A 225,249-nucleotide genomic window follows, 5' to 3' on the forward strand; every position below is an offset into this window, starting at 1 on the left:
CCGGGGCTCACCACCTGCGTCACATGGCTGTAGCCCGCCAGCGTGAGCTGGGCCTTCAGGCGCGCCTCATCCAGCTTCTGCTTGGTGCGGAAGTGGAAGGTGTAGCCGGCCATGAAGCCCGGCGGCGCCAGGCGATACAGCGCCGTGGTCGCCGGCACCAGCACCACGTCCACCTCCTTCTGCAGGATGCGCCACAGCGTCGCCAGGCGTTCGCTGATCAGGTCCTGGTGCGGCGAGAAGCTGTCGTAGGGCAGCGTCTCCCAGTCCGGGAAGACGGCGCAGCGCAGCTCGGGCGCGAAGAAGGCCAGTTCGTCCGTCAGGCGCTGGGTGTCGGTGGCGTCCGCCGCGAAGATGGCGGTCGTGCGGCCGGCCGACTTTTCGCGCAGTGCCAGCCGAGCGAGCAGCAGTGCATCGCTGGAGGAGGGCGGACGGGGAAGGGTGAAGCGTTTGCCGGGGGAGAGGGCGGGCAGGTCCATGCGGGGGCGGCACCAAAGGCAGACCCTCCCGGCCGCAACGGCGGGGAGGGCGAAGCGCGCAATTTTAGAATGCGGGGCTTTTCCCTGGACGGGGCCGGCCCGGTCGCCGCTCCGTCCGCGCAGAACCGGTCGACTCCCTCCATCCGATTCGCGCTGAGCTTGTCCACGTGCCGTGCCCGCGGCGCCCCATCCCACTGTTGCCCGTCCCGTTCCCGCCCGCCTCGCCCATGCCCTTGCCGCCGCCGCGCCTGTTCGTGCTCATCCCCTGCGCCGGGACGGGCTCCCGCTCCGGCGCCGCCGGCCCCAAGCAGTACGAGCCGCTGGCAGGACGGCCGCTGGTGGCGCACACGCTGGACGTCTTCCGCGCCCTGGGCGACCGGCTGGCGGCCATCGCGCTGGTGGTGGCGCCCCAGGACGAGCGCATCGCGCAGGTGCTCCCGGGCTTTCCGGGCCCCGGCGAATGGCTGCTGCGTGCCGGCGGCGCCACGCGGGCGCAGAGCGTGGCGCAGGGCCTGACCGCCCTGCGCGAGCAGGCCGGCGCGCTGCCGCACGACTGGGTGCTGGTGCACGACGCTGCCCGCTGCCTGCTGCAACCCACCCAGGTCGATGCACTCATCGGCGCCTGCGAGCACGACGCCGTCGGTGGCCTGCTGGCGCTGCCGCTGCCGGATACGCTCAAGGCCGCCACGGCCGACGGCCGCGTGGCCGGCACCGTGACCCGCGCCGACAAGTGGCTGGCGCAGACGCCCCAGATGTTCCGCATCGGCCTGCTGCAGGAGGCGCTGGCGCGCATGGGCGACGCGGTGACCGACGAATCCAGCGCCATCGAAGGCCTGGGCCTGACGCCGCGGCTGGTGCCGGGCAGCGCCCAGAACTTCAAGGTGACCTTTCCCGAAGACTTTGCCGTGGCGGCAGCGGTGCTGGTGGCCCGCGGCGGCACGGCCATGCCATGACGAGCCCCCATCCGATGACCCACGCCGCCGACTTCGACTTTCCCTTCCGCATCGGCGAGGGCTGGGACGTGCACCAGCTCGCCGCCGGCCGCAAGCTCATCCTGGGCGGCGTGGAGGTGCCCCACACCGTCGGCCTGCTGGGCCATTCCGACGCCGACGTGCTGCTGCATGCCATCACCGACGCGCTGCTGGGCGCGGCGGCCCTGGGCGACATCGGCCGGCACTTTCCGGACACCGACCCGCAGTTCCGCGGCGCCGACTCGACCGTGCTGCTGGCCGAGGCTGCGCGTCGCGTGCGCGAGCGTGGCTGGGCGATCGGCAACGTGGACAGCACCATCGTGGCCCAGGCGCCCAAGCTGGCGCCGCACATCCCGGCCATGTGCGCCCGCATCGCCGAGGTGCTGGCGCTGGCGCCGGGCCAGGTCAACGTCAAGGCCAAGACGGCCGAGAAGCTCGGCCCCGTGGGCGAGGGCCGGGCGATGGAGGCGCGCGCGGCGGTGATGCTCTACCGCGCGCCTGCCGCGACTGCCGGGATCAGCGGCAGCTGAAGTTCGCCGCGTCCTCGATGCTGCCGCTGCCGTTGTAGCGCGCCTGCTTCGGATAGGCGCACAGCGGGCGCGTGCGGCCGGGCCAGGTCACGTCCGGGTTCTCGGGCCGGGCGCGGGCCACGATGCGCTCGGGCGGCTGTCCCTTCTCGACCCAGTTCACCAGCGCCGTCAGGCCGCCGTACTGGTCGGTGGCCGGGCCGCCGCTGCAGTGGGCCATGTTGGGCACCGTGAACAGCCGGGCCATGCCGTCGGTGGCGGCGCCGTAGCGCTGGCGCAGCTGGCCGAGGTAGCGCACGGTGTCGGTCACCGAGAACACCGGGTCGCTCACGCCGTGGAAGAACAGGAGCTTGCCGCCATGGCGGGCATAGGCGTCCACGTCGGGCGAGTCGGCAGCCACCATGCGCATGGCGGACTCGCGGAAGGCGCCGTCGGTGGCGTACACCTTGGCCGTGTCGCGCTGCGGATCGAAGCCCATCGCATAGGCCCAGAAGTCGCTCGTCACGGTGGGCGGCGTGGTGAAGAACATGGCCAGCCCACCGGTCATCAGCGTGAGGTTGCGGGCGTTGGCCGGGCCGCTCGTGGCATCGCCGAACTTCCAGCGCGTCCAGTCGGCCGAATGCAGGCCGGCGTCGAACACCCAGTCCGAATAGACGGGCTTGCCCTGCGCATCGAGGGCGCCGGCGAAGGAACGCTGCAGCGCCTCGACCTGCGCCGGGCCCAGGCAGGCGTCCGTCTTGGCGCCGGTGCAGCGCAGCACCTCGGGCTTGAAGTGGCAGGCCGGCCAGTTGTTGACCATGCCGTCGGCGAGGCCGTCCAGCGCATCGCACTGGCGCAGCACCTCGCGCGTGAGCAGCTTCATGTCGCCGGGCGAGAAGGCCTTGGACAGCACCGGCCGGCCGTCGGGGCCGGGCGGTGCCTGCTCGGCCGCTGCACGAGCATAGAGCTGCGTGTCGTACACCGCCTGTACCGAGGCCAGCGGCACGCGGTAGGCCGGTGCCGAGGCGATGACGCCGTCGAACATCTCCGGGTAGCGCTGCGTCATCATCATGGCCTGCCGCCCGCCGTTGGAGCAGCCCACGAAGTAGGAGCGCTCCGGCGCCTGGCCATAGTGCGCGCGGATCAGTGTCTTGGCCACGCGCGCCGTCTGCGCCATCGAGTTGTAGCCGTTGTCGGCGCGGGCCTGCGGGTCCAGCCCGAACTGGTAGGGGCCGTTGGGGCCAGGCTCGTTGAGGTGGCCGGTGTCGGTGAAGACCACCGCATAGCCCTGCATCAGCGCATTGCTGGTGTTGCCGCCGCCGGTGAGCACGCCGATGGCATCGCGCAGCACGCCGTCGGTGCCGCCGCCGCCCTGGAAGAAGAAGCGGCCATTCCACTGGGCCGGCAGGCGCAGGTCGAAGCCGATGGCGTAGGGCTTGCCATCCAGGCCGGTGCGCTCGGCGATCCTGCCCTGCACATGGCAGTGGGCGGGCACCGGCGCGGTGGAGCCGGGGGCCCCGGGCTGGATGCCGGTGAGGTTGATGGTGCCGGCGGCGACTTCCTCGGCCAGCGTGAGCCTGGCCCCAGGGGGCATGGCCCGCGCGAGCTGGGCGCAGGCAAGCGGCGTCATCGCTGCTTGTGCCGCAGGCGGTGCGTCGACCGGGCTGCCGCAGGCGCTCAGCAGCACGGCGCCCGCAGCCGCCCCGCCGAATCCGACAGGGCGGCGCACGGCTCAGTCCGCCTTGAAGCCGGTGGCCTGCACGGCCTTGCCCCAGGTCACCGTGTCGGCCGCGATGATGTTGCCGAACTCCTTGGCCGTGGTGCCGGTCACGCTGAAGCCGGCGTCTTCCATGCGCTGCTTGCCGTCGGCGGACTGCATGGCGCGGCGGATGTCGGCTTCCAGCTTGGCCAGCACCTCGGGCGGCGTGCGGCTGGGCGCCACGATGCCGAACCAGGACTGGAACACCAGCTGGCCGTAGCCCTGTTCCTTGAAGGTGGGCACGTCGGGCAGCAGCGCGGCGCGGGTCTCGCCGCTGGCGGCCAGGGCCACCAGCTTGCCCGCCTTGACGTTGGGCGCGGCCAGGCCGACGCTGGCGAAGGCGCCGGCCACGTCGCCACTCATCAGGCCGGCCAGCGCGTCGCCGGTGTTGCGGTAGTGCACCGCCTCGGGCTTCACGCCGATGGCGTCGCCGAAGATATAGGCGCCGAAGTGCCCCGGCGTGCCGGCGCCAAAGGTGCCCATGAACAGGCCCTTCTGCTGCCGGCTCCAGTCCACGAACTGCTTGACGTCGCGCGCCGGCACCTTCTGCGGGTTGACCACCAGCATGAAGTTGCTGGTGACCACCTGGCTCACAGGCGCGAAGTCCTTCTTCGGGTCGTAGGGCAGCTTGGTGTAGCTGCTGGGGGCGATCGACAACTGGCCGGTCTCGCCCAGCATGAGGGTGTAGCCGTCGGGCTGGGCGCGCGCGGCCTCGCTGGCGGCGATGGTGCCGCCGGCGCCGGGCTTGTTGTCCACCACCACGCCGACGCCGTTCCAGCCCTCGGAGAGCTTCTGGGCCAGCAGACGCGCGACGATGTCCGGGCCGGTGCCGGCCGGGAAGCCCACGATCAGCCGCACCGGCCGGCTGGGATAGGCGGCGCTTTGCGCATGGGCGCCGGTCCAGGCGGCGGCCAGGGCGGCCGTGGCGGCGAGCAGGCGGAAGGACGTGCGGAATCGGGTCATGGGAGTCTCCTTGGTAGTGTTCTTGGTGAGGGCGGGAGGGCGGCGGCGAAGCCCATGCTGCGGCGCGAGCGTGTCGAGCAGGCCGGTCCAGGGCACGCGTGGAACTGGCTCGGCCGGCATGGGGGGTGGTTCACGTCAGCACGAAGAAGCGCATGGCCACTTGAGCCGGATGCCGCACGCCGCTGCCGACGAACAGCCGCTCGGTGATCCAGCGCAGCGCGGGCGAATCGGTCTCGAAGCTCGGCGTGCAGCGGAAATACACCTCCGACGGCTGCACCGGCTCGCCGCGCATCAGGCGGGCCATCACTTCGGGCGCGGCGGCGCGCACGGCGTGGTTCTGCACGTAGATCAGGTCGCCGGCGTCGGTCTCCATGCCATAGCGCGCATCGAGCACCGAGCAGCCTTCGGTGGCGAAGAGCTGGAAGTCGGCGCCGCCCGGCAGCACCCGAGCCGTCCAGCCATCGCCGCGCGCGGTGCCGCCGAGGATCGGCACCACCCGGCGCAGGCCCTGCGCGCCGCGGCCGAGCACCAGCGGCTGGCCCACGTCCACCGCCACGTCGGCGAAGTGTGCCAGGGAGGGCGGGGACAGGGGATCGTTGTCTGACATCATCATTTGTCTAGCGTAAGTCCCGTGGCGGCGGCGCCTCGTCATCCCAGAAGATGACGGACTTCCCCCAATGCCGCCGCCCTCCCGCCTGCCATGAGAACCTGGAGCCCCGCCCTGCCTGCCGGCGAGAGCGCCCATGCGCTGCTGGCGGCGCGCATGCCCGAGGTGGTGCCGGCGCTGGGCGACGCGGCCTTCGGCCCGCGCCTGCTGCAGGCCGTGGCGGCGACGCTGCCGGTCGCCTCCTTCTCGATCTACCGCACGGGGGCCCGGCCCGCCATCTTCATCAGCGGCAGTCTGGGCGTGCCCGACACCACGCGCGACTGCTGGCGGGCCTATCTGTCAGGTCCGGTGCAGCACGACCGCACCTTCCGCGACGGTGGGCCCGCGCCGCTGCGCATGTGCCACATCACGGCCGGCGAAGTGCCTCCCGAGCACCGGGCCAAGGTGTACGACGCGCATGGTGTGCGCGAGCGGGTGTCGGTGGTGGAGCGCGAGGCGTCGGCCGACGGTGCGCTTTTTGCCGTCAACTTCTATCGGCACGAAGGGCAGCGGCCCCTGGCCGATGGGCAACTGGCCGATTTCGGCGAGGCCGGCGCCCTGTTGATGGCCCTGGCGCGCAAGCATGTGGTGCTGGCGTCACCGCCGCAGGAGTCGGCTGGGCAGGCACAGCGGTTGCTCGCCCAGTGTCCCGAACTGACCCAGCGGGAACTGGAGGTCTGCCTGCGCCTCCTGCGCGGCATGACGCAGGAAGGCATCGCCGCGGACCTCGGGCTGGCGTTGCCGACCGTCAAGACCTACCGCAACCGGGCCTTTGCGCGACTGGGCATCCATTTCAGGAGCGAACTCTTCGCCCTGATGCTGGAGGCGGGCGAGGGCGCCCTCGCTGCGCGCTGAGCGCCGCGCCCACGCCCTCGTTCGTTTAGGCGTGCTCGGCGCTGGCGGCGTCGAGCCGGGCGATCTGGGTCGGGGCCAGCTTGAGCTGCGCGGCGGCCACCAGTTCCTGCAGTTGCTCCAGCGAGGTCGCGCTGGCGATGGGCGCCGTGATCGACGGCCGGGCGATCTGCCAGGCCAGCGCGACCTGGCCGGGCTTGGCGCCGGTCTCGGCTGCCACCTCGTCCAGGGCCGCGAGGATGCGCCGGCCGCGGTCGTTCAGGTAGGCCGCCACGGCACGCTCGCCGCGCGTGCTGCGCGAGGCGTCGGCCGCACTGCGGTACTTGCCCGTCAGGAAGCCCATCGCCAGCGCGAAGAAGTTGATGACGCCGAGTTGCTGCGACTGGCACAGCGGCTCCAGTTCAGCCTCGTACACGGCGCGGTCGCAGAGGTTGTAGAGCGGCTGCAGGCTCTCGTAGCGCGGCAGGCCCAGTCGTTCGGAGACGGCCAGCGCCTCGGCCAGACGCGGCGCCGTGTGGTTGGAGGCGCCGATGGCGCGCACCTTGCCCGCCTTGATCAGCTCGGCGTAGGCGCCCAGTGTGTCCTCGAAGGGCGTCTCGGCGTCGTCGTCATGCGACTGGTACAGGTCGATGCAGTCGCACTGAAGCCGGCGCAGCGAGGCCTCGACCGCCTCGCGGATGTAGCGCGGCGACAGCCCCTTCTTGCCTTCGCCCATGGGCTTGCCGACCTTGGTGGCCAACACGATGCGGTCGCGCTTGCCGGAGGCGCGCAGCCACTTGCCGATGATGGTCTCCGACTCGCCGCCGGTGTGGCCGGGCACCCAGATGGAATAGACGTCGGCCGTGTCGATGAAGTTGAAGCCGGCATCGACCCAGGCGTCGAGCAGGCGGAAGGAGGTGGCCTCGTCCACGGTCCAGCCGAAGACGTTGCCGCCGAAGGCGAGCGGGGAGACCTGGAGGCCGGAACGGCCGAGTGGGCGCAAGTTCATGTCTGGACAGTGGAAGAAGGAGGCGCGGGGCGCCGGTCGCTGGCGGCCGCCGGCGTGCCCTGGGCACGCAGCAGCCGGATATGGGCCGCGAAGCCGCGACCCGGAGTGCTGGTGAGGGCGAAGGTGCCGCCCATGCGCTCGATGTTCTTGGCCACGATCGACAGGCCCAGGCCCGCACCCGCCGCGGAGGTGCGCGCCGTGTCGCCGCGGAAGAAGGGCTTGGTCAGCTGCGCGAGCATCACCGGCGCCACGCCGGGCCCGTGGTCGCGCACCTTGATCAACACCGCCGTCGGCTGCGTCTGCGCCTGGATGTCGATCTGCGTCACGTTCATGCCCGGCGTGCGCCCGTAGCGGCGCGCGTTCTCCAGCAGGTTCGACAGCACGCGCTTGAGCTCCACCTCGTCGGCCATGACCATGGCGTCGTCGGGCACGTTGATCTGGATCTCGACATCGTCCTGGTCGCGCACCGGGAACACGCTGTCGGCCACCACGTCGCGCAGCCTCAGCGGCTGCAGCCGCACATGGTCGGGCCGCGCATAGTCGAGGAACTTGTCGATGATGCCGTCGAGCTGCGCGATGTCGGCCGCCATGTGGGCACGGGCGTCCTCGTCGGCCACGCTCATTTCGGTCTCCAGCCTCAGGCGGGCGAGCGGCGTGCGCAGGTCGTGCGAGATGCCGGCCAGCATCACGGCGCGGTCCTGCTCGATCTTGGCGAGCTGGTCGGCCATGCGGTTGAAGCCGATGTTGACGGCCCGGATCTCGTTGGTGCGGGCATGCTCGTCGAGGCGATGGGCCTCGTATTCGCCCTCGCGCACCTGGGTCGTGGCCCGCGACAACTGCTTGAGCGGTCGGTTGATCAGCCGCGTGATCAGCGCCGAGCCCGCCAGCGACATCATGCCGGCGGTGATGAACCAGGCCAGCCAGGTCCGTCCGCCGACGCGCGAGAAGCGGGCCGGGTCGAGCAGCAGCCAGTACTGGTCGCCGTCGATGCCGAAGCCGATCCACAGCCCCGGCTCGCCGTTGACCTCGCTCGCGATGGTGGTGCCTTCGCCCAGGCGGCGGATCAGCTCGTCGCGCACGCGGCGGTCGAGCGCCCGGTCGGTGTAGCCCTCGTAGCGGTCGCGCGGCTCGCGCGGAACGATGCGCACGCCCTCCTGATCGGCCAGGGTCTTGATCAGGGAGACGCGGGTGATCGCGTCGGAATAGACCAGCGCCGCGCGCGTCAGGTTGACGAGCGAGGCGATCTGGTGCGCGGTCTGGACCGTCCGCGGTTCGTCCTCGAAGGCGCGGAAGGTCTGCAGCCAGCCATAGATGCAGCCGAGCAGCAGCAGCACCAGCAGGAAGAAGGTGCGCCAGAACAGGCTGAAGCCGAGGCGGAAGCGCGTCTGCGCGCGCACCCGCTCGGACATCTCGAGCGGGGAGGGCAGGGTGCCCTGGATGGAATCGGGCGGGGGAAGCGCCCGCCCCGAAGCGGGGCTGGCTGGGGCCGCAGGGGGCACGGTCAGGCGTTGCCGTCCGGCACGAAGACGTAGCCCACGCCCCAGACGGTCTGGATGTAGCGTGGCGCGGCGGCATCGGACTCGATGAGCTTGCGCAGACGCGAGATCTGCACGTCCAGGCTGCGGTCGAAGGGCTCGAACTCGCGGCCGCGGGCCAACTGGGCCAGCTTCTCACGCGACAGCGGCTGCCGCGGGTGGCGCACCAGCGCCTTGAGCATGGCGAACTCGCCAGTCGTCAGCGACAGTTCCTCGCCGTCCTTGCGCAGCGTGCGCGAGCCCAGGTCGAACTCGAAGGGGCCGAAGGACACCATCTCGTTCTCGGAAGACGGTGCGCCGGGCGCCTCCTGCGGCGGCCGGCGGCGCAGCACGGCATGCACGCGGGCCAGCAGTTCGCGCGGGTTGAAGGGCTTGCCGAGGTAGTCGTCGGCACCCACCTCCAGGCCGACGATGCGGTCCACGTCCTCGCCCTTGGCGGTGAGCATGATGATGGGTGTGCGGTCGTTGGCCGCACGCAGCCGACGGCATACCGACAGGCCGTCCTCGCCCGGCATCATCAGATCGAGGACGATCAGGTCGACCGTGTCGCGCAGCAGGATGCGGTTGAGCGCCTTGCTGTCTTCGGCCACGATCACCTCGAAACCTTCCTGCGTCAGGTAGCGGCGCAGCAAGTCGCGGATGCGGGCGTCGTCGTCGACGATCACGATCTTGTCGGTACGGGTCTGGTTTTGAGTCATAGGTACGACATTCCTCGGGAGCAGATTTGTAACAGAGCCGATTGTGGAGGTCGAGTTCACCGATTCTTCGACCCCTGTGCTCCGGCTGACACCACGTTACACAACTTGCGCCCGCTCGCGTGACAGCAAAGTTCTCGCATTGAAGCGGTGGCAGAGTAGGGGCCATGACGACTGCGTGCTGCTTCCTGCGATCCACCCCCGGCTTCGGCCTGGCGGTGGTCATGGCTGCGGCGGGCGCCGCGCTGGCGCCCGCCGCGTGGGCCGCTGAAGGCCCGCGCTGGCAGGCACAGGCCGCGCACCAGCGGGCGATGCCGCAGGAGGATGCCGCCACCGAGGCTGCCATGCGGCAGCTGTCGCCCGCGCAGCGCGCCGAGTTGCGCGAGCAGCTTCGCAGCGAATGGAATGCCCGGCACCCGGCCGACGGCGGTGGCGCCGATCCGGCTGCGGCACGCGCCGATGGTTCTCCGTCGCGCCGCGGCTGGAACCTTCCCTTTCCCTGGCGCGACCCGCGGCACTGAACGGTGCCGCGCGTGCGTCTTCAACTCATCCTAAAGAGGAACTGCTTGACCATCCTTCGCCCCCTGCTCCGCGCCGCCGCTCCCGTGGCTTTCGCCGCCCTTTCGTTGCCCGTGCTGGCGCAGGAGGGGCCGATGTGGTCACCCCCGCAGAACGTGCTCCAGCTGTCGGCATCGGGCTCGGTCGATGCCCAGCAGGACATGTTGACGATGACGCTGTCGACCACGCGGGACGGAACCTCGGCCGCCGCAGTCCAGGGGCAGTTGAAGGCGGCCGTGGATGCGGCGCTTGCTGTAGCGCGCACGCAGGTGCAGCCTGGTGATCTGGACGTGCGCACGGGCAACTTCAGCCTGTCGCCCCGCTACAGCCGTGAGGGCAAGATCAACGGCTGGCAGGGAAGCGCCGAGGTGGTGCTGGAGGGCCGCGACTTTCCCCGAATCACGCAGGTGGCTGGCCGCATCGACAGCCTGACCGTGGCGAACGTGGGGTTCAGCCTCAGCCGGGAGCAGACCCGCAAGGTCGAGGCCGAAGCGCAGGCCCGCGCCATCGAAAGCTTCCGCCAGAAAGCAGCCGCTTTGGCACAGAACTTCGGCTTCTCCGGCTACACGCTGCGGCAGGTGTCGGTCAAGGGTCCGCAGGACTTCACAGCTCGGCCGCGCATGATGGCCGCCGAGGCGATGGCCTTCAAGGCGGATGCTGCGCCGGTGCCCGTGGAGGCCGGCAAGACCACCGTGACGGTCAATGTGTCCGGGTCTGTGCAGCTGAAGTAGGGCACCCCGCGCTTCCGGCTGCGGTGCGGGCAGGCGCGGGCAGCAGCACTACTGCGCCGTCCAGCCACCATCCATGGCCCACGCGACGCCCCGCACCTGGTCCGCCGCAGGCGAGCACAGGAAGACAGCCAGGCCGCCCAACTGTTCGACGGTCGTGAACTGAAGCGATGGCTGCTTCTCGCCCAACAGGTCGTTGTTCGCCTGCTCGACCGTGATGCCTTCGCGTGCGGCACGATCATCGATCTGCTTTTGCACCAGGGGCGTCAGCACCCAGCCGGGGCAGATGGCATTGCAGGTCACGCCGGTGGTCGCGGTCTCCAGCGCCACGGCCTTGGTCAGCCCCACGATGCCGTGCTTCGCCGCCACATAGGCCGACTTTTGCGCCGAGGCGACCAGGCCGTGCGCCGAGGCGATGTTGACGATGCGCCCCCAGTTGGCTTCGCGCATGGCCGGAATGGCCAGCCGGGTGGTGTGGAAGGCACTGCTGAGGTTGATGGCGATGATCGCGTCCCACTTCTCGGGCGGGAAGTCCTCGACCTTCGCCACATGCTGGATGCCGGCGTTGTTGACCAGCACGTCCACGCGGCCGAACTTGCTCGCCGCAAAGGCCATCATGTCCTCGATCTGGCTGGCCTTGCTCATGTCGGCGCCGTGGTACTCGGCCTTCACGCCGAGGGCGCGGATCTCGGCCAGTGCGCCATCCGCGTCGCCGAAGCCATTGAGCACGAGGTTGGCGCCCTGCTGCGCCAGCGCCTTGGCAATGCCGAGTCCGATGCCGCTGGTCGAGCCTGTGACGAGCGCTGTTTTGCCTTGAAGCATGATGGGCTGTTCTCCGCGATCAATTAGGATGGACGCGAGCATATCGCCAGCGCCACGGAGACGTTTGCATGACAGAGCCCATCCTTGATTTCGTGGACTGCGCGGATGCCGGCGGCGGTCATCGCATGGCCTATTGGCAGTGGGGCGACCCGCAGGCCGGCCATGTGGTGCTGTGCGTGCATGGGCTCACGCGCCAGGGGCGGGACTTCGATGCGTTGGCGAAAGTGCTGCTGGCCCAGGCGCTGCAGCCCATCCGCATCGTCTGCCCGGACGTCGTGGGCCGTGGCCGAAGCGACTGGCTGGCGGAGCCCGCGCACTACCAGTTCCCGCAGTACGTCGCCGACATGATGGCGCTGCTCGCGCACTTGCATGCGCGCGCTCCCATCGAGCAGTTCGACCATGTCGGCACCAGCATGGGCGGCCTCATCGGCATCTTCCTGGCCGCCCAGCCAACCTTGGTGCCCGTGCCTGTGCGGCGCCTCGTGCTCAACGATGTCGGTCCGGCGGTTGAATTCGATGCGATCGCCCGCATTTCGGGCTACGTGGGGCAGGGCGGTGTCTATGCCACGGTCGAAGAGGCGGCGCAGGTGCTGCTCGGGATCTCCGCGGGCTTCGGCCCGCACACGCCCGCGCAGTGGCGTGCGCTGACGGTGCCGATGCTGGTCCCGGCCAGCGAACGCAGCGCCGACGGCCGGCAACGGCAGGCGCCGGCGCAGGGCAGCACCGATGTCGGCCCTTACCGGCTGCATTACGACCCGGCCTTGTCCGTGGGCCTGCGGGCGCTGACGCGCGAGCAGGCCGCGCAGGGCGAAGCGGTGGTGTGGGCGGCCTACGATGCCGTGACGGCGCCGACCTTGCTGCTGCGCGGCGCGGATTCCGATCTGCTGTCGCGCAGCACGGCGCAGGCGATGACGCAGCGGGGCCCCAGGGCTTCGCTCGTCGAGTTCGCCGACGTCGGGCATGCGCCCACGCTGGTCGATCCGGCGCAGTCGTCCGTCGTGGCGTCCTTCCTGTTCGCGCGTTGAGTGCACATCCAGAATTTGCGATTGAGAGTTGTCAGTGTCAGAGCCAGCCGTTGTTGAACATGCCCTGTCCGCCGCCACTGCCCAGGTGGCGCCGGGCATGGAGGACATGCTGGCCCGCGCCCGCGCCTTCGCAGCACCGCTGATCGAGGGCGAGACGCTCGACACCGGCGAGAACACGCTGGCGCATGCCGATGCGGTGGCCGCCATCGTGGCCTCGATGGGCGGCTCCGAGGCCATGCAGGCCGCCAGCTATCTCGTCTACGCCTGCCCGCACCTCAACCGGCCGCACGAGGTCATTTCCAAGGTCTTCGGCGACAACTACGCCTCCCTCGCGCTGGAGACGACCAAGCTGGTCCAGGTCCAGAAGCAGACGCGCGGGGTCGTGCAGATGGCCGACGGCAGCGGCGCGCAGACCGAGACGGTGCGCAAGATGCTGCTCGCCTTCTCGCGGGACCTGCGGGTGGTGATGCTGCGCCTGGCCTCGCGGCTGCAGACGCTGAGGCATGCGGCGGCCGTCAAGCAGCCGGTGCCCGAGAGCATGGCGCGCGAGTCGCTCCAGGTGTTCGCGCCGCTGGCCAACCGGCTCGGCATCTGGCAGGTCAAGTGGGAGATCGAGGACCTCTCCTTCCGTTTCCTGGAGCCGGACACCTACAAGCTGATCGCCCAGCTGCTCGACGAGAAGCGGGCGGAGCGCGAGGTCTATGTCGAGCAGCTGCGCGCGCGGCTCGAGCGGGACCTTGCCAGCCAGGGCATCGAGGCGAAGGTGCAGGGCCGGCCCAAGAACATCTACAGCATCGTCAAGAAGATGCGCGGCAAGTCGCTCGACTTCGGCCAGGTGTTCGACATCCTGGCCCTGCGCGTGATCGTCGGGGACGTGAAGGACTGCTATGCGGTGCTGGCCTGGGTGCATTCGCACTTCCAGCCGATCGTGGAGGAGTTCGACGACTACATCGCCCGGCCCAAGCCCAATGGCTACCAGTCGCTGCACACGGTGGTGCGCGACGTGGCCGGCGGCCGGCCCGACAAGCCCATCGAGATCCAGATCCGCACCGCACAGATGCACGAGCATGCCGAGCACGGCGTGGCGGCGCACTGGGCCTACAAGGAGGCGGGGCCCAAGGGCTATGCCGGCGTGTGGGCCGGCGGCGAGTACGACGCGAAGATCGCAGTGCTGCGGCAGCTGCTGGCCTGGGAGCGCGACCTGTCTGGCGGCGACCAGGGCAGCGGCCTCTTCGACGACCGCATCTACGTGCTGACGCCCGATGCCGCCATCGTGGAGCTGCCCCAGGGCTCCACGCCGGTGGATTTCGCGTACACGGTGCACACGCAGTTGGGCCACCGCTGCCGGGGCGCGCGTGTGGACGGTGCCATGGTGCCGCTCAACACGCCGCTGCAGAACGGCCAGACCGTCGAGGTGATCGCCACGAAGGAAGGCGGGCCCTCGCGTGACTGGCTCAACACCGATCTCGGTTATCTCGCCAGCCATCGGGCGCGTGCGAAGGTGCGTGCCTGGTTCAATGCCCAGGCCACACACGAGACCGTGGCGCGGGGGCGCGAGGCGGTCGAGAAGCTGCTTCAGCGCGAGGGCAAGACGGCATTGCGCCTGGAGGACCTGGCCACCCAACTGGGCTTTCGCAGCGCCGACCACCTGTTCGAAGTGGTGGGCAAGGACGAGTTCTCCCTGCGCAACATCGAGAACCTGCTGCGACCGCAGGAGGCTCAGCCCGCGGCCGACGAAGCGCCGCTCATCCGCAAGCCGCGGGCCACCGATGGTTCCGGCAAGGGCGGCGTGCTGGTGGTGGGCGTCTCCTCGCTCATGACCCAGCTGGCCAAGTGCTGCCGACCTGCGCCGCCAGATGCGATCCGGGGTTTCGTGACACGCGGCCACGGCGTGAGCGTGCACCGCGCGGACTGCAGCAACTTCAGGATGATGGCGGCGAAGGACGCCGGCCGCGTGATCGACGTGGAATGGGGAACGCCACGGAGCGGCAGCGACATGGTCTATGCCGTGGACGTGGCGGTGGAGGCGGCCGACCGCCAGGGATTGCTTCGCGACATCTCGGACGTCTTCGCGCGCGAGAAGATGAACGTGATCGGCGTCCAGACCCAGTCGGTGCGGGGGACGGCCTGGATGACCTTCACCATCGAGATCGCCGACGCAGCGCGGCTGACCCATGTGCTGGGCATCGTGGCGTCGGTGTCCGGCGTGCGCTCGGCCCGGCGTCGCTGAGGTTTCGCCCAAGGGGCGACGCGCGGAGCCGCTGGCTCGCCGTGCCGCTCCGTTCCCAGGCAAGGTCGTTCGAAGAACGTAATCCTGTGCCGTGCGTGACCGACGAACAGGCAAAAAAATAGCCCCTTGCGGGGCTATTTTTGGTGTGTGCCTGGTTGACACACGGCGTTTGGTAGGCGCGATTGGACTCGAACCAACGACCCCCACCATGTCAAGGTGGTGCTCTAACCAGCTGAGCTACGCGCCTGTGTTTGTTCGAGAGGATAGAGTATAGCACGGTATTTTTGGGGCTGGGAAGCCCCCCCCCGCCGAATCTTGCGGAAACAGTCCGACGCGCTGGGCCGCGAGCCGTCCAATCATTCCTCCGCCTCGATGCCAGTTCGCCCTGTCTTGAGGGCGCACGCTGGCTGACTTTCCTGGCCGAACGTCAGATGCAATTGGTTGCGGCGTGTGATAACTTGGCCTGCACATAACAACCACTTCCGCGCCCCGGGGAATCCTGATGAACTCGCCCTCCGTCCTTCCTGATGAACTTGCTTCGCGGCGCAGAATTGCCATGCTGTTGCATCAGGCCCCGCTGGAATTTGCTCGTGCCGTCTATGGCATCAATGACCGGGCCAGCGGACGCGTCGGCACGATGGCGGCGCAGGACGTGGCGCGCGCCGAAGGCATGGGCGTGCTGGTAACCCGGGAGCGCGTCCAGCAGCGTGCCCGCTCCTACCTGCCGATGGAAGGCCGCGAGCATTGCCCGCGATGCTGGGTTTTTGCCAGCACGCGCACGCCGCTGTCGTTCCATCGCACGGAAGAGGGCCACGAACTCGCACGCTGCAGCAGTTGCGGTGCCGAGTACCCCAATCCCTGAGGCTTGGCGGGTGGGCAGGGTAAACCTTGGAATGCGCTTCCAGTCGCCTCCCTAGAATGGGTTGCTCGTGGAATGCGAGGTGTGTGGTTTGAAGGAATCTCCAGTGCAGGGCAAGAAGGCGGCGGCCAAGTCGTCTGAACGGGTGATCAAGAAGTACCCGAACCGCAGGCTCTACGACACCGACTCTTCGGCCTACATCACACTTGCGGACGTCAAGCAACTGGTGATGGACCAGGCGACCTTCGTGGTCCGCGATGCCAAGACGGGCGAAGACATCACCCGCAGCATCCTGCTGCAGATCATCCTGGAAGAAGAAGCCGGCGGGGCGCCAATGTTCACCGAGCAGGTGCTGGCCAGCATCATCCGCTTCTACGGCCACGCCATGCAGGGCTTCATGGCGCCCTACCTCGAGAAGAACATCCAGGCCATGGTCGAGGTGCAGACCCAGATGGCCGACAAGGCCCAGAGCTTCACGCCCGAGATGTGGTCCCGCTTCATGACGATGCAGTCGCCCGTGCTGCAGGGGCTGATGGGAAGCTACGTCGAACAGTCCAAGTCCGCCTTCCAGCAGATGCAGGAGCAGATGCAGAAGAACGCAGACCAGGTGCTTGGCGCCTTCGGCCTCAAGCGTCCCTGAAGGCTCAGGCTGCGCGGGCAGGGTGCGCGCATCGCCTACCTCCTGCCCTGGCCCGCGTCAAGCCTGCCTAGAGGCCGGCGGCGCCCACGAGTGCACGCTGCCCGCTGCTTCAGGGCACCTTCCCGCCGTTCGTCCCCAAGCGCGGTGACCGGCTCGGGTAGCTGGTCGACCATGCACAGCGCTGTCGTTCTTGTCCGACGTTGCCCTCAAAGCCGCTGAGGTACTGTCTCGTACCTCTACCCACGTCTGGAATGCCATCGTGAGACCTGCATCCGCCTCTGGTTCCCTCTCGCGCCGATCCTTGATCGTGGGCGGCGTCGTGCTCGCTGTATCCGCAGTGTCCGGATGCGCGGTCTCCACCCCCACCATCGAACGCGAGGCAGCGGTCGACCTGCGCCGGTTCATGGGCGACTGGTATGTCATCGGCAACATCCCCACCCCGCCCGAGCGCGATGCCTACAACGCCGTGGAGTCCTACCGCCTGGATGACGAGGGCCGCATTCGCACGCGCTTTCGGTACCGCGAGGGTGCCTTCGACGGGCCTCTGCGGACGATGAACCCGGTGGGTACCGTGGTGGAAGGCACGGGCAATGCCGTTTGGGGAATGCAGTTCATCTGGCCGATCAAGGCTGAGTACGTGATCGTCGACGTGGACCCCGCCTATTCGCTGACCATCATCGGTCGCAGCGCCCGGGACTACGCCTGGATCATGGCGAGGCAGCCCGCCATTCCGGAACAACGCTACGACGCGGCCGTCGCCCGTCTGCGGGCGCTGGGTTACGACACCGCCAAGCTGCGGCGCGTGCCGCAGCGGTGGCCCGAGCGCTGAATGCCCGCTCACGCTGGTGGGCCCGCGGCAGGCTCCACGACAATCGCACCTTCTGCGAAAGTGTCCTGATGAACGAGATCCAGTGGTTCGTGCGTGTTTGCCAGATCGAGGGCCTCGAAGCGGCCCTGCGCGAGCTCAACGCCCGTGTTCCCCACCGCTATACCGGCGTCTATCGCTTCGAGGGCGACCTCATGCGCAGCCTTGCGCTGGTGGACAAGGCGGGCGAAGCGCGGCCCGAGCACCTTGCCGCGGTGCCCTTCAAGGACAGCTTCTGCCAGTACGTGCTGCGCGAGGGTGGGTTCCAGAGTGGAGACACCGGCGCTGACCGTCGCCTCGACGGCCATGTCTACCAAGGGGTGGTGCTGAGCTATCACGGCGTCCCGGTGCTTGACGACGCCGGCCAGCTCTTCGGTTCGCTGTGCCACTTCGATCAGGACAGCAAAGAATTGAGCGACGGCGAATTCGCCATGATGCAGCGCGTCGCGCGGGTGATCCCCGCCTTCCTGCGGTCTCGCTCGGCGGGCATCGCACTGCCCGCGGCCTGAATTCAGCGCTGGAAGGGGGGCGCTCCCCGCAGACGGCGCCAGACCAGGGAAGGCAGGCGCAGGACGAACTCGATCATCAGCCGCGTGTGCATCCAGGTCAGCAGCACGTTGTCGCGGCCATACCGGAAGTGGGAGACGCCGCCCTCGTCGGCGCTCAGGTACTTGACCGGCGCGTCGATGTTGACGGGCTTCACGCCGCGCCAGGCCAGCCGGACCACCGCCTCGGTGTCGAAGTCGAAGCGCCGCATCCAGGGTTGCCGGTCCATGATCGCGAGCAGGTCCTCGATGGGGTAGACCCGGAACCCATACAGCGAGTCGCCGATCCCGGCGAACAGGGTTTCCAGCTGGGTCCATCCGTTGGAGACACGGCGCCCGCGCACACGCAGCAGCGGGGCACTGGCGTCGAACACCGGCCGGCCGAGCACCATCGTCTCCGGCCGCTGGATCGATGCTGCCATGAACGCGGGGATGAGCGCCGAAGGATGCTGCCCGTCGGAATCCATCGTGAGCGCGTGCGTGAATCCTTCGGCGGCGGCGGTACGCAGGCCCTGCATCACGGCGGCGCCCTTGCCCTGGTTCTGGGGCAGCACCCAGACGCGCAGGCCGGCGTCCGCCTGCGCCATCTGCTGGAGCTGCTCGGCCGTGCCGTCGGTGCTGCCGTCCACCACCACCCACACGGGGCTCCACTGCGCCCGGGCTTCGCGCACCGTGTCGAAGACTTTCGGCCCGGTGTTGTAGCTGGGGATCAGGACAAGGTGGGTGCGCGAGGACTCTGGCATTCGGCAGCGGCCGCCTCGGGTGCGGGCCCGGGCGTCAGATGTTGTTGGAAGTATTGTTCGAGGCGTGCCGTGAGGGCGTTGCTGTCCGCCATCGGTGCAAAGCGTTCGCCCAGCCGCAGGTGGAACACGATGGGCAGCGGGGGAACCCGCCAGATCGGCCAGCCCTTGCCGAGGTAGGGCGAGTCGGTGTCGATGAACACGGTCTGGATCGGCGCCTGCGCGAGCCGCGCGATCAGGGTGACGCCAGGGCGGAAGGCGTTGAGCCGCCCGCCGGTCGTGCGGGTGCCTTCCGGGAAGACGACGAGTTGCCCGCCCTCGCGCAGGTCGTCGACCGCCAGCCGCACCATGGTGCGGGCCGAGTCATTGCGGATGTAGCGTGCCAGCCGGGCGCCGGCGCCGAGGAACACGTTCCTCATCAGCGACGCCTTCATGATGCAGGCGCTGTGCGGCAGGTGCGCCACCAGCAGCAGGGCGTCGAGCATCGTCGGATGGTTGGCGATGATCACGAGCCCTTGCTCATCGCGCAGGGCGGACAGGCAACGGGCATCGATGCGCATCATTCCGCAAGCGCAGGCCACGGTCCAGAACAGGCGGTAACCATGCGCGATGGCTGCGCGGCCGACGTCGCGACCTCTTCCCGCCGGCAGCAGGGGATAGAGCACCATGGCCACCAGGTTCCACGCCAGCGACATGAGCCCCAGCCCCAACAGCAGCAGGTAGAGCGGCGGCGCAAGAAGAACCGCCTTGGCGAGACGCAGGATCGGCCTCATGGCTGCGCGCAATCCAGGCGAGGTTGGGGGCGGTGGCGGTCAGCGCGTGGGGTCATCCAGATCCGGGAGCGACGCGGTGCGGTGCGTGTCGGCGGCCTCGGGGGGCGGCGCGACAGCGGCTGCAGGGCGGTCGGCAATGCTCATGTGGGTTTCGATTTCTAGCAGCAGATCGCGACGGCAGATGTCAGCGTGCAGGAACAGTGCACGACGGAGGAAAGGACTCTGCTCGCCGAATGCGGCGGCCAATTGGTCGCGCAGCCCCGGCGCGTCTTCCGGATGGCGGACGTAGACCACAGCGTCGCTCCCGCCAAGGGTGAATCCGCCGCCACCGTGGTGGTTCGCCTCGGCCAGCACGGCGTCGAGGTTGCGCAGTGTCTCTTCGAGTTGGGCCTGCAGGTCGTCCACATGGACGGTCGCATGGCCGACGATGCTGGCCGTGCCCGAGACGAACAGATGCTTCGTTCCGTCGGGTTGCCGCACCACGGCCGCGCGCGAGAAGGTCGGCGCGCGCGGGCCGTAGTCGGCCGGGTAGCGCCAGGCTGGCGTCTGGCGTGGGTTCTCGATGGGGTGCGGCGGCACCTTGGCGGCGAGGAAGCGCAGGATCAGGCCACCCCGGTGCAGGCCCAGGGCGCAGGCCGCGGGGGCGCCTTCGAACGCGGCCTGGCCGGCATCGAGGAATGCCTGCTGCCGCCCGGCATTGAACTGGCGGTACCGTTCCAGCCCGCCGCCATCCTCGTTGATGCGCGGCAGGTAGTTCCAGAGCCTGTGCAGATGGGCAAAGCCCGTGCGGGCGAGGCAGGCGAAGAGGTCGCCATAGGCACGCCGGGCAAGCGCCTCCAGGCCGGATCCGTCTTCCGGCAGGTCGATGGCGCCGAACAGGTGCCGGCCGTCGTGGCGCCAGCGCGCGCTGCCGGTCTGGCCGGCCTCGACCGGTCCGCTGGCAAGCCACACATCGGCGCACACCTGCTGCTGCAGCAGCACCGCGGCCGGCACTGCGGCCAGGCCGTCAGGCAGCGCCGCGCCGTCCTCCATCCAGCCGTAGACCAGTCCACCCAGGATGCGCCCGGATTCGACCCGGGCGGCATCGCTCAAGGGCCAGCGCTGAAAGGCCGAAGCGGGCATGACGGCGCCAGCGTCCGCGGCGCGGGCGCCGGTGGTGATGGGCGAGGCTGCGCTCATTGCCGCTCGAGCACGTTTTCGCCGGCCAGCGGGCCCAGGTCGCGGATGTTGCGCCGGCGCCGCTGCCAGGCATGCCAGGTGCGCCGTGGATTGGCCGCGGACACCGCGTAGTAGATGGTCTTGAGGATGCGCAGCGAGCGCCAGATGGGCGTGCCGTTGTGGATGTCGCCCGCCAGCAGCGACATCAGCGCCTCCTTCACGCGGAAGGGGTTCTGCGGGTACATGAAGAACTCGCGCATCGTCGGGTTGGTGACGCGGAAGATGAACCAGGAGAACTCTTTCGGGCCCTTGCGCATGTACCGCTCGAAGGTGCGCCGCGCGGCGGAGGCGCGGCTGGGCTGGTCCAGCGTGGTGGCCACGAGTTCGGCGCCCTCGAAGGCACTGTGCATGGCCAGGTACACACCCGACGAGAACACCGGATCGATGAACGCGAAGGCATCGCCCAGCATCAGGTAGCGCTCGCCGGCGCAGTGCGTGCCGCTGTAGGAATAGTTGCCGGTGGCATGCACCGCGTCGTCGACCAGTTCCGCGTCCTTGAGCCGCTCGGAGAGCTCGGGGCTCATGGCGATGGTGTCGGCGAAGAACTCCTTGAGCGGCTTGTCGCGCGACTTCAGGTAATAGGGCCAGCACACGGCGCCCACGCTCACCGTGCCGTCGGCCAGCGGGATGTACCAGAACCAGCCGTGCTTGAACCAGAAGATGGTGATGTAGCCCTCGTACATGCCTTCCGCCCGCCACGCGTTGCGGAAGTGGCCGAACAGGGCCGAACTGTTGTGGCGCGGGTTCTTGAGCTTGGACTTCAGGCGGTTGGCCATGAAGGTGTCGCGGCCGGAGGCGTCGACCACGAAGCGCGCGCGCCACTGGCGCGAGCCGCCGTCGTCGAGCGTGGCATGGATGGTCGCGCCCTGATCGTCGAAGGCGACCTCGCGCACCCGGCAGCCTTCGAGGGCGGTCGCGCCTTCCTTCGCCGCATGGCGGAACAGGATCTCGTCCAGATCGGAGCGGCGAACCTGCCAGGCGTGGGTGAGTTTCTTGTCCCAGCCTTCGCCAAAGCCGAGGCGGACACTGCGTCCGTGCTCCTGCGAGACGAACTCCGCGCCCCACTTGGCCATGCCGATGCGCTCGACCTGCTCGCGCACGCCCAGTCGGTCGAACAGCTCCACATTGGCAGGCAGCAGGGATTCGCCGATGTGGAAGCGCGGGTGATGCGCCTTCTCGGCCATCACCACCCGCCGGCCCTGGCGCGCCAGCAACGCGGCGGCCGTGGCCCCGGCCGGGCCGCCGCCGATCACGAAGACATCGCAGCTGTCCGAGTCTGCGGTCGACATGCCGGCGCTGGAGGAGTCGGTGGTCATGGGGCGGTCGATGTGTCGTGAAAAAGGCGGAGTATGCCGTCCCGCCGAGGGGCGGCCTCGTTGCGGACGGTAAAATTGCCTACCCGTAACGACAGACAAGAAACGCGAGCATCAGGTCATGGCCGGACACAGCAAGTGGGCAAACATTCAACACAGAAAAGGCCGGCAGGACGAGAAGCGCGGCAAGATCTGGACGCGCGTCATCCGCGAGATCATGGTGGCCGCGCGCACGGGCGGCGGTGACCTCACGGCCAATCCCCGCCTGCGCTTGGCGGTCGACAAGGCCAAGGCCGCCAACATGCCGGCCGACACCATCAAGCGCAACATCGACAAGGCCACCGGCAACCTCGAAGGCGTGCAGTACGAGGAAATCCGCTACGAGGGCTACGGCATCGGCGGTGCCGCCATCATCGTCGACACCATGACCGACAACCGCGTGCGCACCGTCGCCGAGGTCCGGCATGTGTTTTCCAAGTACGGCGGCAACATGGGCACCGAGGGCTCGGTGGCCTTCCAGTTCAAGCATTGCGGCCAGATCCTGTTCGCGCCGGGCACGGACGAGGACAAGGTCATGGAAGTGGTGCTGGAAGCCGGCGCCGAGGACGTGGTGACGGACGACGACGGCGCCATCGAGGTGATCACCGCGCCCGGCGATTTCGAAGCCGTCAAGAATGCGCTGGAGGCCGCCGGCCTGAAGGCCGAACTGGCCGAGGTCACGATGCGTGCCGAGAACACCATCGAACTCGGTGGCGAGGACGGCGCCCGCATGCAGAAGCTGCTGGACATGATCGAGGACCTGGACGACGTCCAGGAGGTCTACCACAACGCGTCCATCGCGGAGGCCTCCTGATGAAGGTCCTGGTCATCGGCGGGGGCGGCCGCGAGCACGCGCTGGCCTGGCGCCTGGCGCATTCCGAGCGCGTCACGCGGGTCTACGTGGCGCCCGGCAACGGCGGCACGGCGCTGGACAAGCGGTTCGTACAGGTCCCCCACACCGATCCTGCAGCGCTGCGCGAATGGGCGCAGCAGGAAAAGATCGCGCTGACCGTGGTCGGCCCGGAAGGCCCGCTGGCGGCGGGCGTGGTCGACGAATTCCGCGACCATGGCCTGCGCATCTTCGGCCCCACCAAGGCGGCCGCGCAGCTCGAAAGCTCCAAGGCCTTCTCCAAGGCCTTCATGAAGCGGCACAAGATTCCCACCGCGGAATACGAGACCTTCACCGATGCCACGGCCGCCCACGCCTACGTGGACGCCAAGGGCGCGCCCATCGTCATCAAGGCCGATGGTCTGGCGGCGGGCAAGGGCGTGGTCGTGGCGATGTCGCTGGCCGAGGCGCACGAGGCCATCGACTTCATGCTGCTCGACAACAAGCTGGGCATCAGCCACAACGAGGGCGGTGCCCGCGTGGTGATCGAGGAGTTCCTGGCGGGCGAGGAAGCGAGCTTCATCGTGCTGTGCGATGGCAAGAACGTCGCGGCCCTCGCCACCAGCCAGGACCACAAGCGCCTGCTCGATGGCGACCAGGGCCCGAACACCGGCGGCATGGGCGCCTATTCGCCGGCGCCCGTGGTGACGGCCGAGGTGCATGCCCGCGTGATGCGCGAGATCATCCTGCCGACCATCCGCGGCATGGAGCGCGACGGCATTCCCTACACCGGCTTCCTCTACGCCGGACTGATGATCGACGCGGCCGGCCATCCCAAGACGCTCGAATTCAACTGCCGCATGGGGGACCCCGAGACGCAGCCGATCATGATGCGCCTCAAGTCCGACCTGTTCGACCTGCTCTGGCATGCCACCGACGGCACGCTGGACCAGGTGGAATTGGAATGGGACCGCCGCACCGCGCTCGGCGTGGTCCTGGCTGCGCACGGCTATCCGCTGGATCCGCGCAAGGGTGACGCCATCAGCGGCGTGCCTGCGGAGGCTGCCGATGCGGTGGTTTTCCATGCCGGCACCACGCTGCAGGATGGCAAATTGCTCACCAGCGGCGGCCGCGTGATGTGCGTGACGGTGCTGGCCGACAACGTCAAGCTGGCCCAGCAGCGCGCCTACGAAGTGGCGGCGCAGGTGCGCTTCGACGGGGTCCAGTACCGCAAGGACATCGGCCATCGTGCCATGCCTGCGCGCGGGCAGGGCGCCTGATGCAGGCCGAGCCGCAGGCGGTCGGCGACTGGCTGCGCGGTCTGCAGGCTCGCATCGTCGAGAGCATCGAAAGGGCGGACGGCGGGCGCGCCGTGCGCGATGCGTGGCACAAACCGCCCGGTGAGCCGCTGCAGGGCGAGGGCCTGACCTGCATCCTGGAAGGCGGCGACCTGTTCGAGCGCGCGGGCTGCGGCTTCTCGCACGTACGGGGCCCGCGGCTGCCGCCTTCTGCCACGCAGCATCGGCCTGAATTGTCCGGCGCGCCCTTCGAGGCCATGGGCGTCTCCCTGGTCTTCCACCCGCGCAATCCGTATGTCCCGACGGTGCACATGAACGTGCGCATGATCGCGGCGCTGCCCGCCGACGCGGAGCCGGTGTGCTGGTTCGGCGGCGGCATGGACCTCACGCCCTACTATGGCTTCGAAGAGGATGCGGTGCACTTCCACCGCAGCTGCCGAGATGCCCTTGCGCCCTTCGGCGAAGACAAATACCCCCGCTTCAAGTCCTGGTGCGACGAGTACTTTTGCCTGAAGCACCGGGGCGAGCAGCGCGGCATCGGCGGCATCTTCTTCGACGACTTCTCCGAACTGGGCTTCGAGCGCAGCTTCGGCATGCTGCAGTCGGTCGGCGATGCCTTCCTGCCTGCCTACATGCCCATCGTGGAGCGCCGGCGCGACATGGCTTGGAGCGAACGCGAGCGCGATTTCCAGCTCTACCGCCGGGGTCGCTACGTGGAATTCAACCTGGTGTGGGACCGCGGCACGCACTTCGGCCTGCAATCGGGGGGGCGCACGGAGTCCATCCTGCTGTCGATGCCGCCGCAGGCGAGCTGGGCCTATCGCCGTGAGGAAGCACCCGGCTCGGCCGAGGCGCGGCTGTACACCGACTTCCTGCCCCGCCGCGAATGGCTCTGAAACCCCGCGTGGGCGTTTTCGGCGGTGCCTTCGATCCACCGCACAACACGCATGTGGCGTTGGCGCGCGCGGCCCTCTCGCAGTTGCGTCTGCGCGAGCTGCGCGTGCTGCCCACCGGGCATGCCTGGCACAAGGCGCGCACGCTCAGCGACGCGGCCGATCGGGTGGCCATGGCACGGCTGGCCTTCGAGCCGCTGGGTGCCGTGATGGTCGATGCGCGGGAGACGCTTCGCAGCGGTCCGAGCTACACGCTCGATACCCTGCGAGAATTGCGGCTCGAACAGCCCGAAGTCGAGTGGGTGCTGATGCTCGGCACCGACCAGGCGGCGGCACTGCCCACCTGGCATGGCTGGCAGCAGATCCTGCAGATCGCCACGGTGGCGGTGGCCGAACGCATCGACGATGCGGGCCAGCCCATCGTCTTCGACCCGCGCAGCCTTCCCGGGCTGCCGGCCGAAGCCCGTTTCGAATCCCTTCGCATTGCGCCGGAGGACACCAGTGCCACCCTGATCCGCCAGCGCGCCGCGCAGGGGCTGGACGTGGCGGCGCTGGTTCCTCCTGCCGTTGCACGCTATATTGAACAACACCACCTCTACAGCCCGCCTGATGAGCACTGACGCCTCCGCCAAGAAAGACATCCAGAAACTCCAGCGGGCCATCGTCGATGGCCTGGAGGACGTCAAGGCCCAGGACATCCAGGTCTTCAACACGGAGCACCTGTCCCCGCTGTTCGAGCGGGTGATCGTCGCCTCCGGCTCCTCCAACCGCCAGACCAAGGCCCTCGCCGCCAGCGTGCGCGAGGCCGTCAAGGAGGCCGGCTTCAACAAGCCGCGCATCGAAGGCGAGGACAACGGCGAATGGATCATCGTGGACTGCGGCCCTGCCGTGGCCCACATCATGCAGCCCAACATCCGCACCTACTACCACCTCGAAGAGATCTGGGGTGACAAGCCGGTGCGCGTGAAGTTCGGTGCGCCCAAGCCGTCGGCCCGCGTCTCTTCCGACGAACCGGCGGTACCGGCGAAGAAGGCGGCGCGTAAGCGCGCCGGCGCGCGTGCCGAATCGGCCGCGGCTCCGGCGCCGGCCCGCAAGCCTGCAGCCAAGAAGGCGGCCTCCAAGCCCGCTGCGCCCAAGGCGCCCGCACGCAAGGCCGCCGGCAGCGCGGCGGCAAAGCCTGCCCGCAAGCCCGCTGCGAAAAAGGCTGCGCCCAAGAAGGTCGTGGTCGGCACGCCGGCCCGCAAGGTGGCTGCCAAGAAGGCGCCGGCCCGCAAGAAGGCATGAAGTTGCTGGTGGTCGCCGTCGGGCAGCGCATGCCCGACTGGGCGCAGACCGCCTGGGACGACTATGCCAAGCGCTTCCCGCCGGAGCTCAAGCTCGAGCTCAAGGCCGTCAAGACCGAGCCCCGCGGCTCCAAGTCGCTCGAGACGCTGTATGCGGCCGAGCGCGAGCGCATCGAGGCGGCGATTCCCCGCGGCACGCGCATCGTCGCCCTCGACGAGCGCGGCACTGCGCTGACCACCAAGGCGCTGGCCGCCCGCCTGTCCTTCTGGCAGGGGGAGGGCGACGACGTGGCCTTGGTCATCGGCGGGCCCGACGGGCTGGAGCCGGCATTCAAGGCGGCCGCGCACGAGCGCATCCGCCTCTCCGACCTGACGCTGCCGCACGCCATGGCGCGCGTGCTGCTGGTCGAACAGCTCTACAGGGCGTGGTCGGTCAACGCCGGCCATCCTTACCACCGTGAATAAACCTCGCGCAGACTTCGTCTATCTGGCCTCGCAGAGCCCGCGCCGGGCCCAGTTGCTCGACCTGCTCCAGGTCCGTCACCAGCCGCTGCTGGCCGACGCCGACGAGGATGCCGAGGCGCTGGAGGTGCCGCTGCCGCGCGAGGCCGCCACCGCCTATGTGCAGCGTGTGACCGGGCTCAAGCTCGATGCGGCCGTCGCCCGCCTGCGTCGGCGCGGATTGCCCGCAGCGCCGGTGCTGTGCGCGGACACCACCGTGGCGCTGGGTGGCCGCATCCTCGGCAAGCCGGCCGACGCGGCCGATGCGCATGCCATGCTGGCTGCGCTGTCAGGGCGCACGCACCGCGTGATGACGGCCGTGGCCGTGCAGGCGGGCCGACGCCGGTTGCAGGCGCTCAGCGTCTCGCGGGTGCGCTTTGCCGAACTCACCCGCAGGCAGATCGAGGCCTACGTGGCCACGGGCGAGCCCATGGGCAAGGCCGGCGCCTATGCCATCCAGGGACTGGGCAGCGCCCTGGTCGCGCACATCGCGGGCAGCCATTCGGGCATCATGGGCCTGCCGGTGTTCGAGACGGCGCAACTGCTGCGCCAGGCGGGCTGGCATATCCCCTGAACGGCCAAGTCCATGCAAGAAATCCTCATCAACTGGGCACCCCAGGAGACGCGTGTCGCGGTGGTCGAGCACGGCGCCGTGCAGGAACTGCACGTGGAGCGCACGCTGGAGCGCGGCCTCGTCGGCAACGTTTACCTGGGCAAGGTGTCGCGCGTGCTGCCGGGCATGCAGTCGGCCTTCATCGACATCGGGCTGGAGCGCACGGCCTTCCTGCACGTCGCCGACCTGGTGGCGCCGTTCACGCCGGGCTCGCGCGCCGCGCCGATGCCCGAGGCGCGTGCGGCGGCCGGCGGGGAGGGCGGCCGCTCCCAGCAGCCCGTGGTGCCCATCGAGCGCCAGGTGTTCGAAGGCCAGTCGCTGCTGGTGCAGGTCATCAAGGACCCGATCGGCACCAAGGGGGCGCGGCTGTCCACGCAGATCAGCATCGCGGGGCGCATGCTCGTCTTTTTGCCGCAGGACAACCACATCGGTGTCTCTCAGAAGATCCCGCCCGAGCAGCGGGACACGCTGCGCCGCCGCGTGCAGACGCTGGCGGAGGCCGCCATCCAGGCGACCGCAGGGCAGGGCGCCCCGTCGCGCGATCACGGGGGCTACATCCTGCGCACCAATGGCGAGGACGCCAGCGACGCCGAACTGGCCGACGACATCGCCTACCTGCGCAAGACCTGGACCCGCATCCACGAGCGCGCCGGCAAGATGCCGCCGGTGTCGCTGCTGCACCAGGACCTGAGCCTGCTCCAGCGCGTGCTGCGCGACCTGGTGGACGACCACACGACCACCATCCGCATCGATTCGCGCGAGCAGTTCGACAAGCTGCTGCGCTTCGGCCGCGAGTTCATGCCCAAGGCGGCCGAGAAGCTGGCCCTGTACACGGGCGAGCGCCCGATCTTCGACCTGTTCAACATCGACGAGGACATCGTGCGCGCGCTCGGCCGACGGGTGGACCTCAAGTCCGGCGGCTATCTGGTGATCGACCAGACCGAGGCGCTGACGACCATCGACGTCAACACCGGCGCCTTCGTCGGCGCACGCAACTTCGACGACACGGTCTTCAAGACCAACCTGGAAGCGGCCCTGGCCATCGCAAGGCAGCTGCGCCTGCGCAACATGGGCGGCATCGTGATCGTCGACTTCATCGACATGAGCCGCGCGGACCACCGGGAACAGGTGCTGGCCGAACTGCGCAAGCAGCTGGGCCGTGACCGGGTCAAGACGACGGCCAGCGGCTTCTCGCAGCTCGGTCTGGTGGAGATGACGCGCAAGCGCACGCGCGAGTCGCTGGCGCACATGCTGTGCGAGCCTTGCGTGGCCTGCGGGGGCCAGGGCATCGTCAAGACCGCGCGAACGGTGGCGTACGAGGTGCTGCGCGAGATCCTGCGCGAGGCCCGTCAGTTCACGCCGCGCGAGTTCCGCATCGTGTCGTCGCCGGCGGTGATCGAGCTCTTCCTCGATGAGGAGAGCCAGCACCTGGCGGGGCTGTCGGACTTCATCGGCAAGCCGATCTCGCTGCAGGCCGAGTCGGCCATGGGGCAGGGGCAGTACGACATCGTGCTGCTGTGATGCCGGTGGGTGTCCCGGCGTCGAGCCCACGACCCTAGTGGGTCGCGCTGAAGGCCAGGGCCTCCTTCAGGCCCAGCGGCCTGGCCAGGAAGTAGCCCTGCGCGCAGTCCACGTCGAGCCGCTGCAGCATCTCGAGTTCGTCGCCGGACTCCACGCCCTCGGCGATCACCAGGCTGTCGATCTCGTGCGCGAAGCTGGTCAGGCCCTTGGCCAGCGCACGGCGCTTGCCGTCTTCGTGGATGTTGCGGGTCAGGCTCATGTCGAGCTTGATGATGTCCGGTGCCAGGTTGAGGATGTGCCGCATGCTGGCAAAGCCCGCGCCGGCATCGTCCACGGCCACGCCCGCGCCCAGCGCACGCAGCGGCGCCAGCGAGGCGGCAAGCGCCGCGTAGTCCTGCACGATGGCATGCTCGGTGATCTCCAGCGTCACGCGGGAGGGAACGCGCATAGCCGAGAGCACCGGCTCCAGCCGGCCCGAAAGAATCAGGCTGGGCGAACAGTTGACGCTGAGCGAGCAGGTCGCGGGAAAGGCGTCGAGGTTCTGCAAGGCCTTCTCGATGGCGCACAGCTCCAGCGGCAGGCCCACGCCGGCCTCGTCGGCCAGGCGGAACCATTCGTCCGGCGGCCGCTGCGGCGCCACGTCGAAGCGCGAGAGGCATTCGAAGCTGCGGACCGCTCGTTGCGAAATGTTGTAGACCGGCTGAAAGACGATGCGCGGTGCGCCCTTGGCCATGGCGTCGCGCACCTCGCGGGCGGCGCTCTGCCGGGCGCGCTGGCTGGCGGAGCGCTCGTCCATGCGCAGACCGACCACTTCGGCAAAGGCGTGCAGGAGGCGCATCTCGCGTTCCCCGAGCGCGGGATTCGGCAGGTAGCTGAAGCAGCACAGGGTGCCGTAGATGCTGCCGTCCTTGAGCCGCACCGGGACGCTCAGGTGGGAGCCGATGGGTATCGATGTGGTCTGCGGGATCTCCAGCGCAGCCTGAAGCTTGGAGGTGTCGGGGATGCACTCCGGCAGTTCGCCGCGCACGACCTTGAGGCAGTAGCCTTCGCTCATGGACAGGCGCTGCAAGGGGCGCAGCGGCCCGCCGGGTGCGCAGTCCACGTATTCGAAGACACGCTCCTCGGTCTCGAAGTGCGAGATGAACGCGACATCCATGCCCAGGTGCCGACGCACGGCCGTCAGCACGCCCTGGATCCCCTCTGCACCTTCTTCCTGTCCGCTTGCCCCGCCGGGCGCTGTCGAGTCGCCGGCAGGTGCTGCTGGTGGGAGCTGCATTGCACTCCTTCGTGTCTCTTCGTCCGCATGTGCCGAACGGCACGTTGCTGATGTCTCAGATTAACGTTCTGTTAAGTTTCTGACACTTCGGAGATCACCTGAGGGTGTGCGCTCAACCTTTCGGTGGAGTTGTAGGACGAGTCCGCGGAGGGCGCGGCGCGGGCGCAACGGCAGGCCGGCTGGATGCAGCCGGCGCGACCTGGAGGTCCCCTGTGCATCGGGCGTAATCGGGGGCAACGAGCCCCTCACGCGTCCGCGGGGGCCGCGCGCGGCGCCTGTAGGCGGGCGTAGAGACCATCCCGGGCCATCAGCTCGGCATGGCTGCCTTGCTCGACGATGCAGCCCCGGTCCATCACCACGATGCGATCGGCGTGCTGAATGGTCGACAACCGGTGCGCGACGATCAGGGTCGTGCGTCCCTGCATCAGGCGTTGCAGGGCGTCCTGCACCAGGCGCTCCGACTCCGTGTCCAGCGCGGACGTGGCTTCGTCCAGCAGCAGTACCGGTGCGTCGCGATAGAGCGCGCGCGCGATGGCCAGGCGCTGGCGCTGGCCGCCGGAGAGCTCGGTCGCGTTGTGGCCCAGCACGGTGTCGATGCCCTGGGGCAGGCGCTCCACATGGGGCGCGAGGTTGGCGGCCTCCACGCACCGCAGTACGCGCGCCCGGTCGATCTGCGCGGCGCCCAGTGCGACGTTGGCCGCGAGTGTGTCGTTGAGCATCACCACGTCCTGGCTCACCAGGGCGAACTGCCGGCGAAGGCTCTCCAGCGTCCAGTCGGCCACATCGTGGCCGTCCAGCATCACCTGTCCGGCAGTAGGCCGCACGAAGCGCGGCAGCAGGTTGACCAGCGTCGTCTTGCCGGAGCCGGAAGGGCCCACCAGCGCCACGATCTCGCCGGGGGCGATGCGCAGATCGATGTCCTCCAGCGCCATGCCGGCGTCTTCGCGATAGCGCACCTGCACGCCGCGCAGTTCCACGCGGCCTTCGGCGCGGGCCATCTCGAAGCGGCCTTCGGCCTCGACCTGCGTGCCGTCCATGAGGCCCAGCCCGCGTTCGAGCGCTGCGAGCCCGCGGGTGATGGGATTGGCCATGTCGGCCAGGCGCCGGATGGGCGCGATCAGCATCAGCATGGCCGTGATGTACGCCACGAAGCTGCCGACCGTCAGGCCGCGGTCACCGCTTTGCCAGAGGGCGATCATCACCACGACCGACAGGGCCACCGCCGCGAAGAGCTGCGTCAGCGGCGTCATCGCCGCCGAGGCAATGGTGGACTTGACCGCCAGCCGGTTCAGGCTGTGGCTGAGCCGGTCGAAGCGCGCCGACTGGCCGGCCTGCGCACCATGCAGCCGAACCATGCGGTGGGCAAGCACGTTCTCTTCCACCACATAGGCCAGCTCGTCGGTGGCCTGCTGGCCCATCAGCGTCAGGCTGTACAGGCGGCGCGACAGCGCCTTCATGATCCAGGAGACCCCGGGCACCAGCACGGCGACGACCAGGGTGAGCTTCCAGTTCAGGTAGAGCAGGTAGAACAGCAGCGCCACCACGGTGAAGCCGTCGCGCGAGATGCTGAGCAACGCCTGCACGAGCAGCATGGCGCCGGTCTGCACCTCGTAGACGATGGTGTTGGACAGCGTGCTCGCCGACTGGCGCGAGAACAGCCCGAGGTCGGCCGCCAGCATGCGCTCGAACAGCACGCTGCGCATGCGCTGCATGCCTTCGTTGGCGATGCGCGCCAGCGCGTACTGCGACACGAACTGCGCCACGCCGCGCACCGCGAAGAGCAGGATGATGGCTGTGGGCACCATCCACAGCGCGAGCTGGCCACGCGCGAAGCCCCGGTCCAGCAGGGGCTTGAGCAGGGCAGGCATCAGGGGTTCGGTGACGGCGGCCACGACGGACATCACCAGGGCCAGCACCCACCAGCGACGCGAACCGCCGAACCACGTCATGAGCCGGGCGAGCCGGCGAGTCAAGGGCGCTCGCGCAGGCGCGTCGGCAGGGGAGGTCGACATGGCGGCGGATTCTACGGGTGCCGCCTGGCGCGCCTCTGGCGGCTGTAGGACAGCGGCGAAATCGGAACGCAAGCCCGGGTTTGCGCGTAGAGGCAAGGTGTAACATCGCCGGCTCCGCGCCTGGACGAGCGACCCGGATCTGAAACTTTCCAGGCGTAAATTTCTCCGAGCTGCATGAATACTTCGTCGCCGTCGCAGTCTTCCTCCGTGTTCCCGACCCTGGCCCGCCGTACGCTGATCACCGCGTTTGCCGCGGCCCCGGTCCTTCCCGCCCTGGCCCAGTTCCGCGTCGAAGTCTCCGGTGTGGGACTCACCCAGTTGCCCATCGCGCTGGTGCCCTTCCGCGGCGAAGAGGCCTCTCCCCAGAAGATTTCCGCCATCGTCCAGGCCGATCTCGAGCGCAGCGGGCAATTCCGCGGCGTCGATGCATCCGGCCAATCCCTCGACGAGAACAGCCGTCCCGACCTGGCCCTGTGGCGCCAGCGCACGGCCGACTCGCTCGTGGCGGGCAGCGTCACCCGACTGGCCGATGGCCGTTGGGATGTGCGCTTCCGTCTGTGGGATGTGGTGCGCGGCCAGGACCTCGGGGGGCAGAGCTACACCGTGCCCGAGGCCGACCTCCGCCTCGCCTCCCACCGGATCGCCGACTACGTCTACGAGAAGCTGACGGGCGACAAGGGCGTGTTCTCGACCCGCATCGCCTATGTCACGCGGGCCTCGGGCCGCTACACGCTGTGGGTGGCCGACGCCGATGGCGAGAACGCGCAGGCGGCACTCGCCAGCCCCGAGCCGATCATCTCCCCCGTGTGGTCGCCCAGCGGCGGCGAGCTGGCCTACGTGTCCTTCGAGTCGCGCAAGCCCGTGGTCTACGTGCACACCGTGGCCACTGGCCAGCGCCGCCTGGTCGCCAACTTCCGCGGCTCCAACAGCGCGCCGGCCTGGTCGCCCGACGGCCGCAGCCTGGCCGTGACGCTCAGCCGCGATGGTGGCTCGCAGCTCTACACCATCCCGGCCACCGGCGGCGAACCCCGCCGGCTCACCCAGAGCAGCAGCATCGACACCGAGCCGACCTACACCGCCGACGGCAGTTCCATCTACTTCGTGAGCGACCGCGGCGGCGCACCGCAGATCTACAAGATGCCCGCCAGCGGCGGCGCACCGGTGCGGGTGACCTTCTCGGGGTCCTACAACATTTCTCCGGCCATCAGCCCCGACGGGCGGTGGTTGGCCTACATCTCGCGCGTCGGCGGAGCCTTCAAGCTCCACGTGATGGAACTCGCCACTGGCAATGCCACGGCCATCACCGACACCGCGGCAGACGAAAGCCCCAGCTTCGCCCCCAACGGCAAGCTGATCGTCTATTCCACCCAGATTCAGGGAAGAGAAGCGCTGATGACCACCACCCTTGACGGAAAGATCAAGGCGCGACTGGCGGGGAAGGCGGGGGACATCCGGGAACCGGATTGGGGCCCCTTCCAGAAGCAATGATTTTTTGTCCGCACTGAGGAGTGTTCGTATGTTGAAGAAATCGATTTTTGCCCTTGCCTTCGTCGCCCTGGTGGCGGGTTGCTCGTCGGGTACCAAGCTGAATGAAACGCCGGTGAGCACCGCCGGCGGAACCGGCGGCGGAACGGGTTCCGGCGCGGCCAGCGGCGTAGCGCCTGTCACCATCGACCCCAACGCGCAGACGCGCCAGGGTCCGGTGGGCGTGGCCCGGGTCATCTACTTCGACTTCGACAGCTACACCATCAAGCCCGAGTTCCAGCAGCTCATCGACGGCCATGCGCGCTTCCTGAAGGCCAACCCCTCGCGCCGCATCTCCATCGAAGGCCACACCGACGATCTGGGCGGCAGCGAGTACAACCTGGCCCTGGGCCAGAAGCGTTCCGAGGCCGTGCGCCGTGCGCTCACGCTGCTGGGCGTGAACGACAGCCAGATCGAAGCCGTCAGCTTCGGCAAGGAAAAGCCCGCGGTCCAAGGCACGAGCGACGACGCCCGCGCCCAGAACCGTCGCGCTGAAATCGTGTACCGCTGATGCAGCGACTGCAGCACCTCGTGCGTCCGGCGGCCCTTGCGGCCGCTTTTCTGTGCGTGTCTGCGGCGTCCCACGCGGCGCTGTTCGAGGATGACGAGGCGCGCCGCGCCATCCTCGACCTGCGCCAGCGTGTCGAAACCGTGCGCCAGCAGTCCGAGAACACCACGCAGCGCCTGGCTGACGAGAACGGCCAGCTGCGTCGCAGCCTCGTCGACCTGCAGCAGCAGATCGACAGCCTGCGCGGCGACCTGGCACGCATGACGGGTCAGAACGAGCAGCTCACCCGCACGCTGACCGAGCTGCAACAGCGCCAGACCACCATCGACGACCGCCTGAAGCAGAACGAGCCGCAGCAGGTGTCGGTCGACGGCAAGGAGTTCATGGCCGATCCGCGTGAGAAGGCCGACTTCGAGGCCGCGCTGGGTGTCTTCCGCTCCGGCCAGTTCCCCCAGGCCCAGTCGGCCTTCGCGGACTTCGTCAAGCGCTATCCGCGCAGCGGCTACAACCCGTCGGCATTGTTCTGGCTGGGCAACGCACAGTACGCCACGCGCAACTACACCGAGGCCGTCGCCAACTTCCGCTCCATGCTCTCGCTGGCGCCGGACCATGCCAAGGCCCCCGAGGCCGTGCTGTCCATCGCCAACTGCCAGATCGAGTTGAAGGACACGCGCGCTGCCCGCCGCACGCTGGAAGACCTGGTCAAGGCCTATCCGCAGTCCGAGGCGGCCACGGCGGCACGCGAACGCCTGTCGCGCCTGCGTTGAACGCGGTCGTGACTCCGCCGCCGTCCCTGCAGGACCACGCCCTGCCGTCCGAGGCGGACATCATCGCCCGGCGCTTCGGTGGCATGGAGCGGCTGTACGGCGTCCAGGGCGCCGCGGCGGTGCGCCAAGCCCATGTGGTGGTGGTCGGCATCGGCGGCGTCGGCTCCTGGGCAGCCGAGGCGCTCGCCCGAAGCGGCGTCGGTGCGCTGACGCTCATCGACATGGACCATGTGGCCGAGTCCAACATCAACCGCCAGATCCACGCGCTCGACGACACCGTCGGCCAGGCCAAGGTGCTGGCGATGCAGGAGCGCATCCGTCACATCCATCCGCAATGCCGCGTGGCGCCCGTGGACGAGTTCGTGACGGCGGACAACTGGTTGCCGCTGATCGAGCAGGCCGGGCAGGCGCTCGGCCCCGTCACCGCCGTACTGGACGCCTGCGACCAGATGTCCGCCAAGACGACCATGGCAGCCTGGGCGCTGGCTCAGGGGCGGCAGGTGTCGTTCATCACCGTGGGCGCGGCCGGCGGCAAGCGGCACGCGCAGCGCGTCGAGGTCGAGGACCTCGCCCTGGCCACCCACGACCCGCTGATGGCGCAGTTGCGGCAGCGACTGCGCAAGCACCACGGCGCCCGGCGCGACGGCAAGCCGATCGGCCTGACCTGCGTCTTCAGCCGCGAGACGGTGGCGCCGCCCGATGCGTCCTGCGCCATCGAGGGCGACGGCTCGCTCAACTGCCACGGCTATGGTTCGATGGTCAGCGTCACCGCGACCTTCGGTCTGTGTGCAGCAGGATGGCTCATCGACAGGATTTCACAGAAATCCACGCTATACTTATAGGCTTTGCTGCACATCGCACCGCAGTGCGAACGTGAAGCGGGACGTTAGCTCAGTTGGTAGAGCAGCGGACTTTTAATCCGTTGGTCGCAGGTTCGAATCCTGCACGTCCTACCACCCCTTTCTCCAGCTGCCACAACGCTTTAGCGCTACATTCGTTGTAGCAAGCTGCACCCCTCAAAGGTGATGTTTGCGGAACACTGTTCCGCAAATCACCGAATCGGCATCACCCGCCGGCAAGCCTTGTGCCGGATGTAGGTCGCCTCCATACTTTCCGTCGTATACCCTGATAGGGCTTGAGCCTGCCTCGTGCGGCCCCATGGGGCGGCTGGTTGTGGCGTTGGTGGCGTGCTGCAGACATCCGCACGGCCTGCTTCAAGCTCGGCCTCGGCGCGACGCCGGGCCTACCGTTCCCACCATTCCCTGCGTGCACGTCAGAGTCTTCTGCACCCGCCAGTTGCCGCTGGCAACGGTGTCGGGCGCGTCGAGCGGTGACACGCTTGGCGTATAGCGTTGCGCTGTCGCTGGCCGTCACGTCCGCCGTCTTGCAGATGACGGTGATGCAGTCGGGGACGGTGATGTCCGCTGTGCCACCGCCGGGCAGCGTGATGACCAGGGCGTGCGCGGCGTGGTCATAGCTGACCGTGGCGCCGTCCGGGTAGACGGTGACGGTCTTGTTTGGGTCGGTGCTGGGGGCGGGGTGGTCATTCTGGTGGATGCCGCCGATCACCAGGGCGCCGGCCAGGTCACCGCCGGGCGAAAGCAGCGTGACCTGCTCGCCGACCGTGGGCGGGTTCCAGGTGCGGGTGTTGCCGGCGCGCAGCTCGTGGTACGGGCGCCAGTCGGTGACGTTGTTGCCCGTGCGCACGCGCACCAGGGCGCCGGGCAGCTCGTGGCGCACCTCGGCGATGGTGCCGGTGCGCACGAGGTTCTCCAGCTTGCGCAGCACGTCCGGCAGCAACAGGTCGATGTCCATGCGACCAATTTGCCGGGGGAGACGTGCGCGCGCGAGCTATCGCGTGTCGGGTCGTGCCGGGTAAAGAGGCGCGCAACTGCGCCATTTGTACAGATCATCGGCAAACTGTGCCCGTTCCTTACTTCTACACTGCGCGCCAATACAACACCAAGGAAATGGCATGAATGGTGATATCTGGCAAAAGCTCCTGCAGTTAGAAACCAGTGATTCGGTCGGCCTATGGCACCATAAGCTTTTTGGCCGTCATTTAAACCAGCGTCGGATTTTGGAGATAACGTCGGCCGCCCGTCAAGCAAGAGAATTTTTCCGCAACGCGGCAAATTCCAACTCATCGGTGCGGCCTGTTCTAACCTTTTATGGAGTTGCCAGTTTAAGCCGTGCGTTGGTGCTGCTGTTCAAACCGGATATGGGTGAAACCAGTCTCACTCCTAGGGATGCTCTTCACCAATAGCCCGCCGATGTGCTTGCGTGTGGCCTCGTGAAGGCCGAGCATGCTGACCATGAAGCAAACGAGCCTGGGCCTGCCGCTGTCGACCAAGCGAACGCGCAAGCGCGAGTTTCTCGATTCGATGGACAGGGTGGTGCCCTGGCCCGATCTGGTGGCACTGATAGAGCCCTTCGCGCCCGAGAGTGGCCGCCGCGGCCAGCAGCCTTTCGCTGTAGAGACGCTGCTGCGCATCCATTTCATGCAACAGTGGTTCAACCTGTCGGACCCGGCGATGGAAGAGGCCCTGCACGACGTACCCGTCTTTCGCGACTTCGCCGGCCTGTCCAACTGGGGCGACGCGCTGCCCAGCGATTCGAGCATCCTGCGCTTTCGCCGCTTGCTGGAGCAGCACAAATTGGCCGATCAGATCCTGGCGCGGGTGAACGAACTGCTCACGGGCCAGGGGCTGATGCTCAAGGCCGGCACGGTGGTGGATGCCACGCTGATTGCGGCCCCCAGTTCGACCAAGAACAAGGATGGCAAGCGAGACCCCGAGATGCACCAGAGCAAGAAGGGCAACCAGTGGCACTTCGGCATGAAGGCGCACATCGGCGTGGACGCCGACTCGGGGCTGGTGCACACGGTGCGGGGGACCGCCGGCAACGTCAACGACGTGCTCGAGGGCAACAGCCTGCTGCACGGGCAGGAGAAGTTCGCGTTCGGCGATGCGGGCTACCAGGGCGTGAACAAGCGTGCTGATGCGAGGGCGCACGTGCGCTGGCATGTGGCGATGCGTCCGGGGCTGCGCCGAGCGCTTGAACCCGCAACCGACGCGGTGGATGCACTGACCGAAAAGATCGAGCGGCTGAAGGCAAGCGTACGAGCCAAAGTCGAGCACCCGTTTCGGGTGATCAAGCGCCAATTCGGACATGTGAAGGTTCGCTACCGCGGCCTGGCTAAGAACACCGTGCAGTTGAAGGTACTGTTTGCGTTGAGCAACCTGTGGATGGTCAGACAGACATTGATGGCCCAGGTGCGTCCTGCAACGGCGTGACGGACACAGAACTGCCAGACGGAAGCTTTGGGAACCCACTTCCACCCTACGCCGCAGGCCCTTGCCGACTTGGCTCCCGCACCTGCCGGTGGCAGCCAACAAGACGGGGCGGTCAAATTGTTCTGACGCGCAGCGCACGATTGGTGAAGAGCATCCCTAGCCACGGACTTACAACGTTGGAGTGGCAAAAAAAATTGCTCGGCAAAATCCCGGAAAGTCTCTTAGGTATTGAGGCATTAGAGGTGCAAATCAGTTCGGGTTTATTTTTTGACCTTCTTCAGAATACGGATAACTTCATATGTGTCCACACACGATCTTCTGCGGTCGATTGGGGGATTTCATATGACGTCCCTGAACGGGGATCAACAATTAGGTTGGGTGAACTGTTGTCGAAATTACCGGACGTGGCCTCATATTTGCCACAAGACCGTGCTCGCAGCACGCTCCCCGTCGGTGAACTCACGTATTCAAAAGAGAACGGCTTCCGCGCATCAATCAACGCATCGTTCGAATTGCTTAAATCTTGGGGCTGGGACGAGGGTTTTTCAGTTACCGGGACAAGTAACATGGCAAGCTTAACTTGTTCAGCAAAGACATTTGGCGAAAAGACCCCTCAGTTCACGCACGCCTATGTAGACAAAATTTTTGGTTCGATACCAAGCCTGCACATTGCGGCACCCTTTCAAAGCGAAGTCCGATATTCCCAGGTGGCGATAACCTATATCATTTCATATTTTTTGGGGATGCTTGCGCGTTACTTCCCTACTCAATGGACAGCGCTCTATAGTGGTAGCAAGGGCGATGTTCTTTGGCCCTCGATTAGCGCTGCCCAAAGGTATGTTGAAACCACCTTTCCTGAGCTGATCATTGAACTAATTAATTATCAGGTTACAAGGAAACAGACATCAGAAAAATAACAGGAAGCATCACTAAACCATCTCCTGCCGGACTACTGCTTTCAAAACTGCGCCGGCGACCGCACCACCTCCACCGGCCCAATCCCGTTGTAGACCACCGCCCCGCTGGAGCTGGTCACCACCCACCGCCCATTGATGCCCTCGCCGGGCTCGATGTCGTACTCCTCGGGCGGGAGCGGCAGCACGATCTCGTCTTGCACACGATTGCTGTACCAGGCCGGCACGCGCAGCAGGGTGGGGTGTCCGAAGAGGCTCATGGGAGGGTCTAGGTGATGTCAACCAGGGTTGCCGAATACTGTGCAAATGTACAGTGTTTGGCTAGACTGGCCGCATGAACACCCAAGACGACGAAACCTGGATCGCGGCGTGCGCTCACCGCCTCCAGCTGCACTGGCGCACGGTCGACCCCATCGAGCTGGAGGCGACGGCGCGCGAGATTGCGCACGACACCCAACTGCGCGCGCTGGCCCCCAGCCTGGCGGCGTCGCGCTGGCTTGCGCCCATCGATGCGCCGCGCGGGGCTTGAGCCGCTGCTCATTGCGGTGTGAAGGGCGCCGGCAACCTGGCTGTCTGTTGCAGGACATGCGGCGGGGGTGGGCGCGCTGGGCCTGCCTGTTCGGACTGGCGAGTCAGCCTTCTTTCTGGCGGCGACCTGGCGGGTGAGCAGCGGGGCATGTTCGCGTTGGCCCTGCTGTCACGGCGGCCTGAAAGCGCGGCCCCTGAGCCTGCTGGCCCGCGCCGGCGTGACGGCGCTGAGTGGCAGCCGGCGTCAGGCGCCGAATGCGGCGGCCCGATGTGCCTCGATGGCCTGCGCGTCGGCATCGGTGAACACGATGCACTCCGCGCCCCTACCGCCCCGCCGCCAGCTCGATCATCTCCGTCGTCATCTGCTCCTGCCGCGCCTGCCGGTAGGCGGCCTCGACCTCGTTCCTGCGGCGCTGCAAGTTGCTTCGTGCCTGGGCCATGGCCTGCATGCGGGCGGCGGCCTCGGCTTCCAGGCCGCGCATCAGGGCCCGTGCGACGGCGGCGAAGAGTGCCTCCTGCAGCAGCGATGCCATCAGCACCGCCGGGGCCAGTGTCATGAGGGGTGGCTGCATGCCTTGCGCCGCAGCCACGGGTTCAGGCGGGAAGAGCCGCACCGCCGCCAGCGCGTGGCCCGCCGCGGGCAGGCCGGCGATGGCGTCGATGGGCCCCGGGTGCGCGACGGCCTGCGCCACCAGGGCGGCGGTCACCTCGCTGGCCAGGGCCGGGATCGCCGCCGGACGCCCGGGCAGGTCCGCGGACCACAGGGGCTGGCGCCCACGATCCAGGAGCGCCTGCGCGGTCCGGCGGCCGACCACCAGCAGGCCCGTGTCCGGCGTCAGCGCCTGCAGGGCCGTGGCGGCCACGCGCTGCGGATAGGCGCCCGCAAAGCCCTGCGACGCGCCGATCACCAATAGCAGGCCCGGTCCGGCCGGTGCTGTGGTCGCCGCCGTGGAGGCCGCCAAGCGCGCCATGGCACGGCGCGTGGTGAGCGCATGGGCCTCGATGGCGGGCAGGGCGCTGCGGGCGGCGGCCGACTGGCCCGAGGCGATGGCGCGCAGCGCGCCCACCACCTCGTCGATCTGCTCCAGGCCGGTCAGTCGCCGCTGCAGGTCCTCGGGCCGCGCGGTCATTGCAGGGCCTGCTGCACCAGTTCGACCAGCAGCGCGCGCATTGCGGCATCGAGCGCGTCGGGCTGCGCGCGCAGGGCCTGCAGCCGGGGTTCCGCCTCCACGCGGGCGGGGAGGGCGGCCTTGAGCGCGGGCAGCCGCGCCGGCGCCACCGCGTCCAGCACACCGGCGTCCAGGGCCGCCAGCAGGGCGATCTGCACCACCACCGGCAGGGGCGTGAAGCGGTCCTGCGCCAGGAGTGCCGCAATGCGTTCGCCGCGCACCATGCGCGCCTTCATGGCGTCGTCGCCGAAGCCGCCGAAGCGCGCGAACATCTTCATTTCCAGGTACTGGGCGTAGTCCAGCCGAAGCCGCCCTGCCACGGCCTTGAGGGCGCCCCATTGCGCCTTGCCGCCGACGCGGCTGACCGACAGGCCGATGTCCACGGCCGGCCGCTGGTTGGCGGCGAACAGCACTTCGGAGGTGACGATCTGGCCATCGGCGATGGAGATCAGGTTGGTGGGGATGTAGGCGGACAGGTTGCCCGACTCGATCTCCGCGATGGGCAGGGCCGTGAGCGAGCCGCCCCCGCGCGCGGCCGACAGCTTGGCCGAGCGCTCCAGCAGGCGGGCATGCAGGTAGAAGATGTCGCCCGGGTAGGCCTCGCGGCCCGGCGGCTGGTGCGAGAGCAGGGCCAGCTCCCGGTGGGTGGCGGCATGGCGCGTGAGGTCGTCGTAGACGATGAGCACATGCTGCCCGCGGTCGCGGAACCATTCGGCCATGGAGGTCGCGGCGAAGGGCGCCAGCCATTGCAGCCCCGGCTGGGCCGTGGCCTCGGCGACGACGAAGAGGGTGCGCGCCAGCGCCCCGCGCGCCCGCACCGCCTCGATCACGCGCCGCACTGACGACAGGCGCTGGCCGATGGCCACGTAGACCGAGATCACGTCGCCCGCGGCCTGCGCGAGCAGGGCGTCGACGGCGATGGAGGTCTTGCCCGTCTGCCGCTCCCCGATGATGAGTTCGCGCTGGCCCCGGCCGATGGCGAAGAGCGCATCGACCACCAGCAGGCCGGTGGCTACGGGCTCGCTGACGAAGTCGCGGTCGATGATGGCCGGCGCGGCTCGCTCGGCCGGCAACTGCTCGTCGCACTGCGGGGCCGACAGGCCATCCAGCGGGCGACCCAGCGGGTCGAGCACCCTGCCCAGCAGCGCGGGGCCGACCGGCACCGACGCGAGTTCGCCGCTGCGGGTCACGCGCGCGCCGGCCGCGATGCCGTCCATGGGATCCATGAAGGCGACGTGCAGCCGGTCTTCTTCGAGCGTCAGCACGAAGCCGCGGGCGCCGTTGTCGAACAGCACGACCTCGTTGAGCTGGGCGCCGGGCAGGCCGGTCACCGTGGCCAGGCCATCGGCGATGGCGGCGACGGTGCCGTGCTCTTCCACGCCGGGGCCGAGCACCGCGGCGTCGATGCGCGACTGCAGCGCGGCCAGTTGCAGGTCAGTCGGTGCCGGTGTCATGGCGCATCGCCTTTGCGATCCGTTCCAGGTCATGGGCCAGGGAGTTGCGCACGGCACCCGTGTCCGAACACAGCTCCAGGCCCGCGATGAGCGCCGGGTCCGTCACCGGGGCGGGCAGCGCATCGGCCAGCCAGGGCGCCAGTGCCTGGCGGGTGGCCTGCCATTGGTCGTCGCTCAGGGGCCGCGGCGCCACCAGCCGCAGATGCCCGCCGGCCAGCAGGGCCTGCCGCTCGGGCCCGGGCATGGACTGCAGCGCGTCGGCGAGGCGCTGCGCATAGCCCTCGGGCGCCGTCGGCTGCGCGCCCAGCGCCCGCGTGGCGATGCCGGCGGCCAGGGTCCGGGCATGGTCCCAGGTGCGCCGCTCGCGCGCGGCGGCGTCCTGTTCTGCCAGCGCCTGGCCTCCGGCGACGATGCGGGCCGCCTCGGCACGGGCCTGGGTCAGCAGTTCGTCGCGCTGCGCCTGCGCGTCGGCCTGCGCCGCGGCCAGCAACTGCTGCCGCGCATCGAGCGTGGCCTGCGTCTCGGCCTGGGCCTGTCGTGCCGCCGTCTCGGCCTGGGCCCTGGCCGCGTCGGCGGCCTGCACGGCGGCGGCGGTCTGGGCCTGCCGCCGCGCGATCACGTCGGCCAGCGGCCGGAACAGGAAGCGCTGCAGGATCGCCAGCAGCACCACCACGTTCACCAGCTGGAACGCGAAGGTGGTCCAGTGGAAGCTCATCGCACGAAGGGGTTGGCGAACAGCAGCAGCAGCGCCACGACCAGGCAGTAGATGGCCATGGTCTCGATCATGGCCAGGCCCACGAACAGCGTGCGCGAGATGGCGCCCGCCGACTCGGGCTGGCGGGCGATGGCGTCGAGCGCAGCGGCCACGGCCCGGCCTTCGGCCAGGGCGGGGCCGATGGCCCCCAGGCCGACCGCGAAGGCGGCGGCGACGATGCTGACGATCTGGACGAGGTTATCCATGGGGAGGCTCCGGGGTGTCCGTGGAAGGAGGGTCGCCCGCGCCGGCTTCGTTGACGGCCGAGCCGATGAAGACCAGCGCGAGCGTGGCGAAGATGTAGGCCTGCACCGCGCCCGTCAGCAGATCGAGCGCGATCAGGGGAATGGGCACCAGCAGCCCGGCCAGCGCGCTGACGATGCCGACGACGAAGACGCCGCTCATCACATTGCCGAACAGGCGGACCATGAGCGAGAAGTGCCGGGTGACCTGCTCGACGAGGTTCAGCGGCAGCATCACCCATGTGGGATGGGTGAAGGTGGCGAGCCACCCGCGCAGGCCCAGGATGCGGATGCCCCACACCAGGCCGGCCACCAGCACCACGGCCGCCAGGGCGGCGTCGGTTTCCAGGTGGGCGGTGGGCGGCTCCACGCCCGGCAGCAGCGAGGACGCGTTCGCGCAGGCGATGAACAACAGCAGCGTGCCGATGAGTCCGCGGAAGCGGCCCGGATCGCCGGGAATGGCGGCGGCGATCTCGCCATCGAGCACTTCCACCACCATCTCCAGCGCCGCCTGCACGCGGCCCGGCCGCAGGGACAGGCGCCGGGTGGCGAGGAAGGCCCCAACGCCCAGCACGGCCATGACGCCCCAGGTGGTGACCACGGGCCAGGTGATGTCCACCGGCCCGATGCGAAAGGCCACGGCGGCGGTGAGCGGGTTGTCGATGTTCATGCGGTGCGCCTCAGCGCAACGGCGCGTCCGCCCATCACCCCGGCTGCGGCAGCGAGCAGCGGCCCCACGCCAGCCCGCGCGCACAGCACCAGCAGGGCCACCAGGAGCAGCCAGCGCGCCGCGTGCAGGGCGATGCCGGCAGCCCGGCCGGCGACCAGGAGCCGCGTGACCTGCGCCAGGCTGCGGAAGTGCAGCCAGCCCAGAGCCAGGCCAGCCGATGCGGCGAGGAGCCAGCGCAGGCCGGTGGCCGGATCGGAGAGGAGAGGGGTCATTGCTCGTGCATCCATCGCAAGGCCAGCCAAAGCCCCAGGCCGGCGCCCGCCATCAACAGCGCAGCCGCCAGCGTGATGCCGGAGCCCAGCCAGCGGTCCAACCGGTGACCCAGCCACAGGCCGGCCAGGGTGGGCAGAACGATCAGCCAGCCCAGGACGCCGATCTGGCCGAAGCGCCGCGCCAGCGAGGGTTCGGGATCGCGCTGCGCGGCCTCATCGCGGGCCTGGGCACGTTGGGCGGCGGCCTGCTTGGGGTCCTCGGGCGCTGGCTGTGCATGAACACCCTCTCCCCTCGCGGGAGAGGGCCGGGGAGAGGGGGCAACGCCCCATGGAGCACCCGATGAAGGGGGGCCGCCCAAGCCGGCGCTTCCCGATGGCTCATTCGAAAGGGCAGAGGCGCGGTCATTCGCGTGGACAGGCCCGCCGCTCATGCCTCGGCCTCCGTCGACAGGCCCAGCGTGTCGCCCCCAGCACGCAGCTCGCGCATGAGCTGCCGGATGGCGCGGGCGTGCAGGCGCGTGTCCTGGCTGCGCGCACGCAGCAATGCCTCGCGCGCCTCGGCGCGTTCTTGCGCGATGCGGGCCTGCAAGGCGCCCAGGTCATCGCCCACCGTCGCCTCGCGGCAGGCCACGCGCACGCTGCGGCCGCCTTCCACGCTGAACACGCCGCCACGCAGCGCGCAGTAACGCCAGGGCCCTTCGGCAGCGCGCCAGCGCAGCACGCCGGCCTCGATCACCGTCAGGAAGTCGGCATGGCCGGGCCGGATGCCGAAGTCGCCGCTGGCGTCCTCGGCGCGCAGCGAGGCGACGTCGGCCTCGTCCAGCACGATGGCCAGCGGCGTGGTGATGGTCAGGTGCAGGGCGGCCGGCGCCGTCGAGGCGCCGGTGGCACTGGCGTCGGGCGCAGCCGGCGGCGGGACCATGCGTGTGTTCATGCCGCTTCCTTGGCGCCATCCGGGGTGGCGGTGGTGGGCCGGCCGCGCCGGCGTTCGTCCTCGCGGGCTCGGGCCTCGTCGAGCGTGCCGATCATGTAGAGCGAGCGCTCGTCCCAGTCGTCGCAGTCGCCGGCCAGGATGGCCTGGCAGCCCGCGATGGTGTCGGCCACCGTGACGCTGCGGCCGGCCATGCCGGTGAAGGCCGCTGCCACGAAGAAGGGCTGCGTCAGAAAGCGCTGCAGGCGCCGCGCGCGGCCGACGAGGCGCTGTTCCTCCTGACCCAGCTCTTCCACGCCGAGCAGCGCGATCACGTCGCGCATCTCGTCGTAGTGCTCGATGAGTTCGCGCACCGCCGCCGCGGTCTGCGCATGGGCGGCCCCCACGATGGCCGGGTCCAGCAGCACGGAGGTGGTGCGCAGCGGGTCGATGGCCGGATAGATGCCCTGGGCGGCCAGCTCGCGCGAGAGCACGACGGTCGAATCCATGTGGGCGCTCAAGGCCGCCACAGCCGGGTCGGTGAAGTCGTCGGCGGGCACGTACACCGCCTCGATGGCGGTGACGGCCGCCCGCGCGCCCGAGGCGATGCGCTCCTGCAGGGCGGCGATCTCGGTGGCCAGCGTGGGCTGGTAGCCCACGCGCGAGGGCATGCGGCCCAGCAGGCCCGACACCTCGGCACCGGCCTGGACGAAGCGGAACACGTTGTCCATGAGCAGCAGCACGTTGCGGCCCTGCGCGTCGCGCACATGCTCGGCCATGGTCAGCGCCGCCAGCGGCACCCGCCAGCGCGCGCCGGGCGGCTCGTTCATCTGGCCGTAGACCAGCACCGTGCGGTCGAGCACGCCGTAGTTGCGCATGTCGTGCAGCATCTCGTGACCCTCGCGCGAGCGCTCGCCCACGCCGGCGAAGACCGAGACGCCGTCGTAGCCGGCCACCATGGCATGGATGAGTTCGGTGACCAGCACCGTCTTGCCCACGCCCGCCCCGCCGAACATGGCGGCCTTGCCGCCCTGGGCCAGCGGTGCCAGCAGGTCCAGCACCTTGATGCCGGTGGAAAAGAGCTGCACGTCCGGCCGCTGGCCCGCCAGCGGCGGCGCCGGCTGATGGATGGCGCGCCGCGGCGTCCCGGCCGGCAGCGGCGGGCCGCCGTCACCCGGCTGGCCGAGCACGTCGAGCAGCCGCCCCAGGATGGCCGGTCCGACCGGCACCGTCAGCGGGGCGCCCGTGAGGCGCGCCCGCATCAGCCGCGAAAGGCCCTGGGTGGGCTGCAGCGCGATGGCGCGGAAGCGCCGGGCATCCAGGTGCGACTGCACCTCGCACACCACGGCGGCCCCTTCGGGGTCGACCACCAGCGCCTCATGGATGCCGGGCAGGCCCTCGTCGCACCGCAGCTCGAGCACCGGGCCGCGCACGGCCGTGACCTGCGCCCAGCGCGCTGAAGGCTCGGTGTCGGGAAGCAGGCGATCGTTCATGAGGCAGGGCGGCGATGCAGCAATCCGGCCATGCCTCGGACGGTGCCGGGGTGCATGGAGCCGGTAGCCGCATCATGCGGCGATTCCGCCGCGCCATGCTGCGCCGCAGCGCGATCCTTAGATATGGATCAAGAAAACGGGGGTGCGAAGCACCAGAAGGCCTGCCAGCAGCAGCACCAGGACGGCCAGCGCCAGCGACAGTCCTTGCCAGAAGCGCACCGGATCGCGCTCGGCGAGCGGCAGCGGCCGCACGCGACGCTGCGCGGCCTTGGGCGTGCGCAGCTCATGCAGCAGTTCCGACACAGCTTCCTGCCGCCGCGCGGGCTGCGGGCTCAGGGCCTTCTGCAGCACGGCGTCCAGCCAGGCCGGCAGCTCGGGCCGGTGATGGCGCAGGGGCGCGTAACGCAGGCGTCGCAGGTCCTGCGACTGGCGCACGCGGGTCGCGGCCAGGCCGTAAGGCAGCTGGCCCGTCAGCATCTGGTAGCCCAGGGCCGCCAGCGAGAAGAGGTCGGACCGGGCGGTGCCGCCCTGGCCCAGCAGGTATTCCGGCGCCATGTACTGCAGCGTGCCCGGCGCATCGGCCGCCAGCGGCCCGCGGCCCTCCGCCAGGCCGGCCACATGGGCCGAGGCCAGGTCGATCAGCCGCGCGGTGCCGGCACGGTCGATCATCACGTTCTCGGGCCGCAGGTCCTGGTGCAGCATCTCGCGGCCGTGCAGGGCCTGCAGGCCGCGGCCGATCTGGTCGAGCAGGGCACGCACCTCGTCGAGCGAAGGGCGCGGATGGTCGACCATCCACTGGGCCAGCGTCTGGCCTTCCACATAGGCCATCGCCACGAAGAGGTGCCGCCGCGCGCGCTGGCCCGGCCAGGCCTTGAGCACATGCGGATGGTCGATGCGCCGGGCCACCCATTCCTCCAGCACGAAGCGGTCGAGCGCCTCGGCGTCCTCGCGCAGATCCGGCCCGGGCACCTTGAGTGCGACGGGCGCGCCGCTCTCGTCGTCCGTGGCCAGCCAGACATGGCTGCGTGGGCTGACCTTGAGTTCGCGCACCAGCGTGAAGCCTTCGAAGGCCATGCCGGGCGAAAGCGGCGGCGGCAGGGCCAGGCCTTCACGGCTGAGCTGGGGCAGGGGCTGGCCGGGCGCGGGCAGGGCGTCGATGCGCAGCAGCAGCACGGTCGCGTCGTCGTCGCTGCCGCGCTCGCGGGCGCGCCGGGTGAGGGCGGCGGCCGCGGCATCGAAGTCGTCGGCATGCAGGCGCAGGGCGTCGTGCAGGTCGGCGGCCGCGAGGTGGGCATGGGCGCCGTCGGTGGCCAGCAGGTAGACCTCGCCGGGCTCGGCCTCCCAGCGGCGGTAGTCGATCTCGACCTGGGCGCCGGCGCCAAGAGCGCGCGCCAGGTAGACCTCGGCGGAGGAGACCTGCACGCGGTGGTCTTCGGAGAGCGGCTCCAGCGTCGCCGCATGCAGCCGGCACAGCCGCGCGTCGCCCACATGCAGCAGGTGCAGCTCGCGGCCCTTCAGCACCAAGGCCGTGAAGGTGCAGACATGGCCGCGGTCCTTGTCGAAGCGGGCGTCCCCGCGCATCGTCTGCGCATGCAACCACGCGTTGGTGGCCGCGATGACGCGCTGCCCGGCGCGGCGCACCGACCAGCTTTCGCTCGTCGCGTAGTAGTCGGCGAGGAAGGCGCCGACGGCCGTCTGCGCCGCCTCCTGGCTCACCGGGCTGCTGCTGATGCCATCGGCGACGGCCAGCGCGACGCCCTTGCTGGCCAGCAGATGGCCGGTGGGCAGCATCGCGCCGTGGAAGTCCTGGTTGGGCCCGCCCGGCGCGGCCAGCGAGTGCTGGCCGAGGGTGATGCGCGGCAGCGCGTCGGAAGGGCCCGTCACGACGGCAAGGCTCAGGCGCGCACGCGCTTGGGCGCCGTCTTGTAGTGGGTGGAGTAGAGCGTCGCGCCGACGAAGGTCAGGCCGCCCACCAGGTTGCCCAGCACGGTGGGGATCTCGTTCCAGATCAGGTAGTCCATGAACGTGAAGTTACCGCCCAGCAGCAGGCCCGAGGGGAACAGGAACATGTTGACCACGCTGTGTTCGAAGCCCATGTAGAAGAACACCGTGATCGGCATCCACATGCCAATGGCCTTGCCCGACACCGAGGTGGACATCATGGCCGCCACCACGCCGGTGGACACCATCCAGTTGCACATCACGCCGCGGATGAACAGCGTCAGCATGCCGGCGGCGCCATGGGCGGCGTAGCCCACCGTGCGGCCTTCGCCGATGTGGCCGATCTTCTGGCCGATGGCGTTGGGCGCCTCGGACCAGCCGAAGGTGAAGATGATGGCCATGAATACGGCCACCGTCAGCGCGCCGGCGAAATTGCCGCAGAACACCAGCCCCCAGTTGCGCATAACGCCGCCCCAGGTGGCGCCGGGGCGCTTGTCGAAGACGGCCAGCGGCGCCAGCGTGAACACGCCGGTCAGCAGGTCGAAGCCCATCAGGTACAGCATGATGAAGCCGACCGGGAACAGCATGGCGCCGACGAGGGCGTTGCCTGTGTTGACGGTGATGCTGACGGCGAAGGCCGCTGCCAGCGCCAGGATGGCGCCCGCCATGTACGAGCGGATCAAGGTGTCGCGGGTGGACATCAGCAGCTTGGATTCGCCGGCGTCGACCATCTTGGTGACGAACTCGGCAGGAGCAAGGTAGGCCATGGGATTCCTTCGATGGAGCTTGAAGTGGGAGGAGGTGGAGAGAAAGCGAAGAGAAATCAGGCGAGGGCGACCAGCACGCGGCCGTCCTCCACGCGCACGGCATGGGCACGCACCGAGTGCTGCGGCGCCTCCAGGCATTCGCCGGTGGCCAGGTCGAAGTGGTTCTTGTAGAGCGGCGAGGCGACGACGGTGCGCCCGCCCAGGCTGCCGGTGAGCCCGCGCGAGAGCACGCTGGCGCCCGACTGCGGGTCGATGTTGTCGATGGCGTGGAAGCGGTCGTCGCCGATGCGGAAGATGGCGACATGCCGGCCGTCGATCCGTGCGCAGACGCCGGTGTCGGGCAGGATGTCCGAGACGGCGCAGACGGCCGTCCATTCGGGGGCGAGGGTCGTGGTCATGGCGGGGCTCCTCAGGCGGGCGTGGCTTCGGTGGCGGTGGCATCCGCTTCCTGGGCGGATGAGGCGGCATCGGCGGCGCGCTCCTCGGCGCGGGCCGGGCGGATCTGCCCGCGCTCCTTCACGAACACGATGCGCTCATCGGGCAGTTCGCTGTTGACGAAGCTGCGGAAGCGGTTGCGCACGGCCGGATTGGTCACGGCGGTCTTCCACTCGCACTGGTAGGTGTCGACCACGGCCTGCATCTGCGTCTCCAGCTCTTCGGCCAGGCCCAGGCTGTCCTCGATCAGCACCTTCTTCAGGTAGTCGAGCCCGCCCTCCAGGTTGTCGCGCCACGTGCTCGTGCGCTGCAGGCGGTCGGCAGTGCGCACGTAGAACATCAGGAAGCGGTCGATCAGCGCGATGAGCTGCGGCTTGCTCAGGTCGCTGGCGATCAACTCGGCATGGCGCGGCTTCATGCCGCCGTTGCCGCAGACGTAGAGGTTCCAGCCCTTGTCGGTGGCGATCACGCCCACGTCCTTGCCCTGGGCCTCGGCGCATTCGCGGGTGCAGCCCGAGACGCCGAACTTGATCTTGTGCGGCGCGCGCAGGCCCTTGTAGCGGTTCTCCAGCTCCACGGCCAGGCCGACCGAGTCCTGCACGCCGTAGCGGCACCAGGTGCTGCCCACGCAACTCTTCACGGTGCGCAGCGACTTGCCGTAGGCATGGCCGCTCTCGAAGCCGGCGGCGATCAGTTCTTCCCAGATCAGGGGCAACTGCTCCAGCCGGGCGCCGAACATGTCCACCCGCGCGCCGCCTGTCACCTTGGTGTAGAGGCCGTACTTCTTGGCCACCTGGCCGACGGCGATCAGGCCGTCGGGCGTGACCTCGCCGCCGGGCATGCGCGGCACGACGGAATAGGTGCCGTCCTTCTGGATGTTGCCCAGGAAGTAGTCGTTGCTGTCCTGCAGCTTGGCCAGCTCGGGCTTGAGCACGAAGTCGTTCCAGCACGAAGCCAGCACGCTCGCGGCCGTCGGCTTGCAGATGTCGCAGCCCAGGCCCTGGCCGTGCTTGGCCAGCAGTTCGTCGAAGGTCTTGATGCCGCCCACGCGCACCAGGTGGTACAGCTCCTGCCGCGAATGCGGAAAGTGTTCGCACAGGTGGTTGTTGACCGCCAGGCCGCGGCGGCTCATCTCGGCCTTCATCACCTGCGTGACCAGCGGCACGCAGCCGCCGCAGGTGGCGCCGGCCTTGGTGCAGGCCTTGAGCTGGCCGATGGTGCAGGCGCCGTCGCCCACCGCGGCGCAGATCTGCCCCTTGCTCACGTTGTTGCACGAGCAGATCTGCGCCGTGTCCGGCAGCGCGTCCACCCCCAGGCCGGGCTTGGCCTGGCCGTCGCTGGAGGGCAGGATCAGGAATTCGGGCGACTCCGGCAGCGCGATGCCGTTGAGCGCCATCTGCAGCAGCGTGCCGTACTCGTCGGCGTTGCCCACCAGCACCGCGCCCAGCAGCTTGGTGCCATCGGCGCTGACCACGATCTTCTTGTAGACCTGCTTGATCTCGTCCACGTACTGGAAGCTGCGGCTGCCGGGCGTGCGGCCGTGCGCGTCGCCGATGCTGGCCACGTCCACGCCCATCAGCTTGAGCTTGGTGCTCATGTCGGCGCCGGCGAAGGCGGCGTCGGCATCGCCGACCAAGTGGCGGGCGGCCACGCGGGCCATCTCGTAGCCGGGCGCGACCAGGCCGTAGAGCTGCTCGTTCCACGAGGCGCACTCGCCGATGGCGTAGATGTCGCGGTCGGCGCTGCGGCAGTGGGCGTCCACGGCGACGCCACCGCGGGGCCCGACGGCCAGGGCGCTCTGGCGGGCCAGGGCGTCCTGTGGCCGGATGCCGGCAGAGAACACGATCATGTCGGTCTCCAGCCAGGTGCCGTCGGAGAAGACCATGCGGTGCCGGGCGGTGGCGCCGTCGGTGATCTCCACCGTGTTGCGGCCGGTGTGCACCTGCACGCCCAGTGCCTCGATCTTGCTGCGCAGCACGCGGCCGCCGCCTTCGTCCACCTGAACCGCCATCAGGCGGGGGGCGAACTCGACGACATGCGTTTCCAGGCCCAGGTCGCGCAGCGCCTTGGCGCATTCCAGGCCCAGCAGGCCACCGCCCACCACCACGCCGCTCTTCGACTTGGCACCGGAGGCCTTCATGCCTTCCAGGTCCTCGATCGTGCGGTAGACATGGCAGTGTGGCCGTTCGCGGCCGGGCACCGGCGGCACGAAGGGCACGGAGCCGGTGGCCAGCACCAGCTTGTCGTACGGCAGCACCTCGCCATCGGCGGTGGTGACGGTGTTGTTGCGCCGCTCGATGGCCGCCGCGCGGGTGCCTAGGCGCAGCGAGAAGCCGCTGCGTTCGAAGAAGCCGGCCTCGACCAGCGACAGCTGCTCGGCCGTCTTGCCGCTGAAGTACTCGGACAGGTGCACGCGGTCGTAGGCAGGCCGCGGCTCTTCGCACAGCACGGTGACGTCTGCCTGGGAAATGGAGGACGCGGCGAGTTCTTCGAGGAACTTGTGGCCGACCATGCCGTGGCCAACAACGATGATTTTCATGAGGGGTCCTGCGCGCACCCTGCGGGCGGGAGGAGCCTGGGCCGGCCATTCAGGACCGGAGGACGCCGCCGCCAGAGCGAGGATGCAGATCGTGTGGGAACAACCGCGAGGGCAGGCGCCGACAGTGGCGCCGCTTGCGCGGGGTTCCGCCGGCATTGGCGGGGCGCTGGAGCCGCATCGGCGGCACTGCCGGGGCTCCGGTCAGAGCGCAGCAAGCTCTGTGCCAAAGAAAAAGCCCCCGTAGGCGGGGGCTTGGGTGGCCTGGCGGGCTTTGGCGCCCCGCCATGGGTTGTGCAGCGCACCAAAGATGGGCCCTCCGGCCCGGGCAGCCGCGCTTTCGATCAGAACGGCAGGCCGACGTAGTTCTCCGCCAGAACGCCCTTGGCCCGTTCGGAGGAGAGCAGGTAGTCCAGCTCGGTGCGCTGCAGTTCTGTGTCGTAGCCGCTGTTCTGCGGGAAGGTGTGCAGCATCGTCGTCATCCACCACGAGAAGCGCTGCGCCTTCCACACGCGCGCCAGGGCCTTGGCGGAGTACTGGTCGAGGCCGGTGGAGTCGCCCTTGAGGTAGTGGTCCACCATCGCGTGATAGAGGTAGTGAATGTCGGAGGCCGCCGTGTTCAGGCCGCGCGCGCCGGTGGGCGGCACGATGTGGGCGGCGTCGCCGGCCAGGAAGAGCCGGCCCCAGCGCATCGGCTCGGCCACGAAGGAGCGCAGCGGGGCGATGGACTTCTCGATGGAGGGCCCGGTCTGCAGACGGTCCGCTACCTCGGCCGGCAGCCGGCGCTGCAGCTCCGCCCAGAAGAGTTCGTCGCTCCAGGCCTCGACCGTGTCGGCGAGCGGCACCTGGATGTAGTAGCGGCTGAGCACCTGCGAGCGCATCGAGCACAGCGCGAAGCCTCGCTCGTGCCGCGCATAGATCAGCTCCGGCGAAACGGGCTTGGTGCGCGAGAGCACGCCCAGCCAGCCGAAGGGGTAGACCTTCTCGTACTCGCGCAGCACGTCCGCCGGGATCGACTTGCGGCTGACGCCGTGGAAGCCGTCCGCGCCGATGACGAAGTCGCAGTCGATGCGGATCACCTCGTCGCCCTTGCGGTAGCTGACCCAGGGCGCATCGGTGTCCAGATCGTGCGGCTTGACGTCCTGCGCGTCGTGCACCACCTGGCCCTGCGCACGGTCGCGCGCTTCGTACAGGTCGCGCGTCAGTTCGGTCTGGCCATAGACCACCACCGACTGGCCGCCCGAGTACTTGTGCAGGTCGATGCGGTCCATCTGGCCGTCGTGCGAGATGAAGAAGCCGTGGTGGATCTCGCCCTCGCGGTCCATGCGCTCGCCGCACTGGGCTTCGCGCATCAGTTCGGCAAAGCCATGCTCCAGCACTCCGGCGCGGATGCGCGCCAGCACGTAGTCGCGGCTGTGCCTTTCGAGCACCACGTTGCGGATGCCCTTGAGATCGAGCAGTTGGGACAGCAGCAGGCCGGAAGGGCCACCGCCAATGATGCAGACCTGGGTTTTCATGGATGCAGTCTCCTGGTTGGAACGGTCGCCAGCCCTCGCCGGCTGGCCCGAATCTTGGCGCTGCATCGCCCCGGCCGGAATGGATCGAACGCGTCCGTACTTGTACGATTCGAACATCATGCATGCCCCTGGCGCCAAGGCTCCCGCCATCCGTTCCTATGCGCTCTTCGGCGAGGCGGGCGACCTGCCCGACGTGCTGCACTGCGAGACCATCGCCGCCCGCTCCGTGCTGCACGACTGGGAGCTGGCGCGTCATCGCCACCATCGGCTGCACCAGCTGCTGTGGCTGCAGGAAGGGCAGGGCACGGCCTGGCTGGAGGCCGGTCCGGCGCCGCTGGGCCGCCACACGCTGGTGAACGTGCCGACCGGCGAGGTGCACGCCTTTGCCTTCTCTCCAGGCACGCAGGGCTGGGTGGTGAGCCTGCCGGACGAACTGGTGGACGCCCAGCTGGCTGCGATTCCCGAGGCGCGTTCGTTGCTCTCGCGCGCCTCGGCCCAGACCGTGGACGAGGCCAGCGCAGCCACGCTCGGCACGCTGCTGGCCGCGCTCACCGAGGCCTTCGTGGCGCCCATGCATCCTGCGCGCGCCCTGGTGCTGCGCGGTCTGGGCACCGCCGTGCTCGGCCTGGCGGCCCAGGCGCTGGGCGTGGCACAGGCCGAGGCGGTGGACTTGGCTGGATCGCGCCTGCTGCGGCGCTTCGAATCCTTGCTCGAACGGCATTTCGCCTCAGCTTGGCGGGTGAGCGACTACGCGGCCGCGCTGGCCGTCACGCCGACCCATCTGAGCCGCGTGGCCCGCGTCGCCACGGGCCTGCCCATCTCCCGTCTGGTCGACGCCCGGCGCATGCGCGAAGCCCGGCGCCACCTGGCCTACACCACGGCCAGCGTGACCGCCGTGGGCGAGGCTTTGGGCTTCGACGATCCGGCGCATTTCAGCCGCGTCTTCGCGCGTACCTGCGGCTGCTCGCCGCGGGCGTTCCGGGCTCGCGTGAGCCAGCCGGCCACGGTCGGCGAGGCGGCTGCCCCCACGACGGCAGCGGCGTAGGCACGCGTCAAAAAAGAAAAGGGCGCCAGAGGCGCCCACCGAAGGTTCGAGGTGCCGCCGGCGTCAACCGCCCGATGCCGGAGGCGTCGCGGGCGCGTCGGCGCAGCCGCCCTGGCCTGCGCGCAGCCCGCGCGTGTCATCACAGATGGTGCCCGCCGTGGTCCAGACCAGGTTTGCAGCGCCGTCGGTCTGGCTCGGCGTCAGCGTGACCGTGAGCGCGGTGCCCTTCTTGCTGGTGGCGCCGGTCGTGGCGGCGATGACGCCATTGGTGATACCGAAGCCGCCGGTGACATTCTTGGTGGCGGTGAAGGTCGACGGAATTCCGTTGGTTCCGGCATTGCAGCCGGTGAATGTGCCCAGGTCGGTGGCGCAGGCGACCACCGAACCTTTCAGGGGCGCCAATTCCGACATCGCCGCGGCGGCGCGGGCGCGCGAGGAATAGTCGGTGTATTGCGGAATGGCGACCGACGCGAGAATGCCCAGGACGGCAATGACGATCATCAACTCGATCAGGGTGAAGCCCCGCGAGCCGTGGCGCGAATGACGAATTTCCATGACAGATCAACTCCCTTTGAAATTCCGCTTCTGATTCTTGGAGCGGCGCTCAACAGGATATCAGCGGGATATTCGTCGTCCATCGGTGCGAATGGATGGGCGCTTATTTTTCTGCCAGAAATTTGGTCAAATTCAGCGAGCAATTAATTTGTGTTTATTTACGAATATTGATTGATCACGAATTGGTAACAGGCGCGCGGCGGCGGGGCGCCGCGCGCCTGCGTGGATCACGCATTCATGTCGAGCACGATGCGGCCCTGGATCTGGCCCTTGTGCATGCGGGCGAACACGTCATTGATGTTCTCCAGCTTGTCGGTCGCCACGGTGGCATGCACCTGGCCTCGCGCGGCGAAGTCCAGCGCCTCCTGCAGATCCAGCCGCGTGCCCACGATGGAGCCGCGCACCGTCACGCCGCGCAGCACCATGTCGAAGATGGGCAGCGGAAAGTCCCCCGGCGGCAGGCCGTTGAGCGAAACGGTGCCGCCGCGCCGCACCATGCCCAGTGCCTGCTCGAAGGCCTTGGGCGAGACGGCCGTCACCAGCGCACCATGCGCGCCGCCGATCTCCTTCTGCAGGAAGGCCGCCGGGTCGGTGGTCAAGGCATTGACGGTGACCGTGGCGCCCAGGGTGCGGGCCAGGGCCAGCTTGTCGTCGTCCACGTCCACGGCCGCCACGTTCAGGCCCATCGCGCGGGCGTACTGCACCGCCATGTGGCCCAGGCCGCCGATGCCGGAGATCACGACCCAGTCGCCCGGGCGCGTGTCGGTCACCTTCAGGCCCTTGTAGACGGTCACGCCGGCGCACAGCACGGGCGCGATCTCCACGAAGCCGACCTCCTTGGGCAGGTGGCCGACGTAGTTGGGATCGGCCAGTGCGTAGTCGGCAAAGCCGCCGTTGACCGAATAGCCGGTGTTGCTCTGCGATTCGCACAGCGTCTCCCAGCCGCCCAGGCAATGGGTGCAGCAGCCGCAGGCCGAATGCAGCCAGGGCACGCCCACGCGGTCGCCTTCCTTCACATGCTTGACGTTGCGGCCGATGGCGGCGACGAAGCCCACGCCTTCGTGGCCGGGAATGAAGGGCGGGTTGGGCTTGACCGGCCAGTCGCCCTCGGCGGCATGCAGGTCGGTGTGGCAGACGCCGGAGGCCTCGATCTTGACCAGGATCTGGTCGTCGGCGGGCGTGGGGACGGGGACTTCCTCGATGGTCAGCGGCTGGCCGAAGGCGCGGACCACCGCGGCTTTCATGGTCTTCTGGGACATGCTCGATTCCTTCCACAACAAGAAGAGAAGAGGCCGCCCGCGCCGGCCCTGTGGGGGGCGACGGGCGGCCGGGCACGCGAACGGGCGTCCGCGTGGACAGGCGTCACCTTAGGCCTGCCCCAGGCGGGGCAGGATGACCCATGTCAAAAGAAGCCCAGGGGCTGCTGGCTGTAGCTGACCAGCAGGTTCTTGGTTTGCTGGTAGTGGTCGAGCATCATCTTGTGGGTCTCGCGGCCGATGCCCGACTGCTTGTAGCCGCCGAAGGCCGCGTGCGCGGGATAGGCGTGGTAGCAGTTGGTCCACACGCGGCCGGCCTCGATGCCGCGGCCCATGCGGAAGGCGCGCGCGCCATCGCGCGTCCACACGCCGGCCCCCAGGCCGAAGAGCGTGTCGTTGGCGATCTCCAATGCTTCTTCCTCGGTCTTGAAGGTGGTCACCGAGAGCACCGGGCCGAAGATCTCCTCCTGGAAGATGCGCATCTTGTTGTGGCCCTTGAAGACCGTGGGCTCCACGTAGTAGCCGCCGGCCAGGCCGCCCTCGAAGGCCTTGCGGACGCCGCCGGTGAGGCATTGCGCGCCTTCCTGCAGGCCGATCTCGATGTACGAGAGGATCTTGTCCAGCTGCTCCTGCGAGGCCTGCGCGCCGATCATGGTGCTCTTGTCCAGCGGGTTGCCCTGCTTGATGGCCTTGACGCGCTGGAGGGCCCGCTCCATGAAGGCGTCGTAGATCGACTCCTGGATCAGCGCCCGGCTGGGGCAGGTGCAGACCTCGCCCTGGTTGAGCGCGAACATCGCGAAGCCTTCGAGCGCCTTGTCGAAGTAGCCGTCGTCGGCCGACATCACGTCCTCGAAGAAGATGTTGGGGCTCTTGCCGCCCAACTCCAGCGTGACCGGGATCAGGTTCTGGCTGGCGTACTGCATGATCAGCTTGCCCACCGGCGTCGAGCCGGTGAAGGCAATCTTGGCGATGCGCTTGCTGGTGGCCAGCGCCTTGCCGGCCTCGGTGCCGAAGCCGTTGACCACGTTCAGCACGCCCGGTGGCAGCAGGTCGCCAACGAGCTCCATCAGCACCAGGATCGAGGCGGGCGTCTGCTCGGCGGGCTTGAGCACGATGCAGTTGCCGGCGGCCAGCGCCGGGGCGAGCTTCCAGGCGGCCATCAGCAGCGGGAAGTTCCAGGGAATGATCTGGCCAACCACGCCCAGCGGCTCGTGGAAGTGGTAGGCCATGGTGTCGTGGTCCACCTCGGCGATGCTGCCTTCCTGCGCCCGCACGCAGCTGGCGAAGTAGCGGAAGTGGTCGACCGCCAGCGGCAAGTCGGCGGCCAGGGTCTCGCGCAGCGGCTTGCCGTTGTCGATGGTCTCGGCCACGGCCAGGGTCAGCAGGTTGGCCTCCATGCGGTCGGCGATCTTGAGCAGCACGTTGGCGCGGTCGGTGGCCGAGGTGCGGCCCCAGGCCTTCTTGGCGGCGTGGGCGGCGTCCAGCGCGGCCTCGATGTCCTTGTCGTTGGAGCGCGGGATGGTGCAGAACACCTGGCCGTCGATGGGCGAGACGTTCTCGAAGTACTGCCCGTCCACCGGCGCGACCCAGCGGCCGCCGATGTAGTTGCCGTACTGCTTCTTGAAGGGGTTGGCCACGCCGAGGTGGGCGATGTCTGCCATGTCCATGGTGCTTGTCTCCGGTTGGGTTGCCGCGCCGGGGTGGGCGGTGTGCTTGTGGGGCAAGCCATGTGCCAGCGCGGACGGCGCGGGTGTTCCTGGAAAAAACCTTTCAAAGACAGTTACTTGGCTGCAAGGCGCCCGCCGGCGCGCAGCCGTGCCGCTGTTCGCCCGGTGTGCCGCAATGGCACAGCTGTGGCGTGGCGGAACACCCCGTGGCAGCATGACGGGCTTCCTGCGGGGCGTCTTCGCGCCCGCTTCACGTCTTTCCCTCGCCTTCGGGCGCACTCCCATGTCCCTCATCCAGATCCGCAAGCGCAGCCTCACCATCGAGACCACCTACCACGAGGGCGGCCCGGCGCCCGCCCAACCGCTGAAGCTGGCGGCCGCCTGTGCGGTGATCCAGAACCCCTACGCCGGCCGCTACGAAGCCGACCTGATGCCCTTCATGGCCGAGCTGCGTGCCCTGGGCACCGAGCTGGCCATGGAGCTGGTGGAGGCCCTGGGCGGCAAGGACAAGGTCGAGGTCTACAGCAAGGCCGCCATCGTCGGCATCGACGGCGAGATGGAGCATGGCGCCGTCTGGCACGAGGCCGGCGGCTGGGCCATGCGCGAAGTGCTGGGCCAGCCCAAGGCCATGGTGCCGGCCAACAAGGCGGTGGCCGTGGCGGGCTACCGCCTGATGGTGCCGGTGCACTACATCCACGCCTCCTACGTCCGCAGCCACTTCAACAGCATCGAGGTCGGCATGCAGGACGCCCCGCGCCCGCGCGAGATCCTGTTCGCGCTGGTGATGGGCACCGGCGGGCGCGTTCATTCGCGCCTGGGCGGCCTGCTCAAGGAGAACGTGGCGGTCAACGACGGCCAGCGCTAACGCGCGGCAGGCGCGCGCCGTGGCCAGGCCCTGTGCCGCGGCTCAGCAGCGCGCTGGCATGAAGGCGGTGCTGCCGGGGCGCCCTTCGACGAACAGCTGGGACGTCGCCGCGGGCGACTTTGCCAGCAGGCGCCCCTTGCGATAGACGGCGAGCCGCGTGGCCCGCAGCCGGATCGCCTCCACCGGGTCGCGCGCCTGCAGCAGCACGAAGCTCGCGTCGCAGCCCGGCGCGATGCCGTAGCCGGGCAGGTGCATGAGCCGCGCCGCATTCGTGGTCACGGCCTCGAAGCACTGCTGGATGCCCGACTGGCTGGTCATCTGCGCCACATGCAGGCCCATGTGGGCCACCTCCAGCATGTCGCCCGAGCCCATGCCGTACCACGGGTCCATCACGCAGTCGTGGCCGAAGGCGACGTTCACGCCGGCGGCCATCAGCTCGGGCACGCGCGTCATGCCGCGGCGCTTGGGGTAGCTGTCGTGGCGGCCCTGCAGCGTGATGTTGATCAGCGGATTGGCGATCACGCTCACGCCCGCCTCGGCGATCAGCGGCAGCAGCTTGCTGACGTAGTAGTTGTCCATGCTGTGCATCGACGTGCAGTGCGAGCCCGTCACGCGGCCCTGCAGCCCCAGGCGCTGCGCGTGGAAGGCCAGCGTCTCGATGTGGCGCGACAGCGGGTCGTCCGATTCGTCGCAGTGCATGTCGACCAGCTTGCCTTCCTCGGCGGCGATCTCGCACAGCAGGCGCACGCTCTCGGCGCCGTCGGCCATGGTGCGCTCGAAATGGGGAATGCCCCCCACGATGTCCACGCCCTTGCGCAGGGCGCGGCGCAGGCTGTCGACGCCGCCGGCCGTGCGCAGCACGCCGTCCTGCGGAAAGGCCACCAGCTGCAGGTCGATGTAGGGCGCGACGCGGCGCTTGACCTCCAGCAGCGCATCGACGGCCAGCAGGCTGGGGTCGCTGGTGTCCACGTGGCTGCGAATGGCCAGCAGGCCCCGGGCCACGGCCCAGTCGCAGTAGGCCAGGGCGCGTTCGATCAGCGCCTCGGCCGTCAGCAGCGGCTTGAGCTCGCCCCACAGCGCGATGCCTTCGAGCAGCGTGCCGCTCTGGTTGACGCGCGGCAGGCCGTAGCTGAGCGTGGCGTCCATGTGGAAGTGCGGGTCGCAGAAGGGCGGTGCGACCAGAAGGCTGCCGGCGTCCAGCGTCTCGTGGGCCGGCGCATCGAGGCCGGTTGCCACCTCGACGATGCGGCCGTCCTGGACGGCGATGGACTGGCCGGCGCGGCCGTCGGGCAGGGTGGCGTGGGTGATGAGCAGGTCGAGCATGGGACGATCGGAAGACGGGGCGGGACAAGCGACGCAAGCGGCTTGCCAGCGTGGGCCGGGCTGTCGGATTCATGCAAGACAGCCCGGCGCGGGCTGCCTATTCTGGCCGGGCTTTTCTGCCCTCATTCACCCGGAGCATTCGACCATGCAGTTTGCCTACGCCATCTTCTACGTCCAGGACGTGGCCGCCACGCTCGACTTCTACGAGCGGGCTTTCGCTCAGCGCCGCCGCTTCCTCAGCCCCCAGGGCGACTACGGCGAGCTCGACACTGGCGGCACGGCCCTGGCCTTCGCCTCGCTGGGGCTGATGCGCAGCCTGGGCAAGTCGCCGCGGCCAGCCGAGCCTTCCGCACCGAGTGGCGAAATCGCCTTCACGACGACGGACGTTCCGGCGGCCGTCGCGCGCGCCGTGGCCGCTGGCGCATCGCTGGTGCGTGCGCCGCAGACCATGCCCTGGGGCCAGACCATCGCCTATGTGAACGACGCCGACGGTGTGTTGGTGGAGTTGTGCACGCCCGTGGCGCCGCCGTCGCCGGATCAGCCGTAGCCGGACGCGGTGGCGGTGCGCAGCATCTGGGCCTCGTGCCGCAACTGCGCTGGCGGCACTCCCATCCATCGCCGGCATTCGCGGCTCAGGTGCGCCTGGTCGGTGAAGCCGTGATCGGCGGCCACTTCCGCCAGAGGGGTCGGGCCTTCCAGCGAGCGCACGGCCTGGCGGATGCGCGCCAGTGAACGCCAGAACGCCGGAGGACGTCCAATGGCATGCGCCAGCAAGCGCTGCAGGCTGCGTTCGCCGACGCCCAGTGCCCGGACGGCGGCGGCCGTGCTCGTGGCCTCGGCGATCACGGCCAGGGCCTCGTCGACGCGTGGATCGGTGAGACAGAAGTCGGCAAGTCTCGGCGCGACCTGCCGGGCCAGCGTTTCGGCGTCGATGTGGGGGTCGACGCTCAGATGGGCCACCGCCTGCAGCAGCAGGGACGGCCTCACCTGCGTCCCCGGGCGCAGCCGCCAGCCGAACCAGCGGCCGCCACCGGGGCTGTCCACGCGGCGTGCGCAGTCGTCGAGCGGCGACACCTGCCAGTTCGCGGCCGCGGGCCCTTCGCCCCGGTGCAACACCAGGTCGCGGCAGCCGTCGGGCAGGATCAGGAAGCGCCCAGGCAGCGCGCCCTGGGAAGACCACGCCTCCAGGACCACGTCCGGCTGGGCGAGCCGGCTCACGTCCGCTGCCCTGGCCTGTCGCCCCGCGCGAGCCGGTAGAGCACGTGCCGCTGCAGCGGATGGCCTGCCGGCACGGCCGGATGGTCGAAGTCGTCCGCCTCGTCGTGCGTCATGCCCAGGCGTGCCATCAGCGTACGGCTGCGCTGGTTGCCGACCACCGTGAAGGCGACGATCTCGTCCAGGCCCAGTTCGTCGAAGCCGACCTGCAGTGCCAGGGCAGCGGCCTCGGCGGCCAGGCCACGGCCCCACCACGGCCGTGCGAGCCGCCAGCCGATCTCGACGCAAGGCGCGAAGGGCAGGGGCCACGCCGGCCGGTTCAGGCCGCACAGGCCGATGAAGGGGCCGTCGGCGCCGGCCGCCGCGAGCTCCACGGCCCAGAAGCCCCAGCCCTGGGCATCGATCAGGGCCTGGCAGCACTGCGCCATGGCATCGCTCGCGGCGCGGTCCATGGTCGAGAGGAACCAGGCCATCGTCTGCGCATCGGCGCTCATCGCGGCGAAAGGCGCCAGGTCGTCGGGCCGCCAGGGCCGCAGGCGCACGCGGGGGCCCTGGAGCCTGGCAGGGTCGATGGCGGTGCGCCGTGCGCCGGCCGTTGTCATGGGACGAGCATACGGCGCGCCGCCGCTCGCCCATGCGCCGAGGGACTCATCAGCGCTCGCCCTTGCGGTACGGCTTCATCAGGGCCTGCGGATAGCTGGCCTTGCGCGCCACCAGCACCAGCGCCAGGATCGACAGCACATAGGGCAGCATCAGGTAGACCTGATAGGGCAGGGCCGCGTCGCCGGCCTGCTGCAGCCGCAGCTGAAGCGCGTCGAAGAAGGCGAAGAGCAGGGCGCCCAGCAGGGCCTTGCCCGGCCGCCACGAGGCGAAGACCACCAGCGCCACGCAGATCCAGCCGCGGCCGTTGACCATGTTGAAGAAGAAGGCGTTGAAGGCCGACAGCGTGAGGAAGCTGCCCGCCACGCCCATCAGCGCCGAGCCGCCCACGATGGCCAGCGTGCGGGTCGCGGCCACCGACACGCCCTGGCTCTCCGCCGCCTGCGGGTTCTCGCCCACCATGCGCAGCGCGAGGCCTGCCGGCGTGCGGTAGAGCAGCCAGCCGACCACCGGCACGAGCAGCAGCGCCAGCAGCGTCATCGGGGTCTGCGCGTCCAGCACCGGAATCGGCAGCCAGTCCATGGGCGCAAAGGGCGTGACCGTGGGCGGCGTGCTCACCTTGGGAAAGCTCACCCGGTAGCCGTAGTAGGACAGCGAGGTCGCCAGCAGCGTGATGCCCAGCCCGCACACATGCTGCGACAGCGCCAGGCCCACGGTCAGCCAGGCATGCAGCAGCCCGAAGACGGCGCCGACCAGGGCCGCCACCACCACCCCCAGCCACAGCGGCGCGCCGGCGTACACCGCCAGCCAGCCGCCGAAGGCGCCGGCCACCATGATCCCTTCGATGCCCAGGTTGAGCACGCCGGCCCGCTCGCACAGCAGCACGCCCAGCGTGCCCAGGATGAGCGGTGTCGCAATGCGCAGCAGGGCCACCCAGAAGGAGGCCTGCGCCACGATGTCGAACACATCGCTCATCGCGACCACCTCAGCCGGAACTGCGTGAACAGCGCCGCCACCAGCACCGACAGCAGCGAGGCGGCCACGATCACATCGGCGATGTAGGTCGGCACGCCCACGGCGCGGCTCATCGAATCGGCGCCGACCAGCACGCCGGCCACGAACACGGCCGCGGCCACCACGCCCAGCGGATGCAGGCCCGCGAGCATGGCGATCACGATGCCGGTGTAGCCATAGCCGGGCGACATGTCGAGCGTGACGTAGCTGGTGCGGCCCGCCACTTCGACCGCACCGGCCAGGCCGGCCAGCGCGCCCGAGAGCAGGGCGGTGAGCACCACGGTACGTGTGACCGGCACGCCGGCGAAGGCGGCGGCACGCGGGTTGGCGCCCAGCGCGCGGATGTCGAAGCCCAGCACCGTGTGCTTGAACAGCAGCCACACGCCCACCGCCAGCACCAGCGCGCCAAGCAGGCCGCTGTGCACCCGCGTCTGCGGAATGAGCTTGGACAGTTCCAGGTCTGACTGCAGTGCCACGCTCTGCGGCCAGCCCATGGCCGTCGGATCCTTCATCGGGCCGTCGAGCAGCGCGCCGACGGCCAGCAGCAAGATGAAGTTGAGCAGCAGCGTGGTCACCACCTCGTCCACGCCCAGGCGGCTCTTCATGAGCGCCGGGCCCAGCAGCAGCAGCGCGCCCGCCAGCGCGGCGGCCAGGAACATCAGCGGCAGCAGCACCGCCACCGGCCACTCCAGGCCCGTGCCGTCGTGCATGCCGCCGATGGCGACGGCCGCCAGCGCGCCGGCGTAGAGCTGGCCTTCGGCGCCGATGTTGAACAGCCGGGCCCGGAAGGCCACCGCCGCCGACAGGCCGGTGAGGATCAGCGGAATGGCCCGCGTCAGCGTCTCGCTCAGCGCGAAGACCGAGCCGAAGCCGCCCGAGAGCAGCAGCCCGTAGGTGCGGCCCACGGGCGCGCCGGCCCACAGCACCAGCAGGGCGCTGACCAGCAGCGTGAAGGCGATCGCGCCCACCGGCGCCAGCACCAGGGCCGTGCGCGAAGGCTGGGTACGTCGTTCGAGCCGCATCGTCATGCGGGCGTCCTTTCCGTTTCGCCGGCCATCGCCAGGCCGATGGCCTCGCGCGTCCAGGCCTCGGCCGGCCGCGTGGGCGTGAGGTGGCCGCCGTGCATCACGGCGACCTGGTCGCCCAGCGCCAGCACCTCGTCGAGGTCGTCCGAGATCAGCAGCACCGCCGCGCCCGCGTCGCGTGCCGCGATCAGCTGCCGCTGCACATAGGCCACGGCGCCGATGTCCAGGCCCCAGGTCGGCTGGTGCGCGACGATCAGGCGCGGTACTTCATTCGACGAGGCATCGGGCGCCGTCAGTGCCCGGCCGAGGATGAGCTTCTGCATGTTGCCGCCCGACAGCGAGCGGGCCGGCACATCTAGCCCGCCGCCGCGCACATCGAAGGCCTGCTGGATGCGCGCCGCATGGGCGCGGGCCGCGGCGCGGCGCACCCAGCGCAGGCCGGGCAGCAGCCGGCGCGAGAACGCCGGCGTGCGCAGGCGCTCGGCCACGGCGTTCTCCCACACCGGCAGGTCGCCGACCACGCCGACGGCGTGGCGGTCTTCGGGGATGCGCGCAACGCCCTGGGCCACGAGCCCGGCAGGCTGTGCCAGGAGCGGCGCAGCGAGCAGTTGGAGCCGGCCGGACTGCGCCTTGCGCGTGCCGCAGAGCAGCTCGGCCAGCGCGACCTGGCCGTTGCCGGAGACGCCAGCGATGGCAGTGATCTGCCCCGCGCGCAGCGTGAGCGACACCGCATGCAGCGCGCCCGCGGCGCCCTCGGTGCTCACGCCGTCGAGCACGCACACCTCGACGCCGGCAGCGGATGCCGGCTGCCGCACCGGCGCCTCCACCGCATGCCCCACCATCCATTGCGCGAGCTGCGCCTGCGTGGTGTCGCCGGCCCGCGCCTCGGCCACCAGCCGGCCCTGGCGCAGCACGGCCACGCGGTGCGACACCCGCAGCACCTCGCCCAGCTTGTGGCTGATGAAGATGATCGAGAGGCCCTGCGCCACCATCTGGCCCAGCGTGTCGAACAGCGCCTCGCTCTCCTGCGGCGTGAGCACCGCCGTGGGCTCGTCCAGGATCAGGATGCGTGCGCCGCGGTACAGCGCCTTGAGGATCTCCACCCGCTGCCGCTCGCCGACCGACAGCGTGGCCACGCGCGCGTCCGGCGCCACCGGCAGCCCGAAGCGACGGGCCACGGTCTCCAGCCGCTCGCGCGCCGCCGCGCGGCGGGTGAAGGGCTGCCACAGCGGCTCGCTGCCCATCACGATGTTGTCGAGCACGCTGAGGTTGTCGGCCAGCGTGAAATGCTGGTGCACCATGCCGATGCCGGCCGCCAGCGCCGCCTGCGGATGGCCGGGTGGCAGCGGCTGGCCGAAGGCCTCGATGCGGCCCTCGTCGGCCACGTAATGGCCGAACAGGATGGACATCAGCGTGGACTTGCCGGCGCCGTTCTCGCCCAGCAGCGCCAGCACTTCGCCGGCGTGCAGCGTGAGCGAGATGGCGTCGTTGGCCACCAGCGGGCCGAAGCGCTTGGTGATGCCCGAGAGCCGCAGCACCGGCGCACCGCCGGCCGGGCTCAGGGCTTCCATTGCGCGAGGAAGGCCATCAGCACCTGGGCCGAGTTGTCGGCCGCCAGGCGCATGAAGGTGCCCATCTCGTTGGCGCCTTCGCCGCCGCCGGCCAGGTCGCTGAGCGAGCGGAAGGCGAGGTAGGGCACGCCGTTGGCATGGGCCACCATGCCCACCGCCGCCGTCTCCATGTCCAGGACGTTGGCCTGGAAGGTGGCGTAGGTGTATTCGCGGAAGGCCTTGTTGTCCATGAAGGTCTGGCCCGACACGCCGTTGCCGCCGACCACCAGGCGCGGCGCATGCCGGAGGCAGGTACCGGCGGCGCAGGCCGCCAGGTCCACCTTCATGGTGCGCGCTGCGGCCAGCATGCCCGGGTCCACCTCGAACCAGAAGCGCCGCGTGACCTGCGGCTGCGCCGCGGAGCGGAACTCCACCGGCCGCGGGAACATCATGCCGAAGTTGGGCAGCGTGGCGTCCTGGATGAAGGGCGGCTTCTCGTAGCGGCCGGGCGCCACCTCCTTCGCCATCAGCACTTCCAGGTACTGGCCCCACTGGGCCGGCACCGTGACGTCGCCGATGGAGAGGTTGGGGTTCACGCCCCCGGCGATGCCGCTGAACACCACATGGCTGACCTTGAAGCGGTCCAGCGCCAGCTGGGTGTTCATGGTGGCATTCGTCATGCTGATGCCCGACAGGAACAGCACCACCGGCCGCCCCTGCAGCGTGCCGGTGTGGAACTCCACGCCATTGATGCGCGTGGTGCGCGCGTCCTGCAGCTTCTGGCGCAGCAGCACCAGCTCGGGCTCGAAGGCCGACATGACCGCGATGCGCGGGGTGTCGGTGACAGGAGGCGGCCCCATGCCGGCACAGCCGGCGAGGGCGGCGCTGGCCGCAAGGGCCAGCAGGAATCGGCGGAAGCTGTTCATGCGGCCAGGGGCCTCACTTGGACGACTTGGGCTGGCGGTCGTCGATCTTGACGCTGTACTTGCCCGACAGGATCTCCGCCTCGCGCGCCTTGACCTTGGCGACCAGGTCGGCCGGTACCTTCTTCTCGAAGGTGCCCAGCGGGGAGAGTTCGGAGCCCTTGTATTGCATCTGCGAGTAGGGGCCGTAGTCCTCGGCCTTGAACTGGGCGTCCTTGACCAGCTTGATGGCGCGGTCGACGGAGGGCTCCATGTTCCACAGCGCCGACACCACCACCGTGTCGGGGTACTGGGGCTGCGTGTTGATCACGTTGCCGATGGCCAGCACCTTGCGCTCCTTGGCCGCGTCGCTCACGCCGAAGCGCTCGGCGTACATGATGTCCGCGCCCTTGTCGATCATGGCGAAGGCGGCCTCCTTGGCCTTGGGCGGATCGAACCAGCTGTTGATGAAGCTCACGCTGAACTCGACCTTGGGATTCACTTCCTTGGCGCCGGCCATGAAGGCATTCATCAGGCGGTTGACCTCGGGGATCGGGAAGCCGCCGACCATGCCGATCTTGTTCGACTTGGTCATGCCGCCAGCGATCATGCCGGTGAGGTAGGCGGGCTCCTGGATGTAGTTGTCGAAGACGCTGAAGTTGGGCGCCTGCGGCTTGCCGGAGGAGCCCATCAGGAACATGGTCTTGGGGAAGTCCTTGGCCACCTTGCGGGCCGCGGCCTCGACGGCGAAGGCCTCGCCCAGGATCAGCTGGTTGCCGGCGGTGGCGTACTCGCGCAGCACGCGCTCGTAGTCGGCGTTGGCCACGTTCTCGGTGGCCTTGTACTCGATCTCGCCGCGGGCCTCGGCCGCCTTGAGCGCCTTGTGGATGCGGCCCACCCATTGCTGCTCGAAGGGCACGGTGTAGACCGCGGCCACCTTGAGCTTGGACTGGGCGAATGCGAACTGCGGCAACCCGACCGCGACAAGCCCCGCCAGGGCGGCGGCACTCAGGATCAGGGGACGGCGCTGGATCATCTTTCTCACTCCTCGTTGATGGGTGTTGGACAAGCAGGATTGGTGCCGGCTGGGCCGGGTACGTATGACATGAAGGCCAGGCTGGACCAGTGGGGCGGTGCGGCTCACAGTTACGGCTGAGCCCGCCTATCGGCCGGACTGAGCCTGTTTACCGTTCGGGCTGAGCCTGTCGAAGCCCTGCACTGCGCTTCGACAGGCTCAGCGTGAACGGTTGTGGGCGTCCCGCCAGGCAGCCCTTCCGAGCGACGTAAGCAGGTCACGCCATCACCGCCAGCGGGAAGCAGTCCCCCCAACACGAAGGGCCGCGGAGCAGGCCACGCCAGCAACACGCGCGGAACCGGCTTTGCCGGGCCGCTGCGTGTGCCCCCGGAGGGGGGTGGGCGGAGCGGGCCCCAGCCCGCGCAGCCTGGGGGGGATTTCTATTTCGTACCGAAGATCCGGTCGCCCGCGTCGCCCAGGCCCGGCAGGATGTAGCCGTGCTCATTGAGCTGCCGGTCGATGGCCGCCGTGTACACCGGCACGTCCGGATGCGCCTCGTACATGGTCTTCAGGCCCTCGGGGCAGGTCAGCAGGCAGACGAACTTGATGGACTTGGGCGACAGCTCCTTGAGGCGCTCCACCGCCGCCACGGCCGAGTTGCCGGTGGCCAGCATCGGGTCGACCACGACGATGTCGCGCTCCTGCATGTCGCTGGGCATCTTGAAGTAGTACTCGACGGCGGTGAGCGTCTTGGGGTCGCGGTACAGGCCAATGTGGCCCACGCGGGCCCCCGGCACCACGCTGAGCATGCCGTCCAGGATGCCCGTGCCGGCCCGCAGGATGGACACGAACACCAGCTTCTTGCCGTCGATCACCCGGCCGCGCGTGACTTCCAGCGGCGTCTCGATCTCGATCTCCGACGTCGGAATGTCCCGCGTCACCTCATAGGCCATCAGCGAGGCCAGTTCGTTGAGCAGACGGCGGAAGCTGTTGGTCGAGGCGTCCTTGCGGCGCATGAGCGTGAGCTTGTGCTGGACGAGCGGATGGGTGATCAGGTGAGCGTTGGGCGTCGTCATGAATCGTTCTTGTCAAAAACAGAAGGCGTGCGATGGTAGAGGAGGCGGGCTCAGAACACCGTGCCGTCGCTCTCGATGCGCAGCGGGGGCAGGCCGTTGCGCAGGCGCTGGGCCACGGCCCGGCCTGCCGCCCAGGTGCCACCTTCGAGGATGCAGGCCAGTGGCATCTCCTCGGCGCTGCGGCCGACGTGGCGACGCACGATGGGCGCCAGCTCGTCCAGCAGCGCCACCGTCAGGGCCCGCCATTCGACGATGAACTCGTCGCCGACCTGCCAGCTGCGTTCGAGCAGGGCCGCATCGCGCGGGACGATGACGGCGGTGTCCAGCAGCAGGCCGCCATTGCGGTACTCGGGCAGGGCGGTGAGGGCATCGAGCCCCTCGACCTTCACGCCCGCCCACTCGAAGGGCTCGATCAGCGAGTAGGTGAGCCACTGCGACAGCTTGTGGAAGGGCACCCAGCCGTGGGTGCGGCCCTCGCCGCCGACCCCGCTGTGGGCCCAGCAGTCGCCCAGGGCCAGCGCCGGCTCGCCCGGGCCGGGCAGGGCGGTGGGGTGGCGATGCAGGTAGTTGGCCGAGGGCCAGATGGCCGAAAGCGAATCCAGCAGCAGCGTGAGGATGTCGTGCACCTGCACCGTCGCGGTGGGCGGCACGGCCACGCCTTCGGGCGCGATGAGCATGTCGAACAGGCCGCCCGGCCGCTGCACCTCGGTGCCGAAGACGGCCGGCTGCTCGGCCAGCACCTCGCCGAGCCGTCGCAGCAGCGTGACCCGGCCGTCCAGGCCGACGAGCGGGTTGTCGCTGCGCACCTGGAAGGCCTGCGCCAGGCGGTCGGCCACCAGGGCACGCAGGCCGGCCGCATCGGCCTGCAGAGGGCGATCCGGGTCGGAAGAAAACAGTCCCGCCTTGAAGGCATGGAAGCTGGCCACGCCCAGGCCTTCGGAGCGGGTGAAGCGCTGGTCGGACGCCGACTCGTGGTAGGCCCAGTCGGCCCCGGCGCCCGCATCGAGCAGCACGCTCACCACGGCGAGGTCGATGCGGGCCTTGGCCTGCTCGCGGGGTGTCGCATGCTCGCCCAGGAGGTGATCGAGTTCGGCCGCCCGGTCGACGCCGCCCGCCTCGAAATGCCGCCAGCGGCTGTGGTACGGGATCGGCCGCCACGCGTAGCGCGCCTGGGTGACCTGGGCCACTTCACGCGCCGCATCGTCCAGGCGCGTCTCGTCGCCGATGGTGAAGAAGGCCGATTCGCCGCGGCGCGCGCGGGCCAGCAGTTCGGCCGCGCGCTCGTGCACGGCGACCGTGGTGCGCAGCCAGCCGACGGCGGCCTCGGGGTGGTTGAGGTCAGTGGTGGGAAGCAAGGGTTGGCTGTCCGTCATTCGCCCAGCCCCCGTCCGCGGGTGGCCTTGAGTTCATCGGCACCGGGCACCTTGCCCGGTGTGAAATAGCCGGCCGCCATCTTGGCGTCGATCTCGACGCGCGCGTCCGCCGGGATCAGGTCGTCGGGGATGTTGACGCGCTCGCCGACCTCGATGCCCGAGCCGGTGATGGCGTCGTATTTCATGTTGCTCATGGAGACGAGGCGGTGGATCTTGCGGATGCCCAACCAGTGCAGCACGTCGGGCATCAGCTCCTGAAAGCGCATGTCCTGCACGCCGGCCACGCATTCGGTGCGGGCGAAGTACTGGTCTGCGGTGTCGCCGCCCAGTTGCCGCTTGCGGGCGTTGTAGACCAGGAACTTGGTCACCTCGCCCAGCGCGCGGCCTTCCTTGCGCGCATAGGAAATGAGGCCCACGCCGCCACGCTGGGCGCCCTGGATGCACTCTTCGATAGCGTGCGTGAGGTAGGGGCGGCAGGTGCAGATGTCGGAGCCGAACACGTCCGAGCCATTGCATTCGTCGTGCACGCGGGCGGTGAGCTCGACCTCGGGGTTGGCCAGGTCGCGCGGGTTGCCGAAGATGTAGATCGTCTGCCCGCCGATGGGGGGCAGGAAGACCTCGAGGTCGGAGCGCGTGACCAGCTCGGGATACATGCCGCCCGTCTCCTCGAAGAGCACGCGCCGCAGGTCGGTCTCGGAACAGCCGAAGCGCTGGGCCACGCCAGGCAGCCACCAGACCGGCTCGATGGCCGCCTTGGTGACGAGGGCCGCGCCGCCTGCGGTGAGGAATTTGCCGTCGGCCTTCAGCCGGCCCTTCTGCAGCGCATCGATCACCTCGGGCAGGATCACGTGCGCCTTGGTCACGGCGATGGTCGGGCGGATGTCGTAGCCCGCCGCCAGCTCCTGCGCGAACACGTCTGAGACGACGGCGCCCCAGGGGTCCATCGACACGATCTTGCCCGGCTCGCTCCATTGCGGATAGGGCCCGATCGCGTCGGTCGGCGAGGTGTTGGTGAGGTCGGCGCGGTGCTCGCGCTTGAGCGCCCCCGCGGCCACGGCCAGCGCGCGGTAGACGCTGTAGCTGCCGCTGTGGGTGCCGATCACGTTGCGGTGGGCGCGCTTGGTCGTGGTGCCCACGACCGGTCCGCGTTCGGCCGGGGTGGCCGCATCCCAGTGGATGGGCAGCGAGCCCAGGCCGCCGGCATGCGAGGTCAGGCGGATGTGCTGGCGGGGGGAGGGTGAGGTGGCAGGGGGAGACGTGGTGCTGTCTACAGACATTGCAGGCCCTCAAAAATGTCAATGTAGCGAGGGGTAGGACCGCTGGCAAGAAAAGAGGGCATGCACCGCGTCCTCCCCCAAACAGCCGAGACGCAGGAGGGCGGACAGGCTCGGGTTACTTTCTGCAATATAGTGAAAAAGCCATGTCGTGGTTCTCCTCTGCCGGCTTCGCTGCCGAGCCTCTGCTCTGGCGCCTTCACGATGCGCGGCTGGTCGGCCTGTCGGTGGTCCTGGCCATCCTGTCTTCCATCCTGGCGGTGCACATGGCCTCGCTGGGCTGGCGCGCGCGGCATGCCGGCATCCGTCATCTGAGCGCGGCCGGTGGCGCGCTGGCCATGGCCTGCGGCATCTGGGCGATGCATTTCATCGGCATGCTGGCCTTTGCGCTGTGCGCTGCGGCCCCGATCGGGCTGGGCATGACGGCGCTGTCGCTGCTGCCGGCGCTGGGCGCCTGCTGGGTGGCCATGCTGCTGCTCACCCGCGCGCATCTCGGCCGGGCGGCCATTGCCTGGGGCGGGGTGGCGGTGGGCGCGGGCATCGGCGCCATGCACCATGCCGGCATGGCCGCCTCGGCGGCCATGGTGGGCATGCGTCAGGATCCCGGGTTGACCGCCTTCTCCCTGGTGCTGGCCGTCGTGCTGGCCACGCTGGCGCTGTGGGTCTATGCCCGCCTGCGCGTGCAGGCGCAGAACCGGCCCTGGCGGGTGGCGGCCGTGGCGGGGTCGGTGCTCGGCCTGGCCATCCTCGCCATGCATTACACGGCGATGGCGGCGCTGCGCTTCGACGGCGTCGCCATCGACGGTGTGCCTGAGGGGCGGCACACGCTGCTGGTGGTGGCCATCGCCGCGTTCGTGGCCCTGATCGGCCTGCTGGCGGTGGCGCTGCACGTGGGGTTGCGCCAGCGTCATCTGCTGGAGCAGGTGCGCCGCAGCGAGTCGCGCCTGCGCGCCCTGGTGGACACGGCGGTGGACGGCATCGTGATGATCGACGCGCACGGCACCGTCCAGTCGTTCAATGGCGCCGCCGAGCGCCTGCTGGGTTGGCGGGCCGACGAGGTGGTGGGCCGCAACATCGCGATGCTGATGCCCGAGCCCCATCGCAGTGGCCATGACGGCTACCTGGAGCGCTACATGGCGACGGGCCTGGCCCGCATCATCGGCGTGGGCCGCGAGGTGGAGGCGCGCGACAAGGAAGGGCGGCTGGTGCCGGTCCGCCTGGCGGTGGGTCGGGCAGAACTGCCGGACGAGGCGCTGTTCGTCGGCTTTCTCACCGACATCCGCGAGCGGCGGGACATGGAGCTGTCGCTTCGGCGCAGCGAAGAGCAGTTCCGCTCGCTCATCGCCAACATTCCCGGCGTGACCTTCCGCTGCCGCTTTGCCCGCGACTGGCGCATGCTGTTCATCAGCGATGCCGTGGAGGGCCTGTGTGGCTTCCCGCCCGAGGACTTCCTGGCGGCGCGCATCAGCTATGCGGACCTGATGCACCCGGACGATGTGGAGCGCATCTGGCGGCAGGTGGGCCAGGCGCTCGACCAGAACCGCTCCTACCACGTCGAATATCGCCTGCGGCACCGCAGCGGCCGGTTGCGCTGGGTGTCGGAAACCGGCCGGGGCGTGCGCGGCAATGATGGTGAGATCCAGTGGATCGACGGGGTGATGGTCGACAACACGGCGCTGCGCGCGCGCAACGCCGAGTACGAGGGCATCGTCAACGCCATCGGCCGCGCCCAGGGCATGGTCGAGCTGGACCTGGAAGGGCGCATCCTGCGAGCCAACGACCTGTTCCTGCGCCTGGTCGGCTACACCATGGAAGAGCTGCGCGGCCAGCCCCATGCGGTGCTGTGCCGGCCCGAAGAGGTCCAGAGCGCCGACTATGCCGAGCGCTGGCGGCGGCTGCGCGCCGGCGAGCAGCAAAGCGGCGAATATGCCCGCATCACCCGGGACGGACGGGAGGTGTGGCTGCACAGCTTCTACAACCCGATCCTCGATGCCGAGGGGCGGCCCTTCAAGATCCTCAAGCTGGCGGCGGACCTGAGCGAACGGCGCCTGATGGAGCAGGCCCTGCGCGACGCCAAGGAGCGCGCCGAATCCGCCGCCGCAGCGCGCAGCAGCTTCCTGGCCAACATGAGCCACGAGATCCGTACGCCGATGAACGCCATCATCGGCTTCTCGGAGGTGCTGCTCGATTCGCCGCTCGACGCCAGCCAGCGCCGCCACCTGAGCACCATCCACCAGGCCTGGCATTCGATGCTGCGGCTGCTCAACGAGGTGCTCGACACGGCCAAGCTGGAGAAGGGCGCGATGACGCTGATGGAGGAGGACTTCTCCCTGCGCGCGCTGTGCGACCAGGTGGTCGCCTCGATGCGCATCAGCGCGATCCGCAAGGGCCTGGACCTGGTCCTCGACTACCACCCGAGCGTGCCGCTGCACTTCCGCGGCGATGCGCTGCGGGTGCAGCAGGTGCTGCTCAACCTGCTGGGCAATGCCGTGAAGTTCACCGAACAGGGCAGGGTGGTGCTGCGCGTGCGCCATCACGGTGGCCAGCTCAGCCTCGAGGTGGAGGACACCGGCATCGGCATCGAGCAGGACATGCAGGAGCGCATCTTCGAACCCTTTGCCCAGGCCGACGCCTCGACGTCGCGGCGCTTCGGGGGCACGGGATTGGGCACCACCATCTCGCGACAGCTGGCGCACCTGATGGGCGGCACCATCAGGGTGGCCAGCACGCCGGGGCGCGGCAGTGTGTTCACCGTGCGGCTGCCCTTGCCGCTGGGCAGTCCCACGGGATTGCCGGATGCGGTGGGGGGCGCAGACACGCCGCTGCAACTGCCCGCGCTGCGCGTGCTGGCCGTGGACGACGCGCCGAGCAACCTGGAGCTGCTGGAGATCCTGCTGGGCCGCGAGGGCCACCAGGTGGCACTGGCCGGCGGCGGCGAACAGGCGGTGCAGATCGCCGCGCGCGAGCGTTTCGACCTCATCCTCATGGACCTGCAGATGCCCGGCATGGACGGCCTGGAGGCGGCACGTGCCATCCGCCGGGCCGAGCAGGCGGCGGCCGACCGGCACACGCCGATCATCGCCATGTCGGCCAGCGTGCTCGAAGCCGACCGCCTCGCGGCCGAGTCTGCCGGCATGGAGGGCTTTGCAGGCAAGCCCCTGGCGCCGGCGCAGCTCATGCGCGAGATGGCCCGCGTGCTGGGACTCGTCCTGGCTCCGGATCTGCCCGAGGCCGGCCATCCCGAGTCGCTGGCCATCGACTGGCATCGCGCGCTCTCGCTGTGGCACCGGCCGGGACTGCTGCACGACGCGCTCGAGCGCTTCCTGGCCGAGCAGCGCGCGACGCCGGGCAGGCTGATGCAGCTCGCGGACGACCAGGACTGGAAGGGCCTGGCCGCGCTGGCGCACCGGCTGGTCGGGGCTGCGGGGCACTTCGGGCTCAACACCCTGCAAGGATTGGCGGGTCGACTGGAGACTGCAGCCCTGGCCCAGGATCCCACGGGGTGCAGCCAGTGCATCGTGGCGCTGCCGGGCGAACTGCTGCACGCGGAACAGGCGCTGCGCGCCCAGCGCCTGCAATCGCCGGACGCGGTGTGGCTGAACGCTGCCAACGGTGCCGAGGTGCAGCTGAACCTGTCGTGCGTGCTGGATCTGATCGCGCGGACCATCACGCTGCTGCGTGCGGGGGAATGGCCGGAGGTGCCTTTCGCGGCGCTGTCGGCCTTGCTGCCCGCCGAAATGCTCGAGGACGCCAACGGCGCCATCGCCAACTTCGACTTCGAGCGCGGTCGGCGGGCCCTGGAGGTGCTGGCGGATCGGCTTCAGCGGGCAGCGCCGGTCGAAGGATGAGGCGCGCGGCCCGGCATCTGTGTACGAAAGCCGGCCGTCGCCGGGCGGTTGCAGTGGCGGCTTGGGCCAAGGCGAGCGCTTGGGACTCGGAGGTCCATCCGTCCAATAGATATGCAATGTGCGTTATGTCAAATAGTAAGGATGCGCGGGCAAGCAGTGAATGCGGCGACGCTGCTCGGCGTGCCTCCCGCTCTCCCCACCCCGCCCGAATCGCGGTCCGCCGCTGCTGGCATCGATGGCCGGACAGGCACAAAAAAAGCGCCCCTGAGGGCGCTGTGGGCTCGAAGAACCAGGCGCCGAGGCGCCTGGCCCGCAGGTCCTTCACTCGCGTGACGATTCCAGCGTCTTGTTGATATAGAGCGCGACCAGCGTGCAGATCGCACCGGAGGCCAGGTAGACGCCAAGGAAGGCCAGCCCGAAATGGGCCGACAGCCCGAGCGCGACCAGCGGCGCAAATGCGGCCCCCACCAGCCAGGCGAAATCGGAGGTCAACGCGGCGCCGGTGTAGCGGTAGCGTGCACTGAAGTTCGACGTCACCGTCCCGGAGGCCTGGCCATACGACAGGCCCAGCAGCACGAAGCCGATCAGGATGAAGACGTTCTGTCCTTCGCTCGACTTGAGCAGCACCGGTGCCACGAGGCTGAACAAGCCGATCAAGGCAGCCAGGGTGCCCAGGGTGTTGCGACGACCAAAGCGGTCGGCAATCCAGCCAGAAGCCAGCACGGCCGCGGCACACAGCAGGCCGCCGATCACCTGCACGCCCAGGAAGTCGGCAATGGACTGGTCCGAATAGAGCTGGATCCACGACAGCGGGAACACCGTCACCAGGTGGAACAGCGCATAGCTGGCCAGCGCGGCGAAGGCGCCGATGAAGATGTTGTAGCCCTGGGTGCGAAGCAGTTCGCCGGCGGGCGTGGGCTCGAGTTCCCGCTGTTCGAGCGCCCTCTCGTACTCATGGGTGACCACCAGGCGCAGACGGGCGAACAGCGCCACCACGTTGATGGCAAAGGCCACATAGAAGGGATAGCGCCAGCCCCAGTTCATGAAATCTTCCTGCGACAGGCTGCCGTACAGGTACATGAACAGCGCGCTGGCAACCACGAAGCCGAGCGGCGCGCCCAACTGTCCGAGCATGGCGTACCAGCCGCGGCGGTGCGGCGGCGCGTTCATCGACAGCAGCGACGGCAGGCCGTCCCAGGAGCCGCCGGTGCCCAGCCCCTGCCCGATCCGGAACAAGGCCAGCAGCAGGATCGCCCAGCCGCCGACAATGTCGTAGCCCGGCAGGAAGGCAATGCCCGCCGTGGACGTACCGAGCAGGAAGAGCGCGATGGTCAGCTTGGTGGCGCGGCCGTAGCGCTTCTGGATGCCCATCGAGACGACGGTGCCAATGGGCCGGGCGATGAAGGCCAGCGAGAAAATGGCGAACGCGTAGAGCGTGCCTTCGAGACGCTCGACGAAGGGAAAGAACAGCTGGGGGAACACCAGCGCGCAGGCGATGCCGAAGACGAAGAAGTCGAAGTACTCGGAGGATCGCCCGATCACCACGCCGACGGCGATGTCGCCCGGGGCCACATCGTGATTGTCCGCATTGACCTGGCGAGCGTCTCGCTCGAGATCTCCAGAGTGGATTCCGGGGTGTGCCGGGCTCAGGCTGCTCATCGAAGTCTCCCTTGTATTCGAGGAGCGCCCAGATTACCACGCGAGATTCGCAGAGCCGTCGGACAGTGTCGATAGGACAAATTGTCCAATCGCCTACGCAGGCGCGCACCTCTAAAGTGCGGACTCCTGCCGCCGGTGCGCGAGGTGCCGGCCTGCTCGTTCCTTTCAGATTCCAGCGTATGCCTTCACTCAAGACCTTCCGCGCGCCAGCCCTCCTGGCCGCCACGGCGCTCCTGGCCGGTTGCAACACGGTGGTGCTCACTCCCTCGGGGGACATCGCCTCGCAGCAGGGCCGCCTCGTGATGATCGCGACCGGGCTGATGCTGCTGATCATCATCCCGGTGATCGTGCTCACCCTGCTGTTCGCCTGGCGCTACCGTGCCGCGAACAAGGAGGCCGACTACCAGCCCGACTGGCACCACTCCACCCGCCTGGAGCTGGTCATCTGGTCGGCTCCACTGTTGATCATCATCGCCCTGGGCGCGTTGACGTGGATCAGCACCCATACGCTGGATCCGTACCGCCCGCTCGACCGCATCGCGGCGGGCAGGCCGATGCCGGCGGACGTCAAGCCGCTGGAGATCCAGGTCGTTTCGCTGGACTGGAAATGGCTCTTCATCTATCCCGAGCAAGGCATCGCCACGGTCAACGAGGTGGCGGCGCCGGTGGACCGGCCCATCCTCTTCAAGCTGACCTCCAGCACGACGATGAACGCCTTCTATGTGCCCGACCTGGCCGGCATGATCTACACCATGCCCGGCATGCAGACCGAGCTGAATGCCGTCATCAACAAGCCCGGCGTCTACCACGGCCTGTCCTCGCACTACAGCGGCGCGGGCTTCTCGGGCATGACCTTCAAGTTCCACGGCGTCTCCAACGAGGACTTCGCCAAGTGGGTGGCCGATGCCAAGTCCGGCAGTCAGAGCCTGACGCGCGCCGTCTACAACGACCTGGCCAAGCCCAGCGAGCGCAACCCCGTGCAGCGCTTCGCTTCCGTCGACCCCGACCTGTACTCGCGCGTGCTCAACCTGTGCACCGTGGATGGCCAGCGCTGCATGCACCAGGTGATGGCCCAGGACGCGCTGCGTGGCCGCACCAAGGCTGGCGAGGCTGCGGTCGCTGCGCTCATGCCGCAGCAGATCTGCACGCCCAACCAACCGGTCGACCTGCTCAACTGAGGACGCCGCCCTCCCCGGCCCGCATCCTGGCACCCATTCGAAGAAACGAAGCCCTATGACTGAACCTTCTACCGCCGCGCCCCACTGGCTGCTGGGGCGGCTGACCTGGGAATCCGTTCCCATGGCGCACGAGCCGATCGTGCTGTGGACCTTCATCGCCGTCGCGCTCGGCGGCCTCGGCGTGCTCGCGCTGCTCACCAAGTTCCGGCTGTGGGGTCCGCTGTGGCGCGACTGGTTCTGCAGCATCGACCACAAGAAGATCGGGATCATGTACATGATCCTGGGCATCGTGATGCTGCTGCGCGGCTTTGCCGACGCGCTGATGATGCGCCTGCAGCAGGCCGTGGCCTTCGGCGACAACATGGGCTACCTGCCGCCGCACCACTACGACCAGATCTTCACGGCGCACGGCGTCATCATGATCTTCTTCGTGGCGATGCCGCTGGTCACGGGCCTGATGAACTACCTCGTGCCGCTGCAGATCGGCGCGCGCGACGTGGCCTTCCCCTTCCTGAACAACTTCAGCTTCTGGATGACCACCGGCGGCGCCGTGCTGGTGATGCTGTCGCTGTTCCTGGGCGAGTTCTCCACCGCCGGCTGGCTGGCCCTGTCGACGCTGGGCAACCAGAACCCGGGGGTGGGCCTCGACTACTACATCTGGGCGCTGCAGATCGCGGGGGTGGGCACCACGCTCTCGGGCATCAACCTGCTGGTGACCATCGTCAAGATGCGCGCCCCCGGCATGGGCCTGATGAAGATGCCCGTCTTCACCTGGACCTCGCTGTGCACCAACGCGCTGATCGTGGCCTCCTTCCCGGTGCTGACGGCCGCCCTGGTGCTGATGTCGCTCGACCGTTATGTCGGCACGAACTTCTTCACCAACGTGTCGGGCGGCAACCCGATGCTGTACGTCAACCTGATCTGGATCTGGGGCCACCCCGAGGTCTACATCCTGGTGCTGCCGGCCTTCGGCGTGTTCTCCGAGGTGGTGGCCACCTTCTCGGGCAAGCGGCTGTTCGGCTACACGTCCATGGTCTACGCCACGGTCTGTATCACCATCCTGTCGTACATCGTGTGGCTGCACCACTTCTTCACGATGGGCTCGGGCGCGAGCGTGAATGCCTTCTTCGGCATCACGACGATGATCATCTCGATCCCCACGGGCGCGAAGATCTTCAACTGGCTCTTCACCATGTACCGTGGCCGCATCCGCTTCGAGCCGCCCATGCTGTGGACCGTCGGCTTCATGTGCACCTTCGCCATCGGCGGCATGACCGGCGTGCTGCTGGCCGTGCCCCCGGCCGACTTCGTGCTGCACAACAGCCTGTTCCTGATCGCCCACTTCCACAACGTGATCATCGGTGGCGTGGTGTTCGCCATGTTCGCCGGCATCAACTACTGGTTCCCCAAGGCCTTCGGCTACAAGCTCGACGCGTTCTGGGGCAAGTGCTCGTTCTGGTTCTGGCTGGTGGGCTTCTACGTGGCCTTCATGCCGCTGTACGTGCTCGGCCTGATGGGCGTGACGCGTCGCGTCAACCACTTCGAGGACCCGTCGCTGCAGATCTGGTTCCAGGTCGCGGCCCTGGGCGCCGTGCTGATCGCCTGCGGGATCGCCTGCTTCCTGATCCAGCTGGGCGTGAGCTACCTGCGCCGCGAGCAGCTGCGTGACCACACGGGCGACCCGTGGAACGGCCGCACGCTGGAGTGGGCGACCTCCTCGCCCCCGCCCCAGTACAACTTCGCCTTCACGCCGGTGGTGCATGAGGTCGACGCCTGGTGGGACATGAAGCAGCATGGCTACAAGCGCCCGCTGGGTGGCTTCAAGCCGATCCACATGCCCGCCAACACCGGCGCCGGCGTGGTGATCTCGGTGTTCTCGGTGATCTGCGGCTTCGCACTCATCTGGCACATGTGGCCGCTGGCCGCCGCCTCGTTCGCGGCGACGATCCTGGCGTCGATCATCCACACCTTCAACTACAAGCGCGACTACCACATCCCGGCCGAGGAAGTCTCGGCCGCCGAGAACGCGCGCACCCAACTGCTGGCCCGTCATGTCTGATCTCGCCTACGCCACCGGCACCGCCGGCGACACCACCGACCGCGCCTACCACCTGGCGGACGAGCCGCATCCGGAGAACGGCACCTCGCTGGGCTTCTGGCTCTACCTGATGAGCGACTGCCTGATCTTCGCGGCGCTCTTCGCGACCTATGGCGTGCTCGGCCGCAGCTATGCGGGCGGCCCCAGCGGCGCCGAACTGTTCGACCTGAAGCTGGTGGCCATCAACACGGCCTTCCTGCTGCTGTCGTCGATCACCTTCGGCTTTGCCATGCTGCAGAAGCAGCAGAACAAGGTGGGCGGCACGCTGGGCTGGCTGGCCATCACCGGCATCTTCGGCCTGTGCTTCCTGGGCGTGGAGCTCTATGAGTTCCACCACCTGATCCACGAAGGCGCCACGCCGCAGAGCAGCGCCTTCCTGTCGGCCTTCTTCGCGCTGGTCGGCACCCACGGCCTGCACGTGACCTTCGGCTCGATCTGGATGGTGGTGCTGATGATCCAGATCTCCAAGCACGGCCTGATCCACGAGAACAAGCGCCGCCTGATGTGCCTGTCGATGTTCTGGCACTTTCTGGACGTCGTGTGGATCGGCGTCTTCACCTTCGTCTACCTGATGGGAGTGCTGTGATGAGTACCCATGCCACCCACGCCGCGCACGCCGGCCACGCCCACGACGACCACCATCATGACGACCACCACGGCGACGTGGGACCGCACAGCACCTTCTCGGGCTACATGATCGGTTTCGTGCTGTCCATCGTGCTCACCGCCATCCCCTTCTGGCTGGTGATGAACGACGTGATCAGCAGCCGCAACACGGCCGTCATCGTGCTGGGCGCCTTCGCGGTCGTCCAGATCCTCGTGCACATGGTCTTCTTCCTGCACATGAACGGCAAGGTCGAAGGCGGCTGGACCCTGCTGTCCACGATCTTCACCGTCGTCTTCGTGGCCATTGCCATCGCGGGCACGCTGTGGGTCATGTTCCACATGAACACGAACATGATGCCGGCGCACGAGATGCAGCAGCACATCCAGCGCGCGCAATGACGCAGCGGCGCCGCGGTCGGGTCCTCGTGCCTGCCGCGGCACTTTTTTTTGTGCTCCTGCTGGCCCTGGGCACCTGGCAGGTCCAGCGCCTGGCGTGGAAGCGCGAGCTGATCGCACGGGTCGATGCCCGGGTGACCGCAACGCCGATCGACGCACCGGGGCGTGCCGCGTGGCCGTCCGTCACGGCCGAGCGCGCGGAATACCAGCGCGTGACGCTGCAGGGCCGCTTCCTGACGGACAAGGCGGCGCTGGTGCAGGCCACCACCGACCTTGGCGCGGGCTTCTGGCTGCTGACGCCCCTCGCGCGGCCGGACGGCAGCGTCGTGTGGGTCAACCGCGGCTTCCTGCCGCCGGAGGCCCGTGAGCCCTCGGGCCGCGGCCGGAGCGACCCCACGGGCGACGTCGACGTGGTGGGCCTGCTGCGCATCACCGAGCCCAAGGGCGCCTTCCTGCGCCACAACGATCCCGCGGCCGACCGCTGGTATTCGCGCGACATCGTCGCGCTCACGGCGGCCCGCGGGCTGCCGGCCGCCGACACCGCCCCCTACTTCGTCGATGCCGCCCGCGACCCGCAGCAGGCCGAGGGCACCTGGCCCGAGGGCGGCCTGACCGTCATCCGCTTTCCCAACAACCACCTGATGTACGCCATCACCTGGTACGGCATGGCCCTGCTTCTGGTGGTGGGCCTGGTCTATGCCTGGCGCCGCGGTGCCCTGGGGCCGGACGACGACAATCCGGCGCGATGAGCGCCAGCCCCCCCGACTCCCCTGCCCTGCTCGCCGCACGCGCCCAGGTGCGGGCCCAGGCCGCACGCGGCCTCGACTCGGCCACCGGCCGCAAGAACCTGCACCAGCTGATCCAGCTGCGCTGGATCGCCGCCTTTGGCCAGATCGTGACCATCGAGGTCGCGCACTACGGCCTGCGGCTGCCCATTCCGCTGGAACCCATGCTGGCCGTGCTGGCCGGCTTGCTGGCCTTCAACGTGCTGAGCTTGCTGCGCTGGCGCACCGGGCGGCGCGTCACCAATGGCGAGCTGTTCCTGGGCCTGATGGTGGACGTGGGCACGCTCACGGCGCAGCTGCACCTGAGCGGCGGCATCAGCAACCCCTTCGTCTACCTCTACCTGTTGCAGGTCACCCTGGGCGCCGTGCTGCTGCGGGCCTGGGCCGTGTGGACGATGGTGGCCGTGGCCATCGGCTGCGTCGCCGGTCTGGCGATCTTCAGCCGGCCGCTGCCGGTGGCGCTGGAGGCGCACCGTGGCCTGGCCAGTCCCTACCTGGCGGGCTTGCTGATCTGCTTTGCCCTCAACGCCGTACTGCTGGTCGTGTTCATCACCCGCATCGGCCAGAACCTGCGCGAGCGCGACGCCCGCCTGGCCGCCCTGCGCCAGCGCGCGGCCGAAGAGGAACACATCGTTCGCATGGGCCTGCTGGCCTCGGGCGCGGCGCACGAGCTGGGCACGCCCCTGGCCACGCTGGCCGTGATCCTGGGCGACTGGCAGCACCTGCCGCACTTCAATTCCGACCCCGAACTGCTGCAGGACGTGACGGAGATGCAGACGCAGGTGCTGCGCTGCAAGTCCATCGTCAGCGGCATCCTGCTGTCGGCCGGGGAGACACGGGGCGAGTCCTCGGCCATGACCACCGTCTGCCGCTTTCTCGACGACCTGGTGGCCGACTGGCGCTCCACGCGCTCGGGCACCGTGCTGCTCTACAGCAACCGCTTTGGGCACGATCTGCCCATGGTCTCGGACTCCGCCATCGCGCAGATGATCTGCAACGTGCTGGACAATGCCCGCGAGGCCTCGCCCCAGCGCATCCATCTCCATGTGGGCCGCGATGACGACACGCTGGTGCTCGAAGTCTTCGACGAAGGCCCGGGCTTTCGCGCCGACATGCTCACGCGCCTGGGCACGCCCTACCAGTCGACCAAGGGGCGTCCGGGCAGTGGCCTCGGCCTGTTCCTCGTCGTGAATGTCGCGCGTACGCTGGGCGGTCAGGTGGAGGCCGCCAACCGTGCCGAGGGCGGTGCGCTGGTGCGCATCACGCTGCCGCTGGCCGCCGTCACGCTTGCCACCAGAGATCCGACCGAATGACCGACCTGCTGCTGTCCGATGCCGACGCCGACGCCCGGCAACTGCTGATCGTGGAAGACGACGATGCCTTTGCACGCACGCTTGCCCGGTCCTTCGAGCGACGTGGCTACGAGGTGCTGCGCGCTGGCGGCCTCGAGGAGGTGAATGCGCTGCTGGAGGCCGAGTCGCCAACCCACGCGGTGGTCGACCTCAAGCTGCAGGGCGAGGCCTCGGGCCTGGCCTGCGTGCAGGCCCTGCATGCGCACGACCCGGAGATGCTGATCGTCGTGCTCACCGGCTTCGCCAGCATTGCGACGGCGGTGGAGGCGATCAAGCTCGGCGCGTGTCACTACCTGGCCAAGCCCTCCAACACCGACGACATCGAGGAAGCCTTCGGCCGCGCCGAAGGCAGCACCGAGGTCGAGCTCACGCAGCGCGCCAGCTCGATCAAGACGCTGGAGTGGGAGCGCATCCACGAGACGCTGGCCGAGACCGGCTTCAACATCTCCGAGACCGCGCGCCGCCTGGGCATGCACCGCCGCACCCTGGCGCGCAAGCTGGGCAAGCAGCAGGTCAAGTAGGCGCGTCGACCCGCCTCAGGGACCGTCGGGCGCCCGGGCCAGTTCGGCCTGCAACTGCGCCCGTCGCGCAGGATCTTCGACCGACCGGCACAGCGTGTCGAAGAAGGCCTGGCGAGAGCCCGCCGATGCCGCGGCCTTGCGCACCACCACCTTGGCAATGGGCCCCAGTTGCCGGGCCAGCGCGCGGACGGCGTAGTCGCTCAGTCCGGCCGAGACACCGGCGGTGGTACCTGCGGTGGACGCGCCCGCCGATGACGCCGCACCTGTGGCGGATGCGGACGACCCGGCGCGCGTCCCTGCCGAGGTGCCGCCGGCCATGCCTGCGCTCAGCAGCGCCTCGAAGCGCTGACGCTCCCGCGGATCGCGGATGTGCTGGCTGACGCTGTCCTGCAGTTGCCGGAGGTCGGTGCTGGTGCGGGCCGCCTCGCGCACCAGCACGCGGGCGACGGGGCCCATGAAGCGGGTCAGCGCTGCCTCCACGGCCGCGAGGCTGCTCGCGTCCCACTGCGAAGGCATGGCCGAGCCGGTGGGGCCCCGCGAGGTGCCCGGGCTGGCCGGTCGCACGCGCAGTGGCATCGCCGCGATGACGGTTGCGTCGTCGGCGGTGGTGCCGCCCGCGACGGCGCTGCGCTCGGCCAGCGCATCACGGAACTCGGCCGCGCTGGAGAAGCGCGCCTGCGGCGTCTTGGCCAGCGCGCGGGCGATCACCGCGTCCAGCGAGGGCGCGATGCTCAGGCCTTCCAGGGTCGACAGCGGTGCCGGGTCCTGGTGCAGCACCTTGTACATCACCGCCTCGGGCGTCTCCGCGGCGAAGGGCGAGCGGCCGCTGAGCATGCGGTACAGCAGCACGCCGGCAGCGAACAGGTCCACGCGGTGATCGATGGTCTCGCCGATGTACTGCTCGGGCGCCATGTAGCCGGGCGTGCCGATGGTCGACGCCGCCTGGGTGAGCGCGGCGCTGGCGATGCGGGCCACGCCGAAGTCCATCACCTTCAGCAGGCCGTCGGTGGTCACGATCAGGTTGGCGGGCTTGATGTCGCGGTGCCAGACGCCGGCGCGGTGCGCGCTGCCGAGTGCATCGAGCAGCTGCTGCATGAAGCGGATCGCCATGCCCTCGGGCAGCGTCGGCGTGGCGCCGAGGACCTGCGCCAGGTCGCGGCCCTCGACGAACTCCATCGCGATGAAGGCGGTGGTGTCGTCCTCGCCGTATTCGTAGATCGGCACGATGCCCGGATGCGACAGCCGCCCTGCCGCGCGTGCCTCGTTGCGGAAGCGCGCGGCCATGTCCTCGGCGATGGTGGAGTCGAGCAGCGCCTTGCGCACCGTCTTGATGGCGACCTGCCGGTCGATGAACGGGTCGTGGGCCTTGTAGACCACGCCCATGGCACCCTCCCCCAGGACGCCCACGATGTCGTACTTGCCGAGGCGGCTCGGATGCTGCATGACTCAGCGCCGCATCCGTATGACGGGCTTGTTGGCGGCGGGTCTCGCAGGTCGATGCACGGCTGCCACTCAGACGTCCAGCATCTTCATGGCCTGCACCAGGCTCGCCCGCATGCGGGCGAAGGATTCGGCCAGCGTACCGATCTCGTCGCGACTGCGCACGGCGAACTCGGGTGCTTCCAGCTCGCCCATGCTCACGCGGTCGGCCAGGGCCGAGAGGCGGGTCACGGGCTGGATGACCAGCTTCCACAGCATCAGGTTGAGCGCGCCGCCGATCAGCAGGAACACCGCCGCCAGCGAGCCCATCACGACCGCGAAGGCCTGCGATGCGCGCGCGAAGGGCACCGACATCGGTACCGACACCACCTGCGCGCCCAGCGTCTCGCCCAGCGTCCAGCCGAAGCCGTTGGCCGGGCCGTACTTCTCGATCATCGTGGCCGGCGCCGCCGCCGGGGTGCTGTGGCAGCTCAGGCAGGCCGGGTTGCTGATGCGGATCGGGCGCGCGACGAACAGCGCCCGGCCCGAGGCAGTCTCGCGCTGGCCGATGAACTCGGTCAGCGCCTTGTCCTTGGCGAAGCGGGCGATGACGTCTTCCTCCCAGTCCTGGGCCCGGTCGCGCGGATTGGTGGGGTTGAGCATGGCCGGCTTGTAGGCGTACTCGGGGTGCATCTCGCGCAGCGCATTGACCATCTCGGTGGCCGAATAGGCGGGCACCGACTGCGGCAGGAAGGTGTACTTCATCTGGTTCTGAAGCAGCCGCTGCACCTGCGTGGCCGTGTAGGTGCTGACGGCCGCCGCGCTCTCCATGATGAGGCGCGCCTGTTCCACCACCTCGTCGTGCGCGCCGCGCTGGAGCAGGTCGCGCGCCAGGTAGGCCGACGCCCCCAGCCCGACCGCGAACACGAGCAGGAAGACCAGGTTGAACTTGAGCAGCAGTTTCATGGGGATGGCATCGTTGGCAACCGGCCGGAGGGGCCCGGTCAGTAGGCGGGACGAACAGGCGCGGCCGGCTGCGGGGAAGGCCCAGGGGCCGGACGCGGCTTGACGTACTTTTCGGGAAACACGATCCGGTCCCACTCGGGATGGCGCTTCATGTTGGCGGCCAGGGCGCCGCGGAAATCCGGCTTCTTCGCCAGGCCGCGCCAGCGTTCGGCCAGGCGTGCGCGTAGCGCCGGCTCGGCCTGCAGCCAGCCGGCCACGTCCTCGTAGCGCAGATCGCCCTCGCGTTCGGCGTCGACCGGGCGGTCCTTGAACCGGGCGGCGCGCAGCGGCAGCGGGTCGAGGAAGCTGGGCGGCACCGCGCGGATGAAGGCGGCGTCCGGCCGCGGGCGCTCGGCCCAGTCCGCGCTGTCGAACAGTCGGCCGGCCGCCAGATCGACCGCCTCCTGATCGCGCTTGCCCCGGGCCTCGACCCTGGCCTTGCCCGATTCGGCGAAGACCTGAGTGCGGAAGTCTGCGGCCTGGACCACCTGGCTGCCGCCCTCCCCCGTCAGGATCGCATCGGGCGTCAGCAGGCTGACCACGCCGCGGGCGGAAGGCGCCTTGCTCAGCTTGGCCCAGCCTTGCCGCAGATAGAGCCGGGCCGCTGGGCCGCGGTTGCCGGCTCCGAGCCTTGCTTCGACCATCGCCTGGCTGGCCGGCCCCAGGTCGACCACCGGGCCATCCGCGTATTCGAGCCGCAGCAGGCGGGCATTGGCGACCGTTTCCACCAGATCGCCGGGCTGCAGCGCCACGCCGGGCGTCAGCACGAAACGACCGCTCTCCCGCAGCAGATGGGCCTCGCCCTCGACCAGCGTCGCGATGGCCACCGGCCCCGCCGCCAGCGCAGGGATCGCAGAAAAAACCAGAAGAACGGCCGCGGCCCACGCCCGCATCAGCTTCGGTACGGTGATCGACGTTCGGCACAGACCCATGAAGCGCGGGATGATGCCGGCCGCTGTGTCGGCCGACCATATGCAGGATGGCCTAAGCCGGGCCGGCCCCGCGGCCCGCGTGGCTGCGCAGGCCCTCCTAGAATCGGCGGCTGTTTCGCCCGAGGCGCCTTATCCGGCCATGGCGGTTTTCCCGGCCGCAGGCCGCGCCAGACCAGCCGCATAAGCTTATGCGCATAAGGCGCGAACCAAAAAATCGTTTGTCTTCATAAGGGTGGCGCCTAAAGTGCCGCCTTCGCGCGCGGTGTCCGTGCCGCGTGGCCGACTGCCTCCCACACACGATGTACCAATACACAGACTTCGACCGCCAGTTCGTGCGCCAGCGCGCCGCACAGTACCGCGACCAGCTCGAGCGCTGGCAGGCGGGCAGCCTCAGCGAGGACGAGTTCCGTCCGCTGCGCCTGCAGAACGGCTGGTACGTGCAACGCTATGCGCCCATGCTGCGCGTCGCCGTGCCCTATGGCGAACTCTCCAGCCGCCAGGTGCGCGTGCTGGCCCGCATCGCTCGCGAGTACGACGAGCCCGAGGCCGAGGTCTATCGCCAAGCCCTCGAAACCCAGGGCGCCCTGGGCACCACGTCGCTGCCCACGCACTACGCCCACTTCACCACGCGCCAGAACGTCCAGTACAACTGGATCCCGCTCGCCAAGAGCGCCGAGGTGATGGAACTGCTGGCCACCGTGGACATGCACGGCATCCAGACCAGCGGCAACTGCATCCGAAACATCACGACCGACGAGCGCGCCGGCGTGGCCGTGGACGAGGTGGCCGACCCCCGTCCCTACGCCGAGATCATGCGGCAGTGGAGCACGCTGCACCCCGAGTTCGCCTTCCTGCCGCGCAAGTTCAAGATCGCCATCACCGGCGCCACCGAGGACCGCGCCGCCACCGGCTGGCACGACGTGGGCCTGAAGCTGGTGAAGAACGAGGCCGGCGAGATCGGCTTCCAGGTGCGCGTGGGCGGCGGCATGGGCCGCACGCCCATCGTCGGCACGGTGCTGCGCGAGTTCCTGCCCTGGAACCAGATCATGAATTACCTCGAAGCGGTGATCCGGGTCTACAACCGCTACGGCCGTCGCGACAACCTGTACAAGGCCCGGATCAAGATCCTGGTCAAGTCCGAGGGCCAGGCCTACATCGACGACGTCGAGGCAGAGTACCGCGACGTGCTCGAGCGCGATGGCGCCCCGCACACCATCAGCCAGGCCGAATTCGACCGCGTGGCCGCCTCCTTCGTGCCGCCGGCACTGGCCGCCCGCGCCGGTGTCCCGGCCGAGCAGGCCGACGCGGCCCTGCGCCAGGCGGCCGACCGCGAACCGATGTTCGCCCGCTGGTTGCAGCGCAACGTGGCCGCGCACCAGAACCCGCAGCTGCGCGCCGTCACCCTCTCCTTCAAGCGCCGCGGCCAGGCGCCCGGCGATGCCTCGGCCGACCAACTGGACACCGTGGCCGAGCTGGCCGACCGCTTCTCGGCCGGCGAGCTGCGCGTGACGCACGACCAGAACGTGCTGCTGCCCTGGGTGCATGCCGAAGACCTGTTCGAACTCTGGCAGGCCGCCCGCGCCGCCGGCTTCGCCAGCGCCAACGTGCACCTGCTGACCGACATGATCGCCTGCCCCGGCGGCGACTTCTGCGCACTGGCCAATGCGCGCTCCATCCCCATCGCCGAGGCCATCACCGAGCGCTACCAGGACCTGGACGAGCTGGACGACCTGGGCGAGATCGACCTGCACATCAGCGGCTGCATCAACAGCTGCGGCCACCACCACAGCGGCCACATCGGCATCCTCGGCGTCGACAAGGACGGCAAGGAGTGGTACCAGGTGACGCTGGCCGGCTCGGACGGCTCCGATCTGAGCGGCCCGGCTCAGGCGGGCAAGGTGGTCGGCCCCTCGTTCTCGGCGGCCGAAGTGCCGGGCGTGATCGAGGCCGTGCTCGGCACCTACCGCGACACCCGCAACGCCGGCGAGACCTTCATCGACACGCTGCGCCGCGTCGGCCACGAGCCCTTCAAGGCGGCGGCCAACGGCGCCCGCTTCAAGGTCGAGGAAGTCGCCTGAGTCACGGAGAGAAGAGACGCATGAACAAGACCCTGAACATCCTCTCCGCCGGCCAGCACGAGGCCGACGCCGCCACCGGCCGCGTGCTGCAGTTGCCCAACGACGCCGACCCCGCCGAAGCCGACCTGGCCGGCGTGACGCGCATCGAGCTGCACTTTCCCAAGTTCACCGACGGCCGCGCCTACAGCCAGGCCTTCCTGCTGCGCCGCCGCCTGGGCTTCAGGGGCGACATCCGCGCCACCGGCGACGTGCTGATCGACCAGCTGGTGCAGATGCAGCGCATGGGCTTCACCAGCGCCGTGCTCAAGGAAGGCAAGGACGTGGCCGAGGCCCAGCGTCAGTTCGAGCGCTTTGCCGACTTCTACCAGGGCGATGCGGTGCAGCCGGCGCCGCATTTCGTGCGCGCCGAGGCCTGATCCTCCGAGCGGCGAAACGCCCACCAGCCGACCACCGCCTGCGGGTGCTGGTCGGCTTTTTCTTGGCCAAGTCGGCCGATACAGCCGTCGAGCGAGCCGAAGGCGCCTTATCCAGCCCCAACCGTTCATCGCGCGAGAAGCCGCATCAGCAGCGGTGAATATGCTTATCCGCATAAAGCGCGAACAAAAAGATCGTTTGGTTTCATAAGGGCTCTCCCTAAAGTTCGGTCCCAGGGCATTGCTGTCGTTGTCGCCATGCCATTCGAAAGAGCCGAGCCATGAACGCCATTCCTTCCCAAGTCCAGAACTCCACCGCCTTCGACCTGGCCGAGGTCAATGCCCGCCTGGGCCGCAATGCGCAGGGCCTGGTGGACTGGGCCATCGGCCTGCACCGCCCGGCCATCGTCACCACCAACTTCCGTCCCTTCGAGGCCGTGATCCTGCACATGGTGACGCGCGCCCAGCCCGACGTGCCGGTGGTGTGGATGGACAACGGCTACAACACCGAGGCCACCTACCGCTTCGCCGACGAGGTGACCCGCCAGCTCAAGCTGAACCTCAAGATCTACCTGCCGCTGCGCTCGCGCGCGCACCGCGAGGCCGTCGAAGGCCCCACGCCCGCGCTGGACGACCCGCGCCACGCGGCCTTCACCGAAGAGGTGAAGCTGGAACCCTTCACCCGCGCCCTGCGGGAAACGGCGCCCCAGATCTGGTTCACCGCGCTGCGCGCCACCGACACCGCCGTGCGCGCCCAGATGGAGCCCGTCAGCGTGAATCCCGACGGCCTGATCAAGGTGGCGCCGCTGCTGCACTGGTCGTCCAAGGACCTGCACGACTACTGTGTGCAGCACGGCCTGCCCAACAACTTCGACTACGTGGACCCGACCAAGGGCGAGGACAACCGCGAGTGCGGTCTGCACATCGCGCACTGATCCGCCCCGTCCACCTTCCGAAACCATCTTGCCCCAAAGACCCATGAACGCCCGCACCGACGCCGACCTGCTGCTGCCCGACGCCCTGGCTGCCTCCGCCACCGCGCGCCTGTCCAACGCCCACCTCGACGCCCTGGAGGAAGAAGCCATCTTCATCCTGCGCGAAGTGGCCGCGGCCTTCGAGCGGCCGGCGCTGCTGTTCTCCGGCGGCAAGGATTCGCTGGTGCTGCTCAAGTGCGCCGAGAAGGCATTCGGCGCCGGCCACCTGCCCTATCCGCTGCTGATGATCGACACGGGCCACAACTTTCCCGAGGTGACCGACTTCCGCGACCAGCGTGCGAAGGAACTGGGCGCCGAGCTGATCGTGCGCAGCGTCGAGGATTCGATGGCGCGCGGCACCGTGCGCCTGGCCCATCCGGGCGAGTCGCGCAACGTCCACCAGTCGGTCACGCTGCTGGAGGCCATCGAGGAATTCCGCTTCGATGCGCTCATCGGCGGCGCCCGCCGCGACGAAGAGAAGGCCCGTGCCAAGGAGCGCATCTTTTCGCACCGCGACGCCTTCGGCCAGTGGCAGCCCAAGGACCAGCGTCCGGAGCTGTGGACGCTGTTCAACACCCGCATCGCCCCGGGCGAGCACTTCCGCGTCTTCCCGATCAGCAACTGGACCGAGCTGGACGTGTGGCAGTACATCGAGCGCGAGCAGATCGAGCTGCCCTCGCTCTACTACACCCACAAGCGCGAGATCGTCGAGCGCCGCGGCCTGCTGGTGCCCGTGACCGAGCTGACGCCGGCCCGCGACGGCGAGACGGTCGAGCTGCGCGACGTGCGCTTCCGCACCGTGGGCGACATCACCTGCACCTGCCCCGTGGCCAGCCTGGCCGCCGGCCCGGCCGACGTGGTGATCGAGACGCTGTCCGCCGAGGTCAGCGAGCGCGGCGCCACCCGCATGGACGACAAGACCTCCGACGCTTCCATGGAGAAGCGCAAGAAGGACGGCTATTTCTGAGCCGCGCCCACCCGGAACGACCAAGGATTCGACAGCCATGACGACCACGACCGACATCTCCGCTTCCGCCGACACCGGCACCGCCCTGCGCTTCATCACCTGCGGCTCGGTGGACGACGGCAAGAGCACCCTCATCGGCCGCCTGCTGGTGGACAGCCGGGCCGTGCTGGCCGACCAGCTGGCCGGCGTGCAGCGCGGCGGCGAGACCGACCTGGCGCTGCTGACCGACGGCCTCTCGGCCGAGCGTGAGCAGGGCATCACCATCGACGTCGCCTACCGCTATTTCTCCACCGCCCAGCGCAAGTTCATCATCGGCGACGCGCCGGGGCATGAGCAGTACACCCGCAACATGGTGACGGCCGCCTCCAGCGCCGATGCCGCCGTGGTGCTGGTCGATGCCACCAAGCTGCCCTGGGCGGCCGAGGTGGGCGACGGCGAGGTGGTGGTGCGCGAGCTGCTGCCGCAGACCCGCCGCCACATGCTGCTGGCCCATCTGCTGCGCGTGCAGTCCATCGTGGTGGCCGTCAACAAGCTCGACGCCATCGACGACGCGGCGCTGGCCTTCGAGCGCATCGCTGGCGCGCTGAACGACTTCGCGGCCGCCGCCGGCGTGCGCGTGGAAGCCATCGTGCCCATCTCCGCCCTCAAGGGCTGGAACGTCACCGAGCCGCACCGCGAAGGCGCCGCCGGCTGGGCCGGCTACGAAGGCCCGAGCCTGCTCGAACTGCTGGAGGCGCTGCCCGTGACGGCCGCCGAGACGCAGCAGCCCTTCACCTTCCCGGTGCAGTGGGTGGAGAAGTTCTCGTCCTCCGCCGACACCAGCCAGGGCCGCCGCATCTTCTGGGGCCGCGTCGGCGGCGGCCAGGTGGTGCCCGGCCAGCGCGTGACCGTGCTGCCCAGCGGACAGACCGCCACCGTGGCCCGCGTGCTGGACCATGTGCGCCGCGAACACGGCGTGGCCGCGGGCCACAGCGCCGGCATCGTGCTGGACCGCGAAGTCGACGTCTCGCGCGGCGACTGGCTGCTGGAACCCGGCGCCTTCGAGCCGACCCGCGAGATCACCGCCACCGTCGCCTGGCTGGACGACGAACCGCTGGTGCCCGGCCGCGTCTACTGGGCGCTGCAGGGCCACCGCTGGGTCAAGGCCAAAGTGCAGCGCATCGTGGACCGGCTCAACATCGGCACGCTCGACGCCGAGGCCGCCACGCAGCTGGACGCCAACGCCATCGGCCAGGTCGTGCTGGCCCTGCAGCAACCGCTGGCCGTGCAGCCCTTCACCGCCTCGCGCACGCTGGGCTCGCTGGTGCTGGTCGACACGGCCTCGCACCGCACCTGCGCAGCCGTCCTGGTGCGCTGAAAAGGTGTGAACGGCCGCGCCCGGCCGTCGCGCCGGGCACGCCGACGACCTTCAAATCCTTTCTGGCGCCGTTGCCAGTGTTGCCATGCCCGCCGAGGCATGGGCCGCCCTTTACAATCTCGGGTTTTTCCCGACTCCTTCACCAGCCATCCAGCCATGACCCACGTCGTTTCCGAGAACTGCATCCGCTGTAAGTACACCGATTGCGTCGACGTGTGTCCCGTGGACTGCTTCCGCGAAGGGCCGAACATGCTGGTGATCGACCCCGACGAGTGCATCGACTGCGCCGTGTGCATTCCCGAGTGCCCGGCCAACGCGATCTACGCCGAGGAAGACCTGCCGGCCGACCAGCTCGCCTTCATCAAGCTCAATGCCGAGCTGGCCCGTGCCGACGGCTGGAAGAGCATCACCAAGCGCAAGGCCGCGCTGCCCGATGCCGACGAGTGGAAAGACAAGCCCAACAAGCTGGCCGAACTGGTCAAGTAAGTTCGGCCGATTGAGCGCGTGACCGGCCAGGCCCCGCCTTCGCACCTGGACACAGGCGCCCTCATCATCGGCGCCGGCCCGGCCGGCCTGTTCCAGGCCTTCCAACTGGGCCTGCTCGAAATCCCCTGCCGCATCGTCGACGCCCTGCCCCATGCGGGCGGCCAGTGCGTCGAGCTGTACGGCCACAAACCCATCTACGACATTCCCGGCACCCCCGTCACCACGGGGGCCGGGCTTGCCGAGTCCTTGCTCGCGCAGATCGCGCCGTTCCAGGTGCCGATGCACCTGGGCGAACAGGTGGCGACGCTGCAGCGCGAGCAGCCGGGCGACGCCGACGCCCATTGGCTGGCAACGACCTCGGCCGGTACCCGCTTCCGTGCGAAGGCCGTCGTCATCGCCGCGGGCGTGGGGGCCTTCGTGCCCAAGCGGCTGAGCGTCGAGGGCGCCGAGGCCCACGAGGGCCGCAGCCTCTTCTATCACCCGTCGGATCTTTCGCGCTTTGCGGGCCAGTCCGTGGTCGTCCATGGCGGCGAGGACGCGGCCGTGGAAGCCGCGCTGGGCCTGGTCGGCGTGGCGCGCGACGTGACGCTGCTGCACCGCCGCGATGTCTTCCGCGCCGACGACGCGCTGCTCGCCGCCCTGCGCCAGCGCATCGATGCGGGCGACATCCACATCGCCGTCGGCCAGCCCAGCGCCTTCGATGGCCGGTCGCTCACCATCGACACGCCCGATGGCGAAACGCGCGCATTGCCGCTCGACGCGCTGATCGTCTGCCAGGGCATCTCGCCCCGCCTCGGCCCCATCGCCGATTGGGGGCTGGAACTGGAGCGCAAGCAGATCCCCGTTGACACGCAGCGCTTCCAGACGCGCGAAGCCGGCCTGTACGCCGTGGGCGACATCAACACCTACCCGGGCAAGCGCAAGCTGATCGTGAGTGCCTTCCACGAGGCGACGCTCGCCGCCTGGGCAGTGGCCGAGCGGGTGTTCGACGGCAAGGTGCCGCCGCTGCAATACACCACCACCAGCACCCGTCTTCGCGAACTGCTGGGCGCGACCTCGCCGCGTTGATCGGCGGCAAGCCGCGCCGCCCTCCCACTCTTACAATCCGCGACTCGCTAGGGGTGCCGGGCTTCGCTGGAAGCCGGGCTGAGAAGACACCCTTTGAACCTGTTCGGCCGGCCCGACGCATCGTCCACGATGCATGAAGACCGGCCGGCGCCGCGAAGCACCAAGCGTGCTGGCGGCCTGAGGTAATCCTCGCGCAGGGAAGCAGCTCCGGTGGCCCGCACGGGCCTGCGCCGGGCCAGAAGGGGCCGGCGCCGTCGGCGGTGCTTCCTGTGCCCGACCGCTCTGGAGCAACGACGCATGGCCTTGAACGACGCATCCACCCCACCCGCCAACGAGGCGCTGACCCCGCTGCCCGACGCGCGCCGAGCCTTCCGCTGGCACGACCACCTGTCGCTGTGGTTCAGCCTGGGCGTGGGCCTGCTGGTGATGCAGGTGGGCGCCTTCCTGGTGCCGGCGGTGGGCACGCGCGATGCCGTGGTGGCCATCGTGGTCGGCTCGCTGATCGGCGCCGGCCTGCTGGCCTGGACGGCGCGGCTGGGGTGCCAGACAGGGCTCGCGAGCGCCGGCCTGATGCACTCGGCCTACGGCAGCGTGTTCGCGCGGCTGCCGGTGGTGCTCAACATCGTCCAGCTGGTCGGCTGGACCACCTTCGAGCTGGTCATCATGCGCGAGGGCACCCAGGCCATCGCCAAGCAGGCCTTCGGCCTGTCGCTGGATTCCGTGGGAGGTGCGCTGGCCGCCACGCTGCTGTGGGGCGCCGTGCTGCTGGCGCTGCTGTCGGGCTCGATGGTGTCGCTGGTGCGCCGCTTCGTCAGCCGCTTCGGCCTGCCGCTGGTGGTGCTGTCGCTGATCTGGCTCACCTGGCAGTTCGCCGGCAAGCTGCAGGCGCAGGGCTTCGAGGCCTTCTGGCAGCGCCAGGGCGACGGCAGCATGGGCCTGTTCAGCGCCATGGACCTGGTGATCGCGATGCCCGTTTCCTGGCTGCCGCTCGTGGCCGACTATGCGCGCCACGGCCTGCGCGCCCAGCCGGGCAAGCCGGGCGGCGCCTTCACCGGCACCTGGATCGGCTATGCCGTGGCCAACCTCTGGTGCTATGCCCTGGGTGTGATGGTGGCCAGCACGGCGGCACCGGGCACCACGCTCGTGATGGCGCTGCTGCTCGCGCAGGGTGGCCTGGTGGCGCTCGGGCTGATCCTCATCGACGAGCTGGACAACGCCTACGGTGACGTCTATTCGGGTTCTGTCTCCATGCACAGCCTGCGCCCGCGCTGGAGCGTTCGCCGCTGGGGGCTGCTGATCGCGCTGGTCTGCGTGGCCCTGGCGCTGGTGCTGCCCATGCACGCGCTGGAGCCCTTCCTGCTGATGCTGAGCTCGGTGTTCGTGCCCCTCTACGGCGTGATCCTGGGCCGGCTGGGTGGCGGTGGTGTGCCGCTGCCGGCCGGACGCAAGGTGGACCTGAGCGCCGCCGCGGTGTGGATTGCCGGCATCGCCGTCTACCACGGCTGCGCGGCGTGGGGGCCGCAGTGGGGCTCGGCCCTGCCAGCGCTGTTGCTGACCTTCGTGCTGGCCCGGCTGACGCGGCCTACAGCGGCAGGCGCACCGTCGCCTGCGGCGCAAAGCCATGGTTGAGCGGGCCGTGGCCTTCGCCCACCTTGACGGTGACGCCGGCCTGCATGGCGCCGCGCACGTACTCGCGGGCATCGGCCACCGCCTGGGGCAGCGGCTTGCCCAGCGCCAGCCCGCAGGCGATGGCCGAGGACAGCGTGCAGCCCGTGCCATGCAGGTTGCGGCTCTGGATGCGGGGCGCGGCGAAGCGGTGGCGCGCGCCATCGGCCAGGGCCAGCAGGTCCACGACCTCCTCGCCCGGCAGGTGGCCCCCCTTGAGCAGCACGCCTCGTGCCCCCTGCGCCAGCAGCTCGGCCGCGGCGCCTTCCAGCGCATCGGCGTCCGCAATCGCATGGCCCACCAGCAGCGCCGCCTCGTCCAGGTTGGGCGTGATCAGCACCGCACGCGGGAAGAGTTCGGCCACCAGCCGCGCCACCGTCTCGGCGGCGATCAGCCGGTCGCCGCTGGTGGCGACCATGACCGGGTCGAGCACCACGTTGGGCAGGCGGTAATGGTCGATGGCCCAGGCCACCACCTCCACCACCTCGGGCGCATGCAGCATGCCCAGCTTGACGGCATCGACGCCGATGTCCTCGATCACGGCCTTCAACTGGGCCTTGAGGAAGGCGGGCGGCACGGCATGGATGCCGCTCACGCCGCGGGTGTTCTGCGCGGTGAGGGCCGTGATGGCGCTCATGCCGTAGCAGCCCAGCGCGGCGAAGGTCTTGAGGTCGGCCTGGATGCCGGCGCCGCCGCCGCTGTCGGAGCCGGCGATGGTGAGCACGCGCGCGTAGCGCTGGGTGGGAAGGGTCATGGGGCGGAAATTATGCGTGCAGCAGTGAACGAGGCGGTTCGATGACGGACACCACGATGGACTTCGACAAGGCCTGGGTACTGGGCGGCGGCCTGATGGGCCGGCTGATGGCACTCAGCCTCGCCCGCGCCGGTTGCGCGGTGGAACTGCACGAGGCCCAGGGCCCCGACGCCCAGGGCGCCGCTGCGCGCGTGGCGGCGGCCATGCTGGCGCCGTTGGCCGAGTCGGCCGTGGCGCCGCTGTCGGTGGTGCGCATGGGCGAATACGCGCTCGGCCGCTGGCCGCAGTTGCTGGCCGGACTGCCAGCACCGGTGTTCTTCCAACAGGCCGGCACGCTGGTCGTCTGGCACCGGCAGGACGCCGCGGACGCCGGCCGCCTGGGCCGCACCCTGGTCCACAACCAGGCGCAGCAGCCCTCGCTGGCGGCGCCGCAGTCGCTGGACGCAACGGCCCTGGCCGAGGCCGAGCCCGCCCTGGCCGGCCGCTTCATGCAGGGCCTGCTGCTGCCCGGCGAAGGCCAGCTCGACAACCGCCAGCTGCTTGCCGCGCTGCAGCAGGCGCTGGAGGCGCATCCCCAGGTGCGCTTGCACTGGCACAGTGCCCGCAACCCGCAGGACCTCTCCCCCGGCCCGCGCGAGCGCGTGATCGACTGCCGCGGCCTGGGTGCGCATGCGCAGTGGCCGGCCGTGCGCGGCGTGCGCGGCGAGGTGGCGCGCATCCATGCGCCCGAAGTGACGCTGCAGCGGCCGACGCGGCTGGTGCATCCGCGCTATCCCATCTACATCGCGCCCAAGCAGGACCACCTGTTCGTGATCGGCGCGACCGAGATCGAATCGGACGACATGTCGCCGCCCAGCGTGCGCTCGGTGCTGGAGCTGCTGTCGGCCGCCTACACCGTGCACAGCGGCTTTGCCGAGGCGCGCATCGTCGAGATCGCCGCCCAGTGCCGCCCCACCCTGCCCGACAACCTGCCGGCACTGCGCTGGCTGGGCGAACGGGTGCTGCAGATCAACGGGCTCTACCGCCACGGCTTCATGATCGCGCCGGCCATGCTCGACGCCGCGATGCAGAGCCTGCAGCACCGCGAATCGCCGCTGGCCGACCAGTTGCAGATCGGCATCGAACACCTTCCCGCCCGATGATGAACATCCTGCTCAACGGCGAGCCGCGCGAGCTGCCTTCCGGCGCCACGCTGGCCGACGCCATCGCTTTGCTCGACCCCGCCCCGCCCTTCGCGGCCGCCGTCAACCGCGACTTCGTGCCCCGCTCGGCCTATGCCGGGCGCGCCCTGCAGGCCGGCGACGAGGTCGAGGTGATCCGCCCCGTCACCGGGGGTTGAGATGCTGACCACGCCTGCGCCCTGCCCCCTCTCCCCGGCCCTCTCCCGCGAGGGGAGAGGGAGCAATGCCGCTTCGCTGGACGACTGGCTCGACGGCGCTGCGGCCATCGACGAAAGGACACGCCCATGACCACCCCCGATTCCACCGACGCGCTGGTGCTCTACGGCCAGCGCTTTGAGAGCCGCCTCCTGCTGGGCACCGCCCGCTATCCCTCGCCCGACGTGCTCGAGGCCGCCGTGCAGCGTGCCCGGCCAGCCATGCTCACCGCCTCGCTGCGCCGCCAGAGCGCGGCGCCCGGCGGCGCCAAGGCCGACAACGGCTTCTGGGAATTGCTGCGCCGCCTGGACGTGCCGGTGCTGCCCAACACCGCCGGCTGCCACAGCGTGCAGGAGGCCATCGCCACCGCCCACATGGCGCGTGAGCTGTTCGAGACGCCCTGGATCAAGCTGGAGCTGATCGGCGACGACTACACCCTGCAGCCCGACACGCTGCAGCTGGTGGGCGCGGCCGAGCGGCTGATCAAGGACGGCTTCCAGGTGCTGCCCTACTGCACCGAGGACCTGGTGCTGTGCCAGCGCCTGGTCGATGTCGGCTGCCAGGCCGTGATGCCCTGGGCCGCGCCCATCGGCACCGGCCGCGGACCGGTCAACCCCTATGCCATGCAGGTGCTGCGCGAGCGGCTCACGGTGCCCATGCTGGTCGACGCCGGCCTGGGCCTGCCCTCGCATGCCTGCCAGGTGCTGGAATGGGGCTACGACGGCGTGCTGCTGAACACGGCCGTGGCCCTGGCGCAGGACCCGGTGGCGATGGCCGGCGCCTTCGCCGATGCGGTCGCCGCGGGGCGCGCGGCCTTCCGGGCAGGTGCCATGAGCGCGCAGGACGCGGCCCAACCCAGCACGCCCGTCCTGGGCACACCGTTCTGGCACCACGCCCAGAACGGCGGCTGAGCCTGCTGCGGCGGTGCCTGCCGACGCGCGCCGCCGCCGCGCCCCCGCCAATAAGAACACGGAGCCATCCATGAACGCCCAAGAGATCCAGACCGCCATCCTCTCCGCCCACGGTGGCCGCTTCGATGGACACCCACCGGTGGCGGTCGGCCCTTTCCACGACGAAGACCCGGTCTACCGGGGCGCCAAGGCCGCCTGCGCGGCGCTGGGCTTCATCGAGGTGGACGCCGAATGCCTGGGCCGTGCCTGGCAGGCGATGACGAAACGCCTGGGCCGCTTCGACGCCAGCGCCTGGCCCGATGCGCCGGCCGACTTCGGACTGCGCGACTTTCCGCCCCAGTCCCGCGGCGATGCCTTCGCGCCCTGCCCCGTGGCGCTGGGCCTGTACGCCGTGCTGCCCGACGCCGAATGGGTCGGCCGTGCGGCGCGGGCCGGCATTCCGACGGTGCAACTGCGCTTCAAGTCCGACGACGCGGCCGCCGTCGCCCGCGAGATCGACGCCGCCATCGCCGCCGTCCGGGGCACCGACGCCCTGCTCTTCATCAACGACCACTGGCGGCAGGCCATCGCGGCCGGCGCCTACGGCGTGCACCTGGGCCAGGAAGACCTGGACGCGCTGACGGCGGATGAGGTCCAGGAACTGCGCGCCTCCGGCCTGCGGCTGGGCGTCAGCACCCATGGCTATGCCGAGATGGTGCGGGCCGACGCCGTGAGCCCCAGCTACCTCGCGCTGGGCGCCGTGTTCCCGACCACGCTCAAGAAGATGGCGACCGCGCCGCAGGGCCTGGCCCGCCTGCACGACTACGCGCGTTTGATGCGCGGCTATCCGCTGGTCGCCATCGGCGGCATCGACGCCGAACGGCTGCCGCAGGCGCTGGCCAGCGGCGTGGGCAGCATCGCGGTGGTGCGGGCCTTCGTCGGGGCGGACGATCCGGAGGCTGCGGCGCGCATGCTGATGGCCCGGATGCACGAAGCGCCCCAGGCCTGAGCCTGGAGCGCTTCCATCAGCCGCCCAAAAGCGACCTGGCGCAGCCCCGCCACCGCGGGCTGCCGGCCTCAGACGATCTGGTCGTCGTCGAAAGAACCGCCGTCGAAGCCCGACCAGTCGCCGCCGGCGTCATCGGCCAGTTGCCGCGTGTCTCCACCGCCGCCGCTGCCATCCTCGTAGAAGTTCTGGGTGACGTTCTCGATCACCTCCGGCGTGCCGACGTTGCCGCCGCCCAGGCCCAGGAAGCCACCGCCGCCTGCGCCGCTGCGGCCGCCGAGCAGGTGCTCGATGCCGTTGAACAGGAACATGCCGCCTGCCACCCCGGCCGCGGCGCTGGCGGCCTGGCCCAGGAAGCTCGGGCCGCTGCTCGGGGCCGGCGCTGCCGCGGGAGCGGGCGCGGCGCCGAAGAGGCGTTCGCGCCATCCGGGTGCCGCAGCGGGTGCAACGGCCGGCGCACCGGGGGCATAGCCCGAGGGCGCGCCGCGGTAGGCGGGCCGGCCCGGGTTGTAGGCATCCGGATCGGCCGTGTCGCGCCCGAAGCCGGGCTCCAGACCGCGCTGCAGGAAGGCGGCGCCGCCCGGGTCGGCCGGCGCGGCGGCGCGTTGCGCCAACTGGCGCTGGGCGTCCTGCAGCGCATGTTCCAGCAGCAGCGTGCGCTGGGTCAGCAGGTACAGCGCATCGGGCTGGCCAGCCAGGCGTTCGCGGATCAGCGCATCGGCCTGGGGGTCCTTCTGCACGCCGTGCACCGCGGCCAGGCGCTGCAGCAGGTCCTCGAGCATGGACAGTTCTTGGGGTGTCATGGTTCGGTCGTCCTTCCTCGGCCCAGCATGGGCCTTGCGTGGATGGGACTCCAACACGCCACGGCACGTTCCCGGCCGACGGGCCGGCTTAAGGCCGGCCTAAGCGAGTCCTTCCCGCCGCGCCGGTGATCGCTCAGCCCTGCCGCCGCAGCCGCCGGTAGACGGCGTTGCGCGACAGGCCCAGCGCCCGGGCCACGGCCGACACGTTGCCGCCATGGGTGGCCATCGCTTGCTCCAGCGCCGCCCGTTCGAGCGCCTCCAGCGTGGCCGTGGACGGCGCGGGCCGGTTGGGCGACGCCACGGAGCCGCCGCCCCCGTCGGCCGCATGGGCCTGCAGGTCGTCCATGAAGTCCTCGGGCAGGTGCTCCGGCAGGATCTGCGCCTCGCCGCGCGCCATCAGCGCCGCGGTGCGCAGCACGCTGGCCAGCTGGCGCAGGTTGCCCGGCCAGGCATGGTGGCGCAGCAGCGCCAGGGTCTGCGGCGCCAGCGGGGGTGCGTCGGCCAGGCCGGCCTCGGACTGCTGGGTCTGCAGAAGCCGCTGCACCACCACGGCCAGGTCGCTGCGCTCGCGCAGCGGCGGCAGGCGGGCGACCAGACCATTGAGCCGCCAGTAGAGGTCGTCGCGGAAGCGCCCCTCGGCCATCATGGTGCGCAGGTTGCGGTGGGTGGCGCAGACCACGGCCACGTCCACCGGCACCTGCCGGCCGCTGCCCAGGGGCGCCACGCTGCGCTCCTGCAGCACGCGCAGCAGCCGGGCCTGCATCGCCAGCGGCATGTCGCCGATCTCGTCGAGGAAGAGCGTGCCGCCGTTCGCCTGGAGGATGCGGCCCGGGTTGCCCTTGCGCCGCGCGCCGGTGAAGGCGCCTTCCTCGTAGCCGAACAGCTCGGACTCGATCAGCGTCTCGGGGATGGCGGCGCAGTTGACGGCCACGAAGGGCCCGTTGCGCCGCGGTGAATCGTGGTGGATGGCGCGGGCCAGCCATTCCTTGCCGGTGCCGGTCTCGCCCAGGATGAGCACCGGCACGTCCTGCCCCAGCACCTTGCCCACGCGGGCCAGCACCTGCGCCAGTTGGGCGTCGCCCGTGTCCAGGTAGCGCAGGCCCGAGAAGCGCGGACCACCGGATTCGCGGCCTCGCTCGGCCACCGGCGTGGCCGGGGGCGCTTCGGGCGGCATGGCCAGGCTGGCGGTCCGGGGCTGCCACTCCACCCGCGCCGACACTGCCACGCCCCCGGGCAGGTGCAGGCGCATCAGCGCGGCCGGGCCCTGGCGGGCCTGCGCCAGGGCCTGGGACACGGGCAGACCGAAGAGCGAGCCGAAGGTGTGGGCCTCCAGCGCCGCCGTCGACAGACCCAACTGGAACTGCGCGCTGCGGTTGGCGGCCAGGAAGCGACCATCCGGCGTGAACGCGGCCAGGCCTTCCATGAGCGTGCCCAGGAATTCCGGCCGGGCATGGAAGCGCAGGCGCAGCGCGTCTTCGTAGACCTGGTCGAACAGGTGGTTCTCGACCATCTGCGAGGACATGCGCACCAGCGCCAGGGTGTGGGCGCTGCGGGTGCGCTCGTCGCCGCTGACGTCCAGCGCGCCCAGCACCTGCCCGCGCGGATCGAGGATGGGCGCGCAGGAGCAGGTGAGGAAGTGATTGGCCTGCAGGTAGTGCTGGCTGCCGTTGACCTGCACCGCCTGCTGCAGCGCCAGCGCCGTGCCGATGGCATTGGTGCCGCGGCAGCGCTCGGACCAGGCCGCGCCCGGCTTGAGCGCCACGCGGTCGGCCCGCCCCAGGAAATCGTCGTCGCCCAGCGCATGCAGGATCACGCCGTCGGCGTCGGTGAGCAGCACCAGGCTCTGGGTGCCGGCGATCTGGGCGTAGAGCGTCTCCATCACCGGCCGGGCGTGGTCGAAGAGCAACGCGTTGCGGCCCATGGCCTCGGCCAGATCGGCGGCGGCCAGCGGCGGCAGGTCGGCGCGTTCGTGGGAGCGCAGGCCGAAGTCGGCGCTGCGGGCGTGCGAGGCCAGGATGGCATCGGGCGCCGCCAGCGGCAGTCCGGCACCGGCCGCCGGCGTGGGGCGAAACATGGCGTTGGGCATGGCGTGTTGTCTCCTGCCCGGCGGCTGGCGTGGCCGCGCGGTTGGGGTGTCTTTTAGCACCCTTGGCTGTTGCGAAGCTTGCGCCGGCGCATGGAAGCGCGCCGGGGATGACCGACTTTTCGTCACTGCAGGCCTGGACGGACGTCGCCCGGAAGCAAGCCCCGTACGGAACGCCCGCGAATCCGCGCCCTCACAAGGTGTGAATGAATCCGGCGTGGCCGAGCGGGCTGCCAAAACGCGGCCAATCAAGGCGCAAAGCGCAGCCATAGCTCGGGCTATGGCGAGCATTTGCAACGCAGAGTGGGCGTGTTTTGGCAGAACGAGCGGGCATGTCGGGTTCGTTCACACCTTGTCAGGCCGCGCGAACGTCCGGTGGCACCAGCAGCCCGGCCAGCCGCTCCAGCGTTGGTCCGATCGGCGCCTCGACCTTCAGCGACAGCAGGCCGTCCGCCCGCGTCCGGCCGAGGTTGAGCGCCGCCACCGGCAGGGCGCGCTCCGCTGCCCGCTGCACGAAGCGGAAGCCCGAATACACCATTAGCGAGGAGCCGACGACCAGCACGCCGTCGGCCGCCTCCAGCGCCGAATACGCCGCATCGACGCGGGGGCGCGGCACGCTTTCGCCGAAGAACACCACGTCGGGCTTGAGCAACCCGCCGCAGACGGGACAGGTCGGGATGTCGAAGCCCGAGAAGTCGCGCAGTTCCAGGTCGGCGTCGCCGTCGGGCGCGGCCCGGGCGTCCAGCGCGGCCCAGTCGGGGTTGAGGCGCAGCAGCTCGGCCTGGAAGTCGGCGCGCGGTAGGCGGTGCTCGCAGGCCATGCAGCGCACGGTGTCGATGCGGCCATGCAGGTCGATGACGTTGCGGCTGCCGGCCGCCTGGTGCAGGCCGTCGACGTTCTGAGTCAGCAGCATTGCGATGCGGCCCTGCGACTCCAGCGCGGCCAGGGCATGGTGCGCCGGCCCCGGCTGCGCCTGCCCCATGGTGCGCCAGCCGATCATGCTGCGCGCCCAGTAGCGCTTGCGGGTGGCCTCCTCGCCCATGAAGGCCTGGAAGGTGACCGGTGGCGGCCGCTTCCAGTTGCCCTGCGCGTCCCGGTAATCCGGAATGCCGGACTCGGTGCTGACACCCGCACCGGTCAGCACGAAGAGGCGCGGATGGCGCTCGGCAAAGGCCAGGAGGTCGGTGTCGGTGGTCATCGGCGCGGGAGCATAGCGGCGGCGCCGATGTCGCGCCGGCGCGTTGCTCCCTCTCCCCTCGTGGGAGAGGGTTGGGGAGAGGAGGCGGCGGTGGGTCGGGTGCAGCGCTCCTTGCGGGCGGCCCCCTCTCCCCAACCCCTCTCCCGCGGGGGGAGAGGGGCTTTGCTTACTGCGCGCCGGGGGCGTCGCCGAAGCGGTAGCTCGAGACGGTCAGGCCGCCCATGAAGCCGTTCTCGTAGTACACGCGGTGCGCCGCCTCCTGCTCGGCGGCGCCGACGGCCACCATCAGCGGGATCAGGTGTTCCTCGCGCGGATGCGCGATGCGGGCGGCGGGCGCCGATTCCCAGCCGATCAGGCGCTGGGCGCGGGCGGCCGGGTCGCCCTGCGCCAGCGTCTGGCCCAGCCAGTCGTCGAAGGCGCGCGACGGGGCCTGCGCCTGGGGGCCGAAGGCGCGCAGGTTGTGGTAGCTCAGCCCGCTGCCGACGATGACCACGTCCTCGTCGCGCAGCGGCGCCAGCGCGCGGCCCAGCGCCAGGTGCTCGGCCGGGTCCAGGCCCTGGCGCAGCGAGAGCTGGATCACCGGCACGTCCGCGTCCGGGTAGATGGCCTTCATCGGCGAGAACATGCCGTGGTCGTAGCCGCGTTCGGCGTCGATGCCCGCGGGCAGGCCGGCCGCCTCGATCAGGGCCTGCACGCGCTGGGCCAGCGCCGGGTCGCCGGGGGCGTCGTAGCGCACCTGGTAGGTGTGGGCCGGAAAGCCGCCGTAGTCGTAGACCATGGACGGATGCGGATTGGCCTGCACCGTGAAGCGCGGGCGCTCCCAGTGGGCCGAAACCATCACGATGGCGCGCGGCTTGCGGCCGATCTGCCGCGGCATGTCGGCCAGCGCGGCCTCCAGGCGGGCATAGGTGTCGCCCATCTCCGCCTTCATCCAGGGCCAGGGGCCGCCCCCGTGGGAGATGAAGTAGGTCGGCAGACGCGGGCTGTTGATCGTGCTCATGGTGAAGGGCTCCTGAATCGTGTTGGGATCGACTTTAGACCTTTCGTGGGCCGCAATCGATGGCCGCACAATCAAGGTTCAGTTTCATTCCACGCAATCAAGACATGGACCGCCTCACCAGCCTGCGCCTGTTCCGGGAGGTCGTCGAATCGGGCAGCTTCGCCCGCGCGGCCGAGGCCATGGGCCTTTCGGCGCCCATGGCCAGCCGGCACATCGCCCAGCTGGAACGCAGCCTCGGCGCGCGGCTGCTGCACCGCTCCAGCCGGCACCTCAGCCTGACCGACGCCGGCCGCAGCTGGTACGAGCAGAGCAGCCGCGCCCTCGACCTGCTCGACAGCGCCGAGGCCGCGCTGGTGGCCGATGCCGACGCCACGCCGCGCGGGCGCCTGAAGGTGAGCGCGCCGGTGTGGTTCGCCACCCCGCGCATGGCCCGGCTGTTGGCGGACTACCACGCGCAGTGTCCCGAGGTGCTGGTGGACCTGCACCTGGCCAACCGGCGGATGGACCTGGTCGCGGACGGCTTCGACCTGGCGCTGCGCGCCACGCAGGAGCCGGCCGCCGCCCTGATCGCGCGGCCGTTGTGCACGGTGGACTTCCACATCGTGGCCGCACCCGCCTACCTGGCAACCCGGGGCGCGCCTGCAAAGCCCGAGGACCTGGCAGGACTGGGCGCCATCGTGCCCAGCTACGTGCAGCTCGAAGGCCGGGTGCTGCGCGCCGCGGACGGGCGGCAGGCCATGCTTCGGCTGACGCCCGTGATGCGCTCGGACGACACCCACCTCACCCGCCACGCCGTGCATGCCGGCCTGGGCATCGCCTACCTGCCGGCCTGGCTGGTGGACGAGGACCTGGCCGAGGGGCGACTGGTGGAGCTGCTGCCCGAATGGCGCACACCGGCCACGACGCTCTTCGCCGTGTATGCGAGCCGGCAGCACAGGGCACCGGCGCTGCGCAGCTTCATCGACTTCCTCGCCGCCGCGCTCGGGCCGGTTGCCTGAACCGCGCCGGGCGGTCCGCCTTCAGCGCCGCCGCCATGGCCGACACGCTGACCGCCGACAGCGCCGCCGCTGAAGCGCACACGTCCTACAGGCCTGCCCCGGCGCCCGGCGCAACTTGCAGTCGTGCCAGGTCGAGCACCCCGCGGGAAAACGGGATCGGCGACACAGGCGCAGTCGTCCGTGCATTGCGAAGGGGATGCCCACCGCGAAGCCAGCAGGCCTGCCGATCCTGACGCCATTCCCCGCGGACGATCGCCGGCACACGAGGGGCGCCCTGCAGGGGCGCCCCTTCTTTTTGGCCGATTCCGTTCAGGCGGGCCGAAGCGCGGTGCAGGGCTTCGACAGGCTCAGCCCAAACGGCCGGGAGGCATCACGGCCCGGATGGCCGGGTGCGCCACTGCACTTCGCAGGCCGTCGCGCGCCGTCCGCAAATCCCTGCTCGTCGTGCCGTCGCTGCACCGCCGGTACAGTGCCGGGCCTCGTCCAGGAGACACCACGCTTGCTCTTCCGCTTCTTCGAAAAACTGCTCCAGCCCTATCCGCCCAACGAGCCTTCGCTGCCGCCCAAGGGCTTCTTCGCCTTCCTCTGGTTCACCACCGAAGGCGTGCGCGGCAAGGTGGCCGCGCTGGCCTTCCTCACGGCCATCATGTCGGCCTTCGAGGCACTGCTCTTCGGCATGCTGGGCCGGCTGGTGGACTGGCTGTCGGGCATCTCACCCGCACAGCTGTGGTCCGAGCGCGGCGGCGCCCTCACCTGGCTGGCCGTCGCCCTGGCGGCCAGCGTGCTGGTGGTGGCGCTGCAGACCATCGTCAAGCACCAGGTGCTGGCCATCAACCTGCCGATGCGGCTGCGCTGGAACTTCCACCGGCTGATGCTGGGCCAGAGCATGTCCTTCTACCAGGACGAGTTCGCCGGCCGCATCACCACCAAGGTGATGCAGACCGCGCTGGCGGTGCGCGACACGCTGTTCGTGATGGCCGACGTGCTGGTGACCATGGCCACCTACGTCGCCACCATCGTGGTGCTGGCCGGCGTGTTCGCGGGTGGACTGATCTGGCCCTTCGTCGTCTGGCTGGTGCTGTACCTGCTGGCCATGGCGTACTTCGTGCCGCGGCTGGGCCGCATCGGCAAGGCGCAGGCGGATGCGCGCTCGGCCATGGTGGGGCGCATCACCGACGCCTACACCAACATCGCGACCGTCAAGCTCTTCTCCCACACCCGGCGCGAGGCGCAGTTCGCCCGCGCTGCCATGCAGGACTTCGTCAAGACCGGCTACACGCAGATGCGGCTGGTGAGCGCCTTCGAGATCGTCAACCACGCCCTGTCGATGCTGCTGGTGGGCGGCATGGCCGGTGTGGGCCTGTGGATGTGGAGCCGCGGCGCCGTGGGCGTGGGCGCCGTGGCCGCCGCCACCGCCATGGCCCTGCGGCTGCAGGGCATGTCGCACTGGATCATGTGGGAGACCACCAGCCTGTTCGAGGCCATCGGCACCGTGCAGGACGGCATCAACACCCTGAGCCGGCAGCGCACCGTGGTGGATGCGGCGGATGCCAGGCCGCTGGTGGTCGAGCGCGGCGAAGTGCGCTTCGAGGACGTGAAGTTCAGTTACCGCCCGCCCCTGCTGCCCGGCGCGACGGCCCCCGCCGTGCAGGGCCGTACGGTGATCGACGGCCTGAACCTCACCGTGCGGCCGGGCGAGAAGATCGGCCTGGTCGGCCGCTCCGGCGCGGGCAAGTCCACGCTGGTGAACCTGCTGCTGCGCTTCCATGACCTGGAAGGCGGCCGTGTGCTGATCGACGGGCAGGACATCGCCCACGTGACGCAGGATTCCCTGCGCGCCCACATCGGCATGGTCACGCAGGACACCAGCCTGCTGCATCGCTCGCTGTTCGACAACATCGCCTACGGCCGGCCTGACGCCACCGAAGCCGAGGTGCGTGCCGCCGCCGAGCGGGCCGAGGCCTCCAACTTCGTCGACACGCTCACCGACCCGCAGGGCCGCCACGGCCTGGCGGCGCACGTGGGCGAGCGCGGCGTCAAGCTCAGCGGCGGGCAGCGCCAGCGCATCGCCATCGCGCGGGTGATGCTCAAGAACGCGCCCATCCTGTTGCTGGACGAGGCCACCAGCGCCCTCGATTCCGAGGTGGAAGCCGCCATCCAGCAGAGCCTGAACCGGTTGATGGAAGGCAAGACGGTGATCGCCATCGCCCACCGCCTGTCGACCATCGCGGCCATGGACCGGCTGATCGTGCTCGATGCCGGCCGCGTGGTGGAGGAAGGCTCGCACCGCGAGCTGCTGGCCCGCGGCGGCCTCTATGCGCGCCTGTGGGCACACCAGAGCGGCGGCTTCCTGGGCGAGGATTTCGGCGACGAGGCCGAGGCGACGGCGGAAGCCGCGGCGCGCTGAGGCGCGGCCTGCGCCGGGGCCGCCCGCCCGACGCGGCTCGCCTGCGACAATCGCCGGCTTTTTTCGCCGCGCCGCGCCATGGCCTACGCCGTCAAGGAAATCTTCTACACCCTCCAGGGCGAGGGCGCCCAGGCCGGGCGCCCGGCCGTCTTCTGCCGCTTCGCGGGCTGCAACCTGTGGTCCGGCCGCGAGGAGGACCGCGCCAGCGCCCAATGCCGTTTCTGCGACACCGACTTCGTGGGCACCGACGGCACGCTCGGCGGCAAGTTCGCGACGGCCGGGCTTCTGGCCGATCAGGTCGCCGCCTGCTGGCCCGCGCCGGCGCACGATCACCGCTTCGTCGTGCTGACCGGCGGCGAGCCGCTGCTGCAGGTGGACGATGCCCTGGTGGCCGCCCTGCATGCGCGCGGCTTCGCCATCGCCATCGAAACCAACGGCACCCTGCCCGCCCCCAAAGGCATCGACTGGATCTGCGTTAGCCCCAAGGCCGGCAACGCGCTGGTGCAGCGCCATGGGGACGAACTCAAGCTGGTGTGGCCGCAGGCCGGCATCGACCTGGCCGAGATGGAGGCGCTGGAATTCGGCCGGCGCTACCTGCAGCCGCTGGACGACCCGCAGCGCGCCGCCCACACCCGCGAATGCATCGACGTCTGCCTGCAGCGCCCGCAATGGCGCTTGAGCACGCAGACGCACAAGGTGATCGGCATCCGGTGAGCACGGCCATGGCTTTGGAATTCGAGCTGTCGCAGCGCTTCTTCTTCGACGCCGCCCACACGCTGCGGCGCGTGCACGACACCGCCAGCAGCCTGCGCGTGCACGGCCACACCTACCACGCCGAGGTGAGCGTGCAGGGCCCGCGCGACGCCGCCACCGGCATGGTGGTCGACCTGGCCGTGCTGCGCGCCGAGATCGAGACGCTGCGCGGCACGCTCGACCACCACCTGCTCGACGAAGTCCCCGGCCTGGGCACCCCCACGCTGGAGAACCTCTGCGCCTACATCGCCACCGCGCTGCGCGAGCGCGAGTTGCCCGTGTCGGCCGTGCGCGTGTGGCGCGAGGCCGGCGGCGACAGCTGCCGGCTCGTGCTGCCGCGCTGACGCCGCGGGCGCCGCCCTATGGTCCAATCGCGGGTTCGCGGCCCGCGCCGCAACCGATACGACGACGCTTCCTTCCGACGCACATGAGCACCATCCTGCAATCCCTCCCCACCGGCCAGAAGGTCGGCATCGCCTTCTCCGGCGGCCTGGACACCAGCGCCGCCCTGCTGTGGATGAAGAAGAAGGGCGCCCAGCCCTATGCGTACACCGCTAACCTGGGCCAGCCCGACGAGCCCGACTACGACGAGATCCCGCGCAAGGCCCTGGCCTACGGCGCCGAGAAGGCCCGCCTGGTGGACTGCCGCCAGCAGCTGGTGGCCGAGGGCATCGCGGCCCTGCAGGCCAACGCCTTCCACATCTCCACCGGCGGCGTGACCTACTTCAACACCACCCCGCTGGGCCGCGCCGTGACCGGCACCATGCTGGTGGCCGCCATGAAGGAAGACGACGTCAACATCTGGGGCGACGGCTCGACCTTCAAGGGCAACGACATCGAGCGCTTCTACCGCTACGGGCTGCTGACCAACCCGGGCCTGAAGATCTACAAGCCCTGGCTGGACCAGACCTTCATCGACGAGCTGGGCGGCCGCAAGGAGATGAGCGAGTTCCTGATCGCCAACGGCTTCGACTACAAGATGTCGGTCGAGAAGGCCTACAGCACCGACTCCAACATGCTGGGCGCCACGCACGAGGCCAAGGACCTGGAGCTGCTGTCCAGCGGCATCCGCATCGTGAACCCGATCATGGGCGTGGCCTTCTGGAAGCCCGAGGTCGAGGTCAAGGCCGAAGAGGTGCGCGTGCGCTTCGAGGAAGGCCGGCCGGTCGCCCTCAACGGCAAGACCTACGACGACCTGGTCGCCCTGATGGAAGAGGCCAACCGCATCGGCGGCCGCCACGGCCTGGGCATGAGCGACCAGATCGAGAACCGCATCATCGAGGCCAAGAGCCGCGGCATCTACGAGGCCCCCGGCATGGCGCTGCTGCACATCGCCTACGAGCGGCTGGTGACCGGCATCCACAACGAGGACACCATCGAGCAGTACCGCGTCAACGGCCTCAAGCTGGGCCGCCTGCTCTACCAGGGCCGCTGGTTCGACCCGCAGGCCATCATGCTGCGCGAGACCGCCCAGCGCTGGGTGGCCCGCGCCATCACCGGCGAGGTGACGCTGGAGCTGCGCCGCGGCAACGACTACTCGCTCCTGAACACCGAGTCGCCCAACCTGACCTACGCGCCCGAGCGCCTGTCGATGGAGAAGGTGGAAGACGCGCCCTTCTCCCCCGCCGACCGCATCGGCCAGCTGACCATGCGCAACCTCGACATCGTCGATACCCGCGCCAAGCTGGCCACCTACGTGCAGGCCGGCCTGCTGGCCAAGCCCGAGGGCACCGAGCTGCCGCAGATCAAGGACGACAGCAAGCGCTGATCGGCGGACGGGGCTTTTTAGGCGGCCCCATCAAGACGAAAGCGGCCTCGTGGGGCCGCTTTTTTCATGGATGCGCCACAGGCGCCGGTGCCGCTCAGGGCGCTCAGGCGGCGTCGGCCTCCAGCCGGTAGCCGATGCCGCGCAGGGTGCGCACGCCGACGCCGCTGTCCACCAGCCGCTTGCGCAGGCGGGAGACGAAGGCCTCCAGCGCGTTGTCGCTGAGCGGGCCGTCGGCATCCTCGGCCAGCTTGCGGGCCAGCTCGCGCTTGGCCAGGACCTGGCCGGGCGGGCTCATCAGGGCCCAGAGCAGGCCGAACTCGCGCGCCGGCAGATCGAGCGGTTCGCCATCGATGCGAAAGCGCCGGGCGCGCCGGTCCAGTTGCAGGCGGCCGACGGCCACCACGTCCTTGGCACCTTCGGCACGGCGGACCAAGGCCCGCAGCCGCGCCTCCAGCTCACCCGGATCGAAGGGCTTGCCCAGGTAGTCGTCGGCCCCGGAATCCAGGCCGATCACGCGCTCGTCGGTGCGGTTGCGGGCCGTGAGCACCATGACGGGCGTGCGGTCGCCGCGGGCCCGGGCGCGGCGCAGGGCCAGCAGGCCACTGCCCAGGCCACTGTCGGGGCGGGTGTTCTCGGGCAGGTTCAGGTCGAGCAGCACGGCGTCGAAACCGCCGTTGGACCACTGCGCATCGGCTTCCTCGACCGTGGCGGCCAGGGCCACCGCGTGGCCTGTGTCGCCCAGGCTGCGGCACATCACGCCACTGAGCACGGCATCGTCTTCGACCAGCAGGATTCGCATGGCGAGCGAGGCTATCAGCGGGCCGGAGGGCAGGCAAATGAACGGTCAGCCGACCGTCAGACGTCGGCCGCCGGGGACAATGCGACCCATGTCCCGCCCTTCGCCGAGCCGCCGGCTGCCGCCGCGCCTTCCCTCTTGATCCTCCTGCCTGCCCCCCTGTCCTTCACCGATGCGCTGACGACCGAGGCGATCCGGCGCATCGAGTCCGACGGTCCGCTGGAAGACCAGTCGGTGCTGCGCCAGCTCGCCCATGCGCCCGAACCCGCACCCTGGCCGCTGGTGCAGCGGGCCCGCCTGCTGGCGGAACGCCTGGGACTGCCCGGCCGGCTGGCCCGCGCCCGCGATCTGGCACCCCTGGTGCTGCTCGGCTTGGCCGCCCTCATGGTGGTGGCCGGCCTGGGGCTGGCGGGCGCGGTGGTGGATGCGCAGGAGCGCCGCATCAACGTCATCGCCTCGCTGGCGGGCCTGCTGGGCCTGCACGGCCTGTCGCTGCTGGCCTGGCTGGCGGCGCTGCTGGTGCCGGGCCGCGGCCGGGGCGGCGCCCTGGCTGGCCGGCTGTGGCTGGCCCTTACCGCGCGCACGGCCCTGGGCCGCGGACGCGAGGGCGCCGCGCTGCTGCAGGCCGGCGTCCAGTTGCTGGAGCGGGCGCGGCTGCTGCCCTGGCTGCTGGGCCTGGCCAGCCACCTGCTGTGGACCATCGGCTTCGGCGTCGCCATCGCAGCGCTGCTGTCCGCCCTGGCCTTCCGCCGCTACACGCTGGGCTGGGAGACGACGCTGCTCGATCCCGCCGGCTTTGCCCGGGCCATCGACGCACTGGCGTGGCTGCCCGGCCTCCTGGGTTTTCCGGTGCCGGATGCCGCGTTGATTCGTGCCGCGGGCGATCCCGCCGCCGCGCCCGATGCGGCGGGCCAGGCGGTGCTGGCCTGGTGGCTGGTGGGCTGCGTGCTCGTCTATGGCCTGCTGCCGCGGCTGCTGTGCGCCCTGTGGTGCGCCGCCCTGTGGCAGGCACGGCGCCGTCGGCTGCAGCCCGACTTCACCCTGCCCTACTACCGGCAGTTGCAGGCGCGTCTCGACGCCCTCGTGCCCGCCCGGGTGGTCGACGCCGAGCCGGTGCCCGGACACGGCGCGGCCCTGCCCCGGCGCGCCGGCGATGCGCCGGGCGCCCCGGTGCTGCTGGCCTTCGAGCTCCCACCCGAGCAGCCCTGGCCGCCGGCCGATCTGCCGCACGACGTCCGGGCCTGGGCCTGCGACGGCAGCGCCTCGGCCCGCGCCGCCGCCGTGCAACAGGTGGCGGCCTGGCGACCGCGGCGGCTGGTGGTGGCCTGCCAGGCCACGGCGAGCCCCGACCGCGGCACCGAACGCCTGCTGCGCGAGCTGCTGCCCCTGACCGCGTCGCTGCACCTGTGGCTGGTCGATACCGACCAGGCCGACGAGGCGCAGCGGGCCCGCTGGCCGCGGTGGCTGCATGACACCGGCCTGGATGCGCTCGTCGCCTGCCATCCGCACTGGCAGTCCGCCCTGGCGGACGTGGCGCCTGGACCGGCGACGCCGGAGGTACCCCGATGACCGCCTCCACACCCCCGTCGACCGCCCTGGACAGCGCCGCAGGCACCGGCCCCGACGCGCCGCCGCTGCGCATCGCCGTGGTGGGCCACACCAATGTCGGCAAGACCTCGCTGCTGCGCACCCTGACGCGGCGGGTCGACTTCGGCGAGGTCTCCGACCGGCCCGGCACCACCCGCCACGTGGAGCAGGTGGACCTGCGCATCGACGGCACGCCGGTCGTGCGCTTCCACGACACGCCGGGCCTGGAGGACGCCGTCACGCTGCTGGCCCACGTGTCGCAGCTGCCCGGCGACAGCCGGCCCGCCCGCATCCGGGCCTTCCTGCAGGGCCCCGAGGCGCAGGCCGCCTTCGAGCAGGAGGCCAAGGTGCTGCGCCTGCTGCTCGATGCCGATGCCGCCTTCCTGGTGATCGACACGCGCGAGCCGGTGCTGCCCAAGTACTGCGACGAGGTCGAACTGCTGGGCGCCTGTGCCCGGCCCGTGCTGCCGGTCCTCAACTTCATCGCCCATGGCGCCAGCCGGGAGCCGCAGTGGCGCGCCATGCTGTCCGACGCCGGCCTGCATGCCGTGGTGCGATTCGACGCCGCCGCGCCCTTCACCGGTGCCGAGCGCGACCTGTACCACGACCTGGGCACCCTGCTGCCCGCACGCCGCGAGGCGCTGCGGGGCGTGGCCGCGCATCTCCTTGCCGAAGCCGCCGCCCGGCATGCCGGCGCCTGCCACGCCGTCGCGGGCACCCTGGTGTCCTGCGCCGCATTGCAGCGGGTGGTGCCGACGGCGCAGTTGGCCGATCCGCAGCGCCGCGCCGCCGAGGTGGAGGCCCTGCGCGCCACATTGCAGGACGAGGTGCGCGGCAACACCGCGGCCTTGCTCCGGCTGTACGGCTTCCGGCCTGGCGATGCGGCGGAGCCGCCGCTGCCGCAGCTGGAAGGCCTCGAAGGCATGGACCTGTTCAACCCCGAGCTGTTGCGTCAGGCGGGGCTCCGCCTGGGCCAGGGCGCGGCGGTCGGCGCGGTGCTCGGCGCTGCGGCCGATCTGGCGGTGGGCGGGCTGTCTCTGGGGGCCGGCGCCCTTCTCGGCGGCACCCTGGGCGGCGCACTGGCCCAGGGGCTCGGCCCGCTGGGCCGCCGCCTGGCCGGGCGGTTGCGCGGGCAGCAGGCGCTGACCGTCGAGGACGCCCTGCTGTACGTGCTGGCAGAGCGCCAGTTGGCCCTGGTGCGGGCGTTCGAGGCGCGCGGGCATGGCGCGGTGGGGACGGCGGCCGTCGACACGGCCACCGCCGCCGTGCCGGCCGAGCGGTCCGATGCCCTGCGCGCCGCCGTCCAGGCCACGCGTGTCGCGCGGGCGCATCCGGAGTGGCGGCCGACCGGTGCACGCCGGGCCGTGGTCTCGTCCGCGCGCGACGAGGCCGTCGACCGCGTGGCGGCGCACCTGGTGCAGGCTGCGGGCCGCGTGGCCAACGGCCCTCCGACCCTCTTTTGACGCCTCGACCGCGGCCGGCCGAAGGGCCGAATTCCCTCACGACGCGGACGGGCTTCCTACACCGGGCCCCTGGGCCGTCCGACGGCGCACGGCTGTCCGACCGGCCCACACTGCATTCCATCGCAATTCGAGGAGCTCCTCCGTGAACACCATCATCTACATCGTCGGTCTGGTCGTCGTCATCGCTGCCGTGCTCTCCTTCTTCGGCCTGCGCTGAGCGGCGGACCGATGGCTCGGCGCGACGCCGGGCCATGCGGCACCGGATGCCGCGGCGGCGCCGCACTGCGGCATGATCGGCGGATGACTTCCGCCGGTGCCGCCCCCTCATCCCCTACATCCTCCCCCTCCCCGCTCTCGGCCGATTCCCGGCCGCTGCTGATCGTCAAGACTGGCAGCACGCTCGAAGCACTGCGCGCCCGGCAGGGCGATTTCGACGACTGGATCGCCCGCGGCCTCGGCGTCGATGACGACGAGATCCAGGTCTGCGATCCGCGCGATGGCGGCCTCCTGCCCGAGCCGGGCACGCTGCGCGGCGTCGTCATCACCGGCTCCCATGAAATGGTCTCGCACCGGGCGCCCTGGAGCGAGCGAACGGCCGCCTGGCTGGCGCGTTGCGTGGAGGCCGAGGTGCCCGTGCTGGGCATCTGCTACGGCCATCAACTGCTGGCCCACGCCATGGGCGGCGAGGTGGACTTCCACCCGGGCGGGCTGGAGATCGGCACCGTGCCGCTACGGCTGGCGTCCCACGCGCAGGAAGACCCTCTCTTCGCCGGCCTGCCCGAGCAGTTTCCTGTCCAAGTCATTCATCGTCAGAGTGCGTTGCGGCTTCCGCCCGGCGCCGTGCCGCTGGCGTCCAACGCGCACGAGCCGCACCAGGCCTTCCGCATCGGCCGCTGCGCCTGGGGCGTGCAGTTCCACCCGGAGTTCGATGCCGAGGCGATGCAGGGCTACGTCCAGGCGCAGGCGCCCCATCTCGACGACCCCGCGGCGGTGGCGGCGCAGGTGCGGGCCACGCCAGAGGCCGCCAGCCTGCTGGGCCGCTTTGCGCGGCTCGCCACGGCCGGAACCGGACGGCAGACTACATCGGCCGCCTCTGTCGCCGGCTAGGGTGATGCGGTCTTCCAGCCCTTTCCAGGAGTGAACGCGCCATGTCCACCCACGTCTCTTCCGTCGACGCTTCTGCGCGCCGCCGGCATTTCTCGATGATCCGCGGCTTCCATCTCGCCGACTTCTTCACCCTGGGCAACGCCGCCTGCGGCATGGGCCTGGTGCTGCTGGCCATGGCCTATGTCGCCAGCGGCGATGTGCGGCATTTCTATGCGGCCGCGGTGCTGGCACCGGCCGCCTTCGTGCTCGACATCTTCGACGGCCGCATCGCGCGCTGGCGGCAGACGCATTCCGCGCTGGGGCGCGAGCTGGACTCGCTGGCGGACGTGATCTCCTTCGGCGTGGCGCCTGCTGCCCTGGGCTTCGCGGCCGGCCTGCGCGGCGGCTGGGACGCGGTCGTGCTGCTGTACTTCGTGTGCTGCGGCGTGAGCCGGCTGGCCCGCTACAACGTCACGGCCGAGACGCTGTCCGAAGGCGGCGACAAGGTGCGCTACTTCGAAGGAACGCCCATTCCCACCAGCGTGGTGCTGGTGGGGCTGCTGGCCTGGGCCGCGGCGCAGGACCGGCTGGGCGGCGCGCTGTGGGGCGGCAGCTGGGAGATCGGGCCGTGGACGCTGCATGCCTTCACATTGCTATACGCCTTGTCGGGCACATTGATGATCAGCAAGACGCTGCGCATTCCCAAGTTCTGAAGGTGCCGCGCCGCCTGTCGGCGCCGGCCCCACCACCCCGACCCGTCCCATGACCCATCCCGCACCCCAACTCACCCAGCATGCCAAGGGCCTGGCGCAATTGATCGAGCTGGCCGCCGCCGTGCCCCTGGCGCCGGCCGTCGACCACTTCTATTTCCTTCGCCATGGCCAGACGCCGCGCAATGCGCTGCGGATCTTCCAGTCCTACGACGAGCCGCTGTCGGATCTGGGCCTGCAGCAGGCGGCGCTGGCCGCCGCCGTGCTGGCGAACGAGCCCATCCGCAGCATCGTCTGCAGTGACGCACGGCGGGCCTTCGACACGGCCCACACCGTGGCCGCGCCGCTCAAGCTCACCCCGGTGGCGCGCGAGGTGCTGCGCGAGCGGCACTTCGGCTGCCTCGTGGGCACCTCGTCGGTGGACATCGACTGGGCCTGCGCCCCCGAGGGCGGCGAGACGCTGGCCCAGTTCGTCGACCGCAAGCGTGCCGCCCTGGACGCTGCCCTGCAGGAGCCGGCGCCCGTGCTCATCGTGGCCCATGGCGGCACCCTGTACGTGTTGGCGGCGCTGCTGGACGTGCCCGTGGATGCGGCGGTGCTGGGCAACGCGCAGCCGCTGCGTTTCGACCGCGCCGCCGATGGCCGCTGGGGCGTGCGCGCATTGCAGGCCACCGACGGCAGCATCGCCGCTGTCGCCTGACACACAGCGGCGGCGCTGTTGTGCGCGGCGCACCTGTCATTGCGCCTACATTAACGATGAGTTGACTTTTTCTGACGCCACGGGCGGTTGATACCAGCCTTCATGAAATCCGTCCGCCGTCGTTGGCCCCTGGTGGTCAACCTGAGGCACTTGATCATTGCGCTGACCACGTCCAGCGCGGTGGTGTCGCTGCTGGCCACCTTCTACGCCAGCTACAAGGTGCAGCGCCAGCAATTGATCGCGCAGTCGCTCGAATCCAACCTGGCCTATGCGAACAAGCTCGCCAGCAGCACCGACGATTACTTCAAGGGCGTGCTGCAGCAGATGGCCTACGCCGCCAGCCAGGTGGCCCCGGGGTTGCATGACGCCGAGCGCGTGGACGCTGAAGCCCGGCGCCTGCATCTGCAGACCGACAGCCTCAATTCGGTGGTGATCGCCGACAGTGCGGGGCGGGTTCTGGCCGATTCGCCCCCGCAGCTCAACCTGCGCGGCTCGCTGCTGCACACGCCGCAGGCCACGCAGGCCCTGGAGGCGGCCGGGCCGCGGGTCAGCGCGCCCTACCTCGCGCCCAGCGGCAACATGCTGGTGCTGGTCTCTCAGCCCATCGTGGGCACGGACGGCGCGCGCAAGGGCGTGATCCTGGGCGCGATCTACCTGCGGCAGCAGAGCGCGCTGAACAAGCTGCTGGGCACGCACTACTACCACGATGGTTCCTACCTCTACGTGGTCGACCGCGAGCGGCGCATCCTGTACCACCCCGAGGCGCAGCGCGTTGGCACCCTCATGGGCACCAACCCGGCCGCCGACCGCATCGCCCGGGGCGTCTCGGGCAGCGAGGTGCTGGTGAATTCGCGGGGCATCGAGATGGTGGCCGGCTATTCCATCGTGCCGGCCACGGGCTGGGGCGTCGTGGTGCAACGGCCCCTGTCGGCCACGCTGGCCCCCATCGGGGCGCTGATGCGGCAGGTGATGGAGTGGACGCTGCCGCTGGCCGCGGTGGCGCTGCTGCTGGTCTGGGCCTTTGCCCTGAAGATCGCCAGTCCCCTCCACGCCCTGGCCGCCACGGCCGCCAGCTACCGGCCCGGCGAGTCCGATGCGCGGCTGCGCTCGATCTCGTCGTGGTACTTCGAGGCCGCCCAGCTCAAGAAGGCCATGCTGCGCGGCCTGGGCGTGTTCGACGGCAACCTACGCCGGCTGCAGAAGGACGCGGCCACCGATCCGCTGACCGGACTGGGCAACCGCCGGCAGTTCGATTTCAGCCTGGCCGTGCTGGCCGAGGGCGAGACCCCGTTCTGCGTGGTGCTGCTCGACATCGATTTCTTCAAGCAGGTCAACGACCGCTTCGGCCACAACGTGGGCGATGCCCATCTGCGCCAGCTGGCGGGTCTCATGGCGGAAGGCCTGCGGCCCGAGGACCTGGCCTGCCGCATCGGGGGCGAGGAGTTCGCCCTGCTGCTGCCTGGCACGGCCCTGACCGAGGCGGTGGCCATCGCCGAGTCGCTGCGGCGCCGTGCGGCCGAGTCGGCGGCGCCCGACGGGCAGGCTGGCACCCTGTCGCTCGGCGTTGCCGAATGGCAGGGCCCGGACGACGACGTGGAGGCGGTGCTGAGAACGGCGGACGAACGCCTGTACGCCGCCAAGGCGCAGGGGCGCAACCGGGTCGTCTTCAACTGAGCGTCGTCGTCGACGCGGCCCCTTGCAAATATCGGGCCAGGACTGCACCTGGGGGTCAGCATCGCCTGGCGCGCAACGCGTGCAGGACCCGCGACGTGGCGCGCCCCCACAGCGCCGCGCCGTCTTGGCGGCACGCCTTGGGCGTCAGGCGACGCAAGGCCCGGCACGGCCCGGGCCTTGCGCATCCACGAACCTGGGACACGCAACGCCATGGACGCTTCGAAGAACCACTACGACACGCTGGGCGTGGCGCCCGACGCCACCGCCGACCAGATCCGCAAGGCCTACCGCCGCCTTGCGCGCAAATACCACCCCGACGTCAGCAAGGAAGCCGACGCGCAGACGCGCATGCGCGAGATCAACGAGGCCCACGAGGTGCTCGGCGATCCCGCCAGGCGCGCCGAATACGACGCGATGGCCGAGCGGCTGCGCCGCGGCGCGACCATGGGGCACGGCGAGGGCTTCGCACCGCCGCCGGGCTGGGAAGACGGCTTCAGCTTCTTCCGCAGCGGCGGCCCGGGCGCCGGTGCCGAGGCGCCTGACCTGGGCGCCTTCTTTTCCGACCTGTTCGGCGCCGGCGCTGCCGGGCCTGTGGGCGGCGGTGCCGGGCGACGTGCCCGCGCCGCGACGGGCGAGGACCGCCATGCCGCCATCGAGGTCCCGCTGGAATTCGCACTGGCCGGTGGCGAGCGCGAGATCCAGTTGCAGGCGGTGGAGCTCGACGCCGGCGGACGGCCCCGGCCGGTGACCCGCACGCTGCAGGTGCGCGTGCCGCGCGGGGTGCGGCCCGGGCAGCAGATCCGCCTGGCGGGCCAGGGCATGCCGGGCATCGGCGGCGAGCCGGCCGGTGACCTGTACCTGGAGGTGCGGATCGCGCCGCACCCGCTCTACCGCGTCGAGGGGCGCGACCTGGTCATGGATCTGCCCGTGACGCCCGCGGAAGCCGCGCTGGGTGCCGAGGTGGAGGTGCCGCTGCCGGGCGGCGGCACCGGGCAGGTAAAGGTGCCGGCTGCGGCGCGTGCGGGCATGAAGCTGCGGCTGAAGGGCCGCGGGCTGGGTGGCGACCTGTACCTGGTGCTGTCGATCGCCGTCGCGCCGGCCGACAGCGCGGCGGCGCGCGCGGCCTACGAGCAGCTCGCCAGGGCGACGGCCGGATTCGACCCTCGCCGCGACCTCGGCGCGCGCAGCCGCACGGCCAGCACGGCCTGAGCCTTCATCGCGGGACGCTCACCAGCCCGCGCCGTCCCGGTGCGCCAGACAACGCCGCGGCTCAGACGGCGGCCGCTCCATGGCCCAGGCGGCGGCTGGCGGCAGACGCGGCCTCGCGCAAGGCCAGGCCCACCGGCCCCTCGGGGTCGGGATCGAACCCGCCTGTGGCGCCCAGCGCCGTGATCACCGCCCGCACCCGGCCGGCATGGTCGAACAGGGGCGCCGCGATGGCGCTGATGCCCGGCAGGTTGGTGTCGCGCACCCAGGCGCAGCCGGCGGCCCGCACGGACTCGCACAGCTGCGCGATGGGCCGTTCGTCCGCGAGCGAGGCCCGATGCCGTCCATCGGCCTGCGCCAGTTCCGCCTCGGCCAGCGCACACACGCGCGCCTCGTCGCCCAGCCAGCCCAGGAAGGCGCGGCCCGTGGCCGACCACAACAGCGGCAGCACCGAGCCGACGCGCACGTTCACGGTGATCGGCAGGCCGGGCTCCTCGAAGCGGACGATGGTCGGCCCCTTGTTGCCCATCACCGCCAGGAAGCAGGTCACTTCGAGCGACTCGCGCAGGTGCACCAGGGCGGGCTCGGCCAGCCGGAGCGGGTCGGCCTGGCGCATGGCGGCCACGCCGATCTGGATGGCCGCCGCACCCAGGAAGTAGTGCTGCGAGCCACTGTCCTGCGTCACCAGTTCCTCTTCGACCAGGCTGGCCAGGTAGCGGTGGACCTTGGCCGGGCTTTCGCCCACGTGGGCGGCCAGGGCCGTCAGGCTGGCCCGCCCGCCCATGCGCGCGAGGCCCTTGAGCACGGCCATGCCGGTTTCGGCGGACTGCACGCGCTGACGGCGCTCCCGGGCACGCGCGGGGGCTTCGGCCTCGGCCGAGCCGGCGGCGGCGCCATCGGCTTCGGGAACAAGGGAATCGGGCAAGGGCGGAGGTCGGCGGGGCATGGTGCGCAAGGGAATGGGGTTAACCCGATCCGCGAGATTACGCAATGCGTACCAAAATTACGCCTATCAAAAACCCGAAGACGCCTTGTCGGGCGTCAAGATCTGGAGACTTTTCCATGAAGAAGCTTCTGGCTTCCTGCCTGATGGCGCTGCCGTTGCTGGCGCCCGTCGCCTCCGCACAGGCACAACAGGCCGCCTACCCGTCCAAGCAGATGCGCTGGCTGGTGCCGTATCCGGCGGGCGGCGGCTCGGATTTCCTGGCCCGCACCATCGGCCAGCAGCTGTCGACCCAGACCGGCCAGCCGGTGCTGGTCGAGAACAAGCCGGGCGGCAACACCGCCATCGCCGCCGCCGACGTGGTGCGCTCGCAGCCGGACGGCTACACCATGCTCTCGGCCGACAACGGCACGCTGGTGTTCAACCCCGTGCTCTACAAGAGCCTGAGCTACAACCCCGGCAAGGACCTGGCGCCCGTCACGCTGATGGGCCGCTTCCCGATGATCCTGGTGGTCAGCCCCAGCGTCACGGCCAAGGACGCCAAGGAATTCATCGCCCAGGTCAAGGCCAATCCGCAAGGCATCAACTTCGCCTCGGCCGGCGCGGGGAGCCCGCACCACCTCGCGATGGAACTGCTCAAGACCGAGGCCGGCCTCAAGATGACCCATGCGCCCTACCGCGGCGCCGCCCCGGCGCTGGCCGATGTGGCGGGCGGCCAGGTGCCGGCCATGATGGTGGACCTGGCGGCCGGTGCCGGCTTCATCAAGGGCGGCAAGGTGCGCGCGCTGGCCGTGGCCAACGCCACGCGCCTGCCGCAGCTGCCCGACGTGCCGACCTTCGCCGAGCTGGGCTTCAAGAACGTCGAGGCCGCCGCGCTGGTGGGTCTGGTGGTGCCCGCCGCCACGCCGGCCGAGACGGTGAATGCGCTCAACAAGCAGGTGGTCGCTGCCATCAACACACCCGAGGTGCACAAGAAGCTGATCGATTTCGGCGTCGAGCCGGTCGGCAACACGCCCGCGCAGTTCGCCGAACTGCTCAAGGGCGAGAACGCGCGCTGGCACAAGCTGATCCGTGACCTGAACATCACGCTGGACTGATTCTTCGTTGGCGCCCGCGCCGCCCACTGGGGTGGCGCGGGCGTTTCGCTTTCTGGAGTAGCTGCATGACCGCCCCCGTCGCCGACGCCCCCGCCTCCGCCTCCGCCTCCGCCTCCGCCTCCGCTGGCGGCTGTCCTTTTGCTCACACCGCTGCGCCAGCATCGGCCGCGCCCAACGGCTGCCCGGTCAGTCATGCGGCGGCCGCGTTCGACCCTTTCAGCGATGGCTACCAGCAGGACCCGCCCGACTACGTGCGCTGGGCACGCGAGCAGGAGCCCGTCTTCTACAGTCCGCTGCTGGGCTACTGGGTGGTGACGCGCTACGAGGACATCAAGGCGATCTTTCGCGACAACCTCACCTTCAGCCCCTCCATCGCCCTTGAGAAGATCACGCCCACCGGGCCCGAGGCGAACGCGGTGCTGGCCAGCTACGGCTTCGCCCTCAACCGCACGCTGGTCAACGAGGACGAGCCGGCCCACATGCCGCGCCGCCGCGCGCTCATGGAGCCCTTCACGCCCGAGCACCTGAAGCACCACGAACCGCTGGTGCGCCAACTGGCCCGGGAGTATGTCGACCGCTTCATCGACGACGGCCGCGCCGACCTGGTGGACCAGATGCTTTGGGAGGTACCGCTCACCGTCGCCCTGCACTTCCTGGGCGTGCCCGAGGAGGACATGGACACGCTGCGCCAGTACTCCATCGCCCACACCGTCAACACCTGGGGCCGGCCGAAGCCGGAGGAGCAGGTGGCCGTGGCCCATGCCGTCGGCAACTTCTGGCAGTACGCCGGCCAGGTGCTCGACAAGATGCGCGCCAACCCCGACGCGCCGGGCTGGATGCAGTACGGCATCCGCATGCAGAAGCAACTGCCGGAGGTCGTGACCGACTCCTACCTGCATTCCATGATGATGGCCGGCATCGTGGCCGCGCACGAGACCACGGCCAACGCCACGGCCAATGCGATGAAGCTGCTGCTGCAGCACCCCACCGCCTGGCGCGAGATCTGCGAAGACCCGGGCCTGATCCCCAATGCCGTCGAGGAATGCCTGCGCCACAACGGCTCGGTCGCCGCCTGGCGCCGGCTGGCGACCAAGGACGTGACCGTGGGCGGCATCGCCATCCCGGCGGGCAGCAAGCTGCTGATCGTCACCTCCTCGGCCAACCATGACGAGCGCCACTTTGCCGACGCCGACCTGTTCGACATCCGCCGCGACAACGCCAGCGACCACCTGACCTTCGGCTACGGCTCGCATCAGTGCATGGGCAAGAACCTGGCGCGCATGGAGATGCAGGTCTTCCTGGAGGAATTCACCCGCCGGCTGCCGCACATGCGCCTGGCCGAGCAGCAGTTCAGCTACGTGCCCAACACCTCCTTCCGCGGGCCGGAGCACCTGTGGGTGGAATGGAACCCGACGGCCAACCCGGAGCGCCGCAACGCCGACGTGCGCGACGGCGAGCGCGCCCCGGTGCGCATCGGCGAACCCACGGGCCATGCGCTGTCGCGGCCCGTGGTCGTCGAGCGTGCCGAGCCGGCGGCCGAAGGCATCGTCCGCCTGCGCCTGGTGGCGGCTGACGGCGGCGCCCTGCCCCGCTGGTCGCCCGGCGCGCACATCGACGTGGAATGCGGCGACACGGGGCTGTCGCGCCAGTATTCGCTGTGCGGCGATCCCGCCGATGCCCGCGCCTTCGAGATCGCGGTGCTGCTGGAGCCGCAGAGCCGCGGTGGCTCGGCGTGGATGCACGCCCATGCCCATGAAGGCGCACGCCTGCGCATCCGCGGCCCGCGCAACCACTTCCGGCTCGACGAAGGGGCGAAGCGCCTGGTGCTGATCGCTGGCGGCATCGGCATCACGCCCATCAGCGCCATGGCGCGGCGGGCGCAGGCGCTGGGCATTCCCTACGACCTCCACTACTGCGGCCGCCAACGCGCCACGATGGCGATGGTGGACGAGTTGCAGGCCCTGCATGGCGAGCGGCTGCACCTGCATGCGGGCGACGAAGGCCGGCGGCTGGACCTGGCCGAACTGCTGCGCGTGCCGCAGGCCGGCACGCAGATCTATGCCTGTGGCCCCACGCGCCTGCTCGACGCGCTGGCCGGGCACAGCGCGCACTGGCCCGAGGACAGCCTGCGCGTGGAGCATTTCGCCTCCACGCTCGGCACGCTGGACCCGAGCCAGGAACATGGCTTCGAGGCCGAACTGATGGATTCGGGCCTGACCATCGCCGTGCGGCCCGACCAGACGCTGCTCCAGGCCCTGCGCGCCGCCAACATCGACGTGCAGAGCGATTGCGAGGAAGGCCTGTGCGGCTCCTGCGAGGTGGCGGTCATCGAGGGGGACATCGACCACCGCGACCGCGTGTTGACCCGCGCCGAGCGCGAGGCCAATCGCAAGATGATGAGCTGCTGTTCGCGGGCCTGCGGGCAGAAGGTGGTCTTGCAGCTTTGAACCGGTCGCCGATTCAGGGGCTGTTATTCCTTCGCCGATTCTGCATATCCACGGATCGAGTGACGTCCCAAAACCGTCGGCAAACCAAACGACCAATAACCAATTGTCAAGGCAACAGTGAAGCTCAAAGAATTGATCACATAAGCTTCATTGGGATGGAGAGGCCACTCTGAGTGGGCAATCCGGCGCACTACCATTCCCGGCTTTCCGGGAGTGCACTCATGAAACCATGTGCTTTTAAGCTTTTTGACAAAAAGAAAATAGACGTCTTATTGGTGGCCGGCGCAGCCCGTAAAGCGCTGGTCATTCTTGTGGGGGGCGCATTGATTTGCGGGGCCGCCGGCGCACAGATCGTGATCAGCGACAGCGGCGTGGCGCCGGCCAATCCCGGCGCATTGCTCGAAATGGACAGCAACAGCCGCGGTCTTCTGTTCACCCGTATTCCCCTGACCGACAGCAATACCTGGGGCCTGGCCGGCAGCCAGCCCGTCGATGGCATGGTGGTCTACAACACCACCTCGGGCAATGGCCTGGCGCCCGGGCTCATGGTGTGGACCAGCGGCCGATGGGTGAACGTGAACGACACGTCGTACCTCAACGTCAACGCCGGCACCGCCGGCAATGCCTCGGCCGCCACATCGGGCGCCACCGGCACGGGCAGCATGGCGGTGGGGCCCGACGCCAGCGCCGCCGGGGGCCAGGCGCTGGCCGTCGGCCAGAACACCAGCGCAGCCGGCGCGGGCGCCGTCGCCGTCGGGCATAACGCGTCGGCCTCCGGTGCCGGGTCGGTGGCCCTCGGCGAATCCGCCACGGCCGATACCCCCAACAGTGTGGCCCTGGGCGCCGGCAGCCAGACCCGCCCAACTGTGGCCACGCCTGGCACGCGGATCGCCGGCAACGACTACGCCTTCGCGGGCGGCAGCCCGGCCGGGGCGGTCTCGGTCGGGAGCAGCGGCAGCGAGCGCCAGGTCCAGAACGTGGCGGCGGGCCAGCTGAGCCCCACCAGCACGGACGCCGTCAACGGCAGCCAGCTCTACGCCACCAACCGCGCCGTGGAAGCCTTGAATGCGTCCACCGGCGCCCTGCAGAGCCGGGTCGACCGGCTGCAGGATCAGCTCAGCCGCCAGGGCTCCGCCCTGTCGGGCGGCATCGCGGCGGCTGCGGCGATGGCCGTCGTCACGCCGATGGACCAAGGTCGTTATCACCTGACCGGGTCCCTGGCGAGCTACAACGGTCAGGCGGGGGTGGGCATGAACCTCCTGCGTCGCTCGGATGACGGCCGTACGACGCTGCACGCCGGCGTCGGCTGGGGCACGGGCGGCAGCAAGGCCATCGCCCGGGTGGGCTTCGGCGTTTCCTTCGACTGAGAAGCCTGCGCACCTTCCGTCGAGCCCCGCCGGATACCGCCAGGCCCGGAACCTCGCCCTCCGATCCCGCAGTCCGCGTGGTTCGGATCCCAGCCGCGCGGCGTCAGTCCACCAGCCGCGCCGAGGTGCTCAACGAGCGCGCACATTGCAGCAGCGGGGGCGCCAGGCGCTGCTGCGCTTCCTCCAAGGTCCAGCGGCTGGTCGGCGCCACCACATGCACCGAGGCCACCGGCCGGCCGCCACGGCCCAGCACCGGCGCGGCCACGGTCATGTCGCCCAGGTAGAGCTCCTCCCGGTTGGTGGCATAGCCGCGCTCGCGGGCCAGCCGCAGCTCGTCCATGATGGCCTCCAGCTCGGTGCGGGTGTGGGGGGTGTGGGCCACACGCTGCGAGGCGGCGACGCGCTCGCGCGCCTCGGCCTCGGGCAAAGCGCTCAGCCAGGCCCGGCCGGACGCCGTGCAGTACATCGGGATGCGGCTGCCGATGGGCATGTGCACCGGCACGAACTGCGCACTCACGAAGCGGGCCACGTAGACCATCTCCAGCCCGTCGGGCTCCGTGAGGTTGCAGGTCTCGGCCGTCACCTTGGCGAGCTCGGCCAGAAAAGGATTGGCCGCGTCGATCAGCGCGTCGGAGGCCAGGTACGCGAAGCCGATCTCCATGGTGCGCGGCGTCAGCTGGTAGCGCCGCGTCTCCGGATGCTTGCGGATGTACCCCAACTGCTCGAAGGTGAACACCATGCGCTGGGCAGAACTCTTGTTGATCTGCGCGGCCTGGGCGATCTCGGCCAGGTTCATGGTCCGGCGCTGGGCGTTGAAGGCGCTCAGCACGGCCAGTCCCTTCTCCAGCGACTGGTTGAACAGCAGGGGACGGTCTTCGCTGGGACTTTTGCTCATCGCCCGAGAATATCGCATATCGATTTGCAAGTGGTGCATATCGCAATATTTAAATCGTCATGAACTTTGATTCAATCGATTTGTGGCATGAGCCTTGCGATCAGTGATTCATGTCCGTACCCCGTGCACCATTTCGACTCACTCAGGAGCTTCAGGCATGACCTTCCTCACCCGCCGCTTTCTTCTGGTCGCTGCAGCCTCGGCCGCCGCTGTCGCCCCCTTCGCCCGCGCCCAGACGCCGGGCACCATCAACGTCGGTGCCACGGCGACCGGCATTCCCTTCACCTTCCTCGACGTCAAGACCAACAGCATCCAGGGGATGATGGTCGACACCGTCAACGCGGTGGGCAAGGCGGCAGGGCTCAAGGTCAATGTGCAGCAGACCGTGTTCTCGGCCCTGATCCCCTCGCTCACGGCGCAGAAGATCGACGTCATCTCGGCCGCCATGCTCAAGACGCCGGCGCGCGCCGAGGTGGTCGATTTCAGCGAGCCCGTCTACTCCTACGGCGAAGGCCTGCTGGTCAAGGCCGACGACGCCAAGGCCTACGCCTCCCTGGACGACCTCAAGGGCGAAGTGGTGGGTGCCCAGGTCGGCACCGTGTTCCTCGACATGCTCAACAAGAAGGGCATCTTCAAGGAGGTGCGCAGCTACGACTCGCTGGCCGACCTGACGCGCGACCTGGCGCTCGGCCGCATCAAGGCGGGCCTCGGCGACCAGCCCATCCTGGCCTACCAGGTGCGGCAGAACACCTTCCCCGGCGTCAAGCTGGCCGCCGGCTACAAGCCGGTGAACGTGGGCGACGTGTGCCTGGTGGTGCGCAAGGGCGACAAGGCCCTGCTGGACCAGCTGAACAAGGCCATCGCCACGATCAAGGCCGACGGCACGCTGGCGCAGATCGTCCAGAAGTGGGGCATCTGAGCCGCACCGACCGCCGATGAACGCCTTTCTCCAGCACGCGCGGGACTTCCTGCCGATCCTGCTGCAGGGTGCCGTGGTGACGGTGCAGGTCACGGTGCTCTCCTTCCTGCTGTCCACGGTGCTGGGGCTGGGCCTGGCGCTCATGAAGCGCTCGTCCCACCGCGGCATCGCGTGGACCGGCAGCAGCGTGGTCAACGTCATCCGCGGGCTGCCGATCATCGTGCAGCTCTTCTACATCTACTTCGTGCTGCCGGACCTGGGCATCCAGCTCAGCGCCTTCCAGGCGGGGGTGATCGGCCTGGGCATCGCCTACTCGGCCTACCAGGCCGAGAACTTCCGCGCCGGCATCGAGGCCGTCGACCCGGGCCAGCGCGAAGCGGCCGAGGCCATGGGCATGCGCCCCGCCATGGTGATGCGCCGCGTGGTGCTGCCGCAGGCCTTCCGCATCGCGCTGCCGCCCTATGGCAACACGCTGGTGATGATGCTCAAGGACTCGTCGCTGGTCTCCACCATCACGGTGGCCGAGATGACGCGGGCCGGTCAGCTCATCGCCTCGTCCACCTTCCAGAACATGACCGTCTACACCCTGGTCGCCCTGCTCTATCTGGCCATGAGCCTGCCGCTGGTCTGGGGCCTGCGCCGCCTGGAGGCCCGACTTGGCCTCGGAAGGAGGCACGCATGATCCGCATCGACCAGTTGCACAAGCGCTACGGCGACCACGAGGTGCTGCGCGGCGTGAGCCTGGAGGTGCAAGCCGGCGAGGTGGTCTGCCTGATCGGCCCCTCGGGCTCGGGCAAGTCCACGGTGCTTCGCTGCATCAATGGGCTGGAGTCGTACGAAGGCGGCAGCATCACCGCCTTCGGCCGGCCGGTGGACCGGCGCTCGCGCGACATCCACGCCCTGCGCAGCCGCATGGGCATGGTGTTCCAGCGCTTCAACCTGTTTCCGCACCGCACCGTGCTGGCCAACGTGATGGAAGGCCCCGTACAGGTGCGGCGCGAGCCCGTCGCGCAGGCGCGCGAGGAGGCGCTGGCGCTGCTTGCCAAGGTGGGCCTGGCCGACAAGGCCGAAGCCTGGCCGGCGCAGCTGTCGGGCGGCCAGCAGCAGCGCGTGGCCATCGCCCGCGCGCTGGCCATGAAGCCCGAGGCCATGCTCTTCGACGAGCCGACCTCCGCCCTCGATCCCGAGCTGGTCGGTGATGTGCTCGCCGTGATGCGCACCCTGGCCGACGAGGGCATGACCATGATCGTGGTGACCCACGAGATGGGCTTCGCCCGCGAGGTGGCGGACCGCGTGTGCTTCCTGCACGGCGGCGTGATCGTCGAGGAAGGCACGGCCGACCAGGTGCTGGGCGCGCCCAGCCAGCCGCGCACGCAGGACTTCCTGCGCCGCGTGCTGCGGCCGGCGGAGGTGGGGCGATGAGTGCCCTCCCGAGCGCCGCGGACAGCGCCGCCCCCTCGACCCAAGCCCAGGCGGCATCGGCGGTGCGCAGCCCGCTTCCCACCGAGGCGCCCTTCACCGGCCGGCCGATGCCGGATTCGCTCTGGGCCGCCACCGCCCCACCCGCCCCGCCGACGCCGCCGCTCGCCGAGGACGTGAAGTGCGACGTGCTCGTCATCGGCGGCGGCTACACCGGCCTGTCGGCCGCCCTGCACCTGGCCGAAGGCGGCGCCACCGTGTGCGTGCTGGAAGCGCAGCAGCCCGGCTGGGGCGCGTCGGGCCGCAACGGCGGCCAGGTGAATCCCACCCTCAAGCACGACCCGGACGAACTCGTCCGCCTGCTCGGCCCCGCGCAGGGCGAGGCGCTGAACCATGCCGTCTCCCGCTCGGCCGACCTGGTGTTCGACCTGATCGCCCGCCACGGCATCGACTGCCAGCCGGTGCGCGGCGGCTGGCTGCAGGCCGGCTACACCGACGAGGCGGTGGCCGGCATGCATGCACGCGCCCGCCAATGGACGGCGCGCGGCGAGCCGGTGCAGATGCTGGACCGCGCCGAGACGGCACGCCGGCTCGGCACCGACGCCTTCGCCGGCGGCTGGCTCGACGGCCGCGCCGGTGCGCTGCAGCCGCTGGCCTATGCGCGCGGCCTGGTGCGGGCCGCACAGGCGGCCGGTGCCCGCGTGCATGGCGATACGCAGGTGCTGCAGTTGCAGCGCCAGGGTCGGCGCTGGTGCGCCCGGACCTCTGCTGGACCCAGCGTGCAGGCCGACCAGGTGCTCATCGCCACCAACGGCTACACCGGCGCGCTGTGGCCCGGCCTCAAGCAGACGCTGCTCACGGCCAACAGCTTCATCGTCGCCACGCCTCCGCTGGAGGGGGACATGGCGACGCGCATCCTGCCCGGTGGCGAGACGGCCTCGACTTCTCAGCGGCTGCTGCTGTACTTCCGCCGCGACGCCCAGGGCCGGCTGCTGATGGGCGGGCGCGGGCATTTTGCCGACCCGTCCGGGCCGGCCGACTTCGCCCACCTGGAGCGTTCGCTGCGGCTGCTCTACCCCGAGCTCGGGGACGTCGGCTTCGACTACCGCTGGGCCGGCCGCATCGCCGTCACGCGCGACTTCATGCCGCATGTGCACGAGCCGGCGCCGGGCCTGTGCATGGCGCTGGGCTACAACGGCCGCGGCGTGGCCATGGGCACCAGCCTGGGTCGCCATGTGGCGGCCCGGCTGGCCGACCGCGCGGCGCCCTTTCCTTTTCCGGTGAGTCCCATCGTGCCGCTTCCGCTGCACGGGCTGCAGCGCTTCTACATCGCCGCCGGCGTCGCCTGGTACTCGCTGCTGGACCGTCTCAGCCAGCGATGAGCGCTGCGCCCTCCGCGCGCCACCAGTCGATGAAGGCCCGCAGGGCCGGCGAGGTCTGCCGCCGGCCCGGGTAGTAGAGCTGGAAGCCGGTGCCCGGCGGGCACCAGTCGTCCAGCACCGCCACCAGCCGGCCGCTGCGCAGATGCGGCGCCGCCATGGCCTCGTAGACATAGGCCCAGCCGGCGCCGTCGAGCGCGGCCTGCAGCGCCAGCGGCTGGTCGTCCACCGTCAGCCGGCCCGGCACGTCCAGCGCCACGCGCTCGGTGCCGCGGGCGAACTCCCAGTGGTAGAGCTCGCCGTGCGGAAAGCGCTGGCGGATGCAGGGCCGGACCAGCAGCGCCCAGGGGTCCTCAGGCGCGCCGTCCACGGCCGCCAGCGCTGGCGTGCCGACCACCACGAAGCGCTGCGGACCGCCCATCGGCAAGGCCACCATGTCGCGCGGCACCGCCTCTTCGAAGCGGATGCCGGCGTCGCAGCCGGCAGCCACGATGTCCAGGAAGCCGTCCTGCGTCTGCAGCTCCAGCGCGATGCGCGGATGGGCGACGAGGAAGGCGGACATGACCGGCGCCATGATCAGCTGTGCGGCGCTGCGGGGCATGTTCAGGCGCAGCAGGCCGGCGGGCTCGCCCACGGCCTCGTGCGCGGACTGCCAGGCGGCCTCCAGCCCGTCGAGATGGGGCCGCAGACGTGCCAGCAACTGCAGGCCGACGGCGCTGGGCGCGACGCTGCGCGTGGTGCGCTGCACCAGCGGCTGGCCCAGGGCTTCTTCCAGCGCCCGCACCGACTGGCTCACCGCCGAGGGGGTGACGCCCAGGCGCGCGGCGGCACGGCGGTAGCTCTGCAGTTCGGCCACGGCCGCGAAGGCGCGCAGTTGGCGAAGGTCGGGTGGCGACGGCGTCATAGGCGCGGATTGTGAAGCGGCGCTGCATGGGCCGTGCAGGCCGGACGGGATTGCTGCGCTGCCGCCCGCGGACGACGATGCAGACCTGTCCCGCGGGCTGGTGTGCTCGCCGCGCTGGCGTCAGCTCCATCCGGGCCGGCGCCTGGCGCGCCAGCCAGGGGCTCCCGCCGTCTTTCTTCCATGAGGCTTTCATGAGCATCCGCCCCGCCCCTTCCGATCCCGTTTCTGCCGCACCGCGCCCGCTCGCCGGCCGCCCGGTCTTCCCCGTCGGCCTCGGCTGCATGGGCATGAGCGAGTTCTACGGTGCCAGCGACGACGCCGAATCGCTCGCCGCGCTGCGCGCCGCCGTCGACCACTGCGTCCAGCATTTCGACACCGCCGACACCTACGGCTTCGGCCACAACGAGCAGCTGGTGGGCCGCTTCCTCGCCGGCCTCGCCGCCGCCGACCGCCAGCGGCTGACCGTGGCCACCAAGTTCGGCATCGTGCGCGAGCCGGGCCGTTACGAGCGGCGCATCGACAACACGCCGGCCTACGTCCGAGCGGCCTGCGAGGCCTCGCTGCGGCGGCTGGGCACCGACTGCATCGACCTCTACTACTGCCACCGACGCGACCCCGCGGTGCCCATCGAGGACGTGGCTGGCGCCATGGCGCAGCTGGTGGCCGAGGGCAAGGTGCGGGCCATCGGCTTCTCGGAGATCAACCCGGAGAGCCTGCGCCGCGCCCATGCGGTCCATCCGGTGGCTGCGCTGCAGAGCGAGTTCTCCCTCTGGGAGCGCGGGCTGGAGACCGAGCTGCTGCCGCTCACCCAGCAGCTGGGCGTCGCCCTCGTCGCCTACAGCCCCTTGGGCCGCGGCATGCTGACGGGCGCCCTGCCGGCAGCCTCGGAGCTGGAGGAAGGCGACTTCCGCCGGGCCCTGCCTCGCTTCAACGGCGAGGCGGCCGAGGCCAATCGGCGGCAGGTGGAGGCATTGAAGGCGCTGGCGGCGCAATGGGGTCTGCCCGCCACTCAGCTCGCGCTGGCCTGGACGCTGCACCGCGGCCCCAACGTCCTGCCGATTCCGGGTGCGCGCAGGCAGACCCATCTGGCGCAGAACGTCGGCGCGGCCACCGTAGTGCTGAGCGCGGCTCAAGCCGAGGCCCTGGACACGCTCTTTCCGCGTGGTACCACCGCTGGCGCGCGTTATCCGGATGCCGGCTGGGCGGGGATCGAGACGACGGCCTGACCGGTCAACTGGACGCCGCGTCGTCCAACGCGGGCAGAGGGCGTGCGGCCGCTGTGCTGCGCAGCGGCAATTCCAAGGCCGAGCCGGCCGTGTCCGGCAGCCGCTGCATGGCGGCCAGCAGGCTGCGGTCGCCGCCGTTCGATGCGGGCGGCGGGTGGTCAGTGCTGTCGTCCCTCAACATCCCTCACCCCGCCTTCTGCACCATCCGGATCACGCTGGAGAAGTCCAGCGCCCCATGCCCGGCGAGACTGTGCGCCGCATAGAGGCTGCGCGCCAGGCCACCCAGCGGGGTGCTGGCCTTGACGGCCATGGCGTTCTCCTGCGCGAGGCCCAGGTCCTTGAGCATCAGGTCGGTGCCGAAGCCGCCGGCGTAGCCCTTGGAGGCGGGGGCGGTCTCCATCACGCCGGGCAGCGGGTTGTACTTCTCCAGCGCCCAGTTGCCGCCGGAGCTGCGGCGCATGATCTCGGAGAGCACCTTCGGATCCAGCCCGTTGGCCACGCCCAGGGCGATGGCCTCCGACGTGCCGATCATCAGGATCCCCAGGAGCATGTTGTTGCAGATCTTGGCCGTCTGGCCCGCACCGGGGCCACCCGCGTGGAAGATATTGGCGCCCATCTTCTCCAGCACCGGCCGCGCCCGGGCCAGGTCGGCCTCGTTGCCGCCCACCATGAAGGTCAGCGTGCCGGCGATGGCGCCGCCCGTGCCGCCCGACACCGGCGCGTCGATGACGGCGATGCCGCGTGCGGCGCCGGCCTCGGCCACCTTGCGCGAGGTGGCGGCGGCGATGGTGCTCGAATCGATCACCAGCGTGCCGGGCGCGATCTGCGCCAGCAGGCCGGCTTCGCCCAGGTAGAGCGATTCCACATGGGCGCTGGCCGGCAGCATGCTGACCACCACCTCGGCCCCGCTCACCGCGGCGGAGGCCGATGCGGCGATGGCCACGCCCTGGCCCCGCAGCGCATCGCACGCGGCGGCCGAAAGGTCGAAGGCGCTGACGGCATGGCCGGCCTTGTGCAGGTTCAGGGCCATCGGGCCGCCCATGTTGCCGAGGCCGATGAATGCGATCTTCATGTGTGTCTCCTTGGATGTCTTGGGTGATGTCAGCGGACGAGAGGGCTGGCCTGCGGGTGCGGTGGTCGGTGCTGGCGCTCTGTGAGCGAGCGCGGCGGCTGCGGATGAGCTGCCCGCCGCCGCTCAGCGCAGCGGCACCAGCTCCGGCGCCATGTCGCCGCGCTCGCGCAGGTGGTCCTGCACGAACCCGGGCGTGATCTCTTCCAGCGTCGCCGGCTGCCACTTGGGGTTGCGGTCCTTGTCGACCAGCACGGCGCGGATGCCTTCGGCGAAGTCCTTGTGCGCGCAGAAGCCGAGCGATGCCCAGTACTCCAGCCGGAACACCTCCGCCAGCGACATGCGCGGCACACGGCGCCACAGCTCCCACGACAGCGCGATGGAACTGGGCGCGCCCTTGGTGAAGGCGGTGGCGGCGCTCTGCAGCCAGGCGTCATCGGCCTTCAGGTCACGCAGGCGCCTGGCAATGTCCAGCAGGTCGTCGCCGGCCATCAGCGACTCGATGGTGTCGTAGTGCTCGCGCAGCTTGGAGGGCAGGCGCGGCGCGTCCTCGGCCGCCGTGGCGAGGATGCGCGAGAGCAGCGCGCGGTCGGCCTCGCCTTGGCCTTGCCAGGCCGTGGCGCCGATGGCCTCCAGCACCTGGGCCTTGCGGGCCTGCAGCACCAGCACGTCGGCCAGGCCGGCAAAGACGGCATCGGCGGCGTTGATCTGCGCGGCCGTCAGGGCCAGGAAGAGGCCCGTGCGCCCCGGCGCGCGGCGCAGGAACCAGCTGCCGCCCACGTCGGGGTACAGGCCGATGTTGATCTCGGGCATGGCGATGCGGCTGCCTTCGGTCACCACGCGGTGCGAGGCGCCCACCATCAGGCCGACGCCGCCGCCCATCACGATGCCGTGGCCCCAGCACAGGAAGGGCTTGGGGAAGGTGTGGATCAGGTGGTCGAGCTCGTATTCCTCGGCGAAGAAGCGCTCGGCGTACTCGTTGCGGCGCTCGCCGCAGTCCAGCAGCGTCTGGTAGAGCTGGCGCAGGTCGCCGCCGGCGCAGAAGGCTTTTTCGCCCGCGGCCTGCAGCAGCACGCCGACGACCTGGTCGTCGGCCGCCCACTCGCGCAGTTGGGGCGTGAGCAGCCGCACCATGTCGACGGACAGCGAGTTGAGGGACGCCGGCGCATTGAGCGTGGCGACGCCGAAGCGTTTGCCATTGGCGGTGGGCAGGGAATCGAAGAGGACGACAGGTTCGGTCATGGGCGGGGAGCTTAGCGACGCAGGGCGCGCAGCGATATCAAGGACGGGACTGCATCGGGATGGGTTGGCAGCTCGGCGAGGCGTGGGCGCACAGCGTCAGCGCAGCTCCGCATCGCCCTCGAGCAGCTTGCGCGCGACGATGAGCCGCATGATCTCGTTGGTGCCTTCCAGGATCTGGTGGACGCGCGCATCGCGCAGCAGGCGCTCCAGCGGAAAGTCGCCCAGGTAGCCGTAACCACCGTGCAGTTGCAGCGCCTCGTTGCAGACGGTGAAGCCCGCGTCGGTGGCGAAGCGCTTGGCCATCGCGCAATAGGTGCTGGCATCGGCATGGCCGGCGTCGAGCTTGCTGGCGGCCAGGCGCACCATCTGCCGCGCGGCGACCAGCTCGGTCGCCATGTCGGCCAGCTTGAACTGCAGGGCCTGGAAGCTGGCCAGCGGCTTGCCGAACTGCTGGCGCTCGTGCAGGTAACGCCGCGCGGCGTTCAGTGCGCCCTGCGCGGCGCCGACGGAGCAGGTGGCGATGTTGATGCGGCCACCGTCCAGCCCCTTCATGGCGATGCGGAAGCCCTCGCCTTCCTGGCCCAGCAGGTGGTCCGCCGGGATGCGCACGCCGTCGAAGTCGATGGTGCGGGTGGGCTGGCTGTTCCAGCCCATCTTGTGCTCCTTCTTGCCGTAGCGGATGCCCGGCGCGTCGGCCGGCACGGCGAAGGCAGAGATGCCCGACGGCCCGGCGCCGCCGGTGCGGGCCATGAGCACCAGCACGTCGGTGGAGCCCGCGCCCGAGATGAAGGCCTTGCCGCCGTGGATGACGTAGTGGTCGCCGTCGCGCTCGGCGCGGGTCTTGAGCGAACCGGCGTCCGACCCTGCGCCCGGCTCGGTCAGGCAGTACGAGGCCAGCTTGCGGCCGGCGGTCAGGTCTTCGCCCCACTGCGCGCAGACGGCGTCGGTGCCCCAGGTGCCGAGCATCCAGGTCGCCATGTTGTGGATGGTGATGAAGGCGGTGGTCGAGGGGTCGACGGCCGCCATCTCCTCGAACACCAGCGCCGCGTCGAGCCGCGGCATGCCCAGGCCGCCGATGCGCTCGGGCGCATAGAGGCCGCAGAAGCCCAGTTCGCCGGCCTTGGCAATGGCCTCGCGCGGGAAGATCGCCTCGCGGTCCCACTGCGCGGCATGCGGCGCGAATTCGCTGGCGGCGAAGTCGCGGGCGGTGTCGGCAAAGGCGCGTTGTTCTTCGGTCAGTTCAAAGTCCATGGTGCTTCTTGTGTCTCTTGGCGCTTGGACGGCTTGTTCGTGCCGCGTTGTCTCGATGTTGTCTGCTGAGGGGACGGACTCAAGTGCTGCGCTTTGTTGATGGCCGTCTGTGGGCGGTGGGGGCGGCGCGCGAGAACCGGCCCGCCGCGGGCTCAGAGTGAGGCGGTCGGCACTGCGTGCCGACTCCGCTGCGATGCTCCCGAACCCGGCCCGCGGCATAACTCGCTGCGCTGCCTACGGCAGCTCCGCTCAAACAAATGCCGCGAGTCAGATCACGAAGCAGGCCTGTCCTTCGGCAGGCCTGCGGCCGGGTTCGCTGCGCTTCTCGCCGCCTCACAAATCGCCCGCGGCGGGCCGGTTCCCGCGCGCAGAAACGTCGCGCCTGATCTTGCCGGCATGAGCGGCCTTGCCCACCTTCACCTTCGGCTCGGCGGGAGGCGTTGCTGAGCCGGCATCCCGCCGCCGCGATCGACGCAGGCGTGATGCCGCTGCACATCTTGGGAGTGCAGAGCACCTGCGACGTGCCGCACGAAGGATGACGCATGCAGTCTTTATCGACCTTGATGGCTGCGAAGTCTGCAATGCGAAGAGCGGTCGCTTCGACACGCACCTGTCCGCGCGAGGACTCGCCCCCAACCTCAACTCCGGCCCGGGCGGCGGTGGGTAGCGCGGCGTGCGCCTGTGAGGCGCCGAGAAGCGCAGTGCGCCCGGCCGCAGGCCTGCCGAAGGACAGGCCTGCTTCGTGATCTGACTCGCGGCGGTTGTTTGAGCGGAGCTGCCGCAGGCAGCGCAGCGAGTTCTGCCGCGGGCCGGGTGCGCGAGCATCGCAGGGGAGTCGGCGCGCAGCGCCGACCGCCTCACTGAAGCGCGCCGCGCTACCCACCGCCGCCCGGGCCGGCGCGCCCATCACGAACGGTGAGCACAACACGAAGGCCCCGCCCACCACGAACGCCGCGCCCGGAACAACCCGACGACGAACCATCACTTCAGAGAAATCGTCGTATTGACCCCCTGCGACACCGTCGAGTCGTCGAACCACCGCGCCGTCACCGTCTTGGTCTGCGTGTAGAACAACACCACCTGCTTGCCGTAAGGCCCCAGGTCCCCCAGCTTCGAGGCCCGCGAGCCCGTGAACGAGAACAGCGGCACCGGCACCGGGATCGGCACGTTGATGCCCACCTGCCCCACGTCGATGTCCTCCTGGAACTTGCGCGCCGCCGCGCCCGACTGCGTGAAGATCGCCGTGCCGTTGCCGTTCGGGTTGGCATTTATGAACTCGATGGCCTCGTCCAGCGACGATGCCTCCGCCAGACATAGCACCGGCCCGAACACCTCCTGGTCGTAGATCGACATGCCCGGCTTCACGCCCGAGAAGATCGTCGGCCCGACGAAATTGCCCTTCTCGTAGCCGGTCACCTGCGGGTTGCGGCCATCCAGCTCCAGCGTGGCGCCATCGGCCACGCCGCGCTCGATCAGCCCCACCACCCGGTCGCGCGCCGCGCAGGACACCAGCGGCCCCACGTCCGTGCCCTTCTCCGTGCCGGCGCTCACCTTCAGCGTCTTGGCCTTCTCCACCAGTTCGGGAATCCAGCTTTGCGCCTCGCCCACCAGCACCGCCACCGACACCGCCATGCAGCGCTGGCCCGCGGCACCAAAGGCCGCGCCGGCCAGCGCATTGAGCGTCTGCTCCTTGTTGGCGTCGGGCATCACGATGGCGTGGTTCTTCGCGCCCATCATGCATTGCACCCGCTTGCCGGCCAGCGTCGCGCGGTTGTAGACATGCGTGCCGACCTTGGTCGAGCCCACGAAGCTGATCGCCTTGATGTCGCGGTGGTCGCAGATGGCGTTGACCACCTGCTCGCCGCCATGCACCACGTTCAGCACGCCGGGCGGCACGCCGGCCTCCAGCGCCAGTTCGACCAGGCGCATCGTCACCATCGGGTCCTGCTCGCTGGGCTTGAGCACGAAGGTGTTGCCCGTGGCGATGGCCATCGGGAACATCCAGAGCGGGATCATGGCCGGGAAGTTGAAGGGCGTGATGCCCGCGCACACGCCCAGCGGCTGCAGCAGCGTGTAGGTATCGACGCCGCCAGCCACGTTGTTGGCCAGCTCGCCCAACTGCAGATTGCCGATGCCGGCCGCATGCTCCACCACCTCCAGGCCGCGGAAGACGTCGCCTTCGGCGTCCGGCAGCGTCTTGCCCTGCTCGGCCGTGAGGATTGCGGCCAGCTCGCCCATGTGCTCGCGGATCAGCTGCTGCAACTTCAGGAAGATGCGCGCCCGCTGGCCGATGGCCGTCTTGCGCCAGGTCTTGAAGGCCTTCTGCGCTGCGGCGACGGCGGCGTCCACCTCGTCGGGCGTGGCGAAGGGCACGCGGGCCAGCACCTCCTGCGTGGCGGGGTTGACCACGTCGCGCCATTCGGTGCTGCGGGATTCGACGAACTCGCCGCCGATCAGCAGCTTGACGGTGGGCACCCGCGATGCGGGCGTGGGGGTGGCAGTCATGGTTTGTCTCCAGATGAGGCGGCGCGGGTGCCGCCGATGTGATGCGCCGCAGGATAGCTTTGCAGTTTTGCCCCAGCAATAGACAAAAATTCGCGCACCCTTTGCAAAATTGCAGACCATGGACTGGGACAACCTGCGCTACTTCCTCGAACTCGCCCGCGCCGGCACGCTGATGGCCGCGGCGCGCCGGCTGGCGGTGGACCACACCACCGTCGCGCGCCGCATCCAGGCGCTGGAAAAGGCCCTGGGCGCTGCCCTGTTCACGCGCGAGGCCGGCGGACATCGCCTCACCGAGGCCGGCCGGCAACTGCAGCCCCAGGCCGAGGCCATGGAGGCCGCCTTTCACGCGGTCGAGCGCACCAGCCCGGCCCTGGCGCCGCAGGAAGGCCTGTCGGGCACAGTGCGCGTGGGTGCGACGGAAGGCTTCGGCACGCGGGTGCTGGCCCCGGCGCTGGGCGCATTCGCCGCAGGCCATCCGCGCCTGACCATCGACCTGCTGGCTTTGCCGCGCCTGCTGCAGCTGTCGCGGCGCGAGGCCGACATCGTGATCGCGCTGGAGCGCCCGGCGCGGGGCTCGGTGGTGGCCACGCGACTCACGGACTACAGCCTGCGCCTCTACGCCTCGCACGACTACCTGGCGCGCCATGCGCCCATCGCCCGCCGCGAGGACCTGCGCGGCCACGCCTTCATCAGCTACGTGGACGACCTGCTCTTCTCCAAGGAACTGCGCTTCCTGGGCGAGCTGCACCGGCCCGATGGCTTCTCGCTGCGCAGCACCAGCGTGCTGGCCCAGCACGAGGCAGCGGCCGCCGGCGCCGGCATTGCCGTGCTGCCGGCCTTCGTTGCCGAAGGCGATGTGCGGCTGGCGCCCGTGCTGCCGGCGCTGGCGCGCTTCACGCGCACCTTCTGGATGTCGATGCCGGCCGAAGGCAAGCAGCAGCCGCGCATCCTGGCCGTGTGGAACCTGCTCAAGACCGTGGCAGAACGGGAGCAAACCCGGCTTCTGCCGCCCCCGCCGGCGGCCTGATCAGCGCAGCACCACGCGGGGCGGCGACATCTGCACCTGGTTGCGGCCGCTGGTCTTGGCCGCGTAGCAGGCCGCGTCGGCGGCGGCCACCCAGTCCTGGGCCGTGCGGATGTCGGGCGTCAGCTCGGCCACGCCGATGCTGGCGCCCACGCGCAGCTCCTGCTCTTCCCACGGCACGACGATCTCCTGGACGGCCGCGCGGATGCGCTGGGCCACCGCCAGGGCCGCCATGCCGCTGCACTGCTCCAGCAGCAGCGCGAACTCGTCGCCACCCAGCCGCACCACCAAGTCGCCCGAACGCGACTGCGCCGCAATGGCCTGCACCACCAGCTTGAGCACCTCGTCCCCCGCCAGGTGGCCGGCCGTGTCGTTGATGGGCTTGAAATGGTCGAGGTCGATGAAGATCAGCACGGCGGGGCTGAACAGCTCCCGGTTGCCCAGCACCCGCGCGATCCGCTGGTCGAAGAACATGCGGTTGGCCGCACCGGTGAGCGGGTCGTGCCGGCTCTGCCACTCCAGGCGCTGGCGCACCAGCTTCTGCTCGGTGACGTCGGCCACGGTCCAGATCTCGCCCAGCGACAGGTCGTCCCAGTCCACCGGCCGGCTGCGCAGATTGGCCCAGAAGCCCAGGCCATCGCTGCGCCGCAGGCGCCAGTCGCCGCCATAGGGCACGCCCAGCGCGGCGGCGCCGCGCGCGGCCTGCAGGAAGCGCTGGAAGCCATCGGCTTCCTCGAACAGCTCGTGGGCGGCGCGTCCCAGCATCTGCGGCGCGTCGTTGCCGAACAGCCGGCAGCATTCGGCGCTGGCCAGCTCGACCACGCCCTCGCGCACGAAGGCCACGCCCACGGGCGCGGCGGCGAGCACGGCGCGCAGGCGTGTCTGGATCTCGGCGTGGGCATGGGCCAGACCGGCCTGTTCGGTGGCCCACAGCCGAAGCAGGGTGGACAGCTGGCCCAGTTCTCCCACACCGCCCGGCCACCCCATGCCCGGCTGCGCATCGGCCATGGGCGCGGTGAGCCGCTGCACGCGCCGCACCAGGCGGCCCAGCGGCCGCAGGCGCCAGACGATCCACGCGCAACTCAAGAGGCCGGCCAGCAGCACGGCGCCGAGGGTCCATTGCAGTGTGTGCTCCAGCTCGTCGTCCAGCGCCCCCTGCAGACCCGAGACCGGCCGGGCCTGCCAGATGAGCCACGGCGTCTCCGACACCGGCACGGCCGCCACCACCTGTCCACCGGCCACGGTGACGAAGCCTTCGGTCAGGCGCGGGCTGCCCTGAGCCCGCCAGGCCTCGAAGGCCTCCGCGAAGCGGGCTTCCCGCGACAGCGGCAGGCGCTGCAGGGCCAGGCCACCGTCGTGGCTCAGGATCTGGCCCTGGTCGTCCGTGACCACGCGCACGGCCCCGGGCAGCCGTCCCACGGCCATGCGGCCGACGTCGCCGCTGTCCAGGCGCAGCACACCCGCCACCACCGCAACCACGCGCTGCCCATCCATCACCGGCAGCGCCATCACGATGGACACGCGGCCCGTGTTGCGCCCGGCGATGGGCTGCGACAGCACGGGCTTGTGGGTGCGCATCACCTCCTGGAAGTAGGACCGGTCGTCCATGGGGCCGATGGGCGGCATGAGCTGGACGCCATGCTCATCGGCGCGTGCCAGCGGCTGGCCGAGGGCGTCGATCAGGAAGGAGGCGGAGAAGACGGTGCTCAGGCTCGACGCAAGCACGGTGAAGCGCTGTGCGCGTTCCTCGTCGCTGGCCGCGGGCTGGAGCATGCGCGCCGTGCCGGCCAGGGCGGCCTCACGCTGGTGCTGCAGGCTGGACATGGCCTCGGCCGTGGCACGGGTGCTGGCGCGCTGATGGTCCTCGTCGCTCACGCGCGCGATGCGCTGCGCCAGGTGGGAGACGGCGAGCCAGATGGCCACGCTGGCCGCCACGGCCAGCAGGGCCACCACGGCGACCAGGCTCGCGCGCAGGCGCCATGCCACGTCGTCGAAGGCCGGCATGGCGGCCTGCCCACGGGCCGGCGTCTTCCTGCCCAGGCGAGGCATCAGGCGGCGGACGGTCGTCACGGCGGGAGCGCTTTGTTCATGGCGGGCGCATTGTCCGACGGCGGCTTCCACAGCGGCTGTCTTTCGTAGGCGTCGATCCAGCCGAAGACCTCCGCGGCCGGCATGGGCCGGGCAATGCCGAAGCCCTGCGCCAGGTGACAGCCCAGGGCCAGCAGCGCCTCGCCGTGTTCGCGGGTTTCCACGCCCTCGGCGGTGACCTCCAGACCAAGGGCCCGGGCCAGCGAGATCACGCCCTGCAGGATGGCGCGGTCCTGCGGGTCGGTGAGCACGTTGCGCACGAAGGACTGGTCCAGCTTGAGACCGCTGACCGGCAGCCGCCGCAGGTAGGTCAGCGAGGAATAGCCGGTGCCGAAATCGTCCATCACCACGTCCACGCCCAGTTGGCGGCAGGACTCGATGAAGCTGGCGGCCAGGTCGATGTCGCGGATGGCGCTGGTCTCCAGGATCTCCAGCACCAGGGCGCCGGCATGTCGCTCGGGAAAGCGCTCCAGCAGCGCGGACAGGCGCCGTACCACGTCCGCCCGCATCAGCAGTCCGGCGCTGATGTTGACGCTGACCGACAGCCGGCGACCCTGTGCGGCCCACTGCCGCACCGCCTCGATGGCGGCACCGATGGCCCATTCGCCCAGTTGCTCCGACAGTTCGTGGTCCTCGATGGTGGGCACGAACTCGGCCGGCATCAGCACGCCGCGCTGCGCGTGGTTCCAGCGGCTGAGCGCCTCCATGCCCACGATGGTGCCGCGCTGCATGTCGACCTTGGGCTGGAAGACGAGGAAGAACTCGCCCGCGTCCAGCCCTTCGGCGATGCGCTGACGCTGCTGGGCCAGGCGCTGCTCGTGCGCATGCTCCTGCGCGTCGAAGAAGTTGACCTGCCCGCCCCCGGCCCGCTTGGCGCCGAAGGCGGCCTGGCGGGCCTGGCGCAGCAGCACCTCGATGGACGGGCCTTCCTGCTCGCGCAGCGCCACGCCGACGCTGGCCCCGACGGTCAGCGGCTGGCCATGGACCTGGAAGTCGTCGCCCAGCCGGCCGAGGCAGTATTCGAGGATGCCCTGGCATTCCGGCCAGCCCGCGTTGGGCAGCACGGCCGCGAACTCGTCGCCGCCCACGCGGGCCAGCGCCGCGTCTTCGGGCAGTCCCAGTTCCAGCCTGTGCACCACCTCCAGCAGGACGGCGTCGCCCCCTGAGGGGCCGAAGCGTCCGTTGATCTCCCGGAAGCGGTCCAGGTCGAGATAGATGACGGCCAGCCGGGCCAGCGGCACGCTGCGCTCGGCCGACAACTCGGGCAGCGATGGCAGGCGGCCCGGCAGGCGGGTCAGCGGATCCAGGCGGTGCAGCACCTCGGTGCCCGGGCCGCGGCTGGCGGTCCACAGCACGCTGCCGTCCTCCGCGCGTTCGCCGCGCAATTCGACCTGCACGCGGCCCTTGGGCGAGCGAAGGCCCACCCAGCAGGCCGGGCCGGGGCCCTTGGCGGGCACCTCGCCCTCTTCGAAACCGCGCTCGCCGGCGGCCAGCAGGGTCTTCGCCTTGATGCCGGGTTCGGCCGCGCCGCAGGTCAGCGCCTGGGCCGCGGCATCCGCCCAGCGCAGTTCCCCCGCCACGGTGCGAAAGTGGCAGACCGCCGGCCGGGGAAGACGGTGGGGCATGGTGTGGGGAAAGAAGGGCCGGTGTTCAGCGCAGAGGGCGGCGACGGCGTCCGGCAGGCGCCTCAGAGGGGCCGGCGCTGCGCCGGGCCCTCCGATTCGTAATGGCGGGCCTTGTCCTCGTACATCGCACGGTCGGCGGCCTGCAGCGCGTTCTCGAGCGACTCGCCCGCCTGGCAGGTGGCGGCGCCCATGGCGAAGCTCAGCATGTGACCGGAGGGACCGCCGTAGAACTGGTTGTTGAGGTCCACCAGGGTGGTCAGGTGCTCGCGCACGCTGCGCACGCCGCGCTCGTCGGTGTCGGGCATCAGCACGATGAATTCGTCGCCGCCCACGCGGGCCACGCACGCGGGCGCGTCCACCAGCTTGGCCAGCACCTCGCCCGCGCGCCGCAGCAGGGCGTCGCCGGCGGCATGGCCGACCTGGTCGTTGACCTGCTTGAGGCCGTTCATGTCGAGCGCAAGGATGGACACGGGCCAAGGGCCCTTGCGCGTCAGGCGCAGCAGTTCCTCGGTGTAGAAGGTGCGGTTGCGCAGCTGCGTGAGCACATCGTGCGTGCCCAGGTATTCGAGGTAGGCCTCGGCGCGGCGGCGCGCGGTGATGTCGACCAGCGAGAGCAGCACCAGGTCCCAGTTGTCCTGCCGGTCGGGCAGGATGGAGAACTGCATGTAGATGTAGACCGGCTCGCCGCCCAGCGTGTAGTTGACCACCTCGCGCTGCTGCAGCGTCTTGCCGTCCCAGAGGTCGCGCAGCTGCTCGGCGAAGGAGTCGTGCATCTCGCCGCGGAACACCTTGGGCAGGTTGCGCAACAGTGTGGCCTTGTCGGGCGCGCCCAGCATGCGCAGCGTCTCCTCGTTGACGTCGAGCACGCGGATCTCCTGCACGCAGCGGCCGACGAACTCGGGGTGCACCTTGAGGAAGGTGCCGAAGTCGCGGATGCCCTGCGCCCGCACCCCGTCGAGCAGACGCTTGACGCCGCTGAAATCCTCCACCCAGAGCGACACGGGCGAGCGCTCGAACAGGCCGCGCGCATAGCGTTCGCTGGCCTCCCGCAGCTTCTCGGCCCGCACGCGGGCGGTGATGTCGTCCAGCGAGATGAGGGCACGCGACCAGTCGGCCTCGTGGCCGGGCAGGATTCGGATGCGCACCGTGACGTCCAGCCGCCGGCCGTCGAGGGCGTAGTTGACGGTCTGGTTCTCGATCTCGGTGCGGCCGGCCCAGAACTGGGCCAGCTCATGGATCACCCGGTCGGACATGTCGTCGCGGAAGATCTCCGGCAGCCGCGCGACCAGCTCGTCCTGGCTGGCGGCGGCGAACAGGCTCAGCGTCTTCTGGTTGACCTGCAGCACGCGGATGCTGGCCATGCAGGCCGCACGGCGCGCGGGGTCGGTCTGGAGATACTCGACGAGGTCGGTGACGCCCTCGCTGCGCCACTGGTCGAAAAGCTGCTTGAGTCCGCTGTAGTCCTCGAGCCAGAGCGAGACTGGCGCAAGATCGAACATGGTTTGGAAATCGTCGGAAGACGTCATGGCGGCGGACGCGTGAGACAGCGCCGGATGCTATCAGCAGCCGGACCGGTCGAGGGGCTCGGCGGCGGCGAAAGCAGGCCGGGAACGGCGTAGGAAAACCCGGGAAGGACTCGCTCAGGCGTCGTCGTCGCGGTCGGCCTCGGCCGTCGACTCGTGCGCCAGCGCCTGCGGCGTCAGGGCGATGTGCCCGCCCCCCTCGTCGTCCAGGAACTCGACGATGTCCGGAAAGCGTTGCAGGAAGGCCTTGAAGCTGCGGCAGCCCAGCATGCCTTCGTCGAAGGCCGGCATCATGCGCTTCATCAAGGACTTGAGCGCGCCGCAGTGCACGCGGTTCTCGCCCTGGCGGGCGATGATCTGGGTCACGGCCTTGACCAGCGCCTCCCGCGCGAGCTCCACGGTCAGCACCGTGGGGCCGCTGTCGGCGGGCTCGCCCGGCTCACCGCCCTCGCCCTGCCCTTCCATGGCCAGTACCGAGGCCGCGACCGCCTCGCTGGCCTGGCGCAGCTTGAGCAGCGCGCCATAGAACTTGAACTCGTTGCAGCTCGCCACCCAGTAGCGGTTGCTGTTGCCCTCGACCCCCACGCCGCCGATGAAGCGGCCGGCCTGCTTGACCTTCTGGGCCAGGCTGATGAAGTCGCTGTCGCACGAGACCACCACGACGTGCGTGATGTGCGGATGCGTGTGCAGGTCAGACAAAGCGTCCAACGCCATGCGGATGTCGGCGCTGTTCTTCATGTTGGCGCCGCGCGGGAAGAGCTGGATCAGGTCGATGCCGGCGCCGTTCAGGGCATCGCGGTAGCGCGAGAAGAACTGCCAGTTGGCGTACGCGCGGTTGATGATGACATCGCCCAGCGAGGCGGCGTAGTCGACGATGGCATCGACTTCCGCCACGGGCATCTGGACCGTGAGCCGGTGTTCGCGGTAGTAGTCCTGGCCGTTCTGTTGGTCGGTCAGGACCGCGTGCAGGTTTTCGAAGTCCCAGTACAGGGCCACCTTGGGCGCCTGCACACCGGCGCCGGTCCATTCACTCATCGATTGACTTTCACTGCAGGAGCTTGACTCCCGTCTTGGCTTGCACGGCGTCGAAGCTGACGCCATCGGCCAGCTCGACCACCTTCAACCCCTCGGGGGTGACGTCGAGCACAGCCAGGTCGGTAATGATACGGTCCACCACCCCCACACCCGTGAGCGGGAGTGTGCATTGCGGCAGGATCTTCAGATCTTCCGTGCCGTCCTTCTTGCGGGCCACGTGCTCCATCAGCACGATCACGCGCTTGACGCCGGCCACCAGGTCCATGGCGCCGCCCATGCCCTTGACCATCTTGCCGGGGATCATCCAGTTGGCCAGGTCGCCCTTCTCGCTGACCTGCATGGCGCCCAGGATCGACAGGTTGATCTTGCCGCCGCGGATCATGGCGAAGCTCTCGTGGCTGCCGAAGATGGACGAGCCCGGCAGCGTGGTCACGGTCTGCTTGCCGGCGTTGATGAGGTCGGCGTCCACCTGGTCTTCCGTCGGGAAGGGGCCGATGCCGAGCATGCCGTTCTCGCTCTGCAGCCAGACTTCCTTGTCGCCGACGAAGTTGGCCACCAGCGTCGGGATGCCGATGCCGAGATTGACGTAGAAGCCGTCTTCCAGCTCCTTGGCCGCGCGGGCGGCCATCTGGTCTTGGGTCCAGGGCATGGGGAACTCCTCTTTTACTTGCTGGCGTTGTTCTTGACGGTGGCGGGCACTTCCGTGCCGGCGGCGGCCTGGGCGATCACGGCCTGGGCCTCGACCTTGGCGGCGGCGGCATCGACGGGCGCCGCAGCGCTGACGGTGCGCTTCTCGATGCGCTTCTCGGGCGTGGCATTGAGCACGATGCGGTGCACGTAGATGCCGGGCAGGTGGATGTCGTCCGGTGCCAGTTCGCCCACCTCGACGATCTTCTCGACCTCGACGATGCAGACCTTGCCGGCCATCGCGGCGGCCGGGTTGAAGTTGCGGGCTGTCAGGCGGAAGCGCAGGTTGCCGGACTTGTCGGCCACGTCGGCCTTGACCAGCGCCACGTCGGGAACCAGCGAGCGCTCCATGACGTAGGTCTCGCCATCGAACTCGCGCAGTTCCTTGCCCTCGGCCACCAGCGTGCCGACACCGGTCTTCGTGAAGAAGGCGGGGATGCCGGCGCCGCCCGCACGCAGCTTCTCGGCCAGCGTGCCCTGCGGCGTGAATTCCAGCTCCAGCTCGCCGGCCAGGTACTGGCGCTCGAACTCCTTGTTCTCGCCCACGTAGCTGGCGACCATCTTCTTGACCTGCCGCGTCTCCAGCAGCTTGCCCAGGCCGAAGCCGTCGACGCCCGCGTTGTTGGAGATGCAGGTCAGGTCCTTGACGCCGCTTTCCTTGAGCGCGTCGATCAGCGCCTCGGGAATGCCGCACAGGCCGAAGCCGCCGACTGCCAGCGTCTGGCCGTCGGCAACGACGCCGGCCAGCGCCTCCTTGGCGGAGGCATAGATCTTGTTCGCCATGGGTCCTCGCTTGAAGAGAAAGTGAGAGGGGGAAGGAAGGGAAAACCCCGCAACGATACTACGTACGGACATACGTAGGATTTCGTAATGGACGCACCCGAGGCCCCTGCCCTTGCAGCCCCCGCCATCGACTACCGGCTGGCCTTCGAGCATGCGCCGGTGGGCATGGTGCTGTCGCGCCAGCGGATGATGGTGGACTGCAATGCGCGGCTGTGCGAGATGTTCGGTGCCACGCGCGAAGCACTCGTCGGCCAGTCCTTCCGGCTGCTGTATCCCAGCGTGGCCGAGTACGAACGCATCGGCCGCCGCATGCTGCCGGCGCTCAACGCCAGCGGCCGCTATGCCGACAACCGCATGATGCGGCGCGTGGGCGGCCTGCACGGCATGCGTGCCGGCGAGACCTTCTGGTGCCATGTCACCGGCCGCGCCCTCAACCGGGAAGTGCCGCACGAGGCCGGCATCTGGACCTTCGAGGACCTGGGCGCGCGCCGCGCCGACAAGGCCGAGCTGACGCCGCGCGAGCGGGAGGTGGCCGCGCACCTGATGCAGGGGATGACCAGCAAGGAAATCGGCCGAGCCTTCGGCATCAGTCATCGCACCGTGGAAATCCATCGCGCCCGGTTGATGCGCAAGTACGCCGCCGGGACCACGGCAGAGTTGGTGCAGAAGCTGCTGGCCGGCTGAGGCAACGCACCGTCGGGGTGCGTTGGACTACCGATGCCCGGAAGACGTCCCACGCCATGGGGGCAGAGTCGGCGCCAGCCTGTGGGCCATCGACAACCTTCCAGGAGCAACACCGATGGCCACCCGACCCGAACTGACAGGCGACCGCGACAACAACCGGGCGATGCGATGGGGCATCGTCGTCGTCATCGTGCTGGTGATCGGCGCGATCTTCGCGTTCTTCCGAACCGGCGGTGAAGCGCCGGGCCAGCCCGCCCCGCCCATGGGCCAGCCCGCGCCCCCGCCCGCCAGCGATGGCGCCACGGGCATGGCGCCCGGAACCGGCGGCAGCGGCTCGACCGGCATCGGCGGCAACGCCGCGGGCACCAGCGGCGCTGCACCCGACGCGGCAGACCCCAACCCAGCCGCCGCCAATGGCCTGCCTTCGACCCCCGGCACCGGGACGACCAACACGCCTGGCGGGAGCAGCGGCTCGGGTACAGGTGCCGCCGGCACGGGCGCTACGGGCAGCACAGGCACCACCGATCCGGCCAATGGGAGCGGTACGCCCGCCACCGGCGCCCCGGGCGCGCCCGCCCAGTCCCAGTGATCGCCCCGCCCCGGCGCCGCTTCACCAGGCCATGCTGAAACGCAGCTTGACGAAGTTGGCGCCGGGGTTCGGTTCCTTGATGCCCGCGTTGGAGAAATGCTGCAGGCGCAGCGACAACTCATAGGCCTGGCGCTCACCGAAACGGTAGCCGACGCCCAGCACCTCGGTGAACTGGAAAGCGGTGCTGAAACGGTCTCTCGGCGTCTCATACAGCCGGTCCATCACCGTGCCACCCAGCCCCAGCTCCACGAACCACGGCGTCCCCGGCTCGCCCAGCAGGTGGCGCCACATGGCGGTGGCGCCGATCTGCGAGTAGCCGGCGCTCGACCCGTCCGGCCGCGGCGCCTGCCAATGGCTGGCCCACAGGTCCCAATACAGGGTCAACGGGCCGGCCTGGCGCGGCACCGACGGGAACAACTGCGATGGGAGCATCACGCCCGCCGTCAGCGAGTCGGTCGATTGCGTGTGCAGCACGCTGGACCCGCCCTCCACATAGAAGCGGCGGCCTTCGTCGACCTGCTCCTGCGCTGCTGCGTGCGCGGATGCAAGCACCGCCGCTGCCGCAAAGGCCAGAGGCGCGATGCGCCGTTTCAAGTGACGGCCGGTGCCCTGGCGAGAGCGGTTGTCCATGGTGGCTCCAGGAGTTGGAATGAATTTTCTAGAATTTTCATTCTAGGAATCCGAGACCTGCGTCCGGAGGGCGAAGGGACAATGGCCCCATCTCCCTCTCCAGCTTGTTGCGACGCATGCCCTCGAAAGCACGGATTTCTGCCATGAACACCGAGCCGCCTCCGCAGGACAAAGGCGGGGTGCGCCGTCGGCAGGTACTGGATGCGGCGGCCCGCTGCTTCAGCGAACACGGCTTCCGTGGGGCGAGCATCCAGCGCATCTGCGAGGTGGCTGGCATGAGCCCGGGCCACGTCTACCACTACTTCCGCAACAAGGAAGCCATCGTGGCGGGCATCGTGGAGCAGGACCTGCAGGAAACGCTGGCGCGAATCCAGCTCATGCGCGAGCGCGGCCAGGCAGAGGGCGTGCTCGCGGCCTGCCTGGGCGAGGTGGACACCGGCGTGGCGCGCTGCGCGGGCGATCCGGCGCGGCTGCAGCTGGAGATCCTGGCCGAGGCCAACCGCAGTCCGGACATCGCGGCCCTGCTTCAGCAGGCGGACCGCCTCAAGCGCGACGAGCTGCTGGCGCTGCTGCGGCCGTTGCCGGCGCTGCGCGGGCTGTCTGCGGCAGAGCTCAGGGCACGGGTGGCCGTGATGTGCACGCTCTTCGAAGGTCTGGCCGCGCGCACGCTGCTGGACCCCACGCTCAACCGCGCCGCCACCGGCCGGGCGATCAGCCGCGTGGTGCGCATGCTGCTGGAGCAGCCGGAAGAAACGTAGACGCACCGGGGCATCAGCCATCGCACGGTCGAGGCCATCGTGCCCGCCTGCTGCGCAACTACGACGTCGCGACGACCGCCGATTCGGGTGCAGAGGGTGCTGGCGGGTTGAAGCCGTCACTCCGCGCCGGAGGCCAGATGCTCACCACGTGTTCCCCCATCGAATGGCCGCAGCGCAGGCCATGCGGGAACATCCGCGGAACCGGCTTTGCCGGGCCGCTGGATGTGCCCCCTTCAGGGGGTTGGCGTAGCGCGAAGCGCGCAGCCTGGGGGTGTTCCTTTTTATGTGATCTGCTGCCAGGCCTTGTCCAGCCGCTTGATGCTCACCGGCTGCGGCGTGCGCAGCTCCTGCGCGAAGAAGCTCACCCGCAGTTCCTCGAGCAGCCAGCGGAACTCGCGCATGCGCTCATCCGTGGCGCCCTTGCGCTCGGCCACCAGGCGCCAGTAGCGCTGTTCCTGCGGCTTGAGTTCGGCCAGCTTCTGCGCGTCACGCGCGGGGTCGGCCCGCAGCTTGTCCAAGCGCAGCACGATGGCCTTGAGGTAGCGCGCGAAATGCTGCAGCTGCGTCCACGGTGCATCGGCGATGAAGCGCTTGCCGACCAGGCGCTGCAGCTGCTCGGCCGCATCCTTCACGGCCTCGGGCTGGATCTTGGTGTCTTTGATCTTGCGCTGGGCTGCGGCGTAGTCGGCGAGGATGGTCGATGCCAGGCGTGCCACCTCGCTGGCGATCAGCGTCAGCCGGCCACGGCCCTCGTCCAGGCGGCGCTTGAAGCTGGCTTCGTCGGTGGGCAGCGGCTCCTGCAGGAAGGCGCGGTCCAGCGCCACGTCCAGGATCTGGGCGCGCAGTTCCTCCAGCGTGCCCAGCGGCATGTAGGCCACGGCCATCTTCTGCAGGTCGGGGATGTTCTTTTCCAGGTACTTGAGCGCGTCGCGGATCTGCAGCGCCACCAGACGGCGAAGGCCGGCGCGGTGTTTGGCCGTTGCCACCTCGGGCTCGTCGAAGACCTCGATGGTCACGGCGTCGCCCCCGTCCACCAGCGCCGGGAAGCCGATCAGCGTCTGCGCACCGCGGCGCACTTCCATCAGCTCGGGCAGTTCGCCGAAGGTCCAGGCGGTGTAGCGCTGGCCAGCCGGCGGCGCGGCGGGGCCGGGCGCGGCCTTGGGCGCCGGGGCCGCGGTCTTGCCGCTGCCCGGCGACGGCGCGGCCGGCGCGGGCGAAGGCGCCGCCCTGGCCTTGAGCCCCGCCAGCGCCTGGAAGGCGCCCCGCGCCTTGGTGCCCAGTTCGCCCTTCAGTGCACCCAGGTTGCGGCCCATACCCAGTTGCCGGCCGTGCTCGTCCACCACCTGCAGGTTCATGAACAGGTGCGGCGGCAGCATGTCGAGCTTGAAGTCGGCGCGTTTGACGTCGAGGCTGGTGATGTCGCGCACCCGCTTGAGCAGCGCGTCGGTGAGCGAGCCGGCGCCGAAGGCCTCGGGCGTCCCCAGCGCTTCGGCCAGCCGCGCCGCCGACTCGGGCAGCGGCACGAAGCGCGAACGCGGCTTCTGCGGCAGGCTCTTGAGCAGCGCCTGGATCTTGTCCTTGAGCATGCCGGGCACCAGCCATTCGCAGCGCTCCTCGCTGACCTGGTTCAGGACGAAGAGTGGCACGGTGACGGTGACGCCATCGCGCGCGTCGCCCGGCTGGTGCAGGTAGGTGGCGGCACAGTCCACGCCGCCCAGCTTGACGAGGGGCGGAAAGGCCTGCGTCGTGATGCCCGCCGCCTGGTGGCGCATCAGTTCCTCGCGCGTGAGGAACAGCAGCCTGGGATTGGTCGCGCTCGCCTGCCGGTACCACTGCTCGAAGGCATGGCCGTTCGCCACATCGGCCGGCACCTGGGCCTCGTAGAAGGCGTAGATCAGCGCATCGTCGACCAGCACGTCCTGCCGGCGCGACTTGTGTTCGAGCGCCTCGACCTCGCGCACCAGCTTGCGGTTGGCGGTCAGGAAAGGCAGCTTGCTTTCCCACTCGCCGCCGGCCAGGGCCTCGCGGATGAAGATCTCGCGCGCGCCGGCCGGATCGGCCTTGGCGAAGTCCACGCGCCGGCCGCTGTAGACCACCAGGCCGTAGAGCGTGGCGCGCTCGAAGGCGGTGACGCGGGCGTCCTTCTTCTCCCAGTGCGGGTCGAGCAGCTGCTTCTTGAGCAGGTGGCCGGCGACTTCCTCGATCCATTGCGGCTCGATGTTGGCGATGCCGCGGCCGAAGAGGCGCGTGGTCTCGACCAGTTCGGCGCAGACGATCCAGCGGCCGGGCCGCTTGCGCAGGTGGGCGCCGGGATGGCGGTGGAACTTGATGCCGCGGGCGCCCAGGTACTCGCCGGAGGAGGAGTTGCCCTCCTCGTCCATCTTCCAGCCGATGTTGCCCAGCAGGCCGGCCAGCATGGACTTGTGGATCTGTTCGTAGCCCGCGGGCGTGGGGTTGAGCTTCCACTTGTGCTCGGTGACCACGGTGAGCAGCTGCGAATGGATGTCGCGCCATTCGCGCACGCGGCGCACGCTGACGAAGTTCTGGCGCAGAAGTTGTTCGTACTGGCGGTTGCTGAGCTTGTGGGTGGGTTGGGCGGCCGCCGGCGCCGGTGCCGCCTCGGCGGGCGCGCTCATGCGCTGGCTCACCGGCAGCACCGCCGCGCTGGCCTTCTTCGGCCCCTGCGTGGCCGCCGCCATCTCGCGCCGGTTCTGCGCCACCGGCGCGCCGCCGCGGGCATCGTGCAGCCACTTCCACAGCGTCAGGTAGCCACTGAACTCGCTCTTCTCGTCGTCGAACTTGGCATGGGCCTGGTCGGCCTGCTGCTGCGCTTCGAGCGGCCGGTCGCGCACGTCCTGCACGCTCATGGCCGAGGCGATCACCAGCACCTCCTGCAGCGCACCGCGCGTGCGGCCTTCCAAGATCATGCGGCCCACCCGCGGGTCCAGCGGCAGTCGGGCCAGCTCGCGGCCGATCTCGGTCAGCTCGTTGGCGTCGTCCACCGCGCCCAGCTCGCCCAGCAGCTGGTAGCCATCGGCCACGGCCCGGCCGCTCGGGGCCTCCAGGAAGGGAAACTGCGTCACGTCGCCCAGGTGCAGCGACTTCATCCGCAGGATCACGCCCGCCAGCGAGGAGCGCAGGATTTCCGGGTCGGTGAAGCGCGGCCGGCTGGCGAAATCCTTCTCGTCGTAGAGCCGGATGCAGATGCCGTTGGCCACGCGGCCGCAGCGGCCCGCGCGCTGGTTGGCGGCGGCCTGGCTGACGGGCTCGACCAGCAGCTGCTCCACCTTGCTGCGGAAGGAATAGCGCTTGACCCGCGCCGTGCCCGCGTCGATCACGTAACGGATGCCGGGCACCGTGAGCGAGGTCTCGGCCACGTTGGTGGCCAGCACGATGCGCCGGCCCGTGTGGCCTTCGAAGATGCGGTCCTGCTCGGCCTGCGACAGGCGCGAGAACAGCGGCAGCACCTCGGCCGCGCGCATCACCGGCTGGTGCGCCAGGTGCTTGCGCAGGTGGTCGGCGGCCTCGCGGATCTCGCGCTCGCCGGGCAGGAACACGAGGATGTCGCCTGCGGCATTGCCCTGCCACAGCTCGTCCACGCCGTCGGCGATGGCATCGTTAAGGTCGTATTCGCGCGACTCCTCGAAGGGCCGCCAGCGCATCTCGACCGGGAAGGTGCGGCCCGACACATAGATGACCGGCGCCGGCCCGTTGCGGCTTTCGAAGTGCTTCGCGAAGCGCTCCGCATCGATGGTGGCCGAGGTGACGATCACCTTCAGGTCCGGCCGCCGCGGCAGGATCTCGCGCAGGTAGCCCAGCAGGAAGTCGATGTTCAGCGAGCGCTCGTGGGCCTCGTCGATGATCAGCGTGTCGTAGGCCTTGAGGAGCGGATCGGTCTGCGTCTCGGCCAGCAGGATGCCGTCGGTCATCAGCTTGACCGAGGCATCGCGGCTCAGCCGGTCCTGGAAGCGGACCTTGTAGCCCACCACCTCGCCCAGCGGCGTCTTCAGTTCCTCGGCGATGCGCTTGGCCACCGAACTGGCGGCGATCCGTCGCGGCTGGGTGTGGCCGATCAGCCGGCCGCGGCCCTCCGGCGCGTTGAGCTTGCCGCGGCCCAGCGCCAGGGCGATCTTGGGCAACTGGGTGGTCTTGCCCGAGCCGGTCTCGCCGCAGACGATGACCACCTGGTGCGCCTGGATGGCGGCGGCGATCTCATCGCGCTTGGCGGATACGGGAAGGGAATCGGGAAAGTCGATCTGGAGCGGCACCGGGCGAGTATCGCAGCCCACGGGTTCACATGTTTCCGTGTAGACTCGTCCGACACCCGCCGCCGCGCCAAACGCCGCGCCCAGTTTGCGAGGAAGCTCCCATGGCCAACCTGACCATCAACGTCGACGACCAGCTCATCAAGGCCGCCCGCGTGCGCGCCATCCAGCAGGGCACGTCGCTGAGCGCCAAGGTGCGGGAGTTCCTGCAGCAGTACGTCAACGAGGCCGAGGCCAGTCGCCAGATGCTGCGCGACGCCGCCACGGCCCGTCTGATGGCGGCCATCGACGCCGCGGCCAGCGAGGCGCAGCCCGCCGCACATCCCCGAGGCGGCAGCCTGCGCGACGAGCTGTACGACGGCGACTTCCGGGCGCGCGCCCGCTCCGCCGACTGACGCCTCGCCCGTGCCCCTCGCCTTCTTCGACACCAACGTGCTGGTGTACTGCGTCGATCCGCGCTCGCCGGCCAAGCAGGCCGCGGCGCGCGAACTCGTCGCTCGCCACGCGGCCGCGGCCGAGGGCGTGCTGAGCACGCAGGTGCTCGTCGAGCTCTACAGCGTGCTCACCCGCAAGCACCGCATCGCGCCCGACACGGTGCGCGCCCTGCTCGACGGCTACAGCGCCTGGCAGGTGGTCGACACCGACCTGCGCCTGGTGCAGTCGGCGCTCGATACCGCCCAGGCCCACGGCCTCTCGATCTTCGACGCCATGGTGGTCGAGGCCGCGCAACGCAGCGGCGCCGTCACGCTCTACACCGAAGATCTGCAGCATGGCCGACGATTCGGCGACCTGACGCTGGTCGACCCCTTCCGCGCCGCCGCCTGAACAGGCGGCGCGCGTCCACCCCCTCGCTTCCACCTTCCACAGCCCTGCTCCGCGCATGTCCGCCGTCTTCAACTTCACCTTCGTGCCCTGGTTCCGGTCGGTGGCGCCCTACATCCACACCCACCGGGGCAAGACCTTCGTGGTCGGTATCGCGGGCGAGGCCATCGCCGCCGGCAAGCTGCCGTCCATCGCGCAGGACCTGGCGCTGATCCAGTCCATGGGCGTGAAGGTCGTGCTGGTGCATGGTTTCCGTCCGCAGGTCAACGAGCAGTTGCGCGCCAAGGGCCACGAGGCCCGCTATTCGCACGGCATGCGGATCACCGACGAAGTGGCGCTCGATTGCGCGCAGGAGGCAGCCGGCCAACTGCGCTACGAGATCGAGGCCGCCTTCAGCCAGGGCCTGCCCAACACGCCGATGGCGGGTTCGACGGTGCGCATCCTCTCGGGCAACTTCATCACGGCGCGGCCGGTGGGCGTCGTCGACGGCGTCGACTTCCAGCATTCGGGCCTGGTGCGCAAGGTGGACGCCACCGGCATCCGCCGGGCGCTGGACGGCGGCAGCATGGTGCTGCTCTCGCCCTTCGGCTTCTCGCCCACGGGCGAGGCCTTCAACCTGGCGATGGAAGAAGTGGCGACCAGCGTGGCCGTGTCGATCCAGGCCGACAAGCTGATCTTCCTGACCGAGGTGCCCGGCGTCGCCATGGACCCGAGCCAGCCCGTGAGCGAGGACAATCCCATCGACACCGAGCTGCCGCTGGACGTGGCGCGCAAATGGCTCGCCCAGCTCTCGCCACCGCAGCAGCCGACCGACACCGCCTTCTACCTGCAGCATTGCGTCAAGGCCTGCGAGGGCGGCGTGGAGCGCAACCACATCCTGCCCTTCTCGGTGGACGGCGCGCTGCTGCTCGAGATCTACGTGCACGACGGCATCGGCACGATGGTCATCGACGAGAAGCTGGAATCGGTGCGCGAAGCCGGCGTGGACGACATCGGCGGCATCCTGCAGCTGATCGAGCCCTTCGAGCGCGACGGCACGCTGGTCAAGCGAAGCCGCACCGAGATCGAGCGCGACATCCACCAGTACACGGTGGTGGAGCACGACGGCGTGATCTTCGGCTGCGCGGCGCTCTACCCCTACCCCGAGGCACGCACCGCCGAGATGGCGGCCCTCACCGTCTCGCCTCAGTCCCAGGGCCAGGGCGACGGCGAGAAGCTGCTCAAGCGCATCGAGCACCGCGCCCGAGCCATCGGCCTGGACAGCATCTTCGTGCTGACCACCCGCACCATGCACTGGTTCATCAAACGCGGCTTCCAGCCCGTGAGCCCGGACTGGCTGCCCGAGGCGCGCAAGAAGAAATACAACTGGGACCGCAAGAGCCAAGTGCTGGTCAAGAAGCTGGGTTGAAGTCGCCCCACCACGAGCAAAGGCGCGTCCACCGGGCGCGCCTTTTTCATGGAGGCAGTCGAGCCGCGGTGCGGGCTACGACATCCGCGGCTGGCCGTTGGAGGCCGTCAGTCCACCATCCACCGGCACCAGCGCGCCATTGACGAAACTGGCGTCATCGCTGGCCAGGAAGGCGACCACCGAGGCCACCTCCGCGGGATCGGCGCCGCGGCCGAGCGGAATGCGGTCCTTGAAGCGTTCCATGGTGTCGGGGTCGTCTTTCATGTCCTCGGTCATCGGCGTGAAGGTCAGGCTGGGGCAGACGGCATTCACGCGCACGCCCCGGCCGCCGTGGTCCAGCGCCATGGCGCGGGTCAGGTTGACCACTGCCCCTTTGGAAGCGTTGTAGGCCACCAGCCCCCAGTCGCCGCCCAGGCCCGACACCGAGGCCGTGTTCACGATGCAGCCGCGGCTGCGCTCCAGGTGCAGCATCGCGGCCTTGGCGCCGTTGAACACGCCGCCCGCGTTCACGGCCAGCGTGCGGTGGAAGTCCTCGGCCGAGGCATCGGTGGCGTCGCCCTCCGGTGCGATGCCGGCGTTGTTGACCAGCACATGCAGCTCGCCGAAGCGCTCGATGGTGGCCTCGACCAGAGCGCTGACCTGGCCCAGGTCGGACACGTCGACCTCGTGCACCAGCGTGCGCTCGGAAGGAAGATCGGCGGCGACCTTGTCGAGCTTGTCGGCATGGTCCCCGGCCAGCACGACATGGGCGCCCTCGGCGGAGAAGCGGCGGGCGATGGCCTCGCCAATGCCCGAGCCGGCGCCGGTGACGATCACGACACGACCATGGAAGCGATCACGGCCCTGGGCGGAAGAGAGTGGGAGTGCAGCAGTCATGGGCTCCATGAACGCATGCGGGCTGGCGGCACGACGTCGGAAAAGCGCGCATCGAGGCCGTCCAGTGCGACGCACGCGCGGTGCCTCATCCGGGCGCTTCGACAAGCTCAGCGCGAACGGGGGGGGTGGTCGGCCGGCCGATACCGACGTGGATGGTTGATCAGGTGATCCCAGGACCGTTCGGGCTGAGCTTGTCGAAGCCCCGCCCCAGCGCTTCGAACACCGCGAGGCCCCCGCTCAGCCCGCCATGCCCAACCCGCGCAGCAGCAGCAAGGTCGCCGTCCCCACCACCACCGGTCCGGTGACGCCGCGCCGCCAGCAGAACCAGGCCACCGACACCGCCACGGCCAGCCAGCGCGGGTCGTGCCAGCCCGGCGCGACCACCACGCCGCCCGAGCCGCGCAGCACCTCCGGCACCACCACGGCCATCAGGGCCGCCAGCGGCGCATGGCGCAGGCCCGCAGCCAGCCAGCCCGGCAGGCGCGGCTCCCGCCGCGGCAGCAGGAACACGCCGCGCGTGAGCACGGTCACCCCCGCCAGCGCAAGGATGGCGATCCACAGGTGCAGGTCGGTCATGGCGTGGCGATGCGGGGGGCGCGCCGTTCGGCCCAGTGGCCCGCCGCCATGGCGGCGGCGATGGCCGCGATCACCTGCAGGCCGAAGGGCCAGCCCTGCCCCATCCAGCCGATGGCGCCGGCCACGGCCGCCACCAGCCAGCTGGGCCGGTCCGCGATCATGGGCATGGCCAGGCCCAGCAAGGCGAGTACGCCGATGAAGCGCAGGTCCCAGTCCGGCGGAATGGCGTCGGCCAGGAAGATGCCCGCCAGCGAGGCCGCCTGCCACGCCGCCCAGTTGAACAGCGCCAGTCCCAGGAAGTAGGCCAGTTGGTCGGGCGCGCGCCGCGGGTAGCGCTGCATGAAGCGCACGTACACCGGGTCGCCCGCCAGGTAGGCCAGCCCCAGCCGCTGCGGCCGCGGCAGCAGGCCGAAGTAGCGCCGCCAGTGCGCGCTGAAGACCACGAAGCGCACGTTGAGCATCAGCGCCGTCAGCACGATCACCCACAGCGGCGCGCCCGCCAGGATCATCGGCAGGCAAGCCAGTTGCGAGGCGCTGGCGAAGACCAGCAGCGACATGGCCAGCACCGCGCCCATGGGCAGACCGCTGCGCGCCATGGCCACGCCGGTCACCAGGCCCAGGGCCACCGTGCCCAGGGCCGGGCCGGCGATGGCCCGCACGCCCTCGGCAAAGCCGGGGTGCGTGAAGAGCGAACGCAGCGATCGCGTGCCGAACAGCGCCATGTCGTGAGGGTCTCCGTGTCCCGGCCGGTCAGGCGGCCGTGACGTGCACGCCCGGGCGGCGGCCGTCGTTCCAGCGGCCACCCAGGGCACGCTCGATCTGCGCCGCCAGCTGCAGCAGCAGGCCGTCGTTGGCCTGGCGCGCCTGGGCATGGATGCCGAAGGGCAGCCCGTTGGCCTGCTGCGCCATCGGCAGCGAGATGGCCGGGATGCCGCACAGGTTGGACAGGGGCGTGTACGAGAAGAACTTCCAGAGGTTGTCGAACCAGTCGAGCACGTCCGGGTTGTCGCTGGTCGTCAGGTACTCGGTGGTGCCGATGCGCGGCGTGGGCAGCGCGGTGATGGGCGTGAGGATGATGTCCCAGTCCTCGAAGAAGGCCCCGAAGGCGCGGGCCGTGCTGTTGAACACGGCCTGCATCTTGTAGCGCTCGGCGTACGACAGGTCCTTGCCGGCTTCCCAGATGCGGATATTGATCGGCTCGATCAGTTCCGCGGGCGGGCGCTCCAGCCCGCTCTTCGCCAGCAGGCCGTTGATGACCTGGGCGAAGTTGCTGATGTAGCAGGTGGTCTGCGCGCGGAAGGCTTCGCGCAGGTCGGCCTTGGGCAGCGCCCATTCGACATGGTGGCCCAGGCCTTCGAGGAAGCGCGCGGCCTTCTCCAGCTCGGCCACGATCTCGGGGGTGGCGCGGTAGTCGCCCCATTCGTGCGAGAGCGCGATGCGCAGCCGGCCCGGGTCCTTCTGGATCAGCTGGGTGTAGGGCTCGGGCGTCGTCCAGAAGGGCATGAACTCGCCAGGCGCGCCGCCGCGGCAGGCATCGACGAAGGCCGCCGTGTCGCGCACCGTGCGGCTGTGGCAGCCCTGGATGGAGACATAGCCGGTGATGTCCGACAGGTTGGGCCCGATGCTGAACACGCCGCGCGAAGGCTTGAGGCCGATGTTGCCGTTGAAGCCGGCCGGGATGCGGATGGAGCCGCCACCGTCGGTGGCATGCGACATGGGCACCACGCCCGCGGCGACCATGGCCGAGGTGCCGGCCGAGGAACCGCAGGTGGTGAAGTCGGTGTTCCAGGGATTGCGCGTGACGTACACGGCCGGGTTCTCCGCCGAGCTGCAGACGCCGAACTCGGGCGTGGTGGTGCGGCCCATGAGGTTGAGGCCGGCCTTGCGCATCTGCTTCGTCAGCCAGGCGTCCTCGGTCGGGCGGTTGCCACGCATGAAGAGCGAGCCCTGCTCCTGCAGCCGGCCCTTGAGCGTGGGGCCCAGGTCCTTCATGAGGAAGGGCACGCCGGCGAAGGGGCCTTGCGGATTCAGCCCATCCTTGAGCGGGTCGGCCACCACGTCCTCGAAGACCTCGACCACGGCCGAGAGCGTCGGGTTGGTCTTCGCGATGCCGGCCGCGGCCTGCTGCGCGAGTTCGGCGGCGGTCAGCTCGCCCTGGCGCACCTTCTCGGCCAGGGCCGTCGCGTCCTGCGCGGCCCATTCGTCCCAGCTCATTGCCAATGTCATGTCGTGTGTTCCTGTTGTCTGGTTGTCGGTCGAACCGAAAATTCTGCCTGCTGGGGGCAAGGCCAGTCAGTTAAGCCGTTCGCCCTGAGCTTGTCGAAGGGCTTTGGTACGCACGCGCACTGGCTTCGACAGGCTCAGCCCGAACGGTCTTAGCCCGAACTGTCTTAGCCCGAACGGTCTTTGGCTGACGGAGTGGCATCGGCATTGGCCTGGAGGGGCTGATGCGCGCTCAGGCGGCGAGCGCAAGCTCGGTGCGCGGGGCCGCTTCCAGCAGCTTGCGCGTGTAGGCATGGGCCGGCTGGCCGAACACCTCGGCCGTCAAACCTTCTTCCACGATGCGGCCCTGGTTCATCACGATCACGCGGTCGCACAGCTGCGCCGCGACCCGCAGGTCGTGCGTGATGAAGAGGATGCCGAGGCCGAAGTCGCGCTGCACTTCGCGCAGCAGGTCCAGGATCTGCGCCTGCACCGACACGTCGAGCGCCGACACGGCCTCGTCCGCCACCAGCACCTGCGGCTGGCAGGCGACGGCGCGGGCGATGGCCAGGCGCTGCCGCTGACCGCCCGAGAACTGGTGCGGGTAGCGCGACAGCGCGGCCCGCGGCAGCTGGATGCGGTCCATCAGTTCCTCGGCCAGCTTGCGCGCGGCCGGCACGTCCATGCCGAAGTTGACGGCGCCCTCGATCATCGAAGAGCCCACGGTGCGCCGCGGGTTGAGCGAGCGGTTCGGGTCCTGAAAGACCACCTGCACCCGCGAGCGCAGCGGCCGCAGCCGCGATTCGGACAGCGACTGCACCTCGCGGTCGCCCCAGGTGATGGTGCCCTCGCTCGGGTCGATGAGCCGGATCATGCAGCGCGCGAAGGTGGACTTGCCCGAGCCCGACTCGCCCACCACGCCCACCGTCTCGCCGCGGTGCACGGCCACGCTGGCGTCCTGCAGGGCGGTGTTGGGCTTGGCGCGGCCCAGCCAGTCGCGGCGCACATAGGTCTTGCCGACGGCACGGCCGGCCAGCAGCGCGGGGCCGCCGGGCAGCGCGCGCGGCGGGGGCGGCACCATGCCGGGCACGGCCGCCAGCAGCATGCGGGTGTAGTCCTCGCGCGGTGTGCGCAGCACCTGCTCGCGCGGGCCCTGCTCCACCACCTTGCCGCGGTGCATCACCATCACCTCGTCGGCGATCTCGGCGACCACGCCCATGTCGTGCGTGATGAACAGCACCGCACTGCCCTGCTCCTGCTGCAGCTCGGCGATCAGCTTGAGGATCTCGGCCTGCGTGGTCACGTCCAGCGCCGTGGTCGGCTCGTCGCAGATCAAGAGGCGCGGCTTGAGGATGATCGCCATGGCGATCACGATGCGCTGCCGCTGCCCGCCCGAGAGCTGGTGCGGATAGCTCGCAAAGATGCGCTGCGGATCGGGCAGGCGCACGCGCTCGAACACCTGCAGGATGCGCGCCTTGCGCTCGGCCGGCGTGAGCGCCGTGTGGTTGCGCAGCAGCTCGTCCACCTGCTCGCCGCAGCTGAGCACCGGGTTGAGCGCCGTCATCGGCTCCTGGAAGATCATGCCCATCACCTGGCCGCGCAGGGCGCGCAGGCGCTTCTCGGGCAGGTACCTGCCGTTGGTCAGCAGCGCCTCGCCGGCCAGCACGATGTCGCCCGCCGTGATGGTCAGGCCCTTGGCCAGCAGCGCCATCACGGTGGTGGCCAGCACGGACTTGCCGGAGCCGGACTCGCCCACGATGCACAGCGTGCGGCCAGCCTCGATGCGCACGTCCAGCCGCTCGATGGCATGGGGCCGGTCGGCGTCGGCGGGCAGCGCGACCCGCAGGCCGCGCACTTCTAGCACTGGGCTCGCCGGCACGGGCGGGGCTTCGCCAGCGGCGATGCGGGTGGGAAGGGGTTTCATGGTCACACCTCGCTCAGCTGCGCTTGGAGAACTTGGGATCGAGCACATCGCGCAGCCCGTCGCCCAGCAGGTTGATGGCCAGCACGGTGGGCACGAGGAAGAGCGCGGGCCACAGCACGTTGCCGGGCGCCTGCGAGAACAGCACGCGGCCTTCGGCCATGATGTTTCCCCAGGTGGGCACCTCGGCCGGCAGGCCCAGGCCCAGGAAGCTCAGGATGGCCTCGGTCAGCACGGCCGAGGCCGCGATGAAGGTGCCCTGCACGATCAGCGGCGCCAGCGCGTTGGGCAGGATGTCGCGCCACAGGATCACCGCATTGGGCGTGGCCAGCGCGCGGGCGGCCTCGACGAAGGGCTCGTCGCGCAGGCCGATCACCAGGGCGCGCACCAGGCGCGTCACCCGCGGCACCTCGGGCACGGCGATGGCCAGGATCACGGTCGGCAGGCTGGCGCCCAGCATGGCCACTAGGGTGATGGCCAGCAGCACGGCCGGGATGGCCATCAGGCCGTCCATCACCCGCATCAGCACGGCGTCGGCGGCACGGAAGTAGCCGGCCAGCATGCCCAGGGTGCAGCCCAGCGCGATGGCGAGGAAGGCCGTGAGCGCACCCACCAGCATCGAGATGCGGGTGCCGTAGAGCACGCGGCTCCACACGTCGCGGCCCACGCTGTCGCTGCCCATCCAGAAGGTGTGCTGCACCGTCGCGCCGTCGGGCAGCGTGACCTGGCCGGCGGTGCCGGCCGGCACGGTAATGAAGTTCGCGTCCATGGCCGAGGGGTCGAAGGTGCCCAGCCAGGGCGCCATCAAGCCCATCAGCGCGAGCACCAGCAGCACCAGCGTGCCGCCGCGCACGGCGCCATGGCGCCAGAGTTTGTGGAAGGTGCCCATGGCTTCAGTACCGGATGCGGGGGTCGAGGAAGAGGTAGCTCACGTCGACGAGCAGGTTCACGCCCACGTAGATCAGCGCGAAGAACAGCACCACGCCTTGCAGCACCGGGAAGTCGCGGTTGAGCACCGCGTCGACCGTCAGCTGGCCCAGGCCGGGAATGGCGTAGACCGTCTCGGTCACCACCACGCCGCCCAGCAGCAGGGCCGCGCTGACGCCGATCACCGTCACCACCGGCACGGCGGCGTTGCGCAGCGCGTGGTGGCTGAGCACCGTGCGCTCGCCGATGCCCTTGGCGCGGGCGGTGCGGATGTAGTCCTCGGTCAACGCCTCGCTCACGGCGGCGCGGGTCACGCGGGCAAGCAGCGCCACGTAGGTGACGGCCAGCGTCAGGCAGGGCAGCACCAGTTGCCGGGCCCAGGGGCCCACGCCTTCGCCGATGCGGCGGTAGCCCTGCACCGGGAACCACTGCAGCTTCATCGCCAGCAGGTAGATCAGCACGTAGCCGATGACGAACACCGGCACCGAGAAGCCGGCCACCGAGAAGGCCATCACGGCCTTGTCCAGCCAGCCGCCCATGCGCCAGGCCGCCAGCGTGCCCAGCGGCAGCGCGATGGCCACTGCCAGCACCAGGGTGCCGATGGCCAGCGAGAGCGTGGGCTCGATGCGCTGGCCGATCAGGGCCACCACCGGCTTGTTCAGAAAGAACGAGAAGCCCAGGTCGCCCTGCAGCACATGGCCGGCCCAGGTGGCGAATTGCGTCCACAGCGGCTGGGTCAGGCCCAGCTGGGCGCGGATGCGGTCCAGGTCCTCGTTGGTGGCGCTGTTGCCGCCGATGATGGCCGCCGGATCGCCGGGGGTGAGCCGCACGATCATGAAGACCGCGATGGCCACCACCAGGATCACCGGCAGCGTGGCGAGCAGGCGCTTGCCCAGAAAGCTCAGCATGGCCGCCCTGCCCTTACTGCTTGCGGATGTTCCAGTACACCTGGGCACCGGCGGGCACCAGGCCGCTCACGCCCTTGCGCACGGCGGCCGGCTGGTTGTACTGGCCCACGGGCACATGGGTGACGCTCTGGAAGGCCTGCAGCTGCGCGGCCTCGGCCAGCTTCTTCTTCTCGGCGTCGGTGGTGGCGGCGATGAACTGCTTCTTGATGGCTTCGAGCTTCGGATCGTCCTGCCAGCCGAACCAGCCCTTGTCGCCGGTGGCGTTCATCATGGCCATGGTCAGCGGGTTGAGGATGTCCGAGGCCGTCCAGGAGGTCATGAAGATGCTCCAGCCGCCGGCCGAGGGCGCGTCCTTCTTGGCGCGGCGGGCCACCAGGGTCTGCCAGTCCATGTTCTGCATGTCGACCTTGAAGCCGGCCTGCTCCAGCTGCTGCTTGGCCACCAGCGGCAGCTTGCCGATGGTGCCGTTGTCCGATGGGCGCATCAGCACCACCGGCTCGCCCTTGTAGCCGGCCTCAGCCAGCAGGGCCTTGGCCTTCTGCGGGTTGGCGATGCCGGTGTACTCGCCCGTCTTGTCCGACTCGTACAGCGTGCCGCAGGGGAACATGCTCTTGCAGTAGCGCGTGAGGCCCGGCGTGCCCACCTGGGTGCGCAGGAAGGCCTCCTGGCCCAGGGCCAGCATGGCGGCGCGGCGGATCTTCTCGTTGTCGAAGGGCGCGTGCAGGAAGTTGAAGCGCAGGATGAACTGGTTGCCCGCCGGCTGGGCATCCACCAGCTCGATGTTGGGATTGCTGCGTAGCGTGGCGTACTGCTCGAAGGCCGGCTGCTCCAGGATGTCGGCCTCGCCGTTGAGCAGGGCATTGAGCTGCGTCTGCGCGTCGCGGATGAAGAGCCATTCGACGCGGTCCACGTACACGTTCTTGCCGCCGGCCGTGCCCGACGGTGCCTCGGCGCGCGGCTTGTACTTGGTGTTCTTGAGGAAGACGGCCTTCTCGCCGGGGCGGAACTCGTCGGCCTTGAAGATGTAGGGGCCCGAGCCGATGGTTTCCTTGATCTGCACGTCGCCGGGCGTGTCGGCCACGCGCTTGGGCATGATGAAGGGCACGTTGGACGAGGGCTTGCCCAGCGCCTCGGTCACCAGGCCGAAGGGCTCCTTCAGCTGGATGACGAAGGTCTTGGCGTCGGGCGTCTCGTACTTCTCGATGGCCTTGGCCAGCTGGCCGCCGAAGGTGTCGCGGCTGGCCCAGCGCTTGAGCGAGGCGACCACGTCCTCGCTGGTGACCGGCTTGCCGTCATGGAACTCCAGACCGTCGCGCAGCTGGAAGGTCCAGGTCTTGTTGTCCTTGGACACGCTCCATTTGCCCACCATCTGCGGCTGGATCTTGCCCTGGGCGTCGGTGCCGAACAGGGTGTCGTAGATCATGTAGCCGAAGTTGCGCGAGATGTACGCCGTGGTCCAGATCGGGTCCAGCACCGTCATGTTGGTGGTGGGGATGATCTTGAGCGTAGTGCTCTGCGCGGCGGCGGGCAGCGCGGCGCCGGCCGTCACGACCAGCATGGCGGCACAGGCCGCCCACTTCGACAGGGCACGGCGGCTCACGGGGCGGGCGGCGGAGGGGTTGGGGGTGTGCATGAAGCTTCCGAAGTAGGCGGTGGAAAGACAGGAAAGATCCGGCTTGCCGGTGGGGATGGATTGGGACAAAAATCGCGGCAATTGAATATGTACAGTTGATCAAGGCTGCACTAGAACAGTCCAACTTCCCGATCACACACAGGTGCATGGCACGCACCCAATCAGTGCCCCCGCACCGCGCGACCCCCACGCCCCTGCCCATGATTTCGCTCGACCCCCACTCCGACGTGCCGCTGGTGCGCCAGATCCGCGACGCGCTGGCCCTGCAGATCGACCGCGGCACGCTCGCCGTCGGTGCACGCCTGCCTTCGGTGCGCGAGCTGGCGCGCGAATCGGGCGTGAGCACCATGACCGCCACCAATGCCTACCAGCGCCTCGTGGCCGACGGCTACGTGGAGGCGCGGCCGGCCAGCGGCTACTACGTCGCGGCCCATGGCGATACCGCTGGCCAGGCCGCGCGGCGCAAGCCTTTCGTCGGCCGCACGGCGGTCGATTCGCTGTGGCTGATCCGCCGCGTGTACGAGGACGACGCCTCGCTGCTCAACGCCGGCTGCGGCTGGATCCCGCCCGAATGGCTGCAGTCGGACGCCGTGCGCCGCGCCCTGGCGGGCCTGGCCCGCAAGCAGGGCCCTGCCCTCGCCCGCTATGGCTCGCCCCACGGCTACCTGCCGCTGCGCCAGCAGATCGAGGCGCAACTGGGCGCCCGCGCCATCCAGGCGCCGCCGCACCAGATCGTGCTGACCCACGGCGCCACCCAGGCCCTGGCGCTGGCCGGCCGCTGCCTGCTGCAGCCCGGCGACGCCGTGCTGGTGGACGACCCCGGCTCCACCAACCTCTTCGAGACGCTGCGCCAGCTGGGCGCCCGCCTCGTCGGCGTGCCCCGCCTGCAGGACGGCCCCGACCTCACGGCCCTGCAGGCCCTGGCCCAGCGCCACCGGCCCAAGGCCTTCTTCATCCAGACCCAGCTGCACAACCCCACCGGCTCGTCCTGCGCGCCGGCCAAGGCCTACCAGTTGCTGCGCCTGGCCGAGCAACTGGGCTTTGCCATCGTCGAGAACGACGTCATGGCCGGCCTGGAGCCGCCCGGCGCCACCTCGCTCGCCAGCCTGGACCAACTGCGGCGGGTCATCTACGTGGGCGGGTTCTCCAAGCTGGTCTCACCCAGCCTGCGCGTGGGCTTCGTCACCGCCAGCGAGGAGATGGTCGACAAGCTCATCCACGCCAAGATGGGCGACAGCCTGACCAGCTCGGAGATGAACGAACGGCTGGTGCATGCCGTGCTGGCCGAGGGCAAGCACCGCGCCCACGTGGCGCGGCTGGCGCAGCGCCTGGCCGAGGCGCAGGTGGCCGTGTGTGCGGGGCTGGCAAAGGCGGGGCTGGAAGTGTTCGGGCAGCCGGCGGGCGGGCCGTTTCTGTGGGCGCGGCTGCCGTCGGAGGGTGTCGATGCCGTTGCGGTGGCGCAGCGGGCGGTGGCGGCGGGGCTGCTGCTGGCGCCGGGGCATCTGTTTCGGCCGACGGCAGAGCGGACGGGGTGGATGCGGTTCAATGCGGCGTATGCGGATGATGCGCGCGTGTATGACTTTTTGGCTCGCGACGTCAACGCAGCGCAATGAATGAACTAAGTCCGCCGTCTGATCCCTCCGTTTGTCGGCTGCACGCAGCCCTTGCCTACCGCACAGGATCTCTGTGTATATCTGACAGGCCGAAACAAGATTGCCGCAGCATGGCGAGCACAGTACGCACGATATCTATAGTCGTTAGGACGGAGTGACAAGGGAGGCACTTAACATTTAGCCGCACTTGAACCGAGCGAAGGTGCTCAATGATTGAGCATATTCCCTCCGAAAAAAGAGGACGGCGAGCTTGTTCCTCGGGCCTGCCGGATTTTGACAGAGCTAAATGGATGAGCACATAAGAGGGCCCTCGTGGCATGATCGTTGGAGTCGCCAAGCCTAGAGCAGGCATCCGCTGGAAAACGGGGCAAAGAATCAGGTATTACACACTGAGGAAAAGCAAATATGAAAATAAGACATCCTTACTTTGCTATATCGCCAATCCTACGCACGTCCAGCGTGCTTCCACGACGTCATGATGCTTCGCCCGGGTACACAGATTTTTCGCCGGCTCTATTTTTATAAAGCGCCCACATGGCCTATACAACCATAAATGTGCCCGAAGCGCTGACTGCCTTTACCGTATTCCCATTCTGCAAGCTACTACAAAAAACAACGGCTAGCCGACGAGCTAATCTTTGATTTTTCTAGAACGAGAACCGTAGAGCCTTTCGGTATGCTCGTGGTCGCTAGCGAGATCGATCGATGCATTGCGTCGCACCCAGAAACTTCTTTTCGTTATAGAAATTTCGAAAAAATGCCATATGCAGCGCATATGGGTTTTTTTAAAGCATTTGGGCTGGATTTTGGAAGAAAGCCAGGAGAAGCTTTGGGAAGCCGCAACTATATCCCACTAACCTATTTCGACAGTACTGTCCTAAAAAACACAGCAGCCCAGCAAGGACTAGACGTCGGCGATGAAATTGAAGCGCAAAGTAAGAGGCTATCTGAAACGCTTTCCGGTGCTGATAGTGGTGAAGTGTTTGAAACTCTTTCTTATTCAATAAGGGAAATCATGAGAAATGTGGTGGAGCATGCGCAAGTAGATCGTTTTGGTGTTTGTGCGCAGTTCTGGCCGACAAAGGGTCGCGCAGAGGTAGCAATTGTGGATCGAGGCATCGGTCTAAGAGAAAGCATCAGGGCGAACCCTCACATCGATGCAACAACTGACAAGAGTGCCATTAACTACGCGCTAATGCCCGCTGTTTCTGGAAAAGCTTTTAAAGGGGCACGAAGACTTGCCAAACGCGGGCCATGGACAAATTCCGGATTCGGTCTCTATATGACGAGCCGGATCTGCCGGATGGGCGGAAATTTCTTTATATCCAGTGGCACCACCGGCATGCTCCTTACAAGCGGGAAAGACGGCAAACGGTACTATGAAACGTCCCTAAACGGCACCGCTGTGCGTATGATCATTCGGACGGAAAATTTGGACAGCTTAACCGCCACGCTCGCAAAATTTCGAGAAGACGGCTTCGCTATACAACAGAAATATAAGGAGATAGTCAGCATTGACCCATCATCAGCATCATTGATGCTATCCCAAGATTTCGACTTGAATCTGTGGGATAAGCTATTGAGCAATCTGAGACTGAAATAGAGTGCTTCGTGCAATGGATGCTCGGTCACCTTCGCCAGCCTGACCTTCGGGTACTTTATCTTGACTTGCTCGTCAGCCTTAGACGGATCAGTTCGGTAGTTTGCAAATACGCGAACGGAGACGCATCGAACTATTCAAAGGAATTTGCAAGAAAAAATAGGCCCCCCCGGACGCACACCGCGTAAACGCGCCGCGCCGCCAAGAATTTAGAGCTAGGTCAACGGCTTGCAAGTTGCTCAGGGCGTTTCGATGTGGCTGAACACGCTAAGGCAACAAGTCGCGCGCGGCAAGTATCTGGCCATGCCGATCCCGAAATAAGCCTGCAAGAAAACTAGCGTCTCCAGCAGTCAAAGAAGTAGGCGGAACCTTTGCTGCGAAGGCAGCTTTCGCTGTTTGGATCGCGGCGATAGGAAGTGCAAGTATTGCATGCTCCGGATCGAACGCAAATGTCGCACTACTATCATTTATGTAGGCAGGCAGCAGTCTTCTTAAATTTTCCGAGGCTATTTTTTTGAAACAAGTTGGTGCCTCAGGCTCCCGGAATTTCGCAATTTTATAATTCACTTCCTCCCTCCGATCCATAATCCAATCAAACGGCGTATCAGTTCCGATTAACTGGGTAACCATCGGTGCACCAGGAAAATGTGTACTGTACTGCTGCAGAATAACCTTATGAGTATTTCCACTCAGCTTTGCAGGAACTTCTCCCGGCGCAGCCCGCAGCCGATAGGGAGTACCCTTCTGGCCGACCACATGATAAATGATCGCATACTTGTGGGCCGCGAGAGTAGCACGAAGTGCGTAAAAAACTGCGTAGTAGAGTTTAACGGTGGACCAGGAAAACAATTCGTTCTGGATGGCCTGAATGGCGTCGCCCACCGAGACAATCGCGGAGTATAAATAGCTTTTAGCATCCTCAACCAACTCAAGCTCCAGCGTACCAGCCATCCCCGCATTAAGTACGACCCCCGCTGGCGCATTCCCGCCAGGATTGATCACAGTATCGAAATAAAGTTGTGCCCTGTGCATTCTGGGGTTCAGATTTCGAAGGCTGTCTTCTCGCCCGTATCCGGCACGAAGGCCTCCACTAGCCTGTCGTAGACCTTGGAAACAGCGGCGCTACCACCTAACCCTTTGATTTCAGATTGCCAAATTAGCCTGTCACCTTCAATATGCAGCGAATCGCTGATTGTCTCGGTCTTAAAAGATTGCTTGGTACTGCAGTAAGAGACAAGCTTCTGCTGAAAAAACTGCGCTGCCGCCATGAATCCGGCGGCATAGAGAAATACATTCTCTTTTCCGCCCCATTTCTCGCCGTATTTGGAGGAGAGCGCCAGAAATAGATTAAGAATAATTTGCCGCTGAATCTCAAGCTCTTCAATTCCAATCTGTTCAAGCGTACCCTTTTCCTCAACAATCGGCTTGATTGCTGAAACCGCTGTAGAGAAAGCAATACCTCCTTTCCGGATTGGCGTCCCCGGCAGCTTCAATAACCCGAAGTACGGAGAATTCTCTAAGGTATGCAAGTTCATGGCGATATCTCGCGCACGCAGCGCAGCGGGATCGATACTACCCTCACTTGCAATGCCAAACAGGTCAAAAACCAGGCTGCGCGGGACGGGCTTTTGCTCTTCGTTGATTGATAAGAAAATATCTGCGCATTCTTTCGATGTTAGATTCTTATAAATGACCACCGGCAAATCCATCAATCCGATTTTTTCGTTCTCCATGATTGCCGCGCGAATTCCAGCAACGCGGTGTTGCCCGTCGATAATTTGCGCTGAACGGGGAGTGTCTTCGAATTGTAAATTTCCATCGATGGCGGAAAGCGGGTTATCCGTACTTACCCAATTCAAAACGATAGCGTTTGGATAATCTCCTCCACGGAGCGTAAAATCTTTAATGCTTGCTATCCGGCTCTTGTTGAGAACACGCTGAATAGCACCTTCTTCTTTATCTTGACCGCGAACTGACGCGTACGAAAGCGCAACGACCGATTGCGCAGGCATCGTTGTAATAAAAAATTCGCGATTTGATTGCTTTGCGTGTAGAAATGGAAGCTTATTCATGGTTCTTGGTTCAAGAATATCTATTGGTAGAAATGCTGCCCATGAAGTGAATGTTACGCTGTCTAAGGAGAACGAAGGTTGCTACCAAGAAGGTCGAGAGGCTGGCAATTGGCTCGAAGCGGCAACTCCTTCTGAAAGTGAATCAATGGCCGGCGGCTTCCCGTTGCTGCACTTGACCGTTTCAATCGCCGTCCAGCGGGAGGTTGGCGTGGTCAAGCTTGAGGAGGTTCTGTTCGCACGCGCATAGAAGCCCTTCTGCATCACATCTTCCGCGTGCTCGCCCTTTTGGGGAGGTAGGAGCGGAGTCGCACAGCCGGCGCAATTCAGGGAGGGCGGCCTCCCCGATAGCTGGTTCGAATTTTGTAATGCCACCGTGGATTATGAGTGTGGGTCCGTTGCAGTCGCAAGTGCAGGGCGGGCCGCGGCCGCATCTGGGCACATGTTGGCGCAACCTTGAGGGGCCGATTCTGATCCGTTTGCTGGTAACGGGCAGCCATCTTGAACAGCATCAAATCTGCGCTCGCGAAATAAGAATTGCCAACAGCGCACCGTTCATCGAATACGGGTGGACGCCTAAGGCCAAGCAAGATGCACAGCCCGGTTCGCGCGGCCTCATCCCATCTCTTGCGTTTCTCTCTCAGCAGTTCCGACCCATGACGATCGCCAGCACTGCTGCGTGTGCGCCGCCATCGGCCGCCATCCCCAGTCGCGCGTTCTGCCAGGCCCGCGCCGCCAGGTCATCCAGCAGCGGCACCCCGCCCGCAGGCCACAGGTGCGCAGGGCGCCTCGCCCAAGCACCCTCCGATGCACGACGCCGGCACCCTGCCCGGCCTTCTCTGCCGCTTTGCGCGTCAGCTGCTCTTAAGGCGTCGCCTCGCTGAGGGCAATGGGCGGCTCACGGAGCGGGCCGACCATGCACACGGCGCGCCGCTGCGCGAACACGTGGTCGGCCGGAAAGACGCAGCTCATCATCCAGTTCCCAAGCGTCCGCGCCGTCAGCAGCGGATGCGTCACCGGCAGCGTGCAAGCGGCGACGTCGGCCTCGTGGTGCGCCAGCTGGCCCCCCTTCGCGGGCGCGCAGCGTCTCCCCTTAGAGCTGAGCCAAGGAAAGCGATGCGACAGCACCTGCAGCGCCCACGGCACCATTTCAAGCCCTGCGCTCGGACTGCACAACTCTCGCACGCCCCAACTGGCGCCATCGGAATAGGACTTCGAAGCACGAGAGCACGCTTTGAAACCCCCATCAGCCCCGCCTATCGCTCCCCCCAACGCCCACCCCAATGGCATAGGAGTTGCGAAACGCCCGCACACTCCCGGAGCTGTCCATGACGTTGTTCTCCCGCCGCCGCTGGCTTGCCCAGACCTCGCTTGCCGCTGCCTCGATGGCCTTGCCCACGCTGGGGCGCGCGCAGTCGCCCGTGAAGATCAGGTTCCAGATGGACTGGCGGGTGGACGGGCAGTCGGCGCCCTTCTACTACTCGCTCGCCAAAGGCTACTTCGAGAAGGAAGGCCTCGACGTGTCCTTCGACGTGGGTGCCGGTTCGGCCATGGCGGTCAACCGGCTGGCGAGCGGCACCTATGACATGGGCTATGGCGACGTGAATGCCCTGATCGAGTTCTTCGGCTCGGGCGCACAGGCCGTGGCGCGTCCGCAGGCGGTCTACCAGACGCTGGACCAGACGCCAGCCGGCGTGATGGTGCTGACCAAGAGCGGCGTGACCGCGCCGGCCGGCCTGGCCGGCAAGACGCTGGGCGCGCCGGTGTTCGACGCTGGCCGCAAGCTGTGGCCGCTGTTCGCCAAGGTGCAGGGCCTGCCGGTGGATGCGGTCAAGTGGCAGAGCATGGACCCGGGCCTGCGCGAGGTGATGCTGGTACGCGGCGATGTCGACGGTGTCACGGGCTTCCAGCCCTCCGGCCTCATCTCCGCCATGGCGGCCGGCGCCAAGGAAGAGGACCTGCGCGTCTTCCTCTACAAGGACTTCGGCGTCAACGTCTACGGCAACGCCATCCTGGCCACGTCCAAGTTCATCGCCGAGCAGCCGCAGGCCGTGGCCGCCTTCCTGCGGGCCTACAACAAGGGGCTGAAGGAGGTCATCGCCAACCCCGAGGAAGGCGTGCGCATCGTCCGCCAGCGCGAGCCGCTGGTCGACGCCACGGTCGAACTGCGGCGGCTGAAAGGGCTGGTCGACGTCAGCGTCGTGACGCCCACCACCCGCGCGCAGGGCCTGGGCGAAGCCGACATGGCGCGGCTGGAGAAGCAGATCGACGACGTGTCCGCCGCTTTCAACCTGAAGTCCAAGCCCACGGCAGCCACCCTCTTCAACCCCGCCTTCCTGCCGCCCAAGCGCGAGCGGATGCTGGCCTGAACACCGATGCGGCCGCGCCCTCTTCTTCCATGACCGACACCATCGTCCACACCCCCACCGACGCGCGGCTCGTCGACCTGCCCGTCGAGCCCATCCGCGCCGAGACCTTCGCACCCTACGGCACGCTGATCGCGAGCACGTACGACGGCAAGCCCTTCGGTGACGACGAGGCGCAGCTGACGCTCGACCGGGGCACGCCGCGCTTCTACATCATGAGGCTCGAACGGCGCGAGCCGGACTTCCGCCAGATCACGCGGCACCTCGCGGTCACCCAATGCCTGGCCTCGGTGGGCGGGCGGCCGTGGATGATCGCCGTGGCGCCGCCCGATGCGCCGGACGACCCCGCCGCGCCACCCGACATCACGCGGCTGCGCGCCTTTCGCGTGGAAGGCCACCAGGCCATCATGCTGGCGCGCGGCACCTGGCACGCCGGCCCCTTCTTCGAGGACGAGACGGTCGATTTCTTCAACCTCGAACTGGCCGACACCAACGTGATCGACCACCACAACTGCGCGCTCGACCGGCGCTTTGGCGTGCGCTACCGCTTCGTCACGGGCTGAACAGCGGCCAGCGCTTCCGCCAGCGTGCCCCAGTCGCTGCCGCCCTGGCCTGCGGCGTCCGCCGCCGCCAGGCGTGCGCGTGCCGCATCGGCAATGGGCATGGCGACCTGCGATGCACGCGCGGCCTCGTCGGCCAGCCGCAGGTCCTTCAGGCCGAGGGCGATGGTGAAGCCCGGCGCGTCGGCTCGCGCGTCCTCTCCGGCTGCCACCCGCTCGACCGACCGCGCGACGGCCTGCCCCACGCCCTCGTACACCGGCCCGCGGAAGAGCTTGGCCGTGAAGACCTGGTGCGCCAACGCGGCAGGCACGCCATGCACGCGCACCAACGACAGCGCCTCGGTCAGGGCGGCCACGGCACTGGCGATCAGGCCATTGCCCGCGAGCTTGACCGCATAGGCGGCGGCCGGGCCCGGCACCTCGAAGACGCGCGGCGCGAAGGCCGCCAACGCCTGGCGCACGGCCGCGAGGCGGTCGGCTGGCAGCGATGGCGGCACGCCGACGACCGCCGTCAGATCGCCGGCCCATGCCTCGTCGGGACGGCCGAACACCGGGCAGGCGACGAAGTACTGGCCGGCTGCGCGGTGCCGCTCCGCCAGCGCCTCGGCGCACGGGGTGCCGATGGTGCCGAGGCAGACATGGACGCTGCCGGCCGGCAGCTGCGGGACGATGCCCGTCGCCATCCGGCCGTCGCCCTCCTCCTCACCCGCATCGCCGAAGCAGACGGCGCCCAGCGCGTCGCCATCGGTCACGGCGCTGAACCACAGGGCCGGCCCCGCTGGCCCGAGCGCCCCGCACAGAGCCTGCGCCGTCGCGCAGGGCTCGGCCCCCTGGTCGCCGGCCAAGGCGGTGCGCGCCGGATCGATGTCCCAGGCCAGCGGCGCAAAGCCGCTGCGCGCCAGGCAGGCCGTCACTGCCAGGCCCATGCGGCCGAGCCCCACCACCGCCACCCGGCCGCTCACAGGGCCTCCGGCACTTCCGCACCCGACAGGCGCGGCGACACCAGCTCCGCCTCGCGATAGCCGTGCAGGGTGGGCAGCAGCGCATCCTGCTGCTCGCGCATCAGCGCCCGCGTGATGCCGCCCACCAGACGCGGCACGGCGTACTTGTGGCCGCTGGAGGACGTGGTGTGCGGCCCCATGCTCACCGTCGACGAGAAGTTGAAGGCATGCACGCGGCGCACCCATGCATCGCGTGCCGGGTCGAGCGGCTGGTATTCGAAGCCGGCGCCCAGGTACGGGTACTCGCCCATGGCGTCGCTGCGCTCGGCCTCCGGCGGCGTGTAGCGATGGCGCCAGCGCTGCACGCTGCCGCCGAGCGTGCGCAGTTCGTCGCGCGCGTCGTAGTCGACCACCGAGCCGGTGGCGCACAGCAGGTGGTCGAAGACGAAGTCCGCGTGCGGCGTGCGCACATGGATCTCGTCGCCCACCTGCCGCACGCGCGTCCACGGCGAGCTGGCATGCATGCGGAAGTTGGCGAAGGAATGCGCCAGGTCGAAGCCGTTCTGGGTGGGCGGCTGGTCGTGCACCTCGAAGAAGCGGTTGACCTGCCAGCGCGTGGCGTCGTCCAGCTCCGCAAAGTGCCGCAGAAAGCCCGCGAACTCGACGATGCGGTGCGGGTTGACGGTAGGCAGCCGCTCGCGACGGAAGCACAGGTTGACCGACGCCGCGCCATGGGCCAGCAGCACGCAGGCGTTGTCGAAGGCCGAGGCGCCATGGCCCAGCACGCCGATGCGTCGGCCGGCGAGCGCGGCAAAGTCCACCGGCCCGTTCGAATGGCTCACCCGGTCGGACGCCACGGCCTCGGCGATGTGGGGCGGAATGCGCCAGGCGCCCGCGCCGTCGTAGCCGGTCGCCAGCACCACATGGCGGGCCAGCAGGGCGGCTTGCGGAGCCTCCGTTGCGGCTGTCGAACGGATGCGCACCCGCAGCAGGTCGCCCTCGGGCTCCAGCCCGACGCAGGCCGTGTCGTTGCGCACCGGCACGCCGGTCATGCGCCGGAACCAGCGCAGAAAGGCCATCCACCGCGGCCGCTCGATGCGGTCGATGGCCGCCCAGGCAGCATCGCCGTAGCAGGCGCGGTAGAAGGCCGGCGCGGACAGGCTGGGCACGCCCGATTCGATGCCGATGGTGCGCTTGGGCGTGCGCAGGTGCGACATGCGGGCAAAGTCTTCCCACACGCCCTCCTGCCCGGCGGGCCGGGCGTCGATGACCTGCACATCGGCAACGCCCTCGCGACGGAGTGCAAAGGCCGCAGCCAGGCCGGCCTGGCCGCCGCCGACGATCAGCACGTCGTGCACAGGCGCGCCAGACGGATGCGCGACGGGCCGCACCCAGTCGCGGCCCGGGTAGGCCAGCAGGTCCAGCTCGGCCTGCACCTGGCGCTCCAGTTGGGCAAGGCTCTGGGCCTGCGGCTCGGCGTCGGTCGTCATGGTCGGCTCCTTGGGGTTGAAGTACTGCCGGGCATCAGCCGTGCTGCGAGGCCTGCAGGAACTCGCGCGTGCGCGCACTCTGCGGCGCCGTGAACATCGCCTCCGGCGTGCCGACCTCGACGATGCGGCCCTGCTCCATGAAGACGACGCGGTCGGCCACCTCGCGCGCAAAGCCGAGTTCGTGCGTCACCACGAGCATCGTCATGCCCTCCTCGGCCAGCGCGCGCATCACGCGCAGCACCTCGCCCTTGAGTTCGGGGTCGAGCGAGGACGTGACCTCGTCGAAGAGCATCAGCTTGGGCCGCATGGCCAGCGCCCGCGCGATGGCGATGCGCTGCTGCTGCCCGCCGGAGAGCGCGCGCGGATAGCTGTCGGCCTTGCTCGCCAGGCCGACCTTGTCCAGCAGCACCATCGCCTCGGCGCGCGCCACCGCCGGCGCAATGCCCTTGACGTGGATGGGGGCCTCGGTCACGTTCTGCAGCACCGTGAGATGCGGGAACAGGTTGAACTGCTGGAACACCATGCCGAGCTCGCGCCGCAGCAGGTTCAGCGCCTGTTCCGGCACGCGCTGGCGCATGGCGCCGCCGGCCGGCCCGTAGCCGACCGGGCGGCCGTCGAACACCACCTCGCCGGCATGGAAGGGTTCCAGGAAGTTCACGCAGGCGAGCAGGCTGCTCTTGCCCGAGCCCGAGGGCCCGATGACGACGACGACCTCGCCGGCCTGCACCGCGAGGTCGATGCCGTGCAGCACCTCGACGTCGCCATAGCGCTTGTGGAGATTGGTGATGCGCAGGATGGGCGCGTGGGGCAGTGTCATGGCGTCAGGTCACGTCACGCGGTAGCGCTTTTCGAGCCAGGCGTTGATGGCGATGAGCGGCAGCGTCAGCAGCAGGTAGCCCAGGGCCACCCCGGCAAAGGGGCTGAAGGTGTTGGCCTTCCAGCTCATGAAGTCCATGCCGGCGCGCAGCAGGTCGGAGATGGCGACGGTCGAGACCAGCGAGGTGTTCTTGATCAGGCTGATCAGCTCGTTGGTCACCGGTGGCAGCACGCGTCGCGCGGCCTGCGGCAGGACGATGCGGCGCATCGCCAGCGGGTAGGACATGCCGAGCGCGCGCGCCGCGCGCATCTGGCCGCCGTCGATCGACTCGATGCCGCCGCGCAGGATCTCGCTCATGTAGGCGCCGTTGGTGATGCCCAGGGCGATCACGCCCACCGTGGTCGCGTCGAGCAGCAGCCCGGCCGACGGCAGGCCGTAGTACAGGAAGAGCAGCGTCACCAGCACGGGCGTCGCACGCATCAGCGTGACGTAGACGAGCGCGGGCAGCCGCAGCACCCGGCGCGGCGACACGCGGGCCAGGCCACCGAGCGTGCCGAGCACCAGCCCGACCAGCGCCGAGAGCGCGGCGATCTTCGCGGTGATCACCATGCCCTTGAGCAGCGACGGAATCGCGGCCAGGAAGACGTCGAAGGAAAAGTCCATCCGCCCGATCCGTCAGTGCGCAGCGCCGGCCGGGCCGAGCCGCTCCGACAGCAACTGCGCCAGCTGCAGCACGCCTTCGTCGTCGCCACGCGCACCGATCACCGACAGGCCGACCGGCGCGCCCTCGCTGCGCATCCACGGCATGCTGAGTTGCGGCAGGCCGGCCAGGCCCGCCGGCGCCAGCATGCGGAAGGAGCGCGCGCGGATGTCGTTGACCGCATCGAAGGACGCATCGAGGCTCGGCGCCGGCGTCGGAACCGTGGGCCACACCAGGGCAGCCCCACCGGCCAGCACACGCGCCATCGTGGCGATGGCATCGACCCGCAGCCGCTGCATGGCGGCCACTTCGTCGAAGCCCACGCGCGCCGCGGCGTCGAAGCGCTGCGTCACGTCTTCGCCCATGTGCGGCTTTCGGCTGCGCACCCAGTCGCCCAGCTGCAGCCAGATCTCGCTCGCCTGCAGCACGCGGAAGGCATTGGCCCAGTCGGCCAGGGGCAGCGTGCCCTCGGGCAGCAGGGTGACGGGCGCCAGTTCGCGCAACTGGGCGATGAGCGCCTCGTAGGCGGTGCGCACCGGTGCGTCGAGCAGCGGCAGCACATCGGCCGCCACCACCAGCGGCCCGATGGCTTGCGCTGCCGCAACGCGGCTGCGCGCCAATTGCTCGAACACGCGAGTCATCGCATCGGCGCTGGTGGCGAACCAGCCGACGGTGTCGAAGCTGTGGGCCAGCGTGAAGCAGCCCTGGGCCGCGATGCGCCCGTGCGTGGGGCGCATGCCCCACACGCCGCAGTAGCTGGCAGGCAGCCGCGTGGAGCCGCCGCAGTCGGTGCCCAGCGCGATGTCGGCATGGCCGCCCGCGACGGCGACCACGGAGCCCGAGGACGAGCCACCCGACAGCCGGTCCGGTGCCGCCGGGTTGGTCGGCTTGCCGTAGTGCGCGTTGTTGCCGGCCAGACTGTAGGTCAGCTCGTCGGTGACGGTCTTGCCGACCCACGGCGTACCGGCATCGAGCAGCGCGCGCACGGCCGGCGCCGACGACTGGGCCTCGGCCTGCTCGGCGAACCAGGCCGGCTGGCCCGCCCCCACGCGCAGGCCTTCGACCTCGAACACGTCCTTGACCGCGAGCCGCAGTCCGGCGAGCGGCCCGGCGTCGCCATGGGCCTGCCTCAGCCGCAGGGCGCAGGCCTCATCGCTGCCGTCGGAGACGAAGGCGCCGTGGCGCCCCGCAAGGGTCTGGAGCACGGCCGCGCTCATTGGAACCACTTCGCATCGAGCTTGTCGAGGAAGCCCTCGCGCTTGAGGTCGGCCAGGATGGCGTTCACGGCCTCCAGCAGGCGCGCGTCGTCCATGCGGGTGTTGATGCCGACGTCGCGCTTGTCCCAGGTCTCGGAGACGGCCAGCTTGCTCGGCCGGCGCGCGGCGTTGTAGCGCACGGTGGGCAGCGTGTTGACCACGACGTCGGCCCGGCCCGCCTCCACATCCGCGAAGGCGAGCAGGAAGTCGTTGTAGGTCTTGACCTCCTTGGCGGTGCCCAGGTCGCGCACGAAGCGCTCGCCGGCGCTGCCGATCTGCACCGCCACCACCTTGCCCGCGATGTCGCCGGCCTTCACGATGTGGGCGGCCGGCTTGGCCCCGCCCGCGATGCCGGAGTTGTAGTACGGCGTGGAGAAGGTGATGCGCTGCGCGCGGTCGGCGGTCCAGGTCATGGCGGTGACGAGCATGTCGACCCGCTTGGAGTTGAGCGCCGGGATGAGGCCGCTGAAGTCGATCTTTTCCCACTTGGGCTGCACGCCCAGGCGGCGCGCCACCTCGTTGCCCAGGTCGATGTCGAAGCCGACCATGGTGCCGTTCTCGACATAGCCGAAAGGCGGGTAGGCGCCGCCATTGGCCATGACGACCACGCCGTCCTTCTTGATCTTGTCCAGCGTGTCCGCCTGCGCCGCGGTGGCGGCACCCGCGATCAGCGCGACGGCGAGGCCGGCGGAACGGAGAAGTTGTCTGCGATGCATGGATCGTCCTTCGGTTATCGGGAGAAAGGAAAGGGAGAGCCTTCGGCCGCGGCCCGGGCCAGCACGCGGCGCACCGCGTCGACCACGGGCCCGCCGGCCGTGCGCCGGGCAAAGACCTCGTGGCGGAAGCGCTCGGCCGCCTCGGCGATCTCGTCGCGCAGGGCCGGCTCGTCCACGCCGCTCGCGCGGCCGTCGGCGAACACCACGCGGCCATCGACCACCACCGTGTGGACCGCACTGCTGGTGGCGGCAAAGCAGAGCTGGCGGCGCGGGTCGTGCAGCGGCACGAAGGCCAGGTCGCGCGCGTCGAGCAGCGTGAAGTCCGCGACGCGACCCACGGCGATCTCGCCGGCGATGGCCGCGTTGCCCATGGTGGCCGCGCCGTCGGCCGTGGCCATGCGCACGAGCCGGGCGGCGTCGGGCGCGGGATGGGCGGCACTGGCGTCCAGCTTGTGGATGAGCGAGGCCATGCGCAGGCTGTCGAGGTAGTCGACGCTGTCGCCCGTCGCGGCGCCGTCGGTGCCGATGGCGACCTCGACCCCTGCGGCCAGCAACCGCCCGACGGGGCAGCGCCCGCTGGCCAGCTTGAAGTTGGACAGCGGGTTGTGCACCACGCGTGCGCCCCGCTCGGCCACGCGTTCGATGTCGGCATCGGTCAGCCACACCGCATGGTTCATCGCCAGTTGCGGGCAAAGCAGCCCGGCCCCGTCGAGCACCTCGATGAAGCTGCGGCCGTACTGCTGTTGCGCGGTGACGGCCTGCGTGCGCGACTCCAGCACATGCATGTGCACCGGCACCGCGTGGGCCGCAGCGGTATCGGCCACGCGGCGCAACAACGCGGGCGTGCAGCGCTGCGGGCCGCGTGGGCCGAGCGACAGGCCGAGCCGCGAACGGCCCCGCGCCGCCAGCGCATGACGGGCGCGATGGAAGACGTCGAACTGCGCGTCCAGCGCGCGCGGCGGGCGGGCGTCCAGGCGCGCGCTCAGGTCAGGGGCGAACTCCGCGCGTGCAAACGACAGCCCGTCGAGGTAGCCCCGGTCGGACAGCGTGACCGCCACCCGGGCGCGCAGGCCCGCATCGTCGTAGGCGTCGAACACGGCCTGCAGCGCCTCTTCATCGCCACCGGGGTTGAGGAAGTCGTCGTGCAGCGCGGTCACGCCCGAGCGCAGCGAACGCAGGGCCAGCATCATGGCGCGCAGGTAGTGCCAGCGCACGGGAATGGCGTCCGCGCCCAGCGGCGGATAGGCCAGCGCCAGCCAGACTTCCAGTGGCTCGCCGTCGCAGCTGCCCTGCTCGAACATCTCGTTCGAATGCGCATGCGCGTTGACGAAGCCCGGGAAGGCGATGAGGCCGCTGCCGTCCAGGTCCGCCAGGCCGGGCGGACCGGCAAGGCTGCCGGCAGGGCCGATCGCGCGGATCACGCCGCCCTCGATGCCGACGTCCACGCGCGGCGCGTCGGCCGGCGCGTCCCCGAGACGGACGTTGCGAAGGCTGCGCAGCGCCCGCGTCATGCGGCGCTTTGCGCGGGTGCGATGCCCCGCGCCACGAAGGCACGCATCTGCGAGTGGGCGGCGTTGAACTCCAGCGCCGCATCGAAATGCGCGCGGCCCTCGATGCGCAACAGGCGGCTGTCGACGCCCAGGTTGTGCAGCCGCCAATGCAGTGCCTGTGCCTGCCGGATGAACTCCGGCGACTCCTCGTCGCCGACGGCCACGAGCATGGGCGGCAGCGTCGGCCGTTGCGCGGCTTCGGCCAGGGCTTCGAGTGTCAGCAAGGGGCTGCAGGCGACGGCCTCTTCCGGCGTGAAACCGAGGGTGACCTCGGCCATGCTGCGCGCCAGCGGCCGCAGGTCGTACATGCCGCCGAGCAGCAGCAGCGCACGCATGCGGCCCACCCACGGCTGCCCGGTCAACGCCGCCGACAGCGCGAGGTGCGCGCCCGACGAATGGCCCGCCAACGAGAGTGCGGCCGAGTCGATGCCCAGGGCCTGCGCGCGCGTGACAACCATCGCGATGGCCGCGTCCACCTGCGCCACGATGGCCGGCAGACGGGCCTGTCCGAGCGCGGCGAAGTTGATGCCGACCCAGGCCATGCCCTGACGCACGCAGGCCTCGGCCCAGAAGGCCGTCTCGCGGCTGGTGTTCAGGCGCCAGCGACCGCCGTGCACGAAGACCATCGCCGGCACCGGCCTCGTCGCGCCAGGCGGCAGGAAGACGTCGGCCCAGCCTTCGTCGCCGGCACTGAATCGATGCGTGGCATGCCCGATGCGGTGCGCAAAGGCGTCGGCCGACAGCGCGCGCAGGGCCGCGAGGTCATGGGCGTTGCGGGCCGCACTGTTGTTGTCGTACTGCGCCGCCAGCTCCGCATCGCTCAGGGGCGGCGGCTCGATGAAAGGGTTGGGCGCGAAAGCGTGCATGGCCGCAGCGGCCGCAAATTCCATGCCCCAGGTGCCTGCTTGCGCGTCCGTCTAAAGCTAGGCCCAGCGTCTCGCGCGGTCTCCCTGCTGCGTGGGCGTGCAGAGGCGGCACAACATAGCCCATGCCTATGGCTGTCCCTGGCCCCAGCCGAAACACCCGGCGATCACCCAGCGGATGGCATGCGCTTTGCTGCACGCCAATGCGGCGCAGATGGGCCGCCATAGGCCTTCCCGATGTTTTGCAGGATGGATTCCATGGACGCGATCTTCGACCCGACCCGCTACGACGACGTACGCAAGCCGCTGCTGCAGGCCCATGGCCTGCCTGCCGATTGCTACCACGACGCCCGCTTCTTCCAGCGCGAACTGGAGACCGTGTTCGCGCGCAGCTGGCTGATGGTGGGCCGGGCCGACCGCATTCCGGCCACGGGCGATTTCTTCACGCATGACCAGGCAGGCCTGTCGCTGATCGTGCTGCGCGACCGCGAGGGCGGCATCCGCGCCTTCGTCAACGCCTGCCGGCACCGTGGTGCGCGCCTCCTGGACGTGCCCGAGGGACAGGCCTGCGGCAACGAGCGCGCCATCGTCTGCCCCTACCACGCCTGGAGCTACAACCTCGAAGGCGAGCTGCGCGGCTGCGCCGGCATGGAGGCGACGCAGGACTTCGACCGGGCGGACTTTCCGCTGGTCTCTGCGCGCGTCGACGTCAGCGACGGCTTCATCTGGGTCTGCCTCGACCATGGCGCACCGCCGCTGCTCGAATGGCTGGGCGAGCTGCCCGACCGGCTGGCGATGTACCAGCTCGGCGACATGGTGGCCACGCGCATCGTCACGCACGACGTGGCCTGCAACTGGAAGGTGTGGGTCGAGAACTTCATGGAGGGCTACCACATCCCCACCGTGCATCGCGCCACCATCAGCAGCCACAAGGCCGTCAACCATCCCGAGGAGCCGAGCGGCAATGGCCAATACACGGCCATCTTCGAGCAGCACGATGGCACGCTCGCCCTGCTCGATGGCGACACCGGGTTCGCCCCCATCGAAAGCCTGCACGGCGAGTCGGTGCGCGGCAGCCGCTTCATGCTGGTGTACCCCGGCACCATGCTCGCGCTGACCATCGACACGATGTGGTCCTTCCAGTGCCTGCCGATGGGGCCGGAGCAGACGCGGATCGTCCACACCTCGATGTTCCCGCGCTCGCGCGTGGCGCAGCCCGACTTCGAGGAAGTCGCACAGCGCTACTACAAGCGGCAGGACCGCGTGGTGGCCGAAGACAACGCCATCTCGGTGCAGCAGCAGCGCGGCCTGCGCGCCGGCCCTGTGCATCCCGGGCGCTTCGCGGCCAAGGAGCGCATCGTCCATGCGCTGGACAACTGGGTCCTGGACCGCGTGCTGGCACCCGCGCAGACCGCCACGATCCACCCGCTGAAGCGGAGCGCCTGATGGACGGCACCCTTGCCATCGACGCGAGGCCGGGCGCGGTGCAGTGGCGCACCGACGAGACTGCGCTGATCGTCGTGGACATGCAGAACGGCTTTCTCAAGCCGGGCGGCTACTTCGACAACGTGGGCTACGACCTGGCCCATGCGCCGGGCACCGTGGCGCAGGTGGTGGTGGCGGTCAAGGCGGCGCGCCAGGCCGGCGTGCAGGTGATCTTCATCCAGAGCGGCTTCGACGCGATGCACCTGTGCGTGGGCGGCGACACGGCGCCGGTGTGGCACAAGTCGGAAGCGCAGGTGCTGATGCGCGAGCGGCCCGAGCTGGCACGCCGGCTCATCACCGACGGCACCTGGGACTACGAACTGGTGGACGAGATGGCCCCGGCCGCCGACGAGCCGGTGATCCGCAAGTCCCGCTACAGCGCCTTCGCGGGCACCAGCCTCGACCAGTTGCTGCGCGCCCGGCGCATGCGCAACCTGGTGTTCTGCGGCGTGGCTGCGAACGTCTGCGTGGAGACCAGCCTGCGCGACGCCTACGGGCACGAGTACTTCCCGCTGTTGCTGGAAGACGCGACGCATCACGCCGGGCCCGACTTCCTGCGGCAGGCAACGCTGTGGAACGTCGAGCGCTTCTTCGGCTGGGTGGCGCCGGTGTCGGCATGGCAGCGCGCCACCGGGGCCGCACGATGAGTGCCGCCGGCAAGATCATGGCGGGGCGCGAGCGCGTGCGCGTGGCCATCGTGCAGACGCCGCCGGTCTTCCTCGACCTCGACCGCTCCATCGACAAGGCCTGCCGCAAGATCGCCGAGGCGGCCGCGGGCGGCGCCTCGCTGGTGGTGTTCAGCGAAACCTGGCTGGCCGGCTATCCCTACTGGGACGAAGGCTGGAACAGCGATTCGCATGCGTGGATGGCGGTGCGCGAACGCTTCTTCGACAACGCCCTGCTGATCCCCAGTGCACAGAGCCAGCGCCTGTGCGAGGCGGCGGCGCAGAGCGGCGTGACGGTCGTCATCGGCTGCAACGAGCTCGACGCCCGCCCGGGCGTGCACACGCTCTACAACACGATGCTCACCATCGGCGACGACGGCCGCATCGTGGGCAAGCACCGCAAGCTGCGTCCGACCTTCGTCGAATCGGCCTTCTGGGGCCAGGGCGCGGGCGACGACCTCTACGTGCACGAGACGGCCGTCGGCCGCGTGGGCGGGCTGATCTGTGGCGAGCATGTGATGACCCTGGCGCGGGCGCGCATGATCTCGCAGGGCGAGGACTTCCACATCGCGCTCTACCCCGGCGCGTTCAACGTGTGGAGCGGCCCGAAGATGCAGGTGGAAGACCCGGACGGCAGCCACTTCATCGGCTACGCCTCGTGCCGGGCGCATGCCAACGAGGCCGGTGCCTTCGTGGTCTGCGCGGTCGGGCTGATCGACGAGGCTTCGATCCCGGCCGACTTTCCGATGCGCGAGTCGCTCAACATCTCGTACGCGCGCGGCGGCAGCATGGTGATCGCGCCGGCCGGCGTGCCGCTGGTGGGGCCGGTGTACGGCGACACCATCGTCTATGCCGACTGCCCGGCCCGCATGATCAAGCTGTCGAAGGCCATCATCGACACCAACGGGCACTATGGGCGGCCCGACGTGCTTTCGCTGCGTTGCCACCCCGAGGAGCGCGCATGACCTCGCCCACCGCCGGCGAGGCCGCAGGCGGCGCGGTGGACGCTGCACCGCCCGCCGAGCTCGCGCCCGTGCTGCTCATCGGCCTGGGCACGATGGGCCTGCCGATCGCGCTGCGGCTGCACGCGGCGGGCGTCCCGGTCTGGGGAATGGACAGCCGGCCGGAACTGCACGATGCGCTGCCCGGCGGCCGGGTCTTCACGGCCGGGTCGGTGTGCGACGCGGTGCGCGCGTGCCGCGCCGCCGCCGTCATCACCTGCGTCAGCGACGAAGCCGCCCTGCAGCGGCTGTGGCAGGCACCGGGCGGGCTGCGCGAGGCGCTCGCGCCTGGGCTCTGCGTCGTCGACCACACGACGACCTCGGTCCCCGCGGCGCGGCAGCTCGCGGCCGACGCCGGGCAGGCTGGCGCGATGTGGGTCGATGCGCCGCTCTCCGGCGCTGCCGCGGGCGCGCGCGCGGGCACGCTGTCGGCCATGCTCGGCGGTGAGCCGGGTGCGGTCGCGCATGTGCGCCCGCTGCTGTCGGCCTACTGCGCCACCCTCACCCACCTGGGCCCGGCCGGTGCGGGCCAGGCGGGCAAGCTGACCAACCAGATCGCCATCGCCGGCATCGACGCCGGCCTGCTGGCGGCCACCGGCTTTGCCGCCCTGCAGGGGCTCGACCTCTCACGCTGCTTCGATGCGATGGCCGCCGGCAGCGCCCATTCCGTGCAGCTGGCTCAGCACCGCGCGGCACTGACCCAGGCACCGGCCGACAGCGCCTTGTTCGACTGGCTCCGGCGCGACCTGGCGCTGGTGCTGGCCCACCTCCCCGCCGACGCGGCTGCGACGTCCGGCGCCTCGCAGGCCTTGCACGGCCGGCTCCATGCCCTGAACCGAGTCTTCGATGGAACTGCGGCATCTCCGTTACTTTGAGGCGATCGCCGCGACCGGGAACGTCACCCGCGCCGCCGCCACGCTCCACATCTCGCAGCCCTCGCTGAGCCAGGCCATCAAGGAGCTGGAGGCCGAGGTCGGCATGCCGCTGCTGGTGCGCGGACCGCGCGGTAGCGTGCTGACCGAAGCCGGGCGGGAGTTCATCAAGCACGCCAGCGACATCCTGGAGCGCGTGTCGACCGCGCGCGACGCCAGCCGCCGGGCCGCGCACGGGGCGGCCGGCCAGCTGGTGGTGGCCGTCACGGGTTCCAGCGTGTTCGACGTGGTGCCCGAGCTGATCCGCCAGGCCGCCGAGCACATGCCCGAGGTGTCGCTGCGGCTGGTCGAGATGCTGACCGACAAGCAGATCGAGGCGCTGTACGCGCGGCGCGTCGACGTCGCCATCGGCCGCGCCCTGCGCAACGAGCCCGGCCTGACCTCGCGCGTCATCGCCAAGCGCTCCTTCATGGTCGCGGTGCATGTGCGGCATCCGCTCGCGCGGCAACGCAGCATCACGCTGGACGACCTGCGCAACGAGCCGCTCATCACGCCGCAGCGTCGGCTCGGCCCCGGCTTCCATGCGCAGCTGATGACGCTGCTCACGCGCGCCAAGCTCAACCTGCAGATCGCGCACGAAGTCACCCACATGCCCACGGTGCTGGGCCTGGTGGCCGCCGGCCTGGGCCTGGGCATCGTCAGCGACGAACTGCGCGACCTGGAAGTGCGGGACGTCGTCTACCGGCCGCTGTTCGAAGGCCACGACGCGCTCGAACTCGCCGTGTCCTGGCGGCTGGACAACCCTTCCGTGGCGCTGGCGCAGTTCGTCGGCCTCTGTCGCAATCCTTCTTCCCTGGAGCTTTCCCATGCCCTCTGACTCGCTCGAGGCCCTCAACGCGCGCGTGCAGCGCGACCTGAGCTACCTGGCCTATCCCGCCAAGCCCTGGGTGCTGGACTTCGATGTCGCCCGGCTGCGCGCCCTGGGCGTCGACGCCGAGCCCGAGGCGGTACTCCACTGCGCCATCGTCGGCGGCGGGCAATTCGGCCTGACCATCGCGCATGGCCTGCGGCGCGAATGCGTGGACCGCGTGCGGGTGTTCGAGAAGAACCCGCGCGGCCTGGAAGGGCCCTGGATGACCTTCGGCCGCATGAAGATGCTGCGCACGCCCAAGGACCCGACGGGCCACGACCTGGGCAACGCCAGCCTCACCTTCCGCGCCTGGTACGAGGCGCAGCACGGCGCCGAGGGCTGGGACCAGCTCTTTCGCATCAGCCGGCCCGACTGGCAGGCCTACCTGGGCTGGTACCGCGAGGTGACCGGCGTCGACATGGTCAACGAGGTCGAGGTCACGGCCGTGGAGCCCTGGCCCAGCGCCGCCGACTGCCAGCTGTTCCGGCTCACGGTCCGCGGCACCGACCGGATCGACACCGTGTGGGCCCGCACCGTGGTCTTTTCGGGCGGCGCGGAAGCATCGGGCGGCCACGTGGTGCCCGACTTCATCAGCGAGCACCTGCCCACGAGCCTCTATGCCCACACCAGCGACTGGCCGATCGACTTCCGCCGCTTCGAGGGCCAGCGGATCGGCCTGCTCGGCTCCGGCGCGGCGGCCTTCGACGCGGCCATCGCCGCGCTGGAGGCGGGCGCCCGCGAGGCGGTGCTGTGCTTTCGCCGCCCCGCCCTGCCCCGCACCAACCCGCGGCGCTGGATGGAGTTCGCCGGCTTTCTGGCGCACTACCCCGAGCTGCCCGACGACCAGCGCTGGGCCTACATGCAGGAGCTCTACCGCATCGGGCAGCCGCCCCCGGTGCCGACCTTCGACCGCGCGGTCAGCCTGCCCGGCTTCGTCATGAAGGCGTCGACGCCCTGGCTGGCGGTGCGCGAGGACGCGGGCCAGGTGCTGGTCGACACGCCGCAGGGGCCCGAGCGATTCGACTTCGTCTTTGCCGCCACCGGCGCCTTCGTGGACCTGGCCCAGCGGCCGGAGTTTGCCGGGCTGCTGCCCTATGCGGCGCTGTGGGCCGACCGCCATGTGCCGGCGCCGTCGCAGGCGGAGCCGCGGCTGGGCCGCTTTCCCTACCTCGGCCGCTTCGGCGAGTTCACCGAGAAGACGCCGGGCTGTGCGCCCTGGCTGGACCACCTGTTCACGACCACGCGGGGCGCGACGCTGTCGATGGGGCCGAGCGCGGCATCGAACAGCAACATCAAGTACACGGCCCCGCGCGTGATCTCCGGCGTGACGCGCGCCCTGTTCCTGGACGATGCGCCCGAGCATGGGCGCCGCTTCGCGACGGCCAACCACGACGAGCTGGCGCCCGACAAGCTGCAGGCCACGATGGGCCACGCCGCCTGAAGCGTGCGATGACCGAGGTCCACTGGTTCGACATGGCGCACCCGGCCGACTACGCCGGGCTGCAGGCCTTGATCGGCGACCCCGATTCGGTGGCGCGGCTGGCGGTGCTGGTCAAGACCGAAGGCCACACGGCCACCAACGACTTCGCGCGGCAGCTGTCGCGCACCGCGCTCGATCCGCTGCTGGCGCCCTGGACCGCCGCCGGTCGCGCCGTGGCCGTGCTCGCCAATGGCTGCGAAGGCGTGGCGACCCCGGGCGGCTATGCGCTGATCGAGCGCCGCCCGACGCGGCCACAGGACGATCCGGGCCTGCGCCTGGGCATCGCGCGCTCGGCCCCGCTGCCGCCGGCCGTCATCGGCGAGCCCGAGGCCATCGATGCGGTCGCCGCCTGCGTGACGGCCGCCTGTGCCGATGCCGGCCTGGCCGCGGACCAGGTCGCCCTCGCCATCCTCAAATGCCCCACGCTGCTTGCGAGCCGCTGCGCCGGCTCGCCGCACCGCAGCGACCAGCACCGGGGGCGCGCCATCGCCGCCCTCGGCGCGGCTGTGGCACTGGGCGAGATCGAGCGCGCGCGCATCGGGCCCGACGCGATCGCGAACGATCCGACTCTGCACAGTGCCAAGGCGATGACCTTTGCCGGTCCGGAGCAGGACGCCGTCGAGGCCCTCGTGCTGGGCCATGCGGACGGCGCTGGCGACCCAGGGGGCGCGCTGCGCCTGGGCGTCTGCCATCCCCGCGACATGCTCGACGCCGCCAGCATCCGCCGGCTGGCCGTGTCGCTGGGCCTGCGCTTCGACGAGGCCGGCGGACTGACCGAGCCCGAGCGCCTGCTGGCCGTCTTCAGCAAGGCCGGGCCGACACCGGACGGCCGGGTGCGCGGCGCCCGCACCGGCATCTTCACCTCGGCGTATTCGGCGGACAGCCACATGCGCGCGGCACAGTCGGGGCTGCTGGGCAGCCTGTTCGGCAGCACGCGCTTCTTCGTCTCTGGCGACCCCATCCAGCAGGCCCCACCGGGCGGCGGCGTGGTCGCCCTGATCGTCAAAGGCCAGCCATGACCGACCCTGCTTCGCCCCTGCGCGCCCTGCCCACGCACGGCCGCTACGACTATTCGCCCATCGTCGAGCGCCCCACCTACGAATGGCCCAACGGCACGCGGCTCGCCTTCTACGTCGCCTTGAACATCGAGGCCTTTCCCTTCGGCGAGGGCATGGGCCCCGAGCTGAACCCGCGCCAGCCCGAGCCCGACGTGGTGAACCACACCTGGCGCGACTGGGGCAACCGCGTGGGCATCTGGCGGCTGCTCGAACTGCTCGACGAATTCGACCTGCCCGCCAGCGCCTTGCTCAACACCGCCATCTACGACAGCTGCCCACAGATCGCGCAGGCGCTGCGGCGGCGCGGCGACGAGATCGTCGGCCACGGCCACACCAACGCCGAGCGTCAGGCCGAGATGGATGCGGAAGCCGAGGCGCGCATGATCGAGAACGTCACCGCGCGCCTCCACGCGGAGGAAGGCCAGGCGCCGAAGGGCTGGATGGGCCCATGGGTCAACGAAACCCTGCGCACGCCGGAGCTGCTGGCGCGCAACGGCTACGCCTACGTCATGGACTGGATGATGGACGACCAGCCGGTGATGCTGCGGACCGCGCACGGCCCTCTGGTGGCGCTGCCCTACGCCCGGCCGACCAACGACATCACCGCGCTGCACGGCGCCAAATGGACGCCCGAGGAATGGGCCGACATGCTCATCGACCAGGTGGACGAGATGCTGCGGCAGTCACGGCGGCAGCCGTTGGTCTTCAATGTGTCGCTGCATCCCTATCTGATGCACGCGTTTCGGCTCAAGCACCTGCGGCGATTCTTCGAGTACCTGGCGACGGTGCGGGATCAGCTGTGGGTGGCGCGATGTGGGGATATTGCGCTGTTTGCCAGAGGGGAAATGGAGGGGGTGGGCGGCAGATGAGGCGCCAGCTATCTCACTATCTAATTTAGCGGGGAATCAGCCTGCTCGCCTTACCTACGGAGGGCAGATCTAAACAGGAAGTTCCGCGCATTGTCGGACATAGGAATCGAAGAGGTTCAGATATCCGCGCTTGGGCGTGAGCAGTCATTCGCTCAAACGCTTGAAGGCCGAAGGGCAGCGATCCAACGGCGGACACGAATCCGCACTTTGCACGAACTGGCATTAAGTACAAGTTGGGCGTTCCGGATGGACTTTATTGCGGATTGGGAGCACCTTTAGAGAAGGGCTATACGTCCTCAAAGCCCTCCAATGCCGACAACGCGCGGCGAGGGTATCCGACGGAAATTTCCCCGCCATTGAATACTCGGCGCTTCAGCTTGAAACTCGCTGGTTGCTCGCACATCTCGAAAAACTGAATATTTTTTTCTCGTCCTTCAAGTGCCTTTACGATCGCGTGCCGGACCGAAGGCGCGGCTCGCATTCCAAAAGTGACATCCTCTAGTTCCAGAGGAGAGTCTGCCAACCCCTTATCACCGACGAGGCGCCATTCACGCTCATAGCGCCAATCGCGGGCCTTGCGGGCCAATACCGCTGCGTCTACGTCGCGCCGTGCCCTATCATCACCGCTCGCCATTTCAGCCACGCGACTCGCTGCAACAAGCCGACTTCCACCATACTCGACTCGATGTAAGCGGGCCGCCACCGAGTCAGGAACCGAAAATCCCAGACACACGCCACGGTGTTCATCACCGTAGTGACTCCACATTAGCGGGCAGTCGCTACGCTCGGCCATCGAGAAGATTCCTCGGTCGTACTGAGCTAATAGCTCGTCTTGAATTGCGCGCGCAAGCAGCCTTCGATGCGCATCTTCTTCCATGCCACCGTACTCAGGGTCGGTCGCGTGGTAAGCGATTTTCTCAAGAAGGCGCTTCACTTGAGAGAGGCCGCGTTGACCAATATGCTCGAGCGTCCGCGGCCCACGGTAGCCAATGCTCAAGGCTGCGGCTTTCATTGCACCCGCACTTCTTGAGATTACGAGCTTGGAAAGCAATTCCTTCAATTCGTGAGTATTTAAGTCGGAGTCGACGACTGGCTTGGTGTCAAGCGGATCATTGAATGATCTTGGGTCGGCAAAGAAAATCACGTCATTGACGACCGATTCAATGGTCAACGTCGTTACTGCGCGGTATTTGTATAGCCGGGCCGGATGTTTGGCAACTGACGATGGACGGGGCTCATTGTGCTGCATTACGTTATCAGTGGCTGTCACGGCCACGCCATGGAGGGTTTAATTTCGGCACTTTACCAGCTTTTCAAGCCATAAGCGCTTCTTATGTAGTTGACACTAGACGTGAGAAATTCGTTCGCCGCCGTTCTCTTCAGTCATACGATATTTTTTCTCGAAGCATCTCCAGTTTTCTCCATTTAAAGGGATCTCACACCTTCTGCGTCTTGGCTTGGGTAAGGTGCGGGTTGAGTTCCACACGCAGCAAATTGCGCAAATATCAAAATATCTCCGAGGCGTCGGGCAGGAACCAGAGCGCTCATGGTGTGATGTGAGCTGCGAGTTGCCTACCCAGTACTGCCATTGCTTCGCGGCCGCGCATGTGCCGGTACACCTCGCGAAGCCTCGATATCGTCGAGCAGATTATCAAGCGGGAGTGCTATTAAAACTGCCTAACCTCTTTCTTGGTCAAGATCCCTCTTTTATAAAACTCCAGCCTCAGCAAGCGCTGTTCGACGTCGATCTCTACTTAAACCGCCAGAGCATACCCACACACGTGCTCTGGATGGCATCCATCCCACGGCCAAACTCCCTCCCATAGGGCCCGTTTCATCGCCTGAAGTCATGCTCCATCGGAGTTTTCTCTTTATCGGGCCAGATAGTTTTTCCACTTCAATCTGGATTAATTTGTCGTGACTTTTGTGAGAAGCGAAGCTCCCTCCGCAACAAGAAATAAACTTATCGCATCTTCAAAGACCAAATCCGCTCTTTGCATAGATCGATTCTGGGCAAGTCTTCCGGGTTATAGTGAGAGTGATTGGGGCGATATCAAATTGCGGCACGTTCAATCCGATTCGGATCGACGTGGCATATGCGTCCAGAACGGGATTTGCACATCAAGAAAGTGAGGCGCGATGATAGCCTCGCCGGGGGGCATAGCGGGGATGTGTTGAAGAACGGACTCGACCAATGCACCCACCGCTTTTTCGAGGTAGTTGTTCACCTGCGTGATGAGGTCAATCATCTGTCTAATCATCGAATCCATGCTCTCGAGAAGGCGTTCGGTTCCAACTGGCTTGATCGACCCCTCAGCTTGCGGATCTGAACTGTAGAGGCTGAACATCAAATGCAACACCACATCGTTTGCTGCATCGTAGAAAGTATTCCCTGATAGATTGCTTACGAAAATCTCATCGTCCTTCCACTCATCATTTGGTGTGATGAATGGAAGCAACTGAACGAAATTCGGAAAATGAAACCCGAGCCTGTTGCGCAATTTCTTTAGCCATGGGGCGGAATCCAGGGCCGCAAGCAAAATTGCTCTGCACTGTTGCTCCTCTGGCCATCTGGGCTGGATCAGGCGTATAAACGTCGCTTCAAGCTTCTTGTTCTTCTCGAGTTCGTCGCGAACTTCGCTAACTTTACCTAGCGCGATCCTGAACAGGAACTGGGCCTGCGCCATCTCGGGGTGAAAGCGGACCGTTCGGCGATCCCCGTGCTTCGGCATAGCGAAGTGGATTAGCTTTTGCAAGCACATCAATTCGTTGAACATGTGGCTCAGTAGATAGTACGAGTACCTGTCGTCGTCCGATATGTTCTTAAGCTTGTGCAACGGGATTAAGAGCCTATGAACTTCCACAGACCCCAGTCGCAGCTTCTTGTTGCCTTTGGTCATACTCAATTTTCAGGAATCAAAGTCGAACGTCCGCTTCCGGCAGTCTGCCGTCAACCCAATGAGACCGTGTTGGTCAGCATAAAGGCAAATTGGCTCTTGCGAAATGGGAAATGCCAGCTGCGCATCGCCTACACCTCACAGGAGACGCCCAAGGCCAATCAAGAACGTGGCCCGGCTCGCCGCACGGGCTCATCGCTTTTCTCTGAGCTGCTCCCTCACCAAGCCCACCAACGCATCCCCCAAACTCGACGGCGGCATCGCCCCATGTCGCACCGCCAGCACCGGCTGCGTCGACGCCGCCGCAATCGGCCCCCATCCCAGCCGCGCGTTCTGCCAGGCCCGCGCCGTCAGGTCATCCACCAGCGCCACGCCCGCACCGCTGGCCACCAGGGCGCAGGCCGCCTGGCCCGAGCGCACCTCGATGCGTGACGCCGGCACCTGCCCGACCTTCTCCGCCGCCTTGCGCATCAGCTGCCCTTGCGGCGTGTCCTCGCTGAAGGAGATCAGCGGCTCGCGCAGCAGGTCGGCCATGCGCACGGTGCGCCGTTGGGCGAAGGCGTGGTCGGCCGGAAAGACGCAGCCCATCGTCCAGTGCCCGAGCGTCTGCGCCGTCAATAGCGGATGCGTCACGGGCAGCGTGCAGATGGCGATGTCGGCTTCGTGGTGCACCAGCTGGCCCACCATCTCGCGGGCGCGCAGCGTCTCCATGTAGAGCTGGGCGGATGGAAAGCGCTGCGACAGCGCCTGCAGCGCCCGCGGCACCAACTCCAGCCCGGCGCTGGGGCTGCACAGCACGCGCAGGCGCAGGCCCGTGCCGTCGCGCAGGGCCTGTGCGCGGGTCTCGATGCCGCGCACGCCGCGGTAGACCGACTCGACCTCTTCGTACAGCGCCTGTGCCTCGGGCGTGGGCCGCAGCCGGCCCCGGCCACGCTCGAAGAGTTTGAGGCCCAGCTGCAGTTCGATGTGCGACAGCATGCGGCTGATGCCGGGCTGCGACACGTGCAGTAGCCGCGCCGCATCGGTGATGGAGCCGGCCAGCATGACGGCGCGGAAGACTTCGATCTGGCGCAGGTTCATGGGCGACGGTGGGGCGAGGCGTGCATAACGGCATGTTATGCAGGTCGCGTGTCTTGGTATTTCACGGCAAGCGCGCGAGCGGCCATGATCCCGGCCGTCGCGAAAAAACAGAGACAGGCATTCCATGACAGTTCGATTCACGCGCCGGGCCACGCTCGGCTGGCTCGCCGCCGCCGGCGCGGGCGCCCTGCCCTTCACCAGCCAAGCCCAGGCCGAATGGCCCAGCAGGACCGTCCGGATCATCGTGCCCTTCGCGCCCGGCGGTGGCGCCGACAGCTCGGCCCGCGTGCTGGGCGACCTGATGGCACCGCTGCTCGGCCAGGCCGTGATCGTCGAGAACAAGCCCGGCGCGGGCAGCGCCATTGGCGTGATGGCCGCGGCCCAGGCCCGCGACGGCCACACGCTGCTGATGGCCAGCAACAGCATGGTCATCAACCCTGCACTCAACCCGCAGATCGGCTACGACCCCATCGCCGACTTCGATGCCGTGGGCATGGTCTCCGACCAGCCGCTGGTGCTGGTGGTGCCGGCCAACTCGCCCATCCGCTCGATGCAGGAGCTGGTGGCGCAGGCCAAGGCCAGGCCGGGGCAGTTGAGTGCCGGCAACAGCGGCACGGGCACGCTGGCGCACATCGCCTCGGAGATCTTCGCGGGCCAGGTGGGCGCGGAGATCGTGCCGGTGGCCTACAAGGGCGAAAGTGCGCTCATGCCCGACCTGATCAGCGGCCTGCTGGGCTTCGGCTTCCTCAACCTGCCGAGCGTGGCGCCGCACATCAAGGCGGGCAAGCTGCGGGCGCTGGCCGTGTCGTCGTCGCAGCCGGTGGCGGACCTGCCCGGCGTGCCGACGGTCAAGTCGTTGGGCTATCCGGCGCTGGAAGTGCGCGGCTGGGCCGCCCTGCTGGCGCCGCACGGCAGCATTGCGCCGGCCGGGCTCGCACGGCTCGAAGCCGCGCTGGCCAAGGTGCTGGCGTCGGAGACGGTCAAGTCCAAGTTCGCCATGCTCAATGTGGAGCCGGTGGTGATGGACCGCCAGGCCACCGCCCGCTTCCTGCAGGCCGAGACGCGCCGCTATGCCGACATCGTGAAGTCGCGTGGCATCAAGGCGGGCTGAGCCGATGGCCGTGACGACGACGACGAAGGCCGCCGACGCGCTGCCCGCCATCGAGGCCGACGTGCTGGTCTGCGGCGGCGGCGTGGCCGGGACCGTGGCGGCCGTGGCCGCCGCGCGCCAGGGCGCCCGCACCGTGTTGATGGAGCGCTACGGCTTCCTGGGCGGCAATGCCACGGCCGGCGCGGTCGCCCAGTTCAACAGCTGGCAGACGGCCGCCGGGCGGCGCGTGGTCGCCGGCCTGGCGCAGGAGGTGGTCGACCGCCTGCGCGACTACGGCGGCGCGGGCGCGCACCACAGCTTCGTCATGTCCACCGGCCACAAGATGGACCGCGTCGAATACGCACCCGAGCTGCTCAAGCTGGTGCTGGACGACCTGGTGCGCGAGGCCGGCGTGCAGCCGCTGCTGCATGCCACGCTGCTGGACGTGCAGCGCGAGGATCGGCGCATCGCCTCGGTGCGCGTGCTGACCAAGGGCGGCGCCCGCACCGTGCGGCCCCAGGTGCTGATCGACACCTCGGGCGACATGGACGCCATGAAGCAGGCCGGCGCCACCTTCCTCGAACTGGGTGAAGGCGAGGCCCTGCAGCCCGCGACCATGATGTTCCGCTTCGGCCCCATCGACTTCGCGCGCCTCGACGCGCTGACGAGCGAAGAGAAGGAGGCCATCGCCCGCCGCGGCTTCGAGCAGGGCGAACTGGCCCGCGCCGCGCTGCACCTGGCGCGCGACCCATTCTCCGACGACGGCTGGTTCAACATCAGCCGCCTGGGCATCGACGCCACCGACCCCATGGCCCTGGGCCGGGCCGAGATCGAAGGCCGCCGCCAGGCCTGGCGCGCCGCGGCCTTCCTTCAGCGCGCGCTGCCGGGCTGCGAGCGGGGCCGGCTGCTGAACTTCGGCACGCAGGTCGGCATCCGCGAGACCCGGCGCGTGGCCGGCGACCATGTGCTCACCGCCGAGGAGCTGCTGCGGCCCGAACCCTTCGCCGACGCCATTGCCGCGGGCGCGTACCCCATCGACATCCATCCGGCCGCGGGTGGCGGCCTGACCTACCGCTCGCTGGGCGAAGAGCATGCCTACCGCATCCCCCTGCGCAGCCTGATCCCGCGCGGCCTGGACAACGCCCTCGTGGCCGGCCGCGGCATCTCGGCCACGCACGAGGCGCTGGCCGCAGTGCGGGTGATGACGATCTGCATGGCGATGGGCCAGGCAGCCGGCACGGCGGCGGCGATGGCCGTGCGCTCGGACGGCCGCGCCGATCTGCGGACGGTCGACGTGCAGGCCCTGCGGCGCCAGCTGCTGGCCGACGGCGCCTGCCTGGCCTGATGCGCACCCGCCAGCCTGTCGCCGCCCGCTGAACGAGCGCCGGTTTCCTCCCTCTCCCCTCGCGGGAGCGGGCCGGGGAGAGGGGGCGACGGCGACGACAACAGCCGCCCCGCGGTGCACCGGCTGTCCGCCTCCCCCGATAATCCGCGCCCATGAATCCCCTGCTCGACAGGCTGCAGCCCTATCCCTTCGAACGGCTGCGGCAGCTCTTTGCTGGCGTCACGCCCAGCCCCGCCCACTCGCCCATCAGCCTGGGCATCGGCGAACCCAAGCATCCCACCCCGCCCTTCATCAAGCAGGCCCTGATCGAGGGCCTCGATTCGCTCTCCGGCTACCCGGCCACGGCCGGCGACCTGAAGCTGCGCGCTGCCTTCACCGACTGGCTGCGAACGCGCTACGGCCTGGCGCTCGATCCGGCCACGCAGGTGCTGCCGGTCAACGGCTCGCGCGAGGCGCTGTTCGCGCTGGCGCAGACGGTGGTCGACAGCAGCCGCACCCCGCGGCCCATCGTCGTCTCGCCCAATCCCTTCTATCAGATCTACGAGGGCTCGGCCCTGCTGGCCGGCGCCGACGTCTGGTACGCACCCAGCGACCCGGCCCGCAACTTCGCGGTGGACTGGGACAGCGTGCCGGCCGAGGTGTGGCAGCGGACCCAGCTGGTGTATGTCTGCTCGCCGGGCAACCCCACCGGCGCCGTGATGCCGCTGGACGAGTGGCGCAAGCTCTTCGCCCTCTCGGACGAGCACGGCTTCGTCATCGCCTCGGACGAGTGCTACAGCGAGATCTACTTCCGCGACGAGCCCCCACTGGGTGGTCTGGAGGCCGCGGCCAAGCTGGGCCGCGACTTCCGCCGGCTGATCGCGCTCACGTCGCTTTCCAAGCGCAGCAACGTTCCCGGCCTGCGCAGCGGCTTCGTGGCGGGCGACGCCGAGATCATCAAGCGCTTCCTGCTCTACCGCACCTACCACGGCAGCGCCATGAGTGGCCTCGTGGCCGCCGCCAGCATCGCGGCCTGGGGCGACGAGACCCATGTGGTGGACAACCGCGAGCAGTACCGCCGCAAGTTCGCGGCCGTCACGCCGATCCTGGAGCCGGTGCTGGACGTGCGCCTGCCCGACGCCAGCTTCTACCTGTGGGCCGGCGTGCCCGCAGCCTGGAACGGCGACGACGCGGCCTTCGCCCGCGCCCTGTACGCTCAATACAATGTGACGGTGCTGCCCGGCAGCTACCTGGCGCGCGAGGCGCAAGGCAGCAATCCCGGCCGCGGCCGCGTGCGGATGGCCCTGGTGGCCGACACCGCCGAATGCACCGAAGCCGCGCGCCGCATCGCCGAATTCGCCACCCAGGCACCTTCGGCCTGAGCCGCGCCCCCTTCTTCTCGCCTCTCCCTTCGAGTCCGAACCCAATGACCCAGCAACTGCAACAGATCATCGACGCCGCGTGGGAAGACCGCGCCGCCCTCTCCCCCAGCCAGGCCCCCAAGGAAGTGGCCGACGCGGTCGAGCACGTGATCGTCCAGCTCAACAACGGCAGCCTGCGCGTGGCCACCCGCGAAGGCGTGGGCCAATGGACGGTGCATCAGTGGGTCAAGAAGGCCGTGCTGCTGTCCTTCCGCCTGAAGGACAACGAGCAGATCCAGGCCGGCAGCCTGGGCTTCTACGACAAGGTGCAGACCAAGTTCTCGCACCTGTCGGCCGATGAACTCAAGCAGGCCGGTGTGCGCATCGTGCCGCCCGCCGTCGCCCGTCGCGGCAGCTACATCGCCAAGGGCGCGATCCTGATGCCCAGCTACGTCAACATCGGCGCCTACGTGGACGAAGGCACCATGGTCGACACCTGGGCCACCGTGGGCAGCTGCGCGCAGGTCGGCAAGAACGTGCACCTCTCGGGCGGCGTGGGCCTGGGCGGCGTGCTGGAGCCCCTGCAGGCCAACCCGACCATCATCGAGGACAACTGCTTCATCGGCGCCCGCTCCGAAGTGGTCGAGGGCGTGATCGTCGAAGAGAACTCGGTGCTGGGCATGGGCGTGTACATCGGCCAGAGCACGCCGATCTTCAACCGCGACACGGGCGAGATCAGCTACGGCCGCGTGCCCTCGGGCAGCGTGGTCATCAGCGGCAACCTGCCCAAGAAGACCAAGTCCGGCCAGGACTACAGCACCTACGCCGCCATCATCGTGAAGACGGTGGACGCGCAGACCCGCTCCAAGACAAGCCTGAACGACCTGTTGCGCGACTGACCCTGCCGGGCACCGGCCGCCTGCGGGCGGCCTTTTTCTTGCAAGCACCACCACACGCCGTATTCACTCTGGAGCCGCCATGGGAACGATGGAGCGCATTCTTCGACTGATGGCCGAACGCCAGGCCTCCGATGTTTACCTGTCGCCGAAGGCTGCCGCGCTGATCCGCATCAACGGCCAGTGCATGCCGATCAACGGCCAGATCCTGCCCGTGTCGGCGCCGCTGGAGCTGCTGCGGGAGATCATCGACGACAAGCGCATGGCCGAGTTCGAACGCACCGGCGAGCTCAACACCGCCGTGCCGCTGCGCGACGTGGGCAGCTTCCGGGTGAGCGCGATGCGCCAGCGCGGCAGCTGCGCGGTGGTGGTGCGCTTCATTCCCGTGACCGTGCCGCCTTTCGATACGCTGGCCCTGCCACCCATCCTCAAGACGCTGGTCATGGAGCGCCGGGGGCTGATCTTGATGGTCGGCGCCACGGGTTCGGGCAAGTCGACCACGCTGGCCTCGATGCTGGACCTGCGCAACGAGAGCACGCCCGGCCACATCCTCACCATCGAGGAGCCGATCGAGTTCGCCTTCCAGAACAAGAAGTCGGTGGTCAACCAGCGCGAAGTGGGCCATGACACGGCCACGCTGGAGACCGCGCTGAAAAACGCGCTGCGCCAGGCGCCCGACGTGATCCTGATCGGCGAGATCCGCGACCGCGAGACCATGAGCGCCGCGCTGGCCTATGCGCAGTCGGGCCACCTGGTGCTGGCCACGCTGCATGCCAACAACGCCTACCGCGCGCTCAACCGCATCCAGAGCTTCTACCCGGTGGAAGTGCGCTCGACGCTGCTCAACGACATGGCCAGCGGCCTGCGCGCCGTGATCGCCCAGCGCCTGCTGCGCACGCCGCAGGGTGCGCGCGTGCCGGCCGTGGAGGTGATGCTCAACACGGCGCTGGTGCGCGACCTGATCGAGCGCGGCGACTTCGACGGCATCAAGGACGCCATGGAACACTCCATGGCCGAGGGCTCGCAGACCTTCGAGGAAGCGATTGCCCGGCTGGTGCTGGAGGGCAAGGTCAGCCGCGACGAGGCTCTGGTGCACGCCGACTCGCCCGCGAACCTGATGTGGCGCCTGCAGAACGAAAACCGTCCGCGCGAGCCCGGCAAGGCCGAGCCCTCGCTGATGCAGCAGACCGAGGCGCCGACGTTCACGGACATCACGTTGGATGTGCATCCGGGCTGACACCCTCCATGCCGCTTGCGCGGGCCGGGGCGGCCGCCGGAGGTGGCTGCTCTCCGGGCACGTCCAGGCCTGCGCAGGCAGGCCCGGAGCTGCGGCCCTCAGCCCCTCTCTGGCGCCTTCGGCTTGGAGGGGGGCGCACCCGGCGGCCTGGCCTTCCACAAAGCTCAGGACAGGACGAAGCCAATTCCGCGGATGCACTCGCATGGCCTGCTCCGCGGCCTTTTGATCAGAGGCTGAACGGCTGCCTCTGGCGAATTGATCCGGTGACGGGTCTGGTCCGCCGCTATTGACCCGGATGTCCGCTTCTCCGGCACATCCCTTTTATTACCGCCATCGCCATGACCCGAACCCTGCAACTCGCCGAAGAACTGATCGCCTGCCCTTCCGTCACGCCCGAAGACGCACAGTGCCAGCAGATCCTGGGCGAACGCCTGGCGCGCCTGGGCTTCACGCTCGAGACCATCGTGAGCGGGCCCGACGACTTCCGCGTGACCAACCTGTGGGCCGTGCGCGGCGCGCCGACGGCGCCGACGCTGGTCTTTGCCGGCCACACCGACGTGGTACCGACCGGGCCGCTGGAGCAGTGGACCAGCCCGCCCTTCACTCCGACGCACCGCGACGGCAAGCTCTACGGCCGCGGGGCCTGCGACATGAAGAGCTCACTGGCGGCCTTCGTCGTCGCCATCGAGGAATTCCTGGCCGCCCATCCCGACCCCACGCTTCGCCTGGCCCTGCTGCTGACCAGCGACGAAGAAGGCCCCGGCGTCGATGGCACGGTGGTGGTCTGCAACCAGCTGGCGGCGCGCGGCGAGCGGCTGGACTACTGCATCGTCGGCGAACCCACCTCGGTCAGCCGCTGCGGCGACATGATCAAGAACGGCCGCCGCGGCACCATGAGCGGCAAGCTGACGGTGCACGGCGTGCAGGGCCACATCGCCTATCCGCACCTCGCCAAGAACCCCGTGCATGCCTTCGCGCCGGCCCTGGCCGAGCTGGTGGCCATCAACGCCGCTGGCGGCTGGGACCCGAAGCCCAACCCCTACTTCCAGCCGACCAGCTGGCAGATCAGCAACATCCATGCGGGCACCGGCGCGAGCAACGTGATCCCGGGCCATGCGGTGATCGACTTCAACTTCCGCTTCTCCACCGAGGTCACGGCCGAGGCGCTGCAGCAGCGCGTGCAGTCGGTGCTCGATGCGCACGGCGTCGAGTACGAACTCAAATGGACCATCGGCGGCCAGCCCTTCCTGACCACGCCCGGCGCGCTGGTCGAGGCCGTGCAGGCGGCCATCCGCGACGAGGCCGGCATCGAGACCGAACTCTCCACCAGCGGCGGCACGAGCGATGCGCGCTTCATCGCCAAGGTCTGCGCGCAGGTGGTGGAGCTGGGCCCGGTCAACGCCAGCATCCACAAGATCGACGAGCACATCGAGGTCGCGGCCATCGAGACGCTCAAGAACATGTACCGCCGCACCATCGAGCGGCTGGAGGCCGTCGCCCATGTCTGAAGACACCGCTCTGACGGTGATGGCGCTGGTGCACGAAGCCGAGCAGCGCCTCGCCCAGTCCGGCGTCGCCTTCGGCCACGGCACCACCAACGCCTTCGACGAGGCCGCCTGGCTGGTGCTGTGGCGCCTGCGCCTGCCGCTGGACCAGCTGGACGAGAACGCCGACCGCGCCGTCGCGCCCGGCGCCGCGGCGCAGGTGCGCGCGCTGGTGGAAGAGCGCATCGCCACCCGCAAGCCCGCCGCCTATCTCACCAAGGAGGCCTGGCTGCAGGGCGTGGACTTCTACGTGGACGAGCGCGCCATCGTGCCGCGCAGCTTCATCGCCGAACTGCTGGCCGACGCCAGCATCGACAACTGGCTGGGCGAGCACACGCAGCGCGTGCTGGACCTGTGCACCGGCAACGGCAGCCTGGCCGTGCTGGCCGCCATGGCCTGGCCGGAGGTGCAGGTGGATGCAGCCGACATCTCGCCCGAGGCGCTGGAGGTGGCGGCCATCAACGTCGCACGCCACCAGCTCGATGCCCGTGTGCGCCTGCTGCAGTCCGACGGCCTGGCCGGCGTCGACGGCGTGTACGACCTCATCCTGTGCAACCCGCCCTACGTCAACGCCGCTAGCATGGCCGCGCTGCCGCAGGAATACCGCGCCGAGCCCGAACTGGCCCTGGCCGGCGGCAGCGACGGCATGGACTTCGTGCGCCAACTGCTCGCCGACGCTCCCGCCCGCATGAGCCCCCAGGCCGTGCTGGTGCTGGAGATCGGCAACGAGCGGCCTTTCTTCGAGGCCGCCTTTCCCCACCTCGAGGCCGTCTGGCTCTCGACCAGCGCCGGCGACGACCAGGTGCTGCTGCTGACCCGCGACGCCCTCGTCGCCCATCCATGATCATCCTGAACAACGTCGTTTTGCGCCGCGGCACCAAGGTGCTGCTCGACAGCGCGAGCGTCACCCTCAATCCCGGCGAGAAGGTCGGCCTGGTCGGCCGCAACGGCGCCGGCAAGTCCACCCTGTTCGCCCTGCTCAACGGCACCCTGCACGAGGACGGCGGCGACTTCAGCATCCCGAAGCAGTGGCGCATGGCCCAGGTGGCCCAGCACATGCCCGAGACCGAGGACTCGGCCACCGACTTCGTGGTGGCCGGCGACACCCGCCTGGCCGAGGCCCGCGAGGCGCTGGCCAAGGCCGAGGCCCTGCACGCCGCCGACCCCGACGATGCCGACGCCGGCATGGCGCTGGGCCAGGCCTACAGCGACATCGCCGACGCCGGCGAGCACGACGCCGTGCCGCGCGCGCAGGCCCTCATCATGGGCCTGGGCTTCAAGCTGCACGAGCTGGACCGCCCGGTCAACAGCTTCTCGGGCGGCTGGCGCATGCGCCTGCAGCTGGCCCGCGCGCTGATGTGCCCCAGCGACCTGCTGCTGCTGGACGAGCCCACCAACCACCTGGACCTGGATGCCCTGGTCTGGCTCGAAGCCTGGCTGCAGAAGTACGACGGCACCATGCTCGTCATCAGCCACGACCGCGAGTTCCTGGACGCCGTGACCAACGTCACCGTGCACATCGAGCAGGCCAAGCTGACGCGCTACGGCGGCAACTACAGCAAGTTCGAGGACATGCGCGCGCTGCGCATGGAGCAGCAGCAGATCGCCCACGAGCGCCAGCAGGAAAAGATCGCCCACCTGCAGAAGTTCATCGACCGCTTCAAGGCCAAGGCCAGCAAGGCCAAGCAGGCGCAAAGCCGCGTCAAGGCCCTGGCCCGCATGGAGCGCGTCGCGCCGCTGCTGGCCGAGGCCGAATTCACCTTCAGCTTCAAGGAGCCGGCCAACCTGCCCAACCCGATGCTCAGCATCACGGGGGCGAGCTTCGGCTACATGCAGGAAGACGGCAGCGCCACCACCATCCTGTCTGGCGTGAGCCGCGGCGTGCTGGCCGGCCAGCGCATCGGCATCCTGGGCGCCAACGGCCAGGGCAAGTCCACCTTCGTGAAGACGGTAGCGCACGACCTGCCGCTGGTCTCGGGCACCGTGACCGAGGGCAAGGGCCTGGCCATCGGCTACTTCGCCCAGCAGGAGCTGGACGTGCTGCACGAGACCAGCAACCCGCTGGAGCACATGGTGCGTCTGGCGCGCGAGTTGGGCTCGGCCGCGCCGGCCGCCCGCACCGAGCAGGACCTGCGCGGCTTCCTGGGCAGCTTCAACTTCAGCGGCGACATGGTCAAGCAGCCGGTGGGCACCATGAGCGGCGGCGAGAAGGCACGCCTGGTGCTGGCCATGATGGTCTGGCAGCGCCCCAACCTGCTGCTGCTGGACGAGCCGACCAACCACCTGGACCTGGCGACGCGCGAGGCCCTGGCGATGGCGCTGAACGAGTTCGAGGGCACGCTGATGCTGGTGAGCCACGATCGCGCCCTGCTGCGCACGGTCTGCGACGAGTTCTGGCTGGTGGGCCGCGGCGAGGTGCGCGACTTCGACGGGGACCTGGACGACTACCAGCGCTACCTGCTGGACGAGTCCAAGCGGCTGCGCGAAGAGGCCAAGCAGGCGAATGCGGCGGAGGTGGCGGCGGCATCCGCGGCAGCGTCCTCGCCTCCCAAGGCGGTGGTGCCGCAGGCATCCGCCCCCGCTCCGGCCGTAACCGCTTCTCCTGCCACCGTATCGACATCGGCGGCACCCGCCGTGGACGGCCGCACGCAGCGCCAGAACGACGCCCGCGAGCGCCAGCGCCTGGCCGAGCAGAGTCGTCCGCTGCGAAAGGAACTGGCCAGCCTCGACCAGCGCATGGCCCAGGCCAACGCCGAGAAGAGCGCACTGGAAGCGCGCCTTGCCAGCCCCCTGCCGCCGGCGGAGATCGCGGAAGCCGGCAAGCGCCTCAAGCAGCTCGGCGACGAGATCGAGGCGATGGAAGAGCGCTGGCTAGAGCTGTCGGAGGCGCTGGAAGGCATTGGCTCCTGAGCTCAGGTGCGCGCAAAAGGGGGCGCCGATCGTCGATGACCCGGTAGCGCGGGCTGATCGAGCGTTGGGGCGGATGACACCCTGTGTGATGCGTCTGCTCGATTCGGGACGCTGGACGCTCCGCCAGCCCCGGCCCGCCCGGCCGCCTCGCCCACAGGCTGCGCCGCTCGCTGAACGCTCGCGGAACCTGCGGTGCTCGCCGGATGAGCGCGCGGCGTAACTCGCTACGCGCTTCGCGCTGCGCTCAAACAAACGCCGCGAGTCAGTCACGACCGGCGCGCGGGGGCCGCGGGCCTCGCTCATCCGGCTGCGCGCCTCGGCGCATCCTGAGGGCAAGTCGGCCGGGCGGGCCGGGGCCGGCTCCAGGGTGATCGGGCGTGGTACTCGCCTTTGGCGTGTCTTTCCAAACGCCGGACCGTTGGGCGGCCGCCGGCCGACTGACACACTCCCGCCCTTCTCTCCCGCAGCGCGCCGCCGCTCAGATCACCCATCAGCCATTCGGGCTGAAGACAACCCCGGCCAGTCACCCGCCAACCGTTCAGGCTGGAGACAGCGCAGGTCAGCTCGCCCCAACAGCCGTTCAGGCTGAGCTTGTCGAAGCCAGGGCACGTGGGGATCAACGCCCTTCGACAAGCTCAGGGCGAACGGGTTGATGGACTCAGGGCGAACGGGTTGATGGACTCACCGACTGGGCAAGCGTGCTGATTGGGTAGGCATGCGGAAGGGCCCCTTGGAGCCTGACCAAGGCCAACACCCGCCGATCACCCCCAAGCCCGGCGGGAGCGGCCCCCAGGGCGCGGCCGTTGGGCGTGCCGAGGCGCGCAGCCTGGCGAGTGAGGTGCGCGAGCATCGCGCACCGGCCGTAACTGACTCGTGGCGCTTGTCCGAGCGGAGCGCGTCAGCGCGCAGCGAGTTGCGCCACGCACTCGCCAGGCGAGCACCGCAGGGGACCCCGAGCGTTCAGCGAGGGGCACGCACATCGGCCGCGCCCTGGGGGCCGCTCCCGCCGGGCGCCCGCGCGGAGACAACGGTCCGAAGACCCCGCATGCGACCACAGCGCCGGCTTCGCCCTTGCCTCGCCTTGCCATCGGCAGCGGTTGGCCTCAAGCGCCGAACTGTCGGCGCGGCCATGCCTGGCAACGTGACGCAAATCCCGCCTTCCGAAGACTTAAACGTCCAGCACCAGCCGCTTCCCCGTGCAGCGCGAGACGCAGATCATCATGGTCTTGCCCGACTGCCGCTCGATCTTGGTGAGGATGCCGTCCTGGTGGTCCAGCTCGCCGTCGAAGTCGAGCACGGGCGTCTCGCAGGCGCCGCACACGCCTTCCTTGCAGCTGTGGTCGGGGTTCAGCCCGGCGTCGATCAGCGCGTCCAGGATGGACTTGCCACCCGGCACCGGCACCGTCTTGCCGCTCTTCTCGCAGACCACCTCGAAGCCGTGCGTCTCCACCGGCGACTCGACCACCACGGCGGCGAAGCGCTCGATGTGGGCGTTGGCGTAGCCCAGCTGCTCGCAGGCCTTTTCGAAGGCATCGAGCATGGGCGTGGGGCCGCAGCAGTAGAAGTGGCTGTCGGCGCCGCGGCCTTCCAGCAGTTGGGCCAGCTTGGGCGGGCCGCCTTGCTCGTCGTCGAAGTGCCAGGTCACGGGCACCTTGGCCTCGGCGGCCAGGGCGGTGATGGGCTCGACGAAGGCGGCTTCCTTGCGGGTGCGGGCGCAATACACCAGCTCCACCGGCCGGCCCAGGGCCACCAGGCGCTGCAGCATGCAGAAGATCGGCGTCACGCCGATGCCGCCAGCCACCAGCACGCTCCTGGGCGCGTCCTCGTGCAGTTCGAAGTTGTTGCGCGGGGCCGAGATGTCGATCACCTGCCCCACGCGCAACTGCTGATGCACGAACTTCGAGCCGCCACGGCTGTTGCGGTCGTTGAGCACGCCCACCACGTAGCGGCCGCTGTCGCTGCAGGGATTGCACAGCGAATAGCTGCGCACCAGGCCGTTGGCGAGGTGCAGGTCGATGTGCGAGCCCGCGGCGAAGGCGGGAAAGCTCACGCCGGCCGTGGCCGGGCGGAATTCGACGCTGACGATGCCATCGGCCTCGTGGCGCATCGTGTGGACCAGGGCTTTGAGCGTGGGGGCGGACATGGCGAAAGATCTCTCTGGACTTGTCGGTGTGTTTGGAAGGGAAGCGCGCCCTTCCCTCAGGGGCCGGCACGGCGGCGAGCGCGCAGCGCCCGCATCATAGGCAGCGAGCAAGGCGCATGCCGCCCGCTGCCGATCCGCCCCTCGGGCGATCAGGCCTGGGCCGTCTGCTTCGCCTCGATCTGCTGCTGCGCCAGGTTGCGCAGGTGGCGCCGCAGCCGCACGATGCCCAGGTCGTGCTGGTACAGGTTCTCGTGCTGGTTGGCGTCGGGCTCCATGTCCTCCAGCATCACGCGGTCCTGCTCCAGCACGCGCCAATGGCGCTGCTCCAGCCGGTTGCGGTACAGGAAGCGCCAGGTGTCGCGCTCCCAGCCCTTGGGCAGCTTGCGCACGCGCCAGTGGAAGACGGCCGCCAAGCCGGTGGAGATGGGCGTGTAGCTGCCCACGATGATGAAGTTGCCGCCGGGGCCGCCGGTCTTCGGATACGGGATCTCCAGACGCATCCAGTGGATGCCGGTGTCGCCCCATTCCGTCCAGTCGAAATTGACGTTGCGCTGGCCTTCCTTCTCGAAGACGAAGCCGGTGTCGGTGGCGCGAATGCCGAACTTGGCCTTCGAATCGCCCTCGGCCATGGAATGCGACTGCTTGTGCAGGAAGGTGCCGTGCATCGGGTCCATGACGTTGTCGAGCACGTAGCGGTAGTCGCCCTTCCACTCCGTGTAGCAGAGGAAGTGGCCGTACTCGGCGTCGTTGGTCAGTTCCTCCGGCAGCACCAGCGGCGGAGGCTCGTCCACCGGCTCGCTGCTGTTGTAGAGGAAGACGGCACCGGCCGCTTCCTTGACGTGGAAGTGGCGCGTGGCCCGCGTGCCTTCGAGCTTGCAGCCGGGGCTGCCCGGCACGCGGGTGGTCACGCCGTCGCAGCGCACCTCGACGCCGTGGTAGGGGCAGGACAGCCGGTCGCCCAGCACCACGCCCTGCGACAGCGGCGCGCCGCGGTGGGGGCAGCGGTCTTCCAGGGCGTGCAGCACGCCGTCGAAGTCGCGCCAGAAGGCCAGCTTGCGGCCCAGGCGGCGCAGGGAGACGGGCTTCTCCTTGATGAAGGAGGACGGGCAGATCGGGTACCAGAGGTCCTTGAGACCGACTTCGAGCAGCTGGTCGACCGGATCGGCGTGGATGGCGATGGTGGTCATGGGATGTTCCTCGCTTGCGTCGTGGGGTTCAGGGCTGTTCCGACAGGATGGCGATTTCCTGGCGGTAGACCTCTTCGGTCCAGGGCTTGCCGCTGGGGCTGGCCAGGCCGCTGTCGTTGAGCGCCTGCACCAGGCCCGGCAGGTCGTGCACGCCGGCGCCGAAGGCGCGCTCGATGGCATCGCCCAGCAGGTCTTCGTAGGTGGTGGGGGTGCGCTTGCGCGCCTGGTGGGGCTCGAGGTAGCGGTCGGTCATGGTGTGCTCCATCGGGGGGCGGGAATGCGTTGTTCGGTCGAAGGCGGTGCGCCGGCTCACTCGGCCTTGATGCCGCGGCTCTTGATGACGCCGGCCCACACGGCCGTCTCGTCCTTCATGGCCTTGGCGAAGGCGGCGGGCGCCATGGTGGCCTGGGTCATGCCCTGGGCCTTGAGCTTGTCCTGGATCTCGGGCTGCGCCAGGATCTCGGCGGCATCCTTGGCCAGTTGCTCGGCCACCGCCGGCGGCGTGCCGGCCGGGGCCAGCAGGCCGTACCACGACGTGACGTTCACGCCCTGGATGCCCTGCTCCGCCAGCGTCGGGATCTCCGGTGCCACGGGCGTGCGCTGGGCCTCGGTGATGCCGATGGCCACCAGCTTGCCGCTGTTGATGAAGGGCAGCGCGGCCGGCAGGTTGGTGAACATCAGCGGCACGATGCCGGCCACGGTGTCGTTGAGGGCCGGCGCCGTGCCCTTGTAGGCGACGTGCAGCATGTCGATGCCGGCCTGCTGCTTGAACAGCTCGCCCGCCAGGTGCAGGCCGCTGCCGATGCCCGGCGAGGCATACGACAGCGCGCCCGGCTTGGCCTTGGCCTGGGCGATCAGGTCCTTCGCGTTCTTGATGCCCGACGCCGGCGAGGCCACCACTACGTTGGGCGCCTTGGCCAGCATGGTGATCGGCACGAAGTCCTTCTCGATGTTGAACGGGAAGTTCGTCATCAGCGTCGGGTTGATCGTCAGGTTGCCCGCGGGCACCACCAGCAGGTTGTGGCCGTCGCCCTTGGCCCGCTTGATCTTGTCGATGCCGATGTTGCCGGCCGCGCCCACGGCGTTCTCCACCACGGCCGGCTGGCCGTAGCGCTTGCTGAGGCCGTCGGCCAGGAAGCGCGCCAGCGCATCCACCGGGCCGCCCGCCGGGAAGGGCGAGACGATGTTGAAGCGCTCGCTGGCGAGCTGCTTGTGCACCTCGGCGGGCGTCTGGGCCCAGGCCGCGCCGGTGGCGAGAAGGCCGCAGAGCGTGGCGACCAGGAAGGACTTGCGTTGCATGACGATCACTTCTTTTCTGTCAAAAACTTGCCCGAGGCGTCCACGCCCTTCTGCCGCCGCGTGTGGCCGTCCAGGCCGCCATCCACGGCCCATTCGGCAAACACCGTCGGGCCCGGCTCGAAGTCGCGCGCGGCCCATTCGGCCGTCAGCTGGTCCTCGTCGGCGTAGTACTCGATCAGGCCGCCGGCCGGGTTCTTGAAGTACCAGAAGTAGGCCGAGGAGATCGGATGCCGGCCCGGGCCGAGTTGCGTTTCCCAGCCGCAGCGCGAGAAATGCAGGCCGCCGCCGAACACCTCGTGGATGTCGCGCACGGTGAAGGCCACGTGGTTGATGCCGCGCTTGCCCGTGGGCAGCTGCAGCAGGAACAGGTCGTGGTGGCCGCCGATGTCGGCGCAGCGCAGGAAGGCGCCGCGGCCCGGATAGCGGTCGGAGGCGACGAAGCCGAAGCGGCTGGCGTAGAAGGCCTCGCAGGCCTTCACGTCGGCCACGAAGAAGACCACGTGGCCCACCTCGATGGGCGTGGCCCGGTCGTAGATCGGGCTGGGCTGGTTGACGCGGGCCTTGTCGGCCCAGGTGTTCACCCGGGCGCACTCGATGTCGATGGTCTTCTTGCGGCTGACCTGCAGGCGCACGGCCAGGCCATTGGGGTCGGTGCAGCCGATGCGGCGGCCGCCGGCCACCTCGCCGTCGACGAAGCCCGCATCGCCGCGGATGGCGTCGGCATAGCGGTCGAGGTCGGCAGCGCTTTCCACGCCCCAGACCACTTCGCGCAGCGTGGGGCCGTCTTCGATGGCAGGCGGCAGGCCGGCCTTGTCCATGGCGACCACGACGATGCGGCAGCCGTTGAGGCTTTCGAACACCAGCTCGTCCGCACCTTCGTGCGCCAGGGTCAGGCCCCAGTCCAGGAAGAAGCGGCGGCTCGTCGCGAGGTCGTCCGTGCCGTAGGTGATCTGATCGATGCCGAGAACGCTCATCTCATTGACTCCAGATATTGCAGTCCGACGGCACTGGCACCGAACGGACTTTGCGGGGGCACCCGCGGAACTGGCTCTGCCAGGCCGCCGGGTGCGCCCCCTTGAGGGGGGATTCGGCTACACGAAGTGAGCAAGAAACGGGGGTGGGCATCATTTGGACCAGGGGATCGGCTGCTCGTTGGTCCCCCAGTACATGCTCTTCTGCTCCATGTACTGGAAGATGCCTTCGCGGCCCTTCTCGCGGCCCAGGCCCGAGTCGCGCCAGCCGCCGAAGGGCGTGGAGACCGAGAACTGCTTGTAGGTGTTGACCCAGACGGTGCCGGCCTGCACCGCGCGGCCCAGGCGCCAAGCGCGCTTGAAGTCGCGGCTCCACACGCCCGCCGCCAGCGCATAGACGCTGTCGTTGGCCTGGGCGATCAGTTCCTCTTCGTTGTCGAAGGGCATGGCCACCAGCACCGGGCCGAAGATCTCTTCCTGCGTGATGCGGGCGTTGTTGGTCAGGCCTTCGAGGATGGTGGGCGTGTAGAAGTAGCCCTTGTCGAAGGCCGCGCCCTGCGGACGCACGCCGCCGGTGCGGATGCGCCCGCCTTCGCTGACGCCCAGGTCGACGTAACGCTCGATGCCCTCGCGGTGCTTGGCGGTGATCAGCGGGCCCATCTGTGTGCGCTCGTCCGACGGATCGCCCACACGCAGGTTCTTGGCCGCCTCGGCCACGCGGGTCACGAACTCGTCATAGATGCCGCGCGCCACGAACAGGCGCGAGCCGGCGATGCACGACTCGCCCGAGCTGCTGAAGATGCCGTAGAGCACGCCGGCCACGGCGTGGTCGAGGTCGGCGTCCTCCAGCACCATGGTGGGCGACTTGCCGCCCAGCTCCAGCGAGACCGGCATCATCTTGTCGGCCGCGATGTGGGCGATGTGCTTGCCGGTGGTGGTGCCGCCGGTGAAGGAGACGCGCTTGACCAGCGGGTGCTTGGTGATGGCATCGCCGATCACCGAGCCCTTGCCCGGCAGCACGCTGACGATGCCGCGCGGTACGCCGGCCTCTTCGCAGATCTTCGCCAGTTCCAGCGCCATCAGCGGCGTGACCTCGGCCGGCTTGACCACCACGGCATTGCCGGCGGCCAGGGCGGGCGCGAGCTTCTGCGCCTCGCTGGCGATGGGCGAGTTCCACGGCGTGATGGCGGCCACGACGCCCATGGGCTCGTGCACGCTCATCGTCACGAAGGGGCCGCGCGAGGGCGTGATGGTGTCTTCCAGCGTCTCCAGCGCGGCGGCGAAGAACTGGAAGGTGCCGGCGGCGCTGGCGACCAGGGCGCGGGTCTCGCTGATGGGCTTGCCGTTGTCCAGGCGCTGCTTCTGCGCCAGGTCTTCGGCACGTTCGCGGATGATGGCCGCCACGCGGTGCAGCACGGCGGCGCGCACATGGGGCAGCATCTGGGCCCAGCCGCTGGTGCGGAAGGCCACGTCCGCACGGGCGATGGCCTCTTCCACGTCGGCCAGGCTGGCGGCGCGCAGGCGGGCGATGGGCTCGCCGGTCGCCGGGTACAGGCTCTGGTACTCATCGCCGCCGCCCAGGCGCCATTCGCCGGCCACGTTGATGGGGAGCAGTTCCAGGTTGGGCATCGGGGGCTTCTCTCTCGTGTTTCGTCGTCAGATGACCAGGGGCGCCACGCGGCTGCGCAGCGCGCGCACCGCGCTGTACACGGTCAGCGCCGAGGTCTTGGGATTGGCGGCCAGCGGCTGGTTGCGCATGGTCAGCTCGAAGCGGCCGAAGGCGCCGTCGGCCTCCACCTGGTGCACGTTCTCGGTCACGGCCGGGTCGGCGATCAGGCGCACCGTGGTGCGGTCCAGGCCCAGACCGGCCAGCGACACGGTGGCCGCCACGTTGGCGTTCTTGGGGAACAGGCGCGCGGCATCGCGGGCGCTGCCCTCGAAGATCACCGCCTCGGCCGCCAGTGCGTCGAGGTCACGGCCCTCCTCCGCCGGCGTGCCCTTCCAGGCGCGCGGCGGCTTGCGGCCGGTGTAGCGCACCGTCTCCAGCCCGCCGATGCGGGCGGCGGCCAGGGCGTCGATGGCGCCGATGGCACCGGCGATCAGCTGCACCTGCGTGCCGCCTTCGCGGGCCGCGGCCTCCAGCTGCTCCGGCAGGCCGGGCGCCGACAGCGCGCCGACCGAGGCGACGATGGCGGGAATGCCGCGCTTGAGCGCCGGCAGCACATGCTGCTCGATGGCGGCATGGCCGGCCGCTTCGACCACCAGGTCGATGCCGTCGGCCGGCACGGCCTGCAGCACCTGCGCGCCGGGGGCGAGCCGTGCGGCCACCTCCTGCGCCGCGGCCTCACTGCCCGCAGGCACCACGATGGCCGCCGCGGCCAGGCCAGCGTCGGCCTTCACCAGTTCCAGCAGCGCGGTGCCGATGGCGCCGCAGCCGATCAGGGCGAATTTCAGGGCCATGGCTTTCCTCAAGCGGCCGGGGCCGCAGGGACTTGGTCCATCTTGTTCACCGGCGGACCGGCGAAGTTGGTCTTGAAGCCACCGATGGCGCGCATGTCGATCTCGAGCAGGAAGGGACCCTTGCGCGACCAGGCGCCGTCGAGCACGCCGGGCAGCCCGGCCAGGTCCGTCACCCGGGCATGCGGCAGCTGGATCGAGGCGCACAGCTGCGCATAGTCGGGCGTGTGCAGCTCGACATAGCAGCGGCGGCCGCCGTAGGAGGCGTCCTGGATGTTCTGGATCACGCCGTAGCGCTGGTCGTTCATCAGCACGATGAGCGCGTCGCACTCTTCCTGCACCAGCGTGGCCAGCTCGCCCAGGTTGAGGATGAAGCCGCCGTCGCCGGCCAGGGCCAGCGTCTTGCGGCCGGAGCCGGTCTCGGCCGCACCCACGGCCGCGCCGATGGCCATGGGCATGCCCATGCCGATGCCGCCACCCGTGGCATGCACGCCGGCATTGGCCTCGAAGAAGCGCAGTTCGCGGTTGCCCCAGGTGCTGTTGGAAACCGTGACGTCGCGCACCCAGTTGAACTGGCGGCCAGCCTGCTTCTGCAGTTGCTGCACCAGCGCGGTGTAGGGGCCCAGGCCGTCGTGCAGCGTGGCGACCACCTCGTCGTGGGTCTTGCGCAGGTCGGCCAGCAGCTCCGGGTCGGCCTTCCAGCCGCGGGCTTCCAGGCGGTCGGCCAAGCCATTGAGCACCAGCGCGGAATCGCCCCAGACGAAGCCGTCGTCGGCATAGCAGCGGCCCTGCTGGGCGGCATCGGCGTCGATGCGCAGCAGCGGGCGCGGCAGCTTGAGTTCGTACTTCAGCGTCTCGTTGCTGCGCAGGCGCGAGCCCACCACCAGCATGGCGTCGCAGCGCTGGTAGAAGGCTTCGACCGGCTTCTGGATGTTGTAGGCGCCCAGCGAGGCGGGGTCGTCCTCGGCCACGATGCCGCGGCCCTGTACGGTGCTGACGATGCCGAAGCCCAGCGCCTTGAGGCGGGCCACGGCCGCGCCGGCATGGCGGGCGCCGCCGCCCAGCCACAGCAGCGGACGGCGCTTGGCGGCCAGCTGTTCGGCCAGCGCATCGATGGCGGCCTCGCTCGGCACCGGCACCGTGATGGGCAGCGGGGACAGGTCGGCCGGCATCTCGATCAGCGACTGCTGGATGTCGATCGGGATCTCCACGCTCACCGGGCCGGTGGGCGCGGTCTGGGCGGCCTGCACGGCGGCCTTGAGCGTCGACAGGCAGGTCTCGGCATTGCGCACGCGGAAGGCGGCCTTGGAGACGGCCGTCAGCATGGCGAGCTGATCGGGCGCCTCGTGGATGTACGCCAGGTTCTGGTCCAGGTACTGGGTCTCGATCTGGCCGGTGATGTGCAGCAGCGGCGTGCCGGCGTTGCGCGCCTCGACCAGGCTGCCGGCGATGTTGCCGGCGGCCGGGCCGGTGCTGGTGATGCACACGCCCAGGCTGGAGGTGGAGCGGGCATAGGCATCGGCCATGTTGCCGGCGCCGGCCTCGCCGCGGGCCATCACGAAGCGCGTCTGGCCGCGCAACGCGAAGGCGTCCAGGATCGGCATGTTGTGGATCGAGATCACGCCGAAGGCGGCCTTGACCCCGCACTGTTCGAGGAAGGCGGCGACGACCGTGCCGACGGTGACTTTGGGGGTGGAGGTCATGGGTATTCCGGAATCGAAGACGGGGCTGTTTCAGGCTGCTCTGGAGTGGCCGCCGGAGACATCGATGTGGCTACCGCTGGTGTAAGACGAGAAGGGCGAAACCAGGAAAGCCAGCGCGCGCGCTGCTTCCACCGGCAGGCCCAGCCGGCCCAGCGGGATGTGCTTCTTGGTGGCCAGGTCGGCGCTCCACGTGGCCCAGTCCTGCGACTTGTCCTCGCGCGCTTCGAAGCGGCGGCGCCATTGGCCCGACTCGACCAGTCCGATCAAGATGCCGTTGACGCGCACGCCCTGCGGCGCGAACTCGGTGGCCAGCGAGCGCACCAAGTTCAGGATGCCGGCGCGCGCGGCCGAGGTGGCGACCATGTGCGGCTCGGGCTGGCGGGCCAGCAGCGAGTTGGCGCAGGCGATGGCGGCATCGCCCAGCCGCTGGCGCTCGGCCACCAGCTGCGGCAGGAAGGCGCGGGTCGGATGGATGATGGAGAAGAACTTGAGCTTGAGCTCGTCCATCCAGGCCTGGTCGTCGGTGTCGGCGAAGGTGGAGACCCGGCCCTGCCCCGCGTTGTTGACCAGCATGGCGGCCGGGCCGAGCGCGGCCAGGCTCTCGGCGGCGAAGGCCTTGACCGATTCGGCGTCGAGCACGTCGCAGGTGCGGGCGAAGAGCTTCGCACCGGGGAATTGCTCGCGCAGGCCGGCGACGGCCCCGTCGAGCCGCTCGGCATTGCGGCCGCACAGCGCGACGGCGGCGCCGGCCGACAGCAGCACCTGCACGGTGGCCAGGCCGATGCCCGAGGATCCGCCCGTGACGACGGCCGTGCGGCCAGCCAGGGCGTCCGCGGCGAGGAAGGAAGACAGAACGTTCATGGGCAAAGGTCTGAACAGAATCAAATGGCCGCGGAGCAGGCCATGCCAGAGCACCCGAGGAACTGGCTTTGCCAGGCCTCTGGGTGCGCCCTCCTCCAAGCCGAAGGCGCCAGGGAGGAGGGAGCCGCGAAGCGGCTTGGGAGGTGCCCTTTCATGTCATCGGCGCAGGGGGATGACCTTGCGCGTCATGCCCGGATGGGCGCCGTCGAGCAGGCCGGAGATCTCGTCAGCAGCAGCGCGGACGCGGTTCACCAGCTGGTCGACCGGGCCTTCGTCGATGTGCGCGGTGGTGAAGGTGGCGCCCAGTGCCGCGATGGTGTGGCCGGCGCGGTCGCGCACCGGCGCGGCGATGGTCGAGATGTTGCTTTCGAAGAAGCCCTCGCCCAGCACGTAGCCATGGTCGCGCACGGTCTGGACCATGTCGAACAGGGCGTTGACGGTGCGCGGCGTGTTGTCCGAGAAGACCTCGAGCTTGTCCTCGGGGTACAGCGCGCGCAGCTGCGGCAGGCTGAGGTCCGCCAGCAGCACATGGCCGAGCACGGTGGCATGGGCGGGCAGGCGCGTACCCACCGTGACCGCACTGCGGAAGGGCGTGGGCGAGGCGGTCTTGGCCACGTAGACGATGGAGCGGCCATCGCGCACCACCATGTTGCAGGCATGGCCGATGTCTTCCGACAGGCGGGTGAGCACCGGCAGGCCCAGCTCGGTCAGCTCCAGCGAGGCCAGGTATTCGAAGCCCAGGCGCAGCACGGCCAGGCCCAGGCGGTAGTCGCGGCCGCTCTCGGTCTTCTCGATGAAGCCCATGTTCTCCAGCGTGGAGAGCAGGCGGAAGACGGTGGAACGCGGCAGGTTGAAGCGGCGCGCCAGCTCCGGGGCGGAGAGCGTGGGCGTGTCGCGGCTGAATTCGCACAGCAGGCGCAGGCCGCGCTCCAGCGCGGGGACGTTGTAGCGGTCGCCGCTGTCGTCGCTGGGGGCGTCGGGGGTGTCGGTCTGGCTCATGGTGTCTCTCTCCTCACGCGTCTTGTTCTTGGGCGGCGGCCATCAGCAACTGAGCGACGGGCGCCGGCTGCTCCACGTAGCAGGCATGGCCGGCGCCGGGCAGCAGGGCCAGTTCCACGCCACAGGCCCGGGCCACCTCGCCGCAGGCCAGGGGCGTGGTGACCACGTCCTCGCTGCCGCAGAGCACCTGCACCGGCATGGCCGGTGGCAGGTAGGCCAGCAGGTCGTCGCCGGTCAGCAGTTCGACCGCCTGGCGATAGCCGGCATCGTTGAGCCGACCCATGTTCCAGCGCACCCACTGGCGGGCACGCTCGCTGGCGTTGTCGGAGACGAGCCGCGCGCTGCGCTGCGTGGCCATTCCGGCGATGCCCAGCTGGTCGAGCGTGGCCAGGCGCTCGGTGCGCACCTTCTGCGCTTGGGCCTCGCGGCCGGCCGCGCCATAGCCCCGGGCCGGGCTCATCAGCACCAGCCGCGCGATGCGGCCGGCCAGGGGCGCCCCGGCATGCACGGCGCCGCCGGCCATCAGCGCACCCAGCGAATGGCCGACAAGCACGCAGCGCGCAATGCCCAGCGCGTCCAGCAGGCCCGCCAGGCGCGCGGCGTAGTCGGTGGCGCGCGGCGCCGGCCGGGCCACGGGCGTGGAGGTGCCATAGCCGGGCGCGTCCCAGGCGATCAGCCGTGCGCCGCCTTCGAGCGCGTCGGCCACGCCCAGCCAGGAGGCCGAGCCCGACCCGATGCCGTGCAGGCACACCAGCGGCAGGCCGCCTGCGCCCTGCCCCGCCTCGCGCACGGCCACGACGCCGCCCTGGGCCAGGGCCACCTCACGGACGGGGAAGCGGCGGTCGAGGGCCTCGACTTCGGCTTCGGGCAACGGAGCGGGGGCGGCAGCAGCGGTCATGGGCAAGCTCGGGTCGGCCAATGGCAGGGGCAGCGGGCGATCAGCCGCGCTTGACCTTGGTCAGCGGATGGTCGGCGGGGTAGGTCGGCGTGATGGGCTTCTTGGCGCCCAGCATCACGCACATCAGCGCGTCCTCGTCGCCGATGTTGATCTCCTCGCGGTACACGCCGGGCGGCACCGAGATCAGGTCGCGGTCGGTCATGACGGTCTCGTAGCGCTCGCCCTCGGGCGTGGTCAGCACCACCTTGAGCTTGCCGCGGATCAGGAAGAACACTTCTTCCACATCGATGTGCAGGTGCGACGGGCCTTCGTGGCCGGCCGGGATCACCATGGTCGAGAAGGTGAAGTGCTCGGCTGGCACGGTGTTGTTGTCCGAGGCGACACCGGTGCCGCCAGTGCCCACGTAGCGCATCTGGGCGCGGCGGTACTTGGGGTCGAAGTCAGCCTGGAACTTCAGGGCGTCCCAGTCGTACTGGCGGGTGGAATAACGCGCGATGCGCGTGTTCATCCACTGCTCCAGGCTGGCGCCTTCGGGGCGCTCCCAGCTGGGCTTGGAAGGATCGAGTTGCTGCTGCACGGACAGGTCGGTCATGGGGCTCTCCTACAAACGGGTTCGGGGACGGAAGGCGGGAATCAATTGAGCACGAAGCCGCCGTTGACGGGCAGCAACTGGCCGGTGACGAAGCGCGACAGCGGCGACAGCGCGAACAGCACCGCGCCGCACACATCGGCCGCCTGCTGCTCGCGCGGCAGGGCGCGGCCTTCGAGGTATTTGTCGTGGCGTGCCTTGGGCACGTATTCGGTGGCCTCGACCAGCGTCAGGCCGGGCGCGATGGCGTTGACCGTGATGTTGGCACCACCCCATTCACGCGCCAGCGAACGGGTCATGGCCGCCACGGCGCCCTTGCTGGCCACATAGGCCAGCAGGTTCTGGGCGCCCCAGAGGGCGGTGTCGGAGGCCAGGTTGACGATGGCGCCGCGGCCGCTGGCGGCCAGCGCGCCGTGGCAGGCGCGGCTCATGAGCCAGGTGCCGCGGACGTTGACGTCCATCACGCGGTCCCACATCTCGATCTCCAGCGCATGCGGATCGCGGCCACCGGAGTTGGTGATGGCACCGTTGTTGACCAGGCCGTCCAGCCCGCCGAGCAGGCGCACCGTCTCGTCGGCGCAGGCGGTGACGGAGGCGGGATCGGTCAGATCCAGCGCCAGCGCATGCACCTCATGGCCCTGCCCGCGCAGCGCGGCGGCTTCGCTGGCGGCCAGCTCGGCCAGGATGTCCGCTATGACCACGCGCCCGCCGGCCTGTGCGATGCACTTGGCAAAGGCCAGCCCCAGCCCACGCGCACCGCCCGTCACCAGCACGCGCCGGCCGGCCAGCAGGGTGGGCGGAATCTCGGCCATCAGGCTGCGCAGGCTCTCGGGGTCGGGCGTCATGTTCATCGGGCGAATCCGTTTGTTTCTTTAGAGAAACGCATGTTCATATATGGAATGAACGGAGATTAATGCAGCGGTCTGCGGTCGTCAAGCCGATCCGGCGAAGCGTCGCGCGCGTGGAGCCTGCCTATCCTCCAAATGGATGAAGCTGGGACGCAACAGCCGTGGAGCCCGAGCCGGAGACGCTCCCTAAACTGCGCCCGCCGCCTCTGGCGGACACACTTTGTTGACAATTTGCCTCAGGCAAGAAAAGAAAGAGGGGCGCTCACATGCGCAATGGGAATCCAAGGAGAACTGCCGGCCTGAAATGGGCCATCGGGCTGGGCTGCGTGCTCGCACTGGCGGCCTGTGGGGGTGGAGGCGGCGGCGGTGGCGGAGGTTTCTTCCTGCCGCCGGCTGCCGCCCCGCAGGCCCCGCAACTGGCCGTCGCGGCCGACGGGACGACCGTCGCTGCCGAGGGGGACGCCTATGTGGTGAAGCCCGGCCAGGTGATCACGGTGAAGTCCAACCAGACCGTGAGCTGGAGCGGCAGCTCGCCCAGCGGCAAGGTGACCGCCGTGGGCACCAGCAGCAGTGACCAGCAATGGCAGGCGCGCCTGGCCAACGCCAACCTGGGTGCCACCGAGGACTATCCGCTGGTGGCCACGGCCAACTCGGGCCAGACGACCACGGTGCGCCTCAAGGTGCGGGCGGGCGACAGCCGCAATGGCAAGTTCATGGCTTTCGTGTCGAACGGCAGCCGGCAACAGCTCAAGGCGGACTTCGACCTGGGCAGCCTCGAGTTCGTCGATACGTCGGGCGCAAGCAATGTGGGCACCCTCGTGAAGCCGGCCAGCGGCAGCGCCGTCTACGGGCTGCTTTCGAACCGCGAGACCACGGCGCAGCGCATTTCCGGGCTGCAGGTGCTGCCCGATACGCTGGTGGGCAGCTTCCCCTTCCTGGTCCCGGGTGCCAGCCCCGCCGCTTACGCGCCCTTCCCCTTCGTCGCCACGCGTGCGCTCATCACGACGGCGGCGGATCTGGACGGCAACTTCAACCGCTTCCGGGTCAACTACAGCGGCACCACCAAGGACTCGTCCATCAGTCAGGTCCAGTTCGCCGGCTCGGGGACGCTCTTTGTGCGCTGCAACGAGGTGGCCATCACCCGTGTGGACGACTGCCCGGCGGGGTCCCTGGCCACCGCCACACTGGCGCCGGATCCGACGACGCCCGGTCTGTGGCGTGTCACGAACAGCAGCGGGGTCTACGAAGGCCGCGTGTCGGTCGCACGGGTTGGCAGCGAGAAGATGCTGCTCGTGGCGGGTCCCAGCGCCACCGATCCGAGCTCGGCGCAATTCAGCGTCGGCCTGCCGGAGCAGCCTGGTGGCTGGACGTCGTTCAACAACGCCTTCGGCTGGTCCATCCTCGGCACGCAGGATCAGTCCACGGCCGACCTGAGCACCTACACGCTGAGATCCGCATCGGCCGCCGGCGTCGTCCAGACCGCGCTGACGCTGAACACCCTGGGCTCGGTCGGGCCCAAGGGCATGATGGGAAGCTCCACGGGGGACGGCCGCTACTACTTCGTCGCCCGCTCCGCGCAACTCGAGATGGTGATCGGCGCGCGGGGCAACACCGCCACCGCCGGCTTCTTCCACCTGGGCGTGATCAGCAACTGATCTTCGGCCCTGCGGCGCGGCCGCCCACGCCGCCGCGCCACAGGGATCAGCCGAAACGCGCCGGATCGAAAGGCGCGAGCGCCGCCGGACGTTCTGCCCGCCCCAGCAGCTCGGCCACCCATTGGCCGGTCCTGGCCGATCCGCCCAGGCCCACATGGCCGTGGCCGAAGGCGAGCACCACATCCGGCGTGGCGCGCGCATGGCCGATGCAGGGCAGCCCGTCTGGCAGGCTGGGGCGATGCCCCAGCCATTGCCGCACGACAAGCGCCTCGCCCGCCGCGCCCTCGCCCAGGGCCGGGAACATCAAGACGAGATGCCGGCGCAGGATCTCCGCCCGGCGCCAGTCGGGCCCGGCGGCCAGGCCGGCGATCTCCACCTGGCCCGCGGCACGCAGGCCCGGCACCATGGCATGCACGATCAGCTTGCCGTCCGCGGCCATCATGGGCGTGCGCGGGCCCAACGGCAGCGCGCCTTCGAGCATCACGTGGTAGCCCCGCTCCGACTCCAGCGGCACCGGCGAGCCGGCCGCCCGGGCCAGCGCCGCGGAACGTGCGCCCGCGCTGATGACGGCGGCGTCGCAGGCGATGTCGCCCGCGGCCGTCCGCACTGCCCGCAGGCGGCCGCCTTCGATCTGCAGGCCCGTCGCCGGCGCCTTGAGCAGGCGCGCGCCCATGGCCTGCGCATGGCGTGCCAGGGCCGCGACGTAGGCGCCGGGATGCCGGCAGTGCCCGGCCTCGGCCACGTGGATGCCCAGGGTGTAGCGGCGGTCCAGGTCCGGCTCCTCGGCGGCCAGGCGGGCGGCGTCCCACTCGGTCCACTGCACGCCGGTGCGTGCCCGCACGCGCCAGGCGAGCGCCTCGGATTCGAACTCGGCCCGGGAGCGGTACACATGCAGCAGGCCCCGATGCTCGATCAAGCCGGGCACGCCGGCGTCGGCCGCCAGCCGTGCGTGGAGCACGGGCGAATCCGCCAACATCAGCCTCAGCGCATCGGCCGTGCGCTGCACGCGTTCCTCGGTCCAGCCCGACGCCAGGTAGCGCAGCAGCCAGGGCAAGGCGCGGGGCAAATGGCGCCAGCGCAAGGCCAGCGGACCCAGCGGGTCGAGCAGCCAGGCTGGAACCTTGCGCCAGGCCCCCGGCAGCGCTGGCGGGATCACCGAATGCGAGGACAGCCAGCCCGCATTGCCGTAACTCGTCGCCTGCTCGCCGCCGGGCTCGCCGGGCTCCAGCAGCGTCACGCGCCAACCCCGGCGCAGTGCCTCGATGGCGCTCGCACACCCCACCGCCCCGGCACCGATCACCACCACATGGCGCCCCGTGCGCCCTTCCATCGTCGATTGCATCCGCGCATCGTAGAGGGCGGCCTGTCGCCCATGGGGTGCCGCCCATAATCGGCGCCCTATGTCAGCCCCTGCTCTTCCCGACCTGCCCTATTCGGGCGCCATCACCGACGTCGCCGGCATCGAGGTCGGCCACCACACCGACAGCCGTCGCCCCACCGGCAGCACCGTCATCCTGGCGCGCGAAGGCGCCGTGGCGGGCGTGGACGTGCGCGGCGCCGCCCCCGGCACCCGCGAGACGGACCTGCTTTCTCCCGGCAACTTCGTCCAGCAGGTGCACGCCATCCTGCTGGCCGGCGGCAGTGCCTGGGGGCTGGCGGCGGCCGACGGCGTGGTGCGCTGGCTGGAGGAGCGCGGCGTGGGCCTGGACGTGCGCTTCGGCCGCCTGCCCATCGTGCCCGGCGCGGTGCTCTTCGACCTGCCGGTGGGCGACGCCCGCATCCGTCCTGACGCGGCCAGCGGCTACGCGGCCTGCGAGGCCGCCTCCACCGCCGCGCCCGCCGAAGGCAATGTGGGCGCCGGTGCCGGCGCGCTGGTGGGCAAGCTCTTCGGCGCCCAGCATGCGATGAAGGGCGGCATCGGCACCGCCTCGGTCAAGGTGGGCGGCGTGACGGTCGGCGCCCTGATCGCCTGCAATGCACTGGGCGATGTGCTGGACCCGGACACCGGCGAACTGCTGGCCGGATCGCGCACGGACGATGGCCGCGCCCTGCGCGACACCCGCCGCAGCCTGCTGCGTGGCGAGCTGCCCAAGCCCTTGCTGGCCGGCACCAACACCACCATCGGCGTGATCGCCACCGACGCCGTGCTGACCAAGGTGCAGGCCCAGCGGCTGGCGGCAGTCGCCCACGACGGCCTGGCCCGCGCCATCAACCCGGTGCACACCATGAGCGACGGCGACACCCTGTTCGCCCTGGCGACCGGCCGCGTGGCGCTGGAGGACGAGGCGCCGGGAATGACGGTGCTCTCGACCATGGCGGCCGAGGTGGCGGCCCAGGCCACGGTGCGTGCCGTGCTCGCGGCGCGGGCCATCGCCACGGCGCAGCTGTCGATCCCGGCCGCGCGCGACTGGCCGCAGCGCCAGGACGGACGCGCACGATGAAACGCCTTTCGCGCAGCCTGATGCTGGCCCTGCTGGGCCTGCGCGACCTGCTGCTGTCGGCCGGACCGCTGGCGCTGATCGCGGTGGGCGTGCTGGTCGCGGCCTACATCTACCTGGATCCGCAGCCGCCGCGCACCGTGCGGCTGGCGACCGGGCCGCAGGGCAGCGCCTACGCGACCTTCGGCGAGCGCTATGCGGCCGCCCTCCGGTCCAACGGCATCACCGTGCAGCTGATCGGCACCGATGGCTCGCTGGAGAACCTGCGCCTGCTGCGCGAGGGCCGGGCCGACCTGGGTTTCGTCCGCGGCGGCGTGGCCGATCCGGTCGCCGACCCGGAGGCCGGCATCCTGTCGCTGGGCGCCCTCTTCTATGAACCGCTGTGGGTCTTCTACCGGCCCGCGGCCGTGCACCGGGCCGATGCCGGGCGGCCCCCTGGGCAGGTCCAGGCCGAGCTGCCCTCGCTGGCCGGCCTGCGCCCGCTGCGGCTGGGCACCGACCGGGCTGGCAGCGGCGTGCCGGAACTCGTGGCGCGGATGCTGTCGGCCAACCGCATCGACGCCGCCCGCATGCGCATCAGCGCACAGGCGCCCGACGATGCCGCCGCGGCCCTGATCGCTGGCCGGCTGGACGCCATCGTGCTGGCCTCGGCGCCCGAATCCCCGCGGGTGCAACAGCTGCTGCGCACGCCCGGCATCGCCCTGCTGGACCTGGGCCAGGCCGAGGCCTACACCCGCATCTTTCCCTTCCTCACCGCGGTGACGCTGCCGCGCGGCGTGGTCGACCTGGCCTCGGATGTGCCACCCCGGGACCTGTCGCTCGTGGCCACCACGACCTCGCTGCTCACCCGCGAGGACACGCATCCGGCGCTACGCCAGCTCTTCGCCCAGGCCGCGCAGACCCTCCACGGCCACGCCGGCTGGTTCAACCGGGCGCGGGAGTTTCCCAACACCCGGGCCAGCGAACTGCCGGTCAGCACCGAGGGCGACCGCGCCATCAATGGCACCCCGCCCGTCTGGCAACGCTGGCTGCCCTTCTGGGCCAGCAACCTGCTCGAACGCATGTGGCTGGTGATCGGCGGCCTGATCGTGCTGCTGCTGCCGCTGTCACGGGTGGTGCCGCCGCTCTACACCTTCCGCGTGCGGCGGCGGGTGTTCCGCTGGTACGCACGGCTGCGGGACATCGAGGCACGCATGGAGTCCGACCCCGGCGCGCGCGACGCCCTGCTCGACGAACTGGACGAACTCGACCGCGTGGCCAACAAGGTGACGGTGCCCCTGTCCTATGCCGAGGAGTTGTACGCCTTGCGGCACAACATCGAGCAGGCCCGGCGGCGCCTGCTTGCGCGGCCCAGAGGCTGAGGGCGGCCCGCCTTCGAGCCCCCGCCCACGCACGGCGGACTGCGGGCTGCGCAGACGCTCGGAGGCTCGGAGGCTCGGAGGCTCGGAGGCTCGTCATGATGGGCGATGGCGACGCGTGGCGCCGTGGTGGCCAGCGCTCCCGCCGGCTGCTCGGCGGCACCGGACTCACTCTTGCCACATCCGGCGCCTCTGCTTCTGAATATCATCGGCGGTTAACCAAAATTAACATCTAAACGGCATTTCCCGCCGTTCGACCACCGCCATGACCTGCTGCTGCCGGCGCCGCGCGCGCCTGCTGTCGCCCACCTCCCGGGGGCGCTCATGATCCATGTCATCACCTGCGACCCCTTCGGCGTCGTGCGCCGCGGCATCCGCGAATTCCTGGCGGAAGCGGTGGACGTGCGGCTCAGCGGCGAGGCAGCCAGTGCCGAGGAACTCAAGCGGATGCTGCGCACCACCCAGTGCGACGTGCTGCTGCTGGCCCTGGCCCTGCCCGGCCGCAGC

Annotated in this window: 206 protein-coding genes and 2 tRNA genes (2 of these 208 running past the window's edge); 102 read left to right on the top strand and 106 right to left on the bottom strand. The window is 69.4% G+C overall.

What is annotated here, in order from left to right; all coding sequences use genetic code 11:
- Window positions 1-476, bottom strand: the beginning of a protein-coding gene (gene mfd / locus L0984_RS00495; protein WP_234191843.1) for a transcription-repair coupling factor. 3,052 nt of this gene lie to the left of the window's left edge; the window shows 476 of its 3,528 coding nt (coding positions 1-476); the start codon lies at window positions 474-476; the stop codon falls past the left edge of the window.
- A gap of 227 nt (window positions 477-703) precedes the next feature.
- Here mfd and ispD point away from each other — a divergent pair, with 227 nt between their 5' ends.
- Window positions 704-1,429: a 2-C-methyl-D-erythritol 4-phosphate cytidylyltransferase gene (ispD, locus tag L0984_RS00500; protein ID WP_234191844.1), complete on the top strand. Its 726-nt coding sequence runs from the start codon at window positions 704-706 to the stop codon at window positions 1,427-1,429.
- A 14-nt stretch (window positions 1,430-1,443) separates the two neighbouring features.
- Window positions 1,444-1,977: a 2-C-methyl-D-erythritol 2,4-cyclodiphosphate synthase gene (gene ispF, locus L0984_RS00505; RefSeq protein WP_234191845.1), complete on the top strand. Its 534-nt coding sequence runs from the start codon at window positions 1,444-1,446 to the stop codon at window positions 1,975-1,977.
- On the opposite strand, the gene L0984_RS00510 is transcribed toward ispF, so the two are convergent.
- The 3 genes from L0984_RS00510 to L0984_RS00520 all read right to left on the bottom strand — a co-directional run bounded on the left by L0984_RS00510 (window position 1,964) and on the right by L0984_RS00520 (window position 5,282).
- Complete coding sequence (locus L0984_RS00510; RefSeq protein ID WP_234191846.1) at window positions 1,964-3,583, bottom strand: tannase/feruloyl esterase family alpha/beta hydrolase; 1,620 nt, start codon at window positions 3,581-3,583, stop codon at window positions 1,964-1,966. The genes ispF and L0984_RS00510 overlap by 14 nt on opposite strands.
- Window positions 3,584-3,685: 102 nt before the next feature.
- Window positions 3,686-4,675 carry a Bug family tripartite tricarboxylate transporter substrate binding protein gene (locus L0984_RS00515; protein WP_234191847.1) on the bottom strand — a complete coding sequence of 330 codons (990 nt, stop codon included), beginning with the start codon at window positions 4,673-4,675 and terminating at the stop codon, window positions 3,686-3,688.
- Between the two features lie 130 nt (window positions 4,676-4,805).
- Complete coding sequence (locus L0984_RS00520; RefSeq protein WP_234192742.1) at window positions 4,806-5,282, bottom strand: DUF3237 domain-containing protein; 477 nt, start codon at window positions 5,280-5,282, stop codon at window positions 4,806-4,808.
- Window positions 5,283-5,375: 93 nt separating this feature from the next.
- Here L0984_RS00520 and L0984_RS00525 point away from each other — a divergent pair, with 93 nt between their 5' ends.
- Window positions 5,376-6,176, top strand: coding sequence for a helix-turn-helix transcriptional regulator (locus tag L0984_RS00525; protein ID WP_234191848.1), 801 nt, complete (start codon window positions 5,376-5,378; stop codon window positions 6,174-6,176).
- Between the two features lie 25 nt (window positions 6,177-6,201).
- Here the strand turns inward: L0984_RS00525 and L0984_RS00530 are convergent, their stop codons facing one another.
- The 3 genes from L0984_RS00530 to ompR all read right to left on the bottom strand — a co-directional run bounded on the left by L0984_RS00530 (window position 6,202) and on the right by ompR (window position 9,394).
- A complete protein-coding gene (locus tag L0984_RS00530; RefSeq protein WP_234191849.1) occupies window positions 6,202-7,161 on the bottom strand; it encodes an aldo/keto reductase in 960 nt (319 codons plus the stop codon).
- Window positions 7,158-8,570, bottom strand: a complete 1,413-nt coding sequence (locus tag L0984_RS00535; RefSeq protein ID WP_234191850.1) for a sensor histidine kinase — start codon at window positions 8,568-8,570, stop codon at window positions 7,158-7,160. Before L0984_RS00535 ends, L0984_RS00530 begins: the two co-directional genes overlap by 4 nt.
- A gap of 92 nt (window positions 8,571-8,662) precedes the next feature.
- Window positions 8,663-9,394, bottom strand: coding sequence for an osmolarity response regulator transcription factor OmpR (gene ompR / locus L0984_RS00540; RefSeq protein ID WP_017759953.1), 732 nt, complete (start codon window positions 9,392-9,394; stop codon window positions 8,663-8,665).
- A gap of 164 nt (window positions 9,395-9,558) precedes the next feature.
- Between ompR and L0984_RS00545 the strand changes: the two genes are divergently transcribed.
- Both L0984_RS00545 and L0984_RS00550 read left to right on the top strand, forming a co-directional pair.
- The gene (locus tag L0984_RS00545; protein ID WP_234191851.1) at window positions 9,559-9,912 is read left to right on the top strand and encodes a hypothetical protein; all 354 of its coding nucleotides are present in this window, start codon (window positions 9,559-9,561) and stop codon (window positions 9,910-9,912) included.
- A gap of 12 nt (window positions 9,913-9,924) precedes the next feature.
- Window positions 9,925-10,680 (top strand): SIMPL domain-containing protein, encoded by a 756-nt coding sequence (locus L0984_RS00550; RefSeq protein ID WP_370645863.1) that lies wholly within the window; start codon window positions 9,925-9,927, stop codon window positions 10,678-10,680.
- Window positions 10,681-10,728: 48 nt separating this feature from the next.
- Here the strand turns inward: L0984_RS00550 and L0984_RS00555 are convergent, their stop codons facing one another.
- A complete protein-coding gene (locus tag L0984_RS00555; RefSeq protein ID WP_234192744.1) occupies window positions 10,729-11,502 on the bottom strand; it encodes a 3-hydroxybutyrate dehydrogenase in 774 nt (257 codons plus the stop codon).
- Window positions 11,503-11,567: 65 nt separating this feature from the next.
- Here L0984_RS00555 and L0984_RS00560 point away from each other — a divergent pair, with 65 nt between their 5' ends.
- Window positions 11,568-12,524, top strand: a complete 957-nt coding sequence (locus tag L0984_RS00560; RefSeq protein ID WP_234191852.1) for an alpha/beta fold hydrolase — start codon at window positions 11,568-11,570, stop codon at window positions 12,522-12,524.
- 97 nt (window positions 12,525-12,621) lie between these two features.
- The gene (locus L0984_RS00565) at window positions 12,622-14,754 is read left to right on the top strand and encodes a RelA/SpoT family protein (protein WP_234191853.1); all 2,133 of its coding nucleotides are present in this window, start codon (window positions 12,622-12,624) and stop codon (window positions 14,752-14,754) included.
- Window positions 14,755-14,924: 170 nt separating this feature from the next.
- On the opposite strand, the gene L0984_RS00570 is transcribed toward L0984_RS00565, so the two are convergent.
- Window positions 14,925-15,001: transfer RNA gene (locus tag L0984_RS00570), tRNA-Val, on the bottom strand.
- 255 nt (window positions 15,002-15,256) lie between these two features.
- On the opposite strand from L0984_RS00570, the gene L0984_RS00575 reads away from it, so the two are divergent.
- The 4 genes from L0984_RS00575 to L0984_RS00590 all read left to right on the top strand — a co-directional run bounded on the left by L0984_RS00575 (window position 15,257) and on the right by L0984_RS00590 (window position 17,627).
- Window positions 15,257-15,616: a hypothetical protein gene (locus L0984_RS00575; RefSeq protein WP_234191854.1), complete on the top strand. Its 360-nt coding sequence runs from the start codon at window positions 15,257-15,259 to the stop codon at window positions 15,614-15,616.
- Window positions 15,617-15,704: 88 nt separating this feature from the next.
- Window positions 15,705-16,253 (top strand): polyhydroxyalkanoate synthesis repressor PhaR, encoded by a 549-nt coding sequence (gene phaR / locus L0984_RS00580; protein WP_234191855.1) that lies wholly within the window; start codon window positions 15,705-15,707, stop codon window positions 16,251-16,253.
- 307 nt (window positions 16,254-16,560) lie between these two features.
- Entirely contained in the window at window positions 16,561-17,082 is a 522-nt protein-coding gene (locus L0984_RS00585) for a lipocalin family protein (RefSeq protein WP_370645893.1), read from the top strand.
- 68 nt (window positions 17,083-17,150) lie between these two features.
- Window positions 17,151-17,627, top strand: a complete 477-nt coding sequence (locus L0984_RS00590) for a GAF domain-containing protein (RefSeq protein ID WP_234191857.1) — start codon at window positions 17,151-17,153, stop codon at window positions 17,625-17,627.
- 2 nt (window positions 17,628-17,629) lie between these two features.
- Here the strand turns inward: L0984_RS00590 and L0984_RS00595 are convergent, their stop codons facing one another.
- From L0984_RS00595 to L0984_RS00610, 4 genes are all read right to left on the bottom strand, one after another.
- The gene (locus L0984_RS00595) at window positions 17,630-18,406 is read right to left on the bottom strand and encodes a glycosyltransferase family 2 protein (protein ID WP_234191858.1); all 777 of its coding nucleotides are present in this window, start codon (window positions 18,404-18,406) and stop codon (window positions 17,630-17,632) included.
- Window positions 18,373-19,176 (bottom strand): lysophospholipid acyltransferase family protein, encoded by an 804-nt coding sequence (locus L0984_RS00600; protein ID WP_234191859.1) that lies wholly within the window; start codon window positions 19,174-19,176, stop codon window positions 18,373-18,375. Before L0984_RS00600 ends, L0984_RS00595 begins: the two co-directional genes overlap by 34 nt.
- Before the next feature lie 39 nt (window positions 19,177-19,215).
- Entirely contained in the window at window positions 19,216-20,268 is a 1,053-nt protein-coding gene (locus L0984_RS00605) for a chorismate transformation enzyme, FkbO/Hyg5 family (protein ID WP_234191860.1), read from the bottom strand.
- Between the two features lie 83 nt (window positions 20,269-20,351).
- On the bottom strand, window positions 20,352-21,710 hold the full coding sequence (locus L0984_RS00610; protein WP_234191861.1) for an NAD(P)/FAD-dependent oxidoreductase: 1,359 nt from the start codon (window positions 21,708-21,710) through the stop codon (window positions 20,352-20,354).
- Between the two features lie 118 nt (window positions 21,711-21,828).
- On the opposite strand from L0984_RS00610, the gene L0984_RS00615 reads away from it, so the two are divergent.
- From L0984_RS00615 to rng, 8 genes are read left to right on the top strand one after another with little or no spacing between them, the layout of a single operon-like run.
- Window positions 21,829-22,560, top strand: a complete 732-nt coding sequence (locus L0984_RS00615; RefSeq protein ID WP_234191862.1) for a YebC/PmpR family DNA-binding transcriptional regulator — start codon at window positions 21,829-21,831, stop codon at window positions 22,558-22,560.
- Entirely contained in the window at window positions 22,560-23,855 is a 1,296-nt protein-coding gene (purD, locus tag L0984_RS00620) for a phosphoribosylamine--glycine ligase (RefSeq protein ID WP_234191863.1), read from the top strand. Before L0984_RS00615 ends, purD begins: the two co-directional genes overlap by 1 nt.
- Window positions 23,855-24,769, top strand: coding sequence for an oxygen-dependent coproporphyrinogen oxidase (gene hemF / locus L0984_RS00625; protein ID WP_234191864.1), 915 nt, complete (start codon window positions 23,855-23,857; stop codon window positions 24,767-24,769). Before purD ends, hemF begins: the two co-directional genes overlap by 1 nt.
- Window positions 24,760-25,386: a nicotinate (nicotinamide) nucleotide adenylyltransferase gene (gene nadD, locus L0984_RS00630; protein WP_114804747.1), complete on the top strand. Its 627-nt coding sequence runs from the start codon at window positions 24,760-24,762 to the stop codon at window positions 25,384-25,386. Before hemF ends, nadD begins: the two co-directional genes overlap by 10 nt.
- Window positions 25,376-26,050 (top strand): ribosome silencing factor, encoded by a 675-nt coding sequence (rsfS, locus tag L0984_RS00635; RefSeq protein WP_234191865.1) that lies wholly within the window; start codon window positions 25,376-25,378, stop codon window positions 26,048-26,050. The genes nadD and rsfS overlap by 11 nt, the downstream gene beginning before the upstream one ends.
- A complete protein-coding gene (gene rlmH / locus L0984_RS00640; RefSeq protein WP_234191866.1) occupies window positions 26,047-26,514 on the top strand; it encodes a 23S rRNA (pseudouridine(1915)-N(3))-methyltransferase RlmH in 468 nt (155 codons plus the stop codon). The genes rsfS and rlmH overlap by 4 nt, the downstream gene beginning before the upstream one ends.
- On the top strand, window positions 26,507-27,124 hold the full coding sequence (locus L0984_RS00645; protein WP_234191867.1) for a Maf family protein: 618 nt from the start codon (window positions 26,507-26,509) through the stop codon (window positions 27,122-27,124). Before rlmH ends, L0984_RS00645 begins: the two co-directional genes overlap by 8 nt.
- 12 nt (window positions 27,125-27,136) lie before the next feature.
- Window positions 27,137-28,684 (top strand): ribonuclease G, encoded by a 1,548-nt coding sequence (rng, locus tag L0984_RS00650; RefSeq protein WP_234191868.1) that lies wholly within the window; start codon window positions 27,137-27,139, stop codon window positions 28,682-28,684.
- A gap of 34 nt (window positions 28,685-28,718) precedes the next feature.
- Here rng and L0984_RS00655 read toward each other — a convergent pair whose 3' ends face one another.
- Both L0984_RS00655 and msbA read right to left on the bottom strand, forming a co-directional pair.
- Entirely contained in the window at window positions 28,719-29,870 is a 1,152-nt protein-coding gene (locus tag L0984_RS00655) for a sensor domain-containing phosphodiesterase (protein WP_295375715.1), read from the bottom strand.
- A 335-nt stretch (window positions 29,871-30,205) separates the two neighbouring features.
- Window positions 30,206-31,972 carry a lipid A export permease/ATP-binding protein MsbA gene (gene msbA / locus L0984_RS00660; protein WP_234191870.1) on the bottom strand — a complete coding sequence of 589 codons (1,767 nt, stop codon included), beginning with the start codon at window positions 31,970-31,972 and terminating at the stop codon, window positions 30,206-30,208.
- Window positions 31,973-32,146: 174 nt separating this feature from the next.
- On the opposite strand from msbA, the gene tolB reads away from it, so the two are divergent.
- The 5 genes from tolB to L0984_RS00685 all read left to right on the top strand — a co-directional run bounded on the left by tolB (window position 32,147) and on the right by L0984_RS00685 (window position 35,727).
- Window positions 32,147-33,460 (top strand): Tol-Pal system beta propeller repeat protein TolB, encoded by a 1,314-nt coding sequence (gene tolB, locus L0984_RS00665; RefSeq protein WP_234191871.1) that lies wholly within the window; start codon window positions 32,147-32,149, stop codon window positions 33,458-33,460.
- A gap of 28 nt (window positions 33,461-33,488) precedes the next feature.
- Entirely contained in the window at window positions 33,489-34,007 is a 519-nt protein-coding gene (gene pal / locus L0984_RS00670; protein ID WP_017759307.1) for a peptidoglycan-associated lipoprotein Pal, read from the top strand.
- A complete protein-coding gene (gene ybgF, locus L0984_RS00675; RefSeq protein ID WP_234191872.1) occupies window positions 34,007-34,771 on the top strand; it encodes a tol-pal system protein YbgF in 765 nt (254 codons plus the stop codon). Before pal ends, ybgF begins: the two co-directional genes overlap by 1 nt.
- A gap of 83 nt (window positions 34,772-34,854) precedes the next feature.
- Window positions 34,855-35,613, top strand: coding sequence for a tRNA threonylcarbamoyladenosine dehydratase (locus L0984_RS00680; RefSeq protein WP_234192745.1), 759 nt, complete (start codon window positions 34,855-34,857; stop codon window positions 35,611-35,613).
- Between the two features lie 38 nt (window positions 35,614-35,651).
- Window positions 35,652-35,727: transfer RNA gene (locus L0984_RS00685), tRNA-Lys, on the top strand.
- Between the two features lie 109 nt (window positions 35,728-35,836).
- On the opposite strand, the gene L0984_RS00690 is transcribed toward L0984_RS00685, so the two are convergent.
- The gene (locus L0984_RS00690) at window positions 35,837-36,586 is read right to left on the bottom strand and encodes a phage baseplate assembly protein V (RefSeq protein WP_234191873.1); all 750 of its coding nucleotides are present in this window, start codon (window positions 36,584-36,586) and stop codon (window positions 35,837-35,839) included.
- Between the two features lie 160 nt (window positions 36,587-36,746).
- On the opposite strand from L0984_RS00690, the gene L0984_RS00695 reads away from it, so the two are divergent.
- The 3 genes from L0984_RS00695 to L0984_RS00705 all read left to right on the top strand — a co-directional run bounded on the left by L0984_RS00695 (window position 36,747) and on the right by L0984_RS00705 (window position 38,984).
- Window positions 36,747-37,037 carry a YaaC family protein gene (locus L0984_RS00695; RefSeq protein ID WP_234191874.1) on the top strand — a complete coding sequence of 97 codons (291 nt, stop codon included), beginning with the start codon at window positions 36,747-36,749 and terminating at the stop codon, window positions 37,035-37,037.
- A gap of 49 nt (window positions 37,038-37,086) precedes the next feature.
- Entirely contained in the window at window positions 37,087-38,067 is a 981-nt protein-coding gene (locus L0984_RS00700; protein WP_234192746.1) for an IS5 family transposase, read from the top strand.
- A gap of 143 nt (window positions 38,068-38,210) precedes the next feature.
- On the top strand, window positions 38,211-38,984 hold the full coding sequence (locus tag L0984_RS00705; protein WP_234191875.1) for a YaaC family protein: 774 nt from the start codon (window positions 38,211-38,213) through the stop codon (window positions 38,982-38,984).
- A 41-nt stretch (window positions 38,985-39,025) separates the two neighbouring features.
- Here the strand turns inward: L0984_RS00705 and L0984_RS00710 are convergent, their stop codons facing one another.
- Window positions 39,026-39,241, bottom strand: coding sequence for a hypothetical protein (locus tag L0984_RS00710; RefSeq protein WP_234191876.1), 216 nt, complete (start codon window positions 39,239-39,241; stop codon window positions 39,026-39,028).
- Window positions 39,242-39,315: 74 nt separating this feature from the next.
- Here L0984_RS00710 and L0984_RS00715 point away from each other — a divergent pair, with 74 nt between their 5' ends.
- On the top strand, window positions 39,316-39,510 hold the full coding sequence (locus L0984_RS00715; protein WP_234191877.1) for a hypothetical protein: 195 nt from the start codon (window positions 39,316-39,318) through the stop codon (window positions 39,508-39,510).
- Between the two features lie 322 nt (window positions 39,511-39,832).
- On the opposite strand, the gene L0984_RS00720 is transcribed toward L0984_RS00715, so the two are convergent.
- The 14 genes from L0984_RS00720 to pobA form a co-directional block, all read right to left on the bottom strand.
- Window positions 39,833-40,639, bottom strand: coding sequence for a F0F1 ATP synthase subunit gamma (locus L0984_RS00720; RefSeq protein ID WP_234191878.1), 807 nt, complete (start codon window positions 40,637-40,639; stop codon window positions 39,833-39,835).
- Window positions 40,636-42,132, bottom strand: coding sequence for a F0F1 ATP synthase subunit alpha (locus tag L0984_RS00725; protein ID WP_370645864.1), 1,497 nt, complete (start codon window positions 42,130-42,132; stop codon window positions 40,636-40,638). Before L0984_RS00725 ends, L0984_RS00720 begins: the two co-directional genes overlap by 4 nt.
- Window positions 42,113-42,847, bottom strand: a complete 735-nt coding sequence (locus L0984_RS00730; RefSeq protein ID WP_234191879.1) for a F0F1 ATP synthase subunit B family protein — start codon at window positions 42,845-42,847, stop codon at window positions 42,113-42,115. Before L0984_RS00730 ends, L0984_RS00725 begins: the two co-directional genes overlap by 20 nt.
- Complete coding sequence (locus L0984_RS00735) at window positions 42,844-43,092, bottom strand: F0F1 ATP synthase subunit C (protein WP_114804757.1); 249 nt, start codon at window positions 43,090-43,092, stop codon at window positions 42,844-42,846. The genes L0984_RS00730 and L0984_RS00735 overlap by 4 nt, the downstream gene beginning before the upstream one ends.
- Window positions 43,085-43,798, bottom strand: coding sequence for a F0F1 ATP synthase subunit A (locus tag L0984_RS00740; protein WP_234191880.1), 714 nt, complete (start codon window positions 43,796-43,798; stop codon window positions 43,085-43,087). Before L0984_RS00740 ends, L0984_RS00735 begins: the two co-directional genes overlap by 8 nt.
- Window positions 43,795-44,070: an N-ATPase subunit AtpR gene (locus L0984_RS00745; RefSeq protein ID WP_234191881.1), complete on the bottom strand. Its 276-nt coding sequence runs from the start codon at window positions 44,068-44,070 to the stop codon at window positions 43,795-43,797. Before L0984_RS00745 ends, L0984_RS00740 begins: the two co-directional genes overlap by 4 nt.
- Window positions 44,067-44,429 (bottom strand): AtpZ/AtpI family protein, encoded by a 363-nt coding sequence (locus L0984_RS00750; protein ID WP_234191882.1) that lies wholly within the window; start codon window positions 44,427-44,429, stop codon window positions 44,067-44,069. Before L0984_RS00750 ends, L0984_RS00745 begins: the two co-directional genes overlap by 4 nt.
- A gap of 68 nt (window positions 44,430-44,497) precedes the next feature.
- The gene (locus L0984_RS00755) at window positions 44,498-45,004 is read right to left on the bottom strand and encodes a F0F1 ATP synthase subunit epsilon (protein WP_234191883.1); all 507 of its coding nucleotides are present in this window, start codon (window positions 45,002-45,004) and stop codon (window positions 44,498-44,500) included.
- Complete coding sequence (atpD, locus tag L0984_RS00760; protein ID WP_234191884.1) at window positions 45,001-46,473, bottom strand: F0F1 ATP synthase subunit beta; 1,473 nt, start codon at window positions 46,471-46,473, stop codon at window positions 45,001-45,003. Before atpD ends, L0984_RS00755 begins: the two co-directional genes overlap by 4 nt.
- Before the next feature lie 117 nt (window positions 46,474-46,590).
- Complete coding sequence (locus L0984_RS00765) at window positions 46,591-48,357, bottom strand: protein kinase domain-containing protein (RefSeq protein ID WP_234191885.1); 1,767 nt, start codon at window positions 48,355-48,357, stop codon at window positions 46,591-46,593.
- Window positions 48,358-48,368: 11 nt separating this feature from the next.
- Window positions 48,369-49,181, bottom strand: a complete 813-nt coding sequence (locus L0984_RS00770) for a formate/nitrite transporter family protein (RefSeq protein WP_234191886.1) — start codon at window positions 49,179-49,181, stop codon at window positions 48,369-48,371.
- A 56-nt stretch (window positions 49,182-49,237) separates the two neighbouring features.
- Window positions 49,238-49,579 (bottom strand): nitrite reductase small subunit NirD, encoded by a 342-nt coding sequence (gene nirD / locus L0984_RS00775; protein ID WP_234191887.1) that lies wholly within the window; start codon window positions 49,577-49,579, stop codon window positions 49,238-49,240.
- 11 nt (window positions 49,580-49,590) lie between these two features.
- Complete coding sequence (gene nirB / locus L0984_RS00780) at window positions 49,591-52,155, bottom strand: nitrite reductase large subunit NirB (protein ID WP_234191888.1); 2,565 nt, start codon at window positions 52,153-52,155, stop codon at window positions 49,591-49,593.
- Between the two features lie 341 nt (window positions 52,156-52,496).
- Window positions 52,497-53,669, bottom strand: coding sequence for a 4-hydroxybenzoate 3-monooxygenase (gene pobA / locus L0984_RS00785; RefSeq protein WP_234191889.1), 1,173 nt, complete (start codon window positions 53,667-53,669; stop codon window positions 52,497-52,499).
- Between the two features lie 118 nt (window positions 53,670-53,787).
- Here pobA and L0984_RS00790 point away from each other — a divergent pair, with 118 nt between their 5' ends.
- Entirely contained in the window at window positions 53,788-54,714 is a 927-nt protein-coding gene (locus L0984_RS00790) for a helix-turn-helix domain-containing protein (protein ID WP_234191890.1), read from the top strand.
- Between the two features lie 63 nt (window positions 54,715-54,777).
- On the opposite strand, the gene L0984_RS00795 is transcribed toward L0984_RS00790, so the two are convergent.
- The 3 genes from L0984_RS00795 to adh form a co-directional block, all read right to left on the bottom strand.
- The gene (locus L0984_RS00795) at window positions 54,778-55,269 is read right to left on the bottom strand and encodes a pilin (RefSeq protein WP_304303988.1); all 492 of its coding nucleotides are present in this window, start codon (window positions 55,267-55,269) and stop codon (window positions 54,778-54,780) included.
- A 227-nt stretch (window positions 55,270-55,496) separates the two neighbouring features.
- On the bottom strand, window positions 55,497-56,528 hold the full coding sequence (adhP, locus tag L0984_RS00805) for an alcohol dehydrogenase AdhP (RefSeq protein ID WP_234191891.1): 1,032 nt from the start codon (window positions 56,526-56,528) through the stop codon (window positions 55,497-55,499).
- 143 nt (window positions 56,529-56,671) lie between these two features.
- The gene (gene adh / locus L0984_RS00810) at window positions 56,672-58,192 is read right to left on the bottom strand and encodes an aldehyde dehydrogenase (RefSeq protein ID WP_234191892.1); all 1,521 of its coding nucleotides are present in this window, start codon (window positions 58,190-58,192) and stop codon (window positions 56,672-56,674) included.
- 283 nt (window positions 58,193-58,475) lie between these two features.
- Here adh and L0984_RS00815 point away from each other — a divergent pair, with 283 nt between their 5' ends.
- Window positions 58,476-59,057 (top strand): amino acid synthesis family protein, encoded by a 582-nt coding sequence (locus tag L0984_RS00815; RefSeq protein ID WP_234191893.1) that lies wholly within the window; start codon window positions 58,476-58,478, stop codon window positions 59,055-59,057.
- 42 nt (window positions 59,058-59,099) lie between these two features.
- On the opposite strand, the gene L0984_RS00820 is transcribed toward L0984_RS00815, so the two are convergent.
- A complete protein-coding gene (locus tag L0984_RS00820; RefSeq protein WP_234191894.1) occupies window positions 59,100-60,380 on the bottom strand; it encodes an amidohydrolase family protein in 1,281 nt (426 codons plus the stop codon).
- A gap of 145 nt (window positions 60,381-60,525) precedes the next feature.
- On the opposite strand from L0984_RS00820, the gene L0984_RS00825 reads away from it, so the two are divergent.
- Window positions 60,526-60,927: a VOC family protein gene (locus L0984_RS00825; protein ID WP_234191895.1), complete on the top strand. Its 402-nt coding sequence runs from the start codon at window positions 60,526-60,528 to the stop codon at window positions 60,925-60,927.
- Here the strand turns inward: L0984_RS00825 and L0984_RS00830 are convergent.
- The 10 genes from L0984_RS00830 to L0984_RS00875 all read right to left on the bottom strand — a co-directional run bounded on the left by L0984_RS00830 (window position 60,918) and on the right by L0984_RS00875 (window position 71,427).
- Window positions 60,918-61,598 carry a helix-turn-helix domain-containing protein gene (locus tag L0984_RS00830; RefSeq protein WP_234191896.1) on the bottom strand — a complete coding sequence of 227 codons (681 nt, stop codon included), beginning with the start codon at window positions 61,596-61,598 and terminating at the stop codon, window positions 60,918-60,920. The genes L0984_RS00825 and L0984_RS00830 overlap by 10 nt on opposite strands.
- Window positions 61,595-62,197, bottom strand: a complete 603-nt coding sequence (locus L0984_RS00835) for a GNAT family N-acetyltransferase (protein WP_234191897.1) — start codon at window positions 62,195-62,197, stop codon at window positions 61,595-61,597. Before L0984_RS00835 ends, L0984_RS00830 begins: the two co-directional genes overlap by 4 nt.
- A 49-nt stretch (window positions 62,198-62,246) precedes the next feature.
- Entirely contained in the window at window positions 62,247-63,170 is a 924-nt protein-coding gene (locus tag L0984_RS00840) for an ABC transporter permease (RefSeq protein WP_234191898.1), read from the bottom strand.
- Window positions 63,167-64,231, bottom strand: a complete 1,065-nt coding sequence (locus tag L0984_RS00845; protein ID WP_234192748.1) for an ABC transporter permease — start codon at window positions 64,229-64,231, stop codon at window positions 63,167-63,169. The genes L0984_RS00840 and L0984_RS00845 overlap by 4 nt, the downstream gene beginning before the upstream one ends.
- Before the next feature lie 2 nt (window positions 64,232-64,233).
- Window positions 64,234-65,805: an ABC transporter ATP-binding protein gene (locus L0984_RS00850; protein ID WP_234191899.1), complete on the bottom strand. Its 1,572-nt coding sequence runs from the start codon at window positions 65,803-65,805 to the stop codon at window positions 64,234-64,236.
- The gene (locus L0984_RS00855) at window positions 65,793-66,710 is read right to left on the bottom strand and encodes a 5'-methylthioadenosine/S-adenosylhomocysteine nucleosidase (protein WP_234191900.1); all 918 of its coding nucleotides are present in this window, start codon (window positions 66,708-66,710) and stop codon (window positions 65,793-65,795) included. The genes L0984_RS00850 and L0984_RS00855 overlap by 13 nt, the downstream gene beginning before the upstream one ends.
- Window positions 66,711-66,723: 13 nt before the next feature.
- On the bottom strand, window positions 66,724-67,722 hold the full coding sequence (locus L0984_RS00860; RefSeq protein WP_234191901.1) for a BMP family protein: 999 nt from the start codon (window positions 67,720-67,722) through the stop codon (window positions 66,724-66,726).
- A gap of 419 nt (window positions 67,723-68,141) precedes the next feature.
- Window positions 68,142-68,777: a uracil phosphoribosyltransferase gene (gene upp / locus L0984_RS00865; RefSeq protein ID WP_114804977.1), complete on the bottom strand. Its 636-nt coding sequence runs from the start codon at window positions 68,775-68,777 to the stop codon at window positions 68,142-68,144.
- Window positions 68,778-68,827: 50 nt separating this feature from the next.
- Window positions 68,828-70,132, bottom strand: a complete 1,305-nt coding sequence (locus L0984_RS00870) for a URC4/urg3 family protein (protein WP_234191902.1) — start codon at window positions 70,130-70,132, stop codon at window positions 68,828-68,830.
- Between the two features lie 14 nt (window positions 70,133-70,146).
- Entirely contained in the window at window positions 70,147-71,427 is a 1,281-nt protein-coding gene (locus tag L0984_RS00875) for a GTP cyclohydrolase II (protein WP_234191903.1), read from the bottom strand.
- 143 nt (window positions 71,428-71,570) lie between these two features.
- On the opposite strand from L0984_RS00875, the gene L0984_RS00880 reads away from it, so the two are divergent.
- A complete protein-coding gene (locus L0984_RS00880; protein ID WP_234191904.1) occupies window positions 71,571-75,272 on the top strand; it encodes a PAS domain S-box protein in 3,702 nt (1,233 codons plus the stop codon).
- A 321-nt stretch (window positions 75,273-75,593) separates the two neighbouring features.
- Here the strand turns inward: L0984_RS00880 and L0984_RS00885 are convergent, their stop codons facing one another.
- Window positions 75,594-76,931 carry an MFS transporter gene (locus L0984_RS00885; RefSeq protein ID WP_234191905.1) on the bottom strand — a complete coding sequence of 446 codons (1,338 nt, stop codon included), beginning with the start codon at window positions 76,929-76,931 and terminating at the stop codon, window positions 75,594-75,596.
- 179 nt (window positions 76,932-77,110) lie between these two features.
- Here L0984_RS00885 and cyoA point away from each other — a divergent pair, with 179 nt between their 5' ends.
- Genes cyoA through L0984_RS00920 form a run of 7 tightly spaced genes read left to right on the top strand, consistent with a single transcriptional unit; the run spans window position 77,111 to window position 83,867 of the window.
- Window positions 77,111-78,109, top strand: coding sequence for a ubiquinol oxidase subunit II (gene cyoA / locus L0984_RS00890; RefSeq protein WP_234191906.1), 999 nt, complete (start codon window positions 77,111-77,113; stop codon window positions 78,107-78,109).
- 55 nt (window positions 78,110-78,164) lie between these two features.
- Window positions 78,165-80,168, top strand: a complete 2,004-nt coding sequence (gene cyoB, locus L0984_RS00895) for a cytochrome o ubiquinol oxidase subunit I (protein ID WP_234191907.1) — start codon at window positions 78,165-78,167, stop codon at window positions 80,166-80,168.
- Window positions 80,161-80,793 carry a cytochrome o ubiquinol oxidase subunit III gene (gene cyoC / locus L0984_RS00900; RefSeq protein ID WP_017757637.1) on the top strand — a complete coding sequence of 211 codons (633 nt, stop codon included), beginning with the start codon at window positions 80,161-80,163 and terminating at the stop codon, window positions 80,791-80,793. Before cyoB ends, cyoC begins: the two co-directional genes overlap by 8 nt.
- Window positions 80,793-81,212, top strand: coding sequence for a cytochrome o ubiquinol oxidase subunit IV (cyoD, locus tag L0984_RS00905; RefSeq protein WP_017757638.1), 420 nt, complete (start codon window positions 80,793-80,795; stop codon window positions 81,210-81,212). The genes cyoC and cyoD overlap by 1 nt, the downstream gene beginning before the upstream one ends.
- Before the next feature lie 50 nt (window positions 81,213-81,262).
- The gene (locus tag L0984_RS00910; protein ID WP_234191908.1) at window positions 81,263-81,958 is read left to right on the top strand and encodes an SURF1 family protein; all 696 of its coding nucleotides are present in this window, start codon (window positions 81,263-81,265) and stop codon (window positions 81,956-81,958) included.
- Window positions 81,955-83,307 (top strand): ATP-binding protein, encoded by a 1,353-nt coding sequence (locus L0984_RS00915; protein ID WP_234191909.1) that lies wholly within the window; start codon window positions 81,955-81,957, stop codon window positions 83,305-83,307. The genes L0984_RS00910 and L0984_RS00915 overlap by 4 nt, the downstream gene beginning before the upstream one ends.
- Complete coding sequence (locus tag L0984_RS00920; protein WP_234191910.1) at window positions 83,304-83,867, top strand: response regulator transcription factor; 564 nt, start codon at window positions 83,304-83,306, stop codon at window positions 83,865-83,867. Before L0984_RS00915 ends, L0984_RS00920 begins: the two co-directional genes overlap by 4 nt.
- A gap of 15 nt (window positions 83,868-83,882) precedes the next feature.
- Here the strand turns inward: L0984_RS00920 and L0984_RS00925 are convergent, their stop codons facing one another.
- From L0984_RS00925 to L0984_RS00935, 3 genes are all read right to left on the bottom strand, one after another.
- On the bottom strand, window positions 83,883-85,310 hold the full coding sequence (locus L0984_RS00925; RefSeq protein WP_234191911.1) for a serine/threonine-protein kinase: 1,428 nt from the start codon (window positions 85,308-85,310) through the stop codon (window positions 83,883-83,885).
- Between the two features lie 69 nt (window positions 85,311-85,379).
- Complete coding sequence (locus L0984_RS00930; protein ID WP_234191912.1) at window positions 85,380-86,252, bottom strand: c-type heme family protein; 873 nt, start codon at window positions 86,250-86,252, stop codon at window positions 85,380-85,382.
- A 38-nt stretch (window positions 86,253-86,290) separates the two neighbouring features.
- Window positions 86,291-87,223 carry a hypothetical protein gene (locus L0984_RS00935; RefSeq protein WP_234191913.1) on the bottom strand — a complete coding sequence of 311 codons (933 nt, stop codon included), beginning with the start codon at window positions 87,221-87,223 and terminating at the stop codon, window positions 86,291-86,293.
- A gap of 299 nt (window positions 87,224-87,522) precedes the next feature.
- On the opposite strand from L0984_RS00935, the gene L0984_RS00940 reads away from it, so the two are divergent.
- The 8 genes from L0984_RS00940 to L0984_RS00975 all read left to right on the top strand — a co-directional run bounded on the left by L0984_RS00940 (window position 87,523) and on the right by L0984_RS00975 (window position 96,195).
- Entirely contained in the window at window positions 87,523-89,301 is a 1,779-nt protein-coding gene (locus L0984_RS00940; protein WP_234191914.1) for a nitrite/sulfite reductase, read from the top strand.
- 20 nt (window positions 89,302-89,321) lie between these two features.
- Window positions 89,322-89,717, top strand: a complete 396-nt coding sequence (locus tag L0984_RS00945) for a DUF934 domain-containing protein (protein WP_234191915.1) — start codon at window positions 89,322-89,324, stop codon at window positions 89,715-89,717.
- A 278-nt stretch (window positions 89,718-89,995) separates the two neighbouring features.
- On the top strand, window positions 89,996-90,649 hold the full coding sequence (locus tag L0984_RS00950) for a phosphoadenosine phosphosulfate reductase domain-containing protein (protein WP_234191916.1): 654 nt from the start codon (window positions 89,996-89,998) through the stop codon (window positions 90,647-90,649).
- Window positions 90,650-90,692: 43 nt separating this feature from the next.
- Window positions 90,693-91,655 carry a sulfate adenylyltransferase subunit CysD gene (gene cysD / locus L0984_RS00955; RefSeq protein ID WP_076510260.1) on the top strand — a complete coding sequence of 321 codons (963 nt, stop codon included), beginning with the start codon at window positions 90,693-90,695 and terminating at the stop codon, window positions 91,653-91,655.
- Window positions 91,656-91,692: 37 nt separating this feature from the next.
- Entirely contained in the window at window positions 91,693-93,012 is a 1,320-nt protein-coding gene (locus L0984_RS00960) for a sulfate adenylyltransferase subunit 1 (RefSeq protein ID WP_234191917.1), read from the top strand.
- A gap of 156 nt (window positions 93,013-93,168) precedes the next feature.
- The gene (fdxA, locus tag L0984_RS00965) at window positions 93,169-93,498 is read left to right on the top strand and encodes a ferredoxin FdxA (protein WP_043118085.1); all 330 of its coding nucleotides are present in this window, start codon (window positions 93,169-93,171) and stop codon (window positions 93,496-93,498) included.
- A gap of 18 nt (window positions 93,499-93,516) precedes the next feature.
- The gene (locus L0984_RS00970) at window positions 93,517-94,566 is read left to right on the top strand and encodes an NAD(P)/FAD-dependent oxidoreductase (RefSeq protein WP_234191918.1); all 1,050 of its coding nucleotides are present in this window, start codon (window positions 93,517-93,519) and stop codon (window positions 94,564-94,566) included.
- 297 nt (window positions 94,567-94,863) lie between these two features.
- On the top strand, window positions 94,864-96,195 hold the full coding sequence (locus L0984_RS00975) for a purine-cytosine permease family protein (RefSeq protein ID WP_234191919.1): 1,332 nt from the start codon (window positions 94,864-94,866) through the stop codon (window positions 96,193-96,195).
- On the opposite strand, the gene thiD is transcribed toward L0984_RS00975, so the two are convergent.
- Window positions 96,149-96,985 (bottom strand): bifunctional hydroxymethylpyrimidine kinase/phosphomethylpyrimidine kinase, encoded by an 837-nt coding sequence (thiD, locus tag L0984_RS00980; RefSeq protein WP_234191920.1) that lies wholly within the window; start codon window positions 96,983-96,985, stop codon window positions 96,149-96,151. The genes L0984_RS00975 and thiD overlap by 47 nt on opposite strands.
- Window positions 96,986-97,026: 41 nt before the next feature.
- On the opposite strand from thiD, the gene L0984_RS00985 reads away from it, so the two are divergent.
- From L0984_RS00985 to L0984_RS01000, 4 genes are all read left to right on the top strand, one after another.
- Window positions 97,027-98,127, top strand: a complete 1,101-nt coding sequence (locus L0984_RS00985) for an FAD-dependent oxidoreductase (protein WP_234191921.1) — start codon at window positions 97,027-97,029, stop codon at window positions 98,125-98,127.
- Entirely contained in the window at window positions 98,124-98,324 is a 201-nt protein-coding gene (thiS, locus tag L0984_RS00990; RefSeq protein ID WP_370645865.1) for a sulfur carrier protein ThiS, read from the top strand. The genes L0984_RS00985 and thiS overlap by 4 nt, the downstream gene beginning before the upstream one ends.
- A 126-nt stretch (window positions 98,325-98,450) precedes the next feature.
- Window positions 98,451-99,272, top strand: coding sequence for a thiazole synthase (locus tag L0984_RS00995; RefSeq protein WP_234191922.1), 822 nt, complete (start codon window positions 98,451-98,453; stop codon window positions 99,270-99,272).
- 70 nt (window positions 99,273-99,342) lie between these two features.
- Complete coding sequence (locus L0984_RS01000; protein WP_234191923.1) at window positions 99,343-100,260, top strand: thiamine phosphate synthase; 918 nt, start codon at window positions 99,343-99,345, stop codon at window positions 100,258-100,260.
- A gap of 68 nt (window positions 100,261-100,328) precedes the next feature.
- Here the strand turns inward: L0984_RS01000 and L0984_RS01005 are convergent, their stop codons facing one another.
- From L0984_RS01005 to L0984_RS01020, 4 genes are all read right to left on the bottom strand, one after another.
- Entirely contained in the window at window positions 100,329-101,060 is a 732-nt protein-coding gene (locus tag L0984_RS01005) for a DUF2076 family protein (RefSeq protein ID WP_234191924.1), read from the bottom strand.
- Between the two features lie 133 nt (window positions 101,061-101,193).
- Window positions 101,194-103,146 carry a sigma-54-dependent Fis family transcriptional regulator gene (locus tag L0984_RS01010; RefSeq protein ID WP_234191925.1) on the bottom strand — a complete coding sequence of 651 codons (1,953 nt, stop codon included), beginning with the start codon at window positions 103,144-103,146 and terminating at the stop codon, window positions 101,194-101,196.
- 352 nt (window positions 103,147-103,498) lie between these two features.
- Window positions 103,499-104,341: an NAD-dependent protein deacetylase gene (locus L0984_RS01015; protein ID WP_234191926.1), complete on the bottom strand. Its 843-nt coding sequence runs from the start codon at window positions 104,339-104,341 to the stop codon at window positions 103,499-103,501.
- A 166-nt stretch (window positions 104,342-104,507) separates the two neighbouring features.
- A complete protein-coding gene (locus L0984_RS01020) occupies window positions 104,508-105,341 on the bottom strand; it encodes a DODA-type extradiol aromatic ring-opening family dioxygenase (RefSeq protein WP_234191927.1) in 834 nt (277 codons plus the stop codon).
- Window positions 105,342-105,445: 104 nt separating this feature from the next.
- Between L0984_RS01020 and L0984_RS01025 the strand changes: the two genes are divergently transcribed.
- The 5 genes from L0984_RS01025 to argG all read left to right on the top strand — a co-directional run bounded on the left by L0984_RS01025 (window position 105,446) and on the right by argG (window position 111,267).
- A complete protein-coding gene (locus L0984_RS01025; RefSeq protein WP_234191928.1) occupies window positions 105,446-106,339 on the top strand; it encodes a LysR family transcriptional regulator in 894 nt (297 codons plus the stop codon).
- Between the two features lie 499 nt (window positions 106,340-106,838).
- Complete coding sequence (locus L0984_RS01030) at window positions 106,839-108,746, top strand: ABC transporter ATP-binding protein (protein ID WP_234191929.1); 1,908 nt, start codon at window positions 106,839-106,841, stop codon at window positions 108,744-108,746.
- Window positions 108,747-108,824: 78 nt separating this feature from the next.
- Complete coding sequence (queE, locus tag L0984_RS01035; protein WP_234191930.1) at window positions 108,825-109,460, top strand: 7-carboxy-7-deazaguanine synthase; 636 nt, start codon at window positions 108,825-108,827, stop codon at window positions 109,458-109,460.
- Window positions 109,461-109,474: 14 nt separating this feature from the next.
- Window positions 109,475-109,843, top strand: a complete 369-nt coding sequence (locus L0984_RS01040) for a 6-carboxytetrahydropterin synthase (protein WP_234192749.1) — start codon at window positions 109,475-109,477, stop codon at window positions 109,841-109,843.
- Between the two features lie 83 nt (window positions 109,844-109,926).
- Window positions 109,927-111,267 carry an argininosuccinate synthase gene (argG, locus tag L0984_RS01045; RefSeq protein ID WP_234191931.1) on the top strand — a complete coding sequence of 447 codons (1,341 nt, stop codon included), beginning with the start codon at window positions 109,927-109,929 and terminating at the stop codon, window positions 111,265-111,267.
- 103 nt (window positions 111,268-111,370) lie between these two features.
- Here argG and L0984_RS01050 read toward each other — a convergent pair whose 3' ends face one another.
- Window positions 111,371-112,066: a response regulator transcription factor gene (locus L0984_RS01050; RefSeq protein ID WP_234191932.1), complete on the bottom strand. Its 696-nt coding sequence runs from the start codon at window positions 112,064-112,066 to the stop codon at window positions 111,371-111,373.
- A gap of 135 nt (window positions 112,067-112,201) precedes the next feature.
- Here L0984_RS01050 and L0984_RS01055 point away from each other — a divergent pair, with 135 nt between their 5' ends.
- The 7 genes from L0984_RS01055 to L0984_RS01085 all read left to right on the top strand — a co-directional run bounded on the left by L0984_RS01055 (window position 112,202) and on the right by L0984_RS01085 (window position 120,492).
- Window positions 112,202-113,632 carry a DUF2868 domain-containing protein gene (locus L0984_RS01055; RefSeq protein ID WP_234191933.1) on the top strand — a complete coding sequence of 477 codons (1,431 nt, stop codon included), beginning with the start codon at window positions 112,202-112,204 and terminating at the stop codon, window positions 113,630-113,632.
- Window positions 113,629-115,113 (top strand): GTPase/DUF3482 domain-containing protein, encoded by a 1,485-nt coding sequence (locus L0984_RS01060; protein WP_234191934.1) that lies wholly within the window; start codon window positions 113,629-113,631, stop codon window positions 115,111-115,113. The genes L0984_RS01055 and L0984_RS01060 overlap by 4 nt, the downstream gene beginning before the upstream one ends.
- A gap of 300 nt (window positions 115,114-115,413) precedes the next feature.
- On the top strand, window positions 115,414-116,220 hold the full coding sequence (locus tag L0984_RS01065) for a glutamine amidotransferase (protein ID WP_234191935.1): 807 nt from the start codon (window positions 115,414-115,416) through the stop codon (window positions 116,218-116,220).
- Window positions 116,221-116,261: 41 nt separating this feature from the next.
- Window positions 116,262-116,912, top strand: coding sequence for a CDP-alcohol phosphatidyltransferase family protein (locus L0984_RS01070; protein ID WP_017759447.1), 651 nt, complete (start codon window positions 116,262-116,264; stop codon window positions 116,910-116,912).
- 49 nt (window positions 116,913-116,961) lie between these two features.
- Window positions 116,962-117,609 carry a histidine phosphatase family protein gene (locus tag L0984_RS01075; protein WP_234191936.1) on the top strand — a complete coding sequence of 216 codons (648 nt, stop codon included), beginning with the start codon at window positions 116,962-116,964 and terminating at the stop codon, window positions 117,607-117,609.
- Window positions 117,610-117,711: 102 nt separating this feature from the next.
- Complete coding sequence (locus L0984_RS01080) at window positions 117,712-119,283, top strand: GGDEF domain-containing protein (RefSeq protein ID WP_234191937.1); 1,572 nt, start codon at window positions 117,712-117,714, stop codon at window positions 119,281-119,283.
- A gap of 210 nt (window positions 119,284-119,493) precedes the next feature.
- Complete coding sequence (locus tag L0984_RS01085) at window positions 119,494-120,492, top strand: DnaJ C-terminal domain-containing protein (protein ID WP_234191938.1); 999 nt, start codon at window positions 119,494-119,496, stop codon at window positions 120,490-120,492.
- A gap of 61 nt (window positions 120,493-120,553) precedes the next feature.
- Here the strand turns inward: L0984_RS01085 and L0984_RS01090 are convergent, their stop codons facing one another.
- Entirely contained in the window at window positions 120,554-121,435 is an 882-nt protein-coding gene (locus tag L0984_RS01090) for an IclR family transcriptional regulator (protein WP_370645866.1), read from the bottom strand.
- 143 nt (window positions 121,436-121,578) lie between these two features.
- On the opposite strand from L0984_RS01090, the gene L0984_RS01095 reads away from it, so the two are divergent.
- The 3 genes from L0984_RS01095 to L0984_RS01105 all read left to right on the top strand — a co-directional run bounded on the left by L0984_RS01095 (window position 121,579) and on the right by L0984_RS01105 (window position 126,343).
- The gene (locus tag L0984_RS01095; protein WP_370645894.1) at window positions 121,579-122,529 is read left to right on the top strand and encodes a Bug family tripartite tricarboxylate transporter substrate binding protein; all 951 of its coding nucleotides are present in this window, start codon (window positions 121,579-121,581) and stop codon (window positions 122,527-122,529) included.
- 65 nt (window positions 122,530-122,594) lie between these two features.
- The gene (locus L0984_RS01100; protein ID WP_234191940.1) at window positions 122,595-124,976 is read left to right on the top strand and encodes a cytochrome P450/oxidoreductase; all 2,382 of its coding nucleotides are present in this window, start codon (window positions 122,595-122,597) and stop codon (window positions 124,974-124,976) included.
- A gap of 353 nt (window positions 124,977-125,329) precedes the next feature.
- Complete coding sequence (locus L0984_RS01105; protein ID WP_234191941.1) at window positions 125,330-126,343, top strand: hypothetical protein; 1,014 nt, start codon at window positions 125,330-125,332, stop codon at window positions 126,341-126,343.
- Window positions 126,344-126,446: 103 nt separating this feature from the next.
- Here L0984_RS01105 and L0984_RS01110 read toward each other — a convergent pair whose 3' ends face one another.
- On the bottom strand, window positions 126,447-127,238 hold the full coding sequence (locus tag L0984_RS01110) for an IclR family transcriptional regulator (RefSeq protein ID WP_234191942.1): 792 nt from the start codon (window positions 127,236-127,238) through the stop codon (window positions 126,447-126,449).
- A 157-nt stretch (window positions 127,239-127,395) separates the two neighbouring features.
- Between L0984_RS01110 and L0984_RS01115 the strand changes: the two genes are divergently transcribed.
- The 4 genes from L0984_RS01115 to L0984_RS01130 all read left to right on the top strand — a co-directional run bounded on the left by L0984_RS01115 (window position 127,396) and on the right by L0984_RS01130 (window position 130,958).
- A complete protein-coding gene (locus L0984_RS01115; protein ID WP_234191943.1) occupies window positions 127,396-128,157 on the top strand; it encodes an ABC transporter substrate-binding protein in 762 nt (253 codons plus the stop codon).
- A gap of 16 nt (window positions 128,158-128,173) precedes the next feature.
- Window positions 128,174-128,839: an ectoine/hydroxyectoine ABC transporter permease subunit EhuD gene (ehuD, locus tag L0984_RS01120; protein ID WP_234191944.1), complete on the top strand. Its 666-nt coding sequence runs from the start codon at window positions 128,174-128,176 to the stop codon at window positions 128,837-128,839.
- On the top strand, window positions 128,836-129,579 hold the full coding sequence (locus L0984_RS01125; protein ID WP_234191945.1) for an amino acid ABC transporter ATP-binding protein: 744 nt from the start codon (window positions 128,836-128,838) through the stop codon (window positions 129,577-129,579). The genes ehuD and L0984_RS01125 overlap by 4 nt, the downstream gene beginning before the upstream one ends.
- 107 nt (window positions 129,580-129,686) lie before the next feature.
- Complete coding sequence (locus tag L0984_RS01130; RefSeq protein WP_234192751.1) at window positions 129,687-130,958, top strand: NAD(P)/FAD-dependent oxidoreductase; 1,272 nt, start codon at window positions 129,687-129,689, stop codon at window positions 130,956-130,958.
- Here L0984_RS01130 and L0984_RS01135 read toward each other — a convergent pair.
- The gene (locus L0984_RS01135; RefSeq protein ID WP_234191946.1) at window positions 130,945-131,859 is read right to left on the bottom strand and encodes a LysR family transcriptional regulator; all 915 of its coding nucleotides are present in this window, start codon (window positions 131,857-131,859) and stop codon (window positions 130,945-130,947) included. The genes L0984_RS01130 and L0984_RS01135 overlap by 14 nt on opposite strands.
- 191 nt (window positions 131,860-132,050) lie before the next feature.
- On the opposite strand from L0984_RS01135, the gene L0984_RS01140 reads away from it, so the two are divergent.
- On the top strand, window positions 132,051-133,085 hold the full coding sequence (locus L0984_RS01140; protein WP_234191947.1) for an aldo/keto reductase: 1,035 nt from the start codon (window positions 132,051-132,053) through the stop codon (window positions 133,083-133,085).
- 4 nt (window positions 133,086-133,089) lie between these two features.
- On the opposite strand, the gene L0984_RS01145 is transcribed toward L0984_RS01140, so the two are convergent.
- The 5 genes from L0984_RS01145 to L0984_RS01165 all read right to left on the bottom strand — a co-directional run bounded on the left by L0984_RS01145 (window position 133,090) and on the right by L0984_RS01165 (window position 139,152).
- Window positions 133,090-133,266, bottom strand: a complete 177-nt coding sequence (locus L0984_RS01145; RefSeq protein ID WP_234191948.1) for a hypothetical protein — start codon at window positions 133,264-133,266, stop codon at window positions 133,090-133,092.
- A 3-nt stretch (window positions 133,267-133,269) separates the two neighbouring features.
- Window positions 133,270-134,157, bottom strand: coding sequence for a 3-hydroxyisobutyrate dehydrogenase (mmsB, locus tag L0984_RS01150; protein ID WP_234191949.1), 888 nt, complete (start codon window positions 134,155-134,157; stop codon window positions 133,270-133,272).
- A 123-nt stretch (window positions 134,158-134,280) separates the two neighbouring features.
- Window positions 134,281-135,396 (bottom strand): enoyl-CoA hydratase/isomerase family protein, encoded by a 1,116-nt coding sequence (locus tag L0984_RS01155; RefSeq protein WP_234191950.1) that lies wholly within the window; start codon window positions 135,394-135,396, stop codon window positions 134,281-134,283.
- 96 nt (window positions 135,397-135,492) lie between these two features.
- Complete coding sequence (locus L0984_RS01160) at window positions 135,493-136,647, bottom strand: acyl-CoA dehydrogenase family protein (RefSeq protein ID WP_234191951.1); 1,155 nt, start codon at window positions 136,645-136,647, stop codon at window positions 135,493-135,495.
- 981 nt (window positions 136,648-137,628) lie between these two features.
- Window positions 137,629-139,152, bottom strand: a complete 1,524-nt coding sequence (locus L0984_RS01165) for a CoA-acylating methylmalonate-semialdehyde dehydrogenase (RefSeq protein WP_234191952.1) — start codon at window positions 139,150-139,152, stop codon at window positions 137,629-137,631.
- 118 nt (window positions 139,153-139,270) lie between these two features.
- Between L0984_RS01165 and L0984_RS01170 the strand changes: the two genes are divergently transcribed.
- The gene (locus tag L0984_RS01170) at window positions 139,271-140,179 is read left to right on the top strand and encodes a LysR family transcriptional regulator (RefSeq protein WP_234191953.1); all 909 of its coding nucleotides are present in this window, start codon (window positions 139,271-139,273) and stop codon (window positions 140,177-140,179) included.
- Here the strand turns inward: L0984_RS01170 and L0984_RS29905 are convergent, their stop codons facing one another.
- The 6 genes from L0984_RS29905 to L0984_RS01200 all read right to left on the bottom strand — a co-directional run bounded on the left by L0984_RS29905 (window position 140,180) and on the right by L0984_RS01200 (window position 147,917).
- Window positions 140,180-142,246: a sensor domain-containing diguanylate cyclase gene (locus L0984_RS29905; RefSeq protein WP_234191954.1), complete on the bottom strand. Its 2,067-nt coding sequence runs from the start codon at window positions 142,244-142,246 to the stop codon at window positions 140,180-140,182. It abuts the gene before it with no gap.
- Window positions 142,243-143,889: a putative bifunctional diguanylate cyclase/phosphodiesterase gene (locus tag L0984_RS01180; RefSeq protein ID WP_234191955.1), complete on the bottom strand. Its 1,647-nt coding sequence runs from the start codon at window positions 143,887-143,889 to the stop codon at window positions 142,243-142,245. Before L0984_RS01180 ends, L0984_RS29905 begins: the two co-directional genes overlap by 4 nt.
- Before the next feature lie 62 nt (window positions 143,890-143,951).
- Window positions 143,952-145,388, bottom strand: coding sequence for a sensor domain-containing diguanylate cyclase (locus L0984_RS01185; protein WP_234191956.1), 1,437 nt, complete (start codon window positions 145,386-145,388; stop codon window positions 143,952-143,954).
- Window positions 145,389-145,529: 141 nt separating this feature from the next.
- Window positions 145,530-146,447 carry an NYN domain-containing protein gene (locus L0984_RS01190; protein WP_234191957.1) on the bottom strand — a complete coding sequence of 306 codons (918 nt, stop codon included), beginning with the start codon at window positions 146,445-146,447 and terminating at the stop codon, window positions 145,530-145,532.
- 10 nt (window positions 146,448-146,457) lie between these two features.
- Entirely contained in the window at window positions 146,458-147,096 is a 639-nt protein-coding gene (locus L0984_RS01195) for a 3-oxoacid CoA-transferase subunit B (RefSeq protein ID WP_017758629.1), read from the bottom strand.
- A 14-nt stretch (window positions 147,097-147,110) separates the two neighbouring features.
- On the bottom strand, window positions 147,111-147,917 hold the full coding sequence (locus tag L0984_RS01200; protein ID WP_234191958.1) for a CoA transferase subunit A: 807 nt from the start codon (window positions 147,915-147,917) through the stop codon (window positions 147,111-147,113).
- Window positions 147,918-148,004: 87 nt separating this feature from the next.
- Between L0984_RS01200 and L0984_RS01205 the strand changes: the two genes are divergently transcribed.
- Both L0984_RS01205 and L0984_RS01210 read left to right on the top strand, forming a co-directional pair.
- Window positions 148,005-148,601 (top strand): LuxR C-terminal-related transcriptional regulator, encoded by a 597-nt coding sequence (locus tag L0984_RS01205; RefSeq protein WP_234191959.1) that lies wholly within the window; start codon window positions 148,005-148,007, stop codon window positions 148,599-148,601.
- Between the two features lie 115 nt (window positions 148,602-148,716).
- The gene (locus L0984_RS01210; RefSeq protein ID WP_234191960.1) at window positions 148,717-149,190 is read left to right on the top strand and encodes a hypothetical protein; all 474 of its coding nucleotides are present in this window, start codon (window positions 148,717-148,719) and stop codon (window positions 149,188-149,190) included.
- Between the two features lie 21 nt (window positions 149,191-149,211).
- On the opposite strand, the gene L0984_RS01215 is transcribed toward L0984_RS01210, so the two are convergent.
- Complete coding sequence (locus tag L0984_RS01215; RefSeq protein ID WP_234191961.1) at window positions 149,212-149,820, bottom strand: acyloxyacyl hydrolase; 609 nt, start codon at window positions 149,818-149,820, stop codon at window positions 149,212-149,214.
- 143 nt (window positions 149,821-149,963) lie between these two features.
- Between L0984_RS01215 and L0984_RS01220 the strand changes: the two genes are divergently transcribed.
- Window positions 149,964-150,578: a TetR/AcrR family transcriptional regulator gene (locus L0984_RS01220; protein ID WP_234191962.1), complete on the top strand. Its 615-nt coding sequence runs from the start codon at window positions 149,964-149,966 to the stop codon at window positions 150,576-150,578.
- 281 nt (window positions 150,579-150,859) lie between these two features.
- Here L0984_RS01220 and hrpA read toward each other — a convergent pair whose 3' ends face one another.
- Entirely contained in the window at window positions 150,860-154,846 is a 3,987-nt protein-coding gene (hrpA, locus tag L0984_RS01225; protein WP_234191963.1) for an ATP-dependent RNA helicase HrpA, read from the bottom strand.
- 101 nt (window positions 154,847-154,947) lie between these two features.
- On the opposite strand from hrpA, the gene L0984_RS01230 reads away from it, so the two are divergent.
- From L0984_RS01230 to argA, 3 genes are read left to right on the top strand one after another with little or no spacing between them, the layout of a single operon-like run.
- Complete coding sequence (locus tag L0984_RS01230) at window positions 154,948-155,238, top strand: DUF6364 family protein (protein ID WP_234191964.1); 291 nt, start codon at window positions 154,948-154,950, stop codon at window positions 155,236-155,238.
- A 10-nt stretch (window positions 155,239-155,248) separates the two neighbouring features.
- Window positions 155,249-155,668, top strand: coding sequence for a PIN domain-containing protein (locus L0984_RS01235; protein WP_234191965.1), 420 nt, complete (start codon window positions 155,249-155,251; stop codon window positions 155,666-155,668).
- Between the two features lie 55 nt (window positions 155,669-155,723).
- Window positions 155,724-157,073 carry an amino-acid N-acetyltransferase gene (argA, locus tag L0984_RS01240; RefSeq protein WP_234191966.1) on the top strand — a complete coding sequence of 450 codons (1,350 nt, stop codon included), beginning with the start codon at window positions 155,724-155,726 and terminating at the stop codon, window positions 157,071-157,073.
- 75 nt (window positions 157,074-157,148) lie between these two features.
- Here the strand turns inward: argA and L0984_RS01245 are convergent, their stop codons facing one another.
- The 8 genes from L0984_RS01245 to L0984_RS01280 all read right to left on the bottom strand — a co-directional run bounded on the left by L0984_RS01245 (window position 157,149) and on the right by L0984_RS01280 (window position 166,116).
- On the bottom strand, window positions 157,149-157,949 hold the full coding sequence (locus tag L0984_RS01245) for an SDR family NAD(P)-dependent oxidoreductase (protein ID WP_234191967.1): 801 nt from the start codon (window positions 157,947-157,949) through the stop codon (window positions 157,149-157,151).
- A 237-nt stretch (window positions 157,950-158,186) separates the two neighbouring features.
- Entirely contained in the window at window positions 158,187-158,525 is a 339-nt protein-coding gene (locus L0984_RS01250; RefSeq protein ID WP_234191968.1) for an AzlD domain-containing protein, read from the bottom strand.
- Window positions 158,522-159,247 carry an AzlC family ABC transporter permease gene (locus tag L0984_RS01255; protein ID WP_234191969.1) on the bottom strand — a complete coding sequence of 242 codons (726 nt, stop codon included), beginning with the start codon at window positions 159,245-159,247 and terminating at the stop codon, window positions 158,522-158,524. The genes L0984_RS01250 and L0984_RS01255 overlap by 4 nt, the downstream gene beginning before the upstream one ends.
- 28 nt (window positions 159,248-159,275) lie before the next feature.
- Window positions 159,276-160,751: an amidase gene (locus tag L0984_RS01260; RefSeq protein WP_234191970.1), complete on the bottom strand. Its 1,476-nt coding sequence runs from the start codon at window positions 160,749-160,751 to the stop codon at window positions 159,276-159,278.
- A gap of 229 nt (window positions 160,752-160,980) precedes the next feature.
- Window positions 160,981-162,651: a dipeptide ABC transporter ATP-binding protein gene (locus tag L0984_RS01265; protein ID WP_234191971.1), complete on the bottom strand. Its 1,671-nt coding sequence runs from the start codon at window positions 162,649-162,651 to the stop codon at window positions 160,981-160,983.
- 13 nt (window positions 162,652-162,664) lie between these two features.
- Window positions 162,665-163,537, bottom strand: a complete 873-nt coding sequence (locus L0984_RS01270) for an ABC transporter permease (protein ID WP_234191972.1) — start codon at window positions 163,535-163,537, stop codon at window positions 162,665-162,667.
- A 4-nt stretch (window positions 163,538-163,541) separates the two neighbouring features.
- Window positions 163,542-164,483, bottom strand: a complete 942-nt coding sequence (locus L0984_RS01275) for an ABC transporter permease (RefSeq protein WP_234191973.1) — start codon at window positions 164,481-164,483, stop codon at window positions 163,542-163,544.
- Between the two features lie 13 nt (window positions 164,484-164,496).
- Window positions 164,497-166,116 carry an ABC transporter substrate-binding protein gene (locus L0984_RS01280; protein WP_234191974.1) on the bottom strand — a complete coding sequence of 540 codons (1,620 nt, stop codon included), beginning with the start codon at window positions 166,114-166,116 and terminating at the stop codon, window positions 164,497-164,499.
- A 200-nt stretch (window positions 166,117-166,316) separates the two neighbouring features.
- Between L0984_RS01280 and L0984_RS01285 the strand changes: the two genes are divergently transcribed.
- Window positions 166,317-167,729: an aminotransferase-like domain-containing protein gene (locus tag L0984_RS01285; RefSeq protein ID WP_234191975.1), complete on the top strand. Its 1,413-nt coding sequence runs from the start codon at window positions 166,317-166,319 to the stop codon at window positions 167,727-167,729.
- 676 nt (window positions 167,730-168,405) lie between these two features.
- Window positions 168,406-169,332 carry a hypothetical protein gene (locus L0984_RS01290; protein WP_234191976.1) on the top strand — a complete coding sequence of 309 codons (927 nt, stop codon included), beginning with the start codon at window positions 168,406-168,408 and terminating at the stop codon, window positions 169,330-169,332.
- Window positions 169,333-169,596: 264 nt separating this feature from the next.
- On the opposite strand, the gene L0984_RS01295 is transcribed toward L0984_RS01290, so the two are convergent.
- Window positions 169,597-170,361 carry a hypothetical protein gene (locus tag L0984_RS01295; protein WP_234191977.1) on the bottom strand — a complete coding sequence of 255 codons (765 nt, stop codon included), beginning with the start codon at window positions 170,359-170,361 and terminating at the stop codon, window positions 169,597-169,599.
- Window positions 170,362-170,369: 8 nt separating this feature from the next.
- On the bottom strand, window positions 170,370-171,401 hold the full coding sequence (locus L0984_RS01300) for a DGQHR domain-containing protein (protein ID WP_234191978.1): 1,032 nt from the start codon (window positions 171,399-171,401) through the stop codon (window positions 170,370-170,372).
- Between the two features lie 1,325 nt (window positions 171,402-172,726).
- On the opposite strand from L0984_RS01300, the gene L0984_RS01305 reads away from it, so the two are divergent.
- Both L0984_RS01305 and L0984_RS01310 read left to right on the top strand, forming a co-directional pair.
- Window positions 172,727-173,767, top strand: a complete 1,041-nt coding sequence (locus L0984_RS01305) for an ABC transporter substrate-binding protein (RefSeq protein WP_234191979.1) — start codon at window positions 172,727-172,729, stop codon at window positions 173,765-173,767.
- Window positions 173,768-173,796: 29 nt separating this feature from the next.
- On the top strand, window positions 173,797-174,327 hold the full coding sequence (locus tag L0984_RS01310; RefSeq protein ID WP_234191980.1) for an ureidoglycolate lyase: 531 nt from the start codon (window positions 173,797-173,799) through the stop codon (window positions 174,325-174,327).
- On the opposite strand, the gene L0984_RS29910 is transcribed toward L0984_RS01310, so the two are convergent.
- From L0984_RS29910 to L0984_RS01350, 8 genes are read right to left on the bottom strand one after another with little or no spacing between them, the layout of a single operon-like run.
- Window positions 174,306-175,286 (bottom strand): NAD(P)-dependent oxidoreductase, encoded by a 981-nt coding sequence (locus tag L0984_RS29910; protein WP_234191981.1) that lies wholly within the window; start codon window positions 175,284-175,286, stop codon window positions 174,306-174,308. The two genes, L0984_RS01310 and L0984_RS29910, sit on opposite strands and share 22 nt — an antisense overlap.
- Window positions 175,283-176,755: an NAD(P)-binding domain-containing protein gene (locus L0984_RS01320; protein ID WP_234191982.1), complete on the bottom strand. Its 1,473-nt coding sequence runs from the start codon at window positions 176,753-176,755 to the stop codon at window positions 175,283-175,285. The genes L0984_RS29910 and L0984_RS01320 overlap by 4 nt, the downstream gene beginning before the upstream one ends.
- A gap of 34 nt (window positions 176,756-176,789) precedes the next feature.
- Complete coding sequence (locus L0984_RS01325; RefSeq protein ID WP_255697077.1) at window positions 176,790-177,572, bottom strand: amino acid ABC transporter ATP-binding protein; 783 nt, start codon at window positions 177,570-177,572, stop codon at window positions 176,790-176,792.
- Between the two features lie 9 nt (window positions 177,573-177,581).
- A complete protein-coding gene (locus tag L0984_RS01330) occupies window positions 177,582-178,235 on the bottom strand; it encodes an amino acid ABC transporter permease (protein ID WP_234191983.1) in 654 nt (217 codons plus the stop codon).
- Window positions 178,236-178,247: 12 nt separating this feature from the next.
- The gene (locus tag L0984_RS01335) at window positions 178,248-179,477 is read right to left on the bottom strand and encodes an amidase (RefSeq protein WP_370645867.1); all 1,230 of its coding nucleotides are present in this window, start codon (window positions 179,475-179,477) and stop codon (window positions 178,248-178,250) included.
- A gap of 8 nt (window positions 179,478-179,485) precedes the next feature.
- Complete coding sequence (locus tag L0984_RS01340; RefSeq protein ID WP_234191985.1) at window positions 179,486-180,244, bottom strand: substrate-binding periplasmic protein; 759 nt, start codon at window positions 180,242-180,244, stop codon at window positions 179,486-179,488.
- 14 nt (window positions 180,245-180,258) lie between these two features.
- Window positions 180,259-181,755, bottom strand: coding sequence for an amidohydrolase family protein (locus tag L0984_RS01345; RefSeq protein ID WP_234191986.1), 1,497 nt, complete (start codon window positions 181,753-181,755; stop codon window positions 180,259-180,261).
- Complete coding sequence (locus L0984_RS01350) at window positions 181,752-182,684, bottom strand: alpha/beta hydrolase (protein ID WP_234191987.1); 933 nt, start codon at window positions 182,682-182,684, stop codon at window positions 181,752-181,754. Before L0984_RS01350 ends, L0984_RS01345 begins: the two co-directional genes overlap by 4 nt.
- A gap of 231 nt (window positions 182,685-182,915) precedes the next feature.
- Here L0984_RS01350 and L0984_RS01355 point away from each other — a divergent pair, with 231 nt between their 5' ends.
- The 8 genes from L0984_RS01355 to L0984_RS01390 are packed head-to-tail and all read left to right on the top strand — an operon-like array spanning window position 182,916 to window position 190,997.
- Window positions 182,916-184,103 (top strand): aromatic ring-hydroxylating oxygenase subunit alpha, encoded by a 1,188-nt coding sequence (locus L0984_RS01355; RefSeq protein WP_234191988.1) that lies wholly within the window; start codon window positions 182,916-182,918, stop codon window positions 184,101-184,103.
- The gene (locus tag L0984_RS01360; RefSeq protein WP_234191989.1) at window positions 184,103-184,789 is read left to right on the top strand and encodes an isochorismatase family protein; all 687 of its coding nucleotides are present in this window, start codon (window positions 184,103-184,105) and stop codon (window positions 184,787-184,789) included. Before L0984_RS01355 ends, L0984_RS01360 begins: the two co-directional genes overlap by 1 nt.
- Complete coding sequence (locus L0984_RS01365) at window positions 184,786-185,772, top strand: carbon-nitrogen hydrolase family protein (RefSeq protein WP_234191990.1); 987 nt, start codon at window positions 184,786-184,788, stop codon at window positions 185,770-185,772. The genes L0984_RS01360 and L0984_RS01365 overlap by 4 nt, the downstream gene beginning before the upstream one ends.
- Window positions 185,769-186,683, top strand: coding sequence for an NAD(P)-dependent oxidoreductase (locus L0984_RS01370; RefSeq protein ID WP_234191991.1), 915 nt, complete (start codon window positions 185,769-185,771; stop codon window positions 186,681-186,683). The genes L0984_RS01365 and L0984_RS01370 overlap by 4 nt, the downstream gene beginning before the upstream one ends.
- On the top strand, window positions 186,655-187,557 hold the full coding sequence (locus tag L0984_RS01375; RefSeq protein ID WP_234191992.1) for a LysR family transcriptional regulator: 903 nt from the start codon (window positions 186,655-186,657) through the stop codon (window positions 187,555-187,557). Before L0984_RS01370 ends, L0984_RS01375 begins: the two co-directional genes overlap by 29 nt.
- Window positions 187,547-189,031, top strand: a complete 1,485-nt coding sequence (locus L0984_RS01380; RefSeq protein WP_234191993.1) for an FAD/NAD(P)-binding protein — start codon at window positions 187,547-187,549, stop codon at window positions 189,029-189,031. The genes L0984_RS01375 and L0984_RS01380 overlap by 11 nt, the downstream gene beginning before the upstream one ends.
- A gap of 8 nt (window positions 189,032-189,039) precedes the next feature.
- Window positions 189,040-190,089: a ring-opening amidohydrolase gene (locus tag L0984_RS01385; protein WP_234191994.1), complete on the top strand. Its 1,050-nt coding sequence runs from the start codon at window positions 189,040-189,042 to the stop codon at window positions 190,087-190,089.
- Complete coding sequence (locus L0984_RS01390) at window positions 190,086-190,997, top strand: polysaccharide deacetylase family protein (RefSeq protein ID WP_234191995.1); 912 nt, start codon at window positions 190,086-190,088, stop codon at window positions 190,995-190,997. Before L0984_RS01385 ends, L0984_RS01390 begins: the two co-directional genes overlap by 4 nt.
- Window positions 190,998-191,283: 286 nt before the next feature.
- Here the strand turns inward: L0984_RS01390 and L0984_RS01395 are convergent, their stop codons facing one another.
- The 3 genes from L0984_RS01395 to L0984_RS01405 form a co-directional block, all read right to left on the bottom strand.
- Window positions 191,284-192,246: a DUF2971 domain-containing protein gene (locus tag L0984_RS01395; RefSeq protein WP_234191996.1), complete on the bottom strand. Its 963-nt coding sequence runs from the start codon at window positions 192,244-192,246 to the stop codon at window positions 191,284-191,286.
- Window positions 192,247-193,066: 820 nt separating this feature from the next.
- Window positions 193,067-193,774, bottom strand: a complete 708-nt coding sequence (locus tag L0984_RS01400) for a hypothetical protein (RefSeq protein WP_234191997.1) — start codon at window positions 193,772-193,774, stop codon at window positions 193,067-193,069.
- 312 nt (window positions 193,775-194,086) lie between these two features.
- The gene (locus tag L0984_RS01405) at window positions 194,087-194,974 is read right to left on the bottom strand and encodes a LysR family transcriptional regulator (protein ID WP_234191998.1); all 888 of its coding nucleotides are present in this window, start codon (window positions 194,972-194,974) and stop codon (window positions 194,087-194,089) included.
- Window positions 194,975-195,098: 124 nt separating this feature from the next.
- On the opposite strand from L0984_RS01405, the gene L0984_RS01410 reads away from it, so the two are divergent.
- From L0984_RS01410 to L0984_RS01445, 8 genes are all read left to right on the top strand, one after another.
- Window positions 195,099-196,085 (top strand): Bug family tripartite tricarboxylate transporter substrate binding protein, encoded by a 987-nt coding sequence (locus L0984_RS01410; RefSeq protein ID WP_234191999.1) that lies wholly within the window; start codon window positions 195,099-195,101, stop codon window positions 196,083-196,085.
- 10 nt (window positions 196,086-196,095) lie between these two features.
- Complete coding sequence (locus L0984_RS01415; RefSeq protein WP_234192000.1) at window positions 196,096-197,409, top strand: FAD-dependent oxidoreductase; 1,314 nt, start codon at window positions 196,096-196,098, stop codon at window positions 197,407-197,409.
- Window positions 197,410-197,561: 152 nt separating this feature from the next.
- Window positions 197,562-198,770, top strand: a complete 1,209-nt coding sequence (gene dapC, locus L0984_RS01420) for a succinyldiaminopimelate transaminase (RefSeq protein WP_234192001.1) — start codon at window positions 197,562-197,564, stop codon at window positions 198,768-198,770.
- Window positions 198,771-198,814: 44 nt separating this feature from the next.
- The gene (gene dapD, locus L0984_RS01425) at window positions 198,815-199,648 is read left to right on the top strand and encodes a 2,3,4,5-tetrahydropyridine-2,6-dicarboxylate N-succinyltransferase (protein ID WP_017760573.1); all 834 of its coding nucleotides are present in this window, start codon (window positions 198,815-198,817) and stop codon (window positions 199,646-199,648) included.
- Window positions 199,649-199,727: 79 nt separating this feature from the next.
- Entirely contained in the window at window positions 199,728-200,882 is a 1,155-nt protein-coding gene (locus tag L0984_RS01430; RefSeq protein WP_234192002.1) for a PilT/PilU family type 4a pilus ATPase, read from the top strand.
- A gap of 338 nt (window positions 200,883-201,220) precedes the next feature.
- The gene (dapE, locus tag L0984_RS01435) at window positions 201,221-202,390 is read left to right on the top strand and encodes a succinyl-diaminopimelate desuccinylase (protein WP_234192003.1); all 1,170 of its coding nucleotides are present in this window, start codon (window positions 201,221-201,223) and stop codon (window positions 202,388-202,390) included.
- A complete protein-coding gene (gene prmB / locus L0984_RS01440) occupies window positions 202,383-203,270 on the top strand; it encodes a 50S ribosomal protein L3 N(5)-glutamine methyltransferase (protein WP_234192004.1) in 888 nt (295 codons plus the stop codon). Before dapE ends, prmB begins: the two co-directional genes overlap by 8 nt.
- On the top strand, window positions 203,267-205,336 hold the full coding sequence (locus tag L0984_RS01445; protein WP_234192005.1) for an ABC-F family ATP-binding cassette domain-containing protein: 2,070 nt from the start codon (window positions 203,267-203,269) through the stop codon (window positions 205,334-205,336). Before prmB ends, L0984_RS01445 begins: the two co-directional genes overlap by 4 nt.
- 1,168 nt (window positions 205,337-206,504) lie before the next feature.
- Here the strand turns inward: L0984_RS01445 and L0984_RS01450 are convergent.
- From L0984_RS01450 to L0984_RS01510, 13 genes are all read right to left on the bottom strand, one after another.
- Window positions 206,505-207,479: a PDR/VanB family oxidoreductase gene (locus tag L0984_RS01450; protein ID WP_234192006.1), complete on the bottom strand. Its 975-nt coding sequence runs from the start codon at window positions 207,477-207,479 to the stop codon at window positions 206,505-206,507.
- Between the two features lie 149 nt (window positions 207,480-207,628).
- On the bottom strand, window positions 207,629-208,666 hold the full coding sequence (locus tag L0984_RS01455) for an aromatic ring-hydroxylating oxygenase subunit alpha (RefSeq protein WP_114804559.1): 1,038 nt from the start codon (window positions 208,664-208,666) through the stop codon (window positions 207,629-207,631).
- A gap of 28 nt (window positions 208,667-208,694) precedes the next feature.
- Window positions 208,695-208,919, bottom strand: coding sequence for a recombinase-like helix-turn-helix domain-containing protein (locus L0984_RS01460; protein ID WP_234192007.1), 225 nt, complete (start codon window positions 208,917-208,919; stop codon window positions 208,695-208,697).
- Between the two features lie 56 nt (window positions 208,920-208,975).
- Entirely contained in the window at window positions 208,976-209,965 is a 990-nt protein-coding gene (locus L0984_RS01465; protein ID WP_234192008.1) for a Bug family tripartite tricarboxylate transporter substrate binding protein, read from the bottom strand.
- 5 nt (window positions 209,966-209,970) lie between these two features.
- Window positions 209,971-210,939 carry a VOC family protein gene (locus tag L0984_RS01470; RefSeq protein WP_234192009.1) on the bottom strand — a complete coding sequence of 323 codons (969 nt, stop codon included), beginning with the start codon at window positions 210,937-210,939 and terminating at the stop codon, window positions 209,971-209,973.
- Window positions 210,940-211,089: 150 nt separating this feature from the next.
- Window positions 211,090-212,565, bottom strand: coding sequence for an aldehyde dehydrogenase (locus L0984_RS01475; protein ID WP_234192010.1), 1,476 nt, complete (start codon window positions 212,563-212,565; stop codon window positions 211,090-211,092).
- Window positions 212,566-212,592: 27 nt separating this feature from the next.
- Window positions 212,593-213,396, bottom strand: coding sequence for an aspartate dehydrogenase (locus L0984_RS01480; RefSeq protein ID WP_234192011.1), 804 nt, complete (start codon window positions 213,394-213,396; stop codon window positions 212,593-212,595).
- Window positions 213,397-213,404: 8 nt separating this feature from the next.
- The gene (locus L0984_RS01485; protein WP_234192012.1) at window positions 213,405-215,096 is read right to left on the bottom strand and encodes a thiamine pyrophosphate-binding protein; all 1,692 of its coding nucleotides are present in this window, start codon (window positions 215,094-215,096) and stop codon (window positions 213,405-213,407) included.
- 30 nt (window positions 215,097-215,126) lie between these two features.
- Window positions 215,127-215,957, bottom strand: coding sequence for an SDR family oxidoreductase (locus L0984_RS01490; RefSeq protein ID WP_234192013.1), 831 nt, complete (start codon window positions 215,955-215,957; stop codon window positions 215,127-215,129).
- 156 nt (window positions 215,958-216,113) lie between these two features.
- Window positions 216,114-216,956 (bottom strand): IclR family transcriptional regulator, encoded by an 843-nt coding sequence (locus tag L0984_RS01495; RefSeq protein WP_234192014.1) that lies wholly within the window; start codon window positions 216,954-216,956, stop codon window positions 216,114-216,116.
- Between the two features lie 13 nt (window positions 216,957-216,969).
- Window positions 216,970-217,854, bottom strand: a complete 885-nt coding sequence (locus L0984_RS01500) for an alpha/beta fold hydrolase (RefSeq protein WP_234192015.1) — start codon at window positions 217,852-217,854, stop codon at window positions 216,970-216,972.
- A gap of 40 nt (window positions 217,855-217,894) precedes the next feature.
- Complete coding sequence (locus tag L0984_RS01505) at window positions 217,895-218,446, bottom strand: cupin domain-containing protein (RefSeq protein ID WP_114804563.1); 552 nt, start codon at window positions 218,444-218,446, stop codon at window positions 217,895-217,897.
- Window positions 218,447-218,487: 41 nt separating this feature from the next.
- Window positions 218,488-219,288, bottom strand: a complete 801-nt coding sequence (locus L0984_RS01510; protein ID WP_234192753.1) for an SDR family oxidoreductase — start codon at window positions 219,286-219,288, stop codon at window positions 218,488-218,490.
- Between the two features lie 269 nt (window positions 219,289-219,557).
- Between L0984_RS01510 and L0984_RS01515 the strand changes: the two genes are divergently transcribed.
- Window positions 219,558-220,946 (top strand): hypothetical protein, encoded by a 1,389-nt coding sequence (locus L0984_RS01515; RefSeq protein ID WP_234192016.1) that lies wholly within the window; start codon window positions 219,558-219,560, stop codon window positions 220,944-220,946.
- A 46-nt stretch (window positions 220,947-220,992) separates the two neighbouring features.
- On the opposite strand, the gene L0984_RS01520 is transcribed toward L0984_RS01515, so the two are convergent.
- Window positions 220,993-222,288 carry an NAD(P)/FAD-dependent oxidoreductase gene (locus L0984_RS01520; protein WP_234192017.1) on the bottom strand — a complete coding sequence of 432 codons (1,296 nt, stop codon included), beginning with the start codon at window positions 222,286-222,288 and terminating at the stop codon, window positions 220,993-220,995.
- Between the two features lie 58 nt (window positions 222,289-222,346).
- Here L0984_RS01520 and L0984_RS01525 point away from each other — a divergent pair, with 58 nt between their 5' ends.
- The 3 genes from L0984_RS01525 to L0984_RS01535 form a co-directional block, all read left to right on the top strand.
- The gene (locus tag L0984_RS01525) at window positions 222,347-223,387 is read left to right on the top strand and encodes a P1 family peptidase (RefSeq protein WP_234192018.1); all 1,041 of its coding nucleotides are present in this window, start codon (window positions 222,347-222,349) and stop codon (window positions 223,385-223,387) included.
- Window positions 223,384-224,745 (top strand): TAXI family TRAP transporter solute-binding subunit, encoded by a 1,362-nt coding sequence (locus tag L0984_RS01530; RefSeq protein ID WP_234192019.1) that lies wholly within the window; start codon window positions 223,384-223,386, stop codon window positions 224,743-224,745. The genes L0984_RS01525 and L0984_RS01530 overlap by 4 nt, the downstream gene beginning before the upstream one ends.
- Before the next feature lie 321 nt (window positions 224,746-225,066).
- On the top strand, window positions 225,067-225,249 hold the start of the coding sequence (locus L0984_RS01535; protein ID WP_017757829.1) for a response regulator. The gene runs 450 nt beyond the window's last position; the window shows 183 of its 633 coding nt (coding positions 1-183); its start codon is at window positions 225,067-225,069; the stop codon falls past the right edge of the window.

This window comes from Pseudacidovorax sp. NFM-22 (genome assembly GCF_021401245.1).
GTDB lineage: Bacteria > Pseudomonadota > Gammaproteobacteria > Burkholderiales > Burkholderiaceae_C > Xenophilus.

Coding starts and splice junctions, on each gene's coding strand:
- L0984_RS01320 (WP_234191982.1), bottom strand. CDS start 176,755: ATGACGACCGACGCCGAGCCGCAGGCCCAGAGCCTTGCCCAACTGGAG.
- L0984_RS00820 (WP_234191894.1), bottom strand. CDS start 60,380: ATGCTCGACCTGCTCATCACCCACGCCACCCTGCCCGACGGCCGCGCC.
- L0984_RS01360 (WP_234191989.1), top strand. CDS start 184,103: ATGGACGGCACCCTTGCCATCGACGCGAGGCCGGGCGCGGTGCAGTGG.
- tolB (WP_234191871.1), top strand. CDS start 32,147: ATGAATACTTCGTCGCCGTCGCAGTCTTCCTCCGTGTTCCCGACCCTG.
- L0984_RS01405 (WP_234191998.1), bottom strand. CDS start 194,974: ATGAACCTGCGCCAGATCGAAGTCTTCCGCGCCGTCATGCTGGCCGGC.
- L0984_RS01125 (WP_234191945.1), top strand. CDS start 128,836: ATGATCCGCATCGACCAGTTGCACAAGCGCTACGGCGACCACGAGGTG.
- L0984_RS00995 (WP_234191922.1), top strand. CDS start 98,451: ATGACCACCCCCGATTCCACCGACGCGCTGGTGCTCTACGGCCAGCGC.
- pal (WP_017759307.1), top strand. CDS start 33,489: ATGTTGAAGAAATCGATTTTTGCCCTTGCCTTCGTCGCCCTGGTGGCG.
- L0984_RS00575 (WP_234191854.1), top strand. CDS start 15,257: ATGAACTCGCCCTCCGTCCTTCCTGATGAACTTGCTTCGCGGCGCAGA.
- cyoA (WP_234191906.1), top strand. CDS start 77,111: ATGCCTTCACTCAAGACCTTCCGCGCGCCAGCCCTCCTGGCCGCCACG.
- L0984_RS01465 (WP_234192008.1), bottom strand. CDS start 209,965: ATGCAACGCAAGTCCTTCCTGGTCGCCACGCTCTGCGGCCTTCTCGCC.
- L0984_RS01085 (WP_234191938.1), top strand. CDS start 119,494: ATGGACGCTTCGAAGAACCACTACGACACGCTGGGCGTGGCGCCCGAC.
- L0984_RS01485 (WP_234192012.1), bottom strand. CDS start 215,096: ATGACCTCCACCCCCAAAGTCACCGTCGGCACGGTCGTCGCCGCCTTC.
- thiD (WP_234191920.1), bottom strand. CDS start 96,985: ATGACCCTTCCCACCCAGCGCTACGCGCGCGTGCTCACCATCGCCGGC.
- L0984_RS00745 (WP_234191881.1), bottom strand. CDS start 44,070: ATGACCCCTCTCCTCTCCGATCCGGCCACCGGCCTGCGCTGGCTCCTC.
- L0984_RS01400 (WP_234191997.1), bottom strand. CDS start 193,774: ATGTTCAACGAATTGATGTGCTTGCAAAAGCTAATCCACTTCGCTATG.
- L0984_RS01385 (WP_234191994.1), top strand. CDS start 189,040: ATGACCGAGGTCCACTGGTTCGACATGGCGCACCCGGCCGACTACGCC.
- nirD (WP_234191887.1), bottom strand. CDS start 49,579: ATGACCACGACCCTCGCCCCCGAATGGACGGCCGTCTGCGCCGTCTCG.
- L0984_RS01230 (WP_234191964.1), top strand. CDS start 154,948: ATGGCCAACCTGACCATCAACGTCGACGACCAGCTCATCAAGGCCGCC.
- L0984_RS01510 (WP_234192753.1), bottom strand. CDS start 219,288: ATGACGCCCGACCCCGAGAGCCTGCGCAGCCTGATGGCCGAGATTCCG.
- adhP (WP_234191891.1), bottom strand. CDS start 56,528: ATGTCCCAGAAGACCATGAAAGCCGCGGTGGTCCGCGCCTTCGGCCAG.
- L0984_RS01090 (WP_370645866.1), bottom strand. CDS start 121,435: ATGCCCCGCCGACCTCCGCCCTTGCCCGATTCCCTTGTTCCCGAAGCC.
- L0984_RS00935 (WP_234191913.1), bottom strand. CDS start 87,223: ATGGGTCTGTGCCGAACGTCGATCACCGTACCGAAGCTGATGCGGGCG.
- L0984_RS01515 (WP_234192016.1), top strand. CDS start 219,558: ATGCGCAATGGGAATCCAAGGAGAACTGCCGGCCTGAAATGGGCCATC.
- L0984_RS01220 (WP_234191962.1), top strand. CDS start 149,964: ATGAACACCGAGCCGCCTCCGCAGGACAAAGGCGGGGTGCGCCGTCGG.
- L0984_RS01445 (WP_234192005.1), top strand. CDS start 203,267: ATGATCATCCTGAACAACGTCGTTTTGCGCCGCGGCACCAAGGTGCTG.
- L0984_RS00850 (WP_234191899.1), bottom strand. CDS start 65,805: ATGGAAGCCCTGAGCCCGGCCGGCGGTGCGCCGGTGCTGCGGCTCTCG.
- L0984_RS00875 (WP_234191903.1), bottom strand. CDS start 71,427: ATGTCTGTAGACAGCACCACGTCTCCCCCTGCCACCTCACCCTCCCCC.
- L0984_RS01075 (WP_234191936.1), top strand. CDS start 116,962: ATGACCCATCCCGCACCCCAACTCACCCAGCATGCCAAGGGCCTGGCG.
- queE (WP_234191930.1), top strand. CDS start 108,825: ATGGCCTACGCCGTCAAGGAAATCTTCTACACCCTCCAGGGCGAGGGC.
- L0984_RS01475 (WP_234192010.1), bottom strand. CDS start 212,565: ATGCCCAACCTGGAACTGCTCCCCATCAACGTGGCCGGCGAATGGCGC.
- msbA (WP_234191870.1), bottom strand. CDS start 31,972: ATGTCGACCTCCCCTGCCGACGCGCCTGCGCGAGCGCCCTTGACTCGC.
- L0984_RS00885 (WP_234191905.1), bottom strand. CDS start 76,931: ATGAGCAGCCTGAGCCCGGCACACCCCGGAATCCACTCTGGAGATCTC.
- L0984_RS00845 (WP_234192748.1), bottom strand. CDS start 64,231: ATGCGGCTCGAACGACGTACCCAGCCTTCGCGCACGGCCCTGGTGCTG.
- L0984_RS00960 (WP_234191917.1), top strand. CDS start 91,693: ATGACGACCACGACCGACATCTCCGCTTCCGCCGACACCGGCACCGCC.
- L0984_RS00715 (WP_234191877.1), top strand. CDS start 39,316: ATGAACACCCAAGACGACGAAACCTGGATCGCGGCGTGCGCTCACCGC.
- ybgF (WP_234191872.1), top strand. CDS start 34,007: ATGCAGCGACTGCAGCACCTCGTGCGTCCGGCGGCCCTTGCGGCCGCT.
- L0984_RS01295 (WP_234191977.1), bottom strand. CDS start 170,361: ATGCACAGGGCACAACTTTATTTCGATACTGTGATCAATCCTGGCGGG.
- L0984_RS01470 (WP_234192009.1), bottom strand. CDS start 210,939: ATGAGCGTTCTCGGCATCGATCAGATCACCTACGGCACGGACGACCTC.
- L0984_RS01095 (WP_370645894.1), top strand. CDS start 121,579: ATGGCGCTGCCGTTGCTGGCGCCCGTCGCCTCCGCACAGGCACAACAG.
- L0984_RS00925 (WP_234191911.1), bottom strand. CDS start 85,310: ATGCAGCATCCGAGCCGCCTCGGCAAGTACGACATCGTGGGCGTCCTG.
- L0984_RS01310 (WP_234191980.1), top strand. CDS start 173,797: ATGACCGACACCATCGTCCACACCCCCACCGACGCGCGGCTCGTCGAC.
- L0984_RS00975 (WP_234191919.1), top strand. CDS start 94,864: ATGGCCTTGAACGACGCATCCACCCCACCCGCCAACGAGGCGCTGACC.
- argA (WP_234191966.1), top strand. CDS start 155,724: ATGTCCGCCGTCTTCAACTTCACCTTCGTGCCCTGGTTCCGGTCGGTG.
- L0984_RS01210 (WP_234191960.1), top strand. CDS start 148,717: ATGGCCACCCGACCCGAACTGACAGGCGACCGCGACAACAACCGGGCG.
- L0984_RS01270 (WP_234191972.1), bottom strand. CDS start 163,537: ATGGGCACCTTCCACAAACTCTGGCGCCATGGCGCCGTGCGCGGCGGC.
- pobA (WP_234191889.1), bottom strand. CDS start 53,669: ATGAAAACCCAGGTCTGCATCATTGGCGGTGGCCCTTCCGGCCTGCTG.
- L0984_RS00740 (WP_234191880.1), bottom strand. CDS start 43,798: ATGAACATCGACAACCCGCTCACCGCCGCCGTGGCCTTTCGCATCGGG.
- L0984_RS00525 (WP_234191848.1), top strand. CDS start 5,376: ATGAGAACCTGGAGCCCCGCCCTGCCTGCCGGCGAGAGCGCCCATGCG.
- L0984_RS00735 (WP_114804757.1), bottom strand. CDS start 43,092: ATGGATAACCTCGTCCAGATCGTCAGCATCGTCGCCGCCGCCTTCGCG.
- L0984_RS01260 (WP_234191970.1), bottom strand. CDS start 160,751: ATGACATTGGCAATGAGCTGGGACGAATGGGCCGCGCAGGACGCGACG.
- L0984_RS01345 (WP_234191986.1), bottom strand. CDS start 181,755: ATGACGCGGGCGCTGCGCAGCCTTCGCAACGTCCGTCTCGGGGACGCG.
- L0984_RS01395 (WP_234191996.1), bottom strand. CDS start 192,246: ATGCAGCACAATGAGCCCCGTCCATCGTCAGTTGCCAAACATCCGGCC.
- L0984_RS00945 (WP_234191915.1), top strand. CDS start 89,322: ATGAACAAGACCCTGAACATCCTCTCCGCCGGCCAGCACGAGGCCGAC.
- cyoB (WP_234191907.1), top strand. CDS start 78,165: ATGACTGAACCTTCTACCGCCGCGCCCCACTGGCTGCTGGGGCGGCTG.
- L0984_RS01020 (WP_234191927.1), bottom strand. CDS start 105,341: ATGAGCACGATCAACAGCCCGCGTCTGCCGACCTACTTCATCTCCCAC.
- L0984_RS01340 (WP_234191985.1), bottom strand. CDS start 180,244: ATGCATCGCAGACAACTTCTCCGTTCCGCCGGCCTCGCCGTCGCGCTG.
- L0984_RS01070 (WP_017759447.1), top strand. CDS start 116,262: ATGTCCACCCACGTCTCTTCCGTCGACGCTTCTGCGCGCCGCCGGCAT.
- L0984_RS01455 (WP_114804559.1), bottom strand. CDS start 208,666: ATGACCACCATCGCCATCCACGCCGATCCGGTCGACCAGCTGCTCGAA.
- L0984_RS01375 (WP_234191992.1), top strand. CDS start 186,655: ATGGAACTGCGGCATCTCCGTTACTTTGAGGCGATCGCCGCGACCGGG.
- L0984_RS01135 (WP_234191946.1), bottom strand. CDS start 131,859: ATGACGCCGTCGCCACCCGACCTTCGCCAACTGCGCGCCTTCGCGGCC.
- L0984_RS00520 (WP_234192742.1), bottom strand. CDS start 5,282: ATGTCAGACAACGATCCCCTGTCCCCGCCCTCCCTGGCACACTTCGCC.
- L0984_RS00755 (WP_234191883.1), bottom strand. CDS start 45,004: ATGAACACACGCATGGTCCCGCCGCCGGCTGCGCCCGACGCCAGTGCC.
- L0984_RS01265 (WP_234191971.1), bottom strand. CDS start 162,651: ATGAAACCCCTTCCCACCCGCATCGCCGCTGGCGAAGCCCCGCCCGTG.
- L0984_RS01060 (WP_234191934.1), top strand. CDS start 113,629: ATGACCGCCTCCACACCCCCGTCGACCGCCCTGGACAGCGCCGCAGGC.
- L0984_RS00860 (WP_234191901.1), bottom strand. CDS start 67,722: ATGATCCAGCGCCGTCCCCTGATCCTGAGTGCCGCCGCCCTGGCGGGG.
- L0984_RS01165 (WP_234191952.1), bottom strand. CDS start 139,152: ATGACTGCCACCCCCACGCCCGCATCGCGGGTGCCCACCGTCAAGCTG.
- L0984_RS01390 (WP_234191995.1), top strand. CDS start 190,086: ATGACCGACCCTGCTTCGCCCCTGCGCGCCCTGCCCACGCACGGCCGC.
- L0984_RS01100 (WP_234191940.1), top strand. CDS start 122,595: ATGACCGCCCCCGTCGCCGACGCCCCCGCCTCCGCCTCCGCCTCCGCC.
- L0984_RS00565 (WP_234191853.1), top strand. CDS start 12,622: ATGGAGGACATGCTGGCCCGCGCCCGCGCCTTCGCAGCACCGCTGATC.
- L0984_RS00695 (WP_234191874.1), top strand. CDS start 36,747: ATGAATGGTGATATCTGGCAAAAGCTCCTGCAGTTAGAAACCAGTGAT.
- atpD (WP_234191884.1), bottom strand. CDS start 46,473: ATGAACGATCGCCTGCTTCCCGACACCGAGCCTTCAGCGCGCTGGGCG.
- L0984_RS01065 (WP_234191935.1), top strand. CDS start 115,414: ATGACTTCCGCCGGTGCCGCCCCCTCATCCCCTACATCCTCCCCCTCC.
- L0984_RS00690 (WP_234191873.1), bottom strand. CDS start 36,586: ATGGACATCGACCTGTTGCTGCCGGACGTGCTGCGCAAGCTGGAGAAC.
- L0984_RS01190 (WP_234191957.1), bottom strand. CDS start 146,447: ATGAGTGAATGGACCGGCGCCGGTGTGCAGGCGCCCAAGGTGGCCCTG.
- L0984_RS01115 (WP_234191943.1), top strand. CDS start 127,396: ATGACCTTCCTCACCCGCCGCTTTCTTCTGGTCGCTGCAGCCTCGGCC.
- L0984_RS01130 (WP_234192751.1), top strand. CDS start 129,687: ATGCCGGATTCGCTCTGGGCCGCCACCGCCCCACCCGCCCCGCCGACG.
- L0984_RS00815 (WP_234191893.1), top strand. CDS start 58,476: ATGTCCCTCATCCAGATCCGCAAGCGCAGCCTCACCATCGAGACCACC.
- L0984_RS01245 (WP_234191967.1), bottom strand. CDS start 157,949: ATGACTGCTGCACTCCCACTCTCTTCCGCCCAGGGCCGTGATCGCTTC.
- L0984_RS01205 (WP_234191959.1), top strand. CDS start 148,005: ATGGACGCACCCGAGGCCCCTGCCCTTGCAGCCCCCGCCATCGACTAC.
- L0984_RS01280 (WP_234191974.1), bottom strand. CDS start 166,116: ATGCACACCCCCAACCCCTCCGCCGCCCGCCCCGTGAGCCGCCGTGCC.
- rsfS (WP_234191865.1), top strand. CDS start 25,376: ATGAGCACTGACGCCTCCGCCAAGAAAGACATCCAGAAACTCCAGCGG.
- nadD (WP_114804747.1), top strand. CDS start 24,760: ATGGCTCTGAAACCCCGCGTGGGCGTTTTCGGCGGTGCCTTCGATCCA.
- L0984_RS00530 (WP_234191849.1), bottom strand. CDS start 7,161: ATGAACTTGCGCCCACTCGGCCGTTCCGGCCTCCAGGTCTCCCCGCTC.
- L0984_RS01285 (WP_234191975.1), top strand. CDS start 166,317: ATGATTTCGCTCGACCCCCACTCCGACGTGCCGCTGGTGCGCCAGATC.
- dapE (WP_234192003.1), top strand. CDS start 201,221: ATGACCCGAACCCTGCAACTCGCCGAAGAACTGATCGCCTGCCCTTCC.
- L0984_RS01180 (WP_234191955.1), bottom strand. CDS start 143,889: ATGCCCCACCGTCTTCCCCGGCCGGCGGTCTGCCACTTTCGCACCGTG.
- L0984_RS00930 (WP_234191912.1), bottom strand. CDS start 86,252: ATGAAACTGCTGCTCAAGTTCAACCTGGTCTTCCTGCTCGTGTTCGCG.
- cyoC (WP_017757637.1), top strand. CDS start 80,161: ATGTCTGATCTCGCCTACGCCACCGGCACCGCCGGCGACACCACCGAC.
- L0984_RS01500 (WP_234192015.1), bottom strand. CDS start 217,854: ATGACCGCTGCTGCCGCCCCCGCTCCGTTGCCCGAAGCCGAAGTCGAG.
- prmB (WP_234192004.1), top strand. CDS start 202,383: ATGTCTGAAGACACCGCTCTGACGGTGATGGCGCTGGTGCACGAAGCC.
- L0984_RS01380 (WP_234191993.1), top strand. CDS start 187,547: ATGCCCTCTGACTCGCTCGAGGCCCTCAACGCGCGCGTGCAGCGCGAC.
- L0984_RS01200 (WP_234191958.1), bottom strand. CDS start 147,917: ATGGCGAACAAGATCTATGCCTCCGCCAAGGAGGCGCTGGCCGGCGTC.
- rlmH (WP_234191866.1), top strand. CDS start 26,047: ATGAAGTTGCTGGTGGTCGCCGTCGGGCAGCGCATGCCCGACTGGGCG.
- L0984_RS00515 (WP_234191847.1), bottom strand. CDS start 4,675: ATGACCCGATTCCGCACGTCCTTCCGCCTGCTCGCCGCCACGGCCGCC.
- L0984_RS01155 (WP_234191950.1), bottom strand. CDS start 135,396: ATGACCGAACCTGTCGTCCTCTTCGATTCCCTGCCCACCGCCAATGGC.
- L0984_RS01370 (WP_234191991.1), top strand. CDS start 185,769: ATGACCTCGCCCACCGCCGGCGAGGCCGCAGGCGGCGCGGTGGACGCT.
- nirB (WP_234191888.1), bottom strand. CDS start 52,155: ATGAAAATCATCGTTGTTGGCCACGGCATGGTCGGCCACAAGTTCCTC.
- L0984_RS01490 (WP_234192013.1), bottom strand. CDS start 215,957: ATGAACGTTCTGTCTTCCTTCCTCGCCGCGGACGCCCTGGCTGGCCGC.
- L0984_RS01290 (WP_234191976.1), top strand. CDS start 168,406: ATGCTCGTGGTCGCTAGCGAGATCGATCGATGCATTGCGTCGCACCCA.
- argG (WP_234191931.1), top strand. CDS start 109,927: ATGAGCACCATCCTGCAATCCCTCCCCACCGGCCAGAAGGTCGGCATC.
- L0984_RS01350 (WP_234191987.1), bottom strand. CDS start 182,684: ATGGAATTTGCGGCCGCTGCGGCCATGCACGCTTTCGCGCCCAACCCT.
- L0984_RS01010 (WP_234191925.1), bottom strand. CDS start 103,146: ATGCCCAACGCCATGTTTCGCCCCACGCCGGCGGCCGGTGCCGGACTG.
- L0984_RS01480 (WP_234192011.1), bottom strand. CDS start 213,396: ATGGCCCTGAAATTCGCCCTGATCGGCTGCGGCGCCATCGGCACCGCG.
- L0984_RS01410 (WP_234191999.1), top strand. CDS start 195,099: ATGACAGTTCGATTCACGCGCCGGGCCACGCTCGGCTGGCTCGCCGCC.
- L0984_RS01015 (WP_234191926.1), bottom strand. CDS start 104,341: ATGACCACCGACACCGACCTCCTGGCCTTTGCCGAGCGCCATCCGCGC.
- L0984_RS00950 (WP_234191916.1), top strand. CDS start 89,996: ATGAACGCCATTCCTTCCCAAGTCCAGAACTCCACCGCCTTCGACCTG.
- L0984_RS00795 (WP_304303988.1), bottom strand. CDS start 55,269: ATGGAAATTCGTCATTCGCGCCACGGCTCGCGGGGCTTCACCCTGATC.
- L0984_RS01505 (WP_114804563.1), bottom strand. CDS start 218,446: ATGACCGACCTGTCCGTGCAGCAGCAACTCGATCCTTCCAAGCCCAGC.
- dapD (WP_017760573.1), top strand. CDS start 198,815: ATGACCCAGCAACTGCAACAGATCATCGACGCCGCGTGGGAAGACCGC.
- L0984_RS00680 (WP_234192745.1), top strand. CDS start 34,855: ATGGAGCGGCTGTACGGCGTCCAGGGCGCCGCGGCGGTGCGCCAAGCC.
- L0984_RS00610 (WP_234191861.1), bottom strand. CDS start 21,710: ATGACCACCGACTCCTCCAGCGCCGGCATGTCGACCGCAGACTCGGAC.
- L0984_RS00710 (WP_234191876.1), bottom strand. CDS start 39,241: ATGAGCCTCTTCGGACACCCCACCCTGCTGCGCGTGCCGGCCTGGTAC.
- L0984_RS00700 (WP_234192746.1), top strand. CDS start 37,087: ATGAAGCAAACGAGCCTGGGCCTGCCGCTGTCGACCAAGCGAACGCGC.
- L0984_RS00560 (WP_234191852.1), top strand. CDS start 11,568: ATGACAGAGCCCATCCTTGATTTCGTGGACTGCGCGGATGCCGGCGGC.
- L0984_RS00920 (WP_234191910.1), top strand. CDS start 83,304: ATGACCGACCTGCTGCTGTCCGATGCCGACGCCGACGCCCGGCAACTG.
- L0984_RS01195 (WP_017758629.1), bottom strand. CDS start 147,096: ATGCCCTGGACCCAAGACCAGATGGCCGCCCGCGCGGCCAAGGAGCTG.
- L0984_RS01025 (WP_234191928.1), top strand. CDS start 105,446: ATGGACCGCCTCACCAGCCTGCGCCTGTTCCGGGAGGTCGTCGAATCG.
- ehuD (WP_234191944.1), top strand. CDS start 128,174: ATGAACGCCTTTCTCCAGCACGCGCGGGACTTCCTGCCGATCCTGCTG.
- hemF (WP_234191864.1), top strand. CDS start 23,855: ATGCAGGCCGAGCCGCAGGCGGTCGGCGACTGGCTGCGCGGTCTGCAG.
- L0984_RS00545 (WP_234191851.1), top strand. CDS start 9,559: ATGACGACTGCGTGCTGCTTCCTGCGATCCACCCCCGGCTTCGGCCTG.
- L0984_RS00615 (WP_234191862.1), top strand. CDS start 21,829: ATGGCCGGACACAGCAAGTGGGCAAACATTCAACACAGAAAAGGCCGG.
- L0984_RS00855 (WP_234191900.1), bottom strand. CDS start 66,710: ATGAACAGCTTCCGCCGATTCCTGCTGGCCCTTGCGGCCAGCGCCGCC.
- ispD (WP_234191844.1), top strand. CDS start 704: ATGCCCTTGCCGCCGCCGCGCCTGTTCGTGCTCATCCCCTGCGCCGGG.
- L0984_RS01495 (WP_234192014.1), bottom strand. CDS start 216,956: ATGAGCCAGACCGACACCCCCGACGCCCCCAGCGACGACAGCGGCGAC.
- L0984_RS01170 (WP_234191953.1), top strand. CDS start 139,271: ATGGACTGGGACAACCTGCGCTACTTCCTCGAACTCGCCCGCGCCGGC.
- L0984_RS00840 (WP_234191898.1), bottom strand. CDS start 63,170: ATGAGCGATGTGTTCGACATCGTGGCGCAGGCCTCCTTCTGGGTGGCC.
- mmsB (WP_234191949.1), bottom strand. CDS start 134,157: ATGAAGATCGCATTCATCGGCCTCGGCAACATGGGCGGCCCGATGGCC.
- L0984_RS01330 (WP_234191983.1), bottom strand. CDS start 178,235: ATGGACTTTTCCTTCGACGTCTTCCTGGCCGCGATTCCGTCGCTGCTC.
- rng (WP_234191868.1), top strand. CDS start 27,137: ATGCAAGAAATCCTCATCAACTGGGCACCCCAGGAGACGCGTGTCGCG.
- L0984_RS01430 (WP_234192002.1), top strand. CDS start 199,728: ATGGGAACGATGGAGCGCATTCTTCGACTGATGGCCGAACGCCAGGCC.
- L0984_RS01110 (WP_234191942.1), bottom strand. CDS start 127,238: ATGAGCAAAAGTCCCAGCGAAGACCGTCCCCTGCTGTTCAACCAGTCG.
- L0984_RS01525 (WP_234192018.1), top strand. CDS start 222,347: ATGTCAGCCCCTGCTCTTCCCGACCTGCCCTATTCGGGCGCCATCACC.
- L0984_RS01355 (WP_234191988.1), top strand. CDS start 182,916: ATGGACGCGATCTTCGACCCGACCCGCTACGACGACGTACGCAAGCCG.
- L0984_RS01520 (WP_234192017.1), bottom strand. CDS start 222,288: ATGCAATCGACGATGGAAGGGCGCACGGGGCGCCATGTGGTGGTGATC.
- L0984_RS01000 (WP_234191923.1), top strand. CDS start 99,343: ATGAACGCCCAAGAGATCCAGACCGCCATCCTCTCCGCCCACGGTGGC.
- adh (WP_234191892.1), bottom strand. CDS start 58,192: ATGGACATGGCAGACATCGCCCACCTCGGCGTGGCCAACCCCTTCAAG.
- L0984_RS01185 (WP_234191956.1), bottom strand. CDS start 145,388: ATGTTCGATCTTGCGCCAGTCTCGCTCTGGCTCGAGGACTACAGCGGA.
- L0984_RS01140 (WP_234191947.1), top strand. CDS start 132,051: ATGAGCATCCGCCCCGCCCCTTCCGATCCCGTTTCTGCCGCACCGCGC.
- L0984_RS00725 (WP_370645864.1), bottom strand. CDS start 42,132: ATGACACCGGCACCGACTGACCTGCAACTGGCCGCGCTGCAGTCGCGC.
- fdxA (WP_043118085.1), top strand. CDS start 93,169: ATGACCCACGTCGTTTCCGAGAACTGCATCCGCTGTAAGTACACCGAT.
- L0984_RS00825 (WP_234191895.1), top strand. CDS start 60,526: ATGCAGTTTGCCTACGCCATCTTCTACGTCCAGGACGTGGCCGCCACG.
- upp (WP_114804977.1), bottom strand. CDS start 68,777: ATGACGACGCCCAACGCTCACCTGATCACCCATCCGCTCGTCCAGCAC.
- L0984_RS00880 (WP_234191904.1), top strand. CDS start 71,571: ATGTCGTGGTTCTCCTCTGCCGGCTTCGCTGCCGAGCCTCTGCTCTGG.
- L0984_RS01365 (WP_234191990.1), top strand. CDS start 184,786: ATGAGTGCCGCCGGCAAGATCATGGCGGGGCGCGAGCGCGTGCGCGTG.
- cyoD (WP_017757638.1), top strand. CDS start 80,793: ATGAGTACCCATGCCACCCACGCCGCGCACGCCGGCCACGCCCACGAC.
- L0984_RS00595 (WP_234191858.1), bottom strand. CDS start 18,406: ATGCCAGAGTCCTCGCGCACCCACCTTGTCCTGATCCCCAGCTACAAC.
- L0984_RS00730 (WP_234191879.1), bottom strand. CDS start 42,847: ATGAGCTTCCACTGGACCACCTTCGCGTTCCAGCTGGTGAACGTGGTG.
- L0984_RS01050 (WP_234191932.1), bottom strand. CDS start 112,066: ATGCGAATCCTGCTGGTCGAAGACGATGCCGTGCTCAGTGGCGTGATG.
- L0984_RS00985 (WP_234191921.1), top strand. CDS start 97,027: ATGACGGACACCACGATGGACTTCGACAAGGCCTGGGTACTGGGCGGC.
- L0984_RS01275 (WP_234191973.1), bottom strand. CDS start 164,483: ATGCTGAGCTTTCTGGGCAAGCGCCTGCTCGCCACGCTGCCGGTGATC.
- ispF (WP_234191845.1), top strand. CDS start 1,444: ATGACCCACGCCGCCGACTTCGACTTTCCCTTCCGCATCGGCGAGGGC.
- L0984_RS00915 (WP_234191909.1), top strand. CDS start 81,955: ATGAGCGCCAGCCCCCCCGACTCCCCTGCCCTGCTCGCCGCACGCGCC.
- purD (WP_234191863.1), top strand. CDS start 22,560: ATGAAGGTCCTGGTCATCGGCGGGGGCGGCCGCGAGCACGCGCTGGCC.
- L0984_RS01450 (WP_234192006.1), bottom strand. CDS start 207,479: ATGTCCGCCCCCACGCTCAAAGCCCTGGTCCACACGATGCGCCACGAG.
- L0984_RS01300 (WP_234191978.1), bottom strand. CDS start 171,401: ATGAATAAGCTTCCATTTCTACACGCAAAGCAATCAAATCGCGAATTT.
- L0984_RS00790 (WP_234191890.1), top strand. CDS start 53,788: ATGCATGCCCCTGGCGCCAAGGCTCCCGCCATCCGTTCCTATGCGCTC.
- L0984_RS00720 (WP_234191878.1), bottom strand. CDS start 40,639: ATGACCGCGCGGCCCGAGGACCTGCAGCGGCGACTGACCGGCCTGGAG.
- L0984_RS01255 (WP_234191969.1), bottom strand. CDS start 159,247: ATGGCGCTGTTCGGCACGCGATCGCTGCGTTCGCTCTTCACGCACCCC.
- L0984_RS01325 (WP_255697077.1), bottom strand. CDS start 177,572: ATGACACTGCCCCACGCGCCCATCCTGCGCATCACCAATCTCCACAAG.
- L0984_RS00600 (WP_234191859.1), bottom strand. CDS start 19,176: ATGAGGCCGATCCTGCGTCTCGCCAAGGCGGTTCTTCTTGCGCCGCCG.
- L0984_RS01215 (WP_234191961.1), bottom strand. CDS start 149,820: ATGGACAACCGCTCTCGCCAGGGCACCGGCCGTCACTTGAAACGGCGC.
- L0984_RS01530 (WP_234192019.1), top strand. CDS start 223,384: ATGAAACGCCTTTCGCGCAGCCTGATGCTGGCCCTGCTGGGCCTGCGC.
- L0984_RS00940 (WP_234191914.1), top strand. CDS start 87,523: ATGTACCAATACACAGACTTCGACCGCCAGTTCGTGCGCCAGCGCGCC.
- L0984_RS01460 (WP_234192007.1), bottom strand. CDS start 208,919: ATGACCGACCGCTACCTCGAGCCCCACCAGGCGCGCAAGCGCACCCCC.
- L0984_RS01005 (WP_234191924.1), bottom strand. CDS start 101,060: ATGACACCCCAAGAACTGTCCATGCTCGAGGACCTGCTGCAGCGCCTG.
- L0984_RS01250 (WP_234191968.1), bottom strand. CDS start 158,525: ATGACCGACCTGCACCTGTGGATCGCCATCCTTGCGCTGGCGGGGGTG.
- L0984_RS00590 (WP_234191857.1), top strand. CDS start 17,151: ATGAACGAGATCCAGTGGTTCGTGCGTGTTTGCCAGATCGAGGGCCTC.
- cysD (WP_076510260.1), top strand. CDS start 90,693: ATGAACGCCCGCACCGACGCCGACCTGCTGCTGCCCGACGCCCTGGCT.
- L0984_RS01305 (WP_234191979.1), top strand. CDS start 172,727: ATGACGTTGTTCTCCCGCCGCCGCTGGCTTGCCCAGACCTCGCTTGCC.
- L0984_RS00510 (WP_234191846.1), bottom strand. CDS start 3,583: ATGACGCCGCTTGCCTGCGCCCAGCTCGCGCGGGCCATGCCCCCTGGG.
- L0984_RS00835 (WP_234191897.1), bottom strand. CDS start 62,197: ATGACAACGGCCGGCGCACGGCGCACCGCCATCGACCCTGCCAGGCTC.
- L0984_RS01080 (WP_234191937.1), top strand. CDS start 117,712: ATGAAATCCGTCCGCCGTCGTTGGCCCCTGGTGGTCAACCTGAGGCAC.
- dapC (WP_234192001.1), top strand. CDS start 197,562: ATGAATCCCCTGCTCGACAGGCTGCAGCCCTATCCCTTCGAACGGCTG.
- L0984_RS01145 (WP_234191948.1), bottom strand. CDS start 133,266: ATGTTGAGGGACGACAGCACTGACCACCCGCCGCCCGCATCGAACGGC.
- L0984_RS00535 (WP_234191850.1), bottom strand. CDS start 8,570: ATGTCCGAGCGGGTGCGCGCGCAGACGCGCTTCCGCCTCGGCTTCAGC.
- L0984_RS00770 (WP_234191886.1), bottom strand. CDS start 49,181: ATGGCCTACCTTGCTCCTGCCGAGTTCGTCACCAAGATGGTCGACGCC.
- L0984_RS01160 (WP_234191951.1), bottom strand. CDS start 136,647: ATGGACTTTGAACTGACCGAAGAACAACGCGCCTTTGCCGACACCGCC.
- ompR (WP_017759953.1), bottom strand. CDS start 9,394: ATGACTCAAAACCAGACCCGTACCGACAAGATCGTGATCGTCGACGAC.
- thiS (WP_370645865.1), top strand. CDS start 98,124: ATGATGAACATCCTGCTCAACGGCGAGCCGCGCGAGCTGCCTTCCGGC.